Genomic DNA, 222,454 nt, shown 5'->3' with positions numbered 1-222,454 from the left:
GCTCATCGACAATCCGCAGATCAAGGCGAAAGTGGTCGCCGAGCTGGCGAAGGCGGCCAAAAAGTCCGACATAGGCGAGCCGCGCGCCTGCTACGACATCACATTGACGGACCACGGCTGGGATGTGCGGACCGCGCTGGTCCATGTGGTGAGCGCCGGCTTCGGCTCGGCGCCGATCGTCCGCGAGCCGGCGCCCGAGCCGAACGTCGCCCAGGAGCAGCGCAGCCTCTCCAAAAAGCGCTGACACGCCCGAGTTTAAGGACGCGCCTTAAGTATTGATCAGGGTCCCCTCGCTACTCTGCCTTCCGTGGCCGGCGGTGTGTCGCCGGGATTAAGGGACCATGTCGATGTCCAGCTCCATCCTCCGCACCGCCATTGGCGGGGCGTTCATCACGCTCGTCGCATCTCAGTCGCTCGTTCATATTCTCACCCAGGTGCAGGCCAAGACCTCGCCCTACCGCCAGCAGGCCGATTACGCCGCTCCGATGCGGAGCTTCGCGCCTGTCGCGCCGGCGGCCCCGCTCGCCGCGCCCGGCGAGACGACCATCGCCGCCGATCGGCTCGGCCAATATTCCGCCAATGTCGAGATCGAGGGCCAGCGCATCCGCATGCTGGTGGACACGGGCGCGAGCACGGTCGTGCTGTCCTATGAGGACGCCGCCGCGATCGGCTATTTGCCGGCGCCCGTCGATTTCAAATATCCCGCCCAGACCGCCAATGGCGTCACCCGCATGGCGCGCGTGAAGCTGCGCGAGGCGCGTCTCGGCCAGGTCGTGCTGCGCGACGTCGACGCCTATGTCGCCGAGCGCAGCGCTCTGGGCGCCAGCCTGCTCGGCATGACCTTTCTGTCGCGTCTGTCCCGTATCGAGGCGGGAAGCGGAAAGCTGGTTCTGCGTCAGTAGGCGTCTGGCCTCATCTGCGGGCTCGGCCCTCTCGCGCGGGAGCGGGAAACATGCGATTGTCCGCGCATGTCGCTCCCCCGCCAGCTCTCCGTCTTCGCCCTGGTGGGCGTCATTGCGACAGCGCTCCATTATGCGGTGCTCGTCGGCCTCGTCGAGCTCGCCGCCTGGACGCCAGTGCCCGGCGCGCTCGCCGGCTATCTCTCCGGCGGAATCGTCTCCTACATCCTCAACCGCCGGCACACTTTCGAGAGCGTGCGGCCGCATGAGGAGACGACATGGCGCTTCGCCCTCGTCGCTTTCGTCGGCTTTTGCATAACTTATGGCTTCATGAATCTTTTCGTGGAGCGCATGAGCGCGCCCTATCTGCCGGCGCAGATCGTCACCACGGGAATCGTCTTCTTCTGGTCCTTTCTCGGCAATCGCCTGTGGACCTTCCGCGCCGGGCCGGCGTGAGCGGCCCGCCCGGCGCCGTTCTCGTCAGGCCGCCTCGCGGCGCTCCACTTCAACGGCGCAGACGTCGCGGCGCGACGGCGGCGGCGCCCATCCGCGCATCTGGTCGCAATTATAGGCGACGACTAGCATGATCTGCGCGCCGTTCAATTGCGAGAACAGAGACCGCGGCAGCGCGAGACCATCGCCCTGCGTCCAGCGCCAGGGGCGATGCTCGCCCGCCTCTTCTGGATGGAAGGATTCGGCGAGCTGCGGATGATCGAGCGAAATTCGCGCGATCTCCCGCCCGTCCGTCGCCACCAAGCCGCTCAGAGAGAGGCCGAGGCGGCGCATGTCGGCGCAGAGGCCAGTGTCATCCGCCGGAACAAAGCTCGTCGAAAGCAGCCGAATGTCCTGCGCGTCATGCGGAAATGAGAATATCGCCGAGCCTTCGGCGCGGATCGGCGAGATCTCCGCTCCATCGACGAGGAGGCGCACGCAGGGATCGAGCTCGCGCCGATAGCCCAGTCGCTCCGCCCGGGCCATGAGCTGCTCGCGCACGGCCGCGATCATCGCCGCCGAAGCGAAGGGGCGGCAGAAGTCGGAGTCGAAGCGCCGCTCCGACGCCGGCGAGCCTTGGATGTCGAGGAAGAAGCCGCGCTCGCCGGTCGCGCTGTAGCTCTCCGAGGCAAGATTTTCGGCGATCAGAATATCGTGGCTCTCGAGTTCGACATGCCAGTAATCGACTGTCTCGACCGGGACTCGCGCGATCGTCGCGCCATTGACGAGGCTCTGCGCATGGATCAGCGCCTCGCCGACGCAATCGACGCAGAGACCATGTCCCGGCGAGACATAGAGATCGCGCGCCGGACGATTTTCGCCGAAAGCCCCGGCTGCGATGCGCACCGGCCAAGCGTCGCGCGGCGTCGCGCGCGCCGTGCAGTCGATCTTGCGATGGCCGATCCACACGATCGGACGCTCGCGCCCTTCTGACGTAACGACGAGATCGCCGATGCGCAAATTCTCGACGGCGATCTCGCCGCGCGTCGTGCGGATCAGCGTGCCGGTGACGAAACAGGTCACGGTCGCGCTGAAATTGGTCGCGGCGAGCGGACTCTTCTGGACGCCCGTGTCCTGAAGATAGGCTTGCTGACGCGGATCATAGTATAGATCGACATTGGGGCCGACATAGCTGCCGTTTCCGCCGGTCTGATTGCCATTGGCGGCGGGATAGTCGGTCACGAAGTTGAGGCCGTTGTAGTCGACATAGGCGCCGTTCGGGCCATTGCCGCTCGGCCAAAAATGATTGTCCGCGCCCTCGGTCGATCCGCTCGGATCGACAACGCCGGTGACATTGTAGACCGTTCCATTCACGGAATAGGTCCCGCTCGCATTCGTGACAGTGTGCGAGCCGTCGGTATTCAGTGCATCGGCGTATGTCAGATTGAGCGTGACGTCGATTTTGGGAGTTCCATCCGCCGCATTGGCGGGAATTGTATAATTTACTGTAGAAGTGCCCATCTTGATCACCTTACGAACCAACACCACAGAAAAAACAATTTCAAATCAGAAGCATGGGAGATATCGATCTCGACCTGAACCTCGATTTAATTTCAATAATCGAAATAACGCTTGATTTGAATCTTTTGATAAACCGCAAGTTGCAATCGATCAATCCGTTGCAGCTCGTACGTCGCCTCCGTCGCGCCGTGATCCCGCCCTCATCCGCCAATGTTCTGAATGCGGCCCCATGTGCTCTTGGTGCCCCATATGCCCTGGCGCAGCGCCTCCAATTGCACGATTTGCGAGTGGTCGACGAAGAGATTGACCTCATTGCCATAATTCTTGACGTACCATTCGAAGACCGGCGGATCGGCGGCCTCGAACATCACTTTCTCGAGCCCGAGCTTGTCTATCACGCGCGCAGCGACATCGGTGCGCCAGCGCGTCACATTCTCGGTGATCCCTTCGCTCTCGATCATGATGATGTCGGCGCCGGCGTCGAGCGCGCGCTCGGCCTGCGCGATGAGCCAGGAGACGTCGCGCGTTCCCTCCGCCTCCAATTCCACCGCCGCCGTATCGCCGCCGGCGCCGAATTGAATGCCGACCTCGGGCTTGGCCTTCAGCCCCGCCTTCTTCACCATGCGCACCAGCCGCAGCAGGCTGTCGGTCGGCAGGCTGACGAAGCCCGCCGATATTTCCACCACATCGAAGCCGAGCGATTTCGCTTCCTCGATATAGCGGCCGATGGCGTCGGGGCCGAAGCGCATCACATTCTCGAGCCAGCCGCCGGTCGAGATATAGGCGCCATGGTCATGCGCGGTCTTGTTGAAGCTCCGCACCGCCTCGGGCGGCATCAGCGCGAAGGAGCCGCCGGCATATTTCACGCCGTCGATCCATGCGCCCATGGTCTCGAACAGATCGGCGAGATGGCGCTTTCCATAAGCGCTGTAATAAGGCCCGCGAATTTCGGTGAGCCCCCGCTGGCGCGGCTTGCCCGTGCGCGCGGCGCGGGGAATGAAGGAGAATGTGGTCTCGGCCATGGCGTTCGCCTCACGTGCTCGAGTGCGAGCCGGAAGGCTCGCGGTCCAACGCGGTCCCTGCCGCGAGCCTTCAGGCCCGCATTCGTCGTTCTCCCTGCGCCGATCCGCCGATGCGTCCGAGCAGTCCCGTCAGCTCCGCGACGCGCCGCCGCTCGAGCGTCTCGACCACATTGGCGATGGCGTCGCGCTCGATCTCGCTCGTCTTCTCGCGCGTGACGCGATCGAATTTGCGCCGCGCCGCCTCCCAATCGAAGGGATCGGTATAGAAGCCGTGATAATCGTCGCGCGCGCAGGCGAGCAGGCGCCCATCCTCGAGCTCGATCGCGAGCCGCGCCGGCAGAAATTTCGGAAACAGAGCGGTCAGCTCCGGCGAAGGGACGATCGTCACCTTGCGTAGCAGCGTCTGCGCATCATCGGCGAGAATGCGCTGCGGCGCATATTGTTCCGGCTGCACCTCGCCGTCGATGAGCGCGACGGCGAGCATATAGGGAAGGCTGTGATCGGCCTCCTCCTTATTGCGCACCAGGCGCTTGTCGCCTTCTTCTCCGCCGCCGATGATCTGAAAGGCCACGGCGAAAGTCTCGAGCCGCGCCTCGCGCACGGCCGCCGCGGAAAACCCCGGCCGCGCGCGAATGTCGAGCGCCGCGTCGATCGCCGATTGCGAATGAATCTCGGCATTGTGCTTCTTGAGAATCGTGTGCGTGACGCTCTCCAAATCCTCACGCAGCCAGTCGATCTCGAAATGTCCGGCGATCGTCTCCTCAAAGCCCTTATTGCCTTCGAAGACTTGCCGCGGCCCGGTGATCCCATGCGCGGCGAGCAGCGCCGCATGCGTCGCCGCCATTGCGGTATTGGGATAAGCGAGGCCCTTCCAATGCGAGAGCGCGCCGGTGCGCGTCACGCGCAAGGCGTTGTTCGCCGTGCCGCTGATGGCGATGGCGTTGGCGATCTGTTCGGGCGAGAGACGCAGCGCCTTGGCGACGCCGGCGGCCGCGGCATAAGCGCCCTGCACCGTATGGTCGAAGCCGCGCGCCCGCACCGGCGCGACATCGCTCAAGCGCGTCTGCACCTGATAGGCGACGGCGAGCGCCGTCAAAAATTCCGCGCCGCTGGCGTCGCGCATTTCCGCCGCGGCGAGAACGGCGCCGAGATTGTCGGAAGGATGGCACGTCTCCCCCGGCGCGAGATAGCTGTCCATGAAATCGAGATAGCGGGAGAGCGCGCCATTGTAGAAGGCGGCGCGATCGGGCGCGGTCTTGCCGCCGCCGATGAGCGTCGAGATCGGCGCGCCGCCGAGCGCAAACGTCATCTCGCGGATCGCCTCAATCGGCGCCGCGTCGAGCGCGCCCAAGGCGACGCCGATCGTGTCGAGAACGCGGATTTTCAGCTGGCCGAGCGCGGCCTCGCTCATCTCCTCGAGCCGCGCCCGATCGACGAATTCCGCGAGCGTCTGAACCTCGGTCATTGGCGAGATTCCTTGCAGGCCGGTACATCTGGCGCGCCGGCCGGCGGCATCAAGCCGTCTTCGCTCACGTCCCTCGCGGCTTCGCCCGCGTCGTCGGAGCCGCGCCGGCGGGATCGTCGGGCCATGGATGGCGCGGATAGCGGCCCTTCATCTCGCGCTTCACCTCGCTCCAGGAGCCGGCCCAGAATCCCGGCAGATCGCGCGTCGTCTGAATGGGCCGATGCGCCGGCGACAAGAGCTCCAGCGTCAAGGGAACGCGGCCCTTGGCGAGCGTCGGATGCGTGGAGAGGCCGAATAGCTCCTGCACGCGCACAGATAAGAGCGGCCCATTGGCGGCGGCGTAATCGAGCGCATGGCGAGAGCCGGCGGGCGTCTCGAAAAAGGCGGGCGCCTCCTGATCGAGCCGCCGCGTCAGCTCATAGGGAAGCAGCGCCGAAAGCGCGGCGCCGAGATCGTCGGCCGTTATGGCGGCGACGCTGGCGCGGCCGAGGATGAAAGGCGCGAGCCAAGCTTCGACGCTCGGCGCGAGGCCTTCGTCGCTGACGTCCGGCCAATCGTCGCCCTCGGCGCGGCGCAGAAAGGCGATGCGGTCGCGCAATTGCTCCTGCGCCTTGCTCCAAGGAAGACGCGCGACGCCGAGGCCGGCGACGCCGCGCGCGAGAATGCGCGCATTCTCCTCGCTGGCCTCGACCGAGAGATTCTGCTCGGCGAGACGGATCGCGCCGAGCCTGCGAAACCGTCGCCGCCGCAGGCTCGCGCTCGGCGCGTCGAAAATCGTTTCGTCGCGCGTCTCGATGCGATCGGCGGCGATGCGCTCCACCTCTTCGGCCGAGAGCGCGCAAGCGGCGAGAATGCGCGCCTGCGCGGCGCGGCCGGTGATTTCTGCAATGGCGAGGAAAGACGCCTTGGCGAGAACGTCATGCGGCGGCACGGCGGCGGCGCGGCCATTGGCCATCAGAAACTCGCCGCCGGCGCCGCGCGCTTTGGCGATGCGATCGGGATAGGCCAAGGAAATGAGCGCGCCATCGGAGAGATCCGCTTCCGCCTCCCGCCGGACGGCGGCTTTCGCTTGGCTCGCCCAGCTCGCCGAAAGCCGCTGCGCATCGCGAGCGCGGCGGGAGCCGTCGGAGCGGAAACGATCGAGGCGATCCGAGAGATCGCTGGATGTCCCGCCCAGCCCGCGCTCGGAGAGCAGCAGAGCGAGATCGGCGGCGCGTTCGGCCTCGCCATGGCGGGCGGCTTCCAAGATCATGCGCGCGAGGCGCGGCGCCAGCGGCAGCGAGCGGATCGCGCGGCCGGTCGCGGTGAGTGCGCCTGTTTCATCCAGAGCGCCGAGCGCGCGCAGCAGAGCGACGGCCTCCTTCCAGGCCGGCGCCGGCGGCGGATCGAACCAGGCGAGCTTATTCGGATCGTCGAGGCCCCAGGAGCGCAGATCGAGCGCGAGGCCGGAGAGATCGGCGGCGAGGATTTCCGGCGCGGCGAAAGCCGGCAGCGAGACGGTCGCGGCCTCGTCCCACAGGCGATAGCAGACGCCCGCCTCCGTGCGCCCCGCCCTGCCCCGTCGCTGATCGACGCTGGCGCGCGCGGCGCGCACTGTCTCGAGCCGCGTGAGGCCGAGATCGGGCTCGAAGACGGCGACGCGCGAGAGCCCGCTGTCGATGACGACGCGGACGCCTTCTATGGTCAGCGAGGTCTCGGCGATGGACGTGGCGAGCGTCACCTTGCGGCGCCTCGGCGCAGCGGGCGCGACGGCGAGGTCCTGCTCCTTGCGATCCATCGCGCCGAACAACGGCGCGATATCGACATCCGCAGGAAGGCGCCGCTCGCCGAGAAAATTGGCGACGCGCTGAATCTCGCCCTGCCCCGGCAGGAAGACCAGGATCGAGCCCTTCTCCTCCGCCAGCGCGCGTGTCACGGCGCGAATGACGGCCTCTTCCAGACGCTCATTGGAGTCGCGGCCGAGATAGCGCGTCTCCACCGGAAAGGCGCGGCCCTCGCTCTCGATGACCTCCGCGCCGCCCATGAGGCCGGCGACGCGCGCGCCGTCGAGCGTCGCCGACATTGCAATGATGCGCAGATCGTCGCGCAGCCCCGCTTGCGCGTCGAGCGCCAGTGCGAGGCCGACATCGGCGTCGAGCGAGCGCTCGTGAAATTCGTCGAAGAGCACGGCGACGACGCCCTCGAGCATGGGATCGTCGAGGATCATGCGCGCGAAAACGCCTTCGGTGACGACCTCCACGCGCGTCTTCGCGGAGATTTTCGACTCGAGCCGCATGCGCAGGCCGATCGTCTCGCCGACGGATTCGCGCAGGCTCGCGGCCATGCGCGCGGCGGCGGCGCGCGCGGCGAGACGGCGCGGCTCCAGCAGAATGATCTTGCCGCCCTTCGCCCAATCGGCGTCCTGCAGAGCGAGCGGAATGCGCGTCGTCTTGCCGGCGCCGGGCGGCGCCACGACGACGAGATTGCGCTTTTCGGCGAGCGCCGCCGTCACGCGCGGCAAAACCTCGTCGATCGGCAGACGGTCGGCGAATGCGATCAAGGATGCGCCCACGCTCTCACGCGCGGGGCGCGCTCACTTCTGCTTAGCGATGATCTTGTCCTTGATCTTCTCATAGACGCCTTTGGGGAGGATGTTCTTTTGATAGAGCTCGTCCTTGCCCTTATAGGGCCTCCCCTTGATGATCGCCACGGAGCGCGCCTCGCCTATGCCGGGCAGCGCGTCCAGCTCTTCCTTGCTCGCGGAGTTTATGTCGAGAAGCTCCGCCGGCTTCGGCGCGGCCTCCTTGGCGGGCGGCTCCTTGGCAGGTTGCTCCTTGGAAGGTTCCTGCGCCGGCGTCGCCGGCTGCTGCTTGGCGGGCGCGCTCTTGCCCGCTTTGGCGATGGAGGTCGCAGGCGCCTGCGCCAGCGCGGCGGCGGCGAAGACGGACAGGAAGGCGAGAAGGCAAAGGCGCAAAATATTCCGCATGACGAGACCTCGCATAAGGACGCCGCGAGGGTAGCGTCTCGGCGAGACGCGGTCGAGCGCCACAGGCTGCGGTCATCCCGCAGCGAGCGCCCGCATCGCCGCCTCATGCACGCGCTTGTCGCCTGCCGCGATGATCGCGCCGCCCTGCGCAGCCGGGCCGCCGTCCCATGTGGTGACGATTCCGCCCGCGCCTTCGACGATCGGGATCAGCGCGACAATGTCGTAAGGGTTGAGATTGGTCTCTATGACCAAATCCACATGGCCGGCGGCGAGCGCGCAATAGGCGTAGCAATCGCCGCCATAGCGCGAGAGCCGCGTCTCTGCCTCCACTCGGAAAAAATCGTCGCGCAGGCGCTCGTCGATGAGCCGCGGCGAGGTGGTCATCAATGTCGCCTCGGCGAGCGTGGCGCAGGGGCGCGTCTGCAGCTTGCGACGCTCCTCGGTCGGCGCCGGCTGGGCCTTCCAGCCCGGCTGTGGATGGTGATGCCGCGCCGGCCCGCGCCAATAGGCGGCCTCGCCGTCGCCGGAGAAGCGCTCGCGCGTGAAGGGCTGATGCATCAGCCCATAGCAGGGCCGCCCGCGATGCTGGAGCCCGATGAGCGTGCCCCACAGCGGCAGGCCGCAGATGAAGCTCTTGGTGCCGTCGATCGGATCGAGCACCCAGACATATTCGGCGTCGGCGCGGAGATTGCCGAATTCCTCGCCGATGATTCCATGGCTCGGAAAGGTCGCCTCTATGAGCCTTCGCATGGCGATCTCGGCGGCGCGGTCGGCCTCCGTCACCGGATCGAAGGCGCCGCCCGGGGCCTTGTCCTCCGCCGCGAGGCTGGTGCGGAAGAAGGGCAGGATCGCCTCGCCGGAGGCGTCGGCGAGGCGTTCGACGAATTTCTCGAAATCGACGGCGGTCATTGCCTCTCCGGGCTCTAGGTCTCTCCCCTGTTTCAATGAAACCGGGGAGCGACGCTAGGTTTTTGTTTCGAAGCGTCTCCAACGCCGAACCGGCGTCCACTTCGGCTGGAAGCGCTGTGGATTTACTCGGCCGCGGCGCGCTGCTCGCGCGGGCCGACGATTTGCGTCAGCAGCCGCACGATCTCGCCGAGCCGGGAGGCCAGCAGATCGAAATCGACGCTGCGACGCAGATCGGTCTCGTTCATATAGAGATTTCGTGAAATTTCGATCTGCACCGCATGCCAGCCGGCGCCCGGCCTGCCGTAATGCTCGGTGATATAGCCGCCGGCATAGGGCCGATTGCGCTGCACATGATAGCCCCATTGGCGCAGCCGCGCCTCGATCGCCTCGACAACGTCGCCCGAGCAGCTCGCGCCGAAACGATCGCCGAGCACGAAATCAGGCTTGCGCTTGTCGCCGCGGCCGGTCGCGCTCTCCTTGGCGACGCTGGAGGGCATGGAATGGCAATCGACCAGCAGAGCGACGCCGAACTTGCGACGCGCGCGCTCCATCAACCCGCGCAGAGCGGCGTGATAGGGCTTGTGCAGGCTCTCTATGCGATGCAGCGCCTCGGCGACGCGCAGCCGGCCGGAATAGATCTCGCGGGCGTCGGCGACGACGCGGGGAATCGTGCCGAGCCCCGCCGCCACTCGCAGCGAGCGCGTGTTGGCAAATTCCGGCAGCGCATCCTCGAACATGCGCGGGTCGAGCTCATAGGGCTCGCGATTCACGTCCAGGAAAGCGCGCGGAAAATGCGCCTTGAGCAGCGGCGCGCCGATCGCGGGCGCGAGGGCGAAGAGCTCGTGCACATGCGCATCCTCGGACCGGCGCAGATTGGCGATGTCGAGCCGCGAGCTGGCGAGAAAGCTCGCCGGATAAATGTCGCCCGAATGCGGAGACGAGAAGACGAGCGGCGAGGAGAGCTCGGCGGGCTCGACCAGCTCGAACGGAACATGGAGCTCGGGATCGGCGGGCGTCGGGCTCGCGGCCCGCTCCTCGTCCATCATCGTCGACGCCTCATCGCTCTCACTCTCCTATCGCCCCCTCGAGAGAATATCGCGGAGGGGCAGCATAGACTCTTTCGGCGGGCATATTCCCGAAAATTTCGGTTCATGCGAAACAAGGGCCAGAATTTCACGAGCGGGCGTGAGCGGGTCCTTATTTTCACCCGATTTTTACCAAACTGCGCCCTTATGTCCTAGAACATGCGAGGAGCGATATGACCGACAAGATTGCCGCGAAAATCCTGCTGGCGGAGGATGATACCGACATGCGCCGCTTTCTGGTGCGCGCGCTGCAGACGGCCGGGTTCGCCGTCACCTCCTTCGACAACGGCCTCTCCGCCTATGACCAGCTCCGGGTCGAGCCTTTCGAGCTGCTGCTCACCGATATCGTGATGCCGGAGATGGACGGCATAGAGCTGGCGCGCCGCGCGACGGAGCTCGATCCCGATATAAAGGTGATGTTCATCACGGGCTTTGCGGCGGTCGCCCTCAATCCCGACAATCAGGCCCCGCGGCAGGCGAAAATCCTCTCCAAGCCCTTCCACCTCAAGGACCTCGTCAATGAGGTGCAGCGCCTGCTCGCCGCCTGACCAGAGCGGCGCGACGCGGTTTAGAATTGCGGCGCCGCTCGGGCGACCTTGCTCCTTTGCGCGCCATGCGCTATGAGCGCCGCCAAACGCCGGCGTCGGCGCGGCTCTCTTTTCGAGGAATGACGATGAAGAAGGAAATCCATCCCGACTATCACACGATCAGGGTCGTGATGACCGACGGATCGGAGTATTTCACGCGCTCGACCTGGGGCGCCGAGGGCGACACGCTCAACCTCGACATCGACCCCAAGACGCATCCGGCCTGGACCGGCGGCTCCGCTCAGCTGCTCGACCGTGGCGGCCGCCTGTCGCGCTTCAACTCGCGCTTCGGCAATCTGTCCTTCGGCAAGAAGTAAGCGTTCGGTCTTCACCGGCGCCAAAAAAAGCCGCGCTCGAGAGCGCGGCTTTTTTGGTTTCTTCTCACGAAGCGGAGCGTCTCACAGCCCCGGCGCGAAAGCGTTGCGCAGCCTCTGCAGCTGGGCCTCGACCGGGCTCTCCGCCCTATTCTGCGGATAGCCGGCGTCCGAGCCATAGATCAGCTGATCGAGATGCATCACCCGCGCCTGCAAGCGCAGCGAGTGAATGGCGAGGTCGCGCAGCTTTTGCGGCAGATGCGCGAAAACGTCTGGATTGGACGCGAGCTCCTGCTGCGACAGCCGCACCTTGTGCTTGTCGCTGGCGGCCTGCGCGCGCGTGATCTCGCCCTGATTGACCGCCCGCTGCAGCAGCAGCCAGGAGGCGATCTGCATCAGCCGCGTCGTCAGCCGCATGCTCTCGGCCGCATAGGCCAGAGCCTCGGATCGCGGCAGCGATTTGGCGTCGTCCCGGCCATCGCCGTCGAGATAGGCCGCCGCCTCCTCCACCAGCGCCATGCCCTCGCGAAACATGGCCCCGAACGCTTCCGACCCCGCCAGCTTCTCCACGAAGGAGACGGGAGTCTGAATGCTTTCCACCGAATCGGACGCTTGCCCCATCATACGACGCTCTCGAACGCTCGAACGCCGCGCTCGATCCGCGCCGTTCCGATGAGACCTATGTAACGCAAATTTGCGGGGCGCGCCTTATTAGGTTTTGCTTAACCTTAATCTTTGAATCCGTACGTATTACGCCCGAGGTCACGGCTCGCGAGCCGCCTAAGCGCGGGGCGGCCCCCCGCCTCTCCCCGCCCGGCCGATGCCGATGCGACGCATTCGCGACCGGCTTTAAGCAAATGAAATATCGCCTTTTATCGGCCTGCTTTAACCATCGCTCGAAGAAGGACGCGAAATTCCGCCGCGACGGCGCGCGGAGGCGCGGAATGTCCTTCCAGCCAAACAGCTTAGGCTCAGCCTTTGATGTTGCGCTGGAGCTCCACGCCCGCAGTGCGCTCGGCGCCGGCGACCGTGCGGCCGAGGCCCGCCTTCAGAGCGCCGGCGCAGAGCGCGGCGACCGCCAGCAGCAGGCCGACGCGCAGCAATTGCCAGCGATCGGGCGCCGCGGGCCGGCCATGGAGCGCGATCGAGCGGCCGTTTTTCGGGGCGGCGTCGCTCCGGCGAAGGGTCGCGGCGGGCCGGCCGCCTCTCGTCTCGACGATTTCCACAGGATCGAACGGCACGGGACACTCTCCAACAGACGGGGGCCGAGGGCCTCACTCTGGCCAAATGGCGCTTTCGAAACGGTGAAGGCCGCGACGGACGCCGCCGTCAGGGTTTATCTCCGGTTAACGCCGGGGCGCGGCGAATGCGGATAGCGTGCGAGTGAATGCTTGACGCGCCCGCCGCCGGCCTGTCATTTGAGGCCTCGCCCCACCTCCCCCCACACGCGCCATTCTTCAGGACTCCATGATCCGATCCGCATTGATGAACGTCATGACTGCCGCCGCCATAAAGGCCGGGCGCAGCCTGAAGCGCGACTTCGGCGAGGTCGAGAATCTGCAGGTGTCCGTAAAAGGCCCCGGCGATTTCGTCTCCGCCGCCGACCGCCGGGCCGAAAAGGTCGTGTTCGAGGAATTGTCGCGCGCCCGCCCTGGCTATGGCTTTCTCATGGAGGAGAGCGGCGCCGTCGAGGGCAGCGACAAGACCCACACCTGGCATATCGATCCGCTCGACGGCACCTCCAACTTCCTGCACGGCATCCCGATTTTCGCCGTGTCCATCGGGCTCGAGCGGGAGGGCCAGCTGGTCGCCGGCGTCGTCTATAATCCGGCGACCGACGATATGTTCGTCGCCGAGAAGGGCCAGGGCGCCTATCATAACAACCGGCGCATGCGCGTCGCCTCGCGCAAGTCGCTCGGCGACTCGCTCATCGCCTGCGGCATTCCCCCGCTCGCAGCAGTGGACCGCCACGCGCTGTTCCAGACGGAGCTGACCGCCGTCATGGCCAAGACCGGCAATATCCGCCGCATGGGGGCCGCCGCGCTCGATCTCGCCGGCGTCGCCGCCGGCCGCTACGACGCCTACTGGGAGCGCGGCATCAAGCCCTGGGACATCGCCGCCGGAATTGTTCTGGTGCGGGAGGCCGGCGGCTTCGTCAGCGATCTCGACGGCGGCGGCGACATGCTGCCCAAGGGCGCGATCTGCGCCGGCAATGAGACGATCCATCGCCTCCTGCTCGACACAGTGCGCAAGGCGCGCGCGTGACAGGCGGCCGCCCGATAACCGGCCCGCGCATCGTCGCGCGCCGCGATTCGGACTGGGCCGCGCTCACCGACCTCTGGGTCGCGGCCTGGCGGCGGACCTATGCGGACATTGATTTCGAGGCGCGCCGCGACTGGCTGAAGAATCACATTGTTCAGCTGGAGCATGGCGGCGCGCGCACGCTGCTGCTGCTCGAGGGCGCCGGGCGGATTCTCATCGGCTTCGTCACCGTCGATCCAGCGTCGCATTGGCTCGATCAGCTCTGCGTGCATCCAGAGCGTTTCGGCTCCGGCGCGGCGGAGGCGCTGATCGAGGCGGCGCGCAGCCTCTCGCCCGCGCGGCTGCGGCTCGACGTCAATCAGGACAATGAGCGCGCGATCGCCTTTTACGAGCGCGAAGGATTCGTGCGAATCGGCGAAGGCCGGCCAAGCCTCGCGGGCCGGCCGACGCTGATCATGGAGTGGTCGTCGGCCACCGCGCCGGCCTGAGCCGCGCGGAGGCCGATCCGAACATCAGGCGCCGCTCTTCTCGCCGACCAGCGCGAGCCGAACCATATTGGTCGCGCCCGGCGAGCCGAAGGGCATGCCGGCGACGATGATGATGCGGTCGCCCGGCGCCGCGAAGCCCTCGCCCAGCGAATTCACGCTGGCGCGATCGACCATATCCTCCACATCGCGCGCGTCCTGAGTCTCCAGCGCATGGACGCCCCAGACCAGCGCCAACCGGCGCGCCGTGTCGCGATTGGGCGTCAGCGCCAAAATCGGCGGGCGCGGCCGCTCGCGGGCGATGCGCAGCGCCGTGGCGCCGGAGGCCGTCCAGGCGCAAATGGCCATGGAGTCCAGTGTCTCGGCGACGTCGCGCGCGGCGACGGCGATGGCGTCGGCGGCGGTGGGATTGGGCGGCGCATTGCGCTGAGCGTTGAGGATGGAGCGATAGACGCCGTCGGTCTCCACCTCCTCGGCGATGCGGCTCATCGTGGCCACCGCCTCGATCGGGAACTGGCCGGCGGCGCTCTCCGCGGAGAGCATGACGGCGTCGGCGCCCTCATAAACGGCGGTGGCGACGTCGGACACTTCGGCGCGGGTGGGAAGCGGGGCCAGAATCATCGATTCCAGCATTTGCGTCGCCACGACGACCGGCTTGCCCAGCCGGCGCGCGGCGCGGGTGATGCGCTTTTGCAGGCTCGGCACCTTCTCGAGCGGCACCTCGACGCCGAGATCGCCACGCGCCACCATCAGCGCATCGGATTGCTCGATGATCTCGTCCAGCCGGGCGATGGCCTGCGGCTTCTCGATCTTGGCCATGACCAGCGCGCGCGGGCCGACGACGCGCTTGACCTCGAGCACGTCCTCCGCGCGCTGCACGAAGGAGATCGCCACCCAATCGACGCCCTCGATCAGCGCCGCGTCGAGATCGGCGCGGTCCTTGGGCGTCATGGAGGTGATCGGAATATCCGTGTCCGGCAGGCTGACGCCCTTGCGATTGGAGACGCGGCCGCCGATGTCGACGACGGCGCGAGCCATGTCGTCCGAGGTCTCGACCACATGCAGCCGCACCTTGCCGTCATCGATCAGAATGGCGTCGCCGATCTTCAGCGCCTGCAGAATCTCGGGATGCGGGAGCTGCACGCGGACGGCGTCGCCGGGCGTCGGATCGGCGTCGAGGACGAAATGATCGCCCTTGCGCAAATGCACCGGCCCGTCGGCGAAGGCGCCGATGCGGAGCTTCGGCCCCTGCAGATCGACCAATATGCCGATGGCGCGGCCGGTCTCGGCCTCGATCTCGCGGATCATGCGCACATAGGCGGCGAGCCCGGCATGATCGGTGTGGCTCATATTGATCCGAAACACATCGGCGCCGGCCGTGGACAGGCCGGCCACGACGGTCTTCTCGACGCTCGCGGGACCGAGCGTCGCGATGATCTTCACGCGCCGCAACCTTCTCATTTTGTCGCCCAATCCTTCTTTGTCAGAGCCGCGCGGCCGTCTTCGTCACTGAGTCGACGACGGCGTCGGATCTGTGAGCTGCACCGTCCAGTTCTTGGCGTCGCGCCCCGTGTCGATCTCGAAGAAGCCCGTGCGGTCGAAGCCGCGCGCGAAGCAGTCGTCTCGCCCATCGATGCGGAACTCGCGATCGCGCGTGCACATGAACGCCTTGCCCTTCCACTCTCCGCCGCGCTCGTCCATCGCATATACGTAGTAGTACTGCGCTGCGAGCGGTCCGCGCAACAGCGTCTCACAGGCGGAGGCGCGTAAATTCCACCACCCTTCCGACAGCCAATTGCGTCCGTCCGTATAGGCCAAGGACACGCTCACCCTGTTCGTCGTGTTGTTGCATAGGCGAAAATCCGCTCGAGCGCCGGATATAACGCAAAGACAACACGAAATAATCACAAAGCGAGTCATGCGGCCGGGCATGGGCGGAACAGTCGCGAGAGGGTCGAAGAGCGGCGCCGCGGACCTTCGGCCCGAAGCGGCGATGCACAGCCAAACCACGGGACGGCCGCTTTGTCCACCCCGACGACGCCTCGCGCCGCGCAATCTGGCCGCGGGCGTGGCCGTCTTGTCACTGTCGTGACCTAGCGTAAACTTCGAGACAGCTTTTCCCGCTGGGCCGCGACGGTCCGGGCACGCCCTTTTCAATGGAGAGCATCATGTCGCAATTGCTCGAGACGAAATCGGAGATTCACGCGGAGGTGACGGCGCCCGCGCCACAGTGGAAGACGGATTTCTACTGGATATTGCGCATTCTCTGGGCCTGCCGCGTGAGCGTCGTCAGCGCCCTCGCCGGGCTTCTCCTCTTCGGCCTCGTCGATCAGGCCCAAAATCTGTTCGCGGACCGCTCCTTCGACGCGCTGCTCTTCGGCGCGCATTATTGGCTCTTCGTCTTCGCCTCTGTCTTCCTGGTCTGGGCCTTCCCGGTCCATTACGGCGCGCGCCGCGTGCTCGAGGACGCCGATTCGGCCTGGATGATCCCCTATCTGCTGCGCGTCGAGATGCGCGACAATGACATACGCTCGGTCCGCGACCATGTGCGCCGACGCTTCGGGCATGTCATATTATGGACGCCGCGCCTCCTCGGGCTGATCCCTTTCGTCGCCGTGGCGCTCGGGCTGCGCGGCGCGCTGGCCTCGATCGAAAACGCCGCGATACTTCCCGAGGCGACGGCGACGCGCGACCAGATCTATGCGCTGCTGGCGCTGGACGCGGCGACGGCCGTCGCTTTCGTCTATTTCGTGGCCAAGCGCCAGCGCATCGCCAAATTCATCGGCGCGAGCATGGATCTGCGCCAGCTGACCTATGCCTCGCTGCACGCCACCATGGCGGTGTTCGTCTCGGCGCTGATCTGGCCCTTCTTCCTGTCCGACCATGCGCCGCGCGCCGTGCTGGTGCCCTTTCTGCTCGGCAGCCTCGTGCTCGGCGCGAGCTGGCTGGTGCGCAAGGGCTATGAGACCGGCCGTCCGCTGCTGCTGATCGCCATTCTCTTCGCGGCCGGCATAACGGCGGCCAATACGCATCTCGACGATGTGCGCGCCCTGCCCGCGGCTTCCGGCGCGCCCTCGAAGGCGGATCGGCAGATCGACATCGCCGAGGCGGTGCGCAATTGGAAGACGGCCAATGGCTGCACCGAGACGGAATGTCCGCCGGCGCTGATCGTCGCGGCCGAAGGCGGCGCCAGCCGCGCGGCCTATATGGCGGCCACGGTCATCGGCCATTTGATCGATCGCGACGGCGATCTCCACGATGCGCCGCAGCTCGGCTCGCCCGGCCGCCGCATCTTCGCCTTCTCGGGAGTCTCCGGCGGCGCCTTCGGCTCGGCGATCTTCCGCGCCGCTCTCGCCGACGCCGCGGAAAAGGATGCGCCGACGCCGCCCTGCGTCAATACGGCGCGCGTCTGGGTCGGCGCGCATGAGCATCGCGACCCGACCAAGAGCTGGCGCGATTGCCTGCAATTGCTGGTCGCCGGCGATTATCTCTCGCCGGCCTTCGTCGGCCTCGGCTTTCGCGACAATTTCTCGCCGCGCAAATTTTTCTTCGGCGAGGAGAGCTGGATGGAGGATCGCGCCGCTCTGCTCGAGAAATCCTGGGAGCGTCATTACGACTTCGTGACCAACCCCGCCTATAAGAAAGACTATTGGACCGGCGAGCTGATCCAGACCGGCGAGCCCTGCGCGAGCGGCGCCGCGACCGGCATGTGCCGCCGCCTCGGCTATGCGCGCGCGACGCCGGCGGGCAAATGGGCGCCGCTGCTGCTGCTCAACGGCACGTCGGTGGACAGCGGAACGCGCATCATCGGAACCGATCTGATCTCGACGCGCCCGGCGCCCGCGACAAATTCACGCGCGCCGCTCTATCCCGCCGCCTATGATTTCTTCGAGATGATCTCGACGCCCTGCAAGACGCCGCAGGGCGACATGTGCCCGGCCGCGGCGCATGGCGCCGAGGATGTCGCGGCGCTGCGCGACGGGCCGGACATTCTTCTCTCCACCGCGGCTCTGCTCAGCGCGCGCTTCCCCGTCATCTCGCCAGCGGGAACGCTGCGCGCCAAGGACGACGCCTCCCATGGCGACCGCATCGTCGACGGCGGCTATTTCGACAATGCCGGCCTCGCCTCCGCGCTCGATGTGGCGCGCGCGCTGAAGGGCCAAGGCGTCACGCCGCTGATCCTGTGGGTGCAGAACGATCCCGTGGGCGCGCTCACCGACGATACGCTGCCGCCGCGCGCGGCCGGCACGCCGCGGCTGGGCGCGGCGGGGGTGAGCTTCGTCTCCGATCTCTTCGGCCTCGTCGCCGCGCCCGTGGACGCTCTGCTGGCGACGCGCGCCGGCCATGCGGCCGAGCAGGCGGCGCTGGCGCAGCGCAGCCTCGTCGAGATGAACGCCGACACCGACCGCTACGCCGGCGACATGACGGCGAGCTTCTTCCAGATCGGCGTCCGCGTCGCGCCCGTGCTGGTCGCCGATGGCGGCGACGATCCGCTGCTCGACGCGACCTGCGCGCGCTTCAAGGGCCAGACCTTGTCCATGTCGAAAGTATCGATGAGCTGGTGGCTGTCGCAATCGGTGCAGGCCGATCTCGACGCTCAGCTCTGCGACAAAGCCAATCGCCAGAGCCTGCAGGATCTCATCACGCGGCTGAAGCAGAAGCTGCCGCTGGTGAAAGCCGAATGGTGAGAGCCGGAAGGCGCCGCGGCTTCAGCCGCGGCGCAGCAAAGCGGCGGCGCGCGGCGCGTAATAGGTGAGAACGCCCGCCGCGCCCGCGCGCTTGAAGGCGGTGAGGCTCTCCATCATCGCGCGCTCGCCGTCGAGCCAGCCATTGGCGGCGGCGGCCTCGATCATCGCATATTCGCCGGACACCTGATAGGCGAAGGTCGGCGCATGAAAGGCGTCGACGACGCGCCGCACGATGTCGAGATAGGGCATGCCCGGCTTGACCATCACCATATCGGCGCCCTGCTCGAGATCGAGCGCCACCTCGCGCAACGCCTCGTCGCTATTGGCGGGGTCCATCTGATAGGTGCGCTTGTCGCCGCGCAGAGTCTTATTGGTGCCGATGGCGTCACGGAACGGCCCGTAGAAGGCCGAGGCGTATTTGGCGGCGTAGCTCATGATCTGCACATTCTCGAAGCCTTCGGCGTCGAGCGCTGCGCGGATCGCGCCGATGCGGCCGTCCATCATATCCGAGGGCGCGATGACGTCGGCGCCGGCGCGCGCCTGATTGACCGCTTGCGCCGTCAGCACGGCGACGGTCTCGTCATTGACGATCTCATCGCCGACGAGCAGACCGTCATGACCATGGCTCGTGTAAGGGTCGAGCGCGACATCGGTGATAATGCCTATGCCCGGAACCGCCTTCTTGATCGCGCCGCAAGCGAGGCAGACGAGATTTTCGGGATCGAGCGCGGCCGAGCCATGCGGATCGCGCAACGCCGGATCAGTATTGGGAAACAGCGCCACCGCCGGCACGCCGAGCGAGGCCGCCTCCTCGATCGCCTCCAGCGCCGTGTCGATCGAATAGCGATAGACGCCGGGCATGGATGCGATCGGCTCGCAGCGCCCTGCCCCATCGAGCAGAAACAGCGGCCAGATGAGATCGTCGGCGGAGAGCCGCGTCTCGCGCACGAGGCGGCGCGCCCAATCGCTCTTGCGATTGCGGCGTGGGCGCGCGGTGAGCGCGAGCCGCGCAGACGCCGCGGTGAGCTTGCTTACGGGAGAATCCATTGGCGCGACCTCCAGCGCGGCCGCGGCGAGAAAGGCGCGCGGCGGCGGAGCGTGCCTAGCATGGCGCTCGCCGCAATGGGAAGACTGCGAAACGTCCCAACATTGACGCCCTGCCGCCTTCCGGTCTAGAGCCGTCGTCACCTCCGAGGCCGCGCTCGCATCCGCGGACGCCCCGCGACGAGCAATGGGAGCCGATGGCGGAACGCGTGAACTCCGGCGCTCTCTCTTCATCGCGGAGCGCGTTTGCGGCGATCATCGCCTCGCTCTGCGCGACCGCTGTCGTCGCAGCGCCTCAGCCACAGCCTTCGAGCGATCGTCCTCCGCACGCCGCCGCGCGCCGCGCGCCGCGCGCGCCTGCGCCGCCGAAGCGGCCGCCGGAGCAGCGCGCGCCGCAGCCGCAGCCGGCGGAGACGCCGCCCGCGCCGCCGCAGGAGCTGCCGCCGCTCGACACATCGACGCCGCCGCCCTCGCTGCCGCGCGCCTCACGCGAGCGCATGCGCCAATGCGCCACACAATGGATGAAGATAAGGCAGGAAGGCCGCACGGCGGGAACGAGCTGGCGCGATTTCGCGACCAGATGCCTCACCCGTTGATGGCCTGACAGAGGCGTCTCGCTCGCCGCCGCGGACCTCGCATGGAGGCCGGCGGCAAAGCGCGAGAGCAAGACAGCCGATCGGAAACAGGGAGCGCGGGCCGAGCCGGCCCGGGCGAGAAATGCTGCGAAACGCGTTCACGATGCGAGGTGGATCGGCTGCGCATGGCGAACGCGTTTCGGGCCGCGGGTCTTTCGTCAGACCGCTTCCGAGCTTTCGGGAGCCGGAGGAGTTTCCTTGGCCTTGCGCGGAGCGCGACGCTTGACGGGCGCCTTGCGCACGGCCTTCTTCGTCGCGGTCTTCTTCGTCGCAGTGCGCTTCTTCTTCGCGACGCGCTTCTTCGTGGCGACGCGCTTCTTCGTCGCAACGCGCTTCTTCGTCGCCGTCTTGCGCGTGGTCTTGCGGGCGACCTTCTTCGAAGCGGCCTTGCGCGTAGCCTTCTTGGCGGTGGCCTTCTTGGTCGCGGCCTTCTTGGTCGCCGCCTTCTTGGTCGCAGTCTTACGAGCACCCTTCTTCGCGGTCGCCTTTTTCGCAGGCTTACGCTTCGTCGTTGGTTTCGCCATATTCAGTCCCCTTGATCCATATCGTCGGAATGTCGCTATGACCGACAATAGGCCGCAATAGCGTAACGTGGTTAAATAGTCGTTCAAGTGGCGCTTTCACGAATTGCTCGCGAATGCGATGTCGCTTAGCGCGCGACGGCGACGAATGCGCGCGCCGATGAACAGAAAAACGCATGTCGAAAACGACGCGTGAGGCAGCGCGGAAGACACATGTCGAATGCGATTTCGGCGGCGCTCGAAGGACGCGTCGCGCATCGCGGACGCCGCCGCGCCGAGATGTCGGCGCAGACTGCGCAACCCTCGACGAGAGCATTCAATCTATTGTTTTCCTTCAATGACTAGGAGATGCGCGCAATTGCGCGCAACGCATCGGCGAGAAGCCGCGCGCATGACGATGAGAGATTTCGCGCTTGCATTTCACGCTGTCGCCGACGCTCGAAGACGATCGCGTCGCATGTCTCGACGCACTCGCGACGACGCCGGCGCCGCCTCTGCGAATGTCGTCGCGCGCGCGCTCGCGGCGCTGCCGACCATGTGAAAAAAAATTGTGCGCAGCGTGCGCGCCGCGTCTCGCGATAGCTGCGCTGCGGCCATGACGCGGCGTCGATTCGATCGAATCGACGCCGCCGGTGATTCGAGTTTCGGCTCTGCCCAAAGCGTCTCAGACGCCGAGACGGCTCTTCAGCAAGTCATTGACGGCTTGCGGATTGGCTTTGCCGCCGGTCGCCTTCATCACCTGGCCGACGAACCAGCCGAGCATGGTCGGCTTCGCCTTGGCTTGCGCGACCTTGTCGGGATTGGCGGCGATGATCTCATCGATCGCCTTCTCGATCGCGCCCGTGTCCGTCACCTGCTTCAAGCCGCGCGTCTCGACGATCTCGCGTGGATCGCCGCCCTCCTGCCAGACGATCTCGAACAGATCCTTGCCGATCTTGCCCGAGATGACGCCGGTGGAGATGAGATCGACAATGGCGCCGATCGCCTGCGCGGACACGGGCGAGCGCGTAATGTCGAGCCCCTCCTTGTTGAGGCGGCCGAACAGCTCGTTGATCACCCAATTGGCGACGAGCTTGGCGTCGCGGCCCTTCGCCGCCTCCTCGAAGAAGTCTGCGCTCGCGCGCTCGGCGACGAGCACGCCCGCGTCATAGGGCGGCAGGCCGTAATCGGCGACGAAGCGCGCGCGCTTCTCATCCGGCAGCTCGGGCAGTTCGACCTTCAGCGCATCGACATAGGCCTGATCGAATTCCAGCGGCAGCAGATCGGGGTCAGGGAAATAGCGGTAGTCGTGCGCCTCCTCCTTGGAGCGCATGGAGCGCGTCTCGCCCTTGCCGGGATCGAAGAGGCGCGTCTCCTGAGCGATGACGCCGCCGTCCTCGAGAATGCCGATCTGGCGGCGCGCCTCCACCTCCACCGCCTGGCCGATGAAGCGGATGGAGTTGACGTTCTTGATCTCGCAGCGCGTGCCGAAGGGCGCGCCGGGCTTGCGCACGGAGACGTTCACGTCGGCGCGCAGCGAGCCCTGCTCCATATTGCCGTCGCAGGAGCCGATATAGCGCAGAATGGTGCGCAGCTTGGAGACATAGGCGCGCGCCTCCTCCGCCGAGCGAATGTCCGGCTTGGAAACGATCTCCATCAGCGCGACGCCGGAACGATTGAGGTCCACATGGCTCTCGCTGGGCGAGAGATCATGGATGGACTTGCCGGCGTCCTGCTCGAGATGCAGACGCTCTATGCCGACGGTGATGCGCTCGCTGGGCGTCACATCGACGATGACTTCGCCCTCGCCGACGATCGGATGCTTGTACTGGGAAATCTGATAGCCCTGCGGCAGATCGGGATAGAAATAATTTTTCCGATCGAACACGGAACGCAGATTGATCTGCGCCTGCAGGCCGAGGCCGGTGCGAATGGCCTGTTTGACGCATTCCTCATTGATGACCGGCAGCATGCCCGGCATGGCCGCGTCGACGAGCGAGACATGATTATTGGGCTCGCCGCCATATTCCGCGGAAGCGCCGGAGAAGAGCTTGGCCTTGCTCGTCACCTGGGCGTGTATCTCCATGCCGACGACGACTTCCCAGTCGCCGGTCGCGCCTTTGAGGAGCTTGCTCGGCTGCGTCTCGCGCGTGTTCATGTCTTTCGTCCTCGAACCGTGTCTATCGTTGAGGGAAGCTTACATCTAAGATCGACGCTCGTCATTGCGAGCCGAGGGCGAAGCAATCCAGGGGCCGATGGCCCCTCGATCGCGCGTCGCCGCTCCGCTCCCAGCAATGACCGCTCAGGCGCCGGACGGCGTCTCGCTTTGCTCGCGATCGCCCATCAGCCGCTCTTCATAGCCGATCGACCATTCGATCAGCGCGCGCCACAGCGCTTGGCCCAGCTCGGTCTCGAGCCCCTCGCGCTCGGACGCCGCGGCGACGCGCGCCAGCACTTCGTCGACGCGCTCCGGCACACGCGCGGGAATCCCGAGCGAGGGTTTCACCGCCGCGGCGCGCTCGATCTGGCGCTGACGGCGCGCGAGCAGAGCGACGAGCTCGTCGTCGAGCGCGTCTATGGTGGCGCGCACGTCCGACATTTCGTCGCGCGGTTCGCGCTTTGCGGCCTCTGCTCTGCGCGTCATTTCGCGTCTGTCCACCAGGGCTGCGGGAAAACGATCTTCGGCGCCGCGCTCTCCAGCGCTGCGGCGAGCGAGAACAAGGTCGCCTCGTCGAAGGGGCGGCCGATGAGCTGCAGGCCGAGCGGCAATCCATCGGCGCCGAGCCCGCCCGGCACTGCAATGCCCGGCAGGCCGGCCATGTTCACCGTCACGGTGAAAATGTCGTTGAGATACATTTCGACGGGATCGGCCGCGCCCTTCTCGCCTTGCGCGAAAGCGGTGGAAGGCGTCGCGGGCGTCAGCACGGCGTCGACGCCGGCCGCGAAAGCCTCGTCGAAATCGCGCTTGATGAGGCTGCGGATCTTCTGCGCGCGCACATAATAAGCGTCGTAATAGCCGTGCGAGAGCACATAGGCGCCGATCATCACGCGGCGGCGCACCTCGGCCCCGAAGCCTTTGGCGCGCGTCTTCTCATACATGTCGGCGATGTCGCGGCCCTTCTCGCGCAGGCCGTAGCGCACGCCGTCATAGCGCGCGAGATTGGAAGAGGCCTCCGCCGGCGCGATAATGTAATAGGCCGGCAGAGCGAAACGCGTATGCGGCAGGGAAATCTCGACGATCTCGGCGCCGGCGTCGCGCAGCCAGGCGACGCCCTGGTCCCACAGCGCATTGATCTCGGCGCCGCCGCCGATGCGATATTCCTTGGGGATTCCAATGCGGCGGCCCTTCACCGAGGCGCCGATCGCCGCCTCGTAATCGGGAACCGGCGCATCGACGCTGGTCGTGTCCTTGGGATCATGGCCGGCCATAGAGCGCAGCATGATCGCCGCGTCGCGCACCGTGCGCGTGATCGGTCCCGCCTGATCGAGCGATGAGGCGAAAGCGACAATGCCCCAGCGCGAGCAGCGGCCATAGGTCGGCTTTATGCCCACAGTGCCGGTGAAAGCCGCCGGCTGGCGAATGGAGCCGCCCGTGTCGGTCGCCGTCGCGCCGAGCGCGAGACGCGCGGCGACGGCGGCGGAGGAGCCGCCCGAGGAGCCGCCGGGAACGATCTTGGCGTCGTCGAACCCCTCGCCCTTCTTGCGCCGCCAGGGCGAGACGACAGGGCCGAAGGCGCTGGTCTCATTGGAGGAGCCCATGGCGAATTCGTCGAGATTGAGCTTGCCCAGCATCAGCGCGCCGTCGCGCCACAGATTGGCGGAGACGGTCGATTCATAAGTGGGCGTGAAATCGTCGAGGATGCGGCTCGCCGCCGTGGTGCGCACGCCCTTGGTGCAATAGAGGTCCTTTATGCCGAGCGGCAGGCCCTCGAGCGGACGCGCCTCGCCGCGGGCGATGCGCGCGTCGCTGTCCTGCGCGGCCGCGAGCGCGAGCTCGGGCGTCTCGGTGAGGAAAGCGTTGAGCGCGCGCGCTTTCTCTATCGCCTCTATATGGGCCTTGGTCAGCTCCGTCGCCGACAGCTTCTTCGCAGCGAGCGCATCGCGCGCCTCGGCGAGGGACAAATGCGTAGGATCGGACATGAATGCGTTTCGCTCGTTCGTGTCTTATTCGAAAGCCCGCGTCGCGGGCGTCGCTCGTCTTTGCGGAAGGCGTCTATTCCACGACCTTGGGCACGACGAAATATTGATCGTCCTTTTCCGGCGCATTGGCCAGAATGGCGTCGGCGAAGCCGCCGTCGGTGACGACGTCCTGCCGTTTCTTCATTTGCATGGGCAGAACGGAGGTCAATGGCTCGACGCCTTCGACGTCGACGCTCGACAGCTCGGCGACGAAATCCAATATGGCGTTGAGCTCCGCGCCGAGGCGCTCGACCTCTTGGTCCTCGACGGCGATGCGCGCGAGATGGGCGATGCGGCGGACAGTCGCCTGATCGACGGACATTTTATGGAGCTCCGTTCCGACTTCGTCCCGCGCGCTATACCACTCGCGGCTTCGAGGGCGCAATGCGCGCGTCCGCCCGTGATGCAACGAGCGCGCCGGATTTCCAGAAAGCCGCGCGACGTGCTAGGCGAATAGGCATGACCGCCGGACAAAAGACGCTCGAGGAGCTCGCCGCTCTGCTGCCGCAAAAAAGCAGGCTGATCGGGCTCGATGTCGGAACGAAGACCGTGGGGCTCGCGCTGTCGGACGTCGAGCGCCGCCTCGCGACGCCGCTCGAGACGATCCGCCGCGTGAAATTCACCAAGGACGCCGAGCGGCTCGCCGCCTTGATCGCGCAGCATGAGATCGCCGCGCTGATCGTCGGCCTGCCGCTCAACATGGATGGGTCCGAAGGCCCGCGGGCGCAAGCGACGCGGGCCTTCATGCGCAATTTCGACGCGATGCGCCGCACGCCCTACGCCTTCTGGGACGAGCGGCTTTCCACCGCCGCCGTCACCAGAGAGCTGCTGGCGCAGGACGTCTCGCGCGCGAAACGGGCCGAGGTCGTGGACAGAATGGCCGCGGCCTATATTCTGCAAGGCGCCCTAGACAGGCTGGGGCGCCTCGCTACGGGAGGCTAGACGAGCCGGCTCACCACCAGCCGCGACGCCAACCCCAGCCGCCGCCCCAGCCGCCGCCGCCGAAGCCGATGTTCAGCGCGCCGCCGAGAAGACCGGCGCCGGCGCCGATGATGCCCGGGCCGCCATAGCCATATCCATAGGAGGGATAGGCGTAGGTCGCCGCGACGACCGGCACGGCGACAGCCGTCGCCACCGGAGCCGCGACATAGGCCGTGCGGCGCTCATACAGCGGATAGTAGGCGGTGCGGCGCTCGATGATGCGACGCACATAGACCGTGCGGTGCTCGATGCGGCGCGGCGGGCAGAAGTGCGCCGAGCGGCCCGAATGAATGCGACGATAATGGACCTCGTCCGTCGCCGCCGGAAGCGACACGGACGCCACATTCGCCATTCCGACCGGACCGGCCAGAGCGACGCCCGGCGCGGCGATGCCGATCACGGCGCCAGCGGCGCCCAGCAGAGACAACTTCACAACCTTGCTCATGACTCAAGCCTCCTCGTGGCTCTCGCCCCCCTTTCCAGCCGCCCGCAGCGGGCGACCGGAACCTTTCGTCACGGCGCGATCCGCGCCGGCGCAGACGTTCATTCAGTTACGGCAGACGCGACGGCGCAGACGACCAGATGCGCAGGGAGGAGCGCGGTCGGTGAAGAGAAGCCAACGCACATATCAGTCCCCCAACTCATCGGTCGCTGAACTCGCGCCTCATTGAAAAATTCCCGTTCATGCCGTCGCTCCGCTGAGAGAAGCGCGGCCCAGGTGAAGGGGAACTAAGGCGCGCTTACCGGCCGTCCAGACCATCGAGGGTCAAAAAAAACCCTCCGTTAACGCTCCCGCCGCGCCGGGACCGCCTCGATATGAAAACTTTTAGTTGTATCGAGCGGCATTTCGACGGCTTCCGTAGTCGCCGCCGAGCGAGGCCTTCAAAGGGAAAATCGCGTCGCCATTGCCGCGGTCGCGTTGACAAGCCGTCGACGAAGAGGCATTTTACGACCGTAGGTTGAAATCTGGAATCGCCGGTGCCACGCATTGCGCCGATGCGAGGAGCCGATGTCGAAGAGCGCAAAAGCAACGACCGCCGAAATGAACGCGCAGGAGGCGTCGACCGCTTCTCTCGCCGTCTATATCGCGCAAATGGCGGGCGAGCTGGCGATGATGGCCGACCGGTCCGAGCTCACAATGCTCGCCTATTTCCTCAATCTGGCGCGCGTCGAGGCCGAGGCGAAATCCCGCGAGCACGCCGCCGAGGAGCGCGGCCGCGCGTAGAGCCTCGGATCACGCCAAGGAGACGAGATTGGCTCCGTGACGCGCGAGCCGCCCGGCGAGATCGAGCTCCAGCAGCGCGGCGTTGACCTCGCGCGCGGGCAGGCCCGCCGCGCGCACGAGATCGTCGATAGCGACCGGCGCCGGCCCGAGCAGCGCCATGACGCGCGCCACAGGATCGACCGTCTCCGCCTCGCGCTCCGGCGCGGCGACGATCGGCGCGCTCGCCGGCTGCGGCGCGATGGGAGCGGCGCGATCATGCGTGAAATTCGGCGCCTGCTCCTGCAGCGAGAAGAGATCGTCCATCTCTTCCCAGAAGGGCTCGTCCTTCGGCGCGCCCTCCCCTTCTCCAAAGAGATCGCCCTGCCTTCCGACGCCGGCGGCGAGCGCGCGGGTGACATCCTCCGCGCCGGCGCAGAGAGTTGCGCCCTGGCGCAGCAGATCATTGGTTCCCTCGGCGCGCGGATCGAGCGGCGAGCCGGGAACGGCGAACACCTCGCGGCCCTGCTCCATGGCGAAGCGCGCGGTGATGAGCGAGCCGGAACGGCGCGCCGCCTCCACCACCACGACGCCGCGCGACAGGCCCGAGACGATGCGATTGCGACGTGGAAAATCACGCCCGCGCGGCTCCCATTCGAGCGGCATTTCCGTCACCACGGCGCCGCCGCGCGCGATGATCTCCTCGATCAACGGGCGATGCTCATTGGGATAGGGCCGCGCATGGCCGCCGGCGAGCACGGCGACGGTCCCGGCCGCGAGGCTCGCGCGATGCGCGGAGAAATCGACGCCGCGCGCGAGGCCGGAGACGATGACGTAATTGTCCCGCGCGAGGCCTTGCGCCAGACGCTCGGCGAAGGTCAGCCCCGCTGCAGAAGCGTTGCGCGAGCCGACGATGGCGACGCAGGGACGCGACAGAATTTCCGCCGAGCCGCGCAACGCCAGCAGCGGCGGCGGCGCCTCTATCGCGCGCAGCGGCTGCGGATAATCGGCGTCGCCGAGCGAGACGAAGCGAATGCCGAGCTTGGCCGAGCGCTCCATCTCGGCGCGCACGTCGTCCGGCTCGGCGATGCGGATCATGCGCCCATGGGCGGAGCGCGCGAGCAGATCGGGCAGCGCCTCCAGCGCCGCCTGCGCGCCGCCGAACTTGTTGACGAGCTGGCGAAAGGTGCGCGGCCCGACATTCTCCGAACGAATGAGCCGCAGCCAATGAAAGAGCTGCTCCTCCGTCAATCGCGTCGCGGAGGAGGAAGCGCTCATGCCTTCTGCCCAATGCGGCTCTCATTGCCGGAGAGAAGCCGGCGGATATTGTCGCGATGCTTCCACCACAGCAGCGCCGCCATGGCGGCGAAGACGACGGCCTCAGGGCCATGGCCCATCGCCGCGAGAGCGAGCGGCGAAGCGAGGCTCGCCGCCAACGCGGAGAGCGAGGAGTAGCGGAACAGCGCCGCCATCGACAGCCACACGGCCGCGAAGGTGAGGCCCGCCGGCCAGCTGATGCCGAACAGCGCGCCCAAAAATGTCGCCACGCCCTTGCCGCCGCGAAAGCGCAGCCAGACGGGCGCTATATGGCCGATAAAGGCGGCCGCCGCGGCGATGACGGCGCCGTCCGGCGATATCTGCGCGCCGATGAGCGCGGCGGCGACGCCTTTGAGCGCGTCGAGCAGCAGAGTGGCTGCGGCGAGATCCTTGCGGCCGGTGCGCAGAACATTGGTCGCGCCTATATTGCCGGAGCCGATCGAGCGAATGTCGGTCGTCCCCGCGAGCCGCGTCAGCAGAAGGCCGAAGGGGATCGAGCCGAGCAGATAGCCGACCGCCAGCGCGCCGAGCTCTGGAAAAGAAGAAAACGCCAAGGAGAAGGACCCGCGCCGCGCCGCCGGCGCCATTCGCCGAACGCGGCGCGCAAACTAGTCGAGCCCGAAGCGCGCCGCAAGCCGAGCCCGAAGCGGCGCCGAAATGCGCGACGCCTCGCGCTGGCGCGAAAGCTGCTTCGACATTCGCACAAGCTTGGTTTTCTCATTTCGAAAATTCATATTCGAGCCCGGCCATGATCGATTTCGAAAGCCTCGTCGAGCTCATCTATCGCGCCGCCACCGATCCCGATCTCTGGCCGCGCGCGATGCACGAGCTCGCCGCCTCGGCGGACGCCGCCGGCGGAATCATTCTCACGCGGCGCAGCGACTCCTGGGTCGGCTGGCGACATTCCCCCGAAATGGTCGGCGTCGACGACTATCTGCGGTCGCCGGCCAGCGCGCGCAGCGAGGCGCCCATAAGGCTGCTCGCCGCCGACCGGGCCGGATTCCTCGACGCCGAGACCGTGTTCACGTCGGAAGAATGGTTCGCCGATCCGGTGATGACGCATTGGGGAACGCCCAATGGCCTGAGCCATGCCGCCGCCACGGCCATGCCCATGCCGACAGAGGATTTCGTGGTGGTTCATATCAGCCGACGCATCGGCCAGCCGGCCTTCTCGCCCGCCGATATCGCGCGGCTCGACGCGTTTCGTCCGCATCTCGCGCGCGCCGGCTTTCTGGCGGCGCGCTGGCGGCTCGAGCGGCTGCGCGCCGCCACCGAAGCGCTGGCGCTGATCGGCCTCCCCGCCGCCGCTCTCGACGCGCGCGGGCGCGCCCTCGCCGCCAATTCGCTCATCGAGACGATGACGCCCCATGTCCTTTGGCTACCGGACGACCGCGTCGCTCTCGCCGACTCCGCCGCCAATGGCATGCTGCGGCGCGCGCTCGCCGATGTGTCGAGCCCTGCGGCCACGACCCCGCGCTCCTTTCCCGCCCGCGGCCGCGACGGCGCAGCGGCGGTCGTCCATCTCATTCCGATGGCGGGCGAATCGCGCGATCTTTTCGACGGCGGCTGCGCCCTTCTGGTGGTCGCGCCCATCGCGCTCCGCCAAGCGCTCGACGCGGCGGTGATCCGCGGCCTCTTCGATCTCACCGCCGCCGAGGCTTGCGTCGCCAGCGGCATCGTCTCGGGCCTGTCTCCGGGGCAGATCGCGAGGCGGCAGGGCACGACGCCCGCGACTGTTCGCAGCCAGCTCAAGAGCGTCTTCGCCAAGACGGGAGTCGGCCGGCAGTCCAGCCTCGTCGCGCTGCTGGCGAGCCAGCTCAAGCCGCCGCGTCCGCCGAAGGACTAGGATCGCGAACCGCTCCGCGTCCCGTGCTAGCATCACGTCCCATGTCGCGCGCCGGCCGCCTCTTCGAACTCTTGCAGCTCCTGCGCGGGCGCCGACGCCCGGTCAGCGGCGCCGAGCTCGCGCGCGCGGCCGGCGTCTCCTTGCGCACGCTCTATCGCGATATCGCGGCGCTGCAGGCCATGGGCGCGGAGATCGAGGGCGAGCCGGGCGTCGGCTATGTCCTGCGGCCCGGCTTTCTGATGCCGCCGCTGATGTTCTCCGAGGAAGAGATCGAGGCGCTGGAGCTCGGCGCCAAATGGGTGGCGCAGCGCACCGACGACGGACTTTCGCGCGCCGCGCAGAGCGCGATGGCGAAAATTTCCGCCGTGCTCCCGCAAGGGCGGTCGTGCACGTCGGACGACGCGCTGATCGTCGGCCCGCCTTGGTCGCGCGCGCATGTCGCCGAGCTGAAGCTGCTGCGCCGCGCCCTGCGCGAGGAGCGCAAGCTCGCCATCTCTTACGCCGACGGCAAAGGCGCGCGCACGAGGCGCGTCGTCTGGCCGGTGGCGCTCGGCTTTTTCGAATCGGCCCGCGTGCTCGTCGCCTGGTGCGAGCTGAGAGGCGATTTTCGCCATTTCCGCGCGGATCGCATCGAGGCGGCGGAAATGCTGGAGGAGCGCCCGCCGCGCCGACGCCAGACGCTGCAAAAGGAGTGGCGGCGCTCGATGCTGACAGAATCTGACAGCGTGTCGGCTTATGGACGTCTCGCGTCCCCGACCGCGAAAGGAGATTCTATGTCGAAGATCGTTTTCTACACCAATCCGCAATCGCGCGGCATGATCGTGCATTGGCTGCTCGAGGAGATCGGCGCGCCCTATTCCGTCGAGATCCAGGAATATGGGACCACGATCAAATCGCCCGAGTTCCTCGCCATCAACCCCATGGGCAAGGTGCCGGCGATCCGCCACGGAGACAAGGTGGTGACGGAGGCCGCGGCCATCTGCGCCTATCTCGCCGACGCCTTTCCGCAGGCCGGCCTCGCGCCGCCGACGGCCGAGCGCAGCGCCTATTATCGCTGGCTGTTCTTCGCCGCCGGCTGCGTGGAGCCGGCGATGAGCAATCATTCCGTCGGCTGGGACCCGGCCGCGGACAGGCAGCGGAGCTTCGGCTACGGCTCATACGCCGCCGTGCTGGACACTCTGGCGAAAGCGCTGGCGGGGCGGCGCTATATCGCCGGCGATGCCTTCAGCGCGGCCGATGTCTATCTCGGCTCGATGATCGGCTTCGGCATGCGCTTCGGCGTGCTGGAGAAGCGGCCGGAGTTCGAGGCCTATTGGGCCGGCCTCGAGAATCGCCCGGCGCGGCTGCGCGCCCTCGAGCACAATGAGAAGCTCGCCGCGCGGCAGGCATGGGCTCCCGCCTGAGACCCTGAGCTCCCGCCTGAGACCAGAGCGCTGTCGGCGGGGCGAGATGGCCCCGCCTCCGATGTTTTCTGTCGAGAGCTCTGCGCGGGCGGCAATTTTCCCGAGCGGAGCCGCCCCCCATGCGCTAGAAAGCTGCGGGGCGAAAGCGCCATCGAAGCGACAGAGATGACGGAACCAGAACGCAGACCGCGCCCGCGCGCCTTCCGCCTCGACGGCGAGCAGATCGTCCCCCCCAAAAGCGCGAAGCCGCAGGAGGCGGAACGAGCCCAGCCCAGCGTCTTCGAGGCGCAGATCGACGTCTTCGCGCTCGAGGCCGAGACCGCCCCGCGCGACTTCGTCGAGGAAGAGAAGGCGATCGAGGCCGCGCAGAAGCGCGGCGTGCTCCGCAGCATGCTGGTCTCCTGGGGCGGATTGTTCGTCTCGGCCGTGGGCGGGCTGCTGTCGCTGGCCGCCGGCATGTGGCTCACCAATCTGGTCGAGGACCTTTTCGCGCATTCGGCCATGCTCGGAACTGTCGGGCTCGCGCTCGCCGGCCTGGCGCTCGTCGCCGCGGCGGCGATGCTGGCCAAGGAGATCGCCGCCATCGCGCGGCAGAATCGCATCGCCAAGCTGCATATCGCCCTCGCCGAGGCGCGGCTTCGCGACGACATCAAAGCCGCGCGTGAGCATGTGAAGGAGCTGTGCAAGCTCTATGAGGATCGCCCCGAGACCGGCCGCGCGCGCGCGCTGGTGCTGGAGTTCTCGCAGCAGATCATCGATGGGCGCGATCTCGTCGATCTCGCCGAGCGCCATATCGCGCATCCGCTGGACGCGCAGGCGCGGCGCGAGATCGCCGACGCCTCCAAGCGCGTCTCCATCGTCACCACGGTCAGCCCGCGCGCTCTGCTCGACGTGCTGTTCGTCGCCGCGCAGGCGATACGGCTGATGCGCCGCATCGCGGAAATCTATGGCGGCCGACCGGGAATGCTGGGCTTCTTCAAGCTCGCGCGCTCGGTCGGCGCGCATCTCGCCATCACCGGCGGCCTCGCCATCGGCGATTCGCTGCTGCAGCAGGTGGTCGGCCATGGCATCGCCGCCAAGCTCTCCGCCAAGCTCGGCGAGGGCGTGCTCAACGGCCTCTTGACCGCGCGCGTCGGCCTCTCGGCCATGGCGGTCTGCCGGCCCATGCCCTTCAGCGCCGAAAAGGCCCCCGGCGTCGCCGATGTGGCGCCTTTCTTGTTCGGCGACCGCAGCAGCGGCGGCTGACGATATGGCGGCGCGGATTTTCCCTCTCGAGAAGACAAGCGGATGAAGATCACCACCTGGAACATCAATTCCGTGCGCCTGCGCATGCCGATCGTCGCGCAATTCTTGAAGGAGCACGCGCCGGACGTCATCTGCCTGCAGGAGACCAAGTGCCGCAACGCCGAATTCCCCTATTCGGATTTTCGCGCGCTCGGCTATGAGCATTTCGCCATCAATGGCCAGAAGGGCTATCACGGCGTCGCCATCGTCTCGAAGCAGCCGCTGGAGCTGCTGGAGACGCGCGATTTCTGCGAGAAAGGCGACGCCCGCCATGTGTCGGTCGGCGTCCCCAATGGCGGAACGCCGGTCACGATCCATAATTTCTACGTGCCGGCCGGCGGCGACGAGCCCAATCGCGAGATCAATCCGAAATTCGCCCATAAGCTCGATTTTCTGGACGAGATGGCCGAATGGATCGCGCGCGACCGCGTGACCGACGGCCGCGTGGTGCTGGCCGGCGACCTCAATATCGCGCCGCTGGAGCAGGACGTCTGGAGCCATAAGGCGCTGCTCCAAGTGGTGAGCCATACGCCGATCGAGGTGGAGAAGCTCGGCCGCGTCATCGACGCGGGACGCTGGATCGACGCGATGCGCCGCTTCGTGCCCAAGGAGGAGAAGCTCTATACGTGGTGGAGCTATCGCGCCTCGGATTGGGAGAAATCCGACCGCGGCCGCCGGCTCGATCATATTTGGGCGAGCGAGGCGCTCTCCGAAACGCTGCAGCAGATGCATGTGCTGCGCGAGGCGCGCAATTGGACGCGCCCCTCGGACCATGTGCCGGTGACGATCTCGCTGGCGGTCTGAAACGAGTCAGGCGTTGACCTGCGCCCGCAGCTCGGAGAGCGAGGCGAAGCGCCGCACGCGGCCCTCGCCGCGAATCTCGACCGAGCCGTCGGAAAACATCACATAGAGCGCGCCGCCATTCTCATAGCGGTCGACCTCGACCGGTTCCGCCTCGACATAGCGCTTGGGCGCATAGGCTTCGAAGCCCGGCGGCGGCGCCATGGCGGTCGGCGGGGCCATCGCCGGCGGCGGCTCCATCTCCGGCGCCGGGGCCGGCTGCGATATCACGGGAGCGGGCGCCGGAGCGTCGACGCGCGGCGCCTGCGGAGAGAATGTCGCGAGCGCGTGGTCGAGACGCGACAGAGCGGCGGCGATCGCCACAGTCACCACGCCGCCGGAGAGCGCCACCGCGCCCGCGATGAACAGGCTCCAGCCACGCTCGATCTGGATTTTGTCCCAGCCCTCGAACATGGCCGCGACGCCCCACGCCGCGAGCGCCGCGCCGAGCCCGAAAACGCCCCAACGCGTCAGCCGAAAGAACCAGACGCTCCGCATGTTCCGCCTCTTCGATCTCACATGGCGACAAAGATCACGCCGCCGAACGCTTGTTAGCACGCCGGCTCGCGCGCCGCTCCGACGGTTTTCGCGCTGCATTCGGCGCGACAATTCCGGCGCGATTGTGGAGGCCCGCGGCGCCCTTCGTCGACCGGCGCCTGCACATAATATTCAAGCCCGTAGAAAACAACATATATGCGTCGTAACGCCACATGGAATTCGACGATATGAATACAGACATCAAAAGTAGAGACAAACGTCTCTCGGACGGAAAGCGGCGACGATCCGCCTAATTCAGGGGAGTCGAAACCATGGATACGCGCTCTTCGAGGCGTAGCTTATTTATGCTCACCTTTCTTCTCGCTTCGGCGATGGCTGAAAATGCTTTCGCTCATGGAGGAGTAAAGCTCGAGCAGGACGAATGCGTGACGACGGTCGGGCCGGTGAAAGTGCATTTCATCGGCTATCAGCGAAAGGGCGAGCCGGAAGAATTCTGCGACGACATCGCCCAGACGGGTCCGACGGTAATCGCGCTGACCGCTATAGAATTGGGTCGCCAGCCCGATTCCTACATGGCGCAGAATCAGGCGCCGTCTTCCGCGCCGCCCGCCCCGGCCGTGGATGTGCGCGACATCGCCATCGGCGTGCGCATCGTCAAGGAGGGCGGCGAAGGAGCCGATATAGAGGCGGCGACGCAATTCTACGCGCCGCCGAAGACACAGCGCAACGCGACCATGACCTTCGAGCACGACTTCAAGGAGGCGGGAAATTATGTGGCCATCATCACCGTCGCCGATCGCGATGGGCATGAGTGGAGTTCGCGCTTTCCCTTCCGCGTCGGCGTGCTCAGCCTGTGGAACACGATCGAATATGTTCTCTATGGGATCGGCTTCCTCGGGCTTTCCGCCGGCCTCTGGCTGATCGCCTGGCGGCGACGGCCGACGGAGCCGGCGCATGGCGCCGCGCTGCATCAGGCCGAATAGCCGGCTTCCCCACCCGCCCGATCCGATCGGGCGGGTTTTTTCGCGCCCGGAATGCGCTTGTCGTCCGAGCTTTGCACGAAAATTGTTAGACTGCGGCCGTGCGAGATTGCTTGGAGCCCTGCCGGGTTCTAGGTAGAGGCGAGCGGAGAATGCTGCGCTCGCGAACCCCAGTCAGGAGCAAGGATTATGACCTTCACCCTTCCCGACCTTCCCTACGCCTATGATGCGCTGCAGCCTTATTTGTCGAAGGAATCCTTCGAGTATCACCACGACAAGCATCATGCGACCTATGTCACCAACGCCAATAATCTGATCAAAGGCACCGAGTTCGAGGGTAAGCCGATCGAGGAGGTCATCGTCGCCTCCTACGGCAAGAACGTGCCGATCTTCAACAATGTGGCGCAGATCTACAACCACTCCGAATATTGGAAGTGGCTGAAGCCGAATGGTGGCGGCGCGATTCCCGCCAAGGTCGAGAAGGCGATCGTCGAGTCCTTCGGCTCGGTCGACAAGTTCAAGGAAGAGTTCCAGACCCAGGGTCTCGGCCAGTTCGGCTCCGGCTGGGTGTGGCTCGAGATCAAGGACGGCAAGCTCGCCGTGCGCAAGACCCCGAACGCCGAGAACCCGCTGGTGTTCGGCGCCAAGCCGCTGCTGGTCGCCGATGTGTGGGAACACGCCTATTACATCGACTACCGCAACCGCCGCGCCGACTTCCTCAAGGCCTTCCTCGAGCATCTCGTGAATTGGGAATATGTCGAGGAGCTCTACGAGGCCGCGACGAAGTAAGACAGTTTCATACGGCGGCGGCGCGATGCGTCGCCGCCGTCAAATTTCCAAATCGCCGCTTGCACTCGCCGACGAAGTCGAGACCATAGCTCCAGCCATTTGAAATCGCCCGGAGCAAATGCCGTGGCATATGTGATCAGCGCAAGTCTCGAACAGCACCCATCGCCCTATCCTTGGTGCGAGGTGCGTGAAGAATTCGCGGCAGGGCAAAAATTCATGACATGGCAGAATGTGGTCGGTGAACGCATTCGGCCGGAAGCTCAGCCGCAATCGGTTTTGCGCGCAGACTATGTCCCTGAAGAGGACTTCTCACCTCATAATCCTGATATTTCGTTTGTTTCTGGCGGGGCTCCCTGTCTGAGCGTCCAGGTGCGCGACCTCATCGAGGCGCTCGAGCCGGGCGTGCACCAATTTTTCCCCGTCGACATCTATGATGTCGACGGAACGCTCCGAGAGCCGCGTCGCTACATTCTCAATGCCTGTCGACTCGTTGATGCGATCGTGGAAGGAAGATATTCGACTCTCAATAATGGCGATCGCCTTTATCGTGCAGGCTCACTCCATCCATTAAAAATTCGTCGGCAAAACGCGCGTAATTTTCATCTTTGGCGAGACAAGCAGACGACTCACTCGTTTCTATTTATATCCAATGAATTGTATAGGCGAATAAAAGAAGCGGGCTTTGGGGAATTCGATCTCGGAGTCGCAGACGAGGTCTGAATGCAAATCAATGCGCGCCCGGCAAGTACCGTATCGCCGCTAGAATAATGCCGGTCGCGACGACAGTCAGACCGCCGAGCTTCACGGTCATGGGTAGCTCCAATTCTCGAATTTCGGAGCGAACCGCCAATATGTCCGTCTTGGTGGCGAGTTCCTGACTCGTCGCCTCGGCAAAGGCTTCGGCAGCCGCTTTCGCCTGCTCATGCGTGAACCCGCCCGCCTCGAGCTTTTCGACGAATTTCAGCGTGTCGAATGCAACGCTCACAGAAAGAAGCTCCTCGCGAGGACGAGATGTCTCTTACAAATAGCGCGGTTCTCGCTCTGTGGCGAGGCGTCTTTCCGACGCTCGCTCTCGTTCAGACCAAGCTCGCGCAGAACCTCTGTATCTTCGTGCAGGCGTCCTCCAGCGTCGCGTTCGACGCCGCATAGGACACGCGGAAATTCGGTCCCGTGCCGAAGGCCGAGCCCTGCACCACTGCGACGCCTTCCGCCTCCAAGAGAGCGGTGACGAAATCCACGTCGCTCTCGATCACCTTGCCCTCCGGCGTCTTGCGGCCGATCGCCTCCTTGCAGGAGGGGAAGACGTAGAACGCGCCCTCGGGCGACGGGCATTGCAGATATTTCGCCTGGCCGAGCATGGAGACGACGAGATCGCGCCGCTCCTGAAACGCTTTGCGGAACACGGCGAGATGATCCTGCGGACCTTCCAGCGCCGAGAGCGCCGCCCATTGCGCAATGGAGCAGGCGCCAGAGGTCTGCTGGCCCTGCAGCATGTCCATCGCCTTGATGAGCGCGGCGGGGCCGGCGGCGAAGCCGATGCGCCAGCCGGTCATCGCATAGGCTTTGGAGACGCCGTTCATCGTCAGCGTGCGGTCGAAGAGGCCGGGCTCCACCTGCGCGATGGTGGCGAATTTGAAATCGCCATAGACCAGATGCTCATAGATGTCGTCGGTGAGAATATGCACCTGCGGATGGCGCAGCAGCACTTCGGCGACCTGTTTCAGCTCGTCATGCGTATAGGCGGCGCCGGACGGGTTGGAGGGCGAGTTCAGCACCAGCCATTTGGTGCGCGGCGTGATGGCGCGCTCGAGGTCCGCCGCCTGCAGCTTGAAGCCATGCTCCATCGTCGTGTCGACGAAGACGGTGGTTCCGCCGCAAATCGCGACCATCTCGGGATAGCTGACCCAATAGGGAGCCGGGACGATCACCTCGTCGCCGGGATTGATCGTCGCCAGAAAGGCGTTGAAGAGAATGTGCTTGCCGCCGGTGGCGACGATGACGTCCGAGGCCTTGTAGTCGAGGCCGTTCTCGCGCTTGAACTTCTTGGCCACGGCCTCGCGCAGCTGCGGAATGCCGAGCACCGGCGGATAGCGCGTCTCGCCGCGGCGGATCGCCTCGACGGCGGCGTCGCAAATATGCGTCGGCGTGTCGAAGTCCGGCTCGCCCACCGAGAGCGAGATGACCTCCCTGCCCTGCGCTTTGAGGTCACGCGCCTTCTGCGTCACGGCGATCGTGGCGGAAGGTTTCACGCGTGACAAAGCGTCGGCGATAAAGGCCATTTGGGGAACTCCTCTGGGCATGTGTGCGCTGCACAATCGCGGTCTCGAAGATAGACGCCGCAGCGGCGCCCGGCAATCGAAAATCCGTCTCCGCCCCCGCGTCGAAACGAAGCGATTAACCTCTCCCTTCTAGAGTCGCCCTGCTCCGCTCGCGCCGGGGCCTAGGGAGACTCGACATGTGGGAGAAGCTGCGCAGCGGCGATTGGCTCGACGCGGAGCGTCTGCGCGTCTATCCGCTGATGCTGCTGCTGCTCTCGGCCGGCTGCATCGCCGCCGTTCTGATGACGGCGCAGGGCCGCTTCGACGCCAATGGCCATCCGCTGGGCACGGATTTCAGCCAAGTGTGGGTCGCCGGCCTCGAGACCTTGCGCGGCCATCCCGAGACGCCTTTCGATCTGCAGCGCCACATCGCCGCGCAACGCGCCGAATTCGGCGCCGACAGCGACGTCTATGGCTGGCACTACCCGCCCTATTTCCTCGCGCCGGCGGCGGCGCTCGCGCATCTGCCCTATCTCCAGGCGCTCGCCGTCTGGCAGATGGCGACGCTCGCCCTCTATCTCCTCGCCGTGCTCGCGCTGATGCGCGGCTCCACTGCGCCGCCCTGGCGCGTCGCGCTTCTGGCGCTGGCCTTTCCGGCGACGCTCGTCAATCTCGGCCATGGGCAGAACGGATTCCTGACCGCCGCTCTGCTCGGCTTCGGCTTTCTCGCCCTGCCGCAGCGCCCGGCGCTCGCCGGCGTCTCTTTCGCGCTGCTCGCCTATAAGCCGCAATTCGCGCTGGCGTTGCCGGTCGCGCTCATCGTCGGCGGATATTGGCGCGCGCTCGCCTCGGCCGCCGCCGCGCTGCTCGTGACGACGCTCGCCAGCCTCCTCGTCTTCGGGCCGGAGAGCTGGATCGCCTTCGCGCAAAATCTCGACGTCACGCGCGATCTCGTCGTCGAGCGCGGCGCGGCCGGCTTTCCGAAAATCCAAAGCGTCTTCGCGGCGGCGCGCCTGCTCGGCGCCGATATTGGGACGGCCTATGCCGCGCAGGCTCTGGTCACGACGACGACCCTCGCCGCGCTCGTGTGGCTGTGGCGCAGCGGCGCCGATTATCGCGCCAAGGCCGCCGGGGCGATCGTCGCGACATTCCTCACGACGCCCTATTGTCTCGACTACGATATGACGGCGCTCGCGCCCGCTCTCGCGCTGCTCGTCTCCTGCGGGCTCGAACGCGGCTTCGGTCCTTATATGAAGAGCGCGCTCGCCGCGGCTTTCGTCATTCCGCTCGCGGCGCGTCCCATAGCGGCGGCGGCGGCGCTGCCCCTCGGCGCGGTCACGATGGCGGCGTTGTTCACGATAATTCTCTCAAATTCGCGCGACGCATGTTTTCGCCACGCGGGCGCCGCCCCATCGCTATGATCGACGGCCGGACGACCACAAAAAATTCACTTCGCGAAAAAAATCGGCGCCCGTTGCTCGAGGCGTGAAACTTTTTGGGCGGCGCCGCCGTTTATTCTTCGCCGAACGATCGTGGGAGCGGTCGCGACGCGTCGGACGTTCGGGGGAGCGTCCCGGAGAGGGTGCGTCATGTCGTTGGTGGATAAGTTCGAAGACCGTATGGAGCCGGCTTTCACGCGCAGCTTCGACCCGGAATCGGCTCGTCGTCAGTTCAGAGTTTCACTCATTCTCGTCGCCGCAATGGCGCTCGCGGCCTTCATCCTGGGCTTCGCGCTGCCGCTGAACGCGCCGCGGAGCTCGCCGCCGACCCCCGCCATCTCCTCAGACGCCGGCGATATCTATATCGGCCGGCTGGTCGGCGTCGACTGACGGCCACGGAGCCGCGCGCTGCGCGGCTCCGCCCGAGCGTAGCGTTACGGCTTCTTGGCCGGCTCTTCGTGGTGATCATGATCGTGATGATCGTGATCGTGGTGGTCATGGTCATGGCCGGTATGCTCGGCCGGCTTGGCCTCGCCGCCTTCTGGATGGGCCTTTTCCCAACGCTGCAGCGCCTCCGCGTCATGCGCATGCTTGGCGTCGGGCGCATCGACCGCCGCGTCGACAGTCACCTCGCCCGCCTTCTCGAACACGAGAACGAGCTCGATTCCCCAGCCGACGGGATTGATCTTCTTCACCTCGGCGAGCACGACATGCGCGCCTTCGGGCGAGAGCGTCGTCGTCTTGTCGGCCGCGATGGCGATGCCGCCTTCGGCAACCGTATGCTTGGCGTCCGCATGCAGCGTCACCTTGCCGATATTCGGCGACTTCACCGCGATGAGCGTGTCCGCGCCGCCCTTATTGTGGATGAAGGCGTAGAAATACGCCGTCGTCTCGCCGTCCTTGGGCGCGCGCACCCAGGGATGCTCGATCGTCAGCTTGCCGAGCTCATATTCATGAGCCTGCGCCGAGCGCATCGGAGTCAACGCGCCGAACGCAGCGCCGCCCAATAGAGCGCCGCCCGCCGCCAACAGATCACGCCGCTTGATCATCATGTGCGTTCTCCCTAACTAGCCCGACGAAAAGCTCGTCGGCTGCATTCGTCGCTCTTTTCTCGGCGAGGCTCTCGCGGCCTCGTTTCGCCGCATCGCGACCATGCGACGAATTGCGCGCCATTTCTTCGCCCGCTCAGTGCTGATGCGGGGAGACGTAGACGACGGGCTCCTTCGCCGTCAGCGCGATTTGCGCCTTCAGCAGAGCGAGATTGCCGTCGTCGGTCCCGAAATGGCGGAAGCGGGCTCTCACATAGCCGGAACGATCGATGAGGAAATGCCCTTCCGGGATCTCATTGACGACCGGCTCGTCGAGATAATGGTTGATGATCGAATAGGTGAGCTCTGTGGCGTCGGGATGGCTCGGCGTCAGCGCGTTCGGATCGGCCGGGCATTCGCCGAAATAATCGGCGACATGATGCGCGCCCATCGCCTTCACCGTCTCGGCGGCGGCCTTCAGGCTCGCGACGCGATCGGCGAAATCGGCGTCCTCCGGCTTGCAGCGCGCGAAGGAGACGAGCGTCGGCACGCCGCGCAGCTTCTCGAGGTCGTCGATCTCGCCCTTTGGATCCTCCAGCGCGAAATTGGGCGCGACCAGCCAAGGAATGACGCCCTTGGGACTCAAGAAGCGCGACTGATTGGAGTTGGACAGAACCGTGAGAAAATTGATGAGATCCCAGCGCTCGTCCTCGCCTATGGCGTCGGCGAAAGGCGGCATGACGCCGCTCTGCCCGCCATAGGTCAGCCAATGGAAAATATCGCCGAGCGTATGCGTCGCGACATGCGGCGCGGTGAGATCGGCGGGCGGAACCTTGAGATCCTTGGCCATGGGTCCATTGCCTTCGCCGGTCACGCCGTGACAGGGGATGCAATTGGCCTGGAAGGTCTCGAAGCCGCGCTTCACAGAGGCCGCCGTGTAAGCGATGGGCGGATCGGTGTAGGTCTCGGGATAGGCCTGCACCGAAAGCGAGACTGTTCCACAGACCGCCGCGGCCAGCGCCAGCGCCGCAGTCGAATATTTTCGCCAATCGCGTAGCTGCGGCAAAGGCGTGAAGCCCACGGCCGCGACCAGCGCCGGCGCGAGCCAGGCCAAGGCCGCGGCCACCGCCAGCGCCGCTCCGGCGACGCCCCATTGCCAGGTGGGATCGATCCAGGGCGTGACCTTGAGACCCCAGGTGCCGGCATAGGTCACGCGGAAAGGCAGCGGCCAATAGACGTTGTTCTCATGCGCCGCCGGCGTGATGGTGGCGATCCAGCCGGCGATGAACAAGAGGCCGAGCGCGCAGCCGCCCTCGAAGCCGCCGATTTTCGCATACCAGCCGAGATCGAAATCCTTCTTCGAGGAGCCGAGCGTCAGATAGCGCGCCAGCGAGAGTGCCAGCAGCAGAGCGGCGCAGAGCAGCGCCAGCTTGACGCTGAGCAGACGGCCGTAGGGCGTCGCCAGCATGAAGCCGAAGCTGCCGACCGTCTCCCACGCGAGGATGAGGCCGCTGATGAGCACGATGACCATCGCGCCCTTGGCGACGAGCGACCAGCGCTCGGCGAGTCGCCAAGCGACCTCCGGCGGCTTGCCGCGGCCTGTCAGCATCCAATAGACGAGGCCGAGCAGGCCGCCGATCCAGGTGAGGCCCGCCAGCGTGTGGAAGGGGAAGCTCAGCTGCGTGTAGATCGGCAGGCTGTCGTCCACCGCATGGCCGGTGACGGAAACGACGGCGAGCACGGCGAGCCCGAGCCCGAGCGTCGCGCGATCGAGCCAGAGATTGGAGACCCGCAAGCGCGCCAGCGTCGCCCCGGCGAAGACCGCCGCGAGAATCTGCGTCGCCACCCAAGCCTTGCCGATCACCGTGCCGGAGATGAACTGCAGCAGCGCGTCGGAATCGACCGGACGGCCCGCAGGGATGATGTTGCGCGCCGTCGCGACGATGAGGCCGAAGCCGAACAGCAGGCGCAAGACCGCGGCGCCCGCGATCACTTTCTTGAAGCGCGCGCCATCCTCCTCGATGAGGCGGGGCAGCAGCAATAGTCCGACGGCGAGAGCGGAAAGAACGCTCTCCACGAAGCGAAGCGTCGCCAATTCCATTGATTTCGACTTCCGTTACGCTCGCGAGCGCGGCGCGGCGCCCCGCCGATCGGCGCCGCCCGCTTTATTTTTTAAAGTTGCTCGTGAGCCAGACTTAGTGAGCGTCCACCGTGAACTCGTATTTCCCCTCGACGATGTGGCCATCCGAGGAGAGAACGCGATATTTCACGACATATTTGCCCGCCGCGAGATCCGGCGCGTCGAGCGTCAGCTCGCGCGGCTTGTCGGGCGCGCCCTTGGCGCCTTCGACGATGGTCTTGCCATCGGCGCCGACGATGGAGATCGTCGAATAGGCCGCCTCCACGCCGCCGCCGAAGCGCAGCTTCACGAATTTGGGCGAGGCGGCGACATGATCCTTGGCCGACGGAGAGGCGTCGACCAGAAAGGAATGCGCGAGCGCCGCTCCGGCGCTCATGCATAGAAACGCCGCCACGAGGCCGGCTCCGAACTTCACCTTCATCGTCGCTCCTCCGCTTATTTATTATCAGATCATGATCTGGTCTGTCGGCCGCACCCGTTCAAGACGGGCGGCGGTCACGATGACTTCAGCGCGTCCGCAGGCTCGGCGGTCTTCGGCTTGGGGTGGCTGTGACGCCAATAGGCGCCGACCATCAGCGCGATCAGCACGGCGCCGAGCGCCTGCGGCACGAAGGACCACAGCGTCTGACCGACCATGAATTTGAACTGCTGGGTCTCTTTCTCGCCATTCGCTCGCGTGAGCGTCACATAGCCGATGAAATGGCCCTTTTCAGTGAATCTGTGCTCGAAGTTGAAGGTGCCGGTCTTATAGAGCTTCGCCGGCAGATGAACGATGGTGAGCGGCTCGAGATCCGTATTGGCCGAAATCGGCGTCAGCGGATCGCGAATGATGCGCAGCTCCAGCGGCAGATCTCGAAAATCGGGATTGGCGATGTCGAAAGTGAAGATGACGCGGCCGACGAAGGGAATATGGTCGCAATATTGCTCGCGCGCGCCTTCCGCCTCATAGGCGGTGACGTGGATCATGTCATAGCCGAACATGACCATGCACATATTGTCCATGACCATCGCTTCCGGGCCGTCGCCGCCGGCGCGAGCCGGAGGAGCGGCAAAGGACGCGAAGAGCAGCGCAAGCGCCAATAGGCACGGTCTCACGGATCGAACGATCATCGGCTTCCTTCCTCCCGACCACGCGCGCACACAGTCGCCGCGGCGCTTTTTCTTCGAGCTTTCGAGAGAGCGAGCTCGCCTCGCCCTCGCTCGTCCCGATTTTTCTTAGTGCAAAAAGGAATCGATTTGAAATCGCTATTTCGTCGATCGGCCGCGGCGTAGCTGCGCTCCTGCGGACCACTGCCAGCGTGAGACTCTATGGATAAATTCTATGCGCGTTCTGGCGCAGACGCGACAATTTCTCCTGCGTCCAAACGCCGCATATATCGCAGTCCGATATAATTGCCGCGTTCTTGCTGCGAGCCCCGGAATCTACCCCGATCGCAAAAAGAAAGCCGGCCGGGCGCGAGGCCCGGCCGGCGGTATTTTCAGCCTTCAGAGAGTTCGATCAGGGCATGTCGCCGGCGACGAACTTCGGAATGACCGGGCCGCCGATTTCGGTGGCGTAGCGCTTGCCCGACGGGCCGAAGAAGAACAGCAGACCGCCGATCTGGCTGTCCGTGTCATAGGCGAGGTCGGAGAGACGCTCGATGTCCCAACGCGCGTCCTGCACCTTGATCTCGATCGTCTTCGTCTCACCCGGCGCGATCGGCGTCGGATCCGTCGACAGACCACGGTCCGCCAGCAGATAGTCGGGGAACTCCGGCTTCGTCGTGAACACGTCGGGGTTCAGGAAGCGGAGACCCGCCGCCGTATACTCGCCGAGCTTCAGCGGCTCGTCCGTCTTGTTCGTGATCTTCACCTGAACCGTCAGCTCGCGGCCCGGCACCTTGTAGACGCCGCCCTTGAGATCGGCCGTGACGACCTTGGAGCCGACGCCCACAGTGCCTTCCTCGGTGATCGGCGTCAGCGGCTTCTGCAAGCCGGCCTGAAGCGGGATCGTGCGCGGGAAGGTGCTGTTGGTGACAGCGTAGCCGATGATCGTCGCGAGGATCGTCACCGCCAGAACGATAGCGCCGACGCGACGGTCGTCGTCACCGATCTGCTCGTCTTCCTTGCCTTCGCTGACGCGCAGGTAGGAAGCGATGAGGCCCTTCTTGAAGAACCAGTAGAGGATCCAGGCCGCAGCCGCGATCATCCACGGGAAGTGCCAGGCGTAGATGCGGTCGATGCCGTAGGTCTCGAGGTCCACGGTCGTGCCGTCCAGCAGCGTGACCGGGTCCTTGAAGTCGGCCATGTCGCCCTTGATCTCGATCCACTGGCCGGGTCCGATGATCGGGCCGCCGCCTTCGACGTTGATCTGCGCATGGACGTGCCAACGGCCGGCGCGGCGCGCCTTCAGCTCGATCGAGAAGGCGTAGTCCTTGCCAACCTCGAGCGAAACCGAACGCGGAGCGAACTGCTCGCCGATGAACTGAGCCGTGCGAACCAGAACCGGGCCGGGCTCGCCGGCGTTCAGGAACGACGACTTCGGGTTCGCCACGGCCTGCGGCCAAGCCGAGAACACGTGCACCTTGCCCGAAAGCACCAGCGACTCGTTGACGTTCAGAGACGTCTTCGACCACTTCACGTCATACCAGTTCAGCGTGCGCATGCGCAGGAACGCCTGCTGCGACTTCTCGCCGTGCGCCGACGCCGGAGCGACGGAGCCCATCGTCGCAGCGACCGCAGCCGCCATGCCCAGGCCGAAGAGCCGAGCGACGCGTCCCGTCGCCAGCACGGCCATTCTCTCCAACAGTTTCATGGAACAACCTCCCAAGTTTCTCTTCGCGGACCGGCCCGTCGGGCCGATCGTCCGCTGTCGTCCTTGCCGGAGCGGCTCTCCCGGGCTCTCTTCTAAGGAGCCCTTCGCAGCCGCCCCTCCTCGCGTGAGGGATCGCGATCCGTCGCCTTGCGGCAGATCAGATCTTGGTGATCACCTTCGTGGTGGAGTACCACTTACCGACGAACCACCACAGGAAGTACACGAGCATCGACACGAAGCCCGAGAAGAACGCGGCCACCGGCACGACGTCCTTACCGAAGGTGCGCAGCGTGCCGCGCTCGACCATGCGGATGTATTCCGGCATCGAGGTGCGGACGAAGTGGAGGCCGATCAGATCAGCCAGAGACATCAGCTGACCATGCTGCTCCGTCGCCTGATGGAAGGCGGCGATCGCCGGCCAGTTGTTCGGGTAGAACAGCAGACCCCAGCCCAGGGCGCCGACCACAGCCGTGATCACATAGGAGCCCGACAGCAGCAGGATGATGTCCAGCCACAGAGCCGGAACGACCAGAGCGGACGGGAACACCAGGCTGATCGGGAAATAGGTCCAGCCCCAGAAGTTCACGTAACGGTTGATCCACTCGCCGATGAGCAGACCCAGAACCGCGAAGGTCGCGCCGAACGGGAGACGGAAGTTCTCCCACAGGAACGCCTGAGCCGCAGCCGCGAAGGTCACGCCCAGGATCGGGATGACCGTCGGCCACATACGACGGTCTTTCCAGTCGACCCAGAAGTCCCAGTCGCCGGCCGTCAGCATGAAGTGAATATGATAGCCGCCCAGCACTGCCAGAAACAGCAGCGTCAGAATCAGCCAATCGGAGGTCTTAACGCATCCCGCCGCTTCCGCGACAGAATGGAAAGGCCCGATAGCCCCCCCGCTCTTCGATGTAGACATCACTCTTCTCCTTGGTGTCTGTCCGCCCGGCGTCTTCGCGCCGGCGTCTCGAGACCTGCCTCCGGCTCTCTCGCGCCGGATTGTCCTTAAAGCTTGCGTCCCCGGCGGCCGCCCTCTCCCCCGCTCCCCGAGACCCCGTCCGAACCGCCGCTGCGCGGCCGTCCGAACGAAGCCTTCGTTCCGAGAGCATTCGGAAATTTCATTCGCCGGAGGCGGCCGTCCGCAGAGCGGGCGGCCGAGTGTCAGGCTGCGATCAGCCGATCAGCGCCGCAACGCCGTCCTTGCCCAGCAGGCGCTTCACGCCGGCCAGGATCTGAAGGACCACGCCGAACACGCCCAGCGCCATCCAGCCGAAGAACACGAAGCCCCAATGCAGCGGAGCGACGAACAGCTCTTCCATGAACCAGAAGGTGTGGCCCCACTCGTTCAGGCCGACGTTCGGGATGATCATGAACGGGCCGATGGCCACGATCAGGAACGCCAGCGAATAGCCGTGCGCGAAGAACGGAATGCGGGTCTTGGCGTAGAAGAACGAGCCGACGCCGAAGATCGAGTAGATCGGATAGCTGAGATAGAACTCGATGATGTGCGACGGCGTGAAGTCCGTGTCGCGAATCACGGTCATATGCCAGGTGCCGTCCTGCTCCGTGAAGAAGCTGGCGCCCCAGTAGATGGCCACCGAGTAGACCGTCAGCCACTGCAGCAGCACGACGTGACGGCGAAGCTCCTCACGCGGAGAAACCGCGTCGACATTGCGGTCGCGGGTCTTCCACAGATAGCCGGCGAGGCCCAGACCAGCCACGAGCTCGAGCGGAATTTCCGTCCACAGCATCGTCAGCCAATAGGTCTGGAACTCGGGAGCGAACGAGTCGAGGCCCGCGCGCCAGCCGAAGATCTGCTCATAGATGCGGATGAAGAGGTAGAAAACATTGAGGACGGCAACGCCGATCCACATGCCCTTCAGGTCCACGATGGCATCTGAGCCGGCGGCTGCGCCGGCCGATGTCTCTGTCGTTACGCTCATCTCAATTCCTCCTAAGTGCTCCCAGGGATTCTCGAAGCGATTTCGCCGCGTCCCGCCTCCCTGCTCGGCACGCGCCTTCGTCTCCAACGGTTGATTGTCGTTGCCGCGGCCTCGCCCTCGGCGCGCCGCTCTCCCGACCTCCCGTTCTCACCGCCTGACGACCCCTCCAAAAGGACCCGCCGACGGCGTTCTTCTTCTTTGCTCGGAGACGAATTTTTCTCGAAACCGCCGCGCGAAACGAAAGCCCCAGCCCCCCGGCGCCTCCCAGCGCCAAAACATCCAAAACGCCCTCGTCCGGCGAGCCGCAACCATTTCCGTTCCGCCTCGTAATGACAATATCCAATAGGGTGGGTCAAAATAATCTATAGAATGGTATCTAGCACGCTATCAGGTAGTTTATGCGGCGCCGCACTTTCGGGCGCTCCCACCCGCGGCGGTTGTCGCCGGAGCCGCACTATCCGCATATAAATCCTTTTAATTCAGCACTTATAAATTTCAGCAACGCCTATAGATCAGGCGCCACAGCCTCAGACGGCCCTCCCCGTCCAGGCTGTGACAGAATGACTTGAGCCGCGGCGCGGCGCCCGTCAGCGGGCGGCTCTCGCCGGCTCGGAAGCCACAGCGTCCAACGCATTGCGCAGGTCCGCGGCGCCCTTGTCGCGCGCGGTGAGCGGCGCCAATCCGAAGCGCGTCTCGATCGTCGCCAGAATCGACGACGTGTCATAGCTCGTGTGGTCGACGAATCCCTTTTTCGCGAAGGGCGAGAGGATCAGCGTCGGCACGCGCGTTCCGGGACCGAAGCGGTCGATCTGCGGCGGCGCGACATGATCCCAGGCGCCGCCGTTCTCGTCGGCGGTGACGATGACCAGCATGTCTTTCCAATTGGGGCTGCGCCGCAGACGCGCGACGACGTCGGCGAGATGGGCGTCGCCGGTTTTCAGATCGGCGTAATTGGGATGCTCGTTGAACTTGCCGACCGGCTTGTAGAAGGACACGGCGGGCAGCGTCCCCGCCTCCGCCGCCGCGAAGAAATCGTCGGCGTCCTTCAAATGCTGCTCGCGCGCCGGCGTTCCGGGCGCGAAATTGGCGAAATAGAGGAAGGGCTGGTGATGCGTCTGAAAATATTCCGGCGCCTCGCGCTGGCGGATGCGCCCGGCCCGCATATCGTTCCAGCCGCCGGCGTACCACGCCCATGAGACGCCTTGCTCGGAAAGGCGATCGCCGATCGTCGGCTGAGTCTGCGGCGGCAGGCCGACGCCCGACGGGGATTCGAGCGGCGAGAGCGGGGTCGGCGGCTGCATCGTGCTGATCACGAAGCCGTCGCTGGTCACGGGCCCGGACTTTTTGTAGCGCGGCGGGCCGATGCGCGCGCTCTTCGGCGAATCCGGCGCACGGGCCAGAAGGCCGGTCGCCTCATCGGCCTCGGCGATCAGCGACGGCGGCGCCGAAGGAAAGGTCGGCGCGCAGGCGCAGACGAGGAACATGTGATTGACGAAGGAGCCGCCGAAGAAGCCGTGGAAGAAATGATCGGCGAGCGTGAACTCCTGCGCGAGCCGCCATTGCGCCAGCGAGCGGCCGTCGTAATAGCCCATCACCAGGCCGCCGGCGCCGGAAACGGCGGCGAAGCGATCCATCTTGCCGCCGTCGATCTGCTCCTTCTCCTGGAAGAAGTCATGCGTCAGATCGGGCGTCTTCTCCGCATTGGGCAGAAAAGCGTCGATCGCGAAAGGCGCATTGGGAAGAACCGCGGGAAAGCGGGAGTCGACGCCCTTCTCGCCACGGATCGGCGGCAGCTCGCCGAAAGGCCTGCCGTCGACATCGACCTGGACGAAACGATCCGCGCCTATGCCGAGTCCATCGGCGCCGGGATAGAGGCCGAAGACATTATCGAAGCTGCGATTCTCCGTGTAGATCACGACGATATGGCCGATGGCGGCGAAAGGGTTTCGCGCCTCCGCCGTTGCGGGGCCGGAAAGGCCGAAGAGCAGCGGCAAGAGCGCCGCTCCGGCGAAAATTCGCGATCGTGTCGAAATGCGTGCCTGTGTCCAAACGCGTGAGCGATCCATGGCGCGGCTCCAGTCTCGATAGCCTCGTCGAAGGCGTGATGGGCGAAGGTAGAATGCCGCGCGCCATAGAAAAAGCCTCCGCGCGGCGATGCGCGGAGGCTCTTCGATGTCGGGCGAGAAGCGGCTCAGTGAGCGTGCTTCGCGGCGAGCTCCTGCTGCGGCTGAGGCGTCGCATTGGTGCGGCCCGGCAGGACCGGATATTCGACCTTGGGCTGATCGCCGGTCAGCGCGCCGAGGAAGGCGACTATGGCCGTGGTCTCGTCCGGCGCCAGCTCGAGGCCGAGCTGCGATTTCGCCATGACATTGACCGCCTCCTCCAGAGTCCACACCTGGCCGGTGTGGAAGTAGGGAGCGCGCAGCGCCACATTGCGCAGCGGCGCGACGCGGAAGGAGAAGACGTCCGCCGGGCTCTTGGTGACGTTGAAACGGCCCTTGTCAGCTTCCGGCAGAATGGCCGCCGCCGGCTTCTCCACCGCGCCGAACTGCGTGTAGCCGCCGCCGCCGGCGTTCACGCCGTCGTGGCAGCCGCCACAGCCCTTGTCGAGGAAGAGGCGCAGGCCCTTCTTCTGCGTCGCGTCCAGCGCCGCCTCGTCGCCGCCGAGGAATTTGTCGAGGCGCGAATTGGGCGTCACCAGAGTCGATTCGAAGGCCTCGATCGCCTTGGCGAAATTGTCGAAGCTCGCCGGCTTGTTGTCGCCGGGGAAGGCCTTCTGGAAGGAGGCGACATAGGCCGGAATGCTGTTCAGCGTCGCCTCGACATTGGCGGGCGTGTTGTTCATCTCGACGCCGGCCTGCACCGGGCCCTTGGCCTGGGCCTTCAGATCCTCGGCGCGGCCGTCCCAGAACTGGGCGACGTTGAACACGGCGTTGAGAACGGTCGGCGCGCGGCGCGGACCCTTCTGCCAGCCATGGCCGATGGAGGTCGAGCCGGCGTCGACGCCGCCGAGGCTCAGATTATGGCACGAGTTGCAGCTGATGAGCTGGCTCGAGGAAATGCGCGGATCGAAGAACAGCTGCTTGCCGAGCTCGATCTTGGCAGGTGTGACGTCGTTGTTCTTGACCGCCTTTGTGGCCGCGGCCGGGGTGATCGGCTTGAAAACGGCGTTGGCGTCCGACCGCAGATCGCCAGCGACCGCGGCGAAAGGGACCAGCGCCAGCGCGCTCAGCGCAGCGATGAATGCTCGTGACATTTTCCCAGGGCTCCTCCGATGGGGATCGAGCTTGCGCTGCGAACAGCCGAGGCCCGAACCGCCGCCCGCCTACCACAAGCTGGGCTCACGGGCAAAGGCGATAATGCGCCAAAATGGGAGAAATCATGTAATTGCAACTATAGCTCGACGATTTTTCCGGTCATGTCGAATTGATGACGCCGACCTGCGCTCAGATGATTTTCTTGCGCTCGGCTATGGCAATATTTGTTGCGCCGCACAGCCGATGTTACTGGCGAAGGCCAAGACAAAAACATGCGCTCGGGCGCGAGGCGCCTTGCCGATGAGAGAAATTCCGGGCAGGATCATGGCCATCGCGCCGAGAAAAGAAGCGGCTCCTATCCGACAGGCGCGACGGGGAGGAAGACATGGCCGTGCGCAAGCGCGCCGCGACGACGCTCGCGGCAATGCTCAGTCTTTCGGGGCTCGGTTTCGCGGGGGTCGGCGTCGCCGAGCCGCTGGGGCTTCCCCCGGTGACGATCCCGCAGGACAATCCGCAGACGGCGGACAAGATCGCGCTGGGCAATCGCCTGTTCCACGATCTACGCTTCTCCTCGGACGGCGCGGTCGCCTGCGCCACCTGCCACAAGGACGATCACGCCTTCACCGACAGCCCGCTGCGCACATCCGAGGGCGTCGGCAAGAAGACCGGAACGCGCAACGCCCCGACGGTGATAAACGCGGCCTATTTCACCTCCTTTTTCTGGGACGGCCGCTCGCCTACGCTCGAGGATCAGTCGCAGCATCCCTTCCTCAATCCGGTCGAGATGGGCCTGCCGACGCATGAGCCCATTCTGCTCATCGCGCGGTCCGATCCCTTCTATGTCGAGCTGTTCAAAAAGGCCTTCGGCAAGACCGGCGACGGCGTGACGATGGAGGAGGTGAAGAAGGCCATCGCCGCCTATGAGCGCACAGTCATCGCCGGCGATTCGCCTTTCGACCGCTGGCGCTTCGGCAATGAGGAGAATGCGATATCGGAGGCCGCCAAGCGCGGCTTCGAGGTGTTCGTCGGCCAGGGCCGCTGCGTCTCCTGCCATGTGATCGAGCAGACTCAGGCGCTGTTCACCGATAATCGCTTCCACAATATCGGCGTCGGCATCAATCGGGCGCAATTCGACGTGCCTCGACTCTCCGCCGAATTCCTTAACGCCAAGGCGAAAGGCGCGGACGTGGACAAGGCCGTGCTGACCGATCCCAAAACCTCCGAGCTCGGTCGCTTCGCCGTCACCGATCAATTCGACGTGATCGGCGCCTTCAAGACGCCCACCCTGCGCAATGTCGCGGTGACAGCGCCCTATATGCACGACGGCTCGCTGAAGACTCTGAAGGATGTCGTCAAGCACTACAATAATGGCGGACGCAGCGAGGGCGATCCAGCCCAGGTCAACGACTATCTCTCCGGCGGCATTCGTCCTCTCAATCTCTCCGAGCAGCAGATGGACGATCTCGTCGCCTTCATGGAAACGCTCACCACGCCGGCCTATTTCGGCGCCAAAACGAGATGAGCGCGCCGCGCCACGCGGTCACGACAAGGGAGCGGAGCAGATGAGCGAATTCGTCACCAGGCGCAGCGTGCTGGCGGGAGCCGGCGCCGGCGCGGCGCTGACCACTCTGCCGATCAGCATGGTCACGCTCGCCTTCGGCGGGGAGCGCGAGGATTTCACCTTCACCTATATTTCCGACGCGCATATTCAGCAGATCAAGGGCGCGAGCTTCGTGCGCAATTGGGATCAGGGGCTGAAGCGCGCCGTCGCCGAGGCCAATCTGGTGAAGCCGGAATCGGATTTCGTCATCTTCGGCGGCGATCTCGCCCAGCTCGGCAAGCGCGAGGAGCTGGACCACGGCGCCGAGATTCTCTCCAAGCTGAAAGGCAAGCTGCACGCCGTCATGGGCGAGCACGATTATTATCTCGATCTCGGCGATTATTGGAGCAAGCTCTACGGCCCGCATTATTACAGCTTCGACCATAAGGGCGTGCATTTCATCGTGCTGAACTCGATTTTGACGAGCGAGCAATGGACCTTCCATCGCTGGCCGACAGCCGAGCAGCGCATGCTGGAAATGGCGGGGCTCGACAATCCGAACGGCTCGCCCTTCATGGTCGGCGACAAGCAGCGCAAATGGCTCGCCAATGATCTCGCCAAGCTGGACAAGAAAACGCCGATCGTCGTCTTCTCCCATTCGCCGCTGCAGAAGATCTACAAGGGCTGGAATTTCTGGACCGACGACGCCGAGGATGTGCAGGCGCTGCTCGCGCCTTTCGACAGCGTGAACGTCATCTACGGCCATGTCCATCAGATCCAATATAATCAGATCGGCAACATCAGCTTCAATTCGGTGATGGCCACCGCCTGGCCCTGGCCCTATCCGCAGAGCTATGCGCAGGCCGAGAGCCATCTGCCCGTGCTCACCATTCCGATGAATCGCGCCGATCCTTTCTTCGAGCGCGACGCCACCGGCTGGCAGCTGATCGACATAGGCTCGGGCCGCGTCACCGCGCGCTATCAGCTCTGGGACAATGACCAGCGCACCGTCGCCTTCGACCACAAGGCCGGGCATCCGGTCGATATCGCCTATCAGGAGCCGACGCAGCGCCGTCTGCCGCAAACTCATTATTGATCGGAGTTCGTCATGCTTCGCTCGACCTTGCTCCTCGCTTTCAGCCTCGCCGCCTTCGGCGCGACGACCGCGCGCGCCGATGAATTCACCAAGACCGACGTCGAGCGCTATCAAAAGGAATTCGAGCAGGTGGCCGCCAAGGGCCGCGAATTATGGACGAGCGGCGCGCTCGGGACCAATGGCGTCGCCTGCGCGCAATGCCACCCCAACGCCGCCAACACGCACCCAGAGACCTATCCCAAGTTCCAGAAGCAGCTCGGCAAGGTCGCGCAGCTTTTCGAAATGGCGAATTGGTGCATTCGCAATCCGCTGCAAGGCGCCAATCTCGCGCCCGACGATCCGCGCATGACGGCGCTCGTCTCCTACATTACTTTCGAGCGGCGCGGCGTGAAACTCGCGCCCGGCCAGCACTAGGAGTTCGCCATGCGAAAATTTGCTCTCGCCCTGCCCGCTCTGCTGATCGCCGGCTCCGCCTGGGCCGCCGCGAGCGACCAGCCCGGCGCCGATGCGCAGAATTTGGCGGGCGCCGCCCCGGCTCAGGCGACGGCCGCGCCCTCCCCTTGCGCGGGCTGCGCCGGTCACGATTGCGCCAATTGCCCGCTGGCCCTCGCCGCGGCGCAGGAGATCGGCGCGGCGCAACCGCCGGCCCCGATCCGCTGCAATGTCGACTGATCACGCGCTGCGCTGAATGGTTCGGGGCGTGACGACGCTCACTCGTCGATGCTCCAGCTCGCGACCTCGCGCCCGTCGCCGTCCAATATGCGGAATCCATGCGGCAGCGGCTTATGCTTGCGCTGGACGATCACATTCGAGAACAGCGACTTGGCGTGAGTGACCGCCTTGCGCACGTCGCTGATGTCGGTGTTCATCCGATCGATGACCTGCGCGGTCATTCCCTCTGGAGCGACGCCGACGAATTCGATGACGAGCATGGGAGCCTCCGGGTCAGAACCAGGAGGTCGGGCGCGCAAGGGGCTCCGTCAAGGCGCGCTGCGGTCCGCCCTCAGCCCAGCGACATCTTCTCCCCGAACAGCTTGCGATATTCGCCGAGCGCATAGCGGTCGGTCATTCCGGCGATGTAATCGGCGACATGGCGGGCGCGGGCGGCGCCCTCTTCGGCGCGGGCGAGCTCGGCCCATTCCGGCGGCATTTGCGCCGGATTGTCGAAATAGACCGGGAAAAGCCGCGAGATCACCTGCTCGGCGCGCTCCCAGACGCCGACCACCTTCTCGTGCCGATACATTTTGGGGAAGAGAAAGGCTTTGATCGACCGATCCGCCTCGGCCATGGGCGGCGAGAAGGCGATCGTCGCCACGCCGGCGCGGCGGACATCCTCCACACTCTTCGCTCCGACGAGGCGCAGGCGCTTCTCCGATTGGATGATGGCGTCCTCGACGAAGCGGGTGATGACCCGCCGGCCGAGCTCGTGAATGACGCGCGTGCGCTCCAGCGCGCCGTAGACGGCGCGAATCTCGTCCAGCATCACGCCGATGAAGGGGACGGCCTCGATATCCTCGAGCGAGAACAGGCCGGCGCGCAACCCGTCGTCTATGTCATGGGCGTCATAGGCGATGTCGTCGGCGAGCGCGGCCGCCTGCGCCTCCGGCCCCGCGAATGTGTCCAGATCGAGCGGAAACAGCGCGTCGAACTCCGCCACATAGGGGGCGAGCGCGCGATTGGCGCGCGGGCCGCGCAAAGGGCCATTGTGCTTGACGAGGCCTTCCAGCGTCTCGAAGGTGAGGTCCAGCCCGTCGTAGCGGGCGTAGCGGCGCTCGAGCAGAGTGACGACGCGCAAAGCCTGGGCGTTGTGATCGAAGCCGCCATAGGCCTCCATGCAGCGCTGCAGCGCATGCTCCCCGGCATGGCCGAAGGGCGTATGGCCGAGGTCATGGGCGAGCGCCACCGCCTCGGCGAGGTCCTCGTCCAGCGCCAGAGCGCGGGCGAGCGCGCGGGCGATCTGCCCCACCTCTATCGTATGGGTCAGCCGCGTGCGGAAATGGTCGCCGTCCAGCGGCACGAAGACCTGCGTCTTATGCGCGAGGCGGCGAAAGGCCGTCGAATGAATGATTCGGTCGCGGTCGCGCTGGAACTCGCTGCGCGTCGGCGAGGCCGATTCGGGAAAGAGGCGCCCGCGCGACGCCGAAGGGTCGCTGGCGCAGGGGGCGCGGCCACGGACGCCGGGATCTTCGATCGCCAATCGTCTCTCCTGTCATTGCAAGGTCACGCGGGCGGCCATATTTTCGCTTCGCATATCCCGCCCGCCCCGGGGAGCGCAAGCGACGAGGCCGGCGAGACAAAAGCCAAAAAAGAGGAAGGCGCGCCCAAATGACCGATACGGCGACGATTGCGAAGATCGAGATGAGCGAGCGCGCGGCCAAGCGCATTCACGCCATTCTCGCCGGCGAGGCCGAAGCCAAGGCGCTGCGGCTTTCGGTCGACGGCGGCGGCTGCTCCGGCCTGCAATACGCCTATACGGTCGAGACCGAGCCCAAGGCCGACGATATCGTCGTCGAGCGCGACGGGGCGCGGCTCGTCGTCGATTCGATCTCCGCCGCCTATATCGCCGGCGCGCGCGTCGATTATGTCGAGGATCTGATGGGCCAGTCCTTCCGCGTCGAGAATCCCAACGCGACCGCCTCCTGCGGCTGCGGCTCCAGCTTCTCGGTCTGACCGCGCCCCTCCTCCGCCTCCTCTTGTCGGAGTCCTCGCTTGCAGTCTCTATTTATCGGCCATTCCTATATCGACGTGACCATGCGCACGCAGGTCATGCCCAAAGGCGACGAGAAGGATGTGGCGGAGGATTACGCCGTCTCCTTCGGCGGCAACGCCGTGACCGCCGCCTTCGCCTGCTCCAAGCTGATCGGCGACGGCGTCGAGCTGCTGACGCAGCTCGCGCCCGACTGGCTCGGCCATATGTTCATGGACATGGCCGCGACCTATGGGCTGCGCGTGCATCCACGCCGGGTGCGCCGCTCCTCGCTGTCCTTCGTGCTGCCCAAGGACGGCAAGCGGGCGATTCTGCGCGCCCGCGACAATAATTTCCTCGAGGACTTCCAGCGCCTCGATCTGACCGGGGTCCGCGCCCTGCACAGCGACGGGCATATCGCCGACGCCGCTCTCCATTACGCGCGCGCCTGCCGCGAATCGGGCGCGCTGACCTCGCTGGACGGCGGTGCGCTGCGGCCGGGAATCACCGATCTGCTGGAGTTCATCGACGTCGCCATCGTCGCCGAGCGGCTCTGCGAACAGATGACGCTCTCGGAGGCCGACATGCTGGCCTTTTTGAAGAGCAAGGGCTGCCGCATCGGCGGCGTCACCAATGGCGAGCGCGGAATGCTCTGGTACGACGAGAATGGCGAGGTGCAGCGCCTGCCCTCTCTCCCCGTGCCGGCGGAGCGCATCGTCGATACGTCGGGCGCGGGCGATGTGTTCCACGGCGCCTATATGGCGTCCTATCTCCAGCGGCCGGAAGCGCCCTGGCGCGAGCACTTCCGCTTCGCGCGCGCGGCTTCCGGCTACAAGATTCAGCACCTCGGCAATGAGGCGGGCCTGCCGTCCCAGAATGACATAGTAGCGACACTCGCGCTTTTTCCGCCTGCCGATTGAATGGCTTGTGGGCGACGCGAAAGAAATCGAGAAAGGCGGCGAACAGGGCTTGGCAAGAGTGCTTAGAGCTTGCTATATGCCCGCCACCGTTCCCCGATAGCTCAGCCGGTAGAGCAAGCGACTGTTAATCGCTGGGTCGCAGGTTCGAGTCCTGCTCGGGGAGCCAGCAATATCAATTAGCTGCCTTCGTCGCTCGCGCGCTGTTTTACAGATTTACCGGCGCGTTTTGCAGCTCTCCTCGCTTCCCCTTCCCGAATAGGTCCGCTGCGGCGATCAGCTTGCGGTCGCGGGCGGCAGTGTCTACCTCCTCGGAATAATGGGGCGACATTACGAGATTGTGGCCTAGCGGGTTGACGCCGTGGGCGGTTTTGCCGTGGGCGCCCTGTCGCCGAATAGGGGAAGGAAATGGCCGAGTTGACCAATGACGATGTCAGAGAAGCCGTACACGAGGCGCTCGCCGAGAAATTTGAGATGACGCTCGGAATCGATTGCCAAGCCCCGGAAGAGCGCGCCGAAATGCGCAAGGATATGGAGTTCTTGTGTTCGCTGCGCCTCGGCGCTTGCAAAGGGGGCGAGAAAATATTCCGGTGGGCGTTCGCCCTGCTCGGAACAACCGGATATTAGTGAACATATCAGCCGATAGAATGCCCTAGCGCTTCGAGAGACAGCCCCACCGGTTATCGCCGGGCGCGACGGCGATTGCTCTCCCTCCTCGGGTTCCTCCCAAACTGCAACGCTATCGGCGGAATATGATCTTCATGCAGGCAGCCGAATCGGGTAACCTGCCATATTGAAAGGAAGATTATAGGTGCCGTTCAAGTCTCAGCGAGTGCGTTGCCCACTCCACAACCTTATCGCATTTCCAGCGGATGATTTTCACGACGCCCTCTGGCACGTCGTTCAAACGCGAGCTTTTCAACGCCTGAGGCGTGTAAAGCAACTTGGTTTTTCTGATCTCGTCTATCCTGGGGCGACGCACTCGCGTTTTGCGCATAGCCTAGGAGTTTTTCACATAGCGCGTCGGCTGATGCAGATCATTGAAGCGCACATGGGCAGCACGAGATATCGACCCTATCAGGCCGATGCGGCTGTTGCCGCGGCACTCGTACACGACCTGGGGCACGGTCCATTCAGTCATGCTTTCGAGGATGTAGGCCGTCGTCTTAAGCTGAAAATGGCTGATCATGAGCACGTCAGCGACGCATTAATTCGGGATGGAGATGTGGCCGACGCATTAAATCAACTAGGCAGCGGTTTTGCCAACGACGTTGCTGCAATCGTGAAAGGGGGACCCCGCAGCCTTTACGGCGCGGTCGTTTCAAGTCAGTTCGATGCTGACCGTTTAGATTACATGCGCAGGGATCGGCTCATGACCGGGACCCAGCACGGGGCAATAGACTTCGAGTGGCTCATTGCAAACATTGAAATTGGAGAGGTTCCCTACGGAGTAGATGAGCAAGAATTAGGCAAAATTGAAACCTTTGTGCTTGGACCGAAGGCCGTGTTTGCTGCGGAGGCCTACGTCGTTGGCTTATTTCAATTGTATCCAACAGTCTATTTCCATAAAGCAACCAGGGGAGCCGAGAAACTGTTCACGGAGCTGCTTCTCCGGGCTTTTGAGCTGCTTTTAGAAGGTGAGCACCTCCGAACAGGGTTGCCCGAAAATCATCCGCTCGTTAGATTTATCCGAAACCCAAATGATATCGAATGCGTGCTTTCGCTCGACGATACAGTCGTATGGGGTGCTTTGCCATTGTTTGCTGATGCGCCCGATGCGGCCCTAGGAAACTTAGCCAGACGGCTCCGCGATCGGAAATTTTACAAATCGTTGAATGTTCGCGAGCAAATTGCAAACGCGCTAGGAGCCGAACGATTGGAGAAGGAAGCTTGCCTTCTCGACCAATTGTCGGATCGAGTGGAAGAAAAAATTTCGGAATGGGTGTGCGCAAACGGGTGTGACCTCCCGAGAATTTTGGTGGATCGCGCCGAGCGCGAGCCCTACAAGAAGCTTCAAGAATCAAAAGGACCATTGAACCAAATCCGGATTCGTACTGCAGACGATCGACTGGTCGATTTGGGGGAGCGATCTCGTATCGTGCGAGGAATTGAACCATTTCGGCTTTTCAGAGTCTATGCGGCAGCCGAGGACGGTGAGGCGCGGGATTTGGTCAAGGATCTGATCCGGGGAGAGATCAAAAATGCCGCAGGTAAATAAGCTCGGACATCCGGCGCAGAGGGCAGCCGAGATTATTCGCGACGCTGGAGGTCGTGTTGTTGGCCGAACCCGTCTTCAGAAGATTGCTTATCTGTTGGAGCTAAGCGGAGTTGGCACGGGGTTTCACTTCGAATATCGCCACTATGGTCCTTACTGCGAAGACTTGACATCTGCTATTCGGTCCGCGAATCGACTTGGAATTGCTAAAGAGGAGGAGCACCCAACTAGCTGGGGTGGCTTCTATTCAATTTTCACAACCGAGTTGGCTAGTTCAGGCGAGGCGCTCCCCGGTAGGATCGAACTTGTACAAAAAGCAGCAAGTGCTGATCCCATCGAACTTGAGCTTGCCGCAACGGCCGCGTTCCTATTCTCCGTGGGCGAGGTCGATCCGTGGGGCGAGACTGAACGACGCAAACCAGAAAAGGCTAAGGACAGGCTGGAACGCGCAAAGACACTCTATGCCAGCTTACGCCGCATCCACACGCCCCTACCCCTTCCAGACCTTTCTTGATTGCGTTTCGTGTCGGAGGCTCGCGGCGGCGGTATTGATGCCGCGGGTCGCGGCCGTGCATTCTAGATCGATGTTGATATATTGTTGCTATAGGACTGCTGACTTATATTTATTTCAAATACTTAGGTAATTAATCGAATCCTACTCGGGAAGCCGGCAATCGTCCCGCCCCTGTGAAATCCGTCTCTCGGCGCCTAGATTGGCGGCACGGGAGCCTCGCTATGCAAAAATCCATCGTCATCACCGTGAGCCATGATCTCGGCGTCGAGACGGCGCGGGCGCGCGTCGCCGCCGGGCTCGAACAGCTGCGGCGGGACTATGTGGACAAGCTCGCCCATTCCGAGGTCGTCTGGACCGGGAACGCCGCCGATCTGAAGGTCGGCGCCTTCGGCCACAATATGCAGGCGCGCATAGACGTGCTCGCCGATTCGCTGCGCATAGAGGTCTGGCTGCCCTGGCTGCTGGCGGCTCTGGCGGGGCCGATTCAGACCGCGCTCGCCCATCGCGCCGGCGAGGCGCTGCGGATCGAGCACAAGCCGCAGGGCTGACGGCTCAGCGCTTGCCGGCGGCGAGACGCGCGGCGCGGCGGCGATAATATTGCAGCCGCGTCGTGCGCAAGCTGTCGACGCCATGGCTGTCGATGGAGCTCGCCCAGGCCTCGAACTCGTCCCGCGTCAGCGAATAGCGCCGGCAGACATCGTCGAGCGAGACGACGCCGCTGCGCACCGCCGCCACCACTTCGGCCTTGCGACGCACCACCCAGCGTGTCGTGGGCGGCGGCAGACAGGCATAGGCGATTCGATTTGCGGCCTCGTCGCCGGGGCTGAACGTCGTCGGATCAAGCGTCATCATGGCGCCGCTCCACAAAGAAGCTTTCGCATCACAATCGCGAAAAACGGCCCGCCGCCTCGAGCGGCGAGATTTGTGACATTTCCAGCAAAGGCTGAAGAAAGTGTTGCTGCGCGCGCGAGCGCGAGAGACGACCTTAACCACATCCGCTCGCGCCGCCGGCCAGCGGCCGCGCCATGGTCTAGACTAGGCTTTCATTTGCAATCGGAGGCGTCCCATGTCGAAAGCCCTGCTCGTCGCATCGATCGTCTTCGCAGGCGTCGCAGTCGCGGCCTCGGCGCGCGCGGAGCCATTCGCGCGGGACCGCCAGCGCGAGGGCGGCGCGGGGCCTTCGCGCGCGCAGGCCGCCGAGCAGCGACGCGATCTGTGGGAGGCGCGCAAGCACGCCTATGAGCAGCGCCGGCGTCAGCGCGAGCGGCAGAGACACGCCCCTCCCCCCGGCCAGAACGCCGGCGGCCCGGCGCCCTACGGCTATGGAGCGCCATATGGCGGCGGCTACTACGGGGATTACGTCAATCCGCCGCCGCGCCAGGCGCCGCCGCCCTCGCCGCGCGGGCTGCACGACGGGCTCTGGTATTACTGACGCGTCGCCGGCTCGCCGCGCCGCTCCAGCGCCGAGCTCACGATCTCCAGCGCGATGGCGAGCAGCGCCTCGGCGTCATTGGGCTTGACGAACACCTTGTCGGCGCCGGCCCGCATCGCCTCCTCATGGATCGACGGCGCGGTGGAGGTCGTCAGCACGAAAACCGGCAGCTCCTTCAGCAGCAGCGAGCGGCGCAGCGACTTCAGGAACTTCACGCCGTCGAGGCGCGGCATGTTGAGGTCCAGCACCAGCACATCCGGGAGCTTGTCGGTGATCTCCTCGCGCGAGACGAGAAAGATCGCGTCCAGCCCATTGTCGACCTGCTCGCATTCTATGTCGCGCTCCAGCAAGGAGCGCACGGAATCGAGGGCGCGCTTGAACAGGAAGACGTCGTCTTGATCGTCCTCGATGATCAATACGCGGCAGGCCCGATTCTTCGTCTCGACAGCGGACATCACAATCCCCATCTTCTCGACTTGCGCTCGTTTTCTCAGACGCTGTCTCCTATCAGATAGGATGCGGTCGCCCCGCGCGCAGCAACGAGCGCTGACAGATGCGCGCGACGAGGGGTGCGAGGATGAGCTTCGACAGCATAGGCGACGATCATTTTCGCCTCGCGGTAGAGTCGGCGCCTGCCGCCATGATCGTCAGCAGCGCCGATGGACTCATTCAATTCGTCAACGCGGAGACCGAGCGTATGTTCGGTTATCGTAGCGACGAACTGGTTGGAAAGTCCATCGATATTCTCGTCCCGGCGCGCATGCGGGCGGCGCACTCCTCCTTGCGCCAGAGCTTCCTCGCTCATCCGAGCAAGCGGCCGATGGGCGCCGGCCGCGATTTGAAGGCGACGCGGCGCGACGGCAGCGAGTTTCCGGTCGAGATCGGCCTGACGCCGATCGAGAGCGAGAGCGGCGCGGTCGTGCTGGCGACCGTGCTCGACATCACCGCGCGGCGCGAGGCGGAGAACGCGCTGTCGCAGCGCGCGGCGGAGCTGGAGCGCGCCAATGAGCGTCTGGCGCAATTCGCCTATGTCGCCTCGCATGATCTGCAGGAGCCGCTGCGCAAGATCGCCGCATTCGCGGATATTCTCGAGCAGGCGATCTCCAGCGCCAATGAGAACGACATGAGCTACGCCAATAGCGTGATGCGCTCCTCGGCGCTGCGCGCGCGCGAGCTGGTCGACGATCTCCTCACCTATTCGCGCGCGATCAATGATGCGCAGAATGTGCAGGACCTCGATCTGCGCGACGAGCTGGACCTCGCCATCGACGATCTCTCCGAGGCGATCGCGGAGAGCGGCGCCCGCCTGCGCATAGACGCGCCGCATGTCGCTTTTCGCGCCGACCGCTCGCAATTCGCGCGGCTGACGCATAATATCGTCTCCAACGCGCTCAAATATCGCAAGCCCGATCACGCGCCGGAGATCGTCATCCAAGCGACGCAGAACGAGCGCGAAATCGTCGTGGCTTTCGCCGACAATGGCATCGGCTTCGAAAGCAAATATGCGCAGCTCGTCTTCGAGCCGTTCAAGCGGCTGCATCCGAAAGGCAAATATCCCGGCACCGGTATAGGACTCGCGATCTGCAAATCCATCGCCGATCGTCATGGCTGGCGGCTGTCCGTGACATCGCAGCCGGGACAAGGATCGACTTTCTTTGTCACGATTCCGGCGGGAAGAACGAATAATGGGAAAAGCGAATAGCGAGCAGCGCGCCCTCGCGCGACACGGAGACCTCATATGATCGACCTCCATTTTTGGCCCACGCCCAATGGCCACAAGATAACGATCTTTCTCGAGGAGGCGGGGCTCGCCTATAAAATCGTCCCCGTCGACATTTCGAAAGGCGAGCAATTTGCTCCGGCCTTTCTCGCCATCTCGCCGAATAATCGCATGCCGGCCATCGTCGACCATGCGCCGGCGGACGGCGGCGCGGCCGTCTCGCTGTTCGAATCCGGCGCGATCCTCGTCTATCTCGCCGAGAAGACGGGGCGCTTTCTGCCGAGCGATCTGCGCGGCCGCGCGCGCGCTCTCGAATGGCTGTTCTGGCAGGTCGGCGGGCTCGGCCCCATGGCCGGCCAGAACCATCATTTCCGCAATTATGCGCCGGAGAAGATTCCTTACGCGATCGATCGCTATGTGAACGAGACCAATCGCCTCTATGGCGTGCTGGACAAGCGCCTCGCGGGGCGAGACTACATCGCCGATGACTATTCCATCGCCGATATGGCCGCCTATCCCTGGATCGTTCCTTATGAGCGGCAGGGACAAAATCTCGACGATTTTCCCAATGTGCGGCGCTGGCTCGAGACGATGCGCGCGCGGCCGGCGGTCGAGCGCGCCTATGCGAAAGGCGAGATCCTCTCCCGCCCGCGCGACGGCTTCACGGAAGAGGAGCGCAAAATCCTCTTCGGCCAGACGGCCGCGAGCCTGCGCGGCGCCGGCTGAGCGTTTCGGCGCGGCGAATACAATCCCCCCTCGTCCTGAGGCGCTTTTTGCGGCGCGCAAAAAGCCTCGAAGGACGATCCAGCGCCACGCAGCGGCCGCCCTTCGAGACGCCCGCTTCGCGGGCTCCTCAGGGCGAGGGATGGATGTTGAATCCGAATGGATCGAACGGAAGTCGTATCACTCCCCCTGCTTCTGGCGGCGCTTCTTGTTCCGCCAGGAGGCGAAGAAAACGACGGCGAGAAAGACGTTTATGCCGAGGACCCATTTGTCGCTCCACGACAATTGGCTCCAGATCGTGTGCAGATAGGACAATTCGCTCTCCCTTTGCGGGCGCTCGCCGCCCGCTTTTTTTTCATTTTCGCCGCGCCGCGGCTCGGGTCTGGAATTTACGCGCAATGGCGCGCGCGATAAAGGCCCCGGCGATCATCCCGCCCGCAGCAGCTTCACCGCCTCGTCGCGCTCGAAGAGATAGAGCAGAACCCTCAGCGCCTCGCCCCGCGGGCCGGAGAGGTCCGGGTCGCGGCGCAGGGTCAGCTCGACATCGTCGCGCGCTATGGCCAGCAGCCGAGCATGGGCCGAGAGATCGGCCAGGCGGAAGCCCGGCAGGCCGGATTGCCGCGCGCCGAGAATTTCTCCTTCCCCGCGCAGGCGCAAATCCTCCTCCGCTATGCGGAAGCCGTCCTCGGTCTGGCGCAGCATGACGAGCCGCGCCTTGGCCGTCTCGCCGAGCGGGCCTTTGTAGAGCAGAAGGCAGGAGGATTTGCCGGAGCCGCGCCCGACGCGCCCGCGCAGCTGATGCAATTGCGCGAGGCCGAAGCGTTCGGCGTGCTCGATCACCATGACCGTCGCCTCCGGCACATCGACGCCGACCTCTATGACAGTGGTGGCGACGAGTATGCGCGTTTCGCCCTGCTTGAACGCCTCCATTGCGGCGTCGCGCTCGGGCGCTTTCATACGGCCGTGAACGAGGCCGACGATCTCGCCGAAAATGCGCGTCAGATCCTCGTGACGATCCTGCGCGGCGGCGAGATCGAGGTCTTCATTCTCCTCCACCAGCGGGCACACCCAATAGACGCGTGCGCCCGAAGCGAGAGCGCGGCTCACGCCCTCCACCACATCGCCGATGCGCGACACCGGCAGCGCGCGCGTCTCGATGGGCGAGCGGCCGGGCGGCTTCTCGTCGAGAATGGAGCTGTCCATATCGCCGAAATAGGTGAGCGCCAGCGAGCGCGGAATCGGCGTCGCCGTCATTACCAGAACATCGACGCTTTCGCCCTTGGCGCCGAGCGCGAGACGCTGCTGCACGCCGAAACGATGCTGCTCATCGACGACCGCGAGGCCGAGATCGGCGAAGGCGAGCTCGCTCTGCACCAGAGCGTGCGTGCCGATGACGATATCGACATTTCCGGCCGCAATGGTCTCATAGAGACGCGCGCGCTCGGAGGGCTTGGCTCTTCCCGTGAGCAGGCAGAGGCGCAGGCCCGCCGCTTCGGCGAGCGGCAGCAGGCGCTCATAATGCTGGCGCGCGAGAATTTCCGTCGGCGCCATCAGCGCGGCTTGTCTGCCGCATTCGACGACGCTCGCCATCGCCAGCAGCGCGACAATGGTCTTGCCGGCGCCGACATCGCCCTGCAGCAGCCGCAACATGCGTCGCGAAGACGCCAAATCCTCGCGTATCTCGACGAGCGCGCGCTGCTGCGCGCCGGTGAGCGCATAGGGTAGCGCGGCTTCTATGATGCGCGTGATGCGTCCGTCGCCGGCGTTCTCGCGGCCCGGCTCGCGCCGCATCTTCGAGCGGATGAGACGCAGCGCCAATTGCTGCGACAGCAGCTCGTCCAGCGCGAGGCGCTGACGCGCCTTGCTGGCCGGCTCTATGTCGGCCGGCGATTTCGGATTCTGCGCGGCGGCGAGCGCGCTCGCGAAATCGGGAAGGCCATTGGCGGCAAGCACCGAAGCGTCCTGCCACTCCGGCAGCTTGGGCAAGCGCTCCAGCGCTCCGGCGACGGCGCGCTGCACGAAGCGCTCTTGCAGCCCTTCCGTGAGGCCGTGCACCGCCTCCGCCGGCGGCAGCTTGGCGAGGCCCGCCTCGTCCAGCACGCGATCGGGATGCACGATCTGCCGGCGCCCGTCATAGAGCTCGATCTTGCCGGAAACCCAGCGCGTCGCGCCTATGGGAAGGCTGCGCTCGATCCAATCGGCGTTGGAGAGGAAGAAGACCAGCTCGGCGTCGCCAGTGTCGTCCTCGACATGGACTTTGAACGGCGCCTTGGCGTAGCGCCCCTGCGGCTTGCGATGCTCGGTGACGCGCACCTTCAGCACGACGACGCGATCTGTCGGCGCCTCGGCGATGGCGGGGCGCAGGCTGCGGTCGACGAGATTGATCGGCAGATGAAACAGCACGTCGATGAGACGCGTCTCCTTGCCCGGCCGGGCGAGCAGCCGGTCGAAATGCTTGGCCGTCTTTGGGCCTATGCCCGGAAGGGCGGCGGCGCGGCCGAACAGCGGATCGAGGATCGAGGGACGCATTCGCGCCTTTTCCCTTATCCGCGCGGATTTGTCATGCCCGCCGACGCCGATTGCCCGGCGACGCGCTAATCCGGCAGCACGTCCGGCGTCTCCCAGGCGAGATGCTGGCCGCCGTCCACGGCGATCATCTGCCCAGTGACGCTGCGCGCCTCGGCGAGGAACACCACCGCGTCGACGACGCCGGATACATCCGCCGGCCGGCGCAACGGCACGCCGCGCGCTTCCGTCTCGAAGCCCTTCTGACCATGGACGGCGTTGGGAAACACCGGCCCCGGCCCCACGGCGTTGACGCGAATGCGCGGCGCGAAAGCCTGCGCCATTGTGCGCGTCGCCGTCCAAAGCGCGGACTTCGCCAACGTATAGGTGAAGTAGCGCGGCGTCAGGCGAAACACGCGCTGATCGACGATGTTGACGATCGCGCCTTCCGCCTCCTGCGGCAATTGCGCGGCCATGTCGCGCGCCAGCAGCAGCGGCGCGCGCAGATCGACCGCGAATTGCCGATCGAACACCTCGACCGAGAAATCCTGCGCAGCGTCGAGCTCGAACACCGAGGCGTTGTTGACGAGCAGCGTCACCGGACCGAAAGCGCGCGCGGCGAGCCCCATCAGCGCCTCGGTCTCGCGCGCGTCGGAGAGATCGGCGCCGACCACCGCCGCACGGCCGCCCTTGGCGCGGATCGCCTCTGCGGCGAGCTCCGCCTCCTCTATGGAGCGATGCGAGGCGTGCAGCACCACAGGGCGCCCGCAATGCGCCAGCCGAGCGGCGATCGCCAAGCCGATGCGCCGCGCCGCGCCCGTCACCAGAACCGGCCCCGAACCGCCTGCGCCGCCAGCGCTCATCGCCCGAATCCCCATCATGCCGCCGTGAAAGGCAATTCTCACGCCGCGCCGGCGCGGTCAATGCGCCCCTCGAGACGTAACCGCGGCTGAATTTACCGATTATTAGGCAATCTGAACGCCTCTATGCGACGTGATGATCCAATTCAAAATGGATAATGGCCAGAATGGCTCGGTTAATGCTAAATATAACATGGTTTCGACACAATCAATACATTCCAGCGCATCGTGGTTTTGCTTCGCCCGCAGCGCGGGCTCGGGCGCGGAAAGGTTCCGTTAACGTGAACGATTTTAATTCGACTGAGCTCTGGCTGGGCCTTGCCCCTCGCCTGCGCCGAGTTTTGTGACCGCGAGCCGAAGGCCCTTAAGGCGCGCGAATGTGGAGTCGAGTTCGATGAGACCTATGCTGCTTCCTGCGCTGCTGGCGCCCGCTCTGCTCTGCGCCGGCGCCTCCGCCCTCGCCGCCGATCTGCCGCGGCGCTCCGCCCCCGCCACCGATTATTACAGCCCGCCGCCCGCCTTCACCTGGCAGGGCTTCTATATCGGCATCAACGGCGGCTATGCGCTGGGCTCGTTCCAGAACGGCAGCAGCAATCTGCTCGGCAATCCCAATGGGTGGGTCGTCGGCGGCACGGCCGGCTATAATCTCACCTTCGCGCCCAACTTCCTCGTCGGCGTCGAAGGCGACTTCGACTTCAACAGCTCGAAGGACGGACGCTCGCCTTTCGCCGGCGTCTCCGGCAATGGCTCCGTCGACAACACGCTCACCATTCGCGCGCGCGCCGGCGTCACCATCGATCGCGCTCTGCTGTTCGTCACCGGCGGCTTCGCCGGCAGCAACACGACGGCGAGCGTGAACAACGCCTTCCAGGGCTTCTACGGCCAGCAGTCGAAATTCACCGCCGGCTGGGCGCTCGGCGCGGGCATCGAATTCGGCCTCGCGCCCAATCTCTCGGCCAAGGCGGAATATCTCTTCACCTCTATCGGCGGCGATCGCTATTTCGATTTCTCGGCCAATTCGCTGCAGACGAATATCGATACGTCGACGATCCGCGGTGGCCTCAATTATCACTTCTAGTCCATGACAGCGCCGATCCCGTCGAAAGACGGGGTCGGCTCGGCTCGCATTCGACTCTTCAATGCGCGTGCGGCTTGCTCAAGGCGCGCGCGCTCGCTTTGAAAAGCAGGTAGCCGACGATCGACACGGCGACGACGGCGATCACCACGGCTTCGGCGAGCAAAGCGAAAACGATCGGATCATTGGCTCCATAAGTGGACATTGCCGACTCCTCCAGTCGCCTGTGCGATAATTCGAGACGCCAGGCTTGCATGAGAGATTAGGCTTCGCGACTCTGCGCGACGAGCGCGCGCGGGGCCGCAGCGTCAATCGACCGCAATCACGAAAATCTCAGACAAAACGCGACGAATTTGATTTTCATCAAAAAGCGTCGCAACGAAGAAACGCACTCGCCGCTGCGGATCGGCGACATAGGTTCAACCGCGTTCGCGCATATTCGTTCCAAGCGCAGACGAAGGAGAACCGCATCATGAGCACAGTCGTCAGATTATCGATCGTCGGCGCCGCGGCGCTCGTCATCGGCATGCTCGGCGTCGACGCCGCCGTCGCCAAGGAGAAGCGCTGTCGGCAAATCTGCGAAGAGAAAACCGAGTATGAGCCGCCGAAATCGGAACAGCCGAATTGCGAGCACAGGACGAGCTATGTGCGCCGCATCGTCGAGCGCCGGACCGTCTATGTGTCGCAGCCCGAGGTGGTGGCGACGCCGGTGGTCGCCTATCCCGCCTACTCCTATGGCTACGCCTACCCATACGGCTATGCCGGCTATGGCGGCTACGGCGCCGGCTATGGCCTCGTCGGCGCCAGCTTCGGCGGCTGGGGCGGCGGCTGGGGCTGGTGAGGCTCTCCCCGCCGCGCGGCGCGTGACGAGCCGCTGACGAACGTATGGCGCGATGGGCGAAAAAACGTCGCGCCATACGTCTTTGGATGATGCGCCGCCTCGCGCGAATGCTCGTTTGACAATGTCGAGACCGCGCCCGATAGTTCAGCCGGGGACTTTTTCAGGCTGACGAAGATGATCGACGAACATAAGGGCGATTTGATCGGCGACGCATCCGATACTGCGGCTTCGCCGAAGCTCTCCCGCCGCGCTCTATTGTTGGGGCTTTTCGCTTTGCCGATCGCCGCGCTCGATGCCGGGCCCGCTCGCGCTCAAGCCGAGTTTTTCGGAATTGCGGCCGAGCTGGCGCGTCGGGCGATGCGCGGCGGCGGCAATGGCGGCGGCTATCCCTATCGCACGCGTCGGCCTCCGCCGCGCCAGCACGTCCATCGCAGCGACGGCGGCTCGCGACACGCATCGCGACGCAGCCATCGAGATGATGGCGGCGGCCATGCGAGCGGCGGCGGCGACAAGAGTGGAAACGGCGGAAGCGCCGCTAGCAGCGCGACGGGGCTCGGCAAGGCGGATTACTGATCCGGCCGTGCCGCAGCGTCAATATTTGCCGGATTTGCGGAGCGCCTCCAGCGCCTCCGCGGCGCCCGGAAAATCCTGCGCCTTGGCGAGGCGAAACAGATCGCCCGCTTTTTTCGCATCTCTCTTCAGCACATTGGGCACGCCCTTCTCATAGGCCCTGCCCAGCCAGAACTGGCCGCGCGGATTATTCTGCTCCGCCGCTTTCATATACAAGCGCACGGCCTCCTCGACATTCTCGCCGCCCTCCACGTCGCCATTCTGATACATGTTGCCGAGCACCGCCTGCGCTTCGGGGAAATCTTTATCGGCGGCCTTCTTGATCCATTTGAAGGCGGTCGGAAGATGCTGCGGCCGTCCCTGCCCTTTCAGCGCGATCATGCCGAGGATGAATTGCGCCTCGCGCTCGCCCGAGCTGGCGAGCGCCTCGCCGATCGACGCGGCGCGGTCGAACTCTTTCTCCTTCACCGCTCTGCGCAGTTCGGCGATGGTCGAGGATGCGCCGAGGGACGCCGGCTCGACGGTCGCGGTCTTCTGGCCAGGGACAGTCGAAGGCTGGCAATCCGCGATGCTGAAGCCCTCATTGCATTTGGGCTTGGCCGGCGGCGCATCATTCGTCAGAACCGCCGGACGGTCGATCTCGTTTCGCGCCGGCTTGATCTCGCCGGTCTGGCCATAATCCAAAGTCTTCGTCGGACGACGCTCGCTCTCGAGCTCGACGGCCGCGCGCCGCTCGCGTTCGGCCTTGTCGAGCTCGCGCTTCTTATTGACGCTGTCGCCGTCGCCGCCGAACAGCAGCGGCGCGACGGCCGCAAAGGCGACCACAGCCACCGACACGCCCTGCACGGCAGGATGCATCGATTTGAAGCGCCGGACCAACGAGGTCGAACGGCTCTTGGCGACCGCCAGAGCGACGGATGGCAGAGACGCGGCGGAGCCGGCGCTCGCGCTCGTCTGCGTCGCCTTGTCGAGAAGATGCGCGGGGTTCTGCACAATGGATGTGGCGTCGATGCGCAGCGCAGTCGCGCCTATGGCGTCGCTGAAGGCGCGGATCGACGGATAGCGCTGCTCCGGCCGTTTCGAGAGCGCCTTCATGATCGCGGCTTCCAGCTCCGGCGTCACGCCGGGAATGCGCGGCACCAGCGGCGGCGGATCTCTGCCGATCTGCGCTTGCAGCAGCTCCACCTCGTCGAGCCCGGCGAAGGGCGCCGCGCCGGAGAGAATCTCGTAGAGAACGACAGCGAGCGCATAGAGATCGCTGCGCTCGTCGCCTTCGCTGCCGCGTCGCTGCTCCGGCGCCATATAGAGCGGCGTGCCGATCGCCGTGCCGGCGCGCGTCATGCGCACGCTGCCCTGCACGCGGGCGATGCCGAAATCCATGATCTTCACGCGGCCATCATTGCCGATCATCAGATTGGACGGCTTTATGTCGCGATGGATCACGCCCATCTGATGCGCATAGGCGACGCCGTCGGCGGCCTGCGAGACGATGGCGAGACATTCCTTCACGCCGATCGGCCCGCCGCGCTCGCGCAGAACGTCGTCGAGCGCGCGTCCGCGCACCAGCTCCATCACCATATAGAGGTCGCGGCCATCGGGCAGCAGCGAATAGAGCGTGGTGATATTGGGGTGGTTCAAGCGCGCGAGGCTCTGCGCCTCGGCCTTGAAGCGCCCGACGAATTCGGGATCCTGCGTCAGCTCGGGGCGCAGCGATTTGATCGCCACCTCGCGCTCGATGAAAGTGTCGAAGGCGACATGCACCTTGCCCATGGCCCCGGCGCCGAGCAGCTCGACGATGCGGTAATGGCCGATCATTTTCTGGTCGCTCATGACCTCATGCCTCTATCGAACGACGATGACGCGCGTCGGCGGCGCGACATCCGCGACGACGGAAATCTTCTGCGTCGCGGCCTGATCGCGCGCGCCCGGCGGCGGCGCGACGATCTGAAACACGCCGACGGAAATATTGTCGTGGCCGCCCGCCACGAGAGCGGCCTCCACCAGAAAATGGCAGGAGTCCTGCGGCGAGCGATCGGCGATCGCGGCGACGAGCTGCGCCTTCGAAACGAGATTGGAGAGCCCGTCCGAGCACAGAATGATCGTGTCGCCGATCGCGAGCGGCAGTCCTTCCGACCAAATGGTCGGCGCGACCTCCTTGCGCGTTCCGACCGCCTGCAGAATGACATTGCCGCCGGGGCTGCGCTCGGCCTCTTCCTGCGTCATCACGCCCTCACGCACCAATTGCGCATGCAGCGTCTGATCGTCGGAGAGCTGCGTCGCCTCGCCGCCGCGCAAGATATAAGCGCGGCTGTCGCCGACATGGGCGAGCCATAGTCTTCCATCGCGAATGACGACGGCGGTGCAGGTCGTGCCCATGCCCTTGCATTCGGGCTCGCGCGCGCTGTGCTCGAAAATGGCGCGATTGGCGGCCTCGAAGGCCGCTTTCAGCGCGCGCGGCGGCTCGACGTCGAGCGAGTAGAACACGCGGCGCACGACTTCCGTCGCGAGAGCGCTCGCCACCTCGCCGGCGGCGTGGCCGCCCATGCCGTCAGCGACGATGGCGAGATAGCCCATTCTCGCCTCCGGCGCATCTTGCGCCGGCGCGACATAGGCGACGCTGTCCTCATTGGAGGAGCGCACGCGGCCGACATCGGTCCGCATCGCGCCGACGACGCGGAAAGCGCCCAAAGGAGCGTCGCGCTCCGTCGCCATCGCCTCTCGCCTTCGGTCAGTTGCGCTGCGCGCGCAGCAGGTCGCGTCCGAATTTGATCGGCACGGCGAGCGTCACGCGCGCGTCGCCGCGGCTGCGGCTGTAGGTGAACAGGCCGATGACCTTGCCATTGGCGTTGAACACCGGGCCGCCGCTATTGCCGGCGCCCGTCGCCAGCACGGAGAGCTGAATGCGCTCGCCGGCGCTGGTCAGCGTGACGCCATCCTTCTCCTTATAGCCGGTGGAGAGCTTGGAGACGATGCCGTCCGTCACCGTCGCCTCGGGAATGACCTCGTTCTGAACGCGCGTCAGCCCATTCTCCACCGTCACCTGACGCTGAACATTCTCCACCGAAATGCCCGGATAGCCGAGCACGATGACCTTCTCGCCGATCGTCACCTGATCGTCGTCGGCGAGCTCGACCTTGTCGAGCAGCTGCGGCGAGTCGATCTTTATGAGCGCAGCGTCGGAATCCGCCGAAGCGCGCACCAGCGCCGCATTGACGCCGAGCCGCGCGCCCGGAAAACGCACCTCGAGCTGCTCATTGCGGCCCTCGAAAGTGCGCTGCTCATTGCGCGTCATGTCGGGGATGTTGTTGCGGCCGATCGGAATGGCGACGCTCGACGGAAAAATGACGCCGCCCGCTTCAGGCACCCACATGTTGAGATCGGCGTAATCCTCGGATTCGAGATCGATGACGCCGATAGGCTTCCGCAGCTTCGCGTTTTTGGCGCCGGGGCCGCCGCCGAGATCGAACACATAGCCGAGACGCGGGGAATCGTAAGTCACCTTCCAGCCGGCGGCGACATGCTTGTTGGTGAGCAGATAGCCCTGCTCGCTGATGACGAAGCCGGAGCCGCGCCCGGCGCCGGCGATCTGCAGATTGGAGCGCTGATCGTCCTCGAGCGTCAGCCAGCGCACGACCTTGCCATTGGGCAGACGCACATAGGCCGGCAGCGTGTCCTTTCCGAACCGGAAGGTCTGATGGAAGATCGGCTTGCCGGTCTGCGTGTCGAAGAGACGCCAGCGCAGATCGACGCGCGCGGTGGCGTTGGAATATTTATTGTAGATGTCGAGCGGCGTCATGCCGATGAGATTGGTCTTCACCTCGCCCTGCAGCGCGGCGCTGCGCTGATCGGCGTGCTTGGCGTCCGCCTTCACATCCGCGAGCTCGGCCTGATGGCGCTCGTCGTCCTTGATCTGCTTCCAATAGACGGCGCCGCCGCCGAGCGCGATGAAGGCGAGCAGACCGGCCGCCACGGCGCCCCAAGTGCGGCCCGCCGATCGGCGCTCCTCGACGATCAGCCGCTGCACCGTCTCCTGCCCGACGCCCGCCTTGTGCGGAGGCGCCTCAGTCGACGTCGAGCCGATCTCGGCGACGGCGGTGGACGCCGCGGTCTGCGCCGTCTCGATCAGCCGGGTCGCGGCGGAATCGTCTATGCCGATGACGCGCGTGCGCGCCGCGAAGCTGGCCGGCCGGGGCTGCAGATCGAAGGTGAATTTCGGCCCCTTGGCGCCGCCGAGCTCGATCTTGTCCTCGGGCAGCAGCTCGGCGTCTTGCGAGATGCGCTGGCCGTTGAGGAAAGTGCCATTGCTGGAGCCGAGGTCGATCAGCTTGAACTTCAGATCGTCGCCTTCGCCCTCGATGCGGATGACGGCGTGCTGCCGGCTGACGACGCCGTCTATGATGGGATCGAAAGCGATTTTCGATGTCGGATCGCGGCCGATGGTGATCTCTTTCAGATCGCCGATCGGAAGCTGCTCGATCTGATTGGCCTTCGACCCCGACAAATGCCGAATGACGACGCGCTCGACGACTCCACCCATAGCTCCGCCCCTGAAAATGCAGCGACTTTGCTTCAGCGCGTGAAAAAAGCAATAAAAGCGCCTGCGTCGCCCCCATTTGCAGAATACCAGCGGCGCGCGGCGCCTCGCAAGAGGCGTTCCGCGGCCTTTGGGGCGCCGACTTGCGCCGGACCGGCCGATCGTATAGCAGGTTCCTCTGGACGATGAGCGCGGAGTCCTTCGCCCGATGAGCAAGAAACCGTTGAACCTGGTGCATTTGTCGACTCTGGTCGCCGTCGCGATCCTGGTCGGCACGGAGCTCGTCGCGACCTCCTGGGCCGCCGGCTGGGCGCTCGGCGGCCTGTTTCAGCTCGATCCGGCCATCAGCCGCATTTTCGAGATCGTCTTTGCGCTGGCCGGTCTGGTCGGCCTGTATTTCTTCATGCGCACCGCCGTCCGCCACGAGCCTATCCGCTGATTTTTCGACCCTAGGCCGACGACAGGCGCTTCCCCGCCCCGCGAGGTTCCCTGCATGATCGACGACACGGATCGCCGCTCCTTCCTCAAGGCCGCGGCCGCTACAGGCGCGCTCGGCGCAATGAGCGCGAATGAGGCCGACGCCCAGCCCGTCCCCGGCCGTCTCGACCTCGGGCCGGCGGAGCCCTTCTCCTTCGAGCGGCTGAAGGAGACCGCCCGCCGCCGCATCGCGGAGCCCTTCCGCCCGCCGAGCCAGCCCGATCCGCAGATCACCTCCAAGATCGACTATGAGGCCTGGGGCAAGATCAACTACGACACGAATTACGCGCTCACCACGGGCGCCGGCCGTTTCCCGGTCGAGTTCTTCCACCTCGGCATGTTCTTCAAAAAGGCCGTCCGCTTCTATGCGGTCGAGAACGGCCAGGCGCGCGAGGTGCTCTACAACTCCAAATATTTCGACATGCCGTACGATTCGATCGCCCGCCAGCTGCCGCCGGGCGCGGGCTTCGCCGGCTTTCGCATTCAGGAGCCCAAGGACGGGCCGCTCGACTGGCGCAAGAATGATTGGGCGGCTTTTCTCGGCGCCTCCTATTTCCGCGCCATCGGCGAATTGCGCCAATATGGGCTCTCGGCGCGCGGCGTCGCGCTCGACACTTGGGTCTCCGGCCGGCCGGAGGAGTTTCCAGATTTCACCAATGTCTATATCGGCCCGGAGGCGGAAGACGGGCTGCCGCTGCATCTCCTGCTCGAAGGTCCCTCCATCGTCGGCGCGTTTCGCATCTTGGCGAAGCGCGGCAAGGGCGTCGTGATGGACGTCGACTGCTCGCTGCATTTGCGCGGCGCCTTCGAGCGTTTCGGCATAGCGCCGCTCACCTCCATGTATTGGTTCTCCGAGACCAAGAAGCCGACCGCCGTCGATTGGCGGCCGGAGGTGCATGATTCCGACGGCCTCGCAATGTGGACCGGCCGCGGCGAGCGTCTGTGGCGCCCGCTCAACAATCCCGATCGCGTGATGGCTTCCGCTTTCGGAGACGAAAATCCGAAAGGCTTCGGCCTGCTGCAGCGCGATCGCAATTTCGATCATTATCTCGACGGCGTTTTCTATGATCGCCGCCCGAGCGTGTGGATCGAGCCCAAGGGCGATTGGGGCAAGGGAACGATTCAGCTCGTCGAGATTCCGACCGACGACGAGATCCACGATAACATCGTCGCCATGTGGGTGCCGGCGAAGCCCGCCGTTCCCGGCGCGTCTTTCGACTTCTCCTATCGCCTGCATTGGCTCGCCGACGAGCCAGATCCGACGCCGCTCGCGCGCTGCGTCGCGACGCGGCTCGGCAATGGCGGACAGCCCGGCAAGCCGCGCCCCAAAGGCGTGCGCAAATTCATGGTGGAGTTTCTCGGCGGACCGCTCGAGCGTCTGCCCTTCGGCGTGAAGCCGGAGCCGGTGCTTTGGTCCTCGCGCGGAAGCTTCTCCTACATTTACACGGAAGCCGTGTTCGACGGCGTGCCGGGACATTGGCGCGCGCAATTCGATCTCACCGTCGACGGACATGATCCCGTCGAGATGCGGCTCTTCCTCGCGCACAAGAATGAAGCGTTGTCGGAGAACTGGCTCTTCCAATATCACCCGTTCTGAGGCGCCTCAGCGCGCCTCCAGGGCGACGTTTTCCGAAAGCCGGGCGGGATAGTCGCCCTCGCGCAGAAGGCGCGCCAGCGCCTCTGCGGAGCGCCCCCAGGACAATATGTCGCAGGCTGGCGCGGCGGGCGGAGCGGCGAGCGCCTCCTTCAGCCGGGCCAGCAGAGCGTCGCTGTCGCCCGGATCGAAATAGGACGCCCAGTCGCCGCCCACCTCCCGAAACACCGGAATGTCGCTCGCTATGGCGCGCGCGCCGAAATGCGCCGCCTCGACGAGCGGCAGGCCGAAGCCTTCGGCGATGGAGGGAAACACGAGCGCATGCGTGCGCTCGTAGAGATAGCGCAGATCGGCGTCGCTCGCGCCGCGCAGCCAGAACAGGCGACGGCCGAATTCGGGATGCTCCAGAATGCGCCGCTCGAGCGCCCGCACATTCCAGCCTTTCGCGCCGACGATGACATAGCGGACATCGGCGCCCTGCTCCCACCAGCGATCGAAGGCGCCGAGCGCAACCGCATGGCCTTTGCGCGGCTCCAGCGTGCCGACGCTGAGAAAGAGCGGCTGTCCTCCCGCCGCGGCCTCGACAGCGTTCGGCGACGGCGCCGCGTCGCCGGGCGCGCGAAAATCCGCGCCGAGCGGCCACCAGCCGAGGCGGAGGCCCGGCTTGCACGGCAGGCCGCGCTCCCGCGCATAGGCCTCGAGATCGTCGATGACGGACTTGGAGATGCCGACGATCGCGTCGCTCTTTCGAATGAGGAGATCGAACCATTCCGCAAAGGCGCGACGAGCGGAATTCGTCACCACGGAGGGATAGAGGATCGGAATGAGATCGTAGAGGCAGCCGACCGTCTCGCCGCCGGCCTGCGCGACGACATCGATCATTCGCGAATATTCCGCCGTGAGGTGCCAGCCGGCGTCGAGCAGAAGAAATTTATCGCCAGCGGCCGGCGTCACCTCATTGGGAAGATTATCATGCAGAAAATGGGAAAAGAGCCGCCCATCCTCCATGAAGACGGGAATTCCGGCGCCGCTCTCGACCGTGGCGCGCGCAATCTCGCGAACGACGCGCTGAATGCCGGTGCGGCCTATGGTGCGATGTGTCGCCGTCATATCGACGAGCAGCCGCGCATGCGTGGCGGGAGGCGGAATGTCGCCCGCGAGCGCCGTGCGCCACGCGCTCGCCTTGTCGTCGCTCGGCTTTCGCCATACGCCGTCATGCAGTCGGCCGAGGCCGAGCAGACGCGTCACCGTCCAATAGAACTCGCGGGCTCGCGCATAGAAAAATTTCGTGGCGTCATCGACCTCGCTGCGCGCGAGCTCATCGATCTCCGCCTTCATCTCCTGCAGAAGATAGGCCTCGATACGGCCCTCTCCCGACCTTTTTTCGACCATTTGCGCGCGACCTCGTCTATGACGTCGCGGACAATAGCGGCCCGGTCGGGCAATTCCAAACGCGCATTCGGCGCGCATAGGCCGCCGAATGCGAGGACGCCGGCCGTGACCGCTGACGGATCGCGACCGGCGTAGCGCCAGCGAGAGTGTCTCGCTCAGCCCCCGTGGGAAATGATGGGGGCGAAATGAACCAGGGTGATGATCAGCGCGATCGCGCCGATGAACCACGCCAGAGACTTGACGATGTCCTTCCCAGAGGTCTGCAGAGCCATTTTCTTCTCCATTGGTGCGCCGCCGCTCGTTGTTTCGAATTGGCTGCGTGCAGAGGCGTCAGAGGTCGCAGCTTGACCTATCGAATGGCGACATATTGCGTCGCGCGCAAGTTAATTTTTCGAGCAGCGTGGGGAAAAGCGCTCACTGCGCCGGTTGCGGCTCGCCGACGCCCGGCTGCGCCTCGCCCTGCCCCTTCTGCTCCTCATGGCCCGAACGATGATCCTCGACCGGCGCATCGCCCGCCTGCGGCGTCCGATGCGCCTTCTCCCATCGCTCCATCGCCTCCGCATCATGCGCATGCGCGGCGTCCGGCGCGTCGATCGCCGCGTCGATGAGCAGATCGCCGGCCTTCTCGAACACCAGCGTGAGCTCGAAGCCCCAGCCGACGGGATTGATCTTCTTTATGCCGGAGAGATGGACGAAGGAGCCGCCGGGCGCGAGCGTCACCTTCGATCCATTGGGAAAGAAGATCGCATCTGTCGCGACCGCGAAGTGTGGAGCGACATGCAGATCGAAGCCGCCGATCTCGGGAGATTTCACTCCGATGAGACGATCGGCGGAATCGCTGCGGTTATACACGACCATGAACAGATTGGCGTCGCTCTCGCCGTCGCGCGGCGCGCGCAGCCAAGGATGCTCCACCTTGATCCCGCCTTTTTCATATTCATGAGCGCTCGCGCGAGAAAGGCCGCTCGCAGCCAGCGCAGCGCCTCCGGTCAAAAACAGAACGCGCCGTCGATCGATAGACATGCTCGCCTCCCTTTCGGCGCGCCGCAGGAATCGCAGCGTCGCACACGCAATGACGGCGAAGGCGCCGCGATCACGCTCGCGGCGGCTTCGCCTTGAAGGAGTTTTTGTACCAGAGACCAAATCCGACCAGTCCCAGCGCCGCAAAAAATGTCGCGATGGTGATGTTGCGGCTCTCGGTCTCGCCGACGGAGAAGGGAAAGCGCGAGACATATTCTTTCGTCCCGTCGTCGCTCCTCGCCTTCACCAGGCCGATGAACTTGCCCTTGTTCTTGAAGTCGTATTCGAAGTTGAGCGTGCCGGTGCGATATTTCTTCGCCGGAACATAAGTCTCCGTGTTCTGCTCGAGGTTCTCGTCGTCGCTCGCCTGACCGACATCGCGCAGAACGCGGATCTCCAAATCCATGTCGCGCAGCTCTTCCTGCACGGCGTCGAGCACGATGATGGTGGGACCGACATCGGGAATGTCGTCGCAGAACTGCTCGCGCGATTTCAGCGGCTGATAGCCGGTGAAATTCATCTGATCGGGGCCGATCTTCATCTTGCATTGGCCTTCGTCGATGCTGACGCCGCCATGCGCCTGCGCCTGCGTCGCCACGCCGACCAAAACCGCGGCGGCCAAAAATCGAACGATCATGCTTCTCTCCCGATCGCGCGTCTTTAAAGGGGCGCGCTTTTCCCCGAGCGCCGCCGCCGCATCGGCCGCTCATCGTGACACGATGAATATACATCGTATAGCGATATAAATGCAAGAGCGCGCTTCCCTCGCGCCGCGGCGGCGGGCGCTTGACCCCGCGCGGGGCGAAGGCCATCATGGGCGCTTGGCCGAAGATCGCGGGCAGCGAATCCGAGGAGAACGAGAAAAATGTCGACGGCGCTCGAGAGCCGACCTCAGGAAAGCGATGACGCCGGCCGCCCCTCCGACGAGGAGCTTCGCGCGCTCGCCGATTTCCGCTACGCGCTGCGCCAATTCCTCGCCTTCAGCGAGCAGGCCGCCGCGGATGTCGGCCTCACCATGCAGCGCTATCAGGCGCTGCTCGCCATCAAGACCTTTCGCGCCGGCGCGCATATCAGCGTCGGCGAGCTCGCCGAGCAGCTGCTGATCCGCGATCACAGCGCCGCGGAGCTGGTCTCGCGCCTCGAGCAAGCCAAGCTCGTCAAGCGCAAGAGCGATCCGCTCGATCGCCGCCGATCGCTCATCGTGCTGACGACGCTCGGCGACCGTCGGCTGGCGCAGCTCGCTTTCGTGCATTTGCGCAAGCTGCGCGCCGACAAGAGCGCCTTTCTGCATCTCTTCGACACGCCGTCGGACGGCGAGTCGCAGGATCAGACGCCGCGCTGAAGCGCGGCGCGACTCGCTCGCGCGCTCGACGACCCCCGGAGCCGTTTTCGTCACGGCTCCGAGAGACGAGCGTCCCGATCAGGATTGTGACGACGACCACGGACGCATGAAGCTCAGCACCGTCGCGCTCAGCGTGCTGCCGGTGAGCACGACCGTCGCGCCGAGCGCCAGCAGCGCGACGAGATTGAGCACGAGATCATTGGTGTTGCCCGCGACGGCGAGAACGCCGAGCACGATCGCGGCCAAGCCCGCCAGCGCCTGAATGCCCGCCGAGCCAGAGGCCATCTCGCTCGCCAGAAACTCGCCGCCGACATTCTGCGATTGCGCGGCTTCGCTCTTCGCCTGCGCATGACGCAGCGTGTAGAGATGCCACACGGCGTTGCTGCTGAGCACGAGCGCCGTGCCGAAAGCGATGGTCGCGATCGGAGTCAGCACGCCGGAATTGATGCCGAGCAGCGAGAGAACGCCGAGCACAATTCCCGCCGCTCCCACGAGGAAGACGGCCGAGAGGCTGCCGCCTCCGAAATGCTCGAAATTCGCAGCCTTCGCGCCCGCGGGAAAAATGATCTGCGCATATTCCGACAGCATCGCGCCGCCTTGAATGAGCAGAGCGACGCCGAACACGATCGTCGCTATGCCCGCCATCAGCGGCGGATTGATTCCGGCGAGCCCGCACACGGCGAGGACGATCGTTGCGATGCCTCCCACCGCATCGACGAGACCGCCATAGACTGCGGCGTTTTCTTGCGCTGTCGCCTCTCGGAAGGTCATGGACATGAGGATCTCCGTTCCTGCAGCCCGTCCTGCAACCCCGCGAAGCATCTAGTCGCGCTGTCCGAGCCGGCAAGAGCGACGATCGCGCCCGTCGACGCGAGCGTCGCCGTGCCGGCGCCGACCGCGGAAAGCCGCAGGAACCAATCTTCGTCGAATGTGTTCAGTCGAGTCGGGGATTTGTTTTGTCGGGCGAAAGGCCCCATTGGCGACGGAGGGCGTGATGAAATACCGGACTCTCGAAGAAATAACCAAGCTCGCGGGCGTCGAGCCGGTCGAGGCGAAGCGCGACCAGGCGTCTCTGCGTCGCGCGCGCCTGGAGCGGCTCGCCGCTCTCATCGAAGCGCATGTCGGGCGCATCCGCCTTTTCTCGATGATGGAATATGTGCCGGTGAAGGAACGCGTGAAGCTGCGCCAGGACGAGTCGCCCTTGTCGATCGCCTTTCGCGACGCCGTGTTTCGCGAGGAAGGCCTGAAGGGCGACAAGCTCGGCGATGCGATCGATTTTTTCCAGCTCTCCATGCGCGAGGCGCATCACATTTTCTGCGATTGCAATTATTCCGGCGCGATCACGCCCGGCGCCGTCGCCGCTCGCGCCCGTTCCGTCGCGGAGAAGAAATCGCTCGGCGAGCTGTGGCGCAGCTTCACGCAGCGTCTCGGCTTCGCCTGAGGATATTGGACCGACTGGATAAAGGAAGGATCAGGCCGCCGCAACGCGGCGGCCTCCGTTCATCAGAACGAAAGGCGCGCCGGACAGGAGAATGTCCAGCGCGGCGAGCGACTGGTGCCGTCCATTCACCGAGAGCCGCGGCAGCGACATGAGACGCTCGCGATGCTCGGGAAAGATCATGCCCGCACGCGTCGTCACGGCGCTGGCGAAGCCGAGCCGCGCCGCCAGCTCGAATTCCCGTCGCGCCGCCGAGGTCGGATCGCCGACCGGATAGCAAAAATGCGGGACCGGCCGTTGCAGCTCGGACTCTAGACGCAGCCGGCTCTCGGCCATCTCATAGATCGCCGCAGCGCAATCCACCTTGGCCAATCGCGCATGCGTCACCGAATGCGCGCCGATCGTCGCCAGCGGATGATCGGCCAGCGCGCGCAGCTCGCTCCATCCGAGGCAAAGACGCCGCGTGAGCGCGTGAGGCTCGATCCGCGCCTCGGCTGAGAGAGCGGTGACGACGCGAAGCAGCTCCGCCTCGTCGCCGGCGCGCAGCTGCGCATAGACCTCGGCGAATGCGAGGCGCTTTTGCGCCGCCGTCGCCGCCGCGCAGCAAATGTGCTTGCCGCCGGCGATGACGTCGAGACGATCGAGGCGCCGGATCGCCTCCTCCAGCTCCACCCACCACAGCCGCGCGGAAGCGTCGGCGTAGCCTGCAGTGAGATAGAGCGTGAATGGCGCATTGTGACGCTCCAGCGCCGGCAGCGCATGCTCGACGAAATCGCGATAGCCGTCGTCGAAGGTGAGGACCGCGAAAGGCGCTCCCGTCTCGCCGGCGCGCAGCCGCGCGAGCGCGGTCTCCAGCGAGACGATCTCGACGCCGCGCTGACGCAGCCGCGCGATCAGCGCGTTCAAAAACTCCGGCGTGATCTCGAGCGGCTGATTGGGCTCGAAGGCCTGCTCGAGCCGCGGCCGCACGCGATGGAACATCAAAATCGCGCCCAGCCCGCGCGTATAAGGCTCGGCCAGACGGTGCGCGCCGCTCGCGCGAAAGAACTCCATGCCCGCCTCTATGGCCATTCGACGCCATTTCGTCACAGCCGCCGCGCCTCCCCGCGCATTTCTTTTTCTGCGCCCACCATCTCGAGGTCTCGTTGACCTTTCCTTGCTAGTGTCGCGAAGAAGCGCAAACATCAGCAATGCGGCGACGATATGGTTAACGCAAGAACAGAGAATTTCAGAGAAGAAAACCTCATGGAGCTGTCACGACCGGAGACCTCCGTGGACGAAATCTCGCTCGATGTCTTCTCCTGTTTCGAGGCGGCGCGCGCGGATTGGGAGGTTCTGTTCGCCAATGCGCCGGCGAGCGCTTATCAATCTTTCAGCTTCGAGCGCGATTGGTACGAGACATTCGGCCGCACGCGCGGCCTCACGCCGATGATCGTCGTCGCGCGGCATGGCGAGAACGCGCGCCCTCTCGCGCTGCTCGCGCTGGCGACATCGCGTCTCGGCCCGCTGCGGATCGCGCAATTTCTCGGCGGCAAGGAGAGCAATTTCAATCTCGGCCTCTTCGCCGCCGATGCGCGTCTCGACGCCGCCGCGCTTCGCGCTCTGCTGCGCCGCGCCGCGCGCGCCAACGGCGTCGATCTCTATCGCCTCGGCAATCAGCCACAGGCTTTCGAAGGAGTCGTCAATCCGCTCGCCCTGCCCGGCTCGTGCGCGAGCCCGAGCTTCGCCTATGGGACGAGCCTTCCCGCGACGGCGAGCGAGCTCGACGCGCGCTTCTCCGCCGATACGCGCAAGAAGCTGCGCAAGAAGCAGGCGCGGCTCGAGAAGATGGGCGCGCTCGTCTTCGAGCATGGCGCGACGGGCGCGCGCGCGACAGAAATTCTCGAGGCGCTGCTCGCGCAAAAGGCGGAGCGCTTGCAGGATCCCTCCTTTGCCAGCGGCGCCATGCGCGATTTCGTGCTCGGCCTCTGCGGCGGCTCGCTGGAGGTCCATGCGCTGACGCTGGATGCGCGCATCATCGCGACCTATGCGGGCTTCACCCATCGCGGCCGCTTTTCGGCGATGCTCAACTCCTTCGTGGCGGATGAGGAGATCGCGCGCTCCTCGCCTGGCGATCTGCTGCTGCATTCGCTGCTGCGCGATCTTCTCTCGCGCGGCGTCGCGCGCTTCGATCTCGGCGTCGGCGAGGCGCGCTACAAGAACGCCGTCTGCGACGAGACGATCGCGCTCGTCGACACGCTCGTTCCAGCGACTCCGCTCGGCGCACTCGCGGCGCCCGCGTTGTCCGCGCTCACCCGCGTCAAGCGCGCGGTGAAGCAGAATCCGCGTCTTCTCGCCAAGCTCACCGAGCTGCGCCGACTCGCGCGCTGACTTTACGCGGCCGAAGCGTCGGCGGAAGCGGTCTCGTCCTCGAGCAGGAAGGCGTCGCTGACGCCCGCTTGCGCCAGCTCGTCGATGACCGCCTCGGCCGCGCGCTCGGAGCCGCTCACCAGAACGATATCGAATGACGGCGCGAGGAACATGGCGCGATCATAATCGCGCGTGGCGAAGACGATGAAATCATAGGTCTGCGCCAGCGCTTCCAGCACGGGCTCGGCGTCCTGATCATATTCCGCCGCGGCGCGGCCGCCCGGCATCACATGCAAACGCGAATCCGCGTCGCGATGAATGGCCTCGGCGAAGGTCGCGGCTCCGCTCGAAAGATCGGCGAGGCCGAGCGGCCGGGCGCGATCGACATCGGGGATCAGCCGATCATAGAGCTCGCCGCGCTCCTGCGCATCGGCCGCGACGATAATGGCGAGGCCGCGCCGCGCCAATGCGCGCGACAATGTCACCGCGTTGTCGAAACTATGCTCGGCGTCGGCGCAGCCGACCAGCAGAACTTTCACCGAGAGCGTCGCCATGCGCGCCGCGTCGATCTTTCCGACGACGCTGGATCGATAGGCGCGCGTCGATCTGCTCTCGAGCTTGGGCGTGCGCGAGGGCGCTAGGCGCGTCCGTGGCTCGGCGGCGAAGCTCGCCATCTTCGGAGGCGGCGCCTGCTCCTCTTCTTCTTCGGGCTCCACAAAGGTCGGCTCGCGCCGATCGGAGGCGATGCGCGCCTTTGGCGGCGCCTCCAGCTCCGCGTCGTCGCGCTCCTCGAGGCGCGGGACCGGAAGCGGCGCCGCGACGCGCGCGCGGCCGCTCAGCAGCTCGATCGCGACGATCGATCCCGCGGATAGAATAAAGGCGGCGATCGTCGCAAAGGCGGTGATCGGAACCTTTTTCGGGAAGGAGGGAATTGGCGGCGCGACGGCGCGCTGAATGACGCGCGCATCGGCGGGCGAAGCCTTCGGACCCTCGCGCGCCAGCGCTTCCTGATATTTGGCCGAATCCGCCTCGAGCTGATCCTTGAGCACGCGCGCGGCGCGCTCGAGCTCGCGCAGCTGCACCTCATCCGCGCCCGCGGCGCCGGCGACGCGTTTCTGCTCGTCCATCGCGCGAGAGAGATTCTCGACGCGCGCGGAGGCGATATGCGCCTCATTCTCCAATGTGCGCGCGGTGCGCTCGGCGGCGCGGCGCCAATCGGCGTCGAGATCGGCGAGCTGCGCCTGCAGCTCCTTTATGCGCGGATGGCCGGGCAGCAGCGTGCGCGATTCGAGCGCGAGCTGAGCGCGCAGCGACACGCGCTGCTCGCCGATGCGGCGGATCATCTCATTATTGGCGACGTCGGGAATTTCTCCCACGCGATTTTGCCGCAGCATGTCGCGCACCAGCCTCGCTTTGGCCTCGGCGTCGGCCTGCGCGGTGCGCGAGATGGAGAGCTGATTGGTGAGGTCGCCGAGCTGCTGCGTGGCGATCGTCATATTATTCGTGCCGGCGAAGAGGCCGGAACGCGAGCGGAAGGCCTCCACCTTGGCCTCGGCCCGGCCGAGCCGCTCGCGCAGATCGGCGACCAGCGGGCTCAGCGATTGCGCGGCGTCGCGAGCGTTCTCGCGCTTCGCCTCACGCTGAATGTCTATATAGAAGGAAGCGATGGCGTTGGCGGCGTGCGCCGCGAGATCGGGATCGCGCGCGGAAAATTCGATCTGCAGCACGCGCGTCTTGGTCGGAGACAGCACGAGCAGCTTGTCGAAATAGGCGTCCAGCATGCGCTCTTCCGGCGCGAGCTTGGAAGGATCGCGCGTCAGTCCCAGCATCACGCCGATCTTCGTGCCGAGCCCGAGACCATTGGCGATCGGATCGAATTCGGAATTGCCTTGCAGGTCCAGCGATTTCAGCACGCGCCGCGCGAGATCGCGCGAGGTGAGCATTTGAATCTGGCTCTGCACGGCTTCGGCGTCGGGCGCCGCGGCGGGATCGGAGCGCTCCTTGTCGGCGCGTGTCAGATAGCTCTCTTGATTCTCGAGCAGGACGCGCGCCTCGGCCGTGTAGCGCGGCTTGACGACATTGACGAAGACGAGCGAGCCGAGAAAAGCGGCCAGCGTCACGCCGATCACGATGCGGCGGCGGCGCGACAAGGCGCCGGCGATCTGCCCGAGATCGATCTCGCCGGTCGAGGCCTCCGCCTGCGGGATCTCGCGCGAGATCGCGCGTCCCGTCTCGCCCCGGGGGCTCCTCGCGTCATCGTGAGGGTGGCCGAAATTCATCTCGCGAACTCCAATTGGCGCTCGGACCTTGTACCGAGATTATGGTTTCCGCAGGGTTAACCGCGGCGAGACGGCGCCATTGAAGAGGCGACGAAGCGGCCCGCGGCGATCAGGCTTTGTTAACCATGAACCGTTAAAAAATTTCCCCGGGACACGTTCTTTAGCTGTTCCTCGAGCCCGAGATTCTAAATGCCGAGATATGGCTTTCTCCTGTTCTGGCTGATGATGTGCGCGACATTGTCGGGATGCGCCCTGCCGGGCGCCTATGTTCCAGAGCTTTTGACCTCCTCGACCGAGGAGCCCTACACGCTCGCGGCAGGCGATCGGCTTCGCGTGATCGTCTTCGGCCAGGATGCGATCTCCAACAGCTACACGGTCGACGGCTCCGGCCATATTTCGATGCCGCTCATCGGCATCGTTCCGGCGGCCGGCCTCACGACCCAGGCGCTGCAACATGAAATCGCCGCACGTTTGCGCAACGGATTCGTCCGCGATCCTCGCGTCTCGGTGGAAGTCGAGGCGTATCGTCCCTTCTTCGTGCTCGGAGAAGTGATGAGCGCCGGACAATATCCTTTCGTCGAGGGTCTCACCGTGCAGAAGGCGATCGCCATAGCCGGCGGCTTCAACCCGCGCGGCTATCAAGGCGAGGTCGATTTGACGCGCGACTACGGCGGCGTTCCAGTCACCGGCCGCGTGCCTTTGCTGCAGGCGGTCCGGCCAGGAGACACGATCACTGTTCGCGAACGGATTTTCTAAGAAGAAAGATGCGCGAGAACCGGCAGAGCCTGACGAGCGACGACGAGAGCCCCGGACGGCTGCGCATCGTGCATGTGATGCGCGCGCCGATCGGCGGGCTCTTTCGTCATGTCGTCGATCTCGCCGGCGCCCAGGCGGCGCGCGGACATGCGGTCGGCGTCATCGCCGATTCCTCCACCGGCGGCGAGCGCGCGGAGGCGACGCTGCGCATGCTCGAGCCCTCGCTGGAACTCGGCGTCACGCGTCTGTGCATGCGCCGGCTGCCGAGCTGGAGCGATCCGATCGTCGCCTTTCGCATCGCCATGGCGCTCAAGCGGCTCGCGCCCGATGTCGTGCATGGCCACGGCGCCAAGGGCGGGCTCTATGCGCGCCTGCCGGCGCTGCTGCCCTTGTTTCCGACGCTGCCGCATCCGCATATTCGCGTCTACACGCCGCATGGCGGCAGCCTCCATTACGATCCCGACGCGCTCGTCAATCGTCTCTATCTCTCGGTGGAGAAGGCGCTGGAGCGCGTCACCGATTTCATTCCCTTCGAGAGCGCCTATGCGCAAGAGCGCTTCGCGAGAGCGATCGGCTTCTCCCGCGCGGCGACTCGCGTCGTGCCCAATGGGCTGCGGCCGGAGGAGCTCGAGCCGATTACGCCGATCGCCGGAGCGGCGGATTTTCTCTATGTCGGCGAATGGCGCCGCTTCAAAGGCGTGGACACGCTGATCGAGGCGCTGTCGCTCATTCGCGACGCGACCGGCGAAGCGCCGCGGCTCGCCCTCGTCGGCTCCGGGCCGGACGAAGCGGCTCTGCGCGCCTGCGCCGAGAGGCTCGGCGTGAGCGAGCGTCTCTCCTTCGCGCCGCCCATGCCGGCGCGCGAGGCGCTGCGGCTGGGGCGCATATTGGTGGTGCCGAGCCGGGCCGAGTCGCTTCCCTATATCGTGCTCGAGGCCATCGCCGCGCGAACGCCGCTGATCGCCACCAATGTCGGCGGCATTCCAGAGATTTTCGGCGAGCATGCGGATCGTCTCGTCGAGAGCGACGATCCGGCGGCGCTGGCGCGCGCAATGATCGCCGCGAGCGGCATGGACGAGGAGGCGCAAAGGCGCGCCGCCGGCCAGCTCGCTGAACGAGTAGCAGAAAATTTCTCTTTGACTGCAATGGTCGAGGCCGTGCTGCGCGGATATCGCGAAGCGCTCGAGGCCGCCGGACATCGCAGCGCCGCGGAGGCCGTTCTGCCGCAGCGGGCCTGATGAGTGGAGTGACGTCATGTGTGCTTTCGCCCTACGCGACATCAAAGCGGCCGCGCCGGCCAATGACGATAGTCGCGCCGCCTCGCGGCTGGCGGAAATCTCCGCCGACGCGCGGCCGATTCCCGCCTATTCGCCGGTCGTGCTGGCGGGCCTCGTCCGCATTCTCGAATTCGCGCTGATCACCGCGACCGGCTTCGCCGTGCATCGGCTGCATGTCGCGCCCGGCTATGGCTATGGCTTCGAATATTTCATCGTCATTCCCGGAATGGCGCTGCTCGCGGTCGTCGCCTGGCAGGCGCTCGATCTCTACACGCCCGCCGCTTTTCGCACGCCCATCGGCCAGGGGCTCAAGCTCGCCGGCGGCTGGACCCTCGTCTTTCTCGCGGCGCTCGCGGCGATCTTCTTCCTGAAGCTCGACAACGCTCTGTCGCGCGTCTGGCTGCTCGGCTGGTACGCGGGCGGTCTCGCCGTGCTCGCGGCGGAGCGCTTCGCCGTCGCCGCCGTGGTGCGCTCGCTGACGCAGCAGGGCAAGCTCGACCGCCGCACCGTCGTCGTCGGCGGCGGCCCGGCCGCCGAGCCCGTGCTGCGCGCGCTCGCCGCCTCGCAGCAGGACAGCGATCTGCGCATATTGGGCGTCTTCGACGATCGCCGTGACGATCGCTCGCCGGATGTCGTCGCCGGCTATCCCAAGCTCGGGACGATCGACGATCTCGTCGAATTCGCGCGCCACACGCGGCTCGATCTCGTGATCTTCACCCTGCCCATCTCGGCCGAGACGCGCCTATTGCAAATGCTGCGCAAGCTCTGGGTGCTGCCGATCGACATTCGGCTCGCGGCGCACACCAATAAGCTGCGCTTTCGCCCGCGCTCTTACTCCTACATCGGCAATGTCCCGGTTCTCGACGTCTTCGACAAGCCGATCGCCGATTGGGACGTGCTCATCAAATCCGCCTTCGACAAGATCGTCGGCGCGCTGTGCCTTTTGCTCTTCGCGCCCGTGATGGCCGCGGTGGCGCTCGCCATCAAGCTCGATTCGCGCGGCCCGGTGCTGTTCCGCCAGACGCGCTACGGCTTCAACAATGAGAAGATCGAGGTCTATAAATTCCGCTCCATGTATGCGGACAAGCTCGATCCCGCCGCGGCCAAGCTCGTCACCAAGGGCGATCCGCGCGTGACCCGCGTCGGCCGCTTCATCCGCAAGACCTCGCTGGACGAGCTGCCGCAGCTGTTCAATGTCGTGTTCCAGGGCAATCTGTCGCTGGTCGGCCCCCGCCCCCACGCCATGCATGCGCGCGCCGCCGAGCATCTCTATGACGAGGTCGTCGACGGCTATTTCGCCCGCCATCGCGTCAAGCCCGGCCTCACCGGCTGGGCGCAGATCAATGGCTGGCGCGGCGAGACCGACACGCCCGAGAAGATCCAGAAACGCGTCGAATGCGATCTCTACTACATAGAGAACTGGTCGATCCTGCTCGATATCTATATTCTCGCGCTGACGCCGATCGCGCTGCTGAAGACCGAGAACGCCTACTGAGAGGCCGCGCCGAGCGAGATATGCGAGCCTGAAGGCTCGCGGTCCGAAACGCTTCCTGGACCGCGAGCCTTCAGGCTCGCTCTCCAAAGCCTATCCTGGCCTTCGCCGCGAATCGCGAGCCCTGCGGCCAGAGACCTCATCCAGAACAGCAACATGAGCAGGATTATCGTTATTCTGCTTATATTTATAACGAGTATCTAATGCAGCGCCCGAGCCTTCTCATCGTCTTTCTCGCCGCGCTCTCGGGCGCTGCGGGCGTCGCGCTCGCAGCCGCGAGCGCGCATATTTCCAACGCCGCCAATCTCGAGACGGCGAGTCGTTTCCTGATGATCCATGCGGCGGCGGCGCTCGGCCTCGGCGCGCTGCTGGCGACAAAGCCCCCGCTCGCGCGCTGGCTCGGCGGCGCGAGCTTCGCGCTCATCGCCGGCGTCGCGCTGTTTTCCGGCGACCTCGCCGCCCGCAGCTTCACGGGCGATCGGCTGTTTCCTTACGCGGCGCCCATCGGCGGCTCGCTGACGATCGGAAGCTGGCTGGCGCTGGCGATCTGGGCGCTCGCCGCGCTGCGGGCGCGGTAGCGGCCCGCGCTTTCCCGCTCTGGACAGAAGCCTGGAATCGACCCCACCCTCGCGAGCGTGGGGGCCGAGATGGGGACAGAACATTGGAGCGCGGAGGCGGCGCTCGGTCGGCGCGTGCTCGTCGTCGAGGACGAGCCGCTGATCGCGCTCGCGCTCGAGGAGACGCTCGCCGAGCATGGCTTCCGCGTCGTGGCCTCGGCCCAGACCGTCGCCGTCGCGTTGCGGGACATCGCCGAGGCGCAATTCGACGTCGCCCTGCTCGATCTTCGCATCGGCGCCGAGAGCGTGGAGCCGGTCGCCGATCGCCTCGCGGCCATGGGCGTCCCTTTCGTCTTCGCGACCGGCTATGGGCGCTCGGCCCTCCCTTCGGCCCACGCCGCGCGCCCGATCGTCGAAAAGCCCTTCCGCACCGAGGCGCTGATCGCCGCTCTTCTCACGGCGTCGCGCCGCGCCGCGCAGGACGCCTGAGACGCAGACGGCGAGATACCGAGGACCGGACGGCTTGTCTCTTGCGATCACGCTCCATCTAAGGGGGAGTTGCGTCAAAACAGGTGCCGCGTCATGTCTTCGCGTAAAAGCGGCGAGCGGGAGTGCTCCCGACGTCGCCTCGCCGCTGTCGGCGGCCTGATCCTCGCCTTTCTCATAGCGGCGCTCGAGCCTTCTTCCGCATTCGCCCAGGATTTCTTCCAGCAATTGTTCGGCGGCGGCGGAGGCGGCGGCTATTCGGACTATGGCGCCGGCGCCTATCCGAGCTATCGCCGCCACGGCCACGCCCGGCGCCATGGCGCCGCCCAGCAGGAGCGTCGCGTCTATGTCCCGCGAGAGCGCCGAGGCGAGCCCACGCGCAGAGCCTCCCACGGCGGCGGCGGCGGCGAGCCGGAGCGCTCCGTCTATACGGAGACCGCGGCCGGCGGACGCTCCTACTGCGTGCGCGAATGCGACGGCTATTTCTTCCCCGTCGGCCTCTATTCGAGCGCCAATGACACGGCGAGCCACCAGCGCGCCTGCGGACGCCTCTGCCCCGGCGCGCGCACGACTCTCTATGTGATGCGCGGCGGCTCCGACAAGATGGAGGACGCCGTAGCGGCGCGCGGCGGCGCGACCTATGCGCGTCTGATGGCCTCCCTGCAGCGCAAGAACGAAGGCGAGAAGGACAAGGAATGCTCCTGCCACGCCGGCCAGACCAATGAGAGCTCGATCGAGGCGATCTATCTCGACCCGACGCTGCGGCGCGGCGACGCCGTGATGACGACTCACGGCGTCGAGATCTTCCATGGCGCCAGCCGCTATCCTTATTCCAAGAACGACTTCCGCCCCCTCGCCCGTTCTCCCGATCTCGATGAGCCCGTCCGCCGCCGCCTCGCGGCGCTGGAGCGCGCCAGCAAGCATGGCCGGCCGAGCGTCGAGCGCCGCGCCGCGCGGCCGGTGAGCGAGCGCCGCAGCCAATCCTCCGGCGGACGCGAGCCGCGCGACTAATCCCTCCCCCGGCCGACCAGCGACGAGCGGAATGAAAAAAGGCGAGCCCGACGGCGGGCTTGCCTTCGTCCTCCGCTGTCGATATGCCCATTGCACCGCACAAGTCGGGACGATGCGCAGCGGCGGCCCTCGCCTTCATCTCTTTCGAACGTCGGCTATTCGCGGCGCCGAAGGACGACCGGGTCGCCACGACTTTCATGAGGTGATCCGATGGGCAATCCATATGCGACGAAGGGGCCTTCCCAATTCTGGCGCACGGCTGTCGCCGACCTCGCTCCCGAGGATGTCAGCCCGATCCCGCACAAGAAATTCCTCATCGGCGAGGAAGACCGCATAGCGACCGCGGGCAGCTGCTTCGCGCAGCATGTGTCCCGCTACATAGAGGCGATGCCGGGCGTCCGCTTCCTGCAGACCGAGGCGAGCCCCGCCGATCAGCCGGTGTTCTCGGCGCGCTATGGCAATATCTACACGGTCGCCCAGCTTCGCCAGCTTCTGCTCGAGGCCACCGGCCAGCTGAGCCTGCCGCCGCTGGCGCTGCCGCGTCCTGACGGACGCCTGGTCGACGCTTTTCGTCCGACGACCTATACGGAAGGCTTCGCGAGCGCGGAGGATGTCGCCGCCGCCCGGCGCGCGCATCTCGAGGCGGTGCGCCGCGTGTTTGCCGATTGCACCGTGTTCGTCTTCACGCTCGGACTCATCGAGGGCTGGACGACGCCGGACGGCCAGTTCGTTCTGCCCATTCATCCCGGCGTCGCGACGGATGATCCGCAGGCCTCCGCCGCCCTCTTCCATCGCTATTCCTATGAGGAGGTCAAGGCCGATCTCGAGGAGTTCCTGGCCGGGCTGCGCAAGATCAATCCGGGCGCGCGCGTCATTCTGACCGTCTCGCCGGTGCCGCTCACGGCGACCTACACCGATGAGCATGTCTTGTCGGCGACCGTCTACAGCAAGTCGGTGCTGCGCGCCGTCTGCGGCAGCGTCGAGAGCTCTGTCGAGAACGTCTATTATTTCCCGTCCTACGAGATTATCTCCAGCCATTTCAACAATGGAAAATATTACGACAGCAATAAGCGCACCGTGCCCGAAATCGGCGTCTCCCATGTCATGCGCGTCTTCGAGGCCGCCTATTTCGGCCAGACGTCGGAGCCTGTCGCCCCGCCGGCGAAGCCGGCCGCCGCGAGCGGCGTGCTGGACCAGTCCTATGCGGGCCGCATCATCTGCGACGAAGAGAAATACGGCACGAACATAGGGTTCTGAGATGAAGGTCATCATTGTTTCGAATTGCGCGACCTCCACCTATTACGAGGTGGTCCAGACGCTGTTCCCCGATTGGACGATCAAGGCCGCCGGCTTCAACGAGGCGGAACGATGGCTCGAGACCGGCGAGAAGCCCGAGTTCGAGAAATATCTCAAAGAGTGCGATCTCTATATCGGCTGGCCGCTCGACGGGCTCCGTCTGGCGAGCGCGCTCAATCCGAACGCCGAACGCGTGATCATTCCAGAGCTGTATTTCCGTGGCCTGCATCCAGACGTCGCGATCCTGGATGGCTTTTGGGGACCGTTCAGCGAAGGCGCGCCGCACACGCAGACCTCTCTGATCGCGCTCGGCGCACGGGCGATCGGCAAGACCGCGGAGGAAACGCAGGCGCTCTTTCGTGAAGACGTCTATGAGAAGCTCGGCTATTTCGACCTGTATAAGACCGACAAAAACCGCCTCGTCGCCGAATTCGGCAAATATGGAATTGGGCTTGAAGATGCGTTCGATTATTGGGAAACGCAGCGCGATTTCTTCTATATCTGCCACCACCCTCGCAGCTTCGTTCTGGTCGACATTGCTCGGAACGCGCTGAAGGGGCGCTTTCTCGACGAAGAGGCCTTCGCTCGCTCCGAGTCGCTGCGCCGGACACAGCCCGATAGGCTCGCTGTCTCGGAAGTATGGCCCGTCTATCCCGAAATCGCGCGTCGTTTCGGCTTCGAGGGCGGCTTCACTTGGCTCAAGCAGCCCCAATACGCGCCGCGCGAAATGTCCTTGTCCGGCGTGATCGACAGCATCTTCGAATCTCTCGGCAGAATGGACGACGCCTGGAAGTCCGTGCCCTTCATCGCCGAATGCGCGAAGACGCTGGAGAGCGTCTGATTCAATTCAGCCGCTCCTCCTCCTCGAGGGGCGGCTCCGCGCCGGAAGGCGACGCGCTCGCCGCCCTCCGCCTCGGCGCACGCGACCAGGGGCGGTCCTCGCCCGGGGCGCGGGCGGTCCGCCATTCCACTCGCTCGCCGACAAAGCGCAGCGTCGCCGCGCCGGTCTCGGCGAGCTTGCGGCGATCGAGCAGGATCGGCGCGCCGCAGCCCTCCGGCGCATAGAAGGGCGCGATGACGATCGCCGCGCGGGCGCAATCCTCGATCAGCGCCTTGCGGTCCGTCGTCAGCGCGACGGCGCGGCCGTCGATCGCCTTGGCCACGCAGCCGAGATCGTCACAGGAGACGCCGCCGCGGGCGTCGGCAGGCGCTCTGGCGTCGGCGTCGGCGCGCAGCCATTGCTCGCCGACGAAGGAGAGCTTTCCGCGGCCGAGCAGCGCCAGCTCGCCCGAGGGCAGGCGCAGCGCCGCGGCGTCGCCGCCGGGCGCGACGGCGAGATCGAAGCCCTCTCCGCTCGCCGCGCCGAAGAGGCCGAGCATGGCGAAGGGAATGGCCATCGCCCGGAACAGCCATGTCCGCCACAGCACGAGCGAGAGCACCGCGAGCGACAGGAAAATAATCGCGAAAGGCGCGAAGCTCTTCACCGGCAGGCTGGCTCCGGGCGCGGCGCCGATGAGTCGCGCGATGGCGGTGACGAGATCGATGCCGAAGCCGACATAGCGCCACACCGGACCGTCGAGGCCGAGAGGATACAGAAAGGCGCCGAGCAGCGCCCCCGGCACGGCGAAGAATTCGATGATGGCGAGCGTCAGCGGATTGCCGATCAGCACATAGGGGCTCAATTCGTGAAAATCGTCCGCCATGAAGGAGGCCGTCGCCGATGTGGCGCAGAGAGTCGCGAAGATCGGCGCCGCCGGTCCGCGCAGCAATAGCTCGCTCATATTCTCGCGCCAGCGCATGAAGCGCGTCGGCGTTCGGCCGAAGGCGGGCGGCTCGCGCCGACGCTCGATGAGCGCGCCGCGCGCCTCATAGACGGCGACCAGCGCCGCCACCGCGGCGAAGGAGAGCTGAAAGCTGGCCCCGAGCAGCGCCTCCGGCTGGAAGGCGACGATAACGAAGACCGCCAGCGCCAGATTGCGCATGGACAGCGACGGCCGATCGAAAAGAACGGCGATCAGCATGATCGTCGTCATGATGAGCGCGCGCTCCGTGCCGACGCGCGAGCCGGCGCCGATATCGTAGAGAACGGCGCCGATGATGGCGACGCCGGCCGCCCATTTCTTGATCGGATAATTCAACGCCAGCGTGCGCGAGAGCGCCAGCAGCCGTCGCAGCCCGACGAAGAAAATGCCGGCGACGAGCGTCATCTGCACGCCGGATATCGTGATGATGTGGAATATGCCGGCGCGGCGGATCAGCTCTTTCGCCTCTTCGCCCAGAAAATCACGCTTGCCCGTCACCATTGCGGCGGCGATGGCGCCGGTGTCGCCGCCGAGCGCGCGATAGACCCGCGCCGCCAGCGCATTGCGCAGCCGATCGACAGCGGCGAAGAAGCGCAGCGACATTGGCGCAGGATCGGGCGGCGGCAAGACGTCGATGCGGCCGAGCGCATTGCCGACGCCGCCGAGGCCGGCGAAATATGCGTCGCGCGAGAAATCATAGCCGCCCGGCAGAGCGGCATGGGCCGGCGGCAGCACGCGCGCCTTCAGCGCGATGAAATCGCCGGCCGAAAATTTCGCCTCGCCTCGCGTCGTCAGCCGAACGCGAAAGGGCGCGACGTCATTGGGCAGTCCTTCCGCGCTGGCGATGCGCAGAATGAAGCGCGCGCCATTGGGGCGCGGGTCCAGCTCCTCGACGAAGCCGGTGAGAAAGCCGACGCCGGCGCGTGAGACGATCGGCGCATCGACGCGCGCGGCACGCCAGACAGCCGCGAAGAAGCCCGCCGAGAGACAGGCGAGCAGCAGAAGCAGCGCGCCCGCCCGATGCGCGCGCAAAAGAAAGGACAGCGCCGCCAGAATGACGACTCCCGCCGCCGAGCCGGCAAACGAGGGCTCGCGATCGGCCGCGAAATAGAGAAGGACGCCGGCGCCGGACGCGACGGGCAGCCACAGAAACGGCCGCCGCAGCGCGATCTCTTCTTCCAGCGCGGCGCGGGCGGCGGCGGCGAGCGACGCGAAAGCGGCCGACGAGGCGGGGCGGATGACGCCCCGCGCCCGATCGGCCGCGCCGGCGACGGCTTTCGCGCTCCAACTCACCAAAGGCCTCGAATATCGCAGCGAGCAAAGTCTCGCTCATGCTATATCGGAAACCGCCGAGCGCGCGAGCGCCGCGACGCTCAAAAACGCGTCGTCAGGCCGGTCAGCCATTCCGGCGAGGCGGAGACCAGCGCCGCCTCCAGCGGCTTGTCCAGCCCGGTGGCGATCAACAAGCCGATGGAGGCGAGCGCCGCGCCGAGCGCGCCCTTGCCCCATTTGCCGCCCACGAGCAGCGAATTCCGCAGCCGCATCGAAACGCTCCGCGAGACGGCGCCGAGTGCGATCAAGGGCAGGCCCGCCCCGAGGCCGAAGAACGCCATCACCAGCCCGACCTGGCCGAGATTCTGGCCCTGCGCGGCGAGCAGCGAGGCCGCGCCGAGCGTCGGCCCGGCGCAGGGGCTCCACACCGCGCCGAGCAGCAGGCCGAGCGCCAATTGGCCGCGCAGCCCATGGGTCGAGAAGCCGGAGAAGCGGCGCTCGATCCAATCGGCGAGCGGACCGCCGGCGGCGGCGATCCTCACTTGCAGAGCCGGCGCCGCCAGCAGCACGCCCAGCGCCACCATCAGCAGCGCCGCGCCGAAGCGCAGGCTGTCGCCATCTATGCCGGCCCCGAAGCCGAGGAGCGCCAGAAACAGGCCGATGGCGACGAAGGAGCTGGCGACGCCGAGCGCCAGCGCCGCCGGCCCGAGCTTGTGCTCGGAGCCCGCTGCGCCGAGAATGATCGGCAGCAGCGGCAGCACGCAAGGCGAGAGGGTGGAAAAGAGCCCCGCCAGAAAGGCGAGGCTCGCTCCCGCGAGATCGAGCGTCATCACAACGCTTTGTCGAGCAGAGCGGCGATGGAGGCGGCGCCGGTGTCGCCGACCGAGCGGCCGGTCTCGCTCTTGCCTTTGAAGACGATCAGCGTGCTCTGCGTCGTCGCGTGGAAATCGCGCACCGCGTCCTTCTGGCTGTCGAAATCGACATGGAACACCTGCAGAGCGTCGAATTTGGCGTCCTTCTCGAGCTTTTCGAGGATCGGCTGCTGCGCCTTGCAGGTGGGGCACCAAGGCGCGTGAATCTCGACGAGAATAGGCTTGCCGGCGGTCTGCGCCGCCTCGAAGCCTTGCGGCGTGAAGGCGTGCTTCTCGGCGGCAAAAAGCGGCGTGGCGAGGAGCGCGGCGGAGAAAAGCACGGAAGCGAAGCGAAGCGTCATAGCGAAAACCTCTGTTTCGGAGCCCGCAAAAGCGCGGAAAGAAGGGCGGCGACGCCACGGCCGCCGCCCGTCCGCAGTCTATACGCGAGCGCGCAGCCGGATGTTACGCCGGGGGAAGCCCCTTTCGCGCCTCTCCCTTCTCGGCGACCAGCATGGCGAGCAGCATCTCGACGAGCCCGCCGCCATTGGCGCAGCCATCGCCGCCGCCGACGACAATGCCGGGAACGAGCGGCAGCTTGCCATTCTCGATCGCCTCGGCGAAGCGCAGCAGCACGGTCGAGTTGAGCTGATACTCCGGGCCGCCATAGGCGGCGACCTGCTTTTCCGTCGCCTCCGCCTGCGCGAGGCCTACGGCCTTGATCTTCTCGGCGTCGGCGAAGCCGATGGCGCGAATGCGATCCGCCTCGCCCTGTCCTTCGACGCGGGCGCGCTCGGCGTTGGCTTTCGCCGTCACCTGGATCGTCTCCGCCTCCTGGCGCGTCTGCGCGAGGCGCGCCTTGCCTTCGTTCTCGCGCAATTGAATGGCGAGCGACGAGGCCGTGATATTGGCCTGCTGCTCGGCGAGCGCCTGCTTCTCGCGCAGGCTCCTCTCCTGCGCCGCGGCGGCCTCCTGCAGCCGATAGGTCTCCACCTTCTCCACCGCGATCTGCCGCTCGCGCAGCTGCGCCAATATCGACTCGATCGCCGATGATCCGCGCTCCTTGTCGGCGCGCGGCGTTCCGATCAGCACCTCTTGCAGATCGAGGCTATAGGCGGCGAATTTGGCGCGCATCTCCTCGCTGGAGCGGCTCTGAATGTCGCTGCGCTCCTGCAGCAATTGGATGAGCGTCTTGGTCTGGCCGATATTTTTGAAATAGGCCGAGACCATGGGATCGAGCGTCTGCTCGACGAGCCGCTTGACGTCGCCGAAACGCTGCACCACCAGCGGCGCTTTCATATAGTCGATATGGACGACGACGGAGAGCGGCATCAAAGGCTCGAAGGCGTCCTTGGTGATGAGCGCGATCTCCGAGAGATTTTCATCGAGACGATGCGGGCCGGTCGATTCCGCCGTCCATTTTAAAACAAAATTCGTCGTCGGCACCGCGATGATTTTTCCGGCGTAAGTGTTGAAGGCGTATTTGCCGGGCAGCAGCGGCTTGCTCCACACGCCGCGACAGCCGGGCGCGACCAATTCGCCATGGCGATAATCGTCGCCCGAAATATCGACGCCGCTCGCGCCCGTATAGGACACGACGACGCCGACCGTGCCGACGTCGACGATCGTCTTCGGGACGAGCTCTACCGTCGCGAACAGGCGATTGATGTAATAGCTGCCGTCGACGAGCACCTGATGCTGACGCCCGCGAAAGCCGCCGGCGCGCAAGAAGGCTTCAGGATTTTGGAAGTTGTTGTGAAAGCTCGGATCGGAGGCCTCGCCGCCGACCGAAGGCGCGATGATCTCGCCCTCGCGCAGCGCCGGACCGTCATGCACGGTGACGACGCCGAGCACATCCTGCTCGTCCTTGATGACGATGGGCTCGAAGCCGTGGCGCGCGCCGATGATCGCCGCCGTGCGCGCGAACAGCTCATCGTCGTTGGACGCCAGCGTCACCGCGTAATTGCGCGCCGCGGTCAGCACGACGAATTGCGCGAGATTGATGGCGTAGACGCCCTCGCGCAAAATCTTGCGCTGCGGCCCCTTCTGCCCGCCCTGCACGAGAAAGCCGCGCACATCCTCGAAATCGGACGCCTTCTCATTGGACGCGAGCGTCTGCTCCGGCGCGAGCGCGGCGCCGTCGCGCGCATAGACATAGCCGATCTGTCCCTGCGGAATGGAGACCAGCGGCACGCGATGCACGCGATATTGGAAGGGGACGAAGAAATGAAAGCCGCCGCGCAGCGCGTCGGGCTGAAAGCCCGCTTCGCCTTTCAGCGCGATGAAGCCTTCGCCGACCGAGCCGTGAAAGCTCCACAGCTTCTCCAAAACGCCGAGCCGATCATTCGGAATATAGCGAACGGCGCCGCCGACGAGCGCGAGAAGCAGCAGCAATCCGACCGCTCCAGCGACGAGAAGGCTCGTCTGCCAGAACGGCGTCAGAGGATAATCGAGGGGAAACATCTCATTTGCTCATGGTTGAGCGGAATGCGCGGTTCAAAGCCTCTATATCCCAGGCGCATTCCGCCGGGAGCATGCAGCGCCGCGCCTTCGGCGCAGCCGCGGATCATGCGGCGCGAGACGTGGGGTGCGAGCGGGGGAGTTGCAAGGAGCATTGAAGGTCGCCGACAGGTGAAGGCGCTCTCAAATATTTGATATAGCCAAAGATAAAAATCGACGTCGGCATCTTGCGAGCCCGTTACGCCATCGGCCGGACGCCGAGGCCCGGGAGCGCCCCTCCCCCCGCAGTTCCCCCCTGGCCCGCAGCGTGCTAGACGGGCCTCCGCTCTAAATTCTCAAGGACCGTCAGCCGCGCTCATGTCCCAGGTCGTCACGCGCTTCGCCCCCTCGCCCACCGGCTTCCTCCATATCGGCAGCGCGCGCACGGCGCTGTTCAGCTGGCTCTACGCCAAGCGCCATGGCGGGCGCTTTCTGCTGCGCATAGAAGACACGGATCGCGAGCGCTCCACCCAGGCGGCCGTCGACGCTATTTTCGATGGAATGCGCTGGCTCGGGCTCGATTGGGACGGCGACGCCGTATTTCAATTCGCGCGCGCGCCGCGTCATCGCGAGATCGCCGAGGAGCTGCTCGCCAAAGGCAAGGCCTATCGCTGCTACGCCAGCGCGCAGGAGCTGGAGGAGATGCGCGAGAGGGCGCGCGCCGAGGGCCGTCCGCCGCGCTATGACGGGCGCTGGCGCGACCGCGATCCGTCCGAGGCGCCGGCGGGCGTCGCGCCGGTCATTCGGCTGAAGACTCCGCAAGAGGGCGAGACGGTGATCGAGGACGCCGTGCAGGGCCGCGTCGTCTTCCCCAACAAGGATATCGACGATTTCGTGCTGCTGCGCTCCGATGGCGCGCCGACCTATATGCTCGCCGTCGTCGTCGACGATCACGATATGGGCGTGACGCAGATCATCCGCGGCGACGATCATCTCACCAACGCCGCGCGGCAAAAGCACATCTATGACGCGCTGGGATGGGAGGCTCCCAAGCTCGCCCATATTCCGCTCATTCACGGGCCGGACGGCGCCAAGCTGTCGAAGCGCCATGGCGCGCTCGGCGTGGACGCCTATCGCGGCATGGGCTATCTGCCGGCGGCGCTGCGCAATTATCTTTTGCGCCTCGGCTGGAGCCAGGGCGACCGCGAGTTTTTCTCGACCGCGGAGATGATCGAGGCTTTCGATCTCGAGAGCATTCATCGCTCGCCGGCGCGCTTCGATTTCGTGAAGCTCGAGAATATGAACGGCCATTATCTGCGCAGCAGCGAGGATTCCGAGCTGCTCGAGGCGCTGATCGCCACTCTGCCTTATCTCGAGGGCGGCGCGGCGCTCGCCGCCAAGCTCGACGACAAGCGCAAGGCGCAGCTCGCCGCGGCCATGCCCGGCCTCAAGGCGCGCGCCAAGACGCTCAATGAGCTGGTCGACGGATCGGGCTTCCTCTTCGCCGAGCGGCCGCTGGCGCTGGACGCCAAGGCCGCCGCGCTGCTGTCGCCGACGGCGAAGGCGCATCTCGCCGCGCTGACGGAAAAGCTGGCCGCGCTCGAGGAGTGGAGCGCCGCCGCGACCGAGAATATCGTGCGCGAGACGGCGGCGGCGCAAGGCGTGAAGCTCGGCGATCTGGCGCAGCCATTGCGCGCCGCGCTCACCGGGCGCACCACCTCCCCCGGCATTTTCGACGTGCTGGCCATCCTCGGCAAGGAAGAGAGCCTCGCCCGCCTGCGCGACCAGGCGGCGCAACTCGCTTGAACCGCGGGCGCGGGATGCTATAGTTTGTGCAACGCACAAAGAGGTCCTCTGCTGCGCCGCATTGCCTCCCCCTGCCCGCTGCGCATGCGCCGCAACGGCGCGGCGACCGACGCAATTCCGCCGGCCAATCGCAGGAGGGTTTGAATTTAAAGCGATTTACGTTCGATCGAGCGGGCGCGGCGGCCCATGGCGCGAAAGCGCCTGCGCTCGGACGATTTTCGCTGGCGAAATCGAGCCGCGGGGGAAGCGCGACTCGGGCGTGGCGTAAAATATGCTGCGGCGTTTCGCCGAAGCACCGCGAAACTGCACGGATAACGCGAGAAGGTGGGGCCATGACGAAAAAAGAAGCGTCCTTTCACACCGGCGAGAAAACCGTGAGCCTGCCGATCATGGAGGGAACGATCGGCCCCAGCGTCGCCGACATCCGCAAGCTCTACGGCGATACGGGCATGTTCACCTACGACCCTGGCTTCACCTCCACGGCGAGCTGCGAGTCGAAAATCACCTATATCGACGGCGATGAGGGCATTCTCCTCTATCGCGGCTATCCGATCGACCAGCTCGCCGAGCACGGCGACTTTCTCGAGACCTGCTATCTGCTGCTCTACGGCGAATTGCCGACGGCGACGCAAAAGGCCGATTTCGACTATCGCATCACGCGCCATACGATGGTGCATGAGCAGATGGCGCGCTTCTTCCAGGGCTTCCGCCGCGACGCGCATCCGATGGCGGTCATGGTCGCGTCGGTGGGCGCGCTCTCGGCCTTCTATCACGACTCGACGAATATCGCCGATCCGGTCGAGCGCATGGTCGCCTCGACGCGCATGATCGCGAAGCTGCCGACGCTCGCGGCCATGGCCTATAAATATTCGATCGGCCAGCCCTTCGTCTATCCGAAGAACGATCTCGACTATACATCGAACTTCCTGCGCATGTGCTTCGCCGTTCCTTGCGAGGAATATAAGGTCAATCCGGTGATGTCGCGGGCGCTCGACCGCTTCTTCATGCTGCATGCCGACCACGAGCAGAACGCCTCCACCTCCACCGTGCGCCTCGCCGGCTCCTCCGGCGCCAATCCCTTCGCATGCGTCGCGGCGGGCATCGCCTCGCTGTGGGGACCGGCGCATGGCGGCGCCAATGAGGCGGTGCTGAAGATGCTCGCCGAGATCGGCACGCCGGACCGCATTCCGATCTATATCGCCAAGGCCAAGGATAAAAACGACCCGTTCCGCCTGATGGGCTTCGGCCATCGCGTCTACAAGAACTACGACCCGCGCGCGAAGATCATGCAGCGCACGACGCGCGAGGTGCTGGCCGAGCTCGGCGTCAAGGACGATCTCCTCGATGTGGCGATCGAGCTGGAGCGCATCGCTCTGCACGACGAATATTTCATCGAGAAGAAGCTCTATCCGAACATCGACTTCTATTCCGGCATCACGCTGAAGGCGATGGGCCTGCCGACCACGATGTTCACCGTGCTCTTCGCTGTGGCGCGCACGGTCGGCTGGATCGCCCAGTGGAAGGAGATGATCGAGGATCCGGGCTCCAAGATCGGCCGCCCGCGCCAGCTCTACACGGGCGAGAAGCAGCGCGACTATCTGCCCATGTCGAAGCGCTGATGTCGAAGCGCTGACGTCCGAACGCTGATGCCGGCCTTCGCGTCTCGAGATGCGAAGGCCGAAACGTCTTGTGCGCTCACGCACAGATTTACGGTTCCGCTCCCGCCATTGTCTCCTCACCAAACGAGGAGGCGGAAATGATCGAGACGGGGTCCTATGAATTGCTCTCTTTCGAGGAGGCGCGCCAGAAGCTGCGCTTCGATCGCGAGATCAGCCTCGGCCTCTTCGATCTCTCCACTTTCCGCATCGCCTATTGCCCGGGCGATTTCGCCTATGTCGGCGACATAGAGCTCTATCAATGGATGTGGTGCGACAAGATCGCAGGGCTCGTCGTCGATGGCGATGTGACGATCGACGGCGATCTCATGGACAATTCCTTCGACGGCTCGGCGGCCTTCGTGCTGGCGCGCGGCAATCTCAGAGCGCGCACGGTCACGCTCGGCGGCGCCGAGGTGGTGGTGCGCGGCGATCTGCGCGCGGAAGGCGCGGTCTTCAACAGCTCGAGCGCCGGCCGCTGCGAGATCGGCGGCTCGCTCCATGCGAGCCATCTCGTCACCGACGATCATGCGACCGTCGTCGCCGGGCGCACGCCCGCGCTCTCTTTCGCGCTCGGCTATGTCGATCCCACGATGAGCGAGAAGCTGCGCGTCGCCGAGTCCTATCTCGATATATTGACGCCCGAGGCAGCGACGGAATTCGACGCGCGCAGCCGCCGCACGGGCTCGGAGATCGTCGTTCGCATCGTCTCCGCCATTCGCTCCGGCCGCGCCGTCCTGCGCGCGTGATCGTCGAGCGGTCGGCGCCGGCCTCTCCGTAGGTTGCGCAGACACGGGCGCGCGACTCGAAATCGACATGTTCGTCGCCGCCAATGGCGACGCCCGCCCCTCGATTCACGCGAGCATTTTTCGCCCTGCGCGTGCTTTTCGTCGCTGCGTTTCAATCATCGATTTCAGCCCCGGCGAATCGCCGAATCGCATCCCGCGCGATTCGCCATGATCGGATCATTCGTCATGAGCGAAACGCCCCCGCCCCGCCCGCGGCAAAATCCCCCGTGTCCCAAGGGACCGCCCGTGAACTCCGTCGTCGCCGCCGCGACGACGGCGCATGATTTGGACGAGCGCCGCAAATCCGTATTAGAAACCGAACGTGATCGAACGACCGCGCAGCGGCCGAGAGCACGAAGCGGGAGACGACGATGGGTGCTGTGAACGATGTGGCGCGGCGCGAGGCGAGCGCTCCCGACGCGCGACGTTCATGGGACGAGGTCGAGGCGCAATATCGCGAGGAATGCGCGACGATGCTGCGCGACGCGCGCCGTCATTACGAGCAGCGCGCCGCGCGCGAGCAGACGACGGTCGAGAATGTGCTCGCCGCTTTCGCCCGCGATTTCGACGCCTGGCTCGATCGCGAGCGGCGCGGAATTTCCTCGCCCAAGCCGAACCTCTCCACTCTGTTCGAGATCTGGCTGGAGCGCGGCGCGCGGCGGCTGGAGCCGCCGAGCGCCGCGAGCGCGAGCCCGGAAGCCGATGCGCGATCGCAGGAGCTGGAGCAGCGTCTCGACGAAGGCGCCCGCCATATTCAGCGATTGGAGGAGCGCCTCGCCGAGGCGCAGCGGCGCGCGGCGCAGCGAGCGGCGGAAACGGCCGCCGCCATCGCAGCCGCGCCGCCGCCGCCGCGCCGCCGAGGGCGCGCCCTTCTCGTCACAGCGCTCGTCCTTTTCGCCGCCCTCATCGGCGGCGCGCAATGGGCGCGGCGTTCCGAGGCTGCGCCGCCCGAGCTGCGCGCTGCGCTCGCGCATCTCGATGCTTCCGCGAGCGAGCTGGAGACGCGCGCCCGCGCGACGCTCGGCGATCTCGCGGCGAGCCGGGCGCGCGAGGAGGCGCTCGCGGCGCTGCTGCGCGAGGACAAGGCCTATGTGATCGCGCGCGCGATCGACGCCGATCCCGAGCTCGCGCGCGCGAAGATATCCCCCTTCCCGCCGAGCAGCCCGGCGCCTATCGCGCTAGCGCCGTCCGAGCCGCCGGCGAAAGAGGCGATCTCCGCTGCGACTCAGATCGCGCCGCGAGCGGAGACGCCAGCGCCGGAGGCGACGACAGCGCTCGCGCCGGAGGAGGAGCCGGAGCGGCTTCCGCCCGCCGTCATCGGCCCGCAAAAGCCGACGGCCTTTCGCGGCTTCGACAATCGCGACCTCACGGGGCCGACGCTCGCCACTCTGCGCAAGCTCGATCAGCCCGCCTGCGTCGCCGCCTGCCGCGGCCGCGCCGATTGCCGGGCCTATGCCTTCGATCGCTGGAATCGCACCTGCCGCCTCAAATCCGCGGCCGTCGCTTTCGCGCTCAATCCGCGCATGACCAGCGGCCTGCGCGAGGACATTCGCATTCCGCGCGCGCCCTCCGGCGCGCTCGCCATGGAGCGCTACCCGTCCAAGGCCTTCCCCGGCGCCGGCTATAAGACGGCCTCCGCCGAAGGTCCCGACGCCTGCGAGGCGGCCTGCCGCGAGGAGGACGCCTGCGTCGCTTTCACCTTCCGTCTCGACGAGAGCGCCTGTCATCTGTTCAAATCGACTGGAGAATATTTTTCCAATGAGCTGGCCGACAGCGGCGGCAAGCGTCAAGAATAGAGCGAGACGTGAGCCGACCAGGATGAAGGCTCTGCTCGCCGAATTTTGCGCGACCTCTCCCAAATGGGGGATGCGGCGAAGGTGAAGCCGGGCTAAGCCTCGAGCGTTGTTGCTGTTGGTTACGTTTTTTACATATCGCGGGGAGGTCACGCGTCCGGAAGCGCGGCCTCCCCTATTTGCTCGCGCCGTCCAGCCTTAAGAGCACACGCTCGGCGGCGCGCGCGCTGGGGCTGCGCCCATCCACCAGCATGCGCTCGCGCACGCGCACGAGGCCGCTCGCTTGCGCCGCGCGCTCGGCGCCGCCGCGCAGGAGCGGCCCCAGCGCCGCCGCGAGCGCCTCGGGCTCCGCCCGCTTCTGCAAAAATTCGGGAATGATCCGCTCGCCGAGCACGAGATTGGGCAGCACTATGCTGTCGACGCTGATGAGCGCGCGCAGCGGCCATTCGATCGGCGCGACCTTATAGGCGACGACCATGGGAACGCCGGCGAGCGCCAGCTCCAAGGTCGCCACGCCCGAGGCGACGAGCGCCGCGCGCGCCCGGCGGAAAGCCGCCGGCTTCTCCTCTTGCGAGAGAAGCCGGGGCCGCAGCGGCCAGCCGGCGAGGCGCGCTTCGATGTCTTCGGCGACATGGGGCACGACAGGGAGGGCCACATCCAACGGCCCGCATCGCGCGGCGAGCGCCGCCACTGTCTCGCCGAAAGCCGGCATGAGCCGCGCCACCTCGGCGCGGCGCGAGCCCGGCAGGACGAGCAGCAGCGGCCTCTCCATCTCGCGCGCCGCCAGCTCGGCGGCCGATGGCGTCAGCGCGTCGAGGCAATCGAGCAGCGGATGGCCCACATGGACGCAGGCCGGGCCGCCGAGCCGCCGATGCGCCGCCGGCTCGAAGGGTAGCAGAGCCAGCACCTCGTCGATATAGGCGCGCATCGCCCGCGCCCGTCCAGGCCGCCAGGCCCAGACCGTCGGGCTCACATAATCGAGGATCGGCAGTTCCGGCCGCGCGCGCCGCACCCGCCGCGCCACGCGATGGGTGAAATCCGGCGCATCGATGAGCACGAGGCAATCGGGCTGCGTCTCCACGGCCGCGCGCGCCGTTCGGTCTATGCGCTCGAGCAGCGTCGGCAGGAGCCGCAGCACGGGAACGAGGCCCATGACGGCGATATCGCCTAGGGGAAACAGGCTCGCGAGCCCTTCGCGCGCCATCGCCTCGCCGCCGACGCCGGAGAAGCGAATCTCCGGCCGCTCGGCCCGCAGCGCGCGCATCAGCAGCGCGCCGAGGAGATCGCCGGAGGCCTCGCCCGCGACGAGAAACACATGGCCGGGCCTCGCCACCGCCCTAGCTCCGCGCCGGACGCGGCACGCAGAGCGGCCGCTCCCGCTCGGCGCGCAGAAAGGCGATCAACGCCTCCACATCCTCGGCGCCGGCGAAATCCGCAGCGACAGATTCGACGCGCGCGGCCAGCACATCGGCGCCCGTCTCCTGCGGGAACAAGCAGCGAAACGCCTCGCGCAAAACAGCGAGGCGCGCGTCGGAAAAGCCGCGCCGGCGCAGGCCGACGAGATTGAGGCCGAACAAATGCGCGCGATTGCCGCCCGCGAGGCCGAAGGGAATGAGATCGCCCTCGAGGCCCGAGAGGCCCGCGACGAAGCTATGCGCGCCGATGCGCACGCGCTGATGCACGACCGTCGCGCCGCCGATCGCCGCATGATCGCCGATGCGGACATGGCCGCCGAGCAGCACATTATTGGAGAGCACCACGCCATCGCCGATCGCGCAATCGTGACCGACATGGGAATAGGCGAGAAAGGCGCAATCGTCGCCGATACGCGTCTCTCCGCCGCCCGCCGGCGTCCCCGCGTTGATGGTGACGCCCTCGCGCGCGAGGCAGCCGCGGCCGATGACGAGCGCGCCCGGCAGGCCGCGGGATTTCAAATCCTGCGCCGCGGCGCCGAGCGCGGCGAAAGGATGGATTTCCGCCTCCGGGCCGATGCGCGTTCGCCCGGTCAAGACGACATGCGAGAGGAGACGCGCGCCGGCGCCGAGCTCGACCTCGGCGCCGATATGGCAGAATGGCCCGATGACGACGCCCTCGCCGAGGCGCGCGCCCGCCTCGACGACAGCGGAAGGATGGATGCGCGCGCTCGCGGTCATTGGCCCCGTCCGGGCGATGCGGCGGCGCTCAGGCGCCGATCATCACGCTCAGCTCCGCCTCGCAGACCAGCACGCCATCGACCAGCGCCCGGCAGGCGTACCAATAAATGTCGCGCTTGCGCGCCTTTTTGACGACGTGGAACTCGAGACGGTCGCCGGGCGTGACGGGGCGACGGAATTTCGCCTTGTCGATCGTCGTGAAGAAAACCTTACGATTCGAGCCCTTCGGCAGCATGTGGGCGGCGATCGCGCCCGCCGTCTGCGCCATGGCCTCCACCATCAGCACGCCCGGAAACACCGGATTTTCGGGGAAATGGCCCTGAAACTGCGGCTCGTTGAAGGTGACGTTCTTCAGTCCGACGCCACTCTCGTCGCCGCGGATATCGATGATGCGATCGACCAGCAGAAACGGATAACGGTGCGGCAGCAGCTCCAATATCTGATGGACGCCGAGGGTTTCCGGCGCGTCGGCCGTTGTTTCTTCGCTCATTTTCTTTTTCCTCCCCCTCCGGGTCCCACGCGTCTCTCCGCCGCTGGCCCGTCTCTCGTTCACCCGGCGTCCGGCGCCGGTTTACCTCGCCTCGCGGCGAGATTGGCGATCGAGCAGAAGCTCGCCGCGCAAATGGCGCCGCACGGGGCGCGCGGGCGCGCCGCTCCAGCGCGCGCCGGCCGGCACGTCACGGGTCACGCCGGATTTGGCGGCAATCTGCGCGCCTTCGCCAATGGTGATATGGCCGCCGATCGCCGATTGGCCGCCCAGAGCGACGAAATCGCCGAGCTCGCAAGAGCCGGCGAGTCCCGATTGCGCGACGATGACGCAGCCGCGGCCGATGACGACGTTGTGGCCGATCTGGACCAGATTGTCGATCTTGGTCCCCTCCCCGATGATGGTGTCGCGCGTCGCGCCGCGGTCGATCGTCGTATTGGCGCCGATCTCCACATCGTCCTGCACAATGACGCGACCGATCTGCGGCGCCTTCACATGCCCTTCCGTCGACAGCGCGAAGCCGAAGCCGTCCTGGCCGAGCCGCGCGCCCGGATGAAGGATGACGCGGTCGCCGATGAGCGCGCAGACGACGCTGACATTGGCGCCGATGGAGCAGTCGCGCCCGATGCGGACATCCGGGCCGATCACGGCTTGCGGGCCGATGACGCTGCCCGAGCCGATCTCCGCGCGCGGGCCGACGACGGCGCCAGGATCGACTAAGACGCCCGGCTCCAGCCGCGCTGTCGGGTGGATGATCGCGCCGGGCGAGACGCCGCTCGCGGAAAATAGCGACTGCGGCCGCAGCGAATCGGGAAACAGCCGCGCCATCACCCTCGCCATGGCCTTGTGGGGCTCGGGCGTCACCAGCGGAATGACGCCACTCGGCAGCGAATCGAGATCGCGCGCGCGCAGCAGGCAGGCGGTGGCGCGGCAGAGGCGGAGCGCCTGCGCATAACGTCGACGGTCATAAAAGGCGAGCTCGCCCGGTCGCGCCAGATCGAGCGGCGCGACGCCGATGATGACGTCCTCGGCGGCCGCGGCGGCCTCGGGGAGGCGCGCGCCCGCGATCTCGGCGACCTCCGCCGCCGTCAGCGGCCGGTCGAGGCGGAAAAATCCAGCGGCGCCCATGCCGCGCTCCTCCTCGTCGCGCCCGGCCGCGGCCGGGACGAAAAACGCAAGGAGAACGCCGGCCGGCCCGAGGCCATTGCGGCGCCCTCTACGAAAACGATCCCCGAGAGGCGGGTCTCGCCGCTCGGGGATCGCAAATTCTAGACGCTGTGTCGGCGACGCGCCAGCGCGTCGCCTTTAGAAATTGGTGCCGCCGGAGAAGCGGAAGCGCTGCGTGATGTCGCCATAGGCCTTGGACAGCACCACCGCATAGTCGAAGCGGATCGGCCCGAGCGGCGATTGCCACAGCGCCGAAGCGCCGACCGAGGAGCGGATCTGCGCGGCGTCGCCCGAGACGACGATACAAGTGCCCTGGCCGTAGGTCGGCGCCGAGTAGGGATACACGCAGGGCAGAGTGACGCCATAGAGCTTGCTGCTGAAGTTCGTCGCGCCCTTGTAGCCCCAGAGCGTGCCGGCGTCGGCGAAGAGCGCGCCGCGCAGGCCGATGTCCTTCGGCAGACCCCAGATGGGGAACTGCACCTCGAGCGAGCCGCCGATGTAATTGGTGCCGCCGAGTGAGTTGCCGCGCGAGCTGGTCCAGTTGGAGATGTCGCGCGGGCCGAGGCCGCCCGGCGCGAAGCCGCGCACCAGAGTCGGGCCGAGGTTGAAATTGTCCATCACCCGGAACTGATAGTCGCCGAGCGCGAACATATTGCCGCCCTGCACGCGCGCGATGCCGACCACGTCATCCACATAGGGAATCTCGTGGAAGTAGCGGAGGTCGCCGGTCGTGCGCACGTAGCGGCTGTTTCCGCCGAGGCCGGCGATATCCTGCGACAGCTGCGAATGGATGCCGTTCTTCGGATTGCGGAAATTGTCGAGCGAATTGTACGACAGCGTGTAGCCGATGAGCGAGGTGAGCCGCGATCCCTGCGATTCCTTGATGGCCAGCGAGGCCTCGCCATTCGACTGACAGTTATAGAGAATGTTGAGATCGGCCGGCGTCGGCGCGAAGATATAGCCGAAGCCCGGCGTATATCCCGGCAGCGGCGTCTGACAGTCGTTGTAGGGCCGGTTGCTGTCGTTGGGGATGGAGATCGTCGTGTTGTAGATCGAATAACGCGGCGAGAAGCTGATCTCCTCGGTGATCGGCACGCCGAAGCGCAGCGTGCCGCCGATCGAGGTGGTTGAATAGTAGGAGTAGTTGTAGGCGTCCGACTTCTTCGCGAAGAGATCGAAGCCCGCCGAGAAGCGCTGATCGAGGAAGTAAGGCTCGGTGAAGCTGAACGACACGCCGCGGGCGCGCTGGCCGGCCTGCACCGAGAGGCGCGTCGCCTGGCCGCGGCCGAGGAAGTTGCTCTCCGACACCGAGACTTCGCCGATGAAGCCTTCCGTCGTCGAATAGCCGCCCGACACGCCGAAATTGCCGGTCGCCTGATCCTCGACGTCCACATTGACGATGACACGATCGGCGGCCGAGCCCGGCTCGTTGGTGACGCGGACCTTCTTGAAGAAGCCGAGGCCGTTGAGGCGGCGCTCCGCGCGATCGACCAGCACGCGATTATAGGCGTCGCCTTCGCCGATCTCGAACTCGCGGCGAATGACATAGTCGCGCGTGCGCGTGTTGCCGCGAATATTGATGCGCTCGATATAGACGCGCGGACCTTCGTCGACGACGAAGCGGATCGCCACCGTCTGAGCGGCGGGATTGCGCTCGCCGCGCGGGCGCGCCTGCGAGAAGGCGTAGCCCTTCTTGGCGATCTCGCGGGTCAGCGATTCGACCGTCTTCTCCACCGCGTCGCCATTATAGACGTCGCCGGCGGAAAGACGCAGATAGGGCTGCAGAGAGGCCGGATCGATATCGGGCAGATGCGATTCGACATCGACGTTGGAGACGCGATACTGCGGCCCCTCCTCCACCACGACCGTGATGACATAGCCGCCCTGGCCCGGATCGAACACGGCGTCGGAGCTGACGACGTGGAAGTCGGCGTAGCCGTTCTTCAGATAGAAGCGGCGCACCAATTCGAGATCGGAGGCGATGCGGTCGGGATCATAGACGTCGCTCGTCTTGATGAACGACAGGAAGTTCATCTCCGTCGTTTCCATCAGATCGACGAGACGGCCGGTCGAGTAGACGGTGTTGCCGACGAATTTGATCTCCTTGACGCCGGTCTTGTCGCCCTCCTCCACCGTGAACACCACATCGATGCGGCCATTGGGCAGCTGCACGGTGCGATAGGTGATCTTGGCGGCGGCGCGGCCGGAGCGCTTGTAGATCTCGAGCAGGCGCGCGATGTCCTGCTGCACGACGGTCTGATTGAAGGAGCCATGCGCGCGCGTGCGCACTTCCGAGGTCAGCGTGTCGGTCTTGACCTTGCTGTTGCCCTCGAAGACGACGCGGTTGATGAGATTGGTCTCCGACACATGGATGACCACGCGTCCCTTCTCGCGGCTGGCGCTCACATTGGCGAAGCGGCCGCTGTTGCGCAGCGCTTCGAGCCCCTTCTCGATCTCCTCCGGGCTGGTGCCGGAGAAATAGGAGCGGATCACGTCGGAATCGCCGCGGGCGTTGCCGACGACGACGATATCCTGAGCAAAGGAAGGAAGAGAGAAGCCGAGGACCGCCGATACCACGGCTGCCAAGAGATAGGAACGATTCCGAAAAGCCTCGATGGACCGCATTGTCAATCCTAAGTCCTCGTCGCGCCGTCGCCCGCCGAAAGCGGCGCGGCTCACGAACTGGGACAACGCACGCACGCTACCGCACGCCGTCCGATCCGATGTTCACCTTCTACAAGGTTTACCGTTTACTGCAAATGCCGAACGCCGCGAGTTTCCCCGTTTTGCCCGGCCCATCGCCGCGAAGCCACTTTTTATGGTCAGCGTCGCGTTAACGTCGGGAACCCGCGGCGCCGGCCGCGAGTCCCATGAGGCGATCCTCCCCAGAATGATGGCGAAAAGCGGTCATAACCGCCGGTCCCTGCCTTTTCGCCCCGAATTTCAGTGGGAAGAAAAGAACGAGACACGAAGCCGGTCAGTCGACCCCTGCGCCGGTGACGCGGCGCAACAACCTGGCGAGGTCATTGTAGGTGGAGAACACCATCAAGGTGCAGACCATGGCGAGCCCGACTCGGAACGCGTATTCTTGCGTACGTTCCGCGAGCGCGCGGCCGCGCGCCGCCTCGATCAGATAGAAGAGCAGATGTCCGCCGTCGAGGAGCGGCACCGGCGCCAGATTGAGCAGGCCGATCGAGATCGACAGGATCGCGATGAGATTGAACAGCGGCCCGACGCCCACCTTGTCGATCGCCTTGGCCATTTGGCCGGAGACCTGCGCAATGCCGATCGGGCCGGACAATTGGTCGGTCGCCTCACGGCCGACGACGAGTCCGCCGAGATAGGAGGCGGTGCGGCCGATGATCGTCCAGGTCTCATTGACCGCGAGAACGAAGGACTGGCCGACGCCGAAACGCTCCTCGCGCTGGTCGGCGGGGTCGGAGCTCGCCTGCAGGCCGATCATGCCGATCTTGGTCTTGCCCAGCGCGGTCTCGATCTCGCGCAATTGCGGGGTCGCCTGCAGCGGCACATCCTCGCCGCCGCGGCGCACGACGATGCTGAGCGGCTTGCCGGTCGAAGCCGAGACGATCTCCTGCATCTTGCCGAAGCTGTCGATCGGCTCGCCGTCTATGGTGAGGACGAGATCGCCCGTCTGGAAGCCGGCCTGCTCGGCCGCGCCGCCCGCCTGCACGGCGGCGACCTTGGGCAGCAGGATATTGCGGCCGAAGGAGGCGTAGAGAAGGGTGAAGATGACGATCGCCAGCACGAAATTGGCGAGCGGCCCCGCCACCACTATGGCGGCGCGCTTCCACACCGGCTGGCCGAAGAAGGTGACCTTGCGCTCCTCCTCCGGCATGGCTTCGATGCGCTCGGGATCGGGCACGCTGGCGCCATTGGCGTCGCCGTGGAACTTCACATAGCCGCCGAGCGGGATCGCCGCCACGCGCCAGCGCGTGCCATAGCGGTCGTGGAAGGCCCAGAGCTCCGGCCCGAAGCCGATCGAGAAAGCGTCGATCTTGACCCCGCACCAGCGGCCGACGAGGAAATGGCCGAGCTCGTGGAAGAACACCACCATCGTCAGCACGAAGACGAAGGGGACGACATAGATGAGGATCGTCATGAGCAAGTCCAGCAAAGCGATACTCCCGGCAAACGCAACGCACCAAGAGTCCGCCACGCGGCCTCGCTCTCTTGGTTACTGAAGCGTTAACATGCCCGAAGCCTGGTTCATCGCCAAGGCGCCGCGCGATCTTTCTCTGACAATATGGTCAATATCGAGGGCGTCCTCAACGCTCGCCGGCTCCCGCGCCGTGCCGTCCTTGAGCGCGGCCTCCAGCGCCTTCTCGACCTCGCGGGCGATTCCCGAGAAGCCGATGCGGCCGGAAAGGAAGGCCTCGACCGCGATCTCATTGGCGGCGTTGAGCACTGTCGGCAAGGCGCCCCCCTCGCGCAGCGCGTCGAGCGCGAGGCCGAGCGCCGGAAAACGGTCGAGATCGGGCTTCTCGAAAGTGAGCGCGCCGAGGGCGACGAGATCGAGCCGCGGCGCCGGCGTCTCGATTCGCTCGGGATAGGCCAGGCAATGGGCGATCGGCACGCGCATGTCCGGGCGGGCGAGCCCGGCCGTGACCGAGCCGTCGGTGAAGCTGACGAGCCCATGCACGATGGATTGCGGATGCACGACGACATCGAGCTTTTCCGCCGGCACGGCGAAAATATGATGCGCCTCGATCAGCTCGAGGCCCTTGTTCATCAGGCTGGCCGAATCGATCGTGTTTTTCGGCCCCATCGCCCAATTGGGATGGTTGAGCGCCTGCTCCACCGTCGCGGCCTCGATCGCCTCCCTGGTCCAGGTGCGGAACGGGCCGCCGGAGGCGGTGATGGTCATTTTCTCGATTCGCGAGACGTCCTCGCCCCCGAGCGCCTGGAAAATGGCGTTATGCTCGCTGTCGATGGGCAGCAGCCGCGCCTTTTTCTGCTGCGCCGTGCGCATGAAGGGCCCGCCGGCGCAGACGAGGCATTCCTTGTTGGCGAGGGCGACGACGCGGCCGAGCTCCAGCGCCGCATGAGTCGGCTCGACCCCGGCGGCGCCGACGATGGCCGACACGACGAGATCGGCCTCGCGCGTCGCGGCCTCGATCACCGCCTCGCGTCCGGCGGCGACCTGAATATTGGTGCCGGAGAGCGCCTCCTTCAGCGCCGCATAGCCGTCCTCGTCGCGAATGGCGACGAATTCGGCCTTCACCGCCAGCGCCGTCCGCGCCAGAGCGGCGTGGTCGCGCCCGCCGGCGATGGCCGCGACGGAATAGGCTTCCGGGTTGCGCAGCAGCAGATCGACGGTGGAGCGACCGATCGATCCGGTCGCGCCGAGCAGCGCGATTCGCTTCGGCGGCCGGCCGCGCGACCCCGTCCCGAGCTGATCCGATCCTGTCCCTGTCGCCATGTGACGCCGCCTACCAGATGAAGATGCCGGCGGCCAGGGACTCCTGACCGCGCAAACCGCCGAGCATGGCCGCGAAGGCGCTGGCGAAGATGAAGCCGTCGACGCGATCCATCACGCCGCCATGGCCGGGGATGAGCCGGCTCGAATCCTTCACGCCGAAGCGTCGCTTGATCCAGGATTCGAAAAGATCGCCCGCCTGGGCCAGCGCCGCCGCGACAATGCCGACGAAAAACAAAGGCAGGGTCGCCGCCGCGCTCCAGCGGCTGAGATAGACGACGCCGACGCCCGCCAGCGCGCCGCTGGCGACGCCGACCAGCGTTCCCGACCAGGTCTTGCCCGGCGAGACGCGCGGCCATAGCTTCGGCCCGCCGATCAGGCGGCCGCCGAAATAGGCCATCACATCCGTGCCCCAGACCACGGCGAACAGCCAGGCGATGGAGAGCGCGCCATAATCGGACGAATGGCGCAGCACATTGGTGGAGACGATCAAGGAGCCAGCGTAGAGCAGGCCGGCCGGCGCCCACAGCCGGCGGCCGGGCCCGGCGAGAATTGCGAGAATCGCCGAGAAGAAGACGAGCGAGACCAGCGCGGCCGGGCCGCCGCCATGGGCGGCGAAGGCCGTCGCCCCGGCGAGAGAGGCGCCGCCGAGCGCGAAGCGCGCGAGCGCCATCTTGCCGCCGACGATGCTCTGCCACTCCCAGGAGACGGCGAAGCCGGCGAGCAGCCAGAACAGCGCGAAAGCGTCGCCGCCGACATAGAGCGCGACGACCGCGGTCGCGATCAGCGCCGCCGCCGAGCCGATGCGGGGACCGAGATCGGAGAATTGACCGCCCCTCGCGCCGGCTTTGGCGGCGGGCGGCTCGAAAGATTCGCTCATGAAGCGGTCTTCGCTCTGCGATCGACCGGCGCCAGCCCGCCGAAACGCCGATCGCGCTGCGCATATTCGTCGATCGCCGCCTCGAAATCCGCCCGGCTGAAGTCCGGCCAATGGACCGGCACGAACAGCAGCTCCGCATAGGCGGCCTGCCACAGCATGAAATTGGACAGGCGCTGCTCGCCGCTGGTGCGGATGATGAGATCGGGATCGGGAATATCGGCCGTGTCGAGACGTCGGGCGATCGCCTCGGCGTCTATGTCCTGCGGACGCAGACGGCCGGCGGCGACCTCCTCCGCGAGCGCGCGCGCCGCGGCGGCGATCTCCTGCCGCGCGCCATAATTGAAGGCGACGACGAGGGTGAGACCAGTGTTGGCGGCGGTCATCTGCTCGGCCTCGCGCAGCAGCCCGGCGATCTCGGCCGAGAGATCCGCGCGCGCGCCGATGACCTTCACGCGAACATTATTGCCTTGCAGCTCGGCGAGGTCGTTGCGGATGAACCGATGCAGCAGCGCGAGCAGGCTCTGCACCTCCTCGGGCGGACGCGACCAATTTTCCACAGAAAAGGAATAGACCGTCAGATAATCCACTCCGAGCTCGATCGCCGCGCGCACGGTCTTGCGCAGAGCGTCGACGCCACGCCTATGACCCTCGAATCGCGGCAGGCCTCGCGCGGCCGCCCAGCGGCCGTTGCCGTCCATGATCAAAGCGACATGACGCGGCCCGGATCTCGGCGCCAAGGCCGGCGCTCCCAGCTCCAATATTCCACCATCTCCCATTTTTTTTGTTCCGCGCCATACTCGAGAGCTCGGGCCGGACCGGCCGGCGTCTCGTGAAAATCGAAAAGACAAATCAAACTTGCATGATCTCTTTTTCTTTTTGCGCGAGCATGGTGTCGATCTCGCGCACCGACTCGTCGGTCGCCTTCTGCACCTCGGCCTCGTGACGCTTGGAGTCGTCCTCGGGAAGAGCGTGATCTTTCAGCAGCTTCTTCAATATATCGATGCCGTCGCGCCGAACGTGGCGCACCGAGACCCGCGCATCCTCGGCATATTTGTGCGCGACCTTCACCAGCTCCTTGCGGCGCTGCTCGTTGAGCTCCGGCGTGCGAATGCGCAGCACCTGACCCTCGATGGTCGGCGAGAGCCCGAGATTGGAATCGCGAATCGCCTTGTCGACGGCGCCGACGAGGCCCTTGTCCCACACCTGCACGGCCAGCATGCGCGACTCCGGCACGCTGATCGTCGCCACCTGATTGAGCGGAGTCGCCTGGCCATAGGCCTCGACATGGATCGGCTCCAGCAGGCTCGCCGAGGCGCGTCCGGTGCGAAGCCCGCCGAGCTCGTGCTTGAGGGTCGCCAGCGCGCCCTGCATGCGGCGTTTCAGTTCGGGCAGATCGAAAGTCTGAGCCATAGGAAACTTTGCCTATTCGTGATGTCTTCGGTTCGAACGAGCGGGCCGCGCCGGCTCAGGGTCGGAGCGTTTCATAGAACATAATCCGCCGAGGCGGAAATCGCCGCCGCATCCAGAAGGCGCTCGTCCGCTAAGGAACGACATGGGTGGCCCGCCCTCTTCCTTCCAGCACCGCGCGGATCGCGCCCGCCTCGGCGATGGAGAAGACGATTATGGGAATCTTGTTCTCGCGGGCAAGAGCGAAGGCTGCGGTGTCCATCACGGCGAGGCTTTTGGCGATGGCCTCGTCATGAGTCAGCTGCTCATAGCGCCGCGCCGAAGGGTCGCGCTTGGGATCGGCGGTATAGACGCCGTCGACCTGAGTCGCCTTCAGCACGGCGTCGGCCGAAAGCTCGGCGGCGCGCACCACGGCGGGCGTGTCGGTGGTGAAGAAAGGCAGGCCCGTGCCGCCGGCGGCGATGACGACGCGGCCCTTGTCGAGATGATGCAGCGCCGCCCGCCGCGAATAGGATTCGCAGAGCGAGGGCATGGGCACGGCCGAGAGCGCGCGCGCCTGGCGGCCCTGCGCTTCTATCGCCTGCTCGAGCGCGAGCCCGTTCATCACCGTCGCCAGCATGCCGATCGAATCGGCGCGAGCGCGCTCTATGCCCTTGTCGGCGCCTTGAATGCCGCGAAAGAAATTGCCGCCGCCGACGACGACCGCGATCTGCACGCCGAGCGCGGCGGAGGCGGCGAGATCCTTGGCGATGCGCTCCAATGTCGGCGCGTGCAGGCCATGCGGGGCGTCGCCCATCAGCGCCTCGCCCGAGAGCTTGACGACGACCCGCTTCCATTTCGGCGGGCTCGAAGGGTCCGTCATCGACGCCTCTCTTTCGCTGGTGAGCCTTTGTTCGACCTTAATAGGAAACCGCCGCCGCTCCGGCAAGGCGCGCCGCGCCGCGGAAACGGGCGCGTTCACAAAGCGCGGAGGAATTCGTCGATCGTCTCGAAAAAAGAAGCGGCGTCGCGGCGCGGGAACCCTGCGATCCGCCGCGAAGCCGCGGCGCGGCGCGGCGAATCGGGGGCGCTATAGTCGAGGATCGCGTCGCGCCAGCCGAGGCCGTCGAGCGGATCGATATAGTCGAGCGTGTCGTCGGCGATCTCGCGAAAAATCTCTATGTCGGAGGCGATGATCGGGGCGCCGCAGGCCGCGGCCTCGGCGATGGGGAGCCCGAATCCTTCCGCGAAGGAGGGCGCGAGCGCGGCGCGAGCGCCGGCCAGCAGCCGCCGCATCGCCGGCGTCGACAGGCCGGAGGCCTCCACCACATGCGGGCGCAGGGCCGCGCAGCGCTCCAGCATGCGGAGCACATTCTCATTGTGCCAGCCGCGCTTGCCGACGAGGACGAGCTTGGGCGCGCCTGCGCCCTCGCGCTCGGCCAGCTCGCGCCAGACGTCGAGCAGAAGCATATGATTCTTGCGCGGCTCGATCGTGCTGCAGAAGACGAAATAAGGCGTGTCGGCGAGCCGCGGATCGGCGACCGCCTCGCGCTCGAAGGCGGGCGCCGCCGGCAGGCCGGCGACGCAGACCGGCAGATCGCCCCTGCCCTTCTCTTTCGCATAGTCCGCGACCCGGCGCGCGACCGAAGCCGATGCGACGACGACCCCCGCCGCCCGCCGCACGATATTGCCCATGACCAGACGATGCTTGTCGCGCTCGGCCGGACGGAAGAATTCGGGCGCGTCCAGCGGCAGGAGATCATAGACGAAGAAGACGGGCTTCACGTCCGGCCGCGCGTCGAGCCAGCGCAAATGCCATTCCTTATGCACGGGAAACTGGCTCGCATTGAAGAACACGGCGCCCGCCGGCGCCTCCGACGGCGGCCGCCCGAGACGCAGAGCCCAGCGCCGCATGGCGCGCCAATTCTCTCGAACGATCGCCCAATCGCGACGCGCCACCCTCGGCGCCCGCGGCTCCTGCGGCGTCGCGCCGAGCGAGGCGACCACACGCTCGTACATCTCGTCCGTGGAGGCGCCGTCGTCCGTGGAGGAATCGCGAAGCTCGTTCCAATAGGTCTCTATGTCGATGAGCGTGCGCAGCCCCGCCTCGGCGGAGGCGAGCCGCGGCCCGAGCGCCGCCGCGGCCAGCGCGACGCCGCCCTCGCCCGAGAGAAAATGCCGCGCCAGGGCGAAATCGACCCGATCTATGCCATTGGGCGTCGGATTGAGCGCGCGCGTGACGAGCCGCGTGACGTCATAGACCACGGGCCGCTTCATTTGCGGCACCGCTCGCCGCGCTCCCGGCATCGCCAATGGTCGATGACGTCGTTCGATTCGCGAATCACGCGCTCGCTCTCCTTGGAGAGACATTCGCGATAATGGAACACGGAGGCGATATAGGCCTCGACCTCGGCCCCGCAGGCCTCCGCCGCCCGGCCGGGCATGAAGACGCAAGGGGGCGCGCCCGGCTGCACGCAGAGATTGAAGCCGGGAGCCGCCTGCGCGAAAGCCGCCTCGGGAATTGAGAGCGCCGCCGCCGATGCGGCGAAACGCATGAGAAAGAGCAAGCGCCGTCCCGCGCCGCGCGCGGGCGGACGCCGATCGATGATCATCCGACGCTCGTCTTGAGAAAACCCAGCCACGCGCGGAGAATTGCCTCGTCGCGCGGCCGCGCGCAAGGGCGCTGACGCTACAAGGGCGCCGACGCTATTCGCCCGGCGCTCCGTCCGGCGCGCGGCGTGCGTCGCGCGGCGCCTGCCGCGTCTCGGCGGCGCGGGCGCCGAACCATTCCACGGCGTCGGCGAGGGCCTGCCGATAGGGGCGCGAGCAGTAGCCGAGCTCGCGGCGCGCCTTGGAATCGTCGAAGAACATGGTCGTCGCCGAGAGACGCAGGCTCTCGACATTGAGGAAAGGCTCGCGGCCGGTGAGCCGCGCCAACGCCTCATTGGCGTGCGCCAGCGGCAGCAGCGGCCAGCGCGGCAGGCGCATGAGCGGCGGACGGCCGCCGACGAGCCTCGCCACCTCGGCGAGCAGCTCGGAGAGCTCGACATTCTCGCCGCCGAGAATATAGCGCTCGCCAATTCGTCCCTGGCGCAGAGCGGCGAGATGGCCGGCGGCGACATCGGCCACATGCACCACGGCGAGGCCAGTGTCGACATAGGCCGGCATATTGCCGCGCATCGCCTCGAGGACGATGCGGCCGGTCGGCGTCGGGCGGACGTCGCCCGGGCCGAGCGGCGCGGAGGGATTCACGATGATGGCCGGCAGCTGCAGCCGCTCCACCATATCCTCGACCAGCCGCTCCGAGAGGAGCTTGCTGCGCTTATAGGCGCCGAGGCGGTCGCAGGCCGCGAGCCGGCGCGTCTCGTCGCAGAGGCCGGAGGCGTCGGGCGCGAGCGTCGCGACGCTGCTGGTATGGACGATTCGCTCGACGCCGGCGCGCAGCGCCTCCTCCATGACGATGCGCGTTCCCTCGAGATTGGTGCGCATGACGACAGCGGGATCGGGCGCCCAGAGGCGATAGTCGGCGGCGACATGGAAGAGGTAGCGCACGCCGGAGAGCGCGGCGCGCAGGCTCTCGCGATCGGTCACATCGCCTTCGAAAATCTCATATTGCGGGCGGAGATTGGCGCGCGGGCTCGTCGGCCGGACGAAAGCGCGCACGCGAAAGCCCTGCTCGTGCAGCAGGCCGGCGACCGCTCCTCCGATGAAACCGCTCGCGCCAGTGACGAGGGCGATATCGCGCATGTCGCTCGTCATGGCCAAAACGTCGACAGGCTCCATTGTGGCGGCGCCGGAGGCGTCGCTCCCACGTCGCATCTGGGGCGCGCGCCCATGAAAGCAAGTCCCGCGAAAGCAAGTCCCGCCGCGAGCTCACGCTCGCGCCGCAGGACGGCGCCCCGCCAGAGGTCGTCACGCTGGAAAATCTGATGCGCCGTCAAAACCGGGCCTGCCGTCCTGTTTCGTCGTCGTCAGCCGGCCGAGACGCCGGGAAGCTCGCGCGCAGGCTCGGCCGCAGCCGGCTCGGCCGCGTGGCGGCGCGTCGGCAGGCGGTGAATGGTCGCCGTCTCCTGGTCGTCGTCGCGGTCCATCCGCGACAGATCCTGACGCACCATCAGCACGAAGAGCGCGAAGGCGATAGCCGACATCGTTCCGATCGTCACGTCGAGAATGGAGAAGCGCCACAGCCGCGCCTCCACCACCTGCGGGCCGAGCCAGCAGGCGAAGAGGCTCCAGGCCGCGACCAGAATGCGGAACTCCGTCGCGCCCATGCCGCCATAGGACAGGCGATGCACGCCCGCCGTCGCCACGCGCAGATAGGTGTAGGAGCTCATCAGCAGATAGAGCGACAGCACGAACAGCGCCGACGGAAGCGTGAAATAGGGCGAGACGCCGAGGCCCACGACGATCAGGCTCTGCGCGATCAGATCGCTCGAATGGTCCAGAAGGAAGCCGTAGCGCGGACGCTCGATCCCGCGATAGCGGGCCAACGTCCCGTCGAGCGAATCGCCGAACCAGTTCAGGAACAGGCCCGCCACGACCACTGCGAGGAAGCCGGCCGACCAATGGCTGAGCGCGAAGCCCGCCGCCGTCATCGCCGCGCCGATCAGCCCGGCCGCCGTCAGATGATCCGGCGTGGTCCAGACGGGCAGCCGCGGCGCCAGCGCCTGCAGCACGCGCCGCTCGCCGATCGCCAAAAGGCTCGTGTTCAATCGGTTCGCCAAGAAACCCCCTCGAAAACCAAGCCCGCCCTCGCAGCCCTTGTCTGGCGTCCTCACCAGCGGCCACGCGCTCTATTGCACCGCAATAATATCCATCGTCAGCTTGCCCGCGGCTTGCCGTCGCGTCAATCGCTATCACGCCTCGGGACGAATTTCAGACGTCCCGATAATAGTTTCGCGCATGAGTGGTCACTTCACCGCAGCGCCGACCGCAGCGCCCTGAATCGCCGGCTGCGTCAGCATGGAAACGAGCTGGAACGCCTTGGCGATCTCCGTCACAGGCGCGTTGGACACATATAATATGTCCTTGTCCCGCATCGCGAACCGACGCGCCGTGAACAGCGCCGCCGGACTGCGCATGTCGAGATGATAGGCCACCGGAACCTGACGCTGCGAGGCCAGCAGCGGCGACACGGTCGGATAATCCGCGATCACAGCCGTCTGCTCATAGCGCAGCACGAACAGCCCGCTCGGATCGGCGCGCTGGTCCGCGAGGCCGCCGGCCTTGCCGATCGCCTCCTCCAGGGTGATTCCCCGCGCGTCGAAGGGCACCACGGCGTTGGCCCCGGTCGCGCCGGCGACGGTAAAAGTCTGCGGCGTGCGCTCCACCGTCAGCACATCGCCCGGGCGCACGAATATATTCTCGCGCGGATTGGCGAGCAACGCCTGGATCGGCGCGCGCGCCGTGCGGTCGCCGCGCGTCAGGCTGACGAAGGTCTCATGCACCGGCGAGCGGAAGCCGCCCGCCTGGGCGATGACGTCCATCACGCGGTCGCCGCGCAAGGTCAGCGGCACGCGCGCGCCCTGCGTCACCTCGCCCGTCACCGTCGCCGTATTACTGATGTTGCGCGACACATTGACCAGCGCCTGCGGCTCGATCGCCTTGCCGCGCAGCCGCTCGATGATGACGGCCTCCACCTCCTGCTGGGTGCGGCCGGCGACCTGTATCCGCCCGGCGTAGGGAACCGTCACCGAGCCGTCGCGCCCGACCGTCTGATCGGGAATCGCCGCCGAGCGCGAGCCCGGACTGGTTCGATCCGTCGCCGGCGAGGAGAACAAACCGCCCGCAGCCGCCTCCCAAAGAGTGATCTGCAACGTGTCGCCGACCCCGATCGGCTGCGAGGCCGGCGGACGATAATCGCCGAAGGACCCGCGCAGGCCCGGCGCGCCATGCTTGGCCAGCGCCGCCACCACTTGGCCGTCGATCTCGACGAGGGCGAAGGCCGTCTCCGGCTGCGATTCGCTCGGCACGCCGGCGGTCATCACCGCATCGCCCGACGGGCCGCTGCCCGGAAGCAGGCTGCAGCCCGAGAGCGAAGCAGCCGCAAAAACCCCGAAAATACGAAGCGTCTTCAAAACCACGCCGCCCCCGACCAATGCTCCGAGCCGCTCCCGGAGCTTCGCCGCGCGCCCAAATGACCCTGTCTCTTTGGCGAAGACAAGGCCTTCCACGCCACGCGAACCCTTTATCGCCCGGCTGTGACCCGTTCGCTACAGGCCATGGTTAACAAAATGCAGGCGCCGCGAAGATAGGCTCTCACGGGACGACTTTGGATTTCGCGCATGAATTCCGGCTGATCGCGCGAATTCTATCGCAGAGCGTGCGCTCGAGCGGCCACGACGGCGGCGTCCGCGAAAATATCGCGGTATATATCGATGGTGCGTCGGAAGCCTTCGGCGATTCCGATTCGTGGGCGCCAGCCCAGCGTCTCCAGCCGCGTCGTGTCCGGGGCGGAGCGCTGAACCACGCTCGGCAAATAGCCGGAGAGCGGAACGCTCGAGCGCAGCGACAGACCGCGCTCGGGATAGAGGCCCACCAAAGTCTCGGCGAGGCCGCGGACGGAGGCGACCGCCTCGCCATTGCCGACATTATAGGCATGGCCGACCTCCCCCTTCAGCAGCACGGCGAAGAAGGCGCGGGCGGCGTCGGCGAGATAGCAGAAGGCGCGCTCGGCCGATCCATCGCTGTTGAGGACGATGTCCCGCCCCGTCACAATGTCGCGCACGAAATCCGCGAAGACGCGGCCGTCGTCGAGCCGCATGCCCGGCCCGTAAGTATGGAAGGGCCGCACGATCACCGCCTGCGTCCCATATTGCGCGCAATGGGCGACGCAGAGCGTCTCCCCCATGCGCTTCGACTCGGCGTAGCAGGCGCGCTGGGTCGCCGGATCGAGCCGGCCGAACACCGTCTCCTCCACCGGCTGGGCCTGCGGCGGCAGCGCGCCATAGACCTCGGAGCTGGAGAAATAGAGGAAGCGGGAGGCGTTCTTGCGCCGCGCCAGATCGAGCAGCCGCGAGGTCCCGATCACATTGGGCGCCGCCGTGCCGACCGGATCTATGCCATAATAGCGCGGGCTCGCCTGGCTGGCGGCGTGGACGATCATATCGACCGCGCCGGGCTGATCGAAGGGCTCGACCACATCGCCTTCGACGATCGTCAGAGCGCGATTGTCGAGATGCGCGCGAAAGCGGCGCTCGGCCTTTTCCCGTGAACGGACCAGCGCCAGCACATTCGGGCCGATGTCCGGCCGGCTCTCGGCGAGAGCGAGCAGAGCGTCGACCATCATCGCCGGCAGAAAGCCATTGGCCCCGGTCACGAGAATGGTGCGCCCGGCGAGCCGCTCCCAGGGCAGATCGGCGGCGAGAATATCGGCGATATCCGCGCGATAGAGCGGATGAGTCAGCAGCAGCGCGCCATCGGGAGCCGCATTCATGCGCGCGCTCCGATCTTGCCGGCGTCCCGTCCGGCGACCGCGCGCGCCCGAGCGGCGATGGCGGCGGGATCGAGCCCGGCGCGGCGGCGCAGAGTCTCCGTGTCGCCGACGAGGCTGGGGAAAGCCTGCGGCGCGGTGAGATCGACGAAGGCCTCGCCCATCCCGCGCGCGAGAAGAGTCTCCATGACGCCGACCGACAGCGGATTGCCGCGATAGCCCTCGAAAACCGACACGACCGGCGCGCCGGTGAGCAGAGCGGCGAAAGCCTCCGCCGGAAAAGGCTGGACGATCGGAACGCTGACGACGGCGGCCTCGATCCCCTCCCCCGCCAAATTCTCCGCCGCCGCGAGACATTGCGTCACCGAGCCGCCGCTCGCAGCCAGGGTGACATCGGCGCCGCGGCGCGCCGCGAAAGCCGCCGTCTGCGGCGAGAAGATCGGCGCGCCATAAGAGGCGCCGCTCTCACGAGCGATGCGGAAATAGGCGGGGCGCGGATCGTCGAGCAGCGCCGCGTAACAGCGATCGAGCTCGGCGGCGTTGCCCGGATTGGCGACGACGAGATCGGGCAGCGCCGCCATGATCGTGGCGTCCTCGAGCGCATGATGCGACGGACCGAGCGTGCCGTAGGAGAAGCCCGCGCCGACGCCGATCAGCCGCACGGCGCGGCGCTGATAGCAGATGTCGTTGCGAATCTGCTCGAGGCAGCGCGCCGTCATGAAGGGCGCGATGGAATAGGCGAAGGGCCGAAAGCCGCCGGCGGCCAGCGAGGCGGCGACCGAGACCATATTGGCCTCGGCGACGCCCATATTGACGAAACGCTCGCCGAGCGCCTGCTCGAGCGGCTCGACGAAAGAAAAGCCGAGATCGCCGGTGAGAAAGACGATTCTGGGATCGACGCTGGCGTCCGCCTCTATGAGCTCGATGATCCGCTTGCGCATCAGGCGAGCTCCAGATCGGCGGCGAGCGCCGGCTTGTAATGCGAGGCGACCGTATTCTCTATGCGGGCGACGCCCTTGCCCTTCACCGTATGGGCGAGGATGACGCGCGGGCGTCCGCGCGAAGGCTGCTCCAGCGCCGCGACCAGCGCCGCCCAATCATGGCCGTCGAGCTCGATCGTCTCGAATCCGAAGCTGCGCCATTTGGCGCCGAAGGGCTCGAGGTCCATCACCTCGCGCGTCGGCGCAAGCGATTGAATGTGATTGTAATCGACGATAGCGGTCAGCGAGGCGAGCTTGCGCGCGCCGGCGAAGAGCGCCGCCTCCCAGGTGGAGCCCTCGTCGCATTCGCCGTCGGAGAGAATGCAGAAGACGCGATGGGCGCTTCCGCGCAGCCGATGGCCGAGTGAAAAGCCCGCCGCCAGCGACAGGCCATGGCCGAGCGAGCCGCTGGTGGCGTCGATGGCGGGGACCGCCTCGGTGAGGCCGACATGCCCCCAGAGCGGCGTGCCATTCTGCAGATAGGCGTCGAGAAGGCCGGGCGCGACGAGGCCATATTGCTCGAGAGCGGCGTAATAGGCCATGGCCGCATGGCCTTTGGAGAGAATGACGCGATCGCGGTCCGCCGCGCCGGCGGTCGCCGGACGCAGATCGGAGACGGCGAGCACGGCGTCGAGAATCTCGACGACGCCGAGCGAGGAGCCGAGATGAGCCGAATTGGCGCTATAAGACATGGAAATGACGCGCCGCCGCGCCGCCGCGCAACGCGCGGCCGCCGCCGCTTCGTCATAGGATAGGGGCGAATGTTTCCGGCCCCGCGCCGAGCCTGCTCTCGCCATCGGTCATGTCCTCGCCATTTTCGCGAGCACTATGCCTTTCGAAAGGTTAACGCTTGGCTTAAGGCCGGCGGCTCTCGCTCGGGCTTGCGCGCCGCCGACGATATGCGACAATACAAAAATCGTCCGAAGCGCAAACGAACGAGCGGAGGCAACCGCGGAGTGCGTCGCTCATGAAGACCGCCGATCACCATCAGAGCTTCCTGGCTCCGGCCGAGCAACGGCTGCTGCGCGCGCTCGTGATCGAGCTGCCGGAATCGGTGACGCCTCTGCAGTTGACGCGCATCGGACTGTTCGGCGCCTGCGTGGCCGCCGTCGCGCTCGTCGGCTGCCGTTGGTCGGCGTTGTGGATGCCATTGATTCCGCTGGGCGTCTTTCTCAACTGGTTCGGCGCGGCGCTGGACGGCAGGCTGGCGCTGCATCGCAAGAGCGTCGATCCGCGGCTCGGCCTCGTCGAGCACACATTCGATCTCTTCTCCCAAATATTGCTGATCGTCGCCTTCGGCCTCTCGCCCTTCTTGTCGATCGAATCGGCCTTCGTCGTGCTGATCTGCTATCTGCTCTTCTCGGCCTATACTTATATTCGCGCGATCGTCCGCCACGTTCAGCAAATGGCCTATATCGGCCTCGGCGCGACCGAGTTCCGGCTGCTGATGGCGCTCTGGCCTTTCGCCGCACACGCCATGGGAATAGACGAGACCAATGACGTCGGCGTCTCCCGGCTCGACGCCGCCATCCTGATTTTGGCGGGTTTCGCCATTTGCGGCCTCGCCATCAAGGCGCTCACCGACGCGCGCCGCGTCGCGATGGACGAGAGCGGCCGGGGCGTCTGAGCCCGGCCAGCCGCCGCCGTTTCCTCAAAAAAACGTCCTCTCCCGCTCGAAAGGCTTCGCGCGCCGGCGCGAACGTCGCTATGGACGCGCGCCGAGGAGAGAGGAAAATAGTTTCCGGGCATTTTCTGATTCGCGTCCCGTCGGCGAGCATGTTTTTCCCGCGGGCGAGACGATGCGGATAGAATTTTCTCGCCGGCCGAGACGGGAGAGACGGGAGAGACGGACCAAGATGAAACTCGATTCGAGAAGCTGGGCTTTGGTCGCGGGCTGCGCGCTCGTCGCCGCGGCAGGCGTGTTCGCTCTGAGCCGGGCCGGCTTTTTCTCGGCGCCGGACCCTTCCTCGCTCTGGTCATGGTCGCTCGACAATTGGGAGACGACAATCGTGGGCGCCTCCGGCGAGCGCTTGCGCATCGCCCATGAGCCGCTCGCCTTGGCGCGCAATCTGGCGCTGATCTCCGTCTCCTTCATCGGCGTCGTGATGGGAACGCCGCGCGTCGTGGAGATCGTCACGCGCTCGGGACGCGACGGCGCCGCAGCGACGGGAGCGCCGGAGGATTTCGCCAAGACGCGGCGGCTGATCGACGGCGAGCTCGGAACGATTCTCACTCTGGTGCGCTCGCATCTCGACAGCAACAAGACCTATTCCGCCGCCCTCGCGAAAGGCCACAAGGAGATCACGGCGACGACGAGCCCGGATCAGATCCGCGCCGCCATCGTGCTGCTGATCGCCGAAAATCAGAAGATGCTGCGCGAGACCGAGGAGCATCAGCGCCAGCTGGAGGACTCGCAGCGGCAGATCACGCAATTGCGCGCCGAGCTGGCCGAGACGCAGGAGCTCAATGTCCGCGACTCGCTGACGCAAGTGTTCACGCGCCGCCATTTCGACGAAACGCTGGCGCGCGAGGCGAAGCTCGCGGCTTCGACGGCGAGCGCCTTGAGCCTCATCATGGCCGACATCGATAATTTCAAGAAGATCAATGACGGCCATGGCCATCTCATCGGCGACGAGGTGCTGAAGAATTTCGCCAGGACGATGACCAAGCATGTCGAGGAGAAGGACACGGTCGCACGCTATGGCGGCGAGGAATTCGCGATCATCATGCCCGCCGTCTCCTATGCCGAGGCGAAAATGGCGGCCGAGCGCATTCGCGCCGAATTCGAGACCAAGAAATGGGCGATCAAGGGCGGCGCGCCGATCGGCCGCATCACCGCCTCCTTCGGCGTCGCCCAGCTGGCGCCCAATGAGAGCGCCGAGAATCTGATCCAGCGCGCCGACGCCAAGCTCTATGTCTCCAAATCGCGCGGCCGCAACATCGTCACCGTCGACTCCGACCTCTCGCCCCGTTGAATATTTCGACCAGACTGGTAGATTTATCCAGCGAGGCGCGAGAGGCGCTTTTTTCCCACCGAAGGCGACGAGCATGGAGACGAGCCGTTCCGGCGCTCCGGCCGACAGCGCGGCGACGATCGCCGAGCTTTTCTATCTGAAGCCGACCGACACAAAGCCGGTCTCCTACACATTCGAGCCGCCGCCGGGCGCCGGCTGGCAGAGCGGCGAATATTTGCCGCAACAGACCAGCATCGCCGATGCGCGTCGCCACGCCGCCGACGCCGTCATAGATCGCGAAGGATTCCAGCTCCTCGCGGCGCCGACGATGGTCGAGGATTTCTGGAGCGAGGCGCAATTGCGCGCGATCTATTATCCCGAGACCGAGGCGCTGCTGAAGGAGACGCTCGGCGCGCGCGAGGTCCATATCTACGACCATACGCTGCGCAAGCGGATGCGCCCCGGCCCGCTGAGCTTTCGGCGCTCCGTCGACGGCTCGCCGCGCGAGCCCGTGGGCCGCGCGCATGTCGACCAGACGCTCCAATCCGCGCCCAAACGGCTGCGCGAGATTATGGGAGATGCGGCCGAGCGCTTCTCGCGCCCGCGCTTCGCCATCATCAATGTGTGGCGGCCCTTGTTCGGCCCGGTGGAGGACGCGCCGCTGGCCGTCTGCGACGCGCGCAGCGTCGCGCCCGGCGATCTCGTCGCCTGCGATCTCGTCTTCCGCGACCGGCGCGGCGAGACCTACGCCCTCGCCTATTCGCCGCAGCAGCGCTGGTTCTATTATCCGCGCATGCGCCGCGGCGAGGTCCTGCTGCTCAAATGCTATGATTCCCGCGCCGATGTGGCGCGCTTTTCGCCTCACACCGCCTTCGACGATCCGGCGACGCCGCAGAACGCCCGCCCGCGCGAGAGCATAGAGCTGCGCTGCTTCGTCGCTTTCGACGAATGACCCTCGCCGCGCATGCGGCCGAGCCTCGAGGACGAAAAATGAACGATATTCCCTATCGCGCCGCGCTCATCATCGGCGCCGGCCCCGGCGTCGGCGCCTCGCTGGCGCGGCGCTTTTCCGCCGCCGGGCTGAAGGTCGGCGTCGCCGCCCGCGACGCGCAGCGGCTCGCCCCCATTGCGGCGGCGACCGGCGCCGAGGGCTTTGCCGCCGACGCCACCGATCCCGCCTCGGTCGCGGCGCTGTTCGAGGTGGCGGAGGCGAAGCTCGGAGAGATCGACGTCGTCGTCTACAACGCCGGCGCGCGTATCCGCGGCGCGCTCGCCGAGCTCGATCCAGAGGCCGTGCGGCGCGCTTTCGACGTCAACGCCTTCGGCGGGTTTCTGGTCGCGCGCGAGGCGGCCAAGCGCTTCGAGAAGCTCGGACGCGGCGCGCTCTTCTTCACCGGCGCGACCTCGAGCCTGAAGGCCTATGCGATCTCCGCCCCCTTCGCCATGGGCAAGTTCGCGCTGCGGGCGCTGGCGCAGAGCGCGGCGCGCGAATTGGGGCCGAAGGGCGTGCATGTCGCCCATATCGTCATAGACGGCGTGATTCGCGACGCCGGCCGCGTCGATCCCGCCGACGCGACGCTCGAGCCGGACGCCATCGCCGACGCCTATGTCGATCTCCTGCGCCAAAAGCGCAGCGCCTGGTCCTTCGAGGTCGAGCTACGGCCATGGTGCGAGAAATTTTGACAAAAGCTGAATCTGCGGCGCGACAAAATGTCGCAAAGTGGACCAGGGCGTGTTATCGTGAGCCGTCGACCCAGGGCGAGCGCCCGCTAGGAGCGGCGCGCTCGTCCCCATAACGACGAACAAAATGGGGAAAGCGCTCATGAACACGATTACGGCTATCCTATCGATCGTCGCGACCTGCGCCGCCGTCACTGCCGCGATCACCGCTTTCGCGAATATGTGACTTCGGACAGTCATTGGAGGGCCTGCGAGCGTTCGCTTCTTGCGCAGCCCCGCCTCACTCAGGTCTCGCCGACGCAGATGCGCCGGCGAGGCGCACGGCCGCCTTTCTCGATGGAAAACGTCAGCGGCGGCTGCAGAAGCCGAGCGCGTCGCGACGCGCTTTCAGCGTATCCGGCATTCGCCATCGGCATGCCGGCAGAGCGATCTCCCGCGCTTCGCGGTCGCGCGACCGTGACACGAGCAATTCCGCAAAAGTCAGTCGCGCCCGGCTCTCCAAATCGGGAAAGCGATTGTCGTCGAGACCGCCGTCCTCTCCGAGAAGAAGATTCAGCTGCGCCTCGGCCGCTCCGGCGGCGCCGAGATCGATCAGCAGCGTCGCATAGGCGAAGCGCGCCCTCGGGTCATGCCGGAACTGCGCATATCCCGCCACAAGCAGCGCGACCGCCAACGCGCCTGCGACCTTCGCCGGATGTCGTCGCGCCGATCCGAAAGCCCGGCGCGACCAATTGGTCGCCGCGTCCCGGACAATGCCGGACCAGCCGCGAAAATCGCGCGCCTTTCCATAGACGAGCGCTCCCTCCATCGCCGCAATCTTTCGCGTCACCGCGCCCTTCGGGTCCGCGACGGTCACGATCTTGAACCCGTCTTCGGGCATCGCGTCGAGAATTGCGTTCAACCGCTCCTGAGTCGCCGCGACCTTGCGGGCGAAAGCGACGACCGCGACATAACATCTGAGCCCGGGTGAAAGCTTCAGCTCCCGTCCGACGAGCCAGACGCTGGCGACGGGAAGATCGGCGAGCGTCGCGCGCAGACGCTCGAGCTCGGCGGCGCCGAGTCCATGATCGGTGAGATCATCGGTCGGCAGGACGTTGGAACGCTCGGCTTCCGCCGCGCTCCTGCGCTGATCCGCCTCCTGCACCGTCTCGACATAGCGGAGGCCCCGCTCGATGTCGCGACGACCGAGGAAATAGGAGGCGAGAATGCGCGACCCCGGCTCTCGCGCGTCGGGCGACAGCTCCATCGCACGTTCTATGTCCAGAACGCCATCATGGTCGCCATCGGCGAGACGCAGCCTTCCGCGCATGAAGAGCGACGGAGCGTGATCCGGCTGGCGCGACAGAGCCGCTTCGACCAAGGGCCGCGCCCGCTCCCGCCCCTCGGCCTCCTCGATCAGCGCCGCATAGTCGAGCAATCCGCTCTCATCGAGCGCGTCGACGCCGCCGCTATATTCGGATACGCGCTCCGCGAGCTTCTGATGACGCTCGCGCGCCTGCGCCCATTGTTCCCTTATCGCATTCGACCATTTCGCATCGGCCTCGGCGACGAGACGCTCGCGCAGCTCTCCGAGCAGGGCCTCGCCCGCGGAGCGCTGAAGAACCTCGGGCGGCCGCGGCGTCTCGCCGAGCGCCTGCAGTCGATCGGCGACGCAAGGATGTGTGTCCGCCAGCGAGGTCCGACGCGCGAGGACGCGCCGCATCGACGCGTCGATCTCGGCGGGCGAGATTCGCCGCAGCGCCTGCAGAGAGCGCGCGAAAGGATCGCTCGGCGGCTCGCTATCGGCTCGGGCCTCGCGGAACAAGGCGGGCCAAAATTCGTTCTGGAGATGATCGTGGAACACGTCCGAAGCCAAAAGCGCATGCGCGCCGACGGCGGCTCCCACGACCTCCGCGCCGGCGCGGTCCGCGTCATATTCATTGGCGCGCGCCAGCACGAAGCTATAGGCGTTGAAATAGGGCGCATACCAATTCAGAAAACGCGTGAAGACGCCGCTCATGATGTTCCGGCCGCCGGACAACGCCGCCAGAATGCGCGGCCAGGCTTGGCGGACACGATAGATCCAATTTCGAAAGCGCGTCTGCCTGCTAGAGAGATGACCGAGCTCGTGGCCCAGGACGAAATCGAATTCCTCGACGGTCACGGCTTCGAGGAAAGGCAGGCCGATGACGAGATGATTGCGCGGTCGACCGAAGACGCCGAAGCTCGAAACCTGCATCACCCCGACATTGAAGCTGCCGACATCGACGACGACTCGATGAATGGGCGACGCCATCAGCTTCGCGCGCGCCTCGTCGATCCGCGAGAAAAGCCGTGGCGCGGATTGGCGCGTGATCTCGACGCCCTGCGGCGGCTCGATCCGCACCAGCAGCGAACGGCACAGCAGCCAAGCGATCACGGTCGGAATCAAAGCGAATTTGATGATCACAAGGTGATTATGCGCGAAAGCCTCGTAGAGCAGCAGCAGGCCCGCGCCGGCCGAAAGCAGCAGGATCGCGGCGATGAAGGCGAAGCCGAGCGTCGCCAGCAGGAAGACGCGGATGCGATAGGCGCGCGGGTTGCGCTCGGCCAATCGCTCGCAAGCGAAGACGAGCTTCTCGAATTTGAGCAAATCATGCATGAAAAAACGCTTCGAAAACGGGTTGCCGCATGGGCCGCTCGCCGAAATGGCCTCCGGCGTCGTCGCCCCAGCCCCGAGACTAGCCGAGCCTTGGCGATTTACAACCTCGATCTCTAGGGAATCTCTTCCACATCCGCGAGCCAGGCGGCGGCGCTGGAATCGCTGGGCGCGCGCCAGTCGCCGCGCGGCGACAGCGAGCCGCCGGAGCTGACCTTCGGCCCATTGGGCAGAGCCGAGCGCTTGAATTGGCTCGTCGCGAAGAAGCGGCGCACGAAGACGCCGAGCCAATGCTTGATCTCCTCGACGTCATAGGCGCGACGCTTCTCCGCCGGAATATCGACTGGCCAGCGCCCGGCCGCGGCGTCGCCCCAGGCGTGAAAGGCCAGAAACGCCGTCTTCGTCGGCGAAAAACCATAACGCGTCGTGTAGAAGAGATTGAAATCCTGCAGCGCGTAAGGGCCGACGACATCTTCCGTGCGCTGCACGCTCGCGCCCGGCACCAGCTCCGGCGAAATCTCCGTGTCGAGAATGTCGCGCAGCACGGCGACTGTCTCGGCGCCGAAATGGGCGTCGCGCGCGCACCAGCGAATGAGATGCTGGATCAATGTCTTCGGCACTGAGGCGTTGACGTTGTAATGCGACATTTGATCGCCGACGCCGTAAGTGCACCAGCCGAGCGCGATCTCCGAGAGATCGCCCGTGCCCAGCACCAGCGCATCGTGCCGATTGGCGAGACGGAACAGCAGAGAGGTGCGCGCGCCGGCCTGCACATTCTCGTATGTCGTGTCATAGACGGGCTCGCCGCGGGCGGCGGGATGGCCGATGTCCTCGAGCATTTGCCGGCAGGCGGCCGTCACATCGATCTCCTGCGCGGAAACGCCGAGCGCGCGCATCAGCCGCCAGGCGTTGGCCTTGGTGCGGTCGGTAGTGGCGAAGGCCGGCAACGTGTAGGCGAGAATATTCTCGCGCGGCAGGCCCAGCGCATCGAAGGCGGTGACGGCGACGAGCAGCGCGTGAGTGGAATCGAGCCCGCCCGAGACGCCGATGACGAGACGCTGAAAATTCGCCGCCGCGAGCCGCTGGCGCAGGCCGTGCGACTGAATGTTGAAGGCCTCGAAGCAGAGTTCGGCGAGGCGCGCTTCGTCGTCCGGCGCGAAGGGAAAGCGCGCGACCTCGCGCAGCAAGCCGAGATTCTTGTCGCGCGGCGCATGCAGCTCGAAGGCGATGCGGCGAAAGCTGGTGGCGCCCGCCTCTATGTCCGCGCAATCGCCGAAAGTGACTTGGCGCATGCGCTCGGCGGCGAGCCTGCCTAAGTCGATGTCGGCGAGAATGAGCTGCGGCTCATCGGCGAAACGCTTCGCCTTGGCGAGCAGCGCGCCATTCTCATAGATCATCGCCTCGCCGTCCCAGGCGAGATCGGTGGTCGACTCCCCCTGCCCCGCCGCCGAATAGAGATAGGCCGCGAGGCAGCGGGCCGAATGGGCCGCGCACAGCGTCGCGCGATAATCGGATTTGCCGACAATGGCGTTGCTGGCCGAGAGATTGAGCAGCACGGTCGCGCCGGCGAGCGCCGCCCGCGTCGAGGGCGGAATCGGAACCCAGACGTCCTCGCAGATTTCCGTATGGATCGCGAGGCCGAGAAAATCGCTCGCCTCCAGCAGAATGTCGGAGCCGAAAGGCGCGGTCTGGCCGGCGATCTCCATCTCCTCGCCGGCGATGAAGGCGCCGGAGGCGAAATGGCGCTTCTCGTAGAACTCGCGATAATTGGGCAGATAGATTTTCGGCGTGACCGCGAGAATCTCGCCGCGCCGCAGAATCACCGCGCAATTATAGAGGCGCCCGCGCCAGCGCAGCGGCGCGCCCACCGCGATCAGCGGCTGCAATGCGCGGCTCGCCTCCAGCAATCGCCCGATCGCCGCTTCCACCGCGCCCAGCAACGCCGTCTGATGCAGGAGGTCGTCGATGGCGTAGGAGCTGAGTCCGAGCTCGGGAAAAAGAACCAGCGACGCGCCTTTGGCGTCCGCCTCGCGGGCCATGTCGATCGTGCGCGCGACATTGAAGGCGGGATCGGCGACGCGCGTGCGCGGACCGGCCACGGCGACGCGAACGAAGCCATGCGAATGGAGCGAGAAGAAAGGATGCGTCATGCGCGCGATTATAGGGCCGCGGCGGCCATGGCGTGAAGCCGCGGCGGCGCGCCGAATTCACGGAGATTGTTTCGGTGAGATTATTTCGACCAAGCGTCCAGAGCGTCGGCGAAGACGCGCTCGCCGCCGGGGCCTTTCTCCAGCGAGATCGTCGCCGCGCGGCCGTCCTCGAGCTGCATCGGCAGATCGAGCACCATGGGCGCGCGCAGCAGCACGACATTGCGGGCCTCGCGATTGCCGCGCAGCAGGCCGATGAGAAAGGCGTTGTCGGTGATCGGCACGGGAACGCCCGCCACCTGCTCGCCCGACTGCGCCTCCGGCCGCCGCATCTGGATCGGGCCGATCGCCTTTATGCGCTTCAGCTCATTGCCCGGTCCGAGATTGAACGACAAATTCACAGTATGCGAGGCCGACAGCGTCGGATCGAGATTCTTCTGAATGACGATCGTCGTCTTCAGCTTGGCGGTCGGAAAATCGATCTCGCCGCGGATCGCCGGCGAGACCGGCTGGCCGGGGCCTGCCGGTATGCTGTCCAGCCGCCAGACGACCGTGCCGGGGAAAGTCTTGACCTTGGCGGCCTCCTCCGGCGCGGCGACCCAGAGCTCGGCCTTTTGAGCGACGGCGACCGGCTGGCTGCGCTGCTCGGAGGGCGCGCGCGAGGGCGACGGCGGCGTCGCATCGCTGTCGCCGCCGATGCGATCGGCCAGCTTGCCGCCTTCGCCGCTCTCCACGGGGGCGGGCTCCGGCTGCAGCTTGGCGAGATCCTCCGGCCGCTCGCGGAATTGCAGCGCCAGAACCGCGACCAGCGCCACCACGGCGGCGAGAACGCCGCCGATGACGATGACGCGGCGCGAGACGCTGGCGGGCTCCGGCAAAGGCGGAAGCGGCGCCGGCGGCCGCTGCGGCTGCGTCGGAGCCTCCTCCGTCGGGGCGGGCTTCTCGACAGGCGCTGGCTTCTCGGCGCGAGGCGCTTTCTCGACCGGGGCGGGTCTTTCCGTCGGCGGCTCGACGGCGGCCGGCTCAGCCGCGTCAGGCTCGGCGCTTTTGGCCGGCTCCTTCGTCTCCGGCTCGGGCGCGCGCTTCTCCTTGGGCGCCGGCGCGGCGACGGGCTCCCGACCGCTCTGCTGGTCGCGCACGACCTCGAGCTCGAGACGCGCGATGGCCTCGTCCAGCGCACGGCCTTCGGCGTCTATGTCCTCCTCGGCGACGGGAGGCTGAATGCTGCGAAGCTGGTTGAACAGCGCCTTGCGGGCTCGCTCATAGACCGCTTGCCGCGATTCCGGCGCGGATTGCGGCAGAGCGGCGACCGCGCGGGCGAGCAGCGAATAATAGTCGGCCATGGGGCTTCTAAGACCACCTCGGACGATTCTCGTCAATCCTCGAAAGGATTACGCACCAGAATCGTGTCATCGCGCTCGGGGCTGGTGGAGAGGAGCGCGACCGGAGCGCCGATCAATTCCTCGATGCGGCGCACATATTTGATCGCCTGCGCCGGGAGATCGGCCCAGGAGCGGGCGCCGCCCGTCGTTCCCTGCCATCCCTCGATCGTCTCATAGACGGGCTCGACCCGAGCCTGCGCCGATTGCGAGGCCGGCAAACGGTCGATGCGGACGCCGTCCAGAAGATAATGGGTGCACACTTCGATCTTCTCGAGACCGTCGAGAATATCGAGCTTGGTCAAGGCGATGCCGTCTATGCCGGAGGTCTTCACGGCCTGGCGCGTCAGCACCGCGTCGAACCAGCCGCAGCGCCGCCGACGGCCGGTGTTGGTGCCGAACTCATGGCCGCGATCGCCGATCAGCGTGCCGATCTCGTCATGGAGCTCAGTGGGGAAAGGCCCGCCGCCGACGCGCGTCGTATAGGCTTTGGCGATTCCGAGCACATAGCCGATCGCCCCCGGCCCGAGGCCGGAGCCGCTGGCCGCCGAGGCGGAGACCGTGTTGGAGGAGGTCACATAGGGATAGGTGCCGTGATCGACGTCCAGCAGCACGCCCTGCGCGCCCTCGAACAATATGCGCTTGCCGGCGCGGCGGAGGTCCTCGAGCAGCTCCCACACCGCATCCATGTAAGGCAGAACCTTGGGCGCGACGGAGAGCAGCTCGTCGCGCACGGTCGCCGGCTCGATCTCCGCCAAGCCCAGTCCACGCCGCAACGGATTGTGATGGGCGAGCAAGCGGATGATTTTTTCGTCCAGCGCATCCGGCTCGGCGAGGTCCATCAGCCGCACCGAGCGGCGCCCGACCTTGTCCTCATAGGCGGGGCCGATGCCGCGCTTGGTGGTGCCGATCTTCACGCCATTGCCGGCCGCCTCCTCGCGATAAGCGTCCAGCTCGCGGTGGAGGGAAAGGATGAGCGGGGCGTTCTCGGCGATCTTGAAATTCTCGGGGCCGATCTCGACGCCCTGCTCGCGCAGACGCTCGATCTCGCCGACGAGAAAATGCGGATCGACGACGACGCCATTGCCGATGACCGAGAGCTTGCCCGGCCGCACAATGCCCGAGGGCAGCAGCGCGAGCTTATAGGTCACGCCATTGATGACGAGCGTATGGCCGGCGTTGTGGCCGCCCTGGAAGCGCACCACCACATCGGCCTCGAGCGAGAGCCAATCGACGATCTTGCCCTTGCCTTCGTCGCCCCATTGGGCGCCGACCACGACCACATTCGCCATGGCGCTTCAGTCTGCTTTCTGCGTGAGCCCAAGAAAAAGCCCCGGCGGGTAACGCCGGGGCTCGTTACGGCAGTCGTTTAGCGCAATTCGCGAAAAGCGTCAAAGGGCCCGGGCGCCGGCCTCGTACCAATTCCGCGAGCGCCGCACGATATGGACGACGGAGAGCATGACGGGAACCTCGACGAGCACGCCGACGACGGTCGCGAGCGCGGCGCCCGACTGGAAGCCGAAGAGGGCGATCGCCGTCGCGACGGCGAGCTCGAAGAAATTGCTGGCGCCGATCAGCGCGGAAGGTCCGGCGACGCGCCATTCGACGCCGAGGCGGCGATTGACGAGATAGGCGAGGCCGGCGTTGAAATACACCTGGATCAGAATCGGCGTCGCCAATAGCGCGATGACCAGCGGTTGCCGCACGATCTCTTCGCCCTGCAAGCCGAACAGAATGACCAGTGTGAGCAGCAGAGCGGCGAGCGAGAGCGGGCCGAGCGCGCGCAGCGTCGCGGCCAGCGCCGCCGCGCCGCCCGTCTCCAGCAGCGAACGCCGCCAGAGCTGCGCGGCGATCACCGGCGCGACGATATAGAGCGCGACCGACAGCAGCAGCGTGCCCCATGGGACGGCAATGGACGACAAGCCGAGCAGCAGAGCGACCAGCGGCGCGAAGGCGACAATCATGATCGTGTCATTGAGCGCGACCTGCGAAAGAGTGAAATGCGGCTCGCCGTCGACGAGGTTGGACCACACGAACACCATGGCCGTGCAAGGCGCCGCAGCCAGCAGAACGAGGCCGGCGATATAGGCGTCGATCTGATCGGCCGGCAGATAGGGCCGGAACAGATGCGCGATGAACAGCCAGCCGAGCAGCGCCATCGAGAAGGGCTTCACCAGCCAATTGACCCCGACCGTGACGGCGACGCCACGCCAATGCGCGCGCACCTCTGCCAGCGCCGCGAGGTCGACCTTCAGCAGCATGGGGACGATCATCAGCCACACGAGCGCCGCGACCGGGAGATTCACTTGCGCGATCGTCGCTTCTCCAATCGCGTGAAAGACGACGGGAGCCGCCTGGCCGAGCGCGACGCCGAAGATGATGCAGAGGCCAACCCATAGGGTCAGATAGCGCTCGAAAACGCCCATGGCGGGCGCAGCGGGCGCTTTGCTACGATCAGGCCCCGTGGCGGCCCGAGCTGCGCGCAATTCCATCGGCGTTCCTTTCGTCGAGAATATCGTAGGGCTTTTGCGACCCGGCCTGCGGGCGCATCATGTCGTCGCCGCGCGCCGACCTTCGGAATCGACGACGAGCTCGCCGTCCTCCTTGCGGAACGCGCCGCGTTGCGGCAGCGGCAGAATATCCAGAACCGCCTCCGACGGACGGCACAGCCTCACGCCCTCGCAAGTGACGACGATCGGACGATTGATGAGGATCGGATGCGCCATCATCGCATCGAGCAATTGCTCGTCGGTCAGCGTCGGATCGCCGAGTCCGAGCTCGTGAAAGGGCGCGCCCTTCTCGCGCAGCAGCGCCCGCGTCGATATTCCCATTCGCGCGATGAGCTGGGTCAGCAGCGCGCGCGTCGGCGGCGTCTTCAAATATTCGATCACATGCGGCTCTATGCCGGCGTTGCGGATGAGGCCGAGCGTGTTGCGCGACGTTCCGCAATCGGGATTGTGATAGACGATCACATCGGTCGCGCTCATGCCGGCTCCTTCGCGCCGCAGCACGGCGCCTTCGCGGGAAGCTCCGGCTTCGGCGGACAGCATTCGCCTTGCGGCGTCGTCGGCGCGCAGCAGGCTTTCGCCTCGCTCTCGAGCGCGTCCAGCGCCGGATCGCCGCCATAGACCGGACTCTCGCCCGTCGTGAGGAAGGTCTCCCACATCAGCCCTTGCGGATCGGCGATCCAGGACTTTTCCGACTGCGCATAGCAGCAGGTGGTCGCGCCCTCTTCGTAGATGCGCCCGCCCGCCTGCTTCAGGCGTCCATAGACCTCTTGCAGCTCGTCCGTGGTTTCGACCTGAATGCCGAGATGCTCCAATCCGAGGCTCGACCCGCCCCGCGCCGAAATGGCGAAATTCACGCGCGGATCGTCCAGCATCCATTTGGCGTAATCGGGCTTTTCGATCGTCGGCGCGGCGGCGAACAGCGCGCTGTAGAAATGGATGGATCGCGGCAGGTCGTCGACGGAGACATGCAGATGCAGGCGCTTCATGGGACCCTCTCGGTCTGGCAGGTCGTATCGGCTTCTGTGGCGCAGCAAGCGGCGGCGTCGCCCTTGCAGCAATTCTCCGTCAGATAGGCGAGCAGCGCGTTCATGACGGGATAGGCGGCCGAATAGATCAGCGAGCGGCCGTCCCGACGGAAGGTCACGAGATCGGCGTGCTTGAGCTGATTGAGGTGGAAGGACAGCGTGGTCGAAGGAAGCCCCAGCCGCTCGCTGATCCGCCCCGCGGGAAGCCCTTCGGGACCGGCCTGCATCAGCAGCCGGAAAATATCGAGCCGAGACTCGTGGGCGAGCGCCACGAGCGCCGTGATGGCGTCATTCTTTTCCATAGTTCCAATATATTTGAAATATGGAGGACGTCAAGGCCGAGCGCGTCCGCCCTCGCCTCTCATGAGGCCCCGACGACGCGCGCGCGGCGGCGTCGATAATCGGCGACCGCGCGCGCGATCGGATGCCGCCCGAACGCCAGCTCGTCGATGGGCGCCACGAAGATCGCGGGCGCGCCGCCGCCGCCGACCTCGACTTGGCACATGAGGCCGAAAGCGTCGCCGGCGTCGAATATATTGGTCACAGTGCATCGCCGGTCCGCGCCGCGACGCCGCGCGGCGGCGATCGACAAAGCCAATGATCGTCCGCGCGGATGCGCCATGAGCGGCAGGCAAGGTCGAAGCGCGTCGATCAGTCCGCGAGCCTCGGCCGCGCGCGCCCGGTCGAGGTCGCCGGGCTCCCTATCTCGAGCAATATTGGTCATGTCGAAATCTGCTCGCATGAATGTCGCTGAGGACATTTGAATAAATGGGACGACGCTTGCGGCGATCGGACGCGGCGCTCGACGAGCAATCGCTCATCCTTCTCCGAGACGCGCGTCCTCGCCATCGGAGCTTGCGCCCTGCTCTACCGCCGCATACGCCAATGAACGAGGAATATATAATAGAAATAACTTCAGGCAAGCAAAACGCAGAACACGGTCGTCTTTAATTTCTATCCGTATAGATGATATACGCTCACAATACATACAACTGAATACGCAATATCGCTCATCTCCCGGCTATTTCCCCGCGGCCTGCGTCTTCCACGGATCGGAGAAGCGCGGCGAGGTGAGCAGAGTCTCGTCGGTGAGCGCCTTCAAAAAGGCGAGCAGATCGGCCTTCTCCTGCGGCGTCAGATCGATCTTCACGATCAGCGGGCTCTTCAACGGATTGGCCGCGCCGTCGCCGACCTTGGCGCCGCTCGCGATCTTCCGGCCGCCGCGCGCATAGATGTCGATGACCTCCTCGAGCGTCGCGACCGTTCCGTCATGCATATAAGGGCCCGTCACCGCTATGTTGCGCAGACTCGGCGCGCGGAACTTGCCCATATCATCCGGGTCTTGCGTTATGTCGTAGAGGCCGCGATTGGGCTCTGGATAGGCGCCCTTTCCGTCGATGTCGTAGAGCCCGGTGTTGTGGAAAGGCGTCTCCGCCTCGCGCGTCTTGGCGTGCACGAACTGATCGTCGAGATTGACGCTGCCATGGCAGTGATGACATTCCGCCTTCTCGCCGAAATAGAGATCGTGCCCGCGCTGCTCCGCCTCCGTCAGCTTGATCTTGCCTTGCAGATATTGGTCGTAGCGGCTGTCGAAGGAGACAACGCCGCGCTGAAAGGCCGAGATCGCCTTGATGATCGTCTCGAAGGAGATTTGCTCGGCCGGCTTCTTCTCGGGAAAAGCGGCGGCGAACCATTTCTTATAATCCGCGTCGTTGCGGAAACGCGCGACGATCTCCGCCTTATTGGCGTCATTGACGCCCATCTCGATCGGCCGCTCGCCATAGAGCGGATTTTCCATCTGGCGCTCGAGCGTCACCAGCGCCGGATTGGCCCAGGTGAGCGTCGCATGCCAGCCGGAATTGACGATCGACGGCGCATTGCGCGGCGTCTTGTCGCCGGTCGAGCCGACGCTGACGACGCGCCCATCGGTGAAGGCGCGCTCCTGCAAATGACAGGAGGAACAGGAGAGCGTTCCATTGCCCGAGACGCGCTTGTCGAAGAACAAGCGCCGTCCGAGCTGAAACTTCTCCTCCGACATGGGATTGTCGGCGGGCACGCGCGGCGGCGGAACATATTTGGGAAGCTCCCATTTCCATTCCGTCGGCTCGGCGGTCGCGGCGCAAGCCGTCGCGACGGCGAGCATCGACCCGAGGAGCGCCGCCCGGCTCACTGCTTCGCGCCCACGATTTTCGCCGGCGTCGAAGCGCCGACCTTGAAAATCGACGAGACGCCGGGCTTGGCCTGCTTGCCGGCATCGCCGGCGCCCGCTGCGCTGTCGCCGAGATTGAGGCCGAGCGCCGCGAAAACGGCGGAACATTCGGGATCGTCGAGCGCGCCCATGCAGCCGACCGCGCCGCCCTTGTCGACCGCGAGGTCGGAATTCGCGAGCAAGCGGGTCAAATCGAGCTCGACGCGCTGCGTCTTGGCGTCGAAGCGATCGAGCGTCACGGAGAAACGGTTCTCATGCGCGCAGGAGACGATCTCGCCGGTCGCCGGATTGCCCTTGCAGGCGGTGGAGCCGATATGCACCATCCAGGTCCGCGCCTTGGAGCCATCGGCCTTGATGACGGGCGTCTCCGGGTCGAACTCGAAAGTCACGAAGCGGCGGCCGGCCTGCCAGTTCCACGCCATGCCGACCACATCGAGCGGAGCCGGCGCGGTCTCGACATTGGAGTGATTGATCGCGACGGGCTTGCCGTCGACGATCGTCTCCACCGGCGCGCCGACCGAGAATTCGAGGCCGACATAGGCGCCCGCCGGCGCGCTGCCGACGATGCGGACGTTCTTGGCCGGATTGCCCGCCGTGCAAGGATTATTGCCGCCGCGCGCATCTTTGAAATCGAGCAGAGCGACGTCGCCATATTGCCATTCGCTCTGCTCCAGCGACACCGGCGTGCGCTTGCCCTTTGCGTCGATCAGCTTGAAGCCGTAGACATAGAAACGCGCATCATGGAGCTTGGCGGCGAGATGGCTCGTCCCGAGATTGGCGAGCGGCGCGCCGCAGCCGACCTCCTTGCCGTCGTCGACCAACGCGAAGGCGATCGAGACCGGCTTCGTCTCGCCGGAGGCGGCGAGCGCCGGCCCGCAAACGCCGCAAAAATAGCCGGCCGCCACGGCCGCAAATCCGAGCTTTCGCAAATTCCGCATCTCGACTTCCTCCATCTATCGGCCGGACGTTCCGCCGACCGCGAACTCTCGAGGGACTCGCCTACCTCATAGGACGCGCGAGACGGCAAAAAGGGAATGTCGGGACGAAAGATTTTTTGCGATCAGCGCAAATCTCCCGCCCCGAGGCGCCCGCCGATCAGAATTCGACGCGCAGCGAGCCGAGGAAGGTGCGGGGGGCGCCGGTCATGATTGTGTAGCGGTCCGTCGACGTCGGATAATAGACCACATTGCCGATGTTCTTGACGTTGAGCTGGCCGGTCACCGTATAGCCGGCGACCTTGGCGGTATAGGCGATCATTCCATTGACCAGCGTATATCCGGGCAGGACGAAAGAGTTCGCATTGTCGCCCAGCGAGCTCTCGACGACCGTAACGCCGCCGCCGAGGCTCAATCCGTCGAATTGCCCGTCAGCGTCGTATTTCACCCAGAGATTGCCGTAGTTGCGCGGGCTCGCGGGCAGCTTCGTGCCGGCGACCGCGAGCTGCGTCGCGCTGAGCGTCAGCGGATTATAAGAGCTCGCGCCTTGCACCGTGCGCACGTCGTCATGCGTGTAATTGGCGATGACGCTCCAATTGTCGTCTATGCGTCCCGTCAGATCGAATTCGAAACCCTGGCTGCGCGCTTTGCCGATCAGCAGCGTGTTGCTCGAGTCGGTCGGATCCGTATAGGGGATATTGGTCTTGTGGATATCGAAATAGGCCATCGTCAAAGTGAGGCGCTTGTCGAGGAGTTCCGCCTTCAGCCCGCCCTCGAATTGCTCGCCCTTTTGCGGCGCGAGCGGTATCAGCCGGTTGGTCAGGCCATTGTTCGCGCCGAAAGATTGCGTGAAATTGCCGTAGAGCGATAGCCAGGGCAGCGGCTGATAGACGACGCCGACGCGCGGACTGAAGGACTCGGCATAGTTGTTCACGTAGGAATTGCGGGCGGCGTAGAGAGAGGAGAAGACTTTGTTCGAACCCGTCTCCGTCCAATCATAGCGTCCGCCTAGCAGCACATGGACCGTGTCGTCGAGGAAGGAAATCATGTCCTGCCCATAGACGCCTGTCCATTTTTGGCCCGCCTGGCCGTAATAGAGAGATCGATAGGGATTCTCGAGCTGCGTATAGGACGGCGCGTAAATGTTGATCGAGCTGGCGGCGTTCAAAAAATAATAATTGTAATACGGCATGATGGTCGCGAAATAATCATAGCCGACCAATATCGAATGCTCGAGCGGCCCGGTTGCGAATTTCCCTTTCAGATCGAGATTGAGGGCGAGACTCTGGTCCGTGTAGCCAGGGAAATAGTTCAATAGGCGAGTCAGCACGCCTGTCGTCGCATTGAAGCCGGCGCCGGTGACATTCTCGTTCCGAGTGCCGATGTTGTAATAGCCGAGCCGATTGGTGAGGCTCCAGTCCGGCGCGAAATCCCACGTCCAGTCATAGGCGATGCGCTTTCGGTCGACATGATCGGGCATCGTCGTCATGATCGACGGCATCTGGAGATAGCGGCTGATGGGAATATTGGCGGGGCCTCCGCCGACCGCCGGCAGGATCGCGTAATCGTCGACATAGGTTCTGTTCTGATATTCGAAATCGATGTTCATGCGAAATTGCTCGAACGGACGAATCGAGATCGTCGGCGCGAGGAAGAGATTCCGGTCGCTCACGAAATCACGATAGGAATCGGTGCTGTAGAATTCGCCATTGAATCGATAGAGGATCGCTTTGTCCTGCGTCAGCGGCCCGGTGGCGTCGAGCGTGGTGCGCGTTCCATTGAAGGATTTCACCTGCTGCTGCACCGAATAATAGGGCGTCTCGAGCGGTCGCTTGACGACCAGATTCACGATGCCGCCCGGCTCGCCGCGGCCGAACAGCATCGCGGCAGGCCCTTTCAGCACTTCGACTGATTGCAGATTAGTGGTGTCGAGATTGCGGAGGTGATACTCCATCAAGCCGTTTTTATAGCCATTGCCGAGAGGATTGTAGAAGCCGCGAATTTTGAAGAGGTCGAAAGCATTGGCGACCGGAGTCACGCCGCTGACATTAGAGAGCAGCGCGTCACCGACTGAAATCGCCTGCTGATCGTCCATCGTCTGGCGCGTCACCACCTCGATGGCGATCGGCGTCTTCAACAGCGGCGTGTCGGTCTTCAGAGTCGCCGGCGCGCTCGCGGCGTTATAGCCGGTATAGCGATCGCCCGGCCCCGGCGCCGCGCGGCCGCCACTCGGCGCGCCGTCCTTGCGCCCAGTCTGCGCGCCAATGTCGATCGGCGGCAGCGCCGCTGCGCCGCTGGCGTCGTTCTGCGTCGCGGCGTCGTTCTGCGCCAGCACGATCGACACCGCCTGCCCGTCGCGCGAGAATTCGTAAGTGAGGCCGGTGCCGGCCAGCAGCGCGCCGAGCGCCTCCTGCACGGAATATTTGCCGGAAAGCCCCGGCGTCATGCGGCCATGGGTGAGGCGCGCGTCGTAGAGCACATGGAGATCGTTCTCATCGGCGATGACATTCAGCGCCGAGGCCACCGAGCCCGCGGGAATGCGGTAGCTCTGGATCGCGCCCGAGCGCTCCTGCGGCGCAATAGCGGCCTGCGCTGGAGAATCCGAGACTCCCGCTCCCGTCATCAAGGCGCCGAACGCCGCCGCCGCGACCGCCGAACCCATATTCGCTTCACCTCGCCGCTCGCCGCGCGCCGACTTCCTCGCCATGTCTCCGCATCTCCGTAACGATCGTCCGCCTCGGGGCGCTGAAATGCCCCCGTCTTGCTGGACGCGGTCGATGCGGAAAACGAAACGTCGCGGAGCAAATTTTTTTCGCGCGAGGCGAAAAACGCCTCAGCCGTGGAGCAGGATCAGATAGTCGGTGACATGAATGGCGCGCAGGCCGAGAAAGGCCTCGATCTCGCGCAGCGCCTGGGCGGGATTCTCGGCGTCGAAAACGCCGGTCACGCGCCGCTCGCAGCTCGCTTCGCCGATGCAATAGACATAGCCGCGCCGGTGTCGGCCGAGCGCCGCGAGCACTTCGCCGAGCGGCTTGTTCTCGAAGATCAGCCTGCCGCGCCGCCAAGCCGTGGCGCGCTTGACGTCGACGGCTTCGGGCCGCGCCGCGCGCTCGGCGGAAAAGGCGCTCTGCGCGCCCTCCCCCACCACCACGGAATCGCCGCCGCTCGCGACCGCGACGCTGTGCTCGGTGACGGTGACGCGCGCCTCGCCCTTGTCGAGCGCAATGTCAAAGGCCGTGCCCAGCGCCGTCACCGAGCCCCCGGCCGCCTCCACGACAAAGGGCCGCGCGGCGTCCGGCGCGACTTGGAACCAGGCTTCGCCCTCGAGCAGCGTCAGCCGCCGACGGCCGGGCTCGAAATGCAGCGCAATGGCCGACCTCGCGTCGAGTTCCACGCGCGAACCGTCCTCCAGCGTCACACTCTTGCGGTCGCCGACGCCGGCGTAGAGGTCCGAGCGAAGCCAGGTCGCGAGATCGCCGAAGCCGACCGCCATGGCGAGACAGAGCGCGACGGCCATCGTCGCCGCGCCGGCCAGCGAGGCCCGGCGACGGGGAGCGACGCGCGGCGGCTCGGGACGCCGGCTCGGCGCGAGCCTCTCCACGAAGCCGCACATGTCCGCCATATCGTCGAAGGCCGCGGCATTGGCGGGGTCCGCCGCTCGCCAGGCGTCGAATTCGGCCTTTTCGGCGGCCGAAAGCGCCCCGGCCCGCATCCGTATCCACCAATTGACGGCGGCGACGCGCGGGCTGTCGTGATCGAAACCGTCGCTATAGTCGGTCATTGGTCATAGCCATCGATCGCCGCGGCTCCTCCGCCCTCTGCTGTCTCATAGGACGCGCCGGAACGGAAAACGAAACCGGAGCGCCAAAATAAATCAATCGAGCGCCGCCCGGCAGCGCAGCAGCGCGAGCCGCAAGTGCCGGCGCGCCATCGTCTCGGAAATGCCGAGCCGCCGCGCCGCCTCGTTCAGGGAGACGCCTTCGTGCATCACCATCACGCAGACCTCCCGGCAGCGGGGCGGCAGCGCCTCGATCGTCTCCAGCACGATGCGCGCCTCGAGGCGGCGATCGAGCGATTCTTCCGGCGTCGCCGCGTCCGAGGGCGCTTCGACGGGCGGATCGCCGAAATCGAGATAGCGAGTCTCGGTCTTGCGGCGACGGGCGAAATCCCTGGTGAGATTGATGGCGATCTGCTTCAGAAAGGCGGTCGAATCGGCGACGCTCTCGAAACGATCGTGGCGGAGCGCGCGCACGAAGGTCTCCTGCAGCAGATCGGAGGCCTCCTCGCGCCCGACCCGGCGCGTCAGAAAAGCGAGCAGGCCGCGCTTGTTGCGGAGGAAAAGCTCGCGGAACGACAAGAATTTGCTGTCCGACATGCGCGGCGTCCGAATGCGTGCGAAAGGATTGGCGGCGGGAAGAGCGCGGCGCCGTCGCGTCGAGCGGCGCGATCAGGCGCCGAGCGGCGGCGCGCGCGACGACCAGGACCAGCGCCAGCCGGGCCGGCGGCGAGCCGGAGCCTCGACCGCCCGCGACGCCACGACGGCGGGCGGCGCATGGGGCAGAGCCGCGCCGAGCCGAAGGGGCGCGACAATGGCGTCCGCCGCGCCACCGCCGCAGATGGCGGGGCACGAGTCGCAATGATGGCCCCCGCCCGTATGACCGCCATGGGCGTCGGCGACGTCATGAGCCGCCTCGGTGGCGGCCGAACGGCAGAGCCGGTCCGACGAGGAGAGCGAGGCGGAGCCGCCGAAGCTCGACGCGTCGGGACGCGCGGAGGCGACCGCCTGCGCGAGAAAAAGCGCGACGATCCCGCTCAGCGCGAGCATGCGCGCCAGCCGTCCCCAAATCGCCCATAGCTTCGCCATGCCGAAAAGGGTCCATGATCGGCGGACGGCCGTCAAGACCCGGGCTCGGAGCGCGCGGCTCCGGCCGGCGGCGCCGAGCTCAAACGTCGCTCAGCCCTTCGACCGGCAAATCCTCCGCGCCCAGCGCGACGAAGCGATCGACCAGCCAGGTGGCGGCCGGCCCCGGCGGAGCCTCGCGCCGCCAAATGCACGAGAAGCGATAAATTCCGCCCCGTTGATCCGACATGGCCAGCCGCACGAGCGCGCCCGACGCCAGATCGTCCGCGACCATTTGCAGAGGCATGTTGCCCCAGCCGACGCCCTCGCGCAGCAGGGCGTGCTTCGCGCCGAGATCGGCGAGACGCCAGCTGCGCGGGCTGACCACCGAGAAATCGCGCCCCTCGGTGAAGCGCGAGCGATCCGTGAGCACGAGCTGCGTATGCTCGCGCGCGGCGCCGGGCGGGATGCGCGCCATGCGCCCCAGAGGATGATCGGGAGCCGCCACCGGGATCAGCGCGACCGATCCGGCCGCTATGCTCTCAATCCCCTCGACGCCGAGCGCGAGCGGGCCGGACACGCCGATCATCGCCGCGCCGCCCTGCACCATCGCCGTGACCGCGCCGAGCGCCTCCACATGCAGCCGCAGCTGCACGGTCGGGAATCGCCCCGCGAATTCCCGCAGCACGGTCCCCACCCGCTCCGTCGGCAGCATCACATCGACAGCGAGATCGACCTCCGCCTCCAGCCCCTCGAGCAGGCCTTTGACCTTGGCGCGCAAATCCTCGACGCCGCGCGAGATCGCCCGCGCCTCCGCCAGCAGCGCGCGCCCCGCCACGGTGAGCCGCGGCTTGCGCGTTCCCTCGCGCTCGAACAGCTCTATGCCGAGCTGCGCCTCGAGATTGGCGATTCCATAGCTGATCACCGAGACGGCGCGATTCAACCGCCGCGCCGCGCCGGCGAAGCTGCCGGCGTCGACAATGGCCAGGAAGATGGTCAGCTGGTCGAGGCTGGGCGCGCCCGGATTGCTCACTTTTCAACTTTCTCGAACAGTTCGACCAAAATTATCCGACTGAACAGAAGGGCGCGCAACTCTTAAATCCGTCTCCATCGACAGCGACCGATGTCGCGACAGGAGATTTGCAATGATCGAACTGAGACCTTTCGACAGCCTCGGCGGCGCCGATCACGGCTGGCTCGACGCCAAGCATCATTTCTCATTCGCCGACTATCACGACGCCAGACGGATGCATTGGGGCGATCTGCGCGTCTGGAACGACGACACGATCGCACCGCACACGGGCTTTCCGACGCATCCGCATCGCGACATGGAGATCGTCACCTATGTCCGCGAGGGCGCGATCACGCATCAGGATAGCCTCGGCAACAAGGGCCGCACCGAGGCCGGCGACGTGCAGGTGATGAGCGCGGGCTCCGGCGTCGCGCATTCCGAATATAATCTCGAGAATGAGCCGACCCGGATCTTTCAGATCTGGATTCTGCCGACGACCCGCGGCGGCGCGCCCGCCTGGGGCTCCCGTCCCTTCCCCAAGGGAGATCGTTCGGGCCGCTTCGTCACCCTGGCCTCCGGCTTCGACAACGACGGCGACGCGCTGCCGATCCGCACAGCCGCGCGCGTCGTCGGCGCGACGCTGCGGGCCGGCGAGACGGCGGAATATGCGCTCGGCCGCGCGCGCAAAGCCTATCTCGTGCCGGCTGTCGGCGCCGTGCGGATCGACGATGTGCGCGTGAACGCCCGCGACGGCGCGGCGATCAGCGATGTCGACATTCTGCGCGTCGCCGCGCTCGAGGACAGCGAGATCGTCCTCGTCGACGCCGCGTGACACACGAGCCGGCGCCGACGCGCCGGCCTTCGCAAATCATGAAAGAAGGATCGAGAGAATGACCAATGTTCGCAATGCGGATTACGCTGCTCTGCTGCTGCGCGTGAGCCTCGGCGCGCTGTTTCTCGCGCATGGGCTGCTCAAAGTCTTCGTGTTCACCCTGCCTGGAACAGCGAAATTCTTCGAGCAGCTCGGCTATCCCTCGCTGCTCGCCTATGTGGTCGTGGCCGCGGAGATCGGCGGCGGCCTCGCATTGATCTTCGGCGCGCTCACGCGCATCGTGTCCGTCGCGCTCATTCCCGTGATGATCGGCGCGCTGCTCGTGCATCTGCCCAATGGCTGGCTGTTCTCCAACGCCAATGGCGGATGGGAGTTTCCAGCGCTGTGGACGGCGCTCCTGATCGTGCAGGCCCTGCTCGGCCCCGGCGCCTTCGCCGTCAGGCTCCCTCACGCAGAAGGACAGGCGGTCGGCTCGGTGCGATAACCGGCAACCCACACGCTCGACGATGCGCGCAGCCATCCGCGAGCGGGTTTCGGAGAACGCGCACGCCACGCGCATTCGTATGACGCCCGGTCGAATTTCGGCCGCATCGGCGGTCTAGCTGGAGGTCGGCGCGTTCTTGACAGGTCCGGCGCGGGCGGCGCATCTGTCGCCCGCTTCCGGCGCGCCCGGACCGTTCCATAGGCCGAGACACCGGAATTCATGCTCGCGACGCGCGCCCCCGCCAAGATCAATCTGACGCTTCACATTCTCGGCCGCCGCGCCGACGGCTATCACGAGCTCGAGAGCCTCGTGGCCTTCTCCGGCGCCGGAGACAGCCTGCGTCTCGAGCCCGGCGAGGCGCTGTCGCTGGCCGTGGACGGTCCCACCGCCGCAGCCGCCGGCTCGGACGCCGATAATCTGGTGCTGCGCGCCGCCCAGCATCTCGCGGAGCGCGTCCCCGGCCTGCGTCTCGGCGCCTTTCATCTCACCAAATATCTGCCGGTCGCGGCCGGCATAGGCGGCGGCTCCTCGGACGCCGCCGCGGCGCTGCGGCTGCTCGCCCGCGCCAATGGGCTCGCCGCGGATGATCCGCGCCTGCTGGAGGCCGCCCGCGCCACCGGCTCCGACGTGCCCGTCTGCCTTTGCCCTCGCGCCCGCTACATGCTCGGCCGCGGCGAGACCATCGGCGCCCCACTCGGCCTGCCGCCGCTGCCCGCCTTGCTCATCAATCCCGGCGCGCCGGTTGAGACGCGCGGCGTCTTCACCCGCCTCGGCCTCGCCCCGGGCGAAACGACCGGCGCGGCTCCGCATCCCGAGATCGCGGCGGCGCTGGGCGCGGAGGGGATAGCGGCGGCGCTGCGCCGCGGCCGCAACGACATGGAGGACGCCGCCTGCGTCGAGGCGCCCGTCATCGTCGACGCGCTCGCCGTGCTGTCCGCCGCCAAGGGTTGCCGGCTCGCGCGAATGTCCGGCTCCGGCGCGACCTGCTTCGCTCTTTTCTCCACCCGTCAGGCGGCCGCCCGCGCGGCGGCGGTGATCCGCCGCCAGCACGCCGACTGGTGGGTAAAAACGGCGGTGCTGCGATGAGCCGTCCGCCCGCCGGCAAGGACCGCGGCCGCCGCCCGCCGCCGCGCCATCCGCCGAAAGAGGAGACGCCCTTCCGCCGCCCCGGAGCGGATGTCGTCGTGCTCTACGGCGCCCATGCTGTGCGCGAGGCTCTCATCGCAGGACGGCGCAAATTGCTGGCGCTCTATGCGACGGAGAACGCCGCCGAGCGCATCGCGCCGCTCGCCGCCGCCGCCGGCCTCACGCCGAAGATCGTGGACCCGCGCGCGCTGTCGCAACGGCTCGGCGAGGAGAGCGTGCATCAAGGGCTGATGCTGGAGGCGCGCCCGCTGCCGGAGGCGGAGATCGCCGACATAGAGCCGAAGAGCGGCCTCATCCTCGTGCTCGATCAAGTGACCGATCCGCACAATGTCGGCGCGATTCTGCGCACGGCGGCGGCCTTCGCCGTCGATGCGCTGATCGTGACCGAGCGCCACAGCCCGGATTTCACCGGCGTGCTCGCCAAGGCCGCCTCCGGCGCGCTCGAGCATGTGACGATCGTCTCCATCGTCAATCTCGCCCGCGCGCTCGAGCAATTGGCGGAGCGCGATTTTCTGATCGTCGGCCTCGATTCGGAAGGTCCGCAGCCGCTGGAGGCGAGCCCGCTGCGCAAGCCGCTGGCGCTGGTGCTGGGCGCAGAAGGCAAGGGCCTGCGCCGTCTGACGCGCGAGCGCTGCGATATTCTCGCGCGGCTCGACATGCCGGGACCGATCAAGAGCCTCAATGTCTCCAACGCCTGCGCCGCCGCTCTGATGGCGCTGCGACTTCGCCTCGGCTGAGGCGAAACGCCTCCGCTTGCCGCCCGGCCCGCCGGTTCGATGTAAGGGGCGGATCGAATTCGCGAAGGAGGAGACGCCATGTGCAAGCTCGCGCTCGTTTCGACGAGCCTCGTTCTGATTTTCGGCGGCGCCGCCGTCGCCGAGACTCAGATGACGCAGCGCGGCCGCACCTCCGGCCCGGCCGTCGGACAAAATGTGACGCCGAGCACGGTGACGCAGAAATCCGTGGAAGGACGCTCGAGCTTCATCGACGAGAACGAAGGCTTCGCGCTGGATGCGAGCGCCCTCGCCGCCGGCGCGCCGGGCGTCGAAGGCAAGCCGGGCGCGCAGAGCGGCCCCGCCCCGCGCGGCCGCGGATCATCGTCGAAATTCGTCTATTGAGCCTCGGTCCGCCGCGCCCGCCGCCTCTCGCAGCCAGAGCACGAAACGCTTGGCGATCGGATAGCTCTCCGATTGCGGATCGATGAAGGCGACATGACGCGGACCGGGCGCGACGATCTGCGGAAAAGGCGCGGCGAGCGATCCTTCCGCGGTCTGTCCCGCTGTCAGCTCGATCGGCCCGACAGCGACGCCCTGCCCGTTGAGAACCGCCATCAACGCCGTGTGAAAATGGCCGAAGCGACGCACGCGCCATTTTTGCAAAGGCGGCAGTCGCGCCGCCTCGAGCCATCGCTCGGTCTCGCCCGGCCGCGTGTCGCTGACGGCGAATGTCTCGCCGAGGAGAGCGGCGACGCCTTGCGCGGCGAGCGTCTCCGCATGGCGACGCGTCGTCAGCAGAGTGAGCGTCTCTTGCAGCACGGAAGCGGACTCCCAATTGCCGATCTGCTCGGAGCCGCGCATGATCGCGACATCGAAAAAGGCGAGAGCGGGATCTTCTCCGGTCTGACGCGTCTGCACATGCACATCGATATCGGGATGCAGCGCGTAGAATTGCTCGAGCCGCGGCACCAGCCAATGCATCGCGAAAGTCGCATGGGCGAAGACTTTGAGACGCCGCCGCGCCGTCGCGACGCGTCCCATGGCCGCATCCATACGCTCGAAGCCGTCGGTGATGACGGCGACGAATTCGCGCGTTTCGTCGAGCGGACGCAAACGTCCGCGATCACGCTCGAACAATGCGCGCCCGAGCCATTCCTCGAGCGCGGCGATCTGCCGGCTCACCGCGCCATGGGTGACGCCGAGCTCCCTGGCGGCGTTGGAGACGCCGTCGAGCCGCACCACGGCCTCGAGCGTCTGCAGCATTTTCAGCGGTAGCGGCTTGCGCGCCATCTCATGTCACTCGCTCTCTCATACGCCGTATCCGCGATGAACATCCTGCGGATGTGACGCTTTTGTGAAGCATATCGGCTCCGCTCACAGGGCCTGTGAGATTTATTCGTTTCGAGATGACGTCCTCGCCTGCTAGATGAACCAGCGCCGAAGCGAAGTCGCCAATGATGCGACGAGAGAATGCGGGGCGCGAAAATGACAGCCGAGATCACCATCAACGGAAGGCGCTACGCCGCGCCCTCCGAGCCGACCGTCGTCGTCTGCATCGACGGATGCGAGCAGGAATATATCAATCAGGCGATCCGCGCCGGCGTCGCGCCTTTCTTCGCCGGCCTCGGCGAGCGCGGCGCCGTGCTCACGGCCGATTGCGTGATGCCCTCCTTCACCAATCCCAATAATCTCTCCATCGTGACCGGCGCGCCGCCCAGCGTCCATGGCATTTGCGGCAATTATTTCTTCGATCCCGAGCAGGGCGTCGAAGTGCTGATGAACGACGCGAAATATCTGCGCGCGCCGACGATCCTCGCCGAATTCTCCAAGGCCGGCCGCAAGGTCGCGACTGTGACCGCGAAGGACAAGCTCAGCGCTCTGCTCGGCTGCGGGCTCGAGGGCGTTCGCTTCTCCGCCGAGAAGGCCAATGAGGCGACGCTCGCGCAAAACGGCGTCGATAATCTTCTCGCCGAGATCGGTCTTCCGCTGCCCGCCGTCTATAGCGCGGAATTGTCGGAATTCGTTCTCGCCGCCGGCGTCTGGCTGATGAAGACGATGCGGCCGGACATCATGTATCTCTCGACGACGGATTATGTGCAGCACAAGCATGCGCCCGGAACGCCCGCCGCCAACGCCTTCTATGCGATGCTCGACAAATATCTCACGCAGCTCGACGCGATGGGCGCCGTCGTCGGAATCACCGCCGATCACGGCATGAACGCCAAGACGGATTCGATCGGCCGTCCCAATATCGTCTTTCTGCAAGACGTGCTGGACATGCGCTTCGGCGCCGGGACATGCCGCGTGATCCTGCCGATCACCGATCCTTATGTCGTGCATCACGGCGCGCTCGGCTCCTATGCGACCGTCTCGGCGCCCGCCTCTATTCTCGACGAGGCGACGCAATGCGTCGCCGCGCTCGAAGGCGTCGATCATGTGCTCGACAATCGGACCGCCTGCGCGCGCTTCGAATTGCCCAATGAGCGCGTCGGCGATCTCGTCGTGCTGGCGAAACGCCTCTTCACGCTCGGCACATCCGCAAAGAGCCATGACCTCGGCGGATTGACCGCGCCGCTGCGCTCGCATGGCGGCCTCTCGGAGCAGCAGGTTCCGCTGCTCCTCAATCGTCCCGTCAGACGCGAGAGCAATGCGCGCCTGCGGAATTTCGACGTCTTCGCGCTCGCGCTCAACCGCGTGATCTGACGCGCGCGACATTCGTGATTTTTTCTCGCCACAGGACGAACGACCATGCGTAACGCCTGCAGCATTTTTATCATCTCGATCGCCGCAATATCGAGTCTCGACGCCGCGCGCGCGGAGATTTCCCTTGCGGGAACGGGCTCCGCTTTCGCCGCGCCCATCTACACGCGCTGGGCGCAGGAGGCGAAGCCGAGCGTCGGCGTGCAAGTGAATTATCAGGCGACCGGCTCCGGCGTCGGCCAAAAGCAGGCCGCGGCGGGAACCGTCGACTTCGGCGCCTCCGACGTCGCCATGGAAGCAAAGCGCATAGAAGAGGCCGATCTTCTGCAATTTCCGACCGTCGTCGGCGGCCTGGACATCATCGTCAATATCCCCGGTGTCGGCGCCAATGCGCTGAAGCTCGACGGGCCGGCCATCGCCGACATCTATCTCGGCGCGATCACGCGATGGAACGATCCGCGGATCGTCGCGCTCAATCACGGCCTCGCGCTTCCCGATCTGCTGATCGTCCCGATCCATCATTCCAACGCTTCTGGAACGACCTTCGCGCTGTCGCGCTATCTCTCCAAGATGAGCGAGGCGTGGAAGACGCGCATGGGCGTCGCGCTGACGCTGGAATGGCCGAGCGGCGTCGGCGTGCATGGCAGCGCCGGCACGGCGGGCGAGGTTCCGCGCACCTTGGGCTCGATCGGCTACGCCGAGAATTCCTATGTGACGACCAATCATCTCGCGCCGGCCAAGCTGCTCAATCGCGCCGGCAAATATGTCGCGCCGAATGAGGAGAGCTTCGCCGCGGCGGCGGCCAATGCGGATTGGGCGGCCACTGATAATTTCGCCGTCGATCTCACCAATATGCCGGGCGAGAAAAGCTGGCCTCTGGTGACGGCGACCTTCGTGCTGGCGCCGAAAGCGCCGGCGAAGGCGGAGCGAACGGCGGCCGTGCTGAAATTCTTCGACTGGGCCTTCGCCCATGGCGACAAGGCGGCCAAGGCTCTGCAATATATCCCGCTGCCGCATGCGGTGAAGGATCAGATCAGAGCGGCCTGGCGTCAGAAGCTGGCCTTCGGCGCCAAGGACTGATCGCCGGCTCGCGCGCTCGCCTTCAAAGCGGCCGCCAGCGCATCAGCCCTCGCATCCAGCCGCGCGTCACATTTGTGCGACGCTCGAACAGGAACCAGACGGCCGTCGCATAGAGCAGCGCGACGGCCATCAGCGCGGCCATTCGCAAGAGGACGGCGACGCCCGGCTGACTCTGGCCGGGCGCCAGCAGCCAGAACCACAGCATCAGCAGCAGCGGAAAATGCACGGCGTAGAGCGTGTAGGAAATTTCCGAGAGCCCCTGCGCCGCGCCGCCATAGAGCCCGCCGAAAGGCCGAAAGGCCGCGAGATCGCGCAGCCAGTAGGCGATGGCGCAGCCGAGAATCACATCGCCGAAAATACTGCGCCACGCATGGGCGACGCCGATCGCCGCCAAGGTCGCGAGCGCGCCGCCGAGCGCGCGCGCCGGCGACGGGCGCGCCGGATGATCGGCGGCCAGCGCGCCGGCGAGCCATGGCAGGCCGAGCAGCGCGATCTCCGCCGGCAGGAGCGCCAGAGTCAGCAGGCCCGCGCTGGCGCAGAGGCCCCGAACGAGCGGCGCGCGATGGAAGAAAGCGAAGGCGAGCAGCGGGAAGGCGAGATAATACCAAGCCTCGTTGGCGAGGCTCCACAGCGGGCGGTTGGAGCCGAAGACGGGCGTCTCGATCGTCTGCAGAAAAAATACATTTCCCAGCAGCGTCGCGAGCGAATGATTCGCCGGTTCGGCGGGCGTCGGTCCGCTCGGCAGCACCGCCGCCAGCGCGCCCTGATAGGCGCCGGCGGGGCCGAGCGCCGCGCCGGCGAAGTCCCAGAGCGCGGTGAGCGCCAGCGCGGGAATCAGCACGGTCCACAGCCGCGAGAGCCGCGCGGCGCCGTAATCCGCCCAGGAGAAGCGCCCCGCGCGCATCGCCGCGAGAGTGGAGCCGCCGACGAGAAAGCCGCTGAGCGCGAAAAAGGCGATCACGCATTCATGGCCGAGACCGCCGAGCGTGAAGAGAAACTTGTCGAGGAGCCCATGCCGCGCCGCCTCGGCGTAAGGAACGACGAGCAGCGCCCGCAAATGGCTGACCACCACGCCGAGCGCGCAGAGACCGCGCAGCATGTCGAGATGCTGGAGACGAGGCTTTGGAGACTGCTGCATGGGGTTTTGCGATTGGCCGTTCGTCGTCCTCGTTTGGACAATCAGGCCGGCTCTCCAGCTGGGACGTTCAACGAAAATGCTTCTTGGGCAGACCCGATTGCCGGATCATCGACGCCAGCGTGCCGGGCTTGATATCGTCGCTCAGCCGATGCGCTGCGATCGTCACGAGGCGGACCTCGCCATCGACCTCGCCTCGGTAGATCGCATGTGAACCCTTTCCCTGACGATGGAGAGCGAAGCCATTCAGCTCCAATATCCGAATGAACGCATCGAATGTCACGCCGGACAGGCCACGGGGAAGGACGCCGAGGTGTCGCCGTCGCCGGCGCGCCAATGGCGCCGAGCCGACCACACGACTCGCGCCGTCCAGGACAGGAACACCCAAAGCGGCGCGCGTCGGCCCAGCAGCTTCGCGCGCGTGGCCTCGTCCTCGTCGCTCGCCGCGGCGACATAGTCGCGAACGGCGTCCTCGAGGGCTTCCCGAACCTCATTGAAGCTGCGGCCTTGAACGGCGAGGTCGAACTCGAGGCAAACGCCCTCCCACTCGCCAGCTCGGCCGTGAGCGAAGCAAAGGAGATCGCGCATCTTCGGACCCTTTCCGAATCGAGTTCCTAGAACTCTCTCTGAGAAGCTAGTGTCCCGCCGATCCTCGAGAAGCTATCAGCGCCGCGCTCGCTTTGGCAACGCTCAGGCGCGGCGCCATCGGCTCCGAGCTGGCCGTAGCTTCCGACCGTAACGGTCGCGCTCTTATGCTGATCGAGCTGCGGGATGTCTTTGGTGGAGCCAGACGGAATCGAACCGACGACCTCTTCAATGCCATTGAAGCGCTCTCCCAACTGAGCTATGGCCCCACTTTTGTCGCCGCCCTCTCTGGGGTGAGGGCGGGGCGAACCGCGGCGTCGCCGCTGCAGCGCGAGGGCTGTATAGTGCAGCCCGCCGCGCGCCGCAAGCCCGCTTTTCGTCCTTTCTCGTCAGAGAATGAAGCGGCTCAAATCACGGTTCTTGGCGAGGTCGCCGATATGCTCCTCCACATAGGCGCCGTCGATCGTCACCGTCTCGCCGGCCCGGTCGGAGGCGGAGAAGCTCACCTCGTCCAGCACGCGCTCCATCACCGTCTGCAGGCGGCGCGCGCCTATGTTCTCCACCGAGGAATTCACCTGCACCGCGACGCGGGCGATGGCGTCCACCGCCGACGGCGCGATCTCCAGCGCGACTCCCTCCGTCGCCAGCAGCGCCACATATTGCTTGGTGAGGCAGGCCTCGGTCTCGGTGAGAATGCGGCGGAAATCCTCCTCATCCAGCGAGGCGAGCTCCACTCTGATCGGCAGGCGGCCCTGCAGTTCCGGCAGGAGATCGGAGGGCTTGGCGACATGGAAAGCGCCGGAGGCGATGAACAGCACATGGTCGGTCTTCACCGGCCCGTGCTTGGTCGCGACCGTGGTGCCTTCGATCAGCGGCAGCAGGTCGCGCTGCACGCCTTCGCGCGAGACGTCGGCCCCGCCCCTGCCCTCGCGGGCGCAGATCTTGTCCATCTCGTCGAGGAAGACGATCCCATTGTTCTCGACCTCGGAAATCGCCTCGCGGATGCTCTCCTCCTGATCGATGAGCTTGTCGCTCTCCTCGGCGAGCAGCGGGCCATGGGCCTCCTTCACCAGCATTTTGCGGCGCTTCGGCCGGCCCTGAAACGCCTTGCCGAAAATATCGCCGATGGAGAAGGCGGAGACGCTGGCGCCGGGCATGTTCGGCAGCTCGAACATCGGAACCTGCGGCCCCGATTGCGCCAGCTCGACCTCTATCTCCTTATCGTCCAGCTCGCCGGCGCGCAGCTTCTTGCGGAAGGAATCGCGCGTCGCCGGCGAGGCCGCCGGGCCGACGAGCGAATCGAGCACGCGCTCCTCGGCCGCTAGCTGAGCCTTGGCCTCGACATCCTTGCGCCGGCGCTCCTTCACCAGCAAAATCGCCACCTCGACGAGATCGCGGACGATCTGCTCGACATCGCGGCCGACATAGCCGACCTCGGTGAATTTCGTCGCCTCTATCTTGAGGAAGGGCGCATTGGCGAGCTTGGCGAGACGCCGCGCGATCTCGGTCTTGCCGCAGCCGGTGGGACCGATCATCAATATGTTCTTGGGCAGCACCTCTTCGCGCATGGAGCCTTCGAGGCGCAGCCTGCGCCAGCGATTGCGCAGCGCAATGGCGACGGCGCGCTTGGCGTCCTTCTGTCCGACGATGAATCGGTCGAGTTCCGAGACGATCTCGCGCGGGGAAAAATCGGCCATATCAGTTCCTCGGAGAAGCTCAGATCGATTCGAGCACGATGTTGCGATTGGTGTAGACGCAGATGTCGGCGGCGATCTCCATCGCGCGCTTGGCGATCACATCCGCCTCTATCGGCTGATCGAGCAGCGCGCGCGCCGCGGCCAGCGCATAATTGCCGCCGGAGCCGATCGCCGCCACCGAGCCATGCTCGAAGGCTTCCGGCTCCAGCACGTCGCCGGCGCCGGTCAGCGTCAGCCCCACCTCGCGATCGGCGACCAGCATCATCGCCTCGAGCCGGCGCAGATAGCGGTCCATGCGCCAATCCTTGGCGAGCTCCACGCAAGCGCGCGTCAATTGCCCGGGATATTGCTCGAGCTTGCCCTCGAGCCGCTCGAACAGAGTGAAGGCGTCGGCCGTCGCGCCGGCGAAACCCGCGATCACATCGCCCTTGCCGAGACGCCGCACCTTCTTGGCGTTCGCCTTGACGATGGTCTGGCCGAGGCTCACTTGTCCGTCGCCCGCGATGACGGTCTTGCCGTTCTTTTTCACCAGAACGATGGTCGTCGCGTGCCAGCTCGCCGGTTTCGTATTTTGTTCTTGTGTCATCCGAGCCTCGGCTGGAAAAAGAGTCTTGCGGATGTAGGGACTGCGGCGCCGCTCGGCAAGGGGCGCGCCCGCGGCGCAGGGGAGCCCCGATCATGACCGAAGAGAGCAAGCGCAAGGCGATCGTCGAGGCGGCGCGGAGCATGAACGCGCTCGGCCTCAATCACGGAACCGCCGGCAATATTTCGGCGCGCGACGGCGACGCCATGCTGATCACGCCGAGTGGAATCTCCTACGCCACAATGACCCCGCAGATGATCGCGCGCATGCCGCTCGCGAGCGATGGCGAGTCGCAAGGGCCGCTCGCGCCCTCCAGCGAATGGCGCATGCATCGCGACATCTTACGCGCGAGGCCGGATGTGCAGGCCGTCGTGCATGCGCATTCGACCTATGCGACGACGCTCGCCGCGCTGCGGCGCGAGATTCCGCCCGTGCATTATATGATCGGGATTTTCCGAACGTCGCGCATTCGCTGCACGGATTACGCGCCTTTCGGCTCGCAGGCGCTCTCTGATCTCGCGGTGGAAGGATTGGGCCGCGCGCATGGCGTGCTGCTCGGCAATCACGGCATGATCGCGCTCGGCGAAGGATTGGAGCGCGCAATGTGGCGCGCCGTGGAATTGGAGGCGCTGGCGCAGCTCTATTATCTCGCGCGCATGGCCGGCGAGCCGGCGCTGATCTCCGAGGCGGAGATAGAGAGCGAGATCGCGCGTTTCGAGAATTACGGATTGAAGTCCGTTAAGTGAAATCGCGTCGCTGCGCATCCTTCTCCCGCTTGCGGGAGAAGGTGGCCCTCGCGTCAGCGAGGGTCGGATGAGGGCGGATGAAGCTGCGGTTCGTATTCGAAAAGCGAAGATAAAGATTAGTATCAGATCACATCGGACCCTCATCCGACCCGGCCAAAGCCCGTTGTTTACGACGGGCGTCCTCGCGGACACCCTATGGCCGGGCCACCTTCTCCCACAAGTGGGAGAAGGAATCGCGAACCTCGGCTACGCTAAATCAGGAAACAATCCGCGCAGTCCGGCCTCGCTCGCGGCGCACACGCCGCGCTCCGTTATCAGCGCGCCGACGAGGCGCGCAGGCGTCACGTCGAAGGCGTAATTGGCGGCGGGCGAGCCCTTCGGCGTCACTTGCACGCGCGTCACTGCGCCATTGTCGGCGAGGCCGGAGATATGCGTCACCTCGCTCGCATCGCGCTGCTCGATCGGGATTTCGGCGACGCCGTCGCGCATCGACCAATCGATCGTCGAACTCGGCAGCGCGACGTAGAAAGGCACGCCATTGTCATGCGCGGCGAGCGCCTTCAGATAGGTGCCGATCTTGTTGCAGACATCGCCGATGCGCGTCGTGCGGTCGCTGCCGACGATGCACAGATCGACGAGCCCGTGCTGCATCAGATGGCCGCCGGTGTTGTCGGCGATGACGGTGTGGGGAATCCCTTCGCCCGAAAGCTCGAAGGCGGTGAGGCTCGCGCCTTGATTGCGCGGCCGCGTCTCGTCGACCCACACATGCAGATCGATTCCATCGCGCGCCGCCTTGTAGATGGGCGCGAGCGCCGTGCCCCAATCGACGGCGGCGAGCCAGCCGGCGTTGCAATGGGTGAGAATATTGACCGGCCGGCCCGGATGCTCGGCGGCGGCGGCGCAGATCAGCGTCGCGCCATGGTCGGCGATCGCCTCGCAGCAGAGCGCGTCCTCATCGGCGATGGCCGCCGCCTCACCGAAGGCCAGCGCGCGCCGGTCCGAGGGCGCCGCGGAAAGCAGCAGCCTACGCATGCGGTCGAGCGCCCAGCGCAAATTGACGGCCGTGGGGCGCGCCGCGGCGAGTCGCGCATGGGCCTCCTCCAGCGCCGAGTCGCTCGGATCGACGGCCGCGGCGAGCGCCAGCCCATAAGCGCCGGTGACGCCGATCAGCGGCGCGCCGCGCACGACCATGGTCGCGATCGCGGCGACGGCGTCGTCGAGCGAGGCGAGCCTTTTGGTCTCGAATCTGTGGGGGAGCTTGATCTGGTCGATCGCCTCGACGCTACCGTCGGCGTTTTCCCAGATGGTGCGGTAATGGCGTGAGTCGATGCGCATCGCGGCGGCGTATCCGGCGGAGTCCTGCTCCACGCCTAGCCTATGGCCGCCGCCCTGTCGACCTCTCGCCCGAAAGCGATCGGGCGGCCTGCGCTTTCGCGCCGCCGCCCGCCGGGTGAGATCAAGCGGCGCGCTTCAGAGCGGCCGGGGTGAGAGCCCATGCGCGGTCAGGAGCGGCGACCGGGCTCGCGGGAGCCTCGACCTGCAGCGGCGCGGCCCAGGCGCTGGCGACGATCGCCAATTTGGCGCGCAGGGAACGCTCGTTCCACCACCAGACGAGGAAACAGACGGCGGCAATGCCGAAAAGCGCGGTGAAGGGCTCGCCGGGGAGGAAAGACAGGTCGGGCGCGCATTCCTTGGCGTATTCGCAGGCGTCGGACCAGTCCTGAAACCAAGTCTTGATCGATTCCATAGTGACCTCGTCTCGCCTTCGCAGCCACGGTCGAACCGGTCGGAAGGCTTCTCTAAATTACGATTCCGGCGGCGCGGCTCGGGAACGATGCTCGACGGAGCGGGCCGAAATTCAGTGAACTTAGAATATTGCGCCGCACAAAAATTTCAAGGAAAAATTCCCGTCGGGCTATAGAGGAAGGCAATGATCCAGTAACCTTCACGAGGCCTCAACAACCTATATATTATATTATAATTCAAATATTTATATGAGACCATCCACCCCCGCCGAAAGCCCTCCTCGCGCCCTTGCGGCGCCGCCGTGACGCCCTGCAACAATTTGTCACAGCCCGGCCTCGGCTGGTCCGGCGCCGGTGTGCTGGTTGTCGATACAACGGTTGGAGCGGCCTCGCCGCGCGCCTTGAGCGCCTGCCGATTTGGCGTTCCGATGGAGACAGGCCCGCGCCCGCCGCGGACAAATATCCGCGCCGATCATCTCGCCACTTTGCTCAAAGAGGCTTCTTCAGCGAAGGCGCGGCAAGCGCAGCCTTCGCCCGCTCACAGGCTGTTTTGAATGTGGTCGCGCACCACAGGGTAGATCTGATTGTCCCAGCGCTTGCCGTTGAAGACGCCATAATGTCCGACGCCGGCCTGCAAATGGTGCGACTTCATATAGGGACGCAGGCCGCTGCACATATCCTGAGCGGCGAGCGTCTGGCCCACGGCGCAAATATCGTCCTTCTCGCCCTCCACCGTGAGCAGGAAGGTCTTCTTGATCGCGCGCGGCGTCACCTTTCGCCCTTTAAAGAGCAGACTGCCCGCAGAAAGGGCATTTTTATGGAAGACGGTCTCGATCGTCTGCAGATAGAAATCCGCATCGAGGTCCATGATCGCGAAATATTCCTCATAGAAGGTGCGGATGCGGTCCGCCTTCTCGTGATCGCCTTCGACGCGGTGGCGGAAGAGATCGATGAAAGCGTTGGCGTGGCGCTCGGCGTTCATGCTCATGAAGCCGGAGATTTGCAGAAAGCCGGGATAGACGCGCCGCCCCGCCCCCGGCAGCATGCGCGGCACGGTGCCGATCACATTATTGTGGAACCATTCGATCGGCTTGGAGACGGCGAATTCATTGACCTTGGTCGGCGACACGCTGACATCGAGCGGTCCGGCCATCAGCGTCAGGCTCGCCGGCTGCGCGGGGTCATTGTCCTCGGCCATTATCGAGACGGCGGAGAGCGCGGCGACCGTCGGCTGGCAGACCGCGACGACATGGGCGGGCGGGCCGAGGAAGCGCAGAAAATCGATCAGATGCTGGACGAACTCGTCCATGCCGAAAACGCCCTGCGAGAGCGGAATGTCGCGCGTGTTGATCCAGTCGGTGACATAGACGTCGTGGTCCTGCGCGAGCGTGCGGATCGTGCCGCGCAGCAGAGTCGCGAAATGCCCGGACATTGGCGCGACGAGCAGCACGCGCGGGAGATTTTCCGCATCCTTGCGCACGAAGCGCAGCAGCTGGCAGAAGGGCGTCGAATAGACCGGCTCTTCTATCACGTCGATGACGGCGCCATTGTGCGTCGTGATCTGCGTGACGCCATAGTCGGGACGCACATGCGTGAAGCCGAGCAGCGAGACCAGCTCGCAATAAGCCTCGAAGCACCGCAAAGGCGACGCGTAAGGCGTCGATTTCCATAGGCGAGCCAGTCGCTCGCCGCTCGCCGCCGCCAGACGAAGTCGATTGCTCACGTCGGCGTAGCTCTGATATGCGTCATACATCATGCGGCTGAGCGAAACCTTCCGTTACCGATGGGGCAGGTCGAGCAAGCCCCGTGCCATGGACGGGCTCTAGCATGGCACAGCGCTTGCTGCACAGTCCACCAAAGGAAAAGGAGGAAGCGTTTCTCATGGCGGCGAAAACGGCGGCGACGACGACGCTCACGATCAGCAGCAAAAACTATTCGTCTTGGTCCTTGCGGGGCTGGCTGATGGCCAAGCTTTCCGGCGTCGCTTTCGAGGAAATCGTCGTCAGCCCCGACGACGTCGCGGCGCGCGCGGAAATACTTCTGCTGTCGCCCTCCATCCTCGTGCCATGCCTCACGCATGATGGCGCGAAAATTTGGGACACTCTGGCGATCGGAGAGTTCTTGAACGAGATCGCGCCGACAGCGGGACTATTGCCGGCCGATCGCATGCGCCGCGCGCATTGCCGCTCCATTTGCGGCGAGATTCACTCGGGCTTCACATCGCTGCGCTCGGCGCTGCCGATGAATCTGAAAGGCCATTTCCCCAAGTTCAAGGTCTGGTCGAAGGCGCAAGGCGACATCGCGCGCGTCACGCAGATCTGGCGCGAATGCCTCGAGACCTATGGCGGGCCTTATCTCTTCGGCCAGCTCTCCATGGCCGACGCCATGTACGCGCCGGTGGCGACGCGCTTTCGCACTTACGACGTTCCGCTGGACGACGTCAGCCAAGCCTATTGCGACCGCATTTTCGAATTGCCCGCGATGCAGGAATGGATCGCGGCCGCGCAGCTCGAGAAGGAAGAGATCGAGGAGCTCGAGGTCGAGTTTTAAAACTCTCGCCTCGCGCTCTTTAGACATCCCCGCCTATCGATCGCGCCACCTGCGCCGGGGCGCGACATAGATCGAGCGCCCTGAATAATACGGCTCCGCATAGCTCGGATAAGCATAATAATATTGCGGCTCGTAATAGGCCGGGGCCTGCGGCGTGGCGGCGTAATATTCCGCGCGATCGGTGAAATCATTATGCGCCTGCGCGGCGCCGGCGACGCCGAAGGCCGCGACGGCGGCCGCGGCCAGTTTCGACAGGTTTCGTCCCATGACGTCCTCCCCTTTACGCGCCCGGCCCCGAAGCGGTAGAAAACGCGCGAGCAGGATGCGAGTTCCAGCCGCCGACATTTTGGGGGACTCGGCGGCTTGCTCATCGTTATGTATCATGTTTACATAACATGAACGAGAGCCACGACCTGAGCGCGCCCATGACCGAGCCGACCCCGACCGACCCGACCTCCGACGGCCCCTCCTCCTTCTTCAACGCTATGGCCGACGCCTTCGACGCGACGATCCGCGAGCGCCGCGCGCGGCCGGAGTTCATCGGCGCGCTGTGCCTCCAGGCCTTCGACAGCTTCGAGGGCAATCTCGCCATTCAGACGGAGGGCGCGCCGGCCATCGCCTGCGCCGGCGATTGCCCCGCCTGCTGCGTGCTGCGCGTCGTCGCCACGGCGCCGGAGGTGTTTCTCATCGCGCGTTTCGTCAACGCCAATCAGCGCGCGCTGGCGCAGCGCGGCGTCGATCTGCCGGGGCGCATAGGGGCGATCAACGCATTCGCCAATGGCTGCTCGGAGAACGCGCGCATGGCGCTGCGCCAGCCCTGCCCTTACATAGAGGCGGGCCTCTGCCTGCTCTATCGGCTGCGGCCGCTCGCCTGCCGCGGCCACGCCTCCTATGACAAGAACGCCTGCATCGCCGCGACCAGCGGCCATGACGCCGACACCGCCGTCTCGACGCCGCATCTCATGGTCCGCAGCATGGTGCAGAATGCGATGATGTCCTCGCTGCGCTCGGCCGGCCTCGCCTGGCGCCTCTATGAGCTCAATGGCGCCGTCGCCATAGCGCTCGACGACGCCGACGCCGAGCGGCGCTGGATCGCGGGCGAGGACCCGCTGCTGCCCGCGGCCATAGCGGATTTCGACGCCGCCGAGATCGGCTCGACATTCGACTCGTTGCGAAGCTGACGCGACGCATTCGGCGGGGCTGACGCGGCGCATTTGCCGAGCAGGGCGAAAATGTGGGATATGAGCGTCTTACGATAGGCGCTCTCTCTGGCGACGCTCATGCTCTCGGCCGTCATACTCGCATTCGACACGCCCCCGGCGACGGGCGGGCGCGCCCGGGAATCGGCCGAGCGCGACGCGATCGTGCGCACGCTGGCCTCGCTCATCGACGCCTGCGTCGCCGGCCTCGTCGCCGACGCCGTGCTGGTGGGGCCGCCGGACTCCGGTCTCGGAATCATCGCCGAGGAGGCGGGCTGCGGGCTGGTGGAAGCCGTCGACGCGCGTTCCGGCCTCGCCCGCGCGCTGCCGGCGATGCGCTATCCCGATGTGCTGGTTCTGCGCGCCGGCCATGCGCCGGAGCGCGGCTTCGTCGATGAATTGCGCGACGCTCTGTCCTATGGCGAGCAGGGCCGCGCGCTGGTGCTGCGCGCGGCGCCCAGCTCGCTGCTGACGCGCATCGCGCCACGGCTGGCGGAAGCGGTGGGCCTCGTCGCACGGCGTGAGGATTTCGGCGCCGCCGGCGATCTGGCGACGCTCGCCAAAAAGCTGCGCGCGACCGAGCTGACGACGAAAGCCCGCCGCGCGATCTGACATGGATTCTCGGATGCGAGCCTGAAGGCTCGCGGTCCATGGCGCGCGTCGGACAGCGAGCCTTCAGGCTCGCTCTCGTCCAATGGCGAAGCGGCTGCTACGGCAGCGCCAGTTCCGACGCGCCTTTCTCTATCTTCACGCTGCTCGCGGAAAGCTCCTCCGCGCGCACCGGCTCGGCGCGGCCGCCGAGATGACGAGCGAGGAAATTCTCCGCGACAGCGTGATAGGAGAGCGCATTCTCCGGCCGCGCAAAGCCATGGCCCTCATCGGGATAGAGCAGATAGGCGACGGGAATCTTCTTGGCTTCCAGCGCCGCGACCATCTGCTCGGCCTCGGCTTTTTTCACGCGCGGATCATTGGCGCCTTGCGCGATCAGCAACGGCTTGGCGAGACGATCCGCAGCATGGAGCGGAGAGCGCTCGCGCAGCAGCGCGCGGCCCTCCTCCGTCGCCGGATCGCCGAGCGCCTTCACCAATTGCGCGCGCGCAGATTCCCAATAGGGCGGAATGGTTGCGATCAACGTCTCGAGATTGGACGGGCCGACGACATCGACGCCGCAAGCATAGCGCTGCGGATTGCGCGTGAGGCCGACGAGAGTGGCGTAGCCGCCATAGCTGCCGCCCATAATGGCAATGCGGCTCATATCGGCGACGCCCTGCCTTATCGCCCAATCGACGGCGTCGAGGAGATCATCGTCCATGCGCCGGCCCCATTCGTGATCGCCGGCGTTGACGAAGGCCTTTCCGAGCCCAGTCGAGGCGCGGAAATTCACGCTGAGCACAGCATAGCCGCGATTGGCGAGCCATTGATGCGCGGCGTTATAGCCGAAGGAATCGCGCCCCCACGGTCCGCCATGGACATAGAGCACCATGGGCTGCGGCGCCTTCGCCTCCGCCGTCTGCGGCAAAGTGAGATAGCAGATGAGATCGAGCCCATCGCGCGATTTGATCGTCACCGGGCGCATGGGCTGCAGCGGCGCGCCGATGAGCTGCGGCCGCGCATGATGCAGCAGGCGCAGGCTCTTCGCGCGGCGATCATAGAGATAGGAAGCGGCCGGGCTGGTGTCGGATTGCGCCGAGACGGTCCAGAGAGAATCATCCTCGGTGCGGCTGCCGATGCTCCAATCGCCGATGTCGCGCCCGTTCAGAAAGTCGATATCCGCCTTTATGCGATCGTCGAGCGCGACATATTCGAAACGCTCGCGCTCGACGCTATAGGCGAGCGGCTCATAGCTATTGCGATCGGCGATGACATGACCGAGATCGGCCTTGTCGCTCTCGGCGATGAGCCTGGTCTCGCCGGTGGCGACATCGACGCGAAACAGCGCCGCCTTGTCGCGCCCGCGGCTGTCGCGCAAGAACAGCGTCTTCGCCGCGGCGTCGAGATGCAGCGGCGACGATGTGCGCGCATCCTCCGGCGAAAAGAGGATCCATCGGCTCCAGCCGCCGGCGCCGTCGGGACGCAATATTTCGCTGCTTCCATCCTTGCCTCTGCGCAGCGCGAGGCGCGGCGTGAGATCATCGTCATGGATGAAGCCGGCGAAGCCTGGATTTTCTTGCACCAGCGTCAATTCGCCGGTGGCGAGGATCGCCGAATAGAGATCGTGAAAGCGCTTGTCGCGGCGGTTGATCGAAAGAAGGATTCGATCACGAATCTTGCGACTGGTTCCGCTGACGCGCGCGGCGACGCCCTCGAAAGGCGTGAGATCGCGCGCGGGTCCACCCTCGGCGTCGACGACATAGACGTGAAAATTCTCGTCGCCGCCCTCGTCCTGCATATAGAGCAGGCTGTGGCCGTCATAGGCCCAGGAGAAGTCCCGCACGCCGCGCTTGCGATCATGGGTGACGACGCGCGCATCCTCGAGGCGATCGAGCGGCGCGACGAAAATATTGAGCACGCCCGCATCGGGCTGCAGCCAGGCGAGCCGCCTCCCGTCCGGGCTCAGCCGCGTTCCCGCCTTGGCCGGATTGCCGAAAAGATGCGCTCTGGGAATAAGCTGGTCGGGCATTGCAATCGATCTCCGCAAAATCGAAATCGCTTCGAAGAGCGAGCCTGAAGGCTCGCGGCCCATGGCGCGCTCTGGACCGCGAGCCTTCAGGCTCGCGTCTCAGTCCAACAATGTCAGCGCTGCGCCGTGAATGTATTGCAGGCGTCGATCTTGCCGGTCTGCAGACCGCGCTGGAACCATTCGACGCGCTGCGCCGAGGAGCCATGGGTAAAGCTGTCCGGCACCGCATAGCCCTGCGCGGAACGCTGGAGACGATCGTCGCCGATCGCCTGCGCAGTGTTGATGGCTTTTTCTATGTCGCCCTTCTCGAGAATCTTCCAATTCTGATCGGCGTGCGCGGCCCAGACGCCGGAGAGGCAATCGGCCATCAGCTCGACGCGGACCGAGAGATTATTGGACTCGGAGCGGCTCGACGCCATCTGCTGCGCGCGTTGAACCTTGGGCAGAATGCCGAGCAGATTCTCGATGTGATGGCCCATCTCATGGGAGATCACATAAGCGTAGGCGAAATCGCCGCCGCCGCCGAAGCGGCGATCCATGTCGCGGAAAAACGAGGTGTCGAGATAGATTTTCCGGTCGATCGGGCAATAGAAGGGCCCCATCGCCGATTGCGCGCGTCCGCAGGCCGAGCCGGTGACGCCGTTGAACAGCACGAGCCGCGCGGGGTCGAAGCGAATCCCTTTCTGCTCGGGCAAAATCTGCGACCACACGCGCTCATTGCCGGCGAGCACGGCGGAAATGAACTGGCCTTGGCGATCGGCCGGCGCGCCCGTCGGCGCCTGACGCGTCGGGCGGTCGAGCCGCTGCTGCGCCACCTGTCCGCCGCCGCGCATATTACTGAGCACTTCCGCGCCGCCGATCAGCAGCGCCGGATTTATGCCGAACGCATAGGCGAGGACGCCGAGAATGACGATCGTGCCGAGACCGAGCCCGCCGCCGCCGCCGAAGCTCGGCCCCGCGCCGGCGTCGGCGTAATCCTGGCTGCGTCGATCCTCGATGTTGTCGGACTGGCCGAGCTGATCCCATCTCATCGCCTTGGCGCTCCGATCGCTTCGACGAGCCGCCCTGCCCGGGCCTCGTCCTCCTCCTGCCAGAAGTCCGGCTTGGCCTGCGCCAGCCGGCCGCCGATCCGCACCGGGGCTATGCGCCGCGCGAGGCCGTCGGCCGAAAGCTCCACCGCGACGCCGCAGAGCGTCGCCTCGCCCTGGGCGGGCTCGAAACGGGCGCCCGGCGTTTTGCGCGTGAAGCGGCGCAGCGGCTCCTCCTTCTCCATGCCGATGACCGAATCATAGTCTCCGGTCATGCCGGCGTCGGTCATATAGGCCGTGCCATGGGGCAGGATCTGCCCGTCCGCCGTCGGCACATGGGTGTGCGTGCCCACCACCAGAGAGGCGCGTCCGTCGACGAAATGGCCCATGGCCATTTTCTCGCTGGACGTTTCGGCATGTATGTCGACGATGAGCGCGTCGCAAGCCATGCCCAGCGGACAGGCGCCCACTTCCCGCTCAATGGCGGCGAAAGGGTCGTCCAGCGCATCCATGAAAACGCGGCCCTGGACGTTCACCACCAGCACCTGACGGCCGTTCTCGGCCGTGTAGAGATTGGCCCCGCGGCCCGGCGTGCCGGGCGGATAATTCACCGGGCGCAGCAGCCGCGGCTGGCGCTCGATGAAGACCAGCGCCTCGCGCTGATCGAAGGCGTGATTGCCGGTGGTGATGCAATCGGCGCCGGCGGCGAGCATCTCGTCGCAAATGGCCTCGGTTATGCCGAAGCCGCCGGCGGCGTTCTCGCCATTGACGACGATGAAATCGAGCGCCCAGCGACGGCGCAGCTCCGGCAGCCGCTCCTGTATCGCCTTGCGCCCGGCCCTGCCCACCACATCGCCGATGAAGAGGAGGCGCATCCCGCGCTCGCTCGACGAATGATCGGTGGAATGGGGCATGAGAACGCTCGCGGGACCGGAGGGAAAGCTCCGATGTTCCATATAGCGCAATGGGACGGGGAGCAATTTTCGGCGCGCGGGGACTCTACCAGTCCAGTCGCCCGGCAGGCCCCCAGAAGCCGCCGCTCGGCGGCGCCGGGTCGAGCGTCGCGAGACGCACGGCGACTTCGGCGCCCTCCGCCGACGTCACCCCGCCCGCGCGATAACCATTGAGCGCGGTCGCGACCTGCCCCGGCGAGGTCGCATAGACTTTGACCGAGGTCTCTCTCAAATGCTTCGCATATTCCAGCGTGAGCGAATTCAGCGCCGCTTTCGAGCTATTGTAGGCGAGCCAATTGAGCTTCACCAGAGGCGGCTCCATGCGCGCTGTCATGCTGTGTGAGCCGAGCAAGGCGGATTGATTTATGATGCGAGCGTCGTCCGATTTCATGAGCAACGGCAGAAACGCGTTCGTCACCATGGCCACGCTGAAGACGTTCGTCTCATAGGTCTCGCGAAAATCCTGCAATGTCGTTTCCGTCGGACGCTTGTGCTGATCCCTGGCGATCCCCGCATTGTTGATCAGCACGTCCAGCCGACCAATCTCGCCGGCGAGCCGGATCGCGGCCTGCACAACGCCGGCGGAATCGGTGACGTCCAGCGCGAGCGCGACGACATCCCCTCCCCCTGCACGAAGTTCCATCGTGATCGAGTCGCCGCGCTCGACGTCGCGCGCGCCGATGACGACCTTCAACCCTTTCGCCGCCAACTGACGCGCGATTTCGAGCCCCATGCCGGCAGTGGCTCCGGTTATAAGAACGACGCGGGCGGCGGCGTCCCTCGAGTCGACAATGGACATGAGCGCTCTCCTGAAAACTGAAGGCCCTTATACAAGGACCCTTATATATTGATCGCGACAGTTATACAAGGAGCCTTATATGATCGATGACCGATTGAGGGCGGCGGCGCTCGGGCTGAAGCGCGCGCAAACCGCAAAGAGCGCCGCCTTCGATCGATCTCTGGCGAGCGTGGGCCTGACAATGGCGCTCTGGGTCGTCCTCGAGCGAATTCGCGCCAATCCAGCCCTATCCACCCATGCGCTCGCCGAGGCGTGCCTGATGACGGATCAATCCGTCGGCGAGCTGGTGAGCAAATTGGCGACGCGCGGCCTCGTGGAGCGCATCAGCGGAGCCGGTCGCGCGATCCGCCACCATCTGACGGATTCGGGAAGAGAGCTGCTGGAACGCGCTGCTCCCTTGCTGGCAGACGCCTTGCAGAGCGCCTTTTCCGAGCTGAGCGCGGCCGAGATCGAGCAGCTGATCCAGCTGCTCGAAAAAATCGCGCCGACGAAAGGCTCGGGCGCTCCGCCATGAAGCCCCAAACTCGCGGCTTCATCCGCAGGCCCGGCTGATATAAGATGGGCTTTCCGAACCGGAGCGCCGCGTCCTAAATGTTCCATATCGCCGAGCTTCGCGGGCGCGAGCCTTTCGACCCCAATAAGGCGCCCGATGGCCCCTTCGTCGTCTTCGAGGACGGACGAAACGGCGCCGCTCTGCTCTTCGACGAGCCGGAGGAGATCATCCGCGCCGATACGGCGGCGGAGGTTCCGGCGGCTTTCGCGCGCATGGAGGCGGCGACTCGGCGCGGGCTCTTCCTCGCGGGCTACGCCGGCTATGAGCTGGGCTATGCTCTCGAGGCGAAATTCGCGAGCGGCCCCCTGCCCCAGGCGCGCACGCCGCTGCTGCTCTTCGGCGCCTTCCGCGCGCCGCGCCAATATGAGTGGCGCAACGCCGCCTCGCTGGCGACCGAGACGGCGGCGGTCGAGGTCGCGCTGACCCCCGCCTGGAGCCTCGCCGAATATACCGAGCGCTTCGACGCCTGCCGCGAGTTCATCTATGCGGGCGACGTCTATCAGATCAATCTGACCTTCCCCATGCATGGGCGCTATGAGGGCGAGGCGACGGCGCTCTATCGCGCGCTGCGCAAGCGCCAGCCGGTCGCCTATGGCGGCGTGGTGGCGCTCGGCGCGGAGAGAATCGTCTCGCTCTCGCCGGAGGTTTTCTTCGACGCCTGCGAAGGCCTCATACGCGCGCGGCCGATGAAGGGAACAGCGCGCCGCGGCTTTCTGCCGACAGAGGATATGGCGCGCGCCGCGCTGCTGACGCAGGACGAGAAATCCCGCGCCGAAAATCTGATGATCGTCGATCTGCTGCGCAACGATCTCTCGCGCCTCTCCGAGGTCGGCTCGGTGCGCGTGACCGATCTCTTCACCGTCGAGACCTATCCGACGCTGCATCAGATGACATCCGGCATAGAGGCGAAGCTGCGCGAGGGCGTGACGCTCGCCGATCTCTTCGCGGGCCTGTTTCCCTGCGGCTCCGTGACCGGCGCGCCGAAGATTCGCGCCATGGAGATCATTCGCGATCTCGAATGCGCGCCCCGCGGCGTCTATTGCGGCTCGCTCGGCCTCATCGCGCCCGACGGGGCGATCCGTTTCAATGTGGCGATCCGCACGCTCACACTTTTCCCCGATGGGGAGCTCGTCTGCAACGTCGGCTCTGCGGTCGTCGCCGATTCGCGGGCGCGCGAGGAATATGAGGAATGTCTGATCAAGGCGAAATTCCTGACCGGAGCGAAGACTTCGGCCTGATCGAAACGCTGCTGTGGACGCAGGACGGCGGCTTTCTCTATCTCGACGAGCATATCGCGCGGCTTTCCGCCTCGGCGCGCGCGCTCGGCTTTCTCCATAGCGAGGAGGCCTTTCTCGCGGCGCTGAACGAGGAGGTCGCCGATCCGCTCGATGATCGTCTGCGCGTGCGCTATGCGCTCGGCCGCGACGGCCGTTTCGAAGCGAGCTCGCTGCCGATCGACGCGATCACGCCGGACACGATCTGGCGCGTCGCCGTCGCCGAGGCGCGATTCGAATCCGATGATCCGATGCTGCGCCATAAGACGACGCGGCGCGAGCTCTATGAGCGCGAGCTGGCCGAAGCGGCGATGCGCTGCCGCGCCGACGAGGTGCTGTTTCGCAATGAGCGCGACGAGGTTTGCGAGGGCGCGCGCACCAATGTGTTTCTCGCGCGAGACGGCGCGCTGCTGACGCCGCCGCTCTCCAGCGGGCTGCTGCCGGGGACATTGCGCGCGCATCTTCTCGCCAGCGGCAAGGCGCGCGAGAGTCTGCTGCGGCTCGAGGATTTTTCCGGCGACGCCGAATTTTATTTCGGCAATTCCGTGCGCGGGCTGGTGCGCGCGGCATTGATCGTCGAGGAAGAGACCGTCGAGGACGAGACCGCCGAGGACGAGGAAGCGTGATCCACATCCGCCCAGCCGCGCGCGCGGATAGCGCGCTGGTCGCCGCCTTCGTGCGCGAGCTCGCGGATTATGAGAAGCTCTCGCATGAGGTCGAAGCCTCGGAGGAGACGCTCGCCGACGCGCTGTTCGCGCAAAATCCGCGCGTCTTCTGCGATATCGCCGAATGGGACGGCGCGCCGGCGGGCTTCGCTCTGTGGTTCTATACTTTCTCGTCGTTTCGCGGCCGGCACGGAATCTGGCTCGAGGATATTTTCGTGCGCCCGCAGTTTCGTGGCGCCGGCATAGGCAAGGCGCTGCTCGCCCATCTCGCGCGGCGCTGCGTCGCCGAGGGGCTCGGCCGCTTCGAATGGTCGGTGCTGGATTGGAACGCGCCCTCGATCGCCTTTTATGAGGCGCAGGGCGCAAAGCTCATGCATGAATGGAAAATCTGCCGCACGACCGGCGCCGCTCTGGAAAATCTCGCGGAAAAATGATCCAGCACCCCCTCCTTCTCCCACTTGTGGGAGAAGGAGGCCCCGCGGAGCGGGGTCGGATGAGGGTCCGTCGGAATTGGGCGAGATCGAAATTCCATGCGCGGATTGTCGTCGCATTCCGGCGCATGGAGATAAATTTCGAGAGAGCCGCAAATCGCAGCGGCCCTCATCCGACCCGACTACGTCGGGCCACCTTCTCCCACAAGTGGGAGAAGGATAGCAGCGGCGAGACTCAGCCCTTCTCGGGAAGATTCAAGCGGATGTGCAATTCGCGCAGCTGCTTGGCCGTCGCCTCGGAGGGCGCGCCCATCAGCAGATCTTCGGCGCGCTGATTCATCGGGAACAGCACCACCTCGCGCAAATTCTCCTCGCCCGCGAGCAGCATCACAATGCGATCGACGCCCGGCGCGATGCCGCCATGCGGCGGAGCGCCATATTGGAAGGCGCGATACATGCCGCCGAATTTCTCGATCAGCACATCCTCGCCATAGCCGGCGATCTCGAAAGCCTTCTTCATAATGTCCGGCCGATGGTTTCGGATCGCGCCCGAGGACAATTCGATGCCGTTGCAGACGATGTCGTATTGATAGGCGAGAAGATCGAGCGGATCCTTGCTCTCCAACGCCTCCAGGCCGCCCTGCGGCATGGAGAAGGGATTATGCGAGAAGTCGATCTTCTTGTCGTCCTCGTTATACTCGTACATCGGGAAGTCGACGATCCAGCAGAATTCGAAGACATCCGTCTTCGACAGGCCGAGCTCCGTTCCGACGCGCAGACGCGCGGCGCCGGCGAGCTTGGCGGCCTTCAGCTCCTCGCCGGCGGAGAAGAACAGCGCATCGCCCGCCTTCACGCCGCCCTTGGCGGCGAGCGCGGCCAGCGCCTCCGGCGGAATGAATTTCGCGATCGGCCCCTTGCCGATCAGCGCGCCATTCTCCTCGTCGAAAATGATGTAGCCAAGGCCCGGCGCGCCTTCCGACCGCGCCCAATCATTGAGCTTGTCGAAGAAGCTGCGCGGCTGCGACGCGGCGCCCGGCGCCGGAATGGCGCGCACCACCTTGCCCTTGAAGGCCTTGAAGCTCACATCGTCGCGCGCGAATTCCGCGCTCACATCGGCGATGATCAGCGGATTGCGCAGGTCCGGCTTGTCGGAGCCATATTTCAGCATGGCCTCGCGGAAGGCGATTTTGGGGAAGACCGGCGTCACCGGCTTGCCGCCGCCGAATTCCTCGAACACGCCGCGCAGCACGGGCTCGACCGAGGCGAACACGTCTTCCTGCGTCACGAAGCTCATTTCAATATCGAGCTGGTAGAACTCGCCGGGGCTGCGGTCGGCGCGGGCGTCCTCGTCGCGGAAACAGGGCGCGATCTGGAAATAGCGATCGAAGCCCGCCACCATCAGCAGCTGCTTGAACTGCTGCGGCGCCTGCGGCAGCGCGTAGAATTTGCCCGGATGAATGCGCGAAGGCACCAGAAAGTCGCGCGCGCCTTCCGGCGAGGAGGCGGTGAGGATCGGAGTCTGGAACTCGAAGAAGCCCTGAGACTTCATCCGCTGGCGCAGCGAATCGATCACCTGGCCGCGCAGCATGATATTGGCGTGCAGCTTCTCGCGGCGAAGGTCCAGGAAGCGGTATTTGAGCCGCGTCTCCTCGGGATAGGGAAGGTCGCCGAAGACCGGCAGCGGCAGCTCGGCGGCGGGGCCGAGCACCTCGATCTCGGTGACATAGACCTCGACGAGGCCGGTCGGCATGTCGGGATTTTCTGTGCCGGCGGGACGCTTGCGCACCTCGCCGTCGAGGCGCGCGACCCATTCCGAGCGCAGCTTCTCCGCGGCCTTGAAGGCCGGCGAGTCAGGATCGACCACGCATTGGGTGAGGCCGTAATGATCGCGCAGATCGATGAACAGAACCCCACCGTGGTCGCGAATGCGGTGGCACCAGCCGGAGAGACGGATTTTCTCGCCGGCGTGGGCCTCGCGCGGCTCTCCACAATTATGCGAACGATAGCGATGCATTTTGCGTGTCTTTTGTCTCGTAGGGAGGGACGTTTCTAGCCGCGGAGAAGCGCAGGGGGAAGGGCCGGTGTCAAGCCGGAGCGTCGCGTTGCGGGCGTTGCGACCGCGCCATGGCGAACGAACGGAAGCGCAGCCTCAGCCAGACGCGCCGATACGGGCGGCGGGGCGCGAGCGCGGCCGACGCTCGCCGCCGACGATGGCGAAAGCGGAAGGCGTCGCCAGCAGCGTCTCGACCAGAGCGAGATTGAGGCGATGGCCGCCGCGGTAGGAGCGGAAAGCGCCGACGATCGGCGCGCCGGCGAGGGCGAGATCGCCGAGCACATCCAGCATTTTGTGACGGACGAACTCGTCGGCGAAGCGCAGTCCCTGCGGATTGAGCGCGCGGCCCTCCGAGAGGACGATGGTGTTGTCCAGCGAGGCGCCGAGCGCCCTGCCCTCGCGCCACAGACGCTCCGCGTCCGACAGAAAGCCGAAGGTGCGGGCGCGGGCGATCTCGGCGCGAAAGCTCGCCGGCGTCAGCCGCATCCGCCGCCGCATGCGGCCGATGGGCGCGGCGGCGTAGGAAATCTCGACATCCATGGAGAAGCCGCCGGAAGCGGGAGCCAGCTCCGCCCAGGCGGCGCCGTCGGCGACGCGCACGGGCGCGCGAATCACAATGGCGCGGCGCGGCGCGTCGAGCGCCACGATTCCGGCCTCGTCGATGGCCGCGACGAAGGCCGCCGCCGAGCCGTCCATCGCCGGAGCCTCCGGCCCGTCGACCTCGATGGCGACATTGTCGACCCGAAGGCCGCGCAGCGCCGCCATCAGATGCTCGATCGTCGAGATGGACGCGGCGCCGGCGCCGAGCCGCACGCAAAGATCGGTGGAGGAGACATTGCGCGCCTCGGCGCGCAGCGCATCCACGCCGCCGAGCCGCGAGAACACGATTCCCGTGCCTGCTTCGGCGGGCGTCAGAAGGAGCCGCGAGGCGAGGCCGCTATGCGCGCCGACGCCGTCCAGCGCCACTGCGGCGCCGAGCGTCGTCTGCATCCTCGTCGGTCGATGCGACGTCATCGATTTCGTCTCACTCCGGGACAGCGGTCGAGTCCGCCGCGCGCGCGATGATGCGCGATTGTGGCGAAGCGGCGCCCGCGCAGAATAATCCGCGCCGCAGCGGGGCTCCAGTCACGGTTTTTTACAAAATGTTACAGCCGATCCGAATGAGAAAAGGCCCGCCGGAGCGGGCCTTTCACAGTTTTCACGAGCCGGCGACGAAAGATCAGTTGTTGATCTGGCGGCGCAGGAAGGCCGGGATCTCGAGCTGCTCCTCCTCGATCGAGCGGGCCTGCGCGACGCGGCGGCCATGCGGATCGAGGCCGGCGTGTCCGGCCGGCTGCTGCGGCGCCTGGGGAACCGGGCGCTTGGCGTATTCCGCATGTCCCTGGGAGGGCGCGGGCGCCTGCGGGCGCATCTGCGGACGCGGCGCGGCGGCGGCCGCCGGCCCTTGCAGCGCATCCTCCTGACGGCTCGCGCCGAAGGAGGNGAGACGCTCCAGCAGCGTGCGGCGGCGGGCGGCCTCCGGCGCCTGGGCGGCGGCGTCGCCGCGCGCCTGGCGATATTGCTCCTGCACCGGACGCGGGAAGTCCTCGATCTGCGGCATGCGCATGCGCGGCAGCTCGGCGGCCGGCGGGATGTAGGGCTCATGCGCCTCCATCATATGGGCCGGCTGCGGCGCCGGCTCCGGCGCATAGACCGGACGCGTCGCCACCTGCTCGAGATAGACATCGCGCGAGGGCGCCTGCGCCTGCTGCGGCTCGCCGTAATAGGGCGAGGGCTGCTGGCGCTCGACCGGGGCCTGCGCGGGCTCGGGCGCATAGACGGGAGCCGCATAGGCCTGCTGCGCCGGCTGCGGAGCCGGCTCGGCGACCGTCTGAACGAAGGACACCCGGCCCTGCGCCGCCACCTGGGCGCGCAGACGCTCGGCGGCCTCCAGCACACGGGCTTCCGCCGCGGCGGCGTCCTCGGCGGCGGTGGAGGGCAGATCGATGCCCGTCGCCACCACGGACACGCGCACGACGCCCTCGAGCGAAGAATCGAAGGTCGCGCCGAGGATGATGTTGGCGTCCTCGTCCACCTCCTGGCGGATGCGGCTCGCCGCCTCGTCCACCTCGTAGAGGGTGAGGTCGTTGCCGCCGGTGATCGAGATCAAGAGGCCGCGGGCGCCCTTCATCGACACTTCGTCGAGCAGCGGATTGGCGATGGCCGCCTCCGCCGCCAGGCTGGCGCGGCGCTCTCCGGTGGCCTCGCCCGTGCCCATCATCGCCTTGCCCATGCCGCGCATGATCGAGCGCACATCGGCGAAGTCGAGATTGATGAGGCCTTCCTTGACCATGAGATCAGTGACCGAGGCGACGCCCGAGTAGAGCACCTGATCGGCCATGGCGAAAGCGTCGGCGAAGGTCGTCTTCTCCGTGGCGATGCGGAAAAGATTCTGATTCGGGATGATGATCAGAGTGTCGACCGACTTCTGCAATTCGGCGATGCCGCCCTCGGCGATGCGCAGGCGACGCGCGCCCTCGAAATGGAAGGGCTTGGTCACGACGCCGACGGTCAGAATGCCCATCTCGCGCGCGGTGGCGGCGATGACCGGCGCCGCGCCCGTGCCCGTGCCGCCGCCCATGCCGGCGGTGACGAAGACCATATGCGCGCCATTGAGATGCTCGCGGATCTCGTCCTTGGCCTCTTCCGCGGCGGCGCGGCCGACTTCCGGCTGCGCGCCGGCGCCGAGGCCTTCCGTCACCTGCAGGCCCATCTGAATGATGTGCTCGGCGCGCGCCGAGGCGAGCGCCTGCGCGTCGGTGTTGGCGATCAGAAAGTCCACCCCGGAGAGGCCCGACATAATCATATTGTTGACAGCGTTGCCCCCGCCGCCGCCGACGCCGCACACCAAAATGCGGGGCTTCAATTCCCGGAGCTCGGGCGCCTTGAGATTGATCGTCATCGCCAGACCTTTCGACTGATTTTCATGCGACTGCGCGTCGGTTGCCATCCCCGGAGCGTTTCGCCGACGCGCGCCTCGCTCTCCATGCTCGAAATGCTCAGAAACTGTCTCTCAACCACTGTCCGACCCGAGAGATGTACCCATTGGTCCCGGTCCCGCGCGTCTCCGCCTCGCGACGCGGCTCGAAATATTCGCGCCCTGCGAATTGCGGATAGACGAGCAGGCCGACGGCCGCGGCGAAAGCCGGGCTTCTGGCCGATTCGGGCAGGCCGTCGATGCCGGCCGGCCGGCCGACGCGCACCTGTCCGCCCAGAATGCGGCGCGCCGCCTCCGGCAGGCCCGTGAGCATGCAGGCGCCGCCGGTGAGCACCACGCGCCGCCCCGCATGCGCCGAGAAGCCGGACGCCGCCAGACGGTCGCGCAGGAACTCCAAAGTCTCCTCGACGCGCGGACGAATGATGCGCACGAGATGCGATTTCGGCGCATGCGCCGGATGCTCGCCGCTGTCGCCCACATGATCGAAGGCGATCGTCTCGCGATCGTCGGAAGGAGAGGAGATCGCCGCGCCATAGAGCGTCTTCAGACGTTCGGCGTCGCTCAGACGACAGTCGAGGCCGCGGGCGATATCCATGGTGATGTGATTGCCGCCGAGCGTCACCGCATCGACATGCGCCAGCGCGCCGCCCGCGAAGACGGCGAGCGAAGTGACGCCCGCGCCCATGTCGATGACGATGGCGCCGAGCTCGGCCTCATCGGCCTCCAGCACGGCGAGGCCGGCGACATAAGGCGCCGCGGCGGCCGCCTCTATGCCGAGATGGCAGCGCTCCACCGCGACGAGAAGATTGCGCATCGCCGCCTGATCGCAGCTCGCGACATGGAGATCGACGCCGAGCTCGCCGCCGACCATGCCGGCCGGCTCGCGAATGCCGGGCGTTCCATCCAGCGAGAAGCCGGTGGGCAGCGAATGCATGACCACGCGGCCGCGCTCCATCACATGGGCGGCGGAAGCCTCGAGCACGCGATGCACGTCGGAGGGCGCGACGGCGCCGGAGACGACGCGCGTCTTGGCGGCGAAATGCTGCGAGGCGAGCCGCCCGCCGGAAGCGGTGACGATTATGGCGTCGATCTGCGAGCGCGCCATGCGCTCGGCCGCGTCCACCGTGCGGCGCAGCGCGCTCTCGACTTCCTCCATATCGACGATCTGGCCGGCCTTCACGCCGCGCGAGCGCTGATGGCCGATGCCGAGCACGCGCGCGCGATGCGTGCGCCCGCGCGGCGAGCCGTCGCCGACCGGCGTCAGCCGCGCGATGATGCAGGCGATCTTCGACGTGCCGACGTCGAGCACCGCCATGGTCGCGCTGCGGCGCGCGCCGAGCTGCTTCATTCGCGGCGGGAACATATGTGGCTTCATGTCTGGCCGCCCTTGTGTGAACCACGCGAACTCGCGGCCGCGCGCGCGGCGGCCGCCTCCTCGGAGAGGCGCGCCGCGACGCGTCCCGGCGCGCGCAAATCGATCGAGATCACATCCTTATCGAGGATCCTGGCCTCACGCTGGAGTCGCTGCAGGACGGCGAGCGCCGCCTCAGGATCCTGCTCGGGGAGCTTGACCTCGACGCCGTTGGTCATGTCGAGCGACCAGCGCCGCCCGGAGACGAGAACGCCGGCGCGCACGCGCGATTTGAGATCGCCGACGGCCTCCAGTAGCCGCATATATTCGTCGAGCCGCTTCTCCGCGCCCTCGCCCACGACGAAGGGCAGACCCAAGAATCGCTCGTCGCGCATTTCGTCGATGACGACGCCATCCGCGGCGACGACGGAGAGCTTGCCGTCGCGCTGCCAGAGCGCGAAGGGCCGACGCCCCTCGAGCGCGATGATCAGCCGATCGGGATAGAGCTTCAGCACGCGCGCGCTCTCCACCAGCGGCAGCGCGGTCAGCCGCTCGCGAATCGTCTCGGCGTCGAGAAAGAGCAGCGAATGCGTGGGCTTCACGCCCGAAGCGGCAAGCACGTCGCTCTCGGAGAGCTCGCCGAGCCCGCTGATGGTGACGACCTCGATGGAAAAGCCGAGCGCGCGCGCCACAATATCGCGCGGCGCGCCATTGCGCGCGACGAATTCCGCATAGCCGCCATTATGCGCGACGCCGACGAAGCCGACGCCGCCGAACAGCAGAGCGAGCGCCGCCGTGCCGATTCCCGGCAGAGCGGCGAGCCGCGACAGACGCCCGCGCTCGGCGCGCGGAGCCGCCGCCGGGCGGGTGCGCCGCTCGGCCGGCTGGGAAGCGACGGGGGTTACGTAAGGAGCGGAATAGGCGCCGGGCTGAAGAGCGCCGGCTTGATACGAAGCTTGGACGGGATGCGGATGCGCGACATCGAAGAGAGCCTCGACAGGCTCTCTCAACGATCGCAGGACGCGTCTTCCACCATCCATCTTACGAGCTCGCCAAACGAATATCCGGCATAGGCCGCCATTTCGGGAACCAGCGAGGTCTCGGTCATGCCCGGCTGCGTGTTGACCTCCAGCACGACGAGCTCGCCCGTTCCTCCGGGTCGATCGTCGTATCGAAAGTCCGCACGGCTGACGCCACGACAGCCGAGAGCCCGATGAGCCTCGAGCGCCAACTGTTGGACCTCTTGGTAAATATTTTGTTTAAGATTCGCCGGAAGCACGTGTTTCGAACCGCCTTTCGCGTATTTCGCGTCGAAACCGTAGAAGTCCTCCGACACGGGGAGGATTTCGATGACGTCGAGAGCGCGGTCGCCCATCACTGCACAAGTGAGCTCGCGGCCGTCGACGAAATTCTCCGCCAGCATGAAATCGCCATGGCGCCAATCGGCGGCGGCCAGCTCCTGCGGCGGATGCGAGCGCCCCTCCTTGACGATGAAGACGCCGAAGGACGATCCCTCGCTCACCGGCTTCAGCACGTAAGGAGGCTCGAGGGCGTGGGCCTTGGCCGCCTCGAGACGATGCACCACCCGGCCCCGCGGCACAGGCACGCCGGCCGCCGCCATGACGCTCTTGGCCACATCCTTCTTCATCGCCAGAGACGAGGCGAGCACGCCGGAATGCGTGTAGGGGATGCGCAGAATCTCGAGCACGCCCTGAATGGCGCCATCCTCGCCGAAGCGTCCATGCAGCGCGTTGAAGGCCACATCCGGCGCGAGCTTGGCGAGAACCTCGGCGACGTCGCGGCCGACATCGACGCGGGTGACGCGAAAGCCGACGCTCTCCAGCGCCTTGGCGCTGGCCTCGCCCGAGCGCAGCGAGACCTCTCGCTCCGAGGAGAATCCGCCCATGAGCACGGCGACGTGAACGGCGACGGGAGCAGTCATGACGCACCTTCGAGTTGTGCGAGGGCTTCGACCCTCGGTTGGATTTGCGAATGGGCCGGCGGGGCGCGGATGGCGCGCCGCCGCCCATCACGACATGCCCTGAGCAGATCATCGCCGCCATCGGCAGGGCTATGAAAGAGCGCGCCAGCTGATGCGCCACCGACGATCGACTCACGCCTTGGAGTGGCAGCGCGAAATTAATGCTTCGCTACCATTCCGGCGGTGAAGGCGGCTATCTCCTGCCAGCGGAGAATGATTGCGACCATGGCGCCGATGATCGAGACGATCGACGCGATCTTGGCCGTGGTCGGAAGGGCGTTCACGCGCCCTTTCAGCTCGCCAAACTCGACCGCGGATGGAAGGCCGGCGACACGCCCCTTCACCTCGCCGATATCCGCCGCGAACGTCGCCTTCAGATCCTTGAAGTCGGAGGACGTCGGCATTGCGCGGAGAAGCCCCTTGATCTCGGCGGTGTCCTGAAGAAGTTTCTTCATATCCGACTCGAGTGTGGTGACACGACGCTCGAGATCGCTCATCCCCTCTCCTCCGCCGCCGCCTCCAGGTCCAGCGCTCGCAGGTCCTGCGCTTACCTGGGCGATGTCTCTATCATGGGGAGCCGTCGAGCCGCCGACGACGTGCAGACGAGGCTTTTCAGTCATTTTTGTCGACCACCGACACGTTATGTAAGCGCACGAAGCCGCAATGACTACATGTGAGCATATAGCAGTCGTGTCGGACCATCTCCACCGAATACGAGCGGCCAGAATCGTCTGAATGCGCTTTTCCGCGAGAAACGACCGACACCTTCACCAATTGCTGCTCATTCTCAGCGTCGGATTCGCCGATCCAATTGTTTGTCCCGCAAAAGGGACAGGCGCCGAGGGCGCCCTTCTCCTCGAGCCAATTTTGAAAATCATCCGCTCTCATGGCTCGTCCCCTGTCGAACGCAGTCTGCCAGCAGCGCGATCAATTCGCAAATGGGGCTCGGCAACCTCGAGAGGTCCGCGAGCGACTGGGAATTGGTCGGGCGGCGCCTCCCCCGCTCTCACTCCGCCCGCCGCCAAATCTCTATATCCCCCGCCTGTTTCGCGAGCCTGTAGCCATCGAGGGCGCCGGCCATTCCCGGGCGCTTCAGCACCCATTCCCGCGTCGCCCGATCTTCGGCGACGATAATGTCCGGCCGCCCGGCGCGAATATCCTCGGCCAGCGCGGCGAGATCGGCGCTGCGCCGCGCCTCCAGCCGCTGGCGGCGTTCTGGCCCCGCCGTCTCCAGCAGCCGGCCGACGGCCGCGGTGACGAAGAGCGCGTTCTGGCGGCCGACCCACTCGCCGGCGAGCCGCCGCGTCAGAGGATGGCCGAAGTCGAGCTGGCTGGCGATGGTCGCGATGCGCGGACGCGGCGGCGCGACCGCGGCCACGGCGGCCATGAGGCCCTCGTGCTCCTCGCGATCGGTCAGCTGCTCGACGATTCCGAAATAGGCCGGCGCGGCGAGCAGCGCCGGCACGAACAGGAATTTCGTCAGCGCCGCGCGCACGCCCGTCGCCGCGCGGTCGCGAAGCGCGAAAAAAATCCAGGCGAACAGCAGCAGGACCATCGCCGGATAGGCGTGGTTCATCCAGCCCTTCCCCTGCAGCAGAAAGGCGGCGAAAAAGCCGAGAGAGGCGGCGAGCGCGACGAGCGACGCCCGGCCGAGCGCAGCCCCGCGCGCCGCGACGAGAAAGCCCGCGAGCAGCGCCAGATAGGCGAGCGCGAGCGAATGCGCGAGAAAATGGCCGAGATCGTCGCGCGCCGGACCATAGACCTCGAGCGCGAGCGGCAGCGCCTCGTCGACATAGGCCGGAAAAGCGATCAGCGTCGCGCCGGTCGCGACCACGGCGGCGAGCGCCGCGGCGACCAGCTCCGCCCGCAGCAAGGCGCGCGCGCTGCGCTCCCGCCACGCGAGCGCCAGCGCCGGCAGAGCGATGGCGAGGAGGAAATGCGGCTTCATCGCCACGGCGAGACCGCCGCACAATCCCGCGACGACGCGCAAGGGGAGCGGCGCCGACGCGCGCTCCTCCGCCAGCGCGGCGAGCAGCGGCAGCAGAGCGAGCAGAGCGATATGCTCGCGCTCGGCGAAGACGATCTCCGGCGCGACCAGCAGCAGAAAGATCGCGGCGTTGAGAAGCTGCATCCATTCGCGCCGGCCGCGCGCCGCGCCATGCCGCAGCAGCAGGAAGGAAAAGCCGATGGAGCCCGCCGCGGCGAGAAACACCAGCGCCGCGACCAGCGCCTCCGCCGGAAGATGCAGCGCGCGGGCCAGCAGCACGGCCGGCATGAGCGAGAGAAAGGCCGCCGGCGGATTGGGATCGCTCGTCTCGACATAGGCGATGCGCCCATCGAGAACCTTCTCGGCGAAAGTCAGGAACCAGGAGACGTCGCAATCGATATGTCCGATGAGCTGCTGCGCGACGGCGACGACAGCGAGCCCCGCGCCGAGCGGCGGGCTCGACAGCAGCAGCTCGAGCCCATCGCTCTCGACGCGCGCCCGCGCGCTCTTCTCGAGGACAGTCATGCGAGGGCGAGGCCGATCCGCTTGATCTCCCAGCGCAGCACAACGCCGCTCTTCTCCCGCACGCGTCGCCGCACCTCCTCGCCCAGCGCCTCGACGTCGGCGGCCGTCGCCTGGCCGCGATTGACGAGGAAGTTGCAATGCATCTCGCTGACCTGCGCATCGCCGATGACGAGCCCGCGGCAGCCGGCCTCGTCGATCAATTGCCACGCTTTATGGCCGGGCGGATTGGCGAAAGTGGAGCCGCCCGTCTTCTCGCGAATGGGCTGCGAGGCTTCGCGCGCCTGCGTGATGCGCTCCATCTCCGCGAGGATCGTCGCGGGATCGCCCTTGCGGCCCTGATACAGCGCCTGCGTGAAGATCACATCCTCCGGCGCATCGCTATGGCGATAGGAGAAGCCGAGATCGGCGTTGGCGTAGACGCGCGTATTGCCGGAACGATCGACGCCGCGCGCCTCGAGCAGCGCATCCTTGGTCTCGCCGCCATGCGCGCCCGCATTCATGCGCAGCGCGCCGCCGACGCCGCCCGGAATGCCGCGATAGAAAGCGAGACCGTCTATGCCGGCGTCCGCCGCCGCACGCGCGAGCTTCACATCGGGAACGGCCGCGCCGACGCGAATGCGCTCGCCCTCCTCCACCGTAATGGCGCCGAAGCCCTTGGCCGTCAGCCGCACCACGACGCCCGGCACTCCGCCGTCGCGCACGATGAGATTGGAGCCGAGGCCGATGACCGTGACCGGAATCTCGCGCGGCAGACGCGCGAGAAAGTAGGCGAGATCGTCCTCGTCCGCCGGCGAGAAGAGAAGCTGCGCCGGCCCGCCGACGCGAAACCAGGTGAGCGGCGCGAGCGGCTCATTGGCGGAAAGACGCCCGCGCAATTCCGGCATGAGCGCGGCGATCTCGGCGGAGATATCTCGAAAGCTCATCCGCAATCTCCGTGCGCAATTCCTTCTCCCGCGCGCGGGAGAAGGTGGCCTCGCGAAGCGAGGTCGGATGAGGGTCCGTGGATATTGCGCGCAACGTAAGAGCGCAGCGAAACGAGGAGCCTGGCATTTCGGCGCGGACCCTCATCCGACCCGACTGCGTCGGGCCACCTTCTCCCACCTGTGGGAGAAGGAGCGCGCGTTCTGCATGTCTGCGCGAATGTCATGGCGCGAGCTCCGCGAGCTGACCGGGCAGCGCATAGGCCCATTTCGTAATGTCGCCGGCGCCGAGAAACACCACATAATCCCCCGGCGCGGCGATCTCGCGGATCAATCCCGGCAGCTCCTGCGGCGAAGCGAAGGCGCTCGCGCGCTCATGCCCTTGCGCAGCGGCGGCGCGCGCCAGCGCGGGACCGTCGACGCCCTCAATCTTGCTCTCGCCGGCCGGATAGACATCGGCGATCAGCGCCACATCGGCGTCGCTGAAGCAGCCGGCGAATTGATCGAACAAGGATTGCAGCCGCGTGTAGCGATGCGGCTGCATGATGGCGATCACCTTGCCCTTGGTGGAAGCGCGCGCGGCGCGCAGCACGGCGGCGATCTCGACGGGATGATGGCCGTAATCGTCGAAGATGGAAACGCCCTTCCACTCGCCCGTCTTGGTGAAGCGCCGCTTCACGCCGGCGAAGCGCGCGAGCCCTTCGCGAATCTTGTCCGCGGGAACGCCGAGCCGATGCGCCACCGCAATGGCGGCCGTGGCGTTGAGCGCATTGTGCCGTCCCGCCGCCGGCAGCAGAAGCTCGTCGAGCCGCGTCTCCGCGCCCGTATCGCGATCGCGCAGCAGAACCGAAAAGCGTCCGACGCCGCCGGAAAGATCGAGATCGAGCAAGCGCGCCTCGGCCTCCTCGCTCTCGCCATAGGAAATGACGCGGCGATCCTCGACTTGGCCGATGATCTCGCGCGCGGTCGGATGATCGAGGCAGATGGCCGCGAAGCCATAGAATGGCAGATTTTCGATGAAGCTACGAAAGCCCTTCTTCACGCCGTCGAAATCGCCGAAATGATCCAAATGCTCGGGATCGACATTGGTGACGATGGCGACTTCCGCCGGCAGCTTCAAGAATGTGCCGTCGCTCTCGTCGGCTTCCACCACCATCCATTCGCCGGCGCCCGGCCACGCATTCGTGCCATAGGCGTTGATGATGCCGCCATTCACGACCGTCGGATCGAGGCCCCCGGCGTCGAGCAGAGTGGCGACCAGCGAGGTGGTCGTCGTCTTGCCATGCGTGCCGGCGACGGCGACGCAGCGCTTGTCGCGCATCAGCTCCGCGAGCATTTCCGCGCGCTTGACCACGGGCAGACGCCGCGCGCGCGCCGCGACGAGCTCGGGATTGTCGCGCTTGATCGCGCTCGACACGACGACGACGGCGGCTTCGCCCAGCCATTTGGCGTCATGCCCGACATGCACGCGCGCGCCCTTGCCGGCGAGCCGTTGCAGATTGGCGCTGGCGGCGGCGTCCGTGCCTTGCACCTCATAGCCTTGCGCGAGCAGAATTTCGGCGACGCCGGACATTCCGATTCCGCCGATGCCGACGAAATGAATGGGGCCGAGACGGCGCGGCATTCTCATATCTGGCTCCCTGGCGCCGGCGCGGCGCTCTCTCTCTTCTGCGCGACGGCGAGCACGAGATCGGCGAGCCGCTCGGCCGCGTCCGTCACGCCAACGCTTTTCGCCGCCTGCGCGCGCCGCTGCAATTCGCCGCTGTCCGCCGCGAGCGCGGCGATGCGTTCGGCGAGCCATTGCGGCGTGAAATCGGCTTGGCGCACGACCTCCGCCGCGCCGGATTTCGCCAGCACAGCGGCGTTGGCCGCCTGGTCTTGATCCAACGCATGCGGCAGCGGCACGAGAATGCTCGGCCGCCCGATCGCCGCCAGCTCGGTGACGGTGGAGGCGCCGGCGCGGGCGATCACGAGATGCGCCCCCGCGATGCGCTCCGGCAGATCGGCGAAGAAGGGCGCGATCTGCGCGACGATTCCGGCGCGCGCATAAGCCATGGTGACGCGCGCGAGATCTTCCTCGCGCGCCTGCTGCGTCAGCTCTATGCGCTCGCGCAATTCTTTCGGCAGAGATTCGAGGGCTGCGGGCGCGATATCGGACATCACCCGCGCGCCCTGCGAGCCGCCGGTGACGAGCAGGCGCAGCTTGCCGTCCTCGAATCCCGGATAGGGCGTCGCGGCGGCGGCGAGCGCGGCGGGACGCAGCGGATTGCCGATGACGACGATCTTTTTCGCGAGCGCATCGGAAACGCCGGCGAGCGGAAAACCCGACGCAACGCTATCGACGCGGCCGGCGAGAAAGGAATTGGCGCGGCCCATCACCGCATTCGCCTCATGCAGCACGGTCGGAATGCGCAGAAGCGAGGCGGCGAAGAGCGGCGGCACGCTGGGATAACCGCCGAAGCCGACGACGGCGAGCGGGCGAATGCGCCGCAGAAGAAGCAGCGCCTGCAAGGCGCCGACGCCGAGCGTCGCAATAGCCTTCGCCTTGGCGAGGGCCGAGCCGCCGCGCGGCGTCGCGGAAGCGATCGTGTGCATCGCGCGCGCGGGAAATTCGCCGCCATAGCGCAAGGCGCGCTCATCGGTGACGAGCTCCACCTCGAGCCCGCGCGCGCGCAGCGCATGCGCCAGCGCCTCGGCCGGAAAAAGATGGCCGCCGGTGCCGCCGGCGGCGAGCAGAACCGGCGCGCTCATGCCGCCGCTCCCATCGGCGCGGGGCCGACATGCGCGGTCTCGACGACCGGCTCTATGTGCGGGCGCCGACGCGTGACGGCGAGCAGAAAGCCGAAGCCCAGCGCCAGCGAGATGAGCGATGAGCCGCCATAGGAGATGAAGGGAAGCGTCATGCCCTTCGACGGCATCAGCTGCAGATTGACCGCCATGTTGATGCAGGCCTGCAGGCCGAACAGCATGACGAGGCCGGCGGTGGCGAAGCCGCAGAAAGGATCGTCGTTGCGCGAGGCCGAATAGAGCCCGCGCAGCACGATGAAGCCATAGATCGCGGCGACGCCCATGCAGACGAAGAGGCCGAACTCCTCGCCGATGACGGCGAAGATCGTATCCGTATGCGCATCCGGCAAGATGCGCTTCAGCGTGCCTTCGCCCGGCCCTTTGCCGAACCAGGAGCCGCTGATGAAGCTGTAGAGCGCCGTATCGGCCTGGAATGTGTCGGCGACGCCCTGCCCCGCAGCTTGCGGATCGAGAAAGCGCGTCACGCGCGCATGGACATGCGGCAGGAATTTATAGGCCGCGACCGCGCCCACGGCGCCCGCGCCGCCGACGCCGAAAATCCAGAACCAGTGAATGCCGGCCATGAACAAGAGCCCCGCCCAGACGAGCGAGATCAGCATGGTCTGGCCGATGTCCGGCTGCATCACCAGCGGCGCGACCGTAACGGGCAGCAGCGCGATGGCGAGAAGATTGCCGGGAACGTCCTTGCGCTTGGCGCCTTCCGAAAACGCCCATGCGGCCATGATGACGAAGGCCGGCTTCAAGAATTCGGAGGGCTGAATGCCGAAGATCCAGCGCTTGGCGCCCTTCACCTCCTGCCCGAAGAACAGCGTGCCGACGACGAGCGCGAGCGAGACGATCCACAGCACGATCGCCGCGCGGCGCACATGACGCGGCGTGAGAAAGGAGACGCCGATCATCACGAGGATCGCCGGACCGAGATACAGCACCTGCCGATGCACGAAATAGAAGGTGGAGAGATGCAGCCGCTCGGCGACGGGCGGGCTGCCGGCCATGGCGAAGACGAGGCCGCAGACGATGAGCAGCGCGACGCCGGCGAGGAGCCAGCGGTCGATCGTCCAGGCCCAATCCGAGAAGGTGGAACGCTCCGCGCGCGAGATCATGGGGTTTCTCCGGCAATGGGCGCATGCGCATGCAGCTCGCGCGCGAGCAGGCGAAAAGCGTCGCCGCGCGCTTCGAAATTGGCGAATTGATCGTAAGAAGCGCAGGCCGGCGACAGCAGCACCACGGGCTCGCGCGCCTCGCTCAGCGCAGCCTCCTCGGCCGCGCGCGCGATCGCCACATCGAGCGTTCCGCATTGCTCATAAGTCACCACGCCCTCGAGCGTGCGCGCGAAATCCTGCGCCGCCGCGCCGATGAGATAGGCTTTTGCGATGCGCGAGAACAGCGGACGCAGCGGCTCTATGCCGCCCTCCTTGGCCTTGCCGCCGGCGATCCAGAAAATATCGTCATAGGAGAGCAGCGCCTTCTCCGCGGCGTCGGCGTTGGTGGCTTTCGAGTCGTTGACGAAGACGACGCGTCCGCGACGCCCCACTTCTTCCATGCGATGCGGCAGGCCGGGATAGGTGAGCAGCCCGCGCGCGATCTCCGCGCAGGAGAGCCCGCAATGCCAGGCGGCGGCGGCGGCGAAGGCGGCGTTCTGCGCATTATGCGCGCCGCGCAATGCGCGCGCGCCCTCGAGATCGCCGAGCGTCTCGGTCTCCTCCGGCGCATGGCCGGCCTCGCGATAGAGCGCCTTGCGGTCCTCGATGAAAAAGCCCCAATCGAGCGCGCGCGCGGCGGAGACGGGATAGATGCGCTGGCCCTCGCGGCCTCGCTCGGTCAGCCGCGCGCCGATCGCGTGAGAGAAAGCGTCGTCGACGCCGATCAGCGCGACATCGGCGCCGGCGACGAGACGCTCCTTCACCGCCGCGTAATTCTCCATCGTTCCGTGCCGGTCGATATGATCCGGCGTCAGATTGATGAGAATGCCGATGGAGGGCGCGAGCGAAGGCGTGAGATCGATCTGAAAGGACGAGCATTCGATGACGTGAATGCGCGCCTCGGAGGGCGGCTCGAGATCGAGGATCGGCGTGCCGATATTGCCGCCGAGCTGCACATCCTTGCCGGCGCTGCGCAGAAGATGCGCGATCAGCGCCGTCGTCGTCGATTTGCCATTGGTGCCGGTGATGGCGATGAAAGGCGCGCCCGGCGCCTTCGCCTGCCGCTCGCGGCAGAAGAGCTCGATGTCGCCGATCACCTCGACGCCCGCCTCGCGCGCGCGCGCGACGGTCCAATGCGGCTCTGGATGCGTCAGCGGCACGCCGGGCGAAAGAATGAGCGCGGAGAACTCGCGCCAATCCGCGCTCGTCAGATCGACGATCTCCACGCTCTGCGCCTGCGCCTTGGCGCGGCCGGGCTCGCCATCGTCCCAGGCGGCGACGCTGGCGCCGCCCGCGATCAATGCGCGCGCCGTCGACAGGCCGGAGCCGCCGAGACCAAAGAGCGCGACCTTGCGCCCTGCGAATGTCGTCGCCGGAGTCATGCGCTCACCTCAGCTTCAGCGAGGAGAGCCCGAGAAGGGCGAGAACGAAGGAGATGATCCAGAAGCGAATGACGATCTGCGGCTCGGTCCAGCCCATCTGCTCGAAGTGATGATGGATCGGCGCCATGCGAAACACGCGCTTGCCGGTGAGCTTGAAGCTCGCCACCTGCACGATGACGGAGGCGCCCTCGAGCACGAAGAGGCCGCCGATGATGACGAGCACGAACTCCTGCTTGATGGCGACCGATGTGGTTCCGAGCAATCCGCCGAGCGCGAGCGAGCCTGTGTCGCCCATGAAGATCTGCGCCGGCGGCGCGTTGAACCATAGAAAGCCGAGGCCGGAGCCGATCAGCGCCGCGCAGACGATGGTCAGCTCGCCCGTGCCGGCGACGTGATTGACGCCGAGATAATCGGAGAAGATCGAATTGCCGACGAGATAGGCGATGATGGCGAAGGCGCCGGCCGCGATCATCGACGGCACGATGGCGAGGCCGTCGAGACCATCGGTGAGATTGACGCAATTGCCCGCCGCCACGATGACGAAGGCGCCGAAGGGAATGAACAGCCAGCCGAGCGAGAAGGCGTAGCCCTTGAGCAGCGGCAGCGCCAGCTTGGTCATATTGTCGCCGCCGACCGTGGTGAGCGCATAGCAGGCGAGGCCGGCGACGGCGAACTCGAGCGCGAGCCGCGCCTTGCCGGAAAAGCCTTTGTGCGATTGCTTCGTCACCTTCAGATAATCGTCGTAGAAGCCGATCGCGCCGAAGGAGGCGGTGACGAGAATGACGATCCACACATAGGAGTTCTTCAAATTCGCCCAGAGCACCGTGGCGACGAGCAGACCCGAGAGGATCATCAGCCCGCCCATGGTCGGCGTGCCTTTTTTGGTGAGCAGATGCGAGGCCGGGCCATCCTCGCGAATGGGCTGGCCCTTGCCCTGCTTGATGCGCAGCGCATCGATGATGGCGGGGCCGAAGAAGAAGACGAAGAACAGCGCTGTCGCCGCCGCGCCGGCGGCGCGGAAGGTGATGTAGCGGAAGAGGTTCAGCGGACCGAAGAGATGCGAGTAGTCCGCGAGCAGCGTCAGCATTCGTCTTTTCCTTTACGAGGCCGCTTCGGTTTCGGCCGGGAATTTCGTTCTGATCGCCTCGACGATGCGCGCCATGCGCGAGCCGTTCGAGCCCTTGATCATGACCACATCGCCGGGCTCCAGCGCAGAGAGCACCGCCTCCTCGAGCTCGGCGGCGTTGGCGCGATGCGCGCCGCGCATATGCTCGGGCGCGGCGTAGAAGAGCCGCGCCATCAACGGGCCGGCGGTGAAGAGGAGATCGACGCCGGCCGCCTCGAGGTCTTTGGCGAGGCTGGCGTGCAATTCGCCTGCGCTCGGCCCGAGCTCCAGCATGTCGCCGAGCACGGCGATGCGGCGGCGCGCGCTTCTCTCGGCGCCGATGAGATCGAAGGCCGCGCGCATGGAGGTGGGATTGGCGTTATAGCTCTCATCGACGAGCGTGAAGCTCCCGCCGCCGGTCGCCAAAGTCTCGCGACGGCCGCGTCCCTTGGGCGGCGCGAAATCGGCGAGCGTCTCCGCCGCCTCGGCGATATCTATGCCGAAGACATGGGCCATGACCAGCACGGCGAGCGAGTTGACCGCAAAATGCTTGCCCGGCGCGCCGATGCGATACCGCAGACGGCGGCCGAAAATCTCCGCCTCGGCGACTTGGCTCTCGCCGTCATAGGAGAGCAGCCGCGCCTGCGCGGCCTCGCTCTCGCCGAAGGAGAAGACATGCGCGGCTCTGGAAGCGGCGGCGCCTTCCAGCAGCGTCTCATAAGTCTCGTCGTCGCGATTGATGATGGCGACGCCGCCTTCGACGAGGCCGGAAAAAACTTCGGACTTCGCCGCCGCTATGGCCTCGAGCGAGTCGAAATGCTCGAGATGCACGGGCGCGACGCGCGTCACCACGGCGACATGCGGCTCGACGAAGCGCACGAGCGACGCGATCTCGCCCTCGTGATTCATGCCGATCTCGAACAGGCCGTAGCGCGCCGACGCCGGCATTCGCGAGAGCGACAGCGGCACGCCCCATTGGTTGTTGTAGGAGGCGGCGGAGGCGTGCGTCTCGCCGAAGCGCGAGAACAGCGTCTTCGCCATGTCCTTGGTCGAGGTCTTGCCGACCGAGCCGGTGATCGCGGCTATATAGGCGGGCGAGCGTTCGCGCGCGCGGGCGCCGAGATATTCCAGCGATTCCTGCACGTCGCGCACGACATAGAGCGGCGAGAGATCGCGAAACTCGGCGGCGTGCGCGTCGTCGATCACCGCGCCCGCGGCGCCGCGCTCGAAAGCCATGCGCACGAAATCATGACCGTCGCGCGCCTCGCCCTTTATGGCGAAGAAGAGATCGCCCGGCGCCAGCGTGCGCGTGTCGATGGACACCCCGTTGACGTCGCGCGGCAAGCCGCCGCTGATGCGCGCGCGCAAGGCGCCGATCAGCCCCAGTCCGGTCCATAGCGCTTGCTGTTTCATTCGAGTCCACCCTGCAAGGCCGCCTCGACCGCCGCCCGGTCGGAGAATGGCAGGACCTGATCGCCGACGATCTGGCCCGTTTCATGGCCCTTTCCGGCGACCACCAGAGCATCGCCCTCGCGCAGCCAGGAGACCGCCGCGCGGATCGCCGCGGCGCGGTCGCCGATCTCGTGAATCTCCGCGCCTTTCGCGCCGCGCGCCGCCTCCAATATGGCGGCGCGGATCGAGGCCGGCTCCTCGCTGCGCGGATTGTCGTCGGTGACGACGACCACATCCGCCGCGCGCGCCGCGATCTCGCCCATCAGCGGCCGCTTGCCTCGGTCGCGATCGCCGCCGGCGCCGAAGACGACGACGAGCCGTCCTTTCGCCAGAGGACGCACCGCCGCCAGCACCTTGTCCAACGCGTCGGGCTTATGCGCGTAATCGACGAAAACGGGCGCGCCGTCGCGCGCGCCGATGAGCTCCAGCCGTCCGGGCGCGCCGCGCAATGTCTCGAGCGCCGCGAAAACCTGCGCCGGCGCCTCGCCGCAGGCGATCGCCATTCCGGCGGCGACCAGCGCATTGGAAATTTGAAACGCGCCGGCGAGCGGCAGGGCGACGGTGAAAGCCTCGTCGCCGCAACGCAGCCGCAAGCGCGAGCCGAGCGCCTGCGCATCGGCCTCGAGCAGCGCAATGGCGCGGCCCTTCTCGCCGACGTCGAAGATCGTCAGCCCGCGCTTCTCGCAAATATCGATCACGCGCGCGGCCACCGAGCTGTCGGCGTCGATCACCGCCGTCTGGCCGGGCGCGAGCAGCGTGTCGAAGAGGCGCATCTTCGCCTCGAAATACTCCTCGAGATCGCGGTGATGATCGAGATGGTCGCGCGAGAAATTGGTGAAGGCGCCGACTGTCAGACGCACGCCGTCGAGGCGTCGCTGATCTATGCCCAGCGAGGACGCCTCCATGGCGAGATGGGTGACGCCGCGCGCGGCCAGCGCATCGAGCGATTGATGCAGCGCCACTGGCCCCGGCGTCGTCAGCGAGCCGTAATGCGCGCCGTTTTTATCGACGATTCCGATCGTGCCGAGCGACGCCGCGTCGCGGCCGAGCGTGAGCCAGATCTGGCGCAGGAAATCGACGACCGAACTCTTGCCGCTGGTGCCTGTCACCGCGGCGATGGTCTGCGGCTGACGCGCGAAAAAACGCGCCGCCGCATGAGCGAGCGCAGCGCGCACATCCGCGACCACCAGCAGCGGCAGCCCGACCTCCGCCGTGCGCGGCGCGACGATGACCCGCGCGCCACGTGCGCGCGCATCGGCGACATAAGCGAGGCCGTCGCCGGCATGGCCCGGCACGGCGAAGAAAGCATAGCCTTCGCGCACGTCGCGGCTGTCCGCGGTGACGCCGGCGATATCGAGATCGCCGAGGTTCGCCGCCGTCGCTTCGTCGAGAAGGTCGGAAAATCGCATCAATGCCCTCCCCCGCCCGGAACGGCGGGACTATTGGCTATGCCATAGCCGAGCTTGGCGAGCAGCGGGAAAGGCTGCGTCGGCAATTCGAAGCGCGGCGGCAGGCCCAGCAGCGGGCCGACGCGCTCGATGATCTGCCCCGTCACCTGGCCCGAGTTATAGGCGGCCGTGGCGTAGCCTCCGGTCTCCGGCAGGCCCTGCGGCTCGTCCATTATGGTGAGGAACAGATACTTCGGTTTGTCCGCCGGCGCCACCGCCATGAAAGTGGTGAAGAGACGCGTCTTGGAATAATGGCCGCCGATCACCTTTTCGGCCGTGCCGGTCTTGCCGCCGACGAAATAGCCGTTGACGTTGACCTTCTTGGCGGAGCCGATCTCGGCGTTGAGCCGCATGAGATAGCGCATGGACTCGCTGGTCTCGGGCCTGATCACCTGCACGGCGCTCTTCTTCGCCTCCTCCTCGTTGCGCTTGAGGAAAGTGGGCGTCATCAGATAGCCGCCGTTCATCAGCGCGCCGACCGCCATCATCGCCTGCAGCGGCGCGACGGCGAGACCATGGCCGAAGGCGATGGTCATGGTGTTCAGCTCGCCCCAATTCTTCGGCACGATCGGCTCGGCGCTCTCCGGCAGCTCGGTGCGCATGCGCGAGAGCTGGCCCATCTTGCGCAAAAACGCCTTGTGCCGCTCGACGCCCTGGCCGAGCGCCATGCGCGCCGTGCCGATGTTAGAGGAATGGGTGAACACTTCCGGCAGAGTCAGCACGCGATTGGTCGCGTGATAATCGTGAATGCGGAAATGGCCGAAATTGAGCGTGCCGCGCGCGTCGAGATGCGAGTTGAGATTGACCTTGCCGGAGTCGAGCGCCATTGCGATGGTCAGCGCCTTGAAGGTGGAGCCCATCTCATAGACGCCGACATTCATGCGATTGATGATCGTCGGATCGCGCATGTCGCCTGGCTTGTTGGGATCATAATCCGGCAGCGAGGCGAGCGCGATGATCTCGCCCGTGTTGACGTCCATGATCGCCGCGGCGCCGGCCTTGGCCTTGAAATGCGCAATGCCCTTTTCCAGCTCGTCGCGAATGGCGTGCGTCGCCTTTATGTCGATCGACAGCGAGATGGGCTTCAGCTCCTCCGGCGTCAGGCTGAAGCCGGCGTCATGCAGATCGGCTAGGCCTTGCCCGTCGATATATTTCTCGATTCCGGCGATGCCGGCATTGTCGATATTGACATAGCCGAGCACATGCGCGCCAGCCGGCCCGTTGGGATAGACGCGCTTGTTCTCCGGCGCGAGGCCGACGCCCGGCAGGCCGAGATGAAACACTTCGTCGCGCTGCTTGGGCGTCACCTCGCGCTTCACCCAGACGAAGCCCTTGCGCGAAGCGAGACGCTCGCGCAATTCGCGCGAGTCGACATTGGGCAGCACCGCGGTCAGCAGCTCCGTCGCCTCGTCCTTGTCGATGAGCCGGCGCGGCTCGGCGAAAACCGACATGGTCTTCACATCGGTCGCGAGTATCTCGCCATTGCGATCGAGCACATCGGGGCGCGAGGCGGCGATAGGCTCGCCGGAGGCGCGGCGCATCGTCGTCGGATCGGGCTTGAAGCCGATGGCGACGAGACGCGCGCCAATGCCGACATAGAGGCAGCAAAAGCCCACGGCGACGATGCGCATGCGCGTCCCCGTCTTGCCGAGCGAGGTGGCGAACAGCCCGTCGAGCTGGCCGCGCAGGCTCTTGCGCGCGGCTTTCGTCAAAGTTTCGGCTGTCGTCATCGCGGCTTTCCTTTCGGCGTCGTCGGCGCCTCGCTCGCAGCCGGCGTCGTCGCGGCGCCGCCGAGGCCGAGCGCGTCCAGCTTGCGGCCGATCGAGTCGATGCGCTCGGGCTTTTCCGGCAGCGATTGCGCCGTGGCGATCTGCGTGACGGCGACCGGCTTCAGATCGAGATATTTGTCGGCGAGCTCCTGCACGCGCTCGGGACGCGTCATGAAGGCCCATTCGGCGCGCAGCACGGCGATGGCGTCGCGCTCGCTCTTGGCCTCGCGCTTCATCTTGTTGATCTGCTCGGCGCGCAGCATGGTCTGATATTTGATCGAATAGGCGTAGAAGCCCGAGCCGATCAGCGCGAGAATGGCGACGACATTGAGAATGCGCAGCATCAGCGTCTTCCTTTCGCGCGTTCCGGCAGGCGGGCGAGGCGCGCCAGAGACTCGTCGATCGCGCGCGCCGGCGCGTCCGTTCGCGTCGCGAAACGCAGCTTGGCGGAGCGCGCGCGCGGATTTGCGGCGATTTCGCGGTCCGAAGGCGTCATCGGCTGGCGCCCTTCACTGGTGAAGGTCGGCGGCGGCGGAATCGGCTCGCCCGGCAGGCGGCGCGAGCGCGTCTCGCCGCGGCCCGAGCGCTCGCCTAAGAACTGCTTGACGATGCGATCCTCGAGCGAGTGAAACGTCACTACGGCCAGCCGGCCGCCCGGCTTCAACGCCCGCTCGGCGGCGCCGAGCGCGGCCACCAGCTCGCCCAGCTCGTCATTGACGGCGATGCGCAGCGCTTGGAAGCTCTTCGTCGCCGGATGAATGTCGCCCGGCTTTCCGGGCGCGGCGCGCTCGATGATCTGCGCCAGCGCGCGCGTCGTCTCTATGCGGCCGGCCTCGCGCGCCTTGACGATGGCGCGGGCGATGCGGCGCGAGGCGCGCTCCTCGCCATAGTGATACAGAATATCGGCGAGCGCCTCCTCCTCGGCTTCCGCGACAATGTCGGCGGCGCTCGGCCCGCGCCCCTCCATGCGCATGTCGAGCGGCCCGTCATTGCGGATGGAGAAGCCGCGCGCCGCCTCGTCGAACTGCATGGAGGAGACGCCTATGTCGGCGACGATTCCATCGAGCGGCGCCAATCCCGCGCGCTCGGCGACCTGGGCCAGCTCGGAGAAGCGCGCCTCGACAAGGGTCAGCCGGCCGCCGGCCGCCTCCACCAGCGCGTAGCCGCCCCTTATGGCGCTCGGATCGCGATCGAGCGCCAGCACGCGCGTGCCTTCCCGCGCCAGCAAGGCGCGCGTGTAGCCGCCGGCGCCGAAGGTGGCGTCCAGGTAGACGCCGCCCGCCTGCGGCGCGAGCGCGGCGACCGCCTCCTCGAGCAGCACGGGAACATGCCGCTCAGCGCCGCTCGCCGTCATTTCTCCTCCGATCCGAAAATGTCGCCGCAGAGCCGGCGCGCGCCCGTCGGACGCGCCCTCCAGGGCGGATATTTGGCGTCGACGCGGCCGTCCGCCGAGCCCGCGCGCAGGCGCGAAAGCGCCGACGCGCGAAAGGCGCGGGCGCGCCTTCTCCCGGAGAGACGTGTCATCGCTCTGAACAACAACGCATATCATGAAGAACCACGGGCGACGGAGCGGCGCGGGCGGCGCGGCGCTTGCGATTATTAGCCGTCGTCAGGGTTAAGGGAGCGTTGACGCGAGCGCGGGGCGCGCATTTCGCGTTAGCCATCGGAGTGGGCGTGGCGGTAGGCCGTAGCAAATTCCACAGGCGCCGTATCGACCCTCCCCTTTAGGGGGAGGGTCGGACCGCGCAGCGGTCCGGGGTGGGGTTCGACAGCAAAGACTCGGGGCGTTCACCCCCTCCCGAGCGCATTCGCGCTCGACCTCCCCCCTCTAGGGGGAGGTAGAAGCGCCTCTTCCGGCGCTCGTCTCGCTCGCCCGAAAAAATCGCCAGTCGGCCTATAAGCCGGGTTCTGTATGGCGCGGTCGGGTCGCCCCTTCCACGCGCGATGGCCATTCCTCTGGGACGACGCTTGCGCGCCGCCTCTAGCGACCAACCCGGGCGACGGCCCGGAGACGGGCCGGGAAATATCGCTATTTCCAGTCGCCCCTATTCGGTCTTGCTCCCGGCGGGGCTTGCCATGCCTCGAACGTCGCCGCCCGAGCGGTGCGCTCTTACCGCACCCTTTCACCCTTACCGCGGCCCCGAGGGGCGCGGCGGTTTGCTTTCTGTGGCGCTTTCCCTGGGGTCGCCCCCGCCGGACATTATCCGGCGCCGTGTCTCCGTGGAGCCCGGACTTTCCTCTATCCCGAAGGACAGCGGCCATCCAGCCGACTGGCTGATGTGCCAATAGGCAGCCCGGCGCGGAAGGTCAAGACGCCGCAAAAACCAGCGGCCGCGGCTGCGCAGAGCCGCGCGCATCAGTAGAACAACTTATGAATCAGCCGAGTAGAGACCGCTGCGGCGCGGCGCCGCGCGCCTTTTCGGGGAAAAGCGGGGACCTCTGCTTGCGCGTGAGGCGACCCAGACGGCAAAAAGGATTAACGTCTGGTCCCGTCGGACGGGAGACGGCGGCAACGGAGCGAATTTCCACTTTGGCGACAGCGGTGAAATCGAACGGAAGACGTGTGGTGATCTCCGGCATGGGCGCGGTTTCGGCCGCCGGCGTCGGGGCCCAGCCGCTATGGGAGGCGGCGCGCGACGGCCGATGCCAGGTCCGCCCGCTGAAGCTCGAGCGCCCCTATGGCGGCCGCATCAAGATCGCCGCGCAGCCGCAGGATTTCGATCCGCTGGCCCATCTCGAGCCCGAGATTCTCCCCTATTGCGACCCTTTCACCCAATACGCCATCGTCGCCGCCGACGAGGCCATGGCGCAGGCGGGCTTCGCGCGCAAGGACATCGCCGGGCCGCGCACGGCGGTCGTCATCGGCTCTGGGATCGGCGGCTCCAAGACCATCGATGACGAGGCGCATAAGGAATATCACACGCGCGAGCGGGCCGATCCGCTGACCGTGCCGCGCCTCATCCCCAGCGCCGCGCCCACAATGCTGGGCATGCGCTATTCTTGCAACGGGCCGACTTTCGCCATCGCCAGCGCCTGCTCCTCGGCGAGCCAGGCGATCGGGGTCGGGCTGGAGATGATCCGCTCCGGCGCGGCCGATCGCGCCATCGTCGGCGGGGCGGAGGCGGCCGTCATCAATGGCTCGCTGCGCTCCTGGGAGGCGCTGCGCGTGCTGACGCCGGATTTCTGCCGGCCCTTCTCGGCCGGCCGCAACGGCATAGTGCTCGGCGAGGGCGCCGCGATCTTCGTGCTGGAGACGGAGGAGCTCGCCCATTCCCGCGGCCACGCGCCTCTCTGCGAGCTCGCAGGCTATGGCACGACGAGCGACGCTTTCGATCCGCTGCGGCCCAATGTCGAAGGCCCCTCCTCCGCCATGCGGCAAGCGCTGGAGAGCGCCGGCCTCACGCCCGACGATATCGATTATCTCAACGCCCATGGCACCGGCACCTACGCCAATGACATCACCGAGTCGGAGGCGATCCTGCGCGTCTTCGGCGAGCGCGGCGCGCGTCTGCCGGTCTCCTCGACCAAGCCGATCCACGGCCATGCGCTGGGCTCCTCCGGCGCGCTCGAGCTCGCCATCACGATCAGCGCCCTGCGCGAGCAGCTCGCCCCGCCGACGATCCATTTCAAGGCGCCGGACCCCAAATGTCCGGTCGACCCCGTGCCGCACGAGGCGCGCCGCGTGCCGATGCGCGCCGCCATGTCCAATTCCTTCGCCTTCGGCGGCATCAACGCCGTGCTGGTGGTGCGGCGAGCGCGGTAGTGGGGCGGCGGCGATCATAATTGCGCTACGGGCGAAACCGATCGTCTATCTGATCGCCCGAATTTTCGCGCTCTCCTCGACGAGGATCGAGGAGAGCGCGCGGGACTTTTTACAAAGAATAGCCCGTGATGGCGGAGGCGAACCACAGCCACGGATCCGCGCCGGAGAGGCTGGCGAAGAGCAGAGCCGCCGCGGCGAGTTGAACGCCGATGGCGACCAGCGCCGCGCGCGACAATTTTCCGGCGCCGTCGTCGAGACGGCTCGCGCCGACATAGAGCAGGAGCGAGATCAGCAGCGATCCGTAAGTCACCGCCGGGCCGCCCGGAATGACGAAGCGCAGCGCGCGCGCCGTCGCCGGCGCGATGAAGGTGAAGAAGCTCGCCAGCTGAAAATGCCGATGCCACTCGGGACGGCGGACAGTGACGAAAGCGCCGACGCCGAAGAAGGCGACCTCGGCGATCACCCAGAAAGGATAGGCGAGGCCGATCAATGGCGCCGTTCCCGCGACCTGCGGATTCGCCGCGGCGACGCGCGCCACCGCCGTGACGATCGACAATGCGATCACGAGGCCGAAGAGGACCGCGCCGATCACGCCCACCGTGCGATGGTTCTTCAGCGCTCCTCTGCTCGCGGCGACATATTGATAGATGAACACGGCGAGCCAGGCCGTCGTCGTCACGCCATGCGCGAGCACGAGCAGCGTCAGCGGCTTGCCGGCGCCGAAGACCGGCTTCAGATAGAAGGTCGGCGCAAAGCCGACGAGCAGGAGGAGAACGCCGAGCCCGACGAACCAGCCTTGTTTCGGCAGACGAATTTTGGAGGCGACGGGTAGGCTATCGACGGCTTCGCTCATGGGATCGACCTTTGACGTGAGAAGGAGCGGATAGCGCGCTCAATGCGCGAGCGGATCGGGCCGCAGCTGGAAATTCACCACCAGCGGGCTCGAATAGGCGGCGGGCGTCGCGCCCGGCGCGCCGGGCGCCGGGGCGTCGATCGCCTCTATGTGATAGGGCGTGCGATTGCCGGAAGTGACCCAGAGGCCCCTGCCCTTCCAGCCGGCTTTCGCATCGTCGATGCGGCCGTCGACTCCTTTGGCATAGAAGCCGAGCGGATAGGGCACACGCAGCTCGACGATCCTGCCGCCGACCAGCGCATGCAGCGAATCCGACTGATTGCCCGTGGCGATCGGCGTATCGGCGCCGAGGCCGAGAATATCGTGCTGGTCGACCCACAGATAATAGGGCGTCTCCGCCGCGCCCGGCGCGCCGGCGAAGCCCGGCCCCGGCAGCGGGTAGAAGCTCCAGCCCTCCGGGCATTTCTCGCCCTTCTCGGCGCCCGGCCCGTTGAGCGGCCCCTTGCATTTGCGGCGGTCGAAGCTCGCTATATGGCCGCTGCCGAGCGCCGCCCAGAAAACGCCTTTGCGATCGACATCCGCGCCGCGAATTCCGTAGCCGGGCGCGGGAACCTTATAGACCTCCGCCAGCGCCGTCTCCGGCGGATTGGCGCCGGGCGCGAGACGCACCGCATAGCCGGGAAAGGCGAGGCTCGATCCCCACACCGAGCCGTCGAGCGGGCTCCAGGAAATGCTGTAGTAATTGAGCGGAACGCGCGTGTCCTTGGCGGGATCGACCGGCTTGCCCGGCTCATTGTAGCCCTCGTCGCGCTTGCCGTTTCCATTGGTGTCGACGATGAGCGGCGTCCAGCCCTGCGAGGCGGCGGCGTCGCCGGTCGCGAGGAATTTCTTCGTATCCACCCAGCCGACGACGGCGAGATCGGGAGAGCCGAGCGTGTTGAGCCACAGCGTATTATTCGCATCCTCGGCGAAATTCAGATGATGCGAGGAAAAGCAGGTGTCGATGAAGGAGAATTGCTTCGTCGACGGATCATAGATCGTCACCTGACGCTGACCGCCCGAGAATCCTTCGGGCCGCGCCGAGAGCGGATAGAGCTGCGCCGAGCGCAGCGCGGACGTCTTGTCGCAGAAGGCGGGCGCATTCTTCGGCGCGCGCGCCTGCGCGGCGAAATAGATTTTGCCCGTCTCGTCCAATGTCGGCGTATGCGCGTTGAACTTGCTGTTCCAGATCGCCTCGCTTCCCAAATAGGGCGAAGGATCGACCACCGGATTGCCGAGCAGAGAAGACGGCGTATCGGCGTCGCGCACCTTGGCGTCGATGAGCCATTTCTTGTTCGTCTGCGGATCGATCACCGGAATATCGTCGCTGCCGAGCTCCGTCGCGCCATAGATGAGGCCCTTGGCGTTCACCGTCGGCTTGCGCTTGTCGGTGATGGCGAGGTCGTGAAGATAATGTTTGGGCGAGGCCCATTCGCGCACGGTGACGACGATATTGCGCTCGACGCCGGAGGGGCGCGGCGGCGTCTCATGCGGCAGCTCGCCGGCCTTTATGCGATCGGTCCAATCGGCGAACAGCGCCAGCTGGCCGCCGTCGGTCGTATCGAGGCGGGAAATCGTGTTGACCATCGCCGACCCCGCTTGGCCGGAGCGCAGGCGCCGCGCCCAGGCCTCCTGCGACGTCTCGAAATGGCCGAGCGCCGGCGGAATCGTGCGCGTCGCATAATTGCCGAGCTGGTGACACGGCCCGCAGCCATTGGTCTTGACGAGATCGAGCCATTGCTCCTGCGATTTGAAATTCTCCGGCACGCCATTGCCGGACGGCCCCGTGCCGGGGAATTTGGCCCTGTCCGGCACGCGCAGCAGCGAGAGCCAATAGATCGGCGGGTAATATTGCGCCGCCGCCTCGAGGCTCGGCGCGACGGAAGCCTCATGATCGACGAGCTTGCCCGGCTCGGCGGCGATCTTCTTGGAATCCACCAGCCCATAGCCGCGCGTCCACACGCGATAATGCGCCTTGGGCAGATCGGGAATGACATAGCGGCCAAGATCGTCGGTCACGACGATCTTGGCGTAGCGCGTGCCGAGCTCGGTCGTCTCGGCGATGACCCAGACGCCCGCCTCCGGCCCGAATCGGCTCGTCACCACGCCGCCGATGGCGTCGGCGTCGATCTCGACGCGTTGCGCCTGCCCATGGGCGGCGAAGGGAAGCAGCGCGCCGCCGAGCGTCGCGGCGAAAGCGAGGAAACCTGTGAAGCGCATGTCCGAGCCTACAATATACAAAGCCGATAGATTATAACGAATTTATCGGCCCTGTCGAGACGGCAGGCTCCTTTCCAGTGCGCCCCTTGAAAACCATGGCGAGCGAGCGCGACGTAGGTCGCGGCGCTCACTTTTTCTTGCAGGCCTCGACGAATTTGCCGATTTTCTCCGCTGCGCCCTTCAGCGGCGCGGATTGTTTCGAGCCGCCGATCGTCACGACGAGCGCCTCGCCCCGCGCCATTGCAGCGAAGATCGGATCATCGGCGACGACCCGCCCTTCGAAGCTCGGAACGCCCGCCTCCTCGTTCGGCACGAGCTTTCCCGCGACCTTCGTCTTCGAATCGCCGACCGCCAAGATCGCCGTCGCGGCCTTGCCGGCCTTCTGCTTGCCGTCGGTCTCGGAGATGAACAGCGTCGTCGCGCCGCTATGCGCGTCGCAATGAAAGCCGCCGAAGGAATCATCCGTTTCGGGAACGCCATAGTTGAGAAAGGCCATTTGCGGCTTCGCCTCGTCGAGCGAGAAGCTCCAAATGCGCCCCTGCTGCGCCGCCGCCGGCGACGCCATCCCCATAAGCGCGACGAAGAGCGCGGCTGACGCCCTCCGAGCCGATGCATTCGACATTTTCCGCTCCATCTCGAGACATGCGCGCCGCGCGCGCCGTCGCTATGATAGGCCGAATGCGAATGCACGACGAAGCGAGGAAAAAATGGCCACTGTGACGCTGCTCGGCGACGACGAGCTCTCGGACGAAGCCCGCGCGGTCTTCGACGATATTCGCGCGACGCGCAAAAGCGATTTCGTCAATAATTTCTGGCGCGCCCTGGCGCATGATCCAGCGACGCTGAAACGCACTTGGGAGAGCATAAAGGCGGTGATGGGACCGGGCGTCCTCGACCCCAAGGTGAAGGAGATGATCTATATCGCCGTCTCCATCGCGCATGGCTGCAGCTATTGCATCCACTCCCACACGGCGAGCGCGCGCGCCAAGGGCATGACCGAGGCGGAGTTCAACGAGCTGCTCGCCATCGTCGGCATGGCCTCGGAGACCAACCGCCTCGTCACCGCGCTGGGCGTGGAGGTGGACGCCGAATATGACATTCGCTGAAATGGCGAGGCCCATGCTCGAGGGCGCGAGGTCCCGCCTCGAGGGCGCCAGCTCCCGCCTCGAGGGCGCATGATCCCGCAAATCGGCGCGGACTTAACCGCGCCTTAACTGCGATCACATAAACCAGGAGCCGGCGCGGCGAGGCGAATGAGCGTCCCCGCGCGAGGCGTGCCCCCGATGTTCTCCACCGAATTTCAGCGTCTCGTTCTCCCGCGTCTCGCCATTCCGCTGCTGGGCGGATTGCTGCTCGCGGCGGCCCAGGGCGGCGCCCGCGCCGCCGAGGCGCCGAAGAACGTCTATTTGATCTCCGGCACCGAAGGCTATGGCGTCGTCGAATGCATCACGCAGAAGAAAGAATGCGGGAAGATCGTCGCCGACAGCTGGTGCGAGTCGCATGGCCACGGCCCCGCGGTGGCCTTCGGCCGCGCCGACGACGTGACCTCGGCGATCGGCCCGGCCTCGGCGCGCAAGCCCTTGACGGCGGAAGCCGCCGTCGTCTCCTGCGGCGAGTGAGCGTGGGCGGGCGCAAGCCCGCCGCCGCGTCATTTTTTCAAGAACTCGGCGCATTGCGCGACGTCGCCGGCGCCCCAGGGCTGGATCGGCACGCCCGAGGTGGAGTTTTCCGGCGAGCCTTCGATCAGGCGATCGGAATAGGCCATATAGACCAGCGCATTGTGCTTGGCGTCGCAGCCGCGCACGATATGCAGGCGCTTCCACAGCGCCGAGCGGCGCTCGCTGAACACTTCGTCGCCCTGACCGAATTTCTCCTTGAATTTCACCGGCCCATATTGACGGCAGGACAGCGACACATCGGAGGTCTGCTCCGCGACGCCGAACATTCCGGCGACGCCGCCCTTCTCATGCACGGTGTAATAGCAGGCCACGCCGTCGATGTCGGGGTCGTCCAGCACATAGGTCGCCAATTTGTCGTTGGGCGTCAGCAGCTTGAAGTCGGTGGACTTGCGAAAGATCAGATCCGGCCCGTCGGCCCGGGCGGGCGCTGCGCCGAGGGCGGCGAAGAGCCCGGAGGCGATGAGAGCGGACAGGACGAATTTGGACGGCTTCATAACTGCGTTCCTCCAGAGCGCCGGGAAATTCCCTCGACAAATGTCGTGACGCGCCTTGTTCGCGACAAGAAGCTCGCGACAATCGCGCGCCGATTGATCGGACGGACGATATGCCCGATATGGTCTCGAGCTCGACGGTTTCGGATTCGCCGGCCCGCGGCGCCTCGCCTTTCGAATCGCGCAATATAGGACCAATGTCGGCGAAACATATCATTCGGAAGACGTCCGCCCGCCATCGGCTCCTGCAACGCCTCGCGGGCGCGCTCGGTCTGGCGGCGGCCGCGCTGCTCTCCGCGCCAGCGATGGCGCAATCGGCCTATTGCGACAATTTGCGCGCGCAGATCGCCGCCGCCGGCAACAACAGCGGCTCGGCCCGCTATCGCGCCGCCGCCGCGACCCAGCAGAAAGAGATCGACCGCACGGTCGCCTATGGCCATTCCATCGGCTGCGACCGGCAGCAGTTTCTCTTCTTCGGCAATGCGCCGCCGCCGCAATGCGGCGCGATCAACGGCCGCATCGCGCAGATGCGCTCCAATCTCGCCGCGCTCCAGCAGAATTCCGGCGACGGCCAGCGGCAAGCGCTGCAGGCGCGCTTCGATCAACAATGCCGGCAGCCGCAGCAGCCGACGCGCGTCGCCTCCCGTCAGCGCAATATTTTCGAGGAGCTGTTCGGCTCGCAGGAGGAGGAGCCGACGCCTGTCCGCGAGCTTCCCCTCGACGGGCAGCAGGATCGCGGCGAGGACGACAATGGCGGGCCAGTCGCGCACGGCGGCTCGCTGGCGGTCTGCGTGCGCGCCTGCGACGGCGGCTTCTTCCCCATCAGCTATTCGGCGCGGCGCGCCAATCTCGCCGATCTCCAGGAATTGTGCCGGGCGCAATGCCCCAATGTGGAAGTGACGCTCTACACGCGCTCGCCCTCGCGCGATATCGAGACCGCGGTGTCGATGGATGGCGAGGCCTATGGCGACCATCCCAATGCGCTGAAATTCACCAAGAGCTATGATCCGACCTGCTCCTGCCGGCCGCCGGGCCGCAGCTGGGCGGAGACGCTCGCCGAGGCGGAGCGCCTGCTGGCCGAGCGCAACAAGGGCGATCTCGTCGTCTCGGCGGAAAAGGCGGAGGAAATGTCGCGGCCGATCATCGCGCGCACGGCGCGGGGCGCGGTCTCGCCCAATCTCCCCGCCACGGAGGCGACGCAGCCGGAGAAGCGCCCGGTCGACGCGCATGAGACGACGCGCGAGATCGTCGGCGCCGATGGCGTCAAGAAGCGCGTCCGCGTCATCGCGCCGACCTTGTGATCTCCTCCCGCTCATAGAGCGTCCAGGCGAAGCCCGAGAGGCCCGACGCCGGGAAATATCCCCGCCGCAGGAAGGCCGAGCGGCAATCCTGCGGGCCGGCGGAGCGTCGCTCCGCATGATCGGCCTTCGCATCCGGCAAATCGACCACAAGCAGAAAAGCCGGCGGCGTCGCGCACCATTCAGCGGGAGAGACGGCCGTCGCGGCGAAGCCCAGCCTACGGGCGTGATAGGCGACGACGGCCTTGGTTTCGCCGCGGGCGAAATCGACGGCGTAGGACGCCTCTTTCCGTTCGGCCATGATCTTCACCGCATCGGCGTAATGGCCGCGGCCATCGCGGTAGAAATCGGCGAGTTGGATAGCCTCGCCGATAGCGAAAGCGCCCAGCAGGCCAACGGCCAACCCGCGCCGCCACGCGCCGGCGCGCCAAAGGGCGGCGCAGCCTTCGGCCGCGAGCAGCGCGAGGCCGATCGCCGCGGTCGAGTGAAAACGCGGATATTGCTGGCTCGGCAGGCCGGCGGCCACATGCAGCAGCGGCAAGCCAAAGACGGCGATGGCCGGGAAGCCCCGCCGCTCCGCCGGCAGAACCGCCAGCAGGCCGAGGGCGAGCAGCCCGGCGGCGCCGAGCAGGACGAAATCATCGACGCCGCGCGGAAAGCCCAAGGTCGCCCGCGCCATTCCGGCGACGCCCTCGGCGAAGATCGCCGGGCTCAGCGGAACCATGGCCCCGACCTGAAAATCCGGGGCCAGCGCGCCATAGGCGAAGCAGGCGAGCGCGGGAAGGCTGGCGAGCCCGGCGACAGCCCCGATTGCGACCGTCCGGCCGAGAGTGCTGCGACGAAAACGCAGCAGCGCCGTCAGCGCCAGCGCGCCGCTCGCCTCGATCATCGTCAGATGGGAGAAGGTCCCGAAACAGATCGCCGCCGCCAGCGCCAGCAGCCGGCGCCAAGAGGCGCCCTCCGCCAGAATGGCGTCCACGAGACCATAGGCCAGCAGCACGGCGAGCGTCATGCCGGCATAGCCGCGCGCCTCAGAGCCGTAATGGACGAAGAAATAGGAGGTCGCGAAGACGAAAGCCGCGATGAGGCCGGCCGCGTCGAAATAGCGGCGGCTGGCGGCCGCGGCGGCGGGAATGGCCAGCGTCCCGAACACGATCGCGGCGAGACGCATCAGCGGAACCGGCGCGTTCGGCCCTATGAGATAGAGCCAGGCGGAATTGGCGACGTGATTATTGTCGTGATGCAAGCCGATGAAGACGTCGCCGAAGGAATGCGCCCGCTCGAGCAGGTTCAGCGTCCAGATTTCATCGAGCCAGAGATCGCCTTGCGCAGCGCAGAGGCGCAGCGCAGCGCCGATGAGGGTCAGGGCGATGAGGGCTTCAAGATGGAAGCGGTTCGATCGCAGATCGAGAACGGCCGCGCGATCTCGCGCGGAAATATCGAGGGTCATGCAAACGGCTCGGTACGCGATGCGAGCCTGAAGGCTCGCGGTCCAGTGGCGGGCTCGGACCGCGAGCCTTCAGGCTCGCCCTGCTTCATCGGGATAGAATCTCACAGAGCGGTCAACGAAAGCTCAAGCCTCCGCTCTCAGCGGCCGCATCAGCAGCGCCTCTATCGCCTGATCGACGCCGATCGCGCCCGACAATATCGCATCGACCGCCTCGGCGATCGGCATTTCGACGCCGCGCTCCTTGGCCATGGCCACGAGGGCGGAGGCGGTGAAGGCGCCCTCGGCGAGCTTGCCGTGGGCGGCCTCGAGCGGCGCCTCGCCGCTCGCCAGCGCCGCGCCCAGGGCGAAATTGCGCGATTGCGCCGAGCCGCAGGTGAGCACCAGATCGCCGAGGCCGGAGAGGCCCATCAGCGTCTCCTGATTGACGCCATAGGCGCGGCCGAGACGCGTCAGCTCGGCGAAGCCGCGCGCGATCAGCGCGGCGCCGGCGCTGGCGCCGAGCGCCCTGCCCGCCGCCATGCCGCTCGCTATGGCGAGCACATTCTTCGCCGCGCCGCCGATCTCGACGCCCAGCACATCGGTTGAGCGATAGAGGCGGAAGGCGCGCGTCGACAATATCTCGCACAGGCGCTTGGCCAGCGCCTCGTCGCGCGCGGCGAGCGTCACCGCCGTCGGCAGGCCGCGGCAGACATCGGCGGCGAAGCTCGGGCCGGAGAGAATGGCGATATTCGCCTGCGGCAACTCCTGCGCCGCCACCTCGCTCATGAAGCGCCGCGTGCCACTCTCTATGCCCTTGGAGCAGATGACGAAAGCCGTTCCCGGCGCGAGAATGTCGCGAAAGCGCCGCGCCACTTCGCGCATCGCCTGCGCCGGAACCACCGAGAGCACGACGCCGGCGCCCGCCACGGCCTCGAGATCGGCGGAAGGCGCGACGCCCGCCGCCAACGGCAGGCCCGGCAGATAGGCGCGGTTCTCGCGGTCGCGCGCGAGGGCGGCGATATGGGCGGGATCATGACCCCAGAGCGCCACTCTCTCGCGCCCAGTCGCGGCCACATTGGCGAGCGCCGTTCCCCAGGCGCCCGCGCCCAGCACGGCGATCTTCTTCTCCTCGCTCGTCATCGCATCCCGATCTTCTGATTGTCCGAGCGCGCCCATAGCCGCTCGAATGTCGCCTCGAACTGCTCGACCGCACTAGGGCTTTCGATCAATATGAGGTCATTGTCCTGGAATTCTTCGCCCGAGACCGAAAAATTGGCGGAGCCGCTGCGCAGCATCCGTCCGTCCACCTGATAGGACTTCAGATGCATCAGATCGCGCGAGCGGCCCTTGCGCCTGATCTCCATATTGCGGGCGGCGGCGACCGCCTCCACCGCCGAGCCGAGGCCGCCGCGCTCCTCCCCGTCGATATAGATTCGCACGCGCACGCCGCGCATGGCGGCGGCGCCGAGCGCCGAGATCACCGCGCGATCGGTGAGGACATAAGCGGCCATATCGATGGATTTTTTGGCGCCGCCGATGAGCCGCAGATCGATGTCCTCGAAGCCGGGGCGCGGCCCATAGAAGACGCGCACGCCGACGGCGAGCGGCTCCTGCGACAGCAGGCCGCCGGGCTGCGGCGGAACCGAGAAGGTCGCCGCCGCGGCCAGCAAGAGCCGCTTCATCTCATCCGCCCCGCCGAAGGCATCGAGCGCTCACGCCTTGCCGTGGTGCAACGCGCCGGCGTTGGCGTCCAGCGGCCAGCGCGGGCGGGCGGCGAAGGTCAGATCATCGGTCATGCCGCGCGCAAAGCGCTCGAGCCCGGCCCAGGCCACCACCGCGCCATTGTCCGAGCACAGCCCCGGCGGCGGCGAGACGAAGCGCAGGCCGGTCTCGGCGCAAAGACGCGTGAGCGCGCGGCGGATCGCGCCATTGGCGCCGACGCCGCCGCCGATGACGAGCCCATTGGGCTGGCCGCCATTCTGGGTGAAGATGCGCAGGCCGGAGCGCACGCGATCGACCAGAACATCCACGATCGCCGCCTGGAAGGAGGCGGCGAGATCAGCGACGTCGCGCTCGGTCGGCGTTCCGATCCGGGCGATCTCCTGGCGCACCGCGGTCTTGAGGCCGGAGAGCGAGAAATCCGCCCCCTCGCGGCCGAACATGGGACGCGGAAAATCGAAGCGGGCCGGATCGCCCTCCTCCGCCAAACGCTCGATATGCGGGCCGCCGGGATAGGGAAGCCCGAGCATTTTGGCGACCTTGTCGAAGGCCTCGCCGGCCGCGTCATCCACTGTCGAGCCGAGCCGCTTGTAATCCCCGACGCCCATCACGGCGACGAGCTGCGTATGGCCGCCGGAAACCAGCAGAGCGAGATAGGGGAAGTCCAGCCGCTCGGTCAGGCGGCCGGTGAGCGCATGGGCCTCGAGGTGATTGACGGCGATGAAGGGCTTGTCGGCGGCGAGCGCCAGCGCCTTGGCCGCGGTGAGGCCGACGAGAATGCCGCCGATGAGGCCCGGCCCGGCGGAAGCCGCTATGGCGTCGACGCCGGCGATGTCGGTTCCCGCCGTATCCAGCGCGCGGACGATCAGCCGCTCCAGCACATCGATATGGGCGCGCGCCGCGATCTCCGGCACGACGCCGCCATAGGCCGCATGCTGGGCGATCTGGCTCATCACCTCATTTGAGAGAATGTCGCCGCCATCGCCGCCGATGCGCGACGCCACGACGGCGACCGCCGTCTCGTCGCAGGTGGTTTCAATGCCGAGCACGCGCATGGACGGATCCTCGAGCGCCGGCGGACGAATCGCCCTGCCGGCGGGAGCCAAAACAGGCGCCAACCTATAGGCGCGCGGCCCGGCAAAGCAAATCGCCGATCTATTTCTTGAAAAACGCGTCGGCGGCCGCGAGCGAGGCCGCCTTGGCGGCGCGCGCCTGCTCGAGCCGCTCGATCTCGGCGCGCAGCAGCGCGATGCGCTCGTCGAATTCGGCGACCGAGAGCGCGTCCAGGGGCTGGCCGATCTCGTGCGAGACGGTCTTGCCGCCGCCCGCTCCGGCGCGCGGACGCTCATCCTGGTCGTCGATCATGGCGTGGTCCCCGAAGCTTTCCTCGCGGAATTGCATTAGACCAGAAAAGCGCGCCGCTCGCCATGCATCGGGACAAGCGTCCATTTTCTGCGCCGGCGGGGCCGCCGTTCACGGAATATTCGTCTGGGCCGACCTATTTTGCGACAAGGACCGGTCATTCGCCGGACAATCCCGGCGCCGCCGGTTGCGAGCGTGAGCTCGAATATGCGAAACCTTCGGGGGAAGCTCTCGGCGGTCCGGTTCTTGTATGTTGCGCCGCAGCGTGGCGCCCGGAAAATGATGCTATGACCAAATGGGTCTATAATTTCGGCGGCGGCGCGGCCGAAGGCGCGGCCGCGATGAAGAACCTGCTCGGCGGCAAGGGAGCCAACCTCGCCGAAATGGCCGGGCTCGGCCTGCCGGTCCCCCCTGGCTTCACCATAACCACCGAGGTTTGCTCGCATTTCTATGCGAATGGCAAGACCTATCCGGCCGAGCTCGGCGCGCAGATCGACGCGGCGCTGGAGCGTCTCGGCGAGCTCGCCGGCCATAGCTTCGGCGAGTCGAAATGGCCGCTGCTGGTCTCGGTGCGCTCCGGCGCCCGCGCCTCCATGCCCGGCATGATGGATACGGTGCTGAACCTCGGCCTCAACGACAAGACCGTCGGGGCGCTGGCGGCGATCGCCGGCAATGAGCGCTTCGCCTATGATTCCTACCGTCGCTTCGTCGAAATGTATGCGACAGTGGTGCTCGGCCTCGAGCATCACGCGTTCGAGGACGCGCTCGAGCACTATAAGGAGAAGAAAGGCCTCTCGCTCGACACGGATCTTTCGGCCGATGATTGGCGCTTTATCGTCGACACATTCAAGACGATTGTCGAGAAAGCGACCGCCCGCCCCTTTCCACAGGAGCCGCGCGAGCAATTATGGGGCGCGATCGGCGCCGTCTTCTCCTCCTGGATGAATCACCGCGCCATCATCTATCGCCAGCTGCACAATATTCCCGAGGATTGGGGCACGGCCGTCAATGTTCAGGCCATGGTCTTCGGCAATATGGACGATAATTCCGCGACCGGCGTCGCTTTCACACGCAATCCCTCGACCGGCGCGCGCGAGCTCTATGGCGAGTTCCTCATCAATGCGCAGGGCGAGGATGTCGTCGCCGGCATCCGCACCCCGCAGCCGATCACCGAGGCCGCGCGCCGCGCCGGCGGCTCCACCCGTCCCTCCATGGAGGCGGCGCTGCCGGATGTGTTCGAGGAGTTCCGCCACGTCTCGGCGCTGCTCGAGAAGCATTATCGCGACATGCAGGACATGGAGTTCACCGTCGAGCGCGGGAAGCTCTGGATGCTGCAGACGCGCACCGGCAAGCGCACCGCGCCGGCCGCGCTGAAGATCGCCGTCGACATGGCCAATGAGGGGCTCATCACCCGCGACGAGGCGATATTGCGCATCGATCCACTGTCGCTCGACCAATTGCTGCATCCCACCATCGACCCGGACGTGAAGACGACCATATTGGCCAGCGGCCTGCCCGCTTCGCCCGGCGCCGCCGTCGGTGAGATCGTCTTCGACGCCGCGGAGGCCGAGGCGCTCGCCGCGCAGGGCCGCAAGATCATTCTGGTGCGCGTCGAGACGAGCCCGGAGGATATCGGCGGAATGCACGCCGCCGAGGGCATATTGACGACGCGCGGCGGCATGACCTCGCACGCCGCCGTGGTGGCCCGCGGCATGGGCAAGCCCTGCGTCTCCGGCGTCGGCGCCATCCGCGTGAGCTATGAGGACCAGAGCTTTTCAGTCGCGGGGCGCCGCTTCGCCAAGGGCGATCTCGTCACCATAGACGGCTCGGCCGGCCGCGTGATCGCCGGCGCGGTGAAGATGCGCCAGCCGGAGCTGACCGGCGAATTCGCCGTGCTGATGGAATGGGCGGACAAGGCCCGCCGCATGCGCGTGCGCGCCAACGCCGAGACGCCGGCGGACGCCCGCGCGGCGCGGCGCTTCGGCGCCGAGGGCGTCGGCCTCGCTCGCACCGAGCATATGTTCTTCGAGGACGACCGCATCGTCTCCGTGCGCGAGATGATCCTCGCCGACGATGTCGAGGGCCGCCGCGCCGCGCTCGCCAAGCTGCTGCCGATCCAGCGCGGCGATTTTCAGGAGCTGTTCGAGATCATGGCCGGCCTGCCGGTGACGATCCGCCTGCTCGACCCGCCGCTGCACGAGTTTCTGCCGCATACGGAATCCGAGATCGCCGAGGTGGCGGAGGCCATGGGCGCCGATCCGGCCAAGCTGCGCCAGCGCGCCAAGGAGCTCTCCGAGTTCAATCCCATGCTCGGCTTTCGCGGCGTGCGCCTCGCCGTCGCCTTCCCCGAGATCGCCGAGATGCAGGCGCGCGCGATCTTCGAGGCGGCGATCGCCTCCGCCGCGCAAACCGGCGTGCCGGCGACGATCGAGATCATGGTGCCGCTGGTCTTCTCCAAGGCGGAGCTGGATTTCGTCGCCGCGCGCATAGACGCGACGGCGAAGGCGCTCGAGCAGGAGACCGGCCTCTCGCCCAAATATCACATCGGCACGATGATCGAGCTGCCGCGCGCCTGCCTGCGCGCCGCCGAGATCGCCGAGACGGCGGAGTTCTTCTCCTTCGGCACCAATGACCTCACCCAGACGGCGCTGGGCGTCTCGCGCGACGACGCCGGCTCCTTCCTCGGCGCCTATGCGCAAAAAGGCATATTGCCGGCCGATCCTTTCGTGACCATCGATCAGCAGGGCGTCGGCGAGCTGGTGCGCCTCGCCGCGACGCGCGCCCGCGCGCAACGTCCCGCGATCAAGCTCGGCATTTGCGGCGAGCATGGCGGCGATCCGGCCTCCATCGCCTTCTTCGAGAGCGTCGGCCTCGATTACGTGTCCTGCTCGCCCTATCGCGTGCCGATCGCCCGCCTCGCCGCGGCGCAGGCGGCGCTCGGCAAGGAGGCGGTGAGCACGGCGTGAGCGCAGCCTTTCGTTAAGAATTTTCGCCGAGACTACTTACGGGATTGTCGCAAACGGCTCCCGTAATATTTCAAGGCGTTTCAATGATGAATTCGAGAGCGGCCGCGCTGGACGGCCTCCGCGGAGTCGCGGTTCTTTTCGTGATCCTGTTTCATTACTGGCAAAATCTGCCGACGGGCGGCTTCGTCGGCGTCGACATATTCTTCGTGCTGAGCGGCTATCTCATCACGACTCTCCTGCTCGACGAGCTGGAGACGAGAAGCTTTCGCTTCTCCTCCTTTTTCCTGCGCCGCACCATTCGTCTCGCGCCGGCCCTCTGGGCGATGGCGCTGGGAACGACGCTCATCGTCGCCGCTCTCTCCATCCCGCCCCACGAGCTGCCGGGCGACCTCGGCTTCGTTCTCACCTACACGAGCAATTGGAAGCGCGCCTTCATCGAGCGTTTCGGCGACTCCTTCTATTTCTCCCATGTTTGGTCGCTGGCGGTCGAACAGCAGTTCTATCTGAGCTGGCCCTTGCTGCTCGCAGCGGGCGCCGCACGCTTGTCGCGCTCCGACCTTCTGAAGGCGATCCTCATGGGCGTCGCCGTCGTGACGCTCTGGCGCTGGCTCCTCCTCTATGACGGCGCACGGACGTTTCGCATCTATCACGGCTTCGACACGCGCATAGACGAGCTGCTGGTCGGCTGCGCGCTGGCCGTGGCGCTGTCTATGCCCGGCCTGCGCGCCGCTCTCGTCGAATGGCTGAGGACGCGGCCGACGCTCTCGGCGACGCTGCTCGCCGCAATGCCGATATTGGGCGCTTATATGGACATAGGAGGCGTCGCGCTGGCGATCTTCGGCTACACCCTGCTCGCAGTCATCTCGGCGATGGTCATCATTGACTGCCGATACAATCCGATGTCGCTTTCCGCCCGCATCCTCTCGAACCGACCGCTCGCCTATCTCGGCGCCATCTCCTATGGCGTCTATCTCTGGCATCAGCCGATTCTCGCGCTCTTCATCGCCAGCGGCTCCGCATTCGGTCTCGAGCAAAAGCGCGTCGCTTTTCTCCTCACAGTCGCGATCGCTTCTGCGAGCCATCACATTCTCGAGCAGCCGCTGCTGCGCTGGAACGCGGCGAGACGCAGCCGAGAAAGAGCCGCCGCGCCACGCCATCTGCAACCCGCGCCGGGCGCGCTCGCCTGAGCGCTGGACTTCTCCGTGCTTCCTCCGCACATTCCCCCAATGCGCCAATCGCTCCATCACTTCCATGTCGAAACCCGCGGCAAGGGCTTTTACGACGTCACCCGCGTCGTCTCCGCCTGGGCGCGCGGCGAGGGGCTGACGACGGGCCTGCTGACGTTGTTCTGCCGGCACACATCGGCCTCGCTCACCATTCAGGAAAACGCCGATCCGGCCGTGCTGCGCGATCTCGAACGCGCCTTCGCCGGCCTCGCGCCGGAGGGCGCGCGCCTCTATGAGCATGATACGGAAGGCCCGGACGATATGCCCGCGCATATAAGGACGGCGCTGACGCAGACGCAGCTCTCCATTCCGCTGTCGCGCGGCGCTCTCGTGCTGGGAACTTGGCAGGCGATCTATCTCTTCGAGCATCGCCATGGCGCGCAGACGCGCGAGCTGGTGGCGCATCTCCTCGGCGAATGATCCAAAGCGGGACATGCGAGGAGCGCCGCCTTAACCGACCCGCAAGCCTAATGAGCGATAACGCTTGCCGTTAGGCTTTTCTGCGTTTGCGTGTGGCGTTTCGGCCACGCTTCCGCGGGTCGAGACGGGGCGTCAGCGTATGAGTCGTCGGTCGGGAGTGAGCTGGGCCATAGGCGTCATCGCGCCCTGGTGGCTGGGCGCTGGCCTGTTGGTGTCCTTCACCGCGGCCGCCGGCCAGGACCCTTCGCAAGGCTGGAACACAGCGCCGCATCTCGCGCGCCTGCAGACGGCGCGGCTCTCCGTCGGCGCGCCGGAAGACATTCACGCGCAGCCGGACGAGCGCGAGCCGCATGCCGCGCTGAAACCCCACGCCGAGGCTTTCCCCGAGGTGGACCGCACCAAAAAGGGCGATCCCGTCATCGCCATGCGACCCTCCTTCGACACGCGGCGCAATGACAGCGAGACGGTGGAGATTTCGCTCGGCGCGGACAGCGAGACGACGACCATCTCCCTCGCCGAGCCGGAAGCCGCCGACCTCCCCGCCGATTCCAGCGGCGCGCCGACGACGCAGCGCGGCAATGGCCAGGCCTCTCCCTCGCAGCGCGGCTCGGCGACGACGCAACGCATCTCCGAGGCGATGCGCGAGCGCGCCGCCCATGGCGCGACGCCGCAGGTCGCGCGCGCTGCGGCGCTCGCCTCCTCGACGCCGGCGCAGCCCGACGCTGTGCCGATCGCCGTCGCCTCTTTCGCGCCCTCGCGCGCTCTGCAAGACGCGAGGATGCCGCCCGATTACGCCTCGCTGATCGACCCCGACAAGCTGGCGCGCGAGAAGCGCTGCCTCGCCGAGGCGGTCTATTTCGAATCGCGCAGCGAGCCGGAGGCGGGCCAGGCTGCGGTGGCGCAAGTGGTGCTGAACCGCGTGTCCTCCGGCCTCTATCCGACCAGCGTCTGTGGCGTCGTCTATCAGAACCGCAGCCATTACAAGGCCTGCCAATTCTCCTTCGCCTGCGAAGGCCGCAAGCTGCGCGTCACCGAGCCCGATTCCTGGGCGACCGCCCAACGCATCGCCGACGAGGTGATGAACGGCCACACCTATATTTCGGACGTGGGCCGCTCGACGCATTACCACGCCAATTACGTGAAACCGCGTTGGGCCAAGCAGCTGAAGAAGATGGACAAGATCGGCAATCACATCTTCTATCGGCTGCGGCCGGGGCAGACGTGAGACGAGCGCCTCAGCGACGCTCCGCGAAGCTCACACGCAAATCGGCCATGCGAATGATCATCGCGCGGCGCGGATCATAGGGCAGCTCGCCAAACCCCCATCGAGCGTAAAAGCGACGCGCATCATCGTCGAGCGGATGGGTGAGGAGTCCGGCGCCGCCGATGATCTCAGAAACGCGCAACGCCGTCTCGAAAGCAAAGAAAAGAAGATCTGCGGCGTATCCCCTTCCCTGACAGGCTTTGTCCACCGCGAGCTGTCCGAGCAATAGGACGGGCACGGGGTCGGGGCGATTGCGTTGTTGCGGCTTCGGCAAATAGGCGCGCTCGATCTGCGCCGCGCTCATCGCCACATAGGCGACAATGAGGCCCGTGTCGCCCGCCGTCATCACATTGACGCGCGACACGTCATTGAGCTGGTTGATCCAGGCGCGGCGGCGAAACCAGTCGTTGAGGGACGCTCGCCCGCAATCGAACTGGCTGCGGTCGTCGCTTTCCCGGAGCGGCCGCGGCGGCGACGGCGCCGCGATCTTCATTTTTTCCAAGAGGGCGTTCGCTGCGCCAACGCCGAAAGCGCGGCTATCGGCTCCGCGGGACGGTCGAGCCACGCCTCGAACGCTTCCCAATCTTTCGCCAGTATAGTGACGACGCTGCGCTCGATCACCTCGGCCTCCGCCGCCTCCACCGCCTTGCGACGCATGAATTCGCTCAACGTCATGCGCGACTGCGCCGCCGCTTCTTCCAGCAGCGCGCGCTCGTCGGGCGAAACCCGCACGCTCAGGACGGAGGTTGCGGTGGATTGCTCTTTCATGCGTATGACAATAGCATACAGACTCGAAATTTCAATTCGAGCGGGCGGTTTCGCGACGGCGATGTCGGAAGAAAAGCCACGAACGATTCGAGAGCGGATATTCGCCTGGGACGATTGGCTGGCGACGCTCGAGTTTCTCGTCGATCTGTTCGGCTGGCTCAACGTCTTCAAATAAAGCGGCGTGCCGCCGCCCCTCAATACAACCTCGCCCCATTCGGCACGGCCCGCTCCGGCGCGACCAGAACGACATCGCCATTTTCATCAGGAAAGCCGAGCGTCAGCACCTCGGACATGAATTTGCCGATCTGCCGCGGCGGGAAATTCACCACCGCCGCCACCTGGCGCCCGACCAGCGTCGAAACATCGTAATGAGCCGTGATCTGCGCGCTGGAGCGCTTCACGCCGAGGCCAGGGCCGAAGTCGATCTCGAGCTTATAGGCGGGCTTGCGCGCCTCGGGAAAAGCATGGGCGGCGACGATCGTGCCGATGCGAATGTCGACGGCCGAAAAATGCGTAAAATCGAGCCGTTCGGCCGCAGGCGCGGCGGGGTCGGGGCTCATGCGTAAAATCCTGGCGCGCCGATTTTCGTCGAGAAGCCGCACGAAGGCGGCTTCTCGACAAAGAATGCTCGCCGCCGGCCCACGCTCGCGGCGGGCCGGCGCCGTCTCAGTGCGCGGCCCAGTCGTCGCGCGTCGGCAGCACGTCGCGCTGCGTCTTCATCTCGACCCAGGCGAAGGCGCCGTTCGGATCGGCGACGGCGATGCTGTTCTCGATGATGAGCTTGTCGCACAGCATCACGCAGATGGCGTCGATCGGCGCGCTGGTGTCGTTCTCCTCGGTCATGCGATCGATGGAGATCTCGCCCTCTTCCTCGCCGTCGACGAGGTGCATGATGAACACCTCCTCGTGACCGGCGACGCCATGCGCGTTGACCCTGAAAGTTTCGCCACGATATTGGAATTCGCGGATCATGCGTTCCCTTCCCCCAGTTCCCACGGCGCGAGCGCCGCAATCGTCTATACCAGCCGCGCGCGAGAGATTCCGTCCACGCGCGCGCGGGATGGCGGCGAAGCGCCATCGGGGAAAATGCTATAGCGCAACCGAGCCGCTTCGAAAACCTCGCGCGCGAGCGGATCGGCGCGGCATTTCGCTCGCGGGACCGGCGGGCGGCGCCACGCATATGGGCGCGCCGCGTCGCGAAACTTTCGCTATGATCGGCAAAGAGTGATTTCCGGCCGGATGGGCTCCGGCGCGCCGACGTTGGCGAATTTGTGAAAAAAACGCCGCTCGGGGCGCTCCCGCTCCGGGCCGCCGTCTAGCGATCGGGCCGAAAGAATGATGCGACGTCTCATCCTGCTGCGCCACGCCAAAGCCGACGCCCACTCCGCGGGGGGCGATCGCCAGCGCCCGCTGACCAAGCGCGGCGAGGAGGACGCCCGCTCCGTCGGCCGCTATCTGGCCGAGGCCGGGCTGGCGCCGGATCTCGCCGTCGCCTCCGACGCGCGCCGCGCCAAGCGCACGCTGGACCTCGCTCTGGAGGCGTTTCCGCGCGAGGTCGAGCACAGGCTGGACGACGAATTCTATCTGGCGACGCCGGATCGCCTGCTGGACGCCGTGCGCCAGACGCCGGCCGAAATCTCCACCCTGCTCGCCATCGGGCATAATCCCGGCTTCGCCGAGCTGGCCTCCGCCCTCGCCTCCGACGGCGAGCCCGAGGCGCTCACCCGCATGCGCTCCAAATATCCGACCGCGGCGCTGGCGGTGCTGGATTTCGACGCCGAGGATTGGGCGATGGTCGGCGAAGGCGCCGGCCATCTCGAGCGTTTCGTGACGCCTGGCGATCTGCGCGGCGGCGTCGCCGACGAGCCGGACTGAGGCGCAGCCTCCCGCGATCTTCGGCCGATCGGCTCGCACGGCGTCGCCGCCTTCCTTCTCCTCGCTTGCGGACGCTTGCGGGAGGAAGGTGCGGATGAGGGGCTCGGGGCGTTTTCCGTCCCTGGCTAATGCCCGAGCCCCTCACCCCGGCCCTCTCCCCGCTCTCGCGGGGAGAGGGAGGACGGGCCGTATCACTCGTCGCCGCCATGGACGCCGGGCGGCTCGGGCTGCGGGTTGAAGGCCTGCGCGCCAGCGGCGCTGAAGACGAAGCCCGCGATCAGGCCGAGGGTCAGAAAAAGCTTCTTCATTGGGGTTTGCTCCGAAATTTCGTGATTGTTCGAAAATGTATTGCCGCTCGTTCTCACTCGTCGCCGCCGTGGACGCCGGGCGGGTCGGGCTGCGGATTGAAAGCCTGCGCGCCGGCGGCGCTGAAGACGAAGCCCGCGATCAGGCCTAGGGTCAGGAAAAGCTTCTTCATCGGGGTTTCTCCATTCGGTGTTTCGCGTCATTTGCGATGTGTGGAGATTAGCCGCCGCTCTCCCCGGCGTTTGTGCGCTGGCGAACATTGCGCGCCCTACCCAAATCGCCGGCCGCTTGTTACACGAGAGGCGACCCCGCACGCCCGAGCCGCCACCTTGTCGCAGATTTCCGATCTTCTCTTCGACACCACCGTCGCCGCCGCCAGCCTCAAGGATTTTCTGGCGGGCGGGCGCTTGCGGCTCGGCGTCACCGGCCTGTCGCGCTCCGGCAAGACGGTGTTCATCACCTCGCTGGTGCATCATCTGACCCGCGCCGTCGCCGCGCGCGACGCCACGCATGGCCGCAAGAATCAGCTGCCCGTCTTCCGCGTCGCCGCCGAGAATCGCCTGCGTAGCGCCCATCTCGATCCGCAGCCGGACGACGCCGTGCCGCGCTTCTCCTATGAGGAGCATCTTTCCGCGCTGACCGGCGCCGATCGCCATTGGCCGCAATCGACGCGCCGCATCTCCGAGCTGCGCGTGACGCTGGAATATGACCGCAAATCCGCCGGTCTACTGTCGAGCTTCCGGCCCGGTCCTGCGCGGCTGGACATAGACATCGTCGATTATCCCGGCGAATGGCTGCTCGACCTGCCGCTCTTGGAAAAATCCTATGCGCAATGGTCGCGCGAGACGCTGGAGGCCGCCTCGGCCGCGGCGCGCGCGACCATCGCCGCCGATTGGCGCGGCGCGACGGCGGGCGTCGATCCGAAGGAGCCTGCCTCCGAGGATGTGGCGCGCAAGCTCGCGGCGCTGTTCACCAATTATCTGCGCGCCGCCAAGACGGAGCGCTTCGCCCTCTCCACCTTGCCGCCGGGGCGCTTTCTGATGCCAGGCGAGCTCGAGGGCTCGCCGGCGCTGACCTTCGCGCCGCTGCCCGTGGAGGAAGGCTCCGCACCCCCCTCCGGCAGCCTCGCGGCGATGATGGAGCGCCGCTACGAGGCCTATAAGACCCATGTGGTGCGGCCCTTCTTCCGCGATCATTTCGCGCGGCTCGATCGCCAGATCGTGCTGGTCGACGCGCTCGCCGCGCTGAACTCCGGCCCCGCCGCCGTGCGCGATCTCGAGACCGCGCTCGCCGATGTGCTGACCGCCTTCCGCACCGGCCGCTCCAGTCTGCTCTCGACCATCTTCCGTCCGAAGATCGACCGCATCCTCTTCGCGGCCACCAAGGCCGACCATCTCCACCATACGAGCCATGATCGGCTCGAGGCCGTGCTGCGCCACCTCACCTCGCGCGCGATCGAGCGCGCCGAGGGCGTCGGCGCGACCATAGACGTGATCGCGCTCGCCGCCGTGCGCGCGACGCGCGAGGCCATCGTCAAGCATGACGGCGAATCGCTCGCCGCCATCGTCGGCACGCCGATCGAGGGCGAGCGCATCGGCGACGACGTATTCGACGGCGTGGCGGAGGGCGCGATCTTCCCCGGCGAATTGCCGGCCGATCCGCGCCATGTCTTCCGCGGCGACGCGCTGGCGCTGGCCGAGGAGGATGCCGATTTCCGCTTCCTGAAATTCCGCCCGCC

Annotated in this window: 217 protein-coding genes, 2 tRNA genes and 1 other RNA gene (2 of these 220 cut by a window edge); 83 read left to right on the top strand and 137 right to left on the bottom strand. The window is 66.1% G+C overall.

Annotated features, from left to right (window positions below):
- The 3 genes from METLW4_RS0105495 to METLW4_RS0105485 all read left to right on the top strand — a co-directional run.
- A protein-coding gene (locus METLW4_RS0105495; protein ID WP_018265204.1) for a hypothetical protein crosses the window boundary here: on the top strand, window positions 1–244 show its 3' portion. The gene continues 413 nt to the left of window position 1, outside the view; the window shows 244 of its 657 coding nt (coding positions 414–657); the start codon falls outside the window, past its left edge; its stop codon occupies window positions 242–244.
- 103 nt (window positions 245–347) lie between these two features.
- Window positions 348–902: a retropepsin-like aspartic protease family protein gene (locus METLW4_RS26315; protein ID WP_157234920.1), complete on the top strand. Its 555-nt coding sequence runs from the start codon at window positions 348–350 to the stop codon at window positions 900–902.
- Window positions 903–968: 66 nt separating this feature from the next.
- Window positions 969–1,355 carry a GtrA family protein gene (locus METLW4_RS0105485; protein ID WP_018265202.1) on the top strand — a complete coding sequence of 129 codons (387 nt, stop codon included), beginning with the start codon at window positions 969–971 and terminating at the stop codon, window positions 1,353–1,355.
- A 24-nt stretch (window positions 1,356–1,379) separates the two neighbouring features.
- Here METLW4_RS0105485 and METLW4_RS24070 read toward each other — a convergent pair whose 3' ends face one another.
- The 7 genes from METLW4_RS24070 to METLW4_RS0105450 form a co-directional block, all read right to left on the bottom strand.
- Window positions 1,380–2,852, bottom strand: a complete 1,473-nt coding sequence (locus METLW4_RS24070) for a Hint domain-containing protein (protein ID WP_051079617.1) — start codon at window positions 2,850–2,852, stop codon at window positions 1,380–1,382.
- Between the two features lie 200 nt (window positions 2,853–3,052).
- On the bottom strand, window positions 3,053–3,874 hold the full coding sequence (locus METLW4_RS0105475) for a phosphosulfolactate synthase (RefSeq protein WP_018265200.1): 822 nt from the start codon (window positions 3,872–3,874) through the stop codon (window positions 3,053–3,055).
- Window positions 3,875–3,944: 70 nt separating this feature from the next.
- Window positions 3,945–5,339, bottom strand: a complete 1,395-nt coding sequence (locus METLW4_RS0105470) for an MmgE/PrpD family protein (protein ID WP_018265199.1) — start codon at window positions 5,337–5,339, stop codon at window positions 3,945–3,947.
- A 64-nt stretch (window positions 5,340–5,403) separates the two neighbouring features.
- Window positions 5,404–7,878, bottom strand: coding sequence for an ATP-dependent helicase HrpB (hrpB, locus tag METLW4_RS0105465; RefSeq protein WP_371212321.1), 2,475 nt, complete (start codon window positions 7,876–7,878; stop codon window positions 5,404–5,406).
- Window positions 7,879–7,911: 33 nt separating this feature from the next.
- On the bottom strand, window positions 7,912–8,304 hold the full coding sequence (locus METLW4_RS0105460) for a ComEA family DNA-binding protein (RefSeq protein ID WP_018265197.1): 393 nt from the start codon (window positions 8,302–8,304) through the stop codon (window positions 7,912–7,914).
- A 72-nt stretch (window positions 8,305–8,376) separates the two neighbouring features.
- Window positions 8,377–9,213 carry a histidinol-phosphatase gene (gene hisN, locus METLW4_RS0105455; protein WP_018265196.1) on the bottom strand — a complete coding sequence of 279 codons (837 nt, stop codon included), beginning with the start codon at window positions 9,211–9,213 and terminating at the stop codon, window positions 8,377–8,379.
- 122 nt (window positions 9,214–9,335) lie between these two features.
- Window positions 9,336–10,256, bottom strand: a complete 921-nt coding sequence (locus METLW4_RS0105450; RefSeq protein ID WP_020493719.1) for an N-formylglutamate amidohydrolase — start codon at window positions 10,254–10,256, stop codon at window positions 9,336–9,338.
- A gap of 215 nt (window positions 10,257–10,471) precedes the next feature.
- Between METLW4_RS0105450 and cpdR the strand changes: the two genes are divergently transcribed.
- Complete coding sequence (cpdR, locus tag METLW4_RS0105445; protein ID WP_018265194.1) at window positions 10,472–10,846, top strand: cell cycle two-component system response regulator CpdR; 375 nt, start codon at window positions 10,472–10,474, stop codon at window positions 10,844–10,846.
- A gap of 125 nt (window positions 10,847–10,971) precedes the next feature.
- Window positions 10,972–11,202: a 50S ribosomal protein L31 gene (gene rpmE, locus METLW4_RS0105440; protein ID WP_024880132.1), complete on the top strand. Its 231-nt coding sequence runs from the start codon at window positions 10,972–10,974 to the stop codon at window positions 11,200–11,202.
- 81 nt (window positions 11,203–11,283) lie between these two features.
- Here rpmE and rcdA read toward each other — a convergent pair whose 3' ends face one another.
- Window positions 11,284–11,820, bottom strand: a complete 537-nt coding sequence (rcdA, locus tag METLW4_RS0105435) for a protease adaptor protein RcdA (RefSeq protein WP_018265192.1) — start codon at window positions 11,818–11,820, stop codon at window positions 11,284–11,286.
- Between the two features lie 350 nt (window positions 11,821–12,170).
- Window positions 12,171–12,440, bottom strand: a complete 270-nt coding sequence (locus tag METLW4_RS0105430; protein ID WP_157234916.1) for a hypothetical protein — start codon at window positions 12,438–12,440, stop codon at window positions 12,171–12,173.
- Window positions 12,441–12,666: 226 nt separating this feature from the next.
- Here METLW4_RS0105430 and METLW4_RS0105425 point away from each other — a divergent pair, with 226 nt between their 5' ends.
- Window positions 12,667–13,464 carry an inositol monophosphatase family protein gene (locus METLW4_RS0105425; RefSeq protein WP_026191276.1) on the top strand — a complete coding sequence of 266 codons (798 nt, stop codon included), beginning with the start codon at window positions 12,667–12,669 and terminating at the stop codon, window positions 13,462–13,464.
- Window positions 13,461–13,949: a GNAT family N-acetyltransferase gene (locus tag METLW4_RS0105420; RefSeq protein WP_018265189.1), complete on the top strand. Its 489-nt coding sequence runs from the start codon at window positions 13,461–13,463 to the stop codon at window positions 13,947–13,949. Before METLW4_RS0105425 ends, METLW4_RS0105420 begins: the two co-directional genes overlap by 4 nt.
- A gap of 24 nt (window positions 13,950–13,973) precedes the next feature.
- Here METLW4_RS0105420 and pyk read toward each other — a convergent pair whose 3' ends face one another.
- Together pyk and METLW4_RS24065 are read right to left on the bottom strand one after the other, a co-directional pair.
- Window positions 13,974–15,407 (bottom strand): pyruvate kinase, encoded by a 1,434-nt coding sequence (pyk, locus tag METLW4_RS0105415; protein ID WP_026191275.1) that lies wholly within the window; start codon window positions 15,405–15,407, stop codon window positions 13,974–13,976.
- Between the two features lie 45 nt (window positions 15,408–15,452).
- Window positions 15,453–15,776 carry a DUF1036 domain-containing protein gene (locus tag METLW4_RS24065; protein ID WP_371212320.1) on the bottom strand — a complete coding sequence of 108 codons (324 nt, stop codon included), beginning with the start codon at window positions 15,774–15,776 and terminating at the stop codon, window positions 15,453–15,455.
- A gap of 338 nt (window positions 15,777–16,114) precedes the next feature.
- On the opposite strand from METLW4_RS24065, the gene METLW4_RS0105405 reads away from it, so the two are divergent.
- Complete coding sequence (locus tag METLW4_RS0105405; RefSeq protein ID WP_157234914.1) at window positions 16,115–18,634, top strand: hypothetical protein; 2,520 nt, start codon at window positions 16,115–16,117, stop codon at window positions 18,632–18,634.
- Window positions 18,635–18,655: 21 nt separating this feature from the next.
- Here METLW4_RS0105405 and hemB read toward each other — a convergent pair whose 3' ends face one another.
- Window positions 18,656–19,681 (bottom strand): porphobilinogen synthase, encoded by a 1,026-nt coding sequence (gene hemB, locus METLW4_RS0105400; RefSeq protein WP_018265185.1) that lies wholly within the window; start codon window positions 19,679–19,681, stop codon window positions 18,656–18,658.
- A gap of 194 nt (window positions 19,682–19,875) precedes the next feature.
- On the opposite strand from hemB, the gene METLW4_RS27655 reads away from it, so the two are divergent.
- Window positions 19,876–20,274: a hypothetical protein gene (locus tag METLW4_RS27655; protein ID WP_026191273.1), complete on the top strand. Its 399-nt coding sequence runs from the start codon at window positions 19,876–19,878 to the stop codon at window positions 20,272–20,274.
- Between the two features lie 197 nt (window positions 20,275–20,471).
- On the opposite strand, the gene METLW4_RS0105390 is transcribed toward METLW4_RS27655, so the two are convergent.
- The 5 genes from METLW4_RS0105390 to gatC form a co-directional block, all read right to left on the bottom strand.
- On the bottom strand, window positions 20,472–20,837 hold the full coding sequence (locus METLW4_RS0105390; RefSeq protein ID WP_018265184.1) for a hypothetical protein: 366 nt from the start codon (window positions 20,835–20,837) through the stop codon (window positions 20,472–20,474).
- A 661-nt stretch (window positions 20,838–21,498) separates the two neighbouring features.
- Window positions 21,499–22,971, bottom strand: a complete 1,473-nt coding sequence (gene gatB / locus METLW4_RS0105370; RefSeq protein ID WP_018265181.1) for an Asp-tRNA(Asn)/Glu-tRNA(Gln) amidotransferase subunit GatB — start codon at window positions 22,969–22,971, stop codon at window positions 21,499–21,501.
- Window positions 22,972–23,115: 144 nt separating this feature from the next.
- The gene (locus METLW4_RS0105365; RefSeq protein WP_026191271.1) at window positions 23,116–23,457 is read right to left on the bottom strand and encodes a chorismate mutase; all 342 of its coding nucleotides are present in this window, start codon (window positions 23,455–23,457) and stop codon (window positions 23,116–23,118) included.
- Entirely contained in the window at window positions 23,454–24,953 is a 1,500-nt protein-coding gene (gene gatA / locus METLW4_RS0105360; protein ID WP_018265179.1) for an Asp-tRNA(Asn)/Glu-tRNA(Gln) amidotransferase subunit GatA, read from the bottom strand. The genes METLW4_RS0105365 and gatA overlap by 4 nt, the downstream gene beginning before the upstream one ends.
- 73 nt (window positions 24,954–25,026) lie before the next feature.
- Window positions 25,027–25,314: an Asp-tRNA(Asn)/Glu-tRNA(Gln) amidotransferase subunit GatC gene (gene gatC / locus METLW4_RS0105355; RefSeq protein WP_018265178.1), complete on the bottom strand. Its 288-nt coding sequence runs from the start codon at window positions 25,312–25,314 to the stop codon at window positions 25,027–25,029.
- A 137-nt stretch (window positions 25,315–25,451) separates the two neighbouring features.
- On the opposite strand from gatC, the gene ruvX reads away from it, so the two are divergent.
- Window positions 25,452–25,934 (top strand): Holliday junction resolvase RuvX, encoded by a 483-nt coding sequence (ruvX, locus tag METLW4_RS0105350; RefSeq protein ID WP_018265177.1) that lies wholly within the window; start codon window positions 25,452–25,454, stop codon window positions 25,932–25,934.
- Window positions 25,935–25,944: 10 nt separating this feature from the next.
- Here ruvX and METLW4_RS0105345 read toward each other — a convergent pair whose 3' ends face one another.
- Complete coding sequence (locus METLW4_RS0105345; protein ID WP_018265176.1) at window positions 25,945–26,418, bottom strand: hypothetical protein; 474 nt, start codon at window positions 26,416–26,418, stop codon at window positions 25,945–25,947.
- A gap of 597 nt (window positions 26,419–27,015) precedes the next feature.
- On the opposite strand from METLW4_RS0105345, the gene METLW4_RS0105340 reads away from it, so the two are divergent.
- Entirely contained in the window at window positions 27,016–27,198 is a 183-nt protein-coding gene (locus METLW4_RS0105340) for a hypothetical protein (protein ID WP_018265175.1), read from the top strand.
- 9 nt (window positions 27,199–27,207) lie between these two features.
- On the opposite strand, the gene dprA is transcribed toward METLW4_RS0105340, so the two are convergent.
- Both dprA and plsY read right to left on the bottom strand, forming a co-directional pair.
- Window positions 27,208–28,452: a DNA-processing protein DprA gene (dprA, locus tag METLW4_RS0105335; protein WP_018265174.1), complete on the bottom strand. Its 1,245-nt coding sequence runs from the start codon at window positions 28,450–28,452 to the stop codon at window positions 27,208–27,210.
- Window positions 28,449–29,078 carry a glycerol-3-phosphate 1-O-acyltransferase PlsY gene (gene plsY / locus METLW4_RS0105330; RefSeq protein ID WP_018265173.1) on the bottom strand — a complete coding sequence of 210 codons (630 nt, stop codon included), beginning with the start codon at window positions 29,076–29,078 and terminating at the stop codon, window positions 28,449–28,451. Before plsY ends, dprA begins: the two co-directional genes overlap by 4 nt.
- A gap of 161 nt (window positions 29,079–29,239) precedes the next feature.
- Here plsY and METLW4_RS0105320 point away from each other — a divergent pair, with 161 nt between their 5' ends.
- From METLW4_RS0105320 to xth, 4 genes are all read left to right on the top strand, one after another.
- On the top strand, window positions 29,240–30,337 hold the full coding sequence (locus METLW4_RS0105320) for a helix-turn-helix transcriptional regulator (RefSeq protein WP_018265171.1): 1,098 nt from the start codon (window positions 29,240–29,242) through the stop codon (window positions 30,335–30,337).
- A gap of 41 nt (window positions 30,338–30,378) precedes the next feature.
- Window positions 30,379–31,740 (top strand): HTH domain-containing protein, encoded by a 1,362-nt coding sequence (locus tag METLW4_RS0105315; protein WP_018265170.1) that lies wholly within the window; start codon window positions 30,379–30,381, stop codon window positions 31,738–31,740.
- A 165-nt stretch (window positions 31,741–31,905) separates the two neighbouring features.
- Complete coding sequence (locus tag METLW4_RS0105310; protein ID WP_018265169.1) at window positions 31,906–32,985, top strand: YcjF family protein; 1,080 nt, start codon at window positions 31,906–31,908, stop codon at window positions 32,983–32,985.
- Between the two features lie 42 nt (window positions 32,986–33,027).
- Window positions 33,028–33,828 carry an exodeoxyribonuclease III gene (xth, locus tag METLW4_RS0105305; RefSeq protein ID WP_018265168.1) on the top strand — a complete coding sequence of 267 codons (801 nt, stop codon included), beginning with the start codon at window positions 33,028–33,030 and terminating at the stop codon, window positions 33,826–33,828.
- 6 nt (window positions 33,829–33,834) lie between these two features.
- Here the strand turns inward: xth and METLW4_RS0105300 are convergent, their stop codons facing one another.
- Entirely contained in the window at window positions 33,835–34,362 is a 528-nt protein-coding gene (locus tag METLW4_RS0105300) for a hypothetical protein (protein WP_018265167.1), read from the bottom strand.
- Between the two features lie 344 nt (window positions 34,363–34,706).
- Here METLW4_RS0105300 and METLW4_RS24050 point away from each other — a divergent pair, with 344 nt between their 5' ends.
- From METLW4_RS24050 to METLW4_RS27650, 3 genes are all read left to right on the top strand, one after another.
- Window positions 34,707–35,345: a hypothetical protein gene (locus tag METLW4_RS24050; RefSeq protein WP_018265166.1), complete on the top strand. Its 639-nt coding sequence runs from the start codon at window positions 34,707–34,709 to the stop codon at window positions 35,343–35,345.
- Between the two features lie 186 nt (window positions 35,346–35,531).
- Window positions 35,532–36,131: a superoxide dismutase gene (locus METLW4_RS0105290; RefSeq protein WP_018265165.1), complete on the top strand. Its 600-nt coding sequence runs from the start codon at window positions 35,532–35,534 to the stop codon at window positions 36,129–36,131.
- Window positions 36,132–36,254: 123 nt separating this feature from the next.
- On the top strand, window positions 36,255–36,851 hold the full coding sequence (locus METLW4_RS27650; protein ID WP_157234912.1) for an imm11 family protein: 597 nt from the start codon (window positions 36,255–36,257) through the stop codon (window positions 36,849–36,851).
- A gap of 7 nt (window positions 36,852–36,858) precedes the next feature.
- Here METLW4_RS27650 and METLW4_RS0105270 read toward each other — a convergent pair whose 3' ends face one another.
- A complete protein-coding gene (locus METLW4_RS0105270) occupies window positions 36,859–37,116 on the bottom strand; it encodes a coiled-coil domain-containing protein (protein WP_018265161.1) in 258 nt (85 codons plus the stop codon).
- Between the two features lie 91 nt (window positions 37,117–37,207).
- The gene (locus tag METLW4_RS0105265) at window positions 37,208–38,410 is read right to left on the bottom strand and encodes a pyridoxal phosphate-dependent aminotransferase (RefSeq protein WP_018265160.1); all 1,203 of its coding nucleotides are present in this window, start codon (window positions 38,408–38,410) and stop codon (window positions 37,208–37,210) included.
- Between the two features lie 176 nt (window positions 38,411–38,586).
- On the opposite strand from METLW4_RS0105265, the gene METLW4_RS0105260 reads away from it, so the two are divergent.
- Together METLW4_RS0105260 and METLW4_RS0105255 are read left to right on the top strand one after the other, a co-directional pair.
- Window positions 38,587–39,810: a glycosyltransferase family 87 protein gene (locus METLW4_RS0105260; protein WP_018265159.1), complete on the top strand. Its 1,224-nt coding sequence runs from the start codon at window positions 38,587–38,589 to the stop codon at window positions 39,808–39,810.
- 168 nt (window positions 39,811–39,978) lie between these two features.
- Entirely contained in the window at window positions 39,979–40,218 is a 240-nt protein-coding gene (locus METLW4_RS0105255; RefSeq protein WP_026191267.1) for a hypothetical protein, read from the top strand.
- 44 nt (window positions 40,219–40,262) lie between these two features.
- Here METLW4_RS0105255 and METLW4_RS0105250 read toward each other — a convergent pair whose 3' ends face one another.
- The 9 genes from METLW4_RS0105250 to METLW4_RS0105210 all read right to left on the bottom strand — a co-directional run bounded on the left by METLW4_RS0105250 (window position 40,263) and on the right by METLW4_RS0105210 (window position 50,986).
- Window positions 40,263–40,880: a copper chaperone PCu(A)C gene (locus METLW4_RS0105250; protein WP_018265157.1), complete on the bottom strand. Its 618-nt coding sequence runs from the start codon at window positions 40,878–40,880 to the stop codon at window positions 40,263–40,265.
- Between the two features lie 133 nt (window positions 40,881–41,013).
- On the bottom strand, window positions 41,014–42,957 hold the full coding sequence (locus METLW4_RS0105245; RefSeq protein WP_018265156.1) for a CopD family protein: 1,944 nt from the start codon (window positions 42,955–42,957) through the stop codon (window positions 41,014–41,016).
- A 94-nt stretch (window positions 42,958–43,051) separates the two neighbouring features.
- The gene (locus METLW4_RS0105240; protein WP_018265155.1) at window positions 43,052–43,417 is read right to left on the bottom strand and encodes a copper resistance CopC family protein; all 366 of its coding nucleotides are present in this window, start codon (window positions 43,415–43,417) and stop codon (window positions 43,052–43,054) included.
- Window positions 43,418–43,491: 74 nt separating this feature from the next.
- A complete protein-coding gene (locus METLW4_RS0105235; protein ID WP_026191266.1) occupies window positions 43,492–44,106 on the bottom strand; it encodes a hypothetical protein in 615 nt (204 codons plus the stop codon).
- A 388-nt stretch (window positions 44,107–44,494) separates the two neighbouring features.
- Window positions 44,495–45,790: a bacterial ammonia monooxygenase, subunit AmoB gene (amoB, locus tag METLW4_RS0105230; RefSeq protein ID WP_018265153.1), complete on the bottom strand. Its 1,296-nt coding sequence runs from the start codon at window positions 45,788–45,790 to the stop codon at window positions 44,495–44,497.
- Window positions 45,791–45,947: 157 nt separating this feature from the next.
- A complete protein-coding gene (gene amoA / locus METLW4_RS0105225; protein WP_018265152.1) occupies window positions 45,948–46,706 on the bottom strand; it encodes a bacterial ammonia monooxygenase, subunit AmoA in 759 nt (252 codons plus the stop codon).
- Between the two features lie 253 nt (window positions 46,707–46,959).
- Window positions 46,960–47,730: a bacterial ammonia monooxygenase, subunit AmoC gene (amoC, locus tag METLW4_RS0105220; protein WP_018265151.1), complete on the bottom strand. Its 771-nt coding sequence runs from the start codon at window positions 47,728–47,730 to the stop codon at window positions 46,960–46,962.
- Window positions 47,731–48,317: 587 nt separating this feature from the next.
- Complete coding sequence (acpA, locus tag METLW4_RS0105215; RefSeq protein ID WP_018265150.1) at window positions 48,318–49,796, bottom strand: acid phosphatase; 1,479 nt, start codon at window positions 49,794–49,796, stop codon at window positions 48,318–48,320.
- A gap of 125 nt (window positions 49,797–49,921) precedes the next feature.
- The gene (locus METLW4_RS0105210) at window positions 49,922–50,986 is read right to left on the bottom strand and encodes a cytochrome-c peroxidase (RefSeq protein ID WP_018265149.1); all 1,065 of its coding nucleotides are present in this window, start codon (window positions 50,984–50,986) and stop codon (window positions 49,922–49,924) included.
- 386 nt (window positions 50,987–51,372) lie between these two features.
- Between METLW4_RS0105210 and METLW4_RS0105205 the strand changes: the two genes are divergently transcribed.
- Genes METLW4_RS0105205 through METLW4_RS0105190 form a run of 4 tightly spaced genes read left to right on the top strand, consistent with a single transcriptional unit; the run spans window position 51,373 to window position 54,295 of the window.
- The gene (locus METLW4_RS0105205; RefSeq protein ID WP_018265148.1) at window positions 51,373–52,509 is read left to right on the top strand and encodes a cytochrome-c peroxidase; all 1,137 of its coding nucleotides are present in this window, start codon (window positions 51,373–51,375) and stop codon (window positions 52,507–52,509) included.
- A gap of 40 nt (window positions 52,510–52,549) precedes the next feature.
- Complete coding sequence (locus METLW4_RS0105200; RefSeq protein WP_018265147.1) at window positions 52,550–53,623, top strand: metallophosphoesterase family protein; 1,074 nt, start codon at window positions 52,550–52,552, stop codon at window positions 53,621–53,623.
- Between the two features lie 12 nt (window positions 53,624–53,635).
- Entirely contained in the window at window positions 53,636–54,037 is a 402-nt protein-coding gene (locus tag METLW4_RS0105195; RefSeq protein ID WP_018265146.1) for a cytochrome c, read from the top strand.
- Window positions 54,038–54,046: 9 nt separating this feature from the next.
- Complete coding sequence (locus tag METLW4_RS0105190) at window positions 54,047–54,295, top strand: hypothetical protein (protein WP_018265145.1); 249 nt, start codon at window positions 54,047–54,049, stop codon at window positions 54,293–54,295.
- A 38-nt stretch (window positions 54,296–54,333) separates the two neighbouring features.
- Here METLW4_RS0105190 and METLW4_RS0105185 read toward each other — a convergent pair whose 3' ends face one another.
- Together METLW4_RS0105185 and METLW4_RS0105180 are read right to left on the bottom strand one after the other, a co-directional pair.
- Complete coding sequence (locus METLW4_RS0105185) at window positions 54,334–54,555, bottom strand: hypothetical protein (RefSeq protein ID WP_018265144.1); 222 nt, start codon at window positions 54,553–54,555, stop codon at window positions 54,334–54,336.
- A gap of 71 nt (window positions 54,556–54,626) precedes the next feature.
- Window positions 54,627–55,820, bottom strand: a complete 1,194-nt coding sequence (locus METLW4_RS0105180; RefSeq protein WP_018265143.1) for a deoxyguanosinetriphosphate triphosphohydrolase — start codon at window positions 55,818–55,820, stop codon at window positions 54,627–54,629.
- Between the two features lie 128 nt (window positions 55,821–55,948).
- Between METLW4_RS0105180 and erpA the strand changes: the two genes are divergently transcribed.
- The 7 genes from erpA (at window position 55,949) to METLW4_RS0105145 (ending at window position 60,503) form a co-directional block, all read left to right on the top strand.
- Window positions 55,949–56,293: an iron-sulfur cluster insertion protein ErpA gene (gene erpA / locus METLW4_RS0105170; protein WP_018265141.1), complete on the top strand. Its 345-nt coding sequence runs from the start codon at window positions 55,949–55,951 to the stop codon at window positions 56,291–56,293.
- Between the two features lie 39 nt (window positions 56,294–56,332).
- Window positions 56,333–57,229: a sugar kinase gene (locus METLW4_RS0105165; protein WP_018265140.1), complete on the top strand. Its 897-nt coding sequence runs from the start codon at window positions 56,333–56,335 to the stop codon at window positions 57,227–57,229.
- 90 nt (window positions 57,230–57,319) lie between these two features.
- Window positions 57,320–57,395: transfer RNA gene (locus METLW4_RS0105160), tRNA-Asn, on the top strand.
- Between the two features lie 239 nt (window positions 57,396–57,634).
- Window positions 57,635–57,853, top strand: coding sequence for a hypothetical protein (locus tag METLW4_RS0105155; RefSeq protein ID WP_018265139.1), 219 nt, complete (start codon window positions 57,635–57,637; stop codon window positions 57,851–57,853).
- A gap of 184 nt (window positions 57,854–58,037) precedes the next feature.
- Window positions 58,038–59,444 (top strand): HD domain-containing protein, encoded by a 1,407-nt coding sequence (locus METLW4_RS26305; RefSeq protein ID WP_157234910.1) that lies wholly within the window; start codon window positions 58,038–58,040, stop codon window positions 59,442–59,444.
- Window positions 59,428–59,955, top strand: a complete 528-nt coding sequence (locus METLW4_RS27645; protein ID WP_157234908.1) for a hypothetical protein — start codon at window positions 59,428–59,430, stop codon at window positions 59,953–59,955. Before METLW4_RS26305 ends, METLW4_RS27645 begins: the two co-directional genes overlap by 17 nt.
- Window positions 59,956–60,176: 221 nt before the next feature.
- Window positions 60,177–60,503 carry a polyhydroxyalkanoic acid system family protein gene (locus tag METLW4_RS0105145; RefSeq protein WP_018265136.1) on the top strand — a complete coding sequence of 109 codons (327 nt, stop codon included), beginning with the start codon at window positions 60,177–60,179 and terminating at the stop codon, window positions 60,501–60,503.
- A 4-nt stretch (window positions 60,504–60,507) separates the two neighbouring features.
- Here the strand turns inward: METLW4_RS0105145 and sciP are convergent, their stop codons facing one another.
- Window positions 60,508–60,807: a CtrA inhibitor SciP gene (gene sciP / locus METLW4_RS0105140; RefSeq protein WP_018265135.1), complete on the bottom strand. Its 300-nt coding sequence runs from the start codon at window positions 60,805–60,807 to the stop codon at window positions 60,508–60,510.
- A gap of 214 nt (window positions 60,808–61,021) precedes the next feature.
- Between sciP and METLW4_RS0105135 the strand changes: the two genes are divergently transcribed.
- Window positions 61,022–61,387 carry a hypothetical protein gene (locus tag METLW4_RS0105135; RefSeq protein WP_018265134.1) on the top strand — a complete coding sequence of 122 codons (366 nt, stop codon included), beginning with the start codon at window positions 61,022–61,024 and terminating at the stop codon, window positions 61,385–61,387.
- On the opposite strand, the gene METLW4_RS0105130 is transcribed toward METLW4_RS0105135, so the two are convergent.
- On the bottom strand, window positions 61,381–61,842 hold the full coding sequence (locus tag METLW4_RS0105130) for a response regulator (RefSeq protein WP_018265133.1): 462 nt from the start codon (window positions 61,840–61,842) through the stop codon (window positions 61,381–61,383). The two genes, METLW4_RS0105135 and METLW4_RS0105130, sit on opposite strands and share 7 nt — an antisense overlap.
- Window positions 61,843–61,964: 122 nt before the next feature.
- On the opposite strand from METLW4_RS0105130, the gene METLW4_RS0105125 reads away from it, so the two are divergent.
- Together METLW4_RS0105125 and METLW4_RS0105120 are read left to right on the top strand one after the other, a co-directional pair.
- Complete coding sequence (locus METLW4_RS0105125; RefSeq protein WP_018265132.1) at window positions 61,965–63,089, top strand: sensor histidine kinase; 1,125 nt, start codon at window positions 61,965–61,967, stop codon at window positions 63,087–63,089.
- A 36-nt stretch (window positions 63,090–63,125) separates the two neighbouring features.
- Window positions 63,126–63,833 carry a glutathione binding-like protein gene (locus METLW4_RS0105120; protein ID WP_018265131.1) on the top strand — a complete coding sequence of 236 codons (708 nt, stop codon included), beginning with the start codon at window positions 63,126–63,128 and terminating at the stop codon, window positions 63,831–63,833.
- 177 nt (window positions 63,834–64,010) lie between these two features.
- Here METLW4_RS0105120 and METLW4_RS28750 read toward each other — a convergent pair whose 3' ends face one another.
- The 3 genes from METLW4_RS28750 to METLW4_RS0105105 form a co-directional block, all read right to left on the bottom strand.
- Window positions 64,011–64,145, bottom strand: coding sequence for a hypothetical protein (locus METLW4_RS28750; protein WP_256377840.1), 135 nt, complete (start codon window positions 64,143–64,145; stop codon window positions 64,011–64,013).
- 111 nt (window positions 64,146–64,256) lie between these two features.
- Window positions 64,257–66,359, bottom strand: a complete 2,103-nt coding sequence (recG, locus tag METLW4_RS0105110; RefSeq protein ID WP_018265129.1) for an ATP-dependent DNA helicase RecG — start codon at window positions 66,357–66,359, stop codon at window positions 64,257–64,259.
- Between the two features lie 65 nt (window positions 66,360–66,424).
- Window positions 66,425–67,198, bottom strand: coding sequence for an SDR family oxidoreductase (locus METLW4_RS0105105; protein ID WP_026191265.1), 774 nt, complete (start codon window positions 67,196–67,198; stop codon window positions 66,425–66,427).
- A 391-nt stretch (window positions 67,199–67,589) separates the two neighbouring features.
- Between METLW4_RS0105105 and METLW4_RS0105100 the strand changes: the two genes are divergently transcribed.
- A complete protein-coding gene (locus tag METLW4_RS0105100) occupies window positions 67,590–68,273 on the top strand; it encodes an outer membrane protein (RefSeq protein ID WP_026191264.1) in 684 nt (227 codons plus the stop codon).
- A 58-nt stretch (window positions 68,274–68,331) separates the two neighbouring features.
- Here the strand turns inward: METLW4_RS0105100 and METLW4_RS28250 are convergent, their stop codons facing one another.
- Window positions 68,332–68,475: a hypothetical protein gene (locus tag METLW4_RS28250; protein ID WP_018265126.1), complete on the bottom strand. Its 144-nt coding sequence runs from the start codon at window positions 68,473–68,475 to the stop codon at window positions 68,332–68,334.
- A gap of 267 nt (window positions 68,476–68,742) precedes the next feature.
- Here METLW4_RS28250 and METLW4_RS26970 point away from each other — a divergent pair, with 267 nt between their 5' ends.
- Entirely contained in the window at window positions 68,743–69,111 is a 369-nt protein-coding gene (locus METLW4_RS26970; protein ID WP_026191263.1) for a hypothetical protein, read from the top strand.
- A 252-nt stretch (window positions 69,112–69,363) separates the two neighbouring features.
- Here METLW4_RS26970 and METLW4_RS27640 read toward each other — a convergent pair whose 3' ends face one another.
- The 4 genes from METLW4_RS27640 to METLW4_RS0105070 all read right to left on the bottom strand — a co-directional run bounded on the left by METLW4_RS27640 (window position 69,364) and on the right by METLW4_RS0105070 (window position 74,218).
- Entirely contained in the window at window positions 69,364–69,603 is a 240-nt protein-coding gene (locus METLW4_RS27640; protein WP_157234906.1) for a hypothetical protein, read from the bottom strand.
- A 99-nt stretch (window positions 69,604–69,702) separates the two neighbouring features.
- Window positions 69,703–71,511, bottom strand: coding sequence for a serine/threonine-protein kinase (locus tag METLW4_RS24040; protein WP_018265123.1), 1,809 nt, complete (start codon window positions 71,509–71,511; stop codon window positions 69,703–69,705).
- A 12-nt stretch (window positions 71,512–71,523) separates the two neighbouring features.
- Window positions 71,524–72,393: a PP2C family protein-serine/threonine phosphatase gene (locus METLW4_RS0105075; protein WP_018265122.1), complete on the bottom strand. Its 870-nt coding sequence runs from the start codon at window positions 72,391–72,393 to the stop codon at window positions 71,524–71,526.
- 16 nt (window positions 72,394–72,409) lie between these two features.
- Window positions 72,410–74,218: a trypsin-like peptidase domain-containing protein gene (locus METLW4_RS0105070; RefSeq protein WP_026191262.1), complete on the bottom strand. Its 1,809-nt coding sequence runs from the start codon at window positions 74,216–74,218 to the stop codon at window positions 72,410–72,412.
- A gap of 205 nt (window positions 74,219–74,423) precedes the next feature.
- Between METLW4_RS0105070 and METLW4_RS0105065 the strand changes: the two genes are divergently transcribed.
- Together METLW4_RS0105065 and METLW4_RS0105060 are read left to right on the top strand one after the other, a co-directional pair.
- The gene (locus METLW4_RS0105065) at window positions 74,424–74,654 is read left to right on the top strand and encodes a hypothetical protein (RefSeq protein WP_018265121.1); all 231 of its coding nucleotides are present in this window, start codon (window positions 74,424–74,426) and stop codon (window positions 74,652–74,654) included.
- Window positions 74,655–74,708: 54 nt separating this feature from the next.
- Window positions 74,709–76,289 (top strand): glucan biosynthesis protein, encoded by a 1,581-nt coding sequence (locus METLW4_RS0105060; protein WP_018265120.1) that lies wholly within the window; start codon window positions 74,709–74,711, stop codon window positions 76,287–76,289.
- A gap of 6 nt (window positions 76,290–76,295) precedes the next feature.
- Here METLW4_RS0105060 and METLW4_RS0105055 read toward each other — a convergent pair whose 3' ends face one another.
- From METLW4_RS0105055 to METLW4_RS0105040, 3 genes are all read right to left on the bottom strand, one after another.
- Window positions 76,296–77,678, bottom strand: a complete 1,383-nt coding sequence (locus METLW4_RS0105055) for a glycosyltransferase family 4 protein (RefSeq protein ID WP_018265119.1) — start codon at window positions 77,676–77,678, stop codon at window positions 76,296–76,298.
- Between the two features lie 414 nt (window positions 77,679–78,092).
- Complete coding sequence (locus METLW4_RS0105045; RefSeq protein WP_018265117.1) at window positions 78,093–78,701, bottom strand: copper chaperone PCu(A)C; 609 nt, start codon at window positions 78,699–78,701, stop codon at window positions 78,093–78,095.
- Between the two features lie 70 nt (window positions 78,702–78,771).
- Entirely contained in the window at window positions 78,772–79,335 is a 564-nt protein-coding gene (locus tag METLW4_RS0105040; RefSeq protein WP_018265116.1) for a hypothetical protein, read from the bottom strand.
- Between the two features lie 228 nt (window positions 79,336–79,563).
- Between METLW4_RS0105040 and METLW4_RS0105035 the strand changes: the two genes are divergently transcribed.
- Entirely contained in the window at window positions 79,564–80,040 is a 477-nt protein-coding gene (locus METLW4_RS0105035) for a MarR family winged helix-turn-helix transcriptional regulator (protein WP_018265115.1), read from the top strand.
- Window positions 80,041–80,118: 78 nt separating this feature from the next.
- Here METLW4_RS0105035 and METLW4_RS0105030 read toward each other — a convergent pair whose 3' ends face one another.
- Window positions 80,119–80,817: a hypothetical protein gene (locus tag METLW4_RS0105030; RefSeq protein ID WP_018265114.1), complete on the bottom strand. Its 699-nt coding sequence runs from the start codon at window positions 80,815–80,817 to the stop codon at window positions 80,119–80,121.
- Between the two features lie 217 nt (window positions 80,818–81,034).
- Here METLW4_RS0105030 and METLW4_RS0105020 point away from each other — a divergent pair, with 217 nt between their 5' ends.
- Window positions 81,035–81,481: a hypothetical protein gene (locus METLW4_RS0105020; RefSeq protein WP_157234904.1), complete on the top strand. Its 447-nt coding sequence runs from the start codon at window positions 81,035–81,037 to the stop codon at window positions 81,479–81,481.
- Between the two features lie 30 nt (window positions 81,482–81,511).
- Here the strand turns inward: METLW4_RS0105020 and METLW4_RS0105015 are convergent, their stop codons facing one another.
- Window positions 81,512–82,549, bottom strand: coding sequence for a polysaccharide deacetylase family protein (locus tag METLW4_RS0105015; RefSeq protein WP_018265111.1), 1,038 nt, complete (start codon window positions 82,547–82,549; stop codon window positions 81,512–81,514).
- Between the two features lie 174 nt (window positions 82,550–82,723).
- Between METLW4_RS0105015 and METLW4_RS0105010 the strand changes: the two genes are divergently transcribed.
- Window positions 82,724–83,848, top strand: a complete 1,125-nt coding sequence (locus tag METLW4_RS0105010; RefSeq protein ID WP_018265110.1) for a GNAT family N-acetyltransferase — start codon at window positions 82,724–82,726, stop codon at window positions 83,846–83,848.
- Window positions 83,849–83,850: 2 nt separating this feature from the next.
- On the opposite strand, the gene METLW4_RS0105005 is transcribed toward METLW4_RS0105010, so the two are convergent.
- A complete protein-coding gene (locus tag METLW4_RS0105005) occupies window positions 83,851–86,106 on the bottom strand; it encodes an exopolysaccharide transport family protein (RefSeq protein ID WP_018265109.1) in 2,256 nt (751 codons plus the stop codon).
- Window positions 86,107–86,295: 189 nt separating this feature from the next.
- Here METLW4_RS0105005 and METLW4_RS0105000 point away from each other — a divergent pair, with 189 nt between their 5' ends.
- From METLW4_RS0105000 to METLW4_RS0104965, 8 genes are all read left to right on the top strand, one after another.
- Entirely contained in the window at window positions 86,296–86,862 is a 567-nt protein-coding gene (locus tag METLW4_RS0105000; RefSeq protein ID WP_018265108.1) for a polysaccharide biosynthesis/export family protein, read from the top strand.
- Window positions 86,863–86,870: 8 nt separating this feature from the next.
- Window positions 86,871–88,100: a glycosyltransferase family 4 protein gene (locus tag METLW4_RS0104995; RefSeq protein ID WP_018265107.1), complete on the top strand. Its 1,230-nt coding sequence runs from the start codon at window positions 86,871–86,873 to the stop codon at window positions 88,098–88,100.
- A gap of 16 nt (window positions 88,101–88,116) precedes the next feature.
- On the top strand, window positions 88,117–89,634 hold the full coding sequence (locus tag METLW4_RS0104990; RefSeq protein WP_018265106.1) for an undecaprenyl-phosphate glucose phosphotransferase: 1,518 nt from the start codon (window positions 88,117–88,119) through the stop codon (window positions 89,632–89,634).
- A gap of 200 nt (window positions 89,635–89,834) precedes the next feature.
- Window positions 89,835–90,209, top strand: a complete 375-nt coding sequence (locus METLW4_RS0104985; protein ID WP_018265105.1) for a DUF423 domain-containing protein — start codon at window positions 89,835–89,837, stop codon at window positions 90,207–90,209.
- A gap of 69 nt (window positions 90,210–90,278) precedes the next feature.
- Window positions 90,279–90,677 carry a response regulator gene (locus tag METLW4_RS0104980; protein ID WP_018265104.1) on the top strand — a complete coding sequence of 133 codons (399 nt, stop codon included), beginning with the start codon at window positions 90,279–90,281 and terminating at the stop codon, window positions 90,675–90,677.
- A 93-nt stretch (window positions 90,678–90,770) separates the two neighbouring features.
- Window positions 90,771–91,685: a DUF2865 domain-containing protein gene (locus METLW4_RS0104975; RefSeq protein ID WP_018265103.1), complete on the top strand. Its 915-nt coding sequence runs from the start codon at window positions 90,771–90,773 to the stop codon at window positions 91,683–91,685.
- Between the two features lie 210 nt (window positions 91,686–91,895).
- The gene (locus METLW4_RS0104970; RefSeq protein WP_018265102.1) at window positions 91,896–92,942 is read left to right on the top strand and encodes a GSCFA domain-containing protein; all 1,047 of its coding nucleotides are present in this window, start codon (window positions 91,896–91,898) and stop codon (window positions 92,940–92,942) included.
- A 1-nt stretch (window position 92,943) separates the two neighbouring features.
- Window positions 92,944–93,822 carry a WcbI family polysaccharide biosynthesis putative acetyltransferase gene (locus METLW4_RS0104965; RefSeq protein WP_018265101.1) on the top strand — a complete coding sequence of 293 codons (879 nt, stop codon included), beginning with the start codon at window positions 92,944–92,946 and terminating at the stop codon, window positions 93,820–93,822.
- 1 nt (window position 93,823) lies between these two features.
- On the opposite strand, the gene METLW4_RS0104960 is transcribed toward METLW4_RS0104965, so the two are convergent.
- From METLW4_RS0104960 to METLW4_RS0104945, 4 genes are all read right to left on the bottom strand, one after another.
- The gene (locus METLW4_RS0104960; protein WP_245258409.1) at window positions 93,824–96,076 is read right to left on the bottom strand and encodes a ComEC/Rec2 family competence protein; all 2,253 of its coding nucleotides are present in this window, start codon (window positions 96,074–96,076) and stop codon (window positions 93,824–93,826) included.
- Between the two features lie 80 nt (window positions 96,077–96,156).
- Entirely contained in the window at window positions 96,157–96,885 is a 729-nt protein-coding gene (locus METLW4_RS0104955; protein WP_018265099.1) for a cytochrome c biogenesis CcdA family protein, read from the bottom strand.
- The gene (locus tag METLW4_RS0104950) at window positions 96,885–97,268 is read right to left on the bottom strand and encodes a thioredoxin family protein (RefSeq protein WP_018265098.1); all 384 of its coding nucleotides are present in this window, start codon (window positions 97,266–97,268) and stop codon (window positions 96,885–96,887) included. The genes METLW4_RS0104955 and METLW4_RS0104950 overlap by 1 nt, the downstream gene beginning before the upstream one ends.
- A 103-nt stretch (window positions 97,269–97,371) precedes the next feature.
- Window positions 97,372–99,369: an SPFH domain-containing protein gene (locus tag METLW4_RS0104945; RefSeq protein WP_018265097.1), complete on the bottom strand. Its 1,998-nt coding sequence runs from the start codon at window positions 99,367–99,369 to the stop codon at window positions 97,372–97,374.
- A 354-nt stretch (window positions 99,370–99,723) separates the two neighbouring features.
- Between METLW4_RS0104945 and gltX the strand changes: the two genes are divergently transcribed.
- From gltX to METLW4_RS24035, 5 genes are all read left to right on the top strand, one after another.
- On the top strand, window positions 99,724–101,151 hold the full coding sequence (gene gltX, locus METLW4_RS0104940; RefSeq protein ID WP_018265096.1) for a glutamate--tRNA ligase: 1,428 nt from the start codon (window positions 99,724–99,726) through the stop codon (window positions 101,149–101,151).
- 332 nt (window positions 101,152–101,483) lie between these two features.
- Complete coding sequence (locus METLW4_RS0104935) at window positions 101,484–102,770, top strand: citrate synthase (RefSeq protein ID WP_018265095.1); 1,287 nt, start codon at window positions 101,484–101,486, stop codon at window positions 102,768–102,770.
- Between the two features lie 137 nt (window positions 102,771–102,907).
- On the top strand, window positions 102,908–103,555 hold the full coding sequence (locus METLW4_RS0104930) for a hypothetical protein (RefSeq protein ID WP_018265094.1): 648 nt from the start codon (window positions 102,908–102,910) through the stop codon (window positions 103,553–103,555).
- Window positions 103,556–103,622: 67 nt separating this feature from the next.
- Complete coding sequence (locus tag METLW4_RS27635; RefSeq protein WP_018265093.1) at window positions 103,623–103,766, top strand: hypothetical protein; 144 nt, start codon at window positions 103,623–103,625, stop codon at window positions 103,764–103,766.
- Between the two features lie 199 nt (window positions 103,767–103,965).
- A complete protein-coding gene (locus METLW4_RS24035) occupies window positions 103,966–105,390 on the top strand; it encodes a PAN domain-containing protein (RefSeq protein WP_083919217.1) in 1,425 nt (474 codons plus the stop codon).
- A gap of 172 nt (window positions 105,391–105,562) precedes the next feature.
- Here the strand turns inward: METLW4_RS24035 and lpxB are convergent, their stop codons facing one another.
- From lpxB to METLW4_RS24015, 19 genes are all read right to left on the bottom strand, one after another.
- Window positions 105,563–106,720, bottom strand: a complete 1,158-nt coding sequence (gene lpxB / locus METLW4_RS0104915) for a lipid-A-disaccharide synthase (protein ID WP_026191261.1) — start codon at window positions 106,718–106,720, stop codon at window positions 105,563–105,565.
- A 4-nt stretch (window positions 106,721–106,724) separates the two neighbouring features.
- Window positions 106,725–107,540 (bottom strand): acyl-ACP--UDP-N-acetylglucosamine O-acyltransferase, encoded by an 816-nt coding sequence (lpxA, locus tag METLW4_RS0104910; protein ID WP_018265091.1) that lies wholly within the window; start codon window positions 107,538–107,540, stop codon window positions 106,725–106,727.
- A gap of 28 nt (window positions 107,541–107,568) precedes the next feature.
- A complete protein-coding gene (gene fabZ, locus METLW4_RS0104905) occupies window positions 107,569–108,030 on the bottom strand; it encodes a 3-hydroxyacyl-ACP dehydratase FabZ (RefSeq protein ID WP_018265090.1) in 462 nt (153 codons plus the stop codon).
- Between the two features lie 81 nt (window positions 108,031–108,111).
- A complete protein-coding gene (gene lpxD / locus METLW4_RS0104900) occupies window positions 108,112–109,155 on the bottom strand; it encodes a UDP-3-O-(3-hydroxymyristoyl)glucosamine N-acyltransferase (protein ID WP_018265089.1) in 1,044 nt (347 codons plus the stop codon).
- 177 nt (window positions 109,156–109,332) lie between these two features.
- On the bottom strand, window positions 109,333–111,819 hold the full coding sequence (bamA, locus tag METLW4_RS0104895) for an outer membrane protein assembly factor BamA (protein WP_018265088.1): 2,487 nt from the start codon (window positions 111,817–111,819) through the stop codon (window positions 109,333–109,335).
- Window positions 111,820–112,171: 352 nt separating this feature from the next.
- Complete coding sequence (gene rseP / locus METLW4_RS0104890; RefSeq protein WP_018265087.1) at window positions 112,172–113,314, bottom strand: RIP metalloprotease RseP; 1,143 nt, start codon at window positions 113,312–113,314, stop codon at window positions 112,172–112,174.
- 75 nt (window positions 113,315–113,389) lie between these two features.
- Window positions 113,390–114,634 carry a 1-deoxy-D-xylulose-5-phosphate reductoisomerase gene (gene dxr, locus METLW4_RS0104885; RefSeq protein WP_018265086.1) on the bottom strand — a complete coding sequence of 415 codons (1,245 nt, stop codon included), beginning with the start codon at window positions 114,632–114,634 and terminating at the stop codon, window positions 113,390–113,392.
- Between the two features lie 10 nt (window positions 114,635–114,644).
- Window positions 114,645–115,511 (bottom strand): phosphatidate cytidylyltransferase, encoded by an 867-nt coding sequence (locus tag METLW4_RS0104880; protein WP_018265085.1) that lies wholly within the window; start codon window positions 115,509–115,511, stop codon window positions 114,645–114,647.
- The gene (locus tag METLW4_RS0104875) at window positions 115,508–116,287 is read right to left on the bottom strand and encodes an isoprenyl transferase (RefSeq protein WP_026191260.1); all 780 of its coding nucleotides are present in this window, start codon (window positions 116,285–116,287) and stop codon (window positions 115,508–115,510) included. The genes METLW4_RS0104880 and METLW4_RS0104875 overlap by 4 nt, the downstream gene beginning before the upstream one ends.
- Before the next feature lie 73 nt (window positions 116,288–116,360).
- Window positions 116,361–116,921 carry a ribosome recycling factor gene (gene frr / locus METLW4_RS0104870; RefSeq protein WP_018265082.1) on the bottom strand — a complete coding sequence of 187 codons (561 nt, stop codon included), beginning with the start codon at window positions 116,919–116,921 and terminating at the stop codon, window positions 116,361–116,363.
- Between the two features lie 130 nt (window positions 116,922–117,051).
- A complete protein-coding gene (pyrH, locus tag METLW4_RS0104865; protein ID WP_018265081.1) occupies window positions 117,052–117,780 on the bottom strand; it encodes a UMP kinase in 729 nt (242 codons plus the stop codon).
- Window positions 117,781–117,875: 95 nt separating this feature from the next.
- On the bottom strand, window positions 117,876–119,174 hold the full coding sequence (locus METLW4_RS0104860) for a glycosyltransferase (protein ID WP_018265080.1): 1,299 nt from the start codon (window positions 119,172–119,174) through the stop codon (window positions 117,876–117,878).
- Complete coding sequence (locus METLW4_RS24030) at window positions 119,171–119,509, bottom strand: hypothetical protein (RefSeq protein ID WP_018265079.1); 339 nt, start codon at window positions 119,507–119,509, stop codon at window positions 119,171–119,173. The genes METLW4_RS0104860 and METLW4_RS24030 overlap by 4 nt, the downstream gene beginning before the upstream one ends.
- 94 nt (window positions 119,510–119,603) lie before the next feature.
- Window positions 119,604–120,644: a hopanoid-associated sugar epimerase gene (gene hpnA, locus METLW4_RS24025; RefSeq protein WP_245258408.1), complete on the bottom strand. Its 1,041-nt coding sequence runs from the start codon at window positions 120,642–120,644 to the stop codon at window positions 119,604–119,606.
- A gap of 224 nt (window positions 120,645–120,868) precedes the next feature.
- Window positions 120,869–121,621 (bottom strand): CDP-alcohol phosphatidyltransferase family protein, encoded by a 753-nt coding sequence (locus METLW4_RS0104845; protein ID WP_026191259.1) that lies wholly within the window; start codon window positions 121,619–121,621, stop codon window positions 120,869–120,871.
- Window positions 121,622–121,807: 186 nt separating this feature from the next.
- Window positions 121,808–122,980, bottom strand: coding sequence for a polysaccharide biosynthesis/export family protein (locus METLW4_RS0104840; protein ID WP_198290174.1), 1,173 nt, complete (start codon window positions 122,978–122,980; stop codon window positions 121,808–121,810).
- 227 nt (window positions 122,981–123,207) lie between these two features.
- Window positions 123,208–124,332 (bottom strand): NAD-dependent epimerase/dehydratase family protein, encoded by a 1,125-nt coding sequence (locus tag METLW4_RS0104835; protein WP_018265075.1) that lies wholly within the window; start codon window positions 124,330–124,332, stop codon window positions 123,208–123,210.
- A complete protein-coding gene (locus tag METLW4_RS26295) occupies window positions 124,329–125,270 on the bottom strand; it encodes a transketolase family protein (protein WP_018265074.1) in 942 nt (313 codons plus the stop codon). The genes METLW4_RS0104835 and METLW4_RS26295 overlap by 4 nt, the downstream gene beginning before the upstream one ends.
- On the bottom strand, window positions 125,270–126,001 hold the full coding sequence (locus tag METLW4_RS24015) for a transketolase (RefSeq protein WP_043332206.1): 732 nt from the start codon (window positions 125,999–126,001) through the stop codon (window positions 125,270–125,272). Before METLW4_RS24015 ends, METLW4_RS26295 begins: the two co-directional genes overlap by 1 nt.
- A 275-nt stretch (window positions 126,002–126,276) precedes the next feature.
- Between METLW4_RS24015 and METLW4_RS0104820 the strand changes: the two genes are divergently transcribed.
- The 4 genes from METLW4_RS0104820 (at window position 126,277) to METLW4_RS0104805 (ending at window position 129,946) form a co-directional block, all read left to right on the top strand.
- Window positions 126,277–126,936, top strand: coding sequence for a hypothetical protein (locus METLW4_RS0104820; protein ID WP_018265072.1), 660 nt, complete (start codon window positions 126,277–126,279; stop codon window positions 126,934–126,936).
- Between the two features lie 229 nt (window positions 126,937–127,165).
- A complete protein-coding gene (locus METLW4_RS0104815; RefSeq protein WP_083919216.1) occupies window positions 127,166–128,284 on the top strand; it encodes a GGDEF domain-containing protein in 1,119 nt (372 codons plus the stop codon).
- Window positions 128,285–128,357: 73 nt separating this feature from the next.
- Window positions 128,358–129,215, top strand: coding sequence for a CmcJ/NvfI family oxidoreductase (locus tag METLW4_RS0104810; RefSeq protein WP_018265070.1), 858 nt, complete (start codon window positions 128,358–128,360; stop codon window positions 129,213–129,215).
- Between the two features lie 38 nt (window positions 129,216–129,253).
- Window positions 129,254–129,946 (top strand): SDR family NAD(P)-dependent oxidoreductase, encoded by a 693-nt coding sequence (locus METLW4_RS0104805; RefSeq protein ID WP_026191257.1) that lies wholly within the window; start codon window positions 129,254–129,256, stop codon window positions 129,944–129,946.
- Between the two features lie 343 nt (window positions 129,947–130,289).
- Here METLW4_RS0104805 and METLW4_RS0104795 read toward each other — a convergent pair whose 3' ends face one another.
- The 16 genes from METLW4_RS0104795 to METLW4_RS0104715 form a co-directional block, all read right to left on the bottom strand.
- Window positions 130,290–132,563: a M48 family metallopeptidase gene (locus METLW4_RS0104795; RefSeq protein ID WP_018265067.1), complete on the bottom strand. Its 2,274-nt coding sequence runs from the start codon at window positions 132,561–132,563 to the stop codon at window positions 130,290–130,292.
- Window positions 132,564–132,676: 113 nt separating this feature from the next.
- Entirely contained in the window at window positions 132,677–134,710 is a 2,034-nt protein-coding gene (locus tag METLW4_RS0104790; protein ID WP_018265066.1) for an NAD(+) synthase, read from the bottom strand.
- Between the two features lie 80 nt (window positions 134,711–134,790).
- Window positions 134,791–136,050 (bottom strand): hypothetical protein, encoded by a 1,260-nt coding sequence (locus METLW4_RS0104785; RefSeq protein ID WP_018265065.1) that lies wholly within the window; start codon window positions 136,048–136,050, stop codon window positions 134,791–134,793.
- Window positions 136,051–136,082: 32 nt separating this feature from the next.
- Window positions 136,083–137,378 carry an adenylosuccinate synthase gene (locus METLW4_RS0104780; protein ID WP_018265064.1) on the bottom strand — a complete coding sequence of 432 codons (1,296 nt, stop codon included), beginning with the start codon at window positions 137,376–137,378 and terminating at the stop codon, window positions 136,083–136,085.
- Window positions 137,379–137,477: 99 nt separating this feature from the next.
- Entirely contained in the window at window positions 137,478–138,512 is a 1,035-nt protein-coding gene (gene arsB, locus METLW4_RS0104775; RefSeq protein ID WP_018265063.1) for an ACR3 family arsenite efflux transporter, read from the bottom strand.
- A gap of 123 nt (window positions 138,513–138,635) precedes the next feature.
- Window positions 138,636–139,073 (bottom strand): arsenate reductase (glutaredoxin), encoded by a 438-nt coding sequence (gene arsC / locus METLW4_RS0104770; RefSeq protein ID WP_026191256.1) that lies wholly within the window; start codon window positions 139,071–139,073, stop codon window positions 138,636–138,638.
- Complete coding sequence (locus METLW4_RS0104765) at window positions 139,070–139,582, bottom strand: ArsI/CadI family heavy metal resistance metalloenzyme (RefSeq protein WP_018265061.1); 513 nt, start codon at window positions 139,580–139,582, stop codon at window positions 139,070–139,072. Before METLW4_RS0104765 ends, arsC begins: the two co-directional genes overlap by 4 nt.
- Window positions 139,579–139,923, bottom strand: coding sequence for an ArsR/SmtB family transcription factor (locus METLW4_RS0104760; RefSeq protein WP_018265060.1), 345 nt, complete (start codon window positions 139,921–139,923; stop codon window positions 139,579–139,581). Before METLW4_RS0104760 ends, METLW4_RS0104765 begins: the two co-directional genes overlap by 4 nt.
- Before the next feature lie 59 nt (window positions 139,924–139,982).
- Window positions 139,983–140,345 carry a hypothetical protein gene (locus METLW4_RS24010; RefSeq protein ID WP_157234902.1) on the bottom strand — a complete coding sequence of 121 codons (363 nt, stop codon included), beginning with the start codon at window positions 140,343–140,345 and terminating at the stop codon, window positions 139,983–139,985.
- A 297-nt stretch (window positions 140,346–140,642) separates the two neighbouring features.
- Complete coding sequence (locus METLW4_RS0104745; RefSeq protein WP_018265057.1) at window positions 140,643–141,764, bottom strand: methanobactin export MATE transporter MbnM; 1,122 nt, start codon at window positions 141,762–141,764, stop codon at window positions 140,643–140,645.
- Between the two features lie 23 nt (window positions 141,765–141,787).
- Window positions 141,788–142,768, bottom strand: a complete 981-nt coding sequence (locus METLW4_RS0104740) for an MbnP family copper-binding protein (protein WP_157234900.1) — start codon at window positions 142,766–142,768, stop codon at window positions 141,788–141,790.
- Window positions 142,769–142,925: 157 nt separating this feature from the next.
- The gene (locus METLW4_RS0104735; protein WP_018265055.1) at window positions 142,926–145,427 is read right to left on the bottom strand and encodes a TonB-dependent siderophore receptor; all 2,502 of its coding nucleotides are present in this window, start codon (window positions 145,425–145,427) and stop codon (window positions 142,926–142,928) included.
- A 171-nt stretch (window positions 145,428–145,598) separates the two neighbouring features.
- Window positions 145,599–146,546, bottom strand: a complete 948-nt coding sequence (locus METLW4_RS0104730) for a FecR family protein (RefSeq protein ID WP_018265054.1) — start codon at window positions 146,544–146,546, stop codon at window positions 145,599–145,601.
- Between the two features lie 93 nt (window positions 146,547–146,639).
- The gene (locus tag METLW4_RS0104725; protein ID WP_018265053.1) at window positions 146,640–147,140 is read right to left on the bottom strand and encodes an RNA polymerase sigma factor; all 501 of its coding nucleotides are present in this window, start codon (window positions 147,138–147,140) and stop codon (window positions 146,640–146,642) included.
- Between the two features lie 72 nt (window positions 147,141–147,212).
- Entirely contained in the window at window positions 147,213–147,629 is a 417-nt protein-coding gene (locus METLW4_RS0104720) for a DUF2946 family protein (RefSeq protein ID WP_018265052.1), read from the bottom strand.
- Between the two features lie 79 nt (window positions 147,630–147,708).
- The gene (locus METLW4_RS0104715; protein ID WP_018265051.1) at window positions 147,709–148,638 is read right to left on the bottom strand and encodes a LysR family transcriptional regulator; all 930 of its coding nucleotides are present in this window, start codon (window positions 148,636–148,638) and stop codon (window positions 147,709–147,711) included.
- Window positions 148,639–148,750: 112 nt separating this feature from the next.
- Between METLW4_RS0104715 and METLW4_RS0104710 the strand changes: the two genes are divergently transcribed.
- From METLW4_RS0104710 to METLW4_RS24005, 5 genes are all read left to right on the top strand, one after another.
- On the top strand, window positions 148,751–149,449 hold the full coding sequence (locus METLW4_RS0104710) for a pirin family protein (protein WP_018265050.1): 699 nt from the start codon (window positions 148,751–148,753) through the stop codon (window positions 149,447–149,449).
- 58 nt (window positions 149,450–149,507) lie between these two features.
- Entirely contained in the window at window positions 149,508–149,933 is a 426-nt protein-coding gene (locus METLW4_RS0104705) for a DoxX family protein (protein WP_018265049.1), read from the top strand.
- 219 nt (window positions 149,934–150,152) lie between these two features.
- Window positions 150,153–151,019: a 4-(cytidine 5'-diphospho)-2-C-methyl-D-erythritol kinase gene (locus METLW4_RS0104700; RefSeq protein WP_018265048.1), complete on the top strand. Its 867-nt coding sequence runs from the start codon at window positions 150,153–150,155 to the stop codon at window positions 151,017–151,019.
- The gene (rlmB, locus tag METLW4_RS0104695) at window positions 151,016–151,816 is read left to right on the top strand and encodes a 23S rRNA (guanosine(2251)-2'-O)-methyltransferase RlmB (RefSeq protein ID WP_018265047.1); all 801 of its coding nucleotides are present in this window, start codon (window positions 151,016–151,018) and stop codon (window positions 151,814–151,816) included. Before METLW4_RS0104700 ends, rlmB begins: the two co-directional genes overlap by 4 nt.
- A 78-nt stretch (window positions 151,817–151,894) precedes the next feature.
- Window positions 151,895–152,197 carry a hypothetical protein gene (locus tag METLW4_RS24005; protein ID WP_018265046.1) on the top strand — a complete coding sequence of 101 codons (303 nt, stop codon included), beginning with the start codon at window positions 151,895–151,897 and terminating at the stop codon, window positions 152,195–152,197.
- On the opposite strand, the gene METLW4_RS24000 is transcribed toward METLW4_RS24005, so the two are convergent.
- Window positions 152,174–153,085: a LysR substrate-binding domain-containing protein gene (locus tag METLW4_RS24000; protein WP_018265045.1), complete on the bottom strand. Its 912-nt coding sequence runs from the start codon at window positions 153,083–153,085 to the stop codon at window positions 152,174–152,176. The two genes, METLW4_RS24005 and METLW4_RS24000, sit on opposite strands and share 24 nt — an antisense overlap.
- A 195-nt stretch (window positions 153,086–153,280) precedes the next feature.
- On the opposite strand from METLW4_RS24000, the gene phnA reads away from it, so the two are divergent.
- A complete protein-coding gene (gene phnA, locus METLW4_RS0104680) occupies window positions 153,281–154,498 on the top strand; it encodes a phosphonoacetate hydrolase (RefSeq protein WP_026191253.1) in 1,218 nt (405 codons plus the stop codon).
- A 45-nt stretch (window positions 154,499–154,543) separates the two neighbouring features.
- Window positions 154,544–155,575: a phosphate ABC transporter substrate-binding protein PstS gene (gene pstS, locus METLW4_RS0104675; protein WP_018265043.1), complete on the top strand. Its 1,032-nt coding sequence runs from the start codon at window positions 154,544–154,546 to the stop codon at window positions 155,573–155,575.
- 22 nt (window positions 155,576–155,597) lie between these two features.
- Here pstS and METLW4_RS26290 read toward each other — a convergent pair whose 3' ends face one another.
- The 6 genes from METLW4_RS26290 to hslV all read right to left on the bottom strand — a co-directional run bounded on the left by METLW4_RS26290 (window position 155,598) and on the right by hslV (window position 159,578).
- Window positions 155,598–156,713 carry an acyltransferase family protein gene (locus tag METLW4_RS26290; protein WP_018265042.1) on the bottom strand — a complete coding sequence of 372 codons (1,116 nt, stop codon included), beginning with the start codon at window positions 156,711–156,713 and terminating at the stop codon, window positions 155,598–155,600.
- A gap of 67 nt (window positions 156,714–156,780) precedes the next feature.
- Window positions 156,781–156,993 (bottom strand): type II toxin-antitoxin system HicA family toxin, encoded by a 213-nt coding sequence (locus tag METLW4_RS0104665; RefSeq protein WP_018265041.1) that lies wholly within the window; start codon window positions 156,991–156,993, stop codon window positions 156,781–156,783.
- Complete coding sequence (locus METLW4_RS23990; RefSeq protein WP_018265040.1) at window positions 156,990–157,298, bottom strand: hypothetical protein; 309 nt, start codon at window positions 157,296–157,298, stop codon at window positions 156,990–156,992. The genes METLW4_RS0104665 and METLW4_RS23990 overlap by 4 nt, the downstream gene beginning before the upstream one ends.
- A gap of 190 nt (window positions 157,299–157,488) precedes the next feature.
- Window positions 157,489–157,564, bottom strand: a tRNA-Ala gene (locus METLW4_RS0104655).
- A gap of 120 nt (window positions 157,565–157,684) precedes the next feature.
- Window positions 157,685–158,992: an ATP-dependent protease ATPase subunit HslU gene (gene hslU, locus METLW4_RS0104650; protein ID WP_018265039.1), complete on the bottom strand. Its 1,308-nt coding sequence runs from the start codon at window positions 158,990–158,992 to the stop codon at window positions 157,685–157,687.
- Window positions 158,993–159,011: 19 nt separating this feature from the next.
- Complete coding sequence (hslV, locus tag METLW4_RS0104645) at window positions 159,012–159,578, bottom strand: ATP-dependent protease subunit HslV (RefSeq protein WP_018265038.1); 567 nt, start codon at window positions 159,576–159,578, stop codon at window positions 159,012–159,014.
- Between the two features lie 92 nt (window positions 159,579–159,670).
- Between hslV and METLW4_RS0104640 the strand changes: the two genes are divergently transcribed.
- Entirely contained in the window at window positions 159,671–160,321 is a 651-nt protein-coding gene (locus METLW4_RS0104640; RefSeq protein ID WP_018265037.1) for a class II aldolase/adducin family protein, read from the top strand.
- Between the two features lie 246 nt (window positions 160,322–160,567).
- Here the strand turns inward: METLW4_RS0104640 and mtnA are convergent, their stop codons facing one another.
- The 3 genes from mtnA to METLW4_RS0104625 form a co-directional block, all read right to left on the bottom strand.
- On the bottom strand, window positions 160,568–161,656 hold the full coding sequence (mtnA, locus tag METLW4_RS0104635; protein ID WP_026191252.1) for an S-methyl-5-thioribose-1-phosphate isomerase: 1,089 nt from the start codon (window positions 161,654–161,656) through the stop codon (window positions 160,568–160,570).
- A gap of 121 nt (window positions 161,657–161,777) precedes the next feature.
- Window positions 161,778–162,068, bottom strand: a complete 291-nt coding sequence (locus METLW4_RS0104630) for a hypothetical protein (protein ID WP_018265035.1) — start codon at window positions 162,066–162,068, stop codon at window positions 161,778–161,780.
- A gap of 536 nt (window positions 162,069–162,604) precedes the next feature.
- Complete coding sequence (locus METLW4_RS0104625; RefSeq protein ID WP_026191251.1) at window positions 162,605–163,822, bottom strand: polyhydroxyalkanoate depolymerase; 1,218 nt, start codon at window positions 163,820–163,822, stop codon at window positions 162,605–162,607.
- A 125-nt stretch (window positions 163,823–163,947) separates the two neighbouring features.
- Between METLW4_RS0104625 and METLW4_RS0104620 the strand changes: the two genes are divergently transcribed.
- Complete coding sequence (locus METLW4_RS0104620; protein ID WP_026191250.1) at window positions 163,948–164,616, top strand: glutathione S-transferase family protein; 669 nt, start codon at window positions 163,948–163,950, stop codon at window positions 164,614–164,616.
- A gap of 33 nt (window positions 164,617–164,649) precedes the next feature.
- Here METLW4_RS0104620 and METLW4_RS0104615 read toward each other — a convergent pair whose 3' ends face one another.
- Window positions 164,650–164,883 (bottom strand): hypothetical protein, encoded by a 234-nt coding sequence (locus tag METLW4_RS0104615; RefSeq protein WP_018265032.1) that lies wholly within the window; start codon window positions 164,881–164,883, stop codon window positions 164,650–164,652.
- Window positions 164,884–165,041: 158 nt separating this feature from the next.
- On the opposite strand from METLW4_RS0104615, the gene METLW4_RS0104610 reads away from it, so the two are divergent.
- A complete protein-coding gene (locus tag METLW4_RS0104610) occupies window positions 165,042–165,797 on the top strand; it encodes a hypothetical protein (protein ID WP_026191249.1) in 756 nt (251 codons plus the stop codon).
- Window positions 165,798–165,896: 99 nt separating this feature from the next.
- Window positions 165,897–166,427, top strand: coding sequence for a hypothetical protein (locus METLW4_RS0104605; protein ID WP_018265030.1), 531 nt, complete (start codon window positions 165,897–165,899; stop codon window positions 166,425–166,427).
- 97 nt (window positions 166,428–166,524) lie between these two features.
- On the opposite strand, the gene METLW4_RS0104600 is transcribed toward METLW4_RS0104605, so the two are convergent.
- The 4 genes from METLW4_RS0104600 to METLW4_RS23980 form a co-directional block, all read right to left on the bottom strand.
- Complete coding sequence (locus tag METLW4_RS0104600) at window positions 166,525–168,435, bottom strand: S9 family peptidase (RefSeq protein ID WP_026191248.1); 1,911 nt, start codon at window positions 168,433–168,435, stop codon at window positions 166,525–166,527.
- 113 nt (window positions 168,436–168,548) lie between these two features.
- Window positions 168,549–169,466, bottom strand: a complete 918-nt coding sequence (gene ypfJ / locus METLW4_RS0104595; protein ID WP_018265028.1) for a KPN_02809 family neutral zinc metallopeptidase — start codon at window positions 169,464–169,466, stop codon at window positions 168,549–168,551.
- Entirely contained in the window at window positions 169,463–170,338 is an 876-nt protein-coding gene (locus METLW4_RS23985) for a TIGR00282 family metallophosphoesterase (protein ID WP_051079654.1), read from the bottom strand. The genes ypfJ and METLW4_RS23985 overlap by 4 nt, the downstream gene beginning before the upstream one ends.
- 124 nt (window positions 170,339–170,462) lie before the next feature.
- The gene (locus tag METLW4_RS23980; protein WP_043331713.1) at window positions 170,463–171,215 is read right to left on the bottom strand and encodes an SDR family NAD(P)-dependent oxidoreductase; all 753 of its coding nucleotides are present in this window, start codon (window positions 171,213–171,215) and stop codon (window positions 170,463–170,465) included.
- 79 nt (window positions 171,216–171,294) lie between these two features.
- Between METLW4_RS23980 and METLW4_RS23975 the strand changes: the two genes are divergently transcribed.
- The 4 genes from METLW4_RS23975 to METLW4_RS0104565 all read left to right on the top strand — a co-directional run bounded on the left by METLW4_RS23975 (window position 171,295) and on the right by METLW4_RS0104565 (window position 174,141).
- Entirely contained in the window at window positions 171,295–171,729 is a 435-nt protein-coding gene (locus METLW4_RS23975; protein ID WP_018265025.1) for a MarR family winged helix-turn-helix transcriptional regulator, read from the top strand.
- Window positions 171,730–171,806: 77 nt separating this feature from the next.
- Complete coding sequence (locus METLW4_RS0104575; protein WP_018265024.1) at window positions 171,807–173,006, top strand: aminodeoxychorismate synthase component I; 1,200 nt, start codon at window positions 171,807–171,809, stop codon at window positions 173,004–173,006.
- Window positions 172,958–173,668, top strand: a complete 711-nt coding sequence (locus METLW4_RS0104570) for an aminotransferase class IV family protein (protein WP_018265023.1) — start codon at window positions 172,958–172,960, stop codon at window positions 173,666–173,668. Before METLW4_RS0104575 ends, METLW4_RS0104570 begins: the two co-directional genes overlap by 49 nt.
- Window positions 173,665–174,141, top strand: coding sequence for a GNAT family N-acetyltransferase (locus tag METLW4_RS0104565; RefSeq protein ID WP_018265022.1), 477 nt, complete (start codon window positions 173,665–173,667; stop codon window positions 174,139–174,141). Before METLW4_RS0104570 ends, METLW4_RS0104565 begins: the two co-directional genes overlap by 4 nt.
- 232 nt (window positions 174,142–174,373) lie before the next feature.
- Here the strand turns inward: METLW4_RS0104565 and aspS are convergent, their stop codons facing one another.
- From aspS to rnpB, 20 genes are all read right to left on the bottom strand, one after another.
- On the bottom strand, window positions 174,374–176,152 hold the full coding sequence (gene aspS / locus METLW4_RS0104560; protein ID WP_018265021.1) for an aspartate--tRNA ligase: 1,779 nt from the start codon (window positions 176,150–176,152) through the stop codon (window positions 174,374–174,376).
- Window positions 176,153–176,287: 135 nt separating this feature from the next.
- Window positions 176,288–177,205: a UDP-3-O-acyl-N-acetylglucosamine deacetylase gene (lpxC, locus tag METLW4_RS0104555; protein ID WP_026191247.1), complete on the bottom strand. Its 918-nt coding sequence runs from the start codon at window positions 177,203–177,205 to the stop codon at window positions 176,288–176,290.
- 205 nt (window positions 177,206–177,410) lie between these two features.
- Window positions 177,411–179,132: a cell division protein FtsZ gene (ftsZ, locus tag METLW4_RS0104550; protein WP_026191246.1), complete on the bottom strand. Its 1,722-nt coding sequence runs from the start codon at window positions 179,130–179,132 to the stop codon at window positions 177,411–177,413.
- A gap of 97 nt (window positions 179,133–179,229) precedes the next feature.
- Complete coding sequence (ftsA, locus tag METLW4_RS0104545) at window positions 179,230–180,543, bottom strand: cell division protein FtsA (RefSeq protein WP_018265018.1); 1,314 nt, start codon at window positions 180,541–180,543, stop codon at window positions 179,230–179,232.
- Window positions 180,540–181,529 (bottom strand): cell division protein FtsQ/DivIB, encoded by a 990-nt coding sequence (locus METLW4_RS0104540; protein WP_018265017.1) that lies wholly within the window; start codon window positions 181,527–181,529, stop codon window positions 180,540–180,542. Before METLW4_RS0104540 ends, ftsA begins: the two co-directional genes overlap by 4 nt.
- The gene (locus tag METLW4_RS0104535; RefSeq protein ID WP_018265016.1) at window positions 181,526–182,461 is read right to left on the bottom strand and encodes a D-alanine--D-alanine ligase; all 936 of its coding nucleotides are present in this window, start codon (window positions 182,459–182,461) and stop codon (window positions 181,526–181,528) included. Before METLW4_RS0104535 ends, METLW4_RS0104540 begins: the two co-directional genes overlap by 4 nt.
- A gap of 197 nt (window positions 182,462–182,658) precedes the next feature.
- Window positions 182,659–182,997, bottom strand: coding sequence for a hypothetical protein (locus tag METLW4_RS0104525; RefSeq protein WP_018265014.1), 339 nt, complete (start codon window positions 182,995–182,997; stop codon window positions 182,659–182,661).
- 509 nt (window positions 182,998–183,506) lie between these two features.
- Window positions 183,507–185,012 (bottom strand): hypothetical protein, encoded by a 1,506-nt coding sequence (locus METLW4_RS0104515; RefSeq protein WP_018265012.1) that lies wholly within the window; start codon window positions 185,010–185,012, stop codon window positions 183,507–183,509.
- A complete protein-coding gene (murB, locus tag METLW4_RS0104510; RefSeq protein ID WP_018265011.1) occupies window positions 185,009–185,935 on the bottom strand; it encodes a UDP-N-acetylmuramate dehydrogenase in 927 nt (308 codons plus the stop codon). The genes METLW4_RS0104515 and murB overlap by 4 nt, the downstream gene beginning before the upstream one ends.
- Window positions 185,936–186,155: 220 nt before the next feature.
- On the bottom strand, window positions 186,156–187,562 hold the full coding sequence (murC, locus tag METLW4_RS0104505; protein ID WP_018265010.1) for a UDP-N-acetylmuramate--L-alanine ligase: 1,407 nt from the start codon (window positions 187,560–187,562) through the stop codon (window positions 186,156–186,158).
- On the bottom strand, window positions 187,559–188,683 hold the full coding sequence (gene murG / locus METLW4_RS0104500; RefSeq protein WP_018265009.1) for an undecaprenyldiphospho-muramoylpentapeptide beta-N-acetylglucosaminyltransferase: 1,125 nt from the start codon (window positions 188,681–188,683) through the stop codon (window positions 187,559–187,561). The genes murC and murG overlap by 4 nt, the downstream gene beginning before the upstream one ends.
- Window positions 188,680–189,843 (bottom strand): FtsW/RodA/SpoVE family cell cycle protein, encoded by a 1,164-nt coding sequence (locus METLW4_RS0104495; RefSeq protein WP_018265008.1) that lies wholly within the window; start codon window positions 189,841–189,843, stop codon window positions 188,680–188,682. The genes murG and METLW4_RS0104495 overlap by 4 nt, the downstream gene beginning before the upstream one ends.
- Entirely contained in the window at window positions 189,840–191,264 is a 1,425-nt protein-coding gene (murD, locus tag METLW4_RS0104490) for a UDP-N-acetylmuramoyl-L-alanine--D-glutamate ligase (protein WP_018265007.1), read from the bottom strand. Before murD ends, METLW4_RS0104495 begins: the two co-directional genes overlap by 4 nt.
- A 4-nt stretch (window positions 191,265–191,268) precedes the next feature.
- Window positions 191,269–192,351 carry a phospho-N-acetylmuramoyl-pentapeptide-transferase gene (gene mraY, locus METLW4_RS0104485; RefSeq protein ID WP_018265006.1) on the bottom strand — a complete coding sequence of 361 codons (1,083 nt, stop codon included), beginning with the start codon at window positions 192,349–192,351 and terminating at the stop codon, window positions 191,269–191,271.
- A 12-nt stretch (window positions 192,352–192,363) separates the two neighbouring features.
- Complete coding sequence (locus METLW4_RS0104480; RefSeq protein ID WP_018265005.1) at window positions 192,364–193,782, bottom strand: UDP-N-acetylmuramoylalanyl-D-glutamyl-2,6-diaminopimelate--D-alanyl-D-alanine ligase; 1,419 nt, start codon at window positions 193,780–193,782, stop codon at window positions 192,364–192,366.
- Window positions 193,779–195,230, bottom strand: coding sequence for a UDP-N-acetylmuramoyl-L-alanyl-D-glutamate--2,6-diaminopimelate ligase (locus tag METLW4_RS0104475; RefSeq protein ID WP_018265004.1), 1,452 nt, complete (start codon window positions 195,228–195,230; stop codon window positions 193,779–193,781). The genes METLW4_RS0104480 and METLW4_RS0104475 overlap by 4 nt, the downstream gene beginning before the upstream one ends.
- On the bottom strand, window positions 195,230–196,999 hold the full coding sequence (locus METLW4_RS0104470) for a peptidoglycan D,D-transpeptidase FtsI family protein (RefSeq protein WP_018265003.1): 1,770 nt from the start codon (window positions 196,997–196,999) through the stop codon (window positions 195,230–195,232). The genes METLW4_RS0104475 and METLW4_RS0104470 overlap by 1 nt, the downstream gene beginning before the upstream one ends.
- Window positions 196,996–197,382: a cell division protein FtsL gene (gene ftsL, locus METLW4_RS0104465; protein ID WP_018265002.1), complete on the bottom strand. Its 387-nt coding sequence runs from the start codon at window positions 197,380–197,382 to the stop codon at window positions 196,996–196,998. Before ftsL ends, METLW4_RS0104470 begins: the two co-directional genes overlap by 4 nt.
- Window positions 197,382–198,392 carry a 16S rRNA (cytosine(1402)-N(4))-methyltransferase RsmH gene (gene rsmH / locus METLW4_RS0104460; RefSeq protein ID WP_018265001.1) on the bottom strand — a complete coding sequence of 337 codons (1,011 nt, stop codon included), beginning with the start codon at window positions 198,390–198,392 and terminating at the stop codon, window positions 197,382–197,384. Before rsmH ends, ftsL begins: the two co-directional genes overlap by 1 nt.
- 527 nt (window positions 198,393–198,919) lie before the next feature.
- Window positions 198,920–199,312: RNase P RNA component class A (gene rnpB / locus METLW4_RS26660), an RNA gene on the bottom strand.
- 256 nt (window positions 199,313–199,568) lie between these two features.
- Between rnpB and METLW4_RS0104450 the strand changes: the two genes are divergently transcribed.
- On the top strand, window positions 199,569–200,801 hold the full coding sequence (locus tag METLW4_RS0104450; protein WP_026191244.1) for a beta-ketoacyl-[acyl-carrier-protein] synthase family protein: 1,233 nt from the start codon (window positions 199,569–199,571) through the stop codon (window positions 200,799–200,801).
- Between the two features lie 109 nt (window positions 200,802–200,910).
- Here the strand turns inward: METLW4_RS0104450 and METLW4_RS0104445 are convergent, their stop codons facing one another.
- The 3 genes from METLW4_RS0104445 to METLW4_RS0104435 form a co-directional block, all read right to left on the bottom strand.
- Entirely contained in the window at window positions 200,911–201,654 is a 744-nt protein-coding gene (locus METLW4_RS0104445; RefSeq protein WP_018264998.1) for a hypothetical protein, read from the bottom strand.
- Between the two features lie 39 nt (window positions 201,655–201,693).
- Window positions 201,694–203,913, bottom strand: a complete 2,220-nt coding sequence (locus tag METLW4_RS0104440) for a carboxypeptidase-like regulatory domain-containing protein (RefSeq protein WP_026191243.1) — start codon at window positions 203,911–203,913, stop codon at window positions 201,694–201,696.
- 127 nt (window positions 203,914–204,040) lie between these two features.
- Entirely contained in the window at window positions 204,041–204,535 is a 495-nt protein-coding gene (locus METLW4_RS0104435) for a hypothetical protein (protein ID WP_043332185.1), read from the bottom strand.
- Between the two features lie 85 nt (window positions 204,536–204,620).
- Between METLW4_RS0104435 and METLW4_RS0104430 the strand changes: the two genes are divergently transcribed.
- Window positions 204,621–205,019 carry a carboxymuconolactone decarboxylase family protein gene (locus METLW4_RS0104430; protein ID WP_018264995.1) on the top strand — a complete coding sequence of 133 codons (399 nt, stop codon included), beginning with the start codon at window positions 204,621–204,623 and terminating at the stop codon, window positions 205,017–205,019.
- Between the two features lie 177 nt (window positions 205,020–205,196).
- Window positions 205,197–205,532: a hypothetical protein gene (locus tag METLW4_RS0104425; RefSeq protein WP_018264994.1), complete on the top strand. Its 336-nt coding sequence runs from the start codon at window positions 205,197–205,199 to the stop codon at window positions 205,530–205,532.
- Window positions 205,533–205,561: 29 nt separating this feature from the next.
- Here the strand turns inward: METLW4_RS0104425 and METLW4_RS0104420 are convergent, their stop codons facing one another.
- Window positions 205,562–206,086, bottom strand: a complete 525-nt coding sequence (locus tag METLW4_RS0104420) for a CreA family protein (protein ID WP_018264993.1) — start codon at window positions 206,084–206,086, stop codon at window positions 205,562–205,564.
- Between the two features lie 194 nt (window positions 206,087–206,280).
- Here METLW4_RS0104420 and METLW4_RS0104415 point away from each other — a divergent pair, with 194 nt between their 5' ends.
- The gene (locus METLW4_RS0104415) at window positions 206,281–207,384 is read left to right on the top strand and encodes a DUF2865 domain-containing protein (protein ID WP_157234898.1); all 1,104 of its coding nucleotides are present in this window, start codon (window positions 206,281–206,283) and stop codon (window positions 207,382–207,384) included.
- On the opposite strand, the gene METLW4_RS0104410 is transcribed toward METLW4_RS0104415, so the two are convergent.
- From METLW4_RS0104410 to METLW4_RS0104390, 5 genes are all read right to left on the bottom strand, one after another.
- Complete coding sequence (locus tag METLW4_RS0104410; RefSeq protein ID WP_018264991.1) at window positions 207,365–208,831, bottom strand: hypothetical protein; 1,467 nt, start codon at window positions 208,829–208,831, stop codon at window positions 207,365–207,367. The two genes, METLW4_RS0104415 and METLW4_RS0104410, sit on opposite strands and share 20 nt — an antisense overlap.
- A gap of 123 nt (window positions 208,832–208,954) precedes the next feature.
- Window positions 208,955–209,950 carry an NAD(P)H-dependent glycerol-3-phosphate dehydrogenase gene (locus tag METLW4_RS0104405; RefSeq protein WP_026191241.1) on the bottom strand — a complete coding sequence of 332 codons (996 nt, stop codon included), beginning with the start codon at window positions 209,948–209,950 and terminating at the stop codon, window positions 208,955–208,957.
- Window positions 209,947–210,492 carry a phospholipase D-like domain-containing protein gene (locus tag METLW4_RS0104400; RefSeq protein ID WP_018264989.1) on the bottom strand — a complete coding sequence of 182 codons (546 nt, stop codon included), beginning with the start codon at window positions 210,490–210,492 and terminating at the stop codon, window positions 209,947–209,949. The genes METLW4_RS0104405 and METLW4_RS0104400 overlap by 4 nt, the downstream gene beginning before the upstream one ends.
- Window positions 210,493–210,522: 30 nt before the next feature.
- Complete coding sequence (gene tsaD, locus METLW4_RS0104395) at window positions 210,523–211,584, bottom strand: tRNA (adenosine(37)-N6)-threonylcarbamoyltransferase complex transferase subunit TsaD (protein WP_026191240.1); 1,062 nt, start codon at window positions 211,582–211,584, stop codon at window positions 210,523–210,525.
- 100 nt (window positions 211,585–211,684) lie between these two features.
- Entirely contained in the window at window positions 211,685–211,894 is a 210-nt protein-coding gene (locus tag METLW4_RS0104390) for a DUF1192 domain-containing protein (RefSeq protein WP_026191239.1), read from the bottom strand.
- A 284-nt stretch (window positions 211,895–212,178) separates the two neighbouring features.
- Here METLW4_RS0104390 and ppdK point away from each other — a divergent pair, with 284 nt between their 5' ends.
- The 4 genes from ppdK to METLW4_RS0104370 all read left to right on the top strand — a co-directional run bounded on the left by ppdK (window position 212,179) and on the right by METLW4_RS0104370 (window position 217,728).
- The gene (ppdK, locus tag METLW4_RS0104385; protein ID WP_018264986.1) at window positions 212,179–214,857 is read left to right on the top strand and encodes a pyruvate, phosphate dikinase; all 2,679 of its coding nucleotides are present in this window, start codon (window positions 212,179–212,181) and stop codon (window positions 214,855–214,857) included.
- A gap of 83 nt (window positions 214,858–214,940) precedes the next feature.
- A complete protein-coding gene (locus METLW4_RS0104380) occupies window positions 214,941–216,044 on the top strand; it encodes an acyltransferase family protein (RefSeq protein ID WP_018264985.1) in 1,104 nt (367 codons plus the stop codon).
- A gap of 39 nt (window positions 216,045–216,083) precedes the next feature.
- Entirely contained in the window at window positions 216,084–216,503 is a 420-nt protein-coding gene (locus METLW4_RS0104375) for a secondary thiamine-phosphate synthase enzyme YjbQ (RefSeq protein WP_018264984.1), read from the top strand.
- Window positions 216,504–216,642: 139 nt separating this feature from the next.
- Window positions 216,643–217,728, top strand: a complete 1,086-nt coding sequence (locus METLW4_RS0104370) for a cell wall hydrolase (RefSeq protein ID WP_026191238.1) — start codon at window positions 216,643–216,645, stop codon at window positions 217,726–217,728.
- A gap of 10 nt (window positions 217,729–217,738) precedes the next feature.
- Here METLW4_RS0104370 and METLW4_RS0104365 read toward each other — a convergent pair whose 3' ends face one another.
- The 4 genes from METLW4_RS0104365 to METLW4_RS0104345 all read right to left on the bottom strand — a co-directional run bounded on the left by METLW4_RS0104365 (window position 217,739) and on the right by METLW4_RS0104345 (window position 219,507).
- Complete coding sequence (locus METLW4_RS0104365) at window positions 217,739–218,260, bottom strand: GNAT family N-acetyltransferase (protein ID WP_018264982.1); 522 nt, start codon at window positions 218,258–218,260, stop codon at window positions 217,739–217,741.
- The gene (locus METLW4_RS28505; protein ID WP_245258406.1) at window positions 218,257–218,733 is read right to left on the bottom strand and encodes a type II toxin-antitoxin system TacA family antitoxin; all 477 of its coding nucleotides are present in this window, start codon (window positions 218,731–218,733) and stop codon (window positions 218,257–218,259) included. Before METLW4_RS28505 ends, METLW4_RS0104365 begins: the two co-directional genes overlap by 4 nt.
- Complete coding sequence (locus tag METLW4_RS0104350) at window positions 218,730–219,095, bottom strand: tRNA-binding protein (protein WP_018264979.1); 366 nt, start codon at window positions 219,093–219,095, stop codon at window positions 218,730–218,732. Before METLW4_RS0104350 ends, METLW4_RS28505 begins: the two co-directional genes overlap by 4 nt.
- A gap of 106 nt (window positions 219,096–219,201) precedes the next feature.
- Complete coding sequence (locus tag METLW4_RS0104345) at window positions 219,202–219,507, bottom strand: hypothetical protein (protein ID WP_018264978.1); 306 nt, start codon at window positions 219,505–219,507, stop codon at window positions 219,202–219,204.
- Window positions 219,508–219,870: 363 nt separating this feature from the next.
- Here METLW4_RS0104345 and METLW4_RS0104335 point away from each other — a divergent pair, with 363 nt between their 5' ends.
- Window positions 219,871–220,410 (top strand): SixA phosphatase family protein, encoded by a 540-nt coding sequence (locus METLW4_RS0104335; RefSeq protein ID WP_018264976.1) that lies wholly within the window; start codon window positions 219,871–219,873, stop codon window positions 220,408–220,410.
- A 635-nt stretch (window positions 220,411–221,045) separates the two neighbouring features.
- Window positions 221,046–222,454, top strand: the 5' portion of a protein-coding gene (locus tag METLW4_RS0104320) for a YcjX family protein (protein WP_018264973.1). The gene runs 97 nt beyond the window's last position; the window shows 1,409 of its 1,506 coding nt (coding positions 1–1,409); its start codon is at window positions 221,046–221,048; its stop codon lies off the right edge, out of view.

It is taken from the genome of Methylosinus sp. LW4 (assembly GCF_000379125.1).
In the GTDB taxonomy this organism is placed as follows: Bacteria; Pseudomonadota; Alphaproteobacteria; order Rhizobiales; family Beijerinckiaceae; genus Methylosinus.
The sequence above is the reverse complement of the archived record's forward strand: the minus strand, read 5'-3'. Positions and strand labels throughout refer to the sequence as shown.

Excerpts from the sequence above, each read along its gene's own strand:
- METLW4_RS26315 (WP_157234920.1), top strand. The coding sequence starts at position 348 with ATGTCCAGCTCCATCCTCCGCACCGCCATTGGCGGGGCGTTCATCACG.
- METLW4_RS0105485 (WP_018265202.1), top strand. The coding sequence starts at position 969 with ATGTCGCTCCCCCGCCAGCTCTCCGTCTTCGCCCTGGTGGGCGTCATT.
- METLW4_RS24070 (WP_051079617.1), bottom strand. The coding sequence starts at position 2,852 with ATGGGCACTTCTACAGTAAATTATACAATTCCCGCCAATGCGGCGGAT.
- METLW4_RS0105475 (WP_018265200.1), bottom strand. The coding sequence starts at position 3,874 with ATGGCCGAGACCACATTCTCCTTCATTCCCCGCGCCGCGCGCACGGGC.
- METLW4_RS0105470 (WP_018265199.1), bottom strand. The coding sequence starts at position 5,339 with ATGACCGAGGTTCAGACGCTCGCGGAATTCGTCGATCGGGCGCGGCTC.
- METLW4_RS0105460 (WP_018265197.1), bottom strand. The coding sequence starts at position 8,304 with ATGCGGAATATTTTGCGCCTTTGCCTTCTCGCCTTCCTGTCCGTCTTC.
- hisN (WP_018265196.1), bottom strand. The coding sequence starts at position 9,213 with ATGACCGCCGTCGATTTCGAGAAATTCGTCGAACGCCTCGCCGACGCC.
- METLW4_RS0105450 (WP_020493719.1), bottom strand. The coding sequence starts at position 10,256 with ATGGACGAGGAGCGGGCCGCGAGCCCGACGCCCGCCGATCCCGAGCTC.
- cpdR (WP_018265194.1), top strand. The coding sequence starts at position 10,472 with ATGACCGACAAGATTGCCGCGAAAATCCTGCTGGCGGAGGATGATACC.
- rpmE (WP_024880132.1), top strand. The coding sequence starts at position 10,972 with ATGAAGAAGGAAATCCATCCCGACTATCACACGATCAGGGTCGTGATG.
- rcdA (WP_018265192.1), bottom strand. The coding sequence starts at position 11,820 with ATGGGGCAAGCGTCCGATTCGGTGGAAAGCATTCAGACTCCCGTCTCC.
- METLW4_RS0105425 (WP_026191276.1), top strand. The coding sequence starts at position 12,667 with ATGATCCGATCCGCATTGATGAACGTCATGACTGCCGCCGCCATAAAG.
- pyk (WP_026191275.1), bottom strand. The coding sequence starts at position 15,407 with ATGAGAAGGTTGCGGCGCGTGAAGATCATCGCGACGCTCGGTCCCGCG.
- METLW4_RS0105405 (WP_157234914.1), top strand. The coding sequence starts at position 16,115 with ATGTCGCAATTGCTCGAGACGAAATCGGAGATTCACGCGGAGGTGACG.
- hemB (WP_018265185.1), bottom strand. The coding sequence starts at position 19,681 with ATGGATTCTCCCGTAAGCAAGCTCACCGCGGCGTCTGCGCGGCTCGCG.
- METLW4_RS27655 (WP_026191273.1), top strand. The coding sequence starts at position 19,876 with ATGGCGGAACGCGTGAACTCCGGCGCTCTCTCTTCATCGCGGAGCGCG.
- METLW4_RS0105390 (WP_018265184.1), bottom strand. The coding sequence starts at position 20,837 with ATGGCGAAACCAACGACGAAGCGTAAGCCTGCGAAAAAGGCGACCGCG.
- gatB (WP_018265181.1), bottom strand. The coding sequence starts at position 22,971 with ATGAACACGCGCGAGACGCAGCCGAGCAAGCTCCTCAAAGGCGCGACC.
- METLW4_RS0105365 (WP_026191271.1), bottom strand. The coding sequence starts at position 23,457 with ATGACGCGCAGAGCAGAGGCCGCAAAGCGCGAACCGCGCGACGAAATG.
- gatA (WP_018265179.1), bottom strand. The coding sequence starts at position 24,953 with ATGTCCGATCCTACGCATTTGTCCCTCGCCGAGGCGCGCGATGCGCTC.
- gatC (WP_018265178.1), bottom strand. The coding sequence starts at position 25,314 with ATGTCCGTCGATCAGGCGACTGTCCGCCGCATCGCCCATCTCGCGCGC.
- ruvX (WP_018265177.1), top strand. The coding sequence starts at position 25,452 with ATGACCGCCGGACAAAAGACGCTCGAGGAGCTCGCCGCTCTGCTGCCG.
- METLW4_RS0105345 (WP_018265176.1), bottom strand. The coding sequence starts at position 26,418 with ATGAGCAAGGTTGTGAAGTTGTCTCTGCTGGGCGCCGCTGGCGCCGTG.
- METLW4_RS0105340 (WP_018265175.1), top strand. The coding sequence starts at position 27,016 with ATGAACGCGCAGGAGGCGTCGACCGCTTCTCTCGCCGTCTATATCGCG.
- dprA (WP_018265174.1), bottom strand. The coding sequence starts at position 28,452 with ATGAGCGCTTCCTCCTCCGCGACGCGATTGACGGAGGAGCAGCTCTTT.
- plsY (WP_018265173.1), bottom strand. The coding sequence starts at position 29,078 with ATGGCGCCGGCGGCGCGGCGCGGGTCCTTCTCCTTGGCGTTTTCTTCT.
- METLW4_RS0105320 (WP_018265171.1), top strand. The coding sequence starts at position 29,240 with ATGATCGATTTCGAAAGCCTCGTCGAGCTCATCTATCGCGCCGCCACC.
- METLW4_RS0105315 (WP_018265170.1), top strand. The coding sequence starts at position 30,379 with ATGTCGCGCGCCGGCCGCCTCTTCGAACTCTTGCAGCTCCTGCGCGGG.
- METLW4_RS0105310 (WP_018265169.1), top strand. The coding sequence starts at position 31,906 with ATGACGGAACCAGAACGCAGACCGCGCCCGCGCGCCTTCCGCCTCGAC.
- xth (WP_018265168.1), top strand. The coding sequence starts at position 33,028 with ATGAAGATCACCACCTGGAACATCAATTCCGTGCGCCTGCGCATGCCG.
- METLW4_RS0105300 (WP_018265167.1), bottom strand. The coding sequence starts at position 34,362 with ATGCGGAGCGTCTGGTTCTTTCGGCTGACGCGTTGGGGCGTTTTCGGG.
- METLW4_RS24050 (WP_018265166.1), top strand. The coding sequence starts at position 34,707 with ATGCTCACCTTTCTTCTCGCTTCGGCGATGGCTGAAAATGCTTTCGCT.
- METLW4_RS0105290 (WP_018265165.1), top strand. The coding sequence starts at position 35,532 with ATGACCTTCACCCTTCCCGACCTTCCCTACGCCTATGATGCGCTGCAG.
- METLW4_RS0105265 (WP_018265160.1), bottom strand. The coding sequence starts at position 38,410 with ATGGCCTTTATCGCCGACGCTTTGTCACGCGTGAAACCTTCCGCCACG.
- METLW4_RS0105260 (WP_018265159.1), top strand. The coding sequence starts at position 38,587 with ATGTGGGAGAAGCTGCGCAGCGGCGATTGGCTCGACGCGGAGCGTCTG.
- METLW4_RS0105255 (WP_026191267.1), top strand. The coding sequence starts at position 39,979 with ATGTCGTTGGTGGATAAGTTCGAAGACCGTATGGAGCCGGCTTTCACG.
- METLW4_RS0105250 (WP_018265157.1), bottom strand. The coding sequence starts at position 40,880 with ATGATGATCAAGCGGCGTGATCTGTTGGCGGCGGGCGGCGCTCTATTG.
- METLW4_RS0105245 (WP_018265156.1), bottom strand. The coding sequence starts at position 42,957 with ATGGAATTGGCGACGCTTCGCTTCGTGGAGAGCGTTCTTTCCGCTCTC.
- METLW4_RS0105240 (WP_018265155.1), bottom strand. The coding sequence starts at position 43,417 with ATGAAGGTGAAGTTCGGAGCCGGCCTCGTGGCGGCGTTTCTATGCATG.
- METLW4_RS0105235 (WP_026191266.1), bottom strand. The coding sequence starts at position 44,106 with ATGATCGTTCGATCCGTGAGACCGTGCCTATTGGCGCTTGCGCTGCTC.
- amoB (WP_018265153.1), bottom strand. The coding sequence starts at position 45,790 with ATGAAACTGTTGGAGAGAATGGCCGTGCTGGCGACGGGACGCGTCGCT.
- amoA (WP_018265152.1), bottom strand. The coding sequence starts at position 46,706 with ATGTCTACATCGAAGAGCGGGGGGGCTATCGGGCCTTTCCATTCTGTC.
- amoC (WP_018265151.1), bottom strand. The coding sequence starts at position 47,730 with ATGAGCGTAACGACAGAGACATCGGCCGGCGCAGCCGCCGGCTCAGAT.
- acpA (WP_018265150.1), bottom strand. The coding sequence starts at position 49,796 with ATGGATCGCTCACGCGTTTGGACACAGGCACGCATTTCGACACGATCG.
- METLW4_RS0105210 (WP_018265149.1), bottom strand. The coding sequence starts at position 50,986 with ATGTCACGAGCATTCATCGCTGCGCTGAGCGCGCTGGCGCTGGTCCCT.
- METLW4_RS0105205 (WP_018265148.1), top strand. The coding sequence starts at position 51,373 with ATGGCCGTGCGCAAGCGCGCCGCGACGACGCTCGCGGCAATGCTCAGT.
- METLW4_RS0105200 (WP_018265147.1), top strand. The coding sequence starts at position 52,550 with ATGAGCGAATTCGTCACCAGGCGCAGCGTGCTGGCGGGAGCCGGCGCC.
- METLW4_RS0105195 (WP_018265146.1), top strand. The coding sequence starts at position 53,636 with ATGCTTCGCTCGACCTTGCTCCTCGCTTTCAGCCTCGCCGCCTTCGGC.
- METLW4_RS0105190 (WP_018265145.1), top strand. The coding sequence starts at position 54,047 with ATGCGAAAATTTGCTCTCGCCCTGCCCGCTCTGCTGATCGCCGGCTCC.
- METLW4_RS0105185 (WP_018265144.1), bottom strand. The coding sequence starts at position 54,555 with ATGCTCGTCATCGAATTCGTCGGCGTCGCTCCAGAGGGAATGACCGCG.
- erpA (WP_018265141.1), top strand. The coding sequence starts at position 55,949 with ATGACCGATACGGCGACGATTGCGAAGATCGAGATGAGCGAGCGCGCG.
- METLW4_RS0105155 (WP_018265139.1), top strand. The coding sequence starts at position 57,635 with ATGGCCGAGTTGACCAATGACGATGTCAGAGAAGCCGTACACGAGGCG.
- METLW4_RS27645 (WP_157234908.1), top strand. The coding sequence starts at position 59,428 with ATGCCGCAGGTAAATAAGCTCGGACATCCGGCGCAGAGGGCAGCCGAG.
- METLW4_RS0105145 (WP_018265136.1), top strand. The coding sequence starts at position 60,177 with ATGCAAAAATCCATCGTCATCACCGTGAGCCATGATCTCGGCGTCGAG.
- sciP (WP_018265135.1), bottom strand. The coding sequence starts at position 60,807 with ATGATGACGCTTGATCCGACGACGTTCAGCCCCGGCGACGAGGCCGCA.
- METLW4_RS0105135 (WP_018265134.1), top strand. The coding sequence starts at position 61,022 with ATGTCGAAAGCCCTGCTCGTCGCATCGATCGTCTTCGCAGGCGTCGCA.
- METLW4_RS0105130 (WP_018265133.1), bottom strand. The coding sequence starts at position 61,842 with ATGTCCGCTGTCGAGACGAAGAATCGGGCCTGCCGCGTATTGATCATC.
- METLW4_RS0105125 (WP_018265132.1), top strand. The coding sequence starts at position 61,965 with ATGAGCTTCGACAGCATAGGCGACGATCATTTTCGCCTCGCGGTAGAG.
- METLW4_RS0105120 (WP_018265131.1), top strand. The coding sequence starts at position 63,126 with ATGATCGACCTCCATTTTTGGCCCACGCCCAATGGCCACAAGATAACG.
- recG (WP_018265129.1), bottom strand. The coding sequence starts at position 66,359 with ATGCGTCCCTCGATCCTCGATCCGCTGTTCGGCCGCGCCGCCGCCCTT.
- METLW4_RS0105105 (WP_026191265.1), bottom strand. The coding sequence starts at position 67,198 with ATGAGCGCTGGCGGCGCAGGCGGTTCGGGGCCGGTTCTGGTGACGGGC.
- METLW4_RS0105100 (WP_026191264.1), top strand. The coding sequence starts at position 67,590 with ATGAGACCTATGCTGCTTCCTGCGCTGCTGGCGCCCGCTCTGCTCTGC.
- METLW4_RS28250 (WP_018265126.1), bottom strand. The coding sequence starts at position 68,475 with ATGTCCACTTATGGAGCCAATGATCCGATCGTTTTCGCTTTGCTCGCC.
- METLW4_RS26970 (WP_026191263.1), top strand. The coding sequence starts at position 68,743 with ATGAGCACAGTCGTCAGATTATCGATCGTCGGCGCCGCGGCGCTCGTC.
- METLW4_RS27640 (WP_157234906.1), bottom strand. The coding sequence starts at position 69,603 with ATGGCCGCCGCCATCATCTCGATGGCTGCGTCGCGATGCGTGTCGCGA.
- METLW4_RS24040 (WP_018265123.1), bottom strand. The coding sequence starts at position 71,511 with ATGAGCGACCAGAAAATGATCGGCCATTACCGCATCGTCGAGCTGCTC.
- METLW4_RS0105075 (WP_018265122.1), bottom strand. The coding sequence starts at position 72,393 with ATGGCGACGGAGCGCGACGCTCCTTTGGGCGCTTTCCGCGTCGTCGGC.
- METLW4_RS0105070 (WP_026191262.1), bottom strand. The coding sequence starts at position 74,218 with ATGGGTGGAGTCGTCGAGCGCGTCGTCATTCGGCATTTGTCGGGGTCG.
- METLW4_RS0105065 (WP_018265121.1), top strand. The coding sequence starts at position 74,424 with ATGAGCAAGAAACCGTTGAACCTGGTGCATTTGTCGACTCTGGTCGCC.
- METLW4_RS0105060 (WP_018265120.1), top strand. The coding sequence starts at position 74,709 with ATGATCGACGACACGGATCGCCGCTCCTTCCTCAAGGCCGCGGCCGCT.
- METLW4_RS0105055 (WP_018265119.1), bottom strand. The coding sequence starts at position 77,678 with ATGGTCGAAAAAAGGTCGGGAGAGGGCCGTATCGAGGCCTATCTTCTG.
- METLW4_RS0105045 (WP_018265117.1), bottom strand. The coding sequence starts at position 78,701 with ATGTCTATCGATCGACGGCGCGTTCTGTTTTTGACCGGAGGCGCTGCG.
- METLW4_RS0105040 (WP_018265116.1), bottom strand. The coding sequence starts at position 79,335 with ATGATCGTTCGATTTTTGGCCGCCGCGGTTTTGGTCGGCGTGGCGACG.
- METLW4_RS0105035 (WP_018265115.1), top strand. The coding sequence starts at position 79,564 with ATGTCGACGGCGCTCGAGAGCCGACCTCAGGAAAGCGATGACGCCGGC.
- METLW4_RS0105030 (WP_018265114.1), bottom strand. The coding sequence starts at position 80,817 with ATGTCCATGACCTTCCGAGAGGCGACAGCGCAAGAAAACGCCGCAGTC.
- METLW4_RS0105020 (WP_157234904.1), top strand. The coding sequence starts at position 81,035 with ATGAAATACCGGACTCTCGAAGAAATAACCAAGCTCGCGGGCGTCGAG.
- METLW4_RS0105015 (WP_018265111.1), bottom strand. The coding sequence starts at position 82,549 with ATGGCCATAGAGGCGGGCATGGAGTTCTTTCGCGCGAGCGGCGCGCAC.
- METLW4_RS0105010 (WP_018265110.1), top strand. The coding sequence starts at position 82,724 with ATGGAGCTGTCACGACCGGAGACCTCCGTGGACGAAATCTCGCTCGAT.
- METLW4_RS0105005 (WP_018265109.1), bottom strand. The coding sequence starts at position 86,106 with ATGAATTTCGGCCACCCTCACGATGACGCGAGGAGCCCCCGGGGCGAG.
- METLW4_RS0105000 (WP_018265108.1), top strand. The coding sequence starts at position 86,296 with ATGCCGAGATATGGCTTTCTCCTGTTCTGGCTGATGATGTGCGCGACA.
- METLW4_RS0104995 (WP_018265107.1), top strand. The coding sequence starts at position 86,871 with ATGCGCGAGAACCGGCAGAGCCTGACGAGCGACGACGAGAGCCCCGGA.
- METLW4_RS0104990 (WP_018265106.1), top strand. The coding sequence starts at position 88,117 with ATGTGTGCTTTCGCCCTACGCGACATCAAAGCGGCCGCGCCGGCCAAT.
- METLW4_RS0104985 (WP_018265105.1), top strand. The coding sequence starts at position 89,835 with ATGCAGCGCCCGAGCCTTCTCATCGTCTTTCTCGCCGCGCTCTCGGGC.
- METLW4_RS0104980 (WP_018265104.1), top strand. The coding sequence starts at position 90,279 with ATGGGGACAGAACATTGGAGCGCGGAGGCGGCGCTCGGTCGGCGCGTG.
- METLW4_RS0104975 (WP_018265103.1), top strand. The coding sequence starts at position 90,771 with ATGTCTTCGCGTAAAAGCGGCGAGCGGGAGTGCTCCCGACGTCGCCTC.
- METLW4_RS0104970 (WP_018265102.1), top strand. The coding sequence starts at position 91,896 with ATGGGCAATCCATATGCGACGAAGGGGCCTTCCCAATTCTGGCGCACG.
- METLW4_RS0104965 (WP_018265101.1), top strand. The coding sequence starts at position 92,944 with ATGAAGGTCATCATTGTTTCGAATTGCGCGACCTCCACCTATTACGAG.
- METLW4_RS0104955 (WP_018265099.1), bottom strand. The coding sequence starts at position 96,885 with ATGACGCTCGATCTCGCGGGAGCGAGCCTCGCCTTTCTGGCGGGGCTC.
- METLW4_RS0104950 (WP_018265098.1), bottom strand. The coding sequence starts at position 97,268 with ATGACGCTTCGCTTCGCTTCCGTGCTTTTCTCCGCCGCGCTCCTCGCC.
- METLW4_RS0104945 (WP_018265097.1), bottom strand. The coding sequence starts at position 99,369 with ATGTTTCCCCTCGATTATCCTCTGACGCCGTTCTGGCAGACGAGCCTT.
- gltX (WP_018265096.1), top strand. The coding sequence starts at position 99,724 with ATGTCCCAGGTCGTCACGCGCTTCGCCCCCTCGCCCACCGGCTTCCTC.
- METLW4_RS0104935 (WP_018265095.1), top strand. The coding sequence starts at position 101,484 with ATGACGAAAAAAGAAGCGTCCTTTCACACCGGCGAGAAAACCGTGAGC.
- METLW4_RS0104930 (WP_018265094.1), top strand. The coding sequence starts at position 102,908 with ATGATCGAGACGGGGTCCTATGAATTGCTCTCTTTCGAGGAGGCGCGC.
- METLW4_RS27635 (WP_018265093.1), top strand. The coding sequence starts at position 103,623 with ATGTTCGTCGCCGCCAATGGCGACGCCCGCCCCTCGATTCACGCGAGC.
- METLW4_RS24035 (WP_083919217.1), top strand. The coding sequence starts at position 103,966 with ATGGGTGCTGTGAACGATGTGGCGCGGCGCGAGGCGAGCGCTCCCGAC.
- lpxA (WP_018265091.1), bottom strand. The coding sequence starts at position 107,540 with ATGACCGCGAGCGCGCGCATCCATCCTTCCGCTGTCGTCGAGGCGGGC.
- fabZ (WP_018265090.1), bottom strand. The coding sequence starts at position 108,030 with ATGAGCGAAGAAACAACGGCCGACGCGCCGGAAACCCTCGGCGTCCAT.
- lpxD (WP_018265089.1), bottom strand. The coding sequence starts at position 109,155 with ATGGGCGCCGCTGGATTTTTCCGCCTCGACCGGCCGCTGACGGCGGCG.
- bamA (WP_018265088.1), bottom strand. The coding sequence starts at position 111,819 with ATGCGGTCCATCGAGGCTTTTCGGAATCGTTCCTATCTCTTGGCAGCC.
- rseP (WP_018265087.1), bottom strand. The coding sequence starts at position 113,314 with ATGACGATCCTCATCTATGTCGTCCCCTTCGTCTTCGTGCTGACGATG.
- dxr (WP_018265086.1), bottom strand. The coding sequence starts at position 114,634 with ATGGCGACAGGGACAGGATCGGATCAGCTCGGGACGGGGTCGCGCGGC.
- METLW4_RS0104880 (WP_018265085.1), bottom strand. The coding sequence starts at position 115,511 with ATGAGCGAATCTTTCGAGCCGCCCGCCGCCAAAGCCGGCGCGAGGGGC.
- METLW4_RS0104875 (WP_026191260.1), bottom strand. The coding sequence starts at position 116,287 with ATGGGAGATGGTGGAATATTGGAGCTGGGAGCGCCGGCCTTGGCGCCG.
- frr (WP_018265082.1), bottom strand. The coding sequence starts at position 116,921 with ATGGCTCAGACTTTCGATCTGCCCGAACTGAAACGCCGCATGCAGGGC.
- pyrH (WP_018265081.1), bottom strand. The coding sequence starts at position 117,780 with ATGACGGACCCTTCGAGCCCGCCGAAATGGAAGCGGGTCGTCGTCAAG.
- METLW4_RS0104860 (WP_018265080.1), bottom strand. The coding sequence starts at position 119,174 with ATGAAGCGGCCCGTGGTCTATGACGTCACGCGGCTCGTCACGCGCGCG.
- METLW4_RS24030 (WP_018265079.1), bottom strand. The coding sequence starts at position 119,509 with ATGATCATCGATCGGCGTCCGCCCGCGCGCGGCGCGGGACGGCGCTTG.
- hpnA (WP_245258408.1), bottom strand. The coding sequence starts at position 120,644 with ATGCGCGATATCGCCCTCGTCACTGGCGCGAGCGGTTTCATCGGAGGA.
- METLW4_RS0104835 (WP_018265075.1), bottom strand. The coding sequence starts at position 124,332 with ATGAATGCGGCTCCCGATGGCGCGCTGCTGCTGACTCATCCGCTCTAT.
- METLW4_RS26295 (WP_018265074.1), bottom strand. The coding sequence starts at position 125,270 with ATGCGCAAGCGGATCATCGAGCTCATAGAGGCGGACGCCAGCGTCGAT.
- METLW4_RS24015 (WP_043332206.1), bottom strand. The coding sequence starts at position 126,001 with ATGTCTTATAGCGCCAATTCGGCTCATCTCGGCTCCTCGCTCGGCGTC.
- METLW4_RS0104820 (WP_018265072.1), top strand. The coding sequence starts at position 126,277 with ATGAAGACCGCCGATCACCATCAGAGCTTCCTGGCTCCGGCCGAGCAA.
- METLW4_RS0104815 (WP_083919216.1), top strand. The coding sequence starts at position 127,166 with ATGAAACTCGATTCGAGAAGCTGGGCTTTGGTCGCGGGCTGCGCGCTC.
- METLW4_RS0104810 (WP_018265070.1), top strand. The coding sequence starts at position 128,358 with ATGGAGACGAGCCGTTCCGGCGCTCCGGCCGACAGCGCGGCGACGATC.
- METLW4_RS0104805 (WP_026191257.1), top strand. The coding sequence starts at position 129,254 with ATGAACGATATTCCCTATCGCGCCGCGCTCATCATCGGCGCCGGCCCC.
- METLW4_RS0104795 (WP_018265067.1), bottom strand. The coding sequence starts at position 132,563 with ATGCATGATTTGCTCAAATTCGAGAAGCTCGTCTTCGCTTGCGAGCGA.
- METLW4_RS0104790 (WP_018265066.1), bottom strand. The coding sequence starts at position 134,710 with ATGACGCATCCTTTCTTCTCGCTCCATTCGCATGGCTTCGTTCGCGTC.
- METLW4_RS0104785 (WP_018265065.1), bottom strand. The coding sequence starts at position 136,050 with ATGGCCGACTATTATTCGCTGCTCGCCCGCGCGGTCGCCGCTCTGCCG.
- METLW4_RS0104780 (WP_018265064.1), bottom strand. The coding sequence starts at position 137,378 with ATGGCGAATGTGGTCGTGGTCGGCGCCCAATGGGGCGACGAAGGCAAG.
- arsB (WP_018265063.1), bottom strand. The coding sequence starts at position 138,512 with ATGGGCGTTTTCGAGCGCTATCTGACCCTATGGGTTGGCCTCTGCATC.
- arsC (WP_026191256.1), bottom strand. The coding sequence starts at position 139,073 with ATGAGCGCGACCGATGTGATCGTCTATCACAATCCCGATTGCGGAACG.
- METLW4_RS0104765 (WP_018265061.1), bottom strand. The coding sequence starts at position 139,582 with ATGAAGCGCCTGCATCTGCATGTCTCCGTCGACGACCTGCCGCGATCC.
- METLW4_RS0104760 (WP_018265060.1), bottom strand. The coding sequence starts at position 139,923 with ATGGAAAAGAATGACGCCATCACGGCGCTCGTGGCGCTCGCCCACGAG.
- METLW4_RS24010 (WP_157234902.1), bottom strand. The coding sequence starts at position 140,345 with ATGACCAATATTGCTCGAGATAGGGAGCCCGGCGACCTCGACCGGGCG.
- METLW4_RS0104745 (WP_018265057.1), bottom strand. The coding sequence starts at position 141,764 with ATGCTCGCCGTCGCGACGGCTTGCGCCGCGACCGCCGAGCCGACGGAA.
- METLW4_RS0104740 (WP_157234900.1), bottom strand. The coding sequence starts at position 142,768 with ATGCGGAATTTGCGAAAGCTCGGATTTGCGGCCGTGGCGGCCGGCTAT.
- METLW4_RS0104735 (WP_018265055.1), bottom strand. The coding sequence starts at position 145,427 with ATGGGTTCGGCGGTCGCGGCGGCGGCGTTCGGCGCCTTGATGACGGGA.
- METLW4_RS0104730 (WP_018265054.1), bottom strand. The coding sequence starts at position 146,546 with ATGACCGACTATAGCGACGGTTTCGATCACGACAGCCCGCGCGTCGCC.
- METLW4_RS0104725 (WP_018265053.1), bottom strand. The coding sequence starts at position 147,140 with ATGTCGGACAGCAAATTCTTGTCGTTCCGCGAGCTTTTCCTCCGCAAC.
- METLW4_RS0104720 (WP_018265052.1), bottom strand. The coding sequence starts at position 147,629 with ATGGCGAAGCTATGGGCGATTTGGGGACGGCTGGCGCGCATGCTCGCG.
- METLW4_RS0104710 (WP_018265050.1), top strand. The coding sequence starts at position 148,751 with ATGATCGAACTGAGACCTTTCGACAGCCTCGGCGGCGCCGATCACGGC.
- METLW4_RS0104705 (WP_018265049.1), top strand. The coding sequence starts at position 149,508 with ATGACCAATGTTCGCAATGCGGATTACGCTGCTCTGCTGCTGCGCGTG.
- METLW4_RS0104700 (WP_018265048.1), top strand. The coding sequence starts at position 150,153 with ATGCTCGCGACGCGCGCCCCCGCCAAGATCAATCTGACGCTTCACATT.
- rlmB (WP_018265047.1), top strand. The coding sequence starts at position 151,016 with ATGAGCCGTCCGCCCGCCGGCAAGGACCGCGGCCGCCGCCCGCCGCCG.
- METLW4_RS24005 (WP_018265046.1), top strand. The coding sequence starts at position 151,895 with ATGTGCAAGCTCGCGCTCGTTTCGACGAGCCTCGTTCTGATTTTCGGC.
- METLW4_RS24000 (WP_018265045.1), bottom strand. The coding sequence starts at position 153,085 with ATGGCGCGCAAGCCGCTACCGCTGAAAATGCTGCAGACGCTCGAGGCC.
- phnA (WP_026191253.1), top strand. The coding sequence starts at position 153,281 with ATGACAGCCGAGATCACCATCAACGGAAGGCGCTACGCCGCGCCCTCC.
- pstS (WP_018265043.1), top strand. The coding sequence starts at position 154,544 with ATGCGTAACGCCTGCAGCATTTTTATCATCTCGATCGCCGCAATATCG.
- METLW4_RS26290 (WP_018265042.1), bottom strand. The coding sequence starts at position 156,713 with ATGCAGCAGTCTCCAAAGCCTCGTCTCCAGCATCTCGACATGCTGCGC.
- METLW4_RS23990 (WP_018265040.1), bottom strand. The coding sequence starts at position 157,298 with ATGCGCGATCTCCTTTGCTTCGCTCACGGCCGAGCTGGCGAGTGGGAG.
- hslU (WP_018265039.1), bottom strand. The coding sequence starts at position 158,992 with ATGGCCGATTTTTCCCCGCGCGAGATCGTCTCGGAACTCGACCGATTC.
- hslV (WP_018265038.1), bottom strand. The coding sequence starts at position 159,578 with ATGACACAAGAACAAAATACGAAACCGGCGAGCTGGCACGCGACGACC.
- METLW4_RS0104640 (WP_018265037.1), top strand. The coding sequence starts at position 159,671 with ATGACCGAAGAGAGCAAGCGCAAGGCGATCGTCGAGGCGGCGCGGAGC.
- mtnA (WP_026191252.1), bottom strand. The coding sequence starts at position 161,656 with ATGCGCATCGACTCACGCCATTACCGCACCATCTGGGAAAACGCCGAC.
- METLW4_RS0104630 (WP_018265035.1), bottom strand. The coding sequence starts at position 162,068 with ATGGAATCGATCAAGACTTGGTTTCAGGACTGGTCCGACGCCTGCGAA.
- METLW4_RS0104625 (WP_026191251.1), bottom strand. The coding sequence starts at position 163,822 with ATGATGTATGACGCATATCAGAGCTACGCCGACGTGAGCAATCGACTT.
- METLW4_RS0104620 (WP_026191250.1), top strand. The coding sequence starts at position 163,948 with ATGGCGGCGAAAACGGCGGCGACGACGACGCTCACGATCAGCAGCAAA.
- METLW4_RS0104615 (WP_018265032.1), bottom strand. The coding sequence starts at position 164,883 with ATGGGACGAAACCTGTCGAAACTGGCCGCGGCCGCCGTCGCGGCCTTC.
- METLW4_RS0104610 (WP_026191249.1), top strand. The coding sequence starts at position 165,042 with ATGACCGAGCCGACCCCGACCGACCCGACCTCCGACGGCCCCTCCTCC.
- METLW4_RS0104605 (WP_018265030.1), top strand. The coding sequence starts at position 165,897 with ATGCTCTCGGCCGTCATACTCGCATTCGACACGCCCCCGGCGACGGGC.
- METLW4_RS0104600 (WP_026191248.1), bottom strand. The coding sequence starts at position 168,435 with ATGCCCGACCAGCTTATTCCCAGAGCGCATCTTTTCGGCAATCCGGCC.
- ypfJ (WP_018265028.1), bottom strand. The coding sequence starts at position 169,466 with ATGAGATGGGATCAGCTCGGCCAGTCCGACAACATCGAGGATCGACGC.
- METLW4_RS23985 (WP_051079654.1), bottom strand. The coding sequence starts at position 170,338 with ATGCGCCTCCTCTTCATCGGCGATGTGGTGGGCAGGGCCGGGCGCAAG.
- METLW4_RS23980 (WP_043331713.1), bottom strand. The coding sequence starts at position 171,215 with ATGTCCATTGTCGACTCGAGGGACGCCGCCGCCCGCGTCGTTCTTATA.
- METLW4_RS23975 (WP_018265025.1), top strand. The coding sequence starts at position 171,295 with ATGATCGATGACCGATTGAGGGCGGCGGCGCTCGGGCTGAAGCGCGCG.
- METLW4_RS0104575 (WP_018265024.1), top strand. The coding sequence starts at position 171,807 with ATGTTCCATATCGCCGAGCTTCGCGGGCGCGAGCCTTTCGACCCCAAT.
- METLW4_RS0104570 (WP_018265023.1), top strand. The coding sequence starts at position 172,958 with ATGTCTGATCAAGGCGAAATTCCTGACCGGAGCGAAGACTTCGGCCTG.
- aspS (WP_018265021.1), bottom strand. The coding sequence starts at position 176,152 with ATGCATCGCTATCGTTCGCATAATTGTGGAGAGCCGCGCGAGGCCCAC.
- lpxC (WP_026191247.1), bottom strand. The coding sequence starts at position 177,205 with ATGACGTCGCATCGACCGACGAGGATGCAGACGACGCTCGGCGCCGCA.
- ftsA (WP_018265018.1), bottom strand. The coding sequence starts at position 180,543 with ATGAAGCCACATATGTTCCCGCCGCGAATGAAGCAGCTCGGCGCGCGC.
- METLW4_RS0104535 (WP_018265016.1), bottom strand. The coding sequence starts at position 182,461 with ATGACTGCTCCCGTCGCCGTTCACGTCGCCGTGCTCATGGGCGGATTC.
- METLW4_RS0104525 (WP_018265014.1), bottom strand. The coding sequence starts at position 182,997 with ATGAGCGATCTCGAGCGTCGTGTCACCACACTCGAGTCGGATATGAAG.
- METLW4_RS0104515 (WP_018265012.1), bottom strand. The coding sequence starts at position 185,012 with ATGACTGTCCTCGAGAAGAGCGCGCGGGCGCGCGTCGAGAGCGATGGG.
- murB (WP_018265011.1), bottom strand. The coding sequence starts at position 185,935 with ATGAGCTTTCGAGATATCTCCGCCGAGATCGCCGCGCTCATGCCGGAA.
- murC (WP_018265010.1), bottom strand. The coding sequence starts at position 187,562 with ATGAGAATGCCGCGCCGTCTCGGCCCCATTCATTTCGTCGGCATCGGC.
- murG (WP_018265009.1), bottom strand. The coding sequence starts at position 188,683 with ATGAGCGCGCCGGTTCTGCTCGCCGCCGGCGGCACCGGCGGCCATCTT.
- METLW4_RS0104495 (WP_018265008.1), bottom strand. The coding sequence starts at position 189,843 with ATGATCTCGCGCGCGGAGCGTTCCACCTTCTCGGATTGGGCCTGGACG.
- murD (WP_018265007.1), bottom strand. The coding sequence starts at position 191,264 with ATGACTCCGGCGACGACATTCGCAGGGCGCAAGGTCGCGCTCTTTGGT.
- mraY (WP_018265006.1), bottom strand. The coding sequence starts at position 192,351 with ATGCTGACGCTGCTCGCGGACTACTCGCATCTCTTCGGTCCGCTGAAC.
- METLW4_RS0104480 (WP_018265005.1), bottom strand. The coding sequence starts at position 193,782 with ATGAAACAGCAAGCGCTATGGACCGGACTGGGGCTGATCGGCGCCTTG.
- METLW4_RS0104475 (WP_018265004.1), bottom strand. The coding sequence starts at position 195,230 with ATGCGATTTTCCGACCTTCTCGACGAAGCGACGGCGGCGAACCTCGGC.
- METLW4_RS0104470 (WP_018265003.1), bottom strand. The coding sequence starts at position 196,999 with ATGACGACAGCCGAAACTTTGACGAAAGCCGCGCGCAAGAGCCTGCGC.
- ftsL (WP_018265002.1), bottom strand. The coding sequence starts at position 197,382 with ATGCTGCGCATTCTCAATGTCGTCGCCATTCTCGCGCTGATCGGCTCG.
- rsmH (WP_018265001.1), bottom strand. The coding sequence starts at position 198,392 with ATGACGGCGAGCGGCGCTGAGCGGCATGTTCCCGTGCTGCTCGAGGAG.
- METLW4_RS0104445 (WP_018264998.1), bottom strand. The coding sequence starts at position 201,654 with ATGAGCGAAGCCGTCGATAGCCTACCCGTCGCCTCCAAAATTCGTCTG.
- METLW4_RS0104440 (WP_026191243.1), bottom strand. The coding sequence starts at position 203,913 with ATGCGCTTCACAGGTTTCCTCGCTTTCGCCGCGACGCTCGGCGGCGCG.
- METLW4_RS0104435 (WP_043332185.1), bottom strand. The coding sequence starts at position 204,535 with ATGTCGAATGCATCGGCTCGGAGGGCGTCAGCCGCGCTCTTCGTCGCG.
- METLW4_RS0104430 (WP_018264995.1), top strand. The coding sequence starts at position 204,621 with ATGGCCACTGTGACGCTGCTCGGCGACGACGAGCTCTCGGACGAAGCC.
- METLW4_RS0104425 (WP_018264994.1), top strand. The coding sequence starts at position 205,197 with ATGTTCTCCACCGAATTTCAGCGTCTCGTTCTCCCGCGTCTCGCCATT.
- METLW4_RS0104420 (WP_018264993.1), bottom strand. The coding sequence starts at position 206,086 with ATGAAGCCGTCCAAATTCGTCCTGTCCGCTCTCATCGCCTCCGGGCTC.
- METLW4_RS0104415 (WP_157234898.1), top strand. The coding sequence starts at position 206,281 with ATGTCGGCGAAACATATCATTCGGAAGACGTCCGCCCGCCATCGGCTC.
- METLW4_RS0104410 (WP_018264991.1), bottom strand. The coding sequence starts at position 208,831 with ATGACCCTCGATATTTCCGCGCGAGATCGCGCGGCCGTTCTCGATCTG.
- METLW4_RS0104405 (WP_026191241.1), bottom strand. The coding sequence starts at position 209,950 with ATGACGAGCGAGGAGAAGAAGATCGCCGTGCTGGGCGCGGGCGCCTGG.
- METLW4_RS0104400 (WP_018264989.1), bottom strand. The coding sequence starts at position 210,492 with ATGAAGCGGCTCTTGCTGGCCGCGGCGGCGACCTTCTCGGTTCCGCCG.
- tsaD (WP_026191240.1), bottom strand. The coding sequence starts at position 211,584 with ATGCGCGTGCTCGGCATTGAAACCACCTGCGACGAGACGGCGGTCGCC.
- METLW4_RS0104390 (WP_026191239.1), bottom strand. The coding sequence starts at position 211,894 with ATGATCGACGACCAGGATGAGCGTCCGCGCGCCGGAGCGGGCGGCGGC.
- ppdK (WP_018264986.1), top strand. The coding sequence starts at position 212,179 with ATGACCAAATGGGTCTATAATTTCGGCGGCGGCGCGGCCGAAGGCGCG.
- METLW4_RS0104380 (WP_018264985.1), top strand. The coding sequence starts at position 214,941 with ATGATGAATTCGAGAGCGGCCGCGCTGGACGGCCTCCGCGGAGTCGCG.
- METLW4_RS0104375 (WP_018264984.1), top strand. The coding sequence starts at position 216,084 with ATGCGCCAATCGCTCCATCACTTCCATGTCGAAACCCGCGGCAAGGGC.
- METLW4_RS0104370 (WP_026191238.1), top strand. The coding sequence starts at position 216,643 with ATGAGTCGTCGGTCGGGAGTGAGCTGGGCCATAGGCGTCATCGCGCCC.
- METLW4_RS0104365 (WP_018264982.1), bottom strand. The coding sequence starts at position 218,260 with ATGAAGATCGCGGCGCCGTCGCCGCCGCGGCCGCTCCGGGAAAGCGAC.
- METLW4_RS0104350 (WP_018264979.1), bottom strand. The coding sequence starts at position 219,095 with ATGAGCCCCGACCCCGCCGCGCCTGCGGCCGAACGGCTCGATTTTACG.
- METLW4_RS0104345 (WP_018264978.1), bottom strand. The coding sequence starts at position 219,507 with ATGATCCGCGAATTCCAATATCGTGGCGAAACTTTCAGGGTCAACGCG.
- METLW4_RS0104335 (WP_018264976.1), top strand. The coding sequence starts at position 219,871 with ATGATGCGACGTCTCATCCTGCTGCGCCACGCCAAAGCCGACGCCCAC.